This is a genomic window from Pseudomonas sp. H1_G08 (genome assembly GCF_054681355.1).
Map to the genome: position 1 here is coordinate 1,367,406 of NZ_CP162822.1, position 230,686 is coordinate 1,598,091.

At 60.0% G+C, this 230,686-nt stretch carries 199 protein-coding genes, 3 tRNA genes, 2 pseudogenes and 2 riboswitches (2 of these 206 only partly in view); of the genes and pseudogenes, 100 read left to right on the forward strand and 104 right to left on the reverse strand.

Annotation, left to right across the window (positions count from 1 at the left end; translation table 11 throughout):
* Positions 1–101, forward strand: partial view of a carboxymuconolactone decarboxylase family protein gene (locus AB4N85_RS06250; RefSeq protein WP_016774346.1) — the 3' end only. Its footprint begins 292 nt before the window's first position; the window shows 101 of its 393 coding nt (coding positions 293–393); its start codon lies off the left edge, out of view; it ends in the stop codon at positions 99–101.
* Between the two features lie 37 nt (positions 102–138).
* Here AB4N85_RS06250 and AB4N85_RS06255 read toward each other — a convergent pair whose 3' ends face one another.
* Positions 139–1,053: a LysR family transcriptional regulator gene (locus AB4N85_RS06255; protein WP_056784938.1), complete on the reverse strand. Its 915-nt coding sequence runs from the start codon at positions 1,051–1,053 to the stop codon at positions 139–141.
* A gap of 157 nt (positions 1,054–1,210) precedes the next feature.
* Between AB4N85_RS06255 and AB4N85_RS06260 the strand changes: the two genes are divergently transcribed.
* Positions 1,211–2,221, forward strand: a complete 1,011-nt coding sequence (locus tag AB4N85_RS06260) for a zinc-dependent alcohol dehydrogenase family protein (protein ID WP_236169206.1) — start codon at positions 1,211–1,213, stop codon at positions 2,219–2,221.
* 66 nt (positions 2,222–2,287) lie between these two features.
* Here AB4N85_RS06260 and AB4N85_RS06265 read toward each other — a convergent pair whose 3' ends face one another.
* Genes AB4N85_RS06265 through AB4N85_RS06275 form a run of 3 tightly spaced genes read right to left on the reverse strand, consistent with a single transcriptional unit; the run spans position 2,288 to position 5,070 of the window.
* Positions 2,288–3,289 (reverse strand): NAD(P)H-quinone oxidoreductase, encoded by a 1,002-nt coding sequence (locus AB4N85_RS06265; RefSeq protein WP_236169207.1) that lies wholly within the window; start codon positions 3,287–3,289, stop codon positions 2,288–2,290.
* 1 nt (position 3,290) lies between these two features.
* Positions 3,291–3,623, reverse strand: coding sequence for a carboxymuconolactone decarboxylase family protein (locus tag AB4N85_RS06270; RefSeq protein ID WP_095179658.1), 333 nt, complete (start codon positions 3,621–3,623; stop codon positions 3,291–3,293).
* A 10-nt stretch (positions 3,624–3,633) separates the two neighbouring features.
* Positions 3,634–5,070, reverse strand: a complete 1,437-nt coding sequence (locus tag AB4N85_RS06275) for an NAD-dependent succinate-semialdehyde dehydrogenase (protein WP_252869270.1) — start codon at positions 5,068–5,070, stop codon at positions 3,634–3,636.
* Positions 5,071–5,281: 211 nt separating this feature from the next.
* On the opposite strand from AB4N85_RS06275, the gene AB4N85_RS06280 reads away from it, so the two are divergent.
* Positions 5,282–6,208, forward strand: a complete 927-nt coding sequence (locus AB4N85_RS06280) for a LysR family transcriptional regulator (RefSeq protein ID WP_252869271.1) — start codon at positions 5,282–5,284, stop codon at positions 6,206–6,208.
* A gap of 69 nt (positions 6,209–6,277) precedes the next feature.
* Here AB4N85_RS06280 and AB4N85_RS06285 read toward each other — a convergent pair whose 3' ends face one another.
* From AB4N85_RS06285 to tspO, 3 genes are all read right to left on the reverse strand, one after another.
* Positions 6,278–6,529: a DUF2790 domain-containing protein gene (locus AB4N85_RS06285; protein WP_252869272.1), complete on the reverse strand. Its 252-nt coding sequence runs from the start codon at positions 6,527–6,529 to the stop codon at positions 6,278–6,280.
* A 221-nt stretch (positions 6,530–6,750) separates the two neighbouring features.
* Entirely contained in the window at positions 6,751–7,734 is a 984-nt protein-coding gene (locus AB4N85_RS06290; RefSeq protein WP_252869273.1) for an alpha/beta hydrolase, read from the reverse strand.
* Positions 7,731–8,174, reverse strand: coding sequence for a tryptophan-rich sensory protein TspO (gene tspO / locus AB4N85_RS06295; RefSeq protein WP_041480509.1), 444 nt, complete (start codon positions 8,172–8,174; stop codon positions 7,731–7,733). Before tspO ends, AB4N85_RS06290 begins: the two co-directional genes overlap by 4 nt.
* 133 nt (positions 8,175–8,307) lie before the next feature.
* Here tspO and AB4N85_RS06300 point away from each other — a divergent pair, with 133 nt between their 5' ends.
* A complete protein-coding gene (locus AB4N85_RS06300; RefSeq protein ID WP_252869274.1) occupies positions 8,308–8,574 on the forward strand; it encodes a hypothetical protein in 267 nt (88 codons plus the stop codon).
* A 42-nt stretch (positions 8,575–8,616) separates the two neighbouring features.
* On the opposite strand, the gene AB4N85_RS06305 is transcribed toward AB4N85_RS06300, so the two are convergent.
* Both AB4N85_RS06305 and AB4N85_RS06310 read right to left on the reverse strand, forming a co-directional pair.
* Positions 8,617–9,528 (reverse strand): magnesium transporter CorA family protein, encoded by a 912-nt coding sequence (locus AB4N85_RS06305; protein ID WP_252869275.1) that lies wholly within the window; start codon positions 9,526–9,528, stop codon positions 8,617–8,619.
* Between the two features lie 3 nt (positions 9,529–9,531).
* Entirely contained in the window at positions 9,532–11,112 is a 1,581-nt protein-coding gene (locus AB4N85_RS06310; protein ID WP_071171957.1) for a RimK family protein, read from the reverse strand.
* 94 nt (positions 11,113–11,206) lie between these two features.
* On the opposite strand from AB4N85_RS06310, the gene AB4N85_RS06315 reads away from it, so the two are divergent.
* Entirely contained in the window at positions 11,207–12,301 is a 1,095-nt protein-coding gene (locus AB4N85_RS06315; protein WP_460067415.1) for a GNAT family N-acetyltransferase/peptidase C39 family protein, read from the forward strand.
* Between the two features lie 10 nt (positions 12,302–12,311).
* Here AB4N85_RS06315 and AB4N85_RS06320 read toward each other — a convergent pair whose 3' ends face one another.
* Positions 12,312–13,883, reverse strand: a complete 1,572-nt coding sequence (locus tag AB4N85_RS06320) for a sensor domain-containing diguanylate cyclase (RefSeq protein ID WP_252869277.1) — start codon at positions 13,881–13,883, stop codon at positions 12,312–12,314.
* Between the two features lie 160 nt (positions 13,884–14,043).
* Between AB4N85_RS06320 and AB4N85_RS06325 the strand changes: the two genes are divergently transcribed.
* A complete protein-coding gene (locus AB4N85_RS06325; protein ID WP_252869278.1) occupies positions 14,044–14,475 on the forward strand; it encodes an HhH-GDP family DNA glycosylase in 432 nt (143 codons plus the stop codon).
* 73 nt (positions 14,476–14,548) lie between these two features.
* Here AB4N85_RS06325 and AB4N85_RS06330 read toward each other — a convergent pair whose 3' ends face one another.
* The 3 genes from AB4N85_RS06330 to AB4N85_RS06340 form a co-directional block, all read right to left on the reverse strand.
* Positions 14,549–14,761 (reverse strand): hypothetical protein, encoded by a 213-nt coding sequence (locus tag AB4N85_RS06330; protein ID WP_252869279.1) that lies wholly within the window; start codon positions 14,759–14,761, stop codon positions 14,549–14,551.
* 51 nt (positions 14,762–14,812) lie between these two features.
* Entirely contained in the window at positions 14,813–15,694 is an 882-nt protein-coding gene (locus AB4N85_RS06335; RefSeq protein WP_041480494.1) for a manganese catalase family protein, read from the reverse strand.
* Between the two features lie 281 nt (positions 15,695–15,975).
* Positions 15,976–17,514, reverse strand: a complete 1,539-nt coding sequence (locus AB4N85_RS06340; protein ID WP_252869280.1) for a class I SAM-dependent methyltransferase — start codon at positions 17,512–17,514, stop codon at positions 15,976–15,978.
* Between the two features lie 338 nt (positions 17,515–17,852).
* Between AB4N85_RS06340 and AB4N85_RS06345 the strand changes: the two genes are divergently transcribed.
* Positions 17,853–19,772, forward strand: coding sequence for a tyrosine-protein phosphatase (locus AB4N85_RS06345; protein ID WP_252869281.1), 1,920 nt, complete (start codon positions 17,853–17,855; stop codon positions 19,770–19,772).
* A 36-nt stretch (positions 19,773–19,808) separates the two neighbouring features.
* On the opposite strand, the gene AB4N85_RS06350 is transcribed toward AB4N85_RS06345, so the two are convergent.
* Positions 19,809–20,936: a mechanosensitive ion channel family protein gene (locus tag AB4N85_RS06350; RefSeq protein WP_252869282.1), complete on the reverse strand. Its 1,128-nt coding sequence runs from the start codon at positions 20,934–20,936 to the stop codon at positions 19,809–19,811.
* A gap of 165 nt (positions 20,937–21,101) precedes the next feature.
* Positions 21,102–22,085: a helix-turn-helix transcriptional regulator gene (locus AB4N85_RS06355; RefSeq protein ID WP_252869283.1), complete on the reverse strand. Its 984-nt coding sequence runs from the start codon at positions 22,083–22,085 to the stop codon at positions 21,102–21,104.
* Between the two features lie 356 nt (positions 22,086–22,441).
* On the opposite strand from AB4N85_RS06355, the gene AB4N85_RS06360 reads away from it, so the two are divergent.
* Complete coding sequence (locus AB4N85_RS06360; RefSeq protein ID WP_252869284.1) at positions 22,442–22,840, forward strand: hypothetical protein; 399 nt, start codon at positions 22,442–22,444, stop codon at positions 22,838–22,840.
* A 51-nt stretch (positions 22,841–22,891) separates the two neighbouring features.
* Here AB4N85_RS06360 and AB4N85_RS06365 read toward each other — a convergent pair whose 3' ends face one another.
* Positions 22,892–23,905, reverse strand: a complete 1,014-nt coding sequence (locus AB4N85_RS06365; RefSeq protein WP_252869285.1) for an AraC family transcriptional regulator — start codon at positions 23,903–23,905, stop codon at positions 22,892–22,894.
* A 30-nt stretch (positions 23,906–23,935) separates the two neighbouring features.
* On the opposite strand from AB4N85_RS06365, the gene AB4N85_RS06370 reads away from it, so the two are divergent.
* The 3 genes from AB4N85_RS06370 to AB4N85_RS06380 all read left to right on the forward strand — a co-directional run bounded on the left by AB4N85_RS06370 (position 23,936) and on the right by AB4N85_RS06380 (position 25,935).
* Entirely contained in the window at positions 23,936–24,733 is a 798-nt protein-coding gene (locus tag AB4N85_RS06370; protein ID WP_252869286.1) for a glutathione S-transferase family protein, read from the forward strand.
* A 46-nt stretch (positions 24,734–24,779) separates the two neighbouring features.
* Positions 24,780–25,523, forward strand: a complete 744-nt coding sequence (locus tag AB4N85_RS06375; RefSeq protein ID WP_252869287.1) for a methyltransferase domain-containing protein — start codon at positions 24,780–24,782, stop codon at positions 25,521–25,523.
* Positions 25,524–25,635: 112 nt separating this feature from the next.
* On the forward strand, positions 25,636–25,935 hold the full coding sequence (locus tag AB4N85_RS06380) for a hypothetical protein (RefSeq protein WP_236169219.1): 300 nt from the start codon (positions 25,636–25,638) through the stop codon (positions 25,933–25,935).
* 43 nt (positions 25,936–25,978) lie between these two features.
* Here the strand turns inward: AB4N85_RS06380 and AB4N85_RS06385 are convergent, their stop codons facing one another.
* From AB4N85_RS06385 to AB4N85_RS06400, 4 genes are all read right to left on the reverse strand, one after another.
* Positions 25,979–26,881 (reverse strand): bestrophin family protein, encoded by a 903-nt coding sequence (locus tag AB4N85_RS06385; RefSeq protein WP_024012629.1) that lies wholly within the window; start codon positions 26,879–26,881, stop codon positions 25,979–25,981.
* Positions 26,882–26,969: 88 nt separating this feature from the next.
* Positions 26,970–27,512 carry a P-loop NTPase family protein gene (locus tag AB4N85_RS06390; RefSeq protein WP_252869288.1) on the reverse strand — a complete coding sequence of 181 codons (543 nt, stop codon included), beginning with the start codon at positions 27,510–27,512 and terminating at the stop codon, positions 26,970–26,972.
* Positions 27,513–27,596: 84 nt separating this feature from the next.
* On the reverse strand, positions 27,597–28,907 hold the full coding sequence (locus AB4N85_RS06395) for an NTP/NDP exchange transporter (protein WP_150742644.1): 1,311 nt from the start codon (positions 28,905–28,907) through the stop codon (positions 27,597–27,599).
* A 58-nt stretch (positions 28,908–28,965) separates the two neighbouring features.
* Positions 28,966–30,012: an SDR family oxidoreductase gene (locus AB4N85_RS06400; protein WP_435406352.1), complete on the reverse strand. Its 1,047-nt coding sequence runs from the start codon at positions 30,010–30,012 to the stop codon at positions 28,966–28,968.
* A 145-nt stretch (positions 30,013–30,157) separates the two neighbouring features.
* Here AB4N85_RS06400 and AB4N85_RS06405 point away from each other — a divergent pair, with 145 nt between their 5' ends.
* The gene (locus tag AB4N85_RS06405; protein ID WP_252869290.1) at positions 30,158–31,075 is read left to right on the forward strand and encodes a LysR family transcriptional regulator; all 918 of its coding nucleotides are present in this window, start codon (positions 30,158–30,160) and stop codon (positions 31,073–31,075) included.
* 129 nt (positions 31,076–31,204) lie between these two features.
* Positions 31,205–31,801 (forward strand): hypothetical protein, encoded by a 597-nt coding sequence (locus tag AB4N85_RS06410; protein ID WP_252869291.1) that lies wholly within the window; start codon positions 31,205–31,207, stop codon positions 31,799–31,801.
* A gap of 142 nt (positions 31,802–31,943) precedes the next feature.
* On the opposite strand, the gene AB4N85_RS06415 is transcribed toward AB4N85_RS06410, so the two are convergent.
* The 5 genes and pseudogenes from AB4N85_RS06415 to AB4N85_RS06435 form a co-directional block, all read right to left on the reverse strand.
* The gene (locus AB4N85_RS06415) at positions 31,944–32,456 is read right to left on the reverse strand and encodes a hypothetical protein (protein WP_460067426.1); all 513 of its coding nucleotides are present in this window, start codon (positions 32,454–32,456) and stop codon (positions 31,944–31,946) included.
* A gap of 86 nt (positions 32,457–32,542) precedes the next feature.
* Positions 32,543–33,838, reverse strand: a pseudogene (locus tag AB4N85_RS06420) (OmpP1/FadL family transporter).
* Between the two features lie 102 nt (positions 33,839–33,940).
* Entirely contained in the window at positions 33,941–34,609 is a 669-nt protein-coding gene (locus AB4N85_RS06425; RefSeq protein ID WP_252869294.1) for a DUF3313 domain-containing protein, read from the reverse strand.
* Positions 34,610–34,701: 92 nt separating this feature from the next.
* Entirely contained in the window at positions 34,702–36,732 is a 2,031-nt protein-coding gene (locus AB4N85_RS06430; protein ID WP_252869295.1) for an alkyl/aryl-sulfatase, read from the reverse strand.
* Positions 36,733–37,255: 523 nt separating this feature from the next.
* Positions 37,256–37,768 carry a nuclear transport factor 2 family protein gene (locus tag AB4N85_RS06435; RefSeq protein WP_252869296.1) on the reverse strand — a complete coding sequence of 171 codons (513 nt, stop codon included), beginning with the start codon at positions 37,766–37,768 and terminating at the stop codon, positions 37,256–37,258.
* A gap of 272 nt (positions 37,769–38,040) precedes the next feature.
* On the opposite strand from AB4N85_RS06435, the gene AB4N85_RS06440 reads away from it, so the two are divergent.
* From AB4N85_RS06440 to AB4N85_RS06450, 3 genes are all read left to right on the forward strand, one after another.
* Entirely contained in the window at positions 38,041–38,934 is an 894-nt protein-coding gene (locus AB4N85_RS06440; RefSeq protein WP_252869297.1) for an AraC family transcriptional regulator, read from the forward strand.
* Positions 38,935–39,308: 374 nt separating this feature from the next.
* The gene (locus tag AB4N85_RS06445; RefSeq protein ID WP_016774379.1) at positions 39,309–39,608 is read left to right on the forward strand and encodes a metal-sensing transcriptional repressor; all 300 of its coding nucleotides are present in this window, start codon (positions 39,309–39,311) and stop codon (positions 39,606–39,608) included.
* Between the two features lie 7 nt (positions 39,609–39,615).
* Positions 39,616–40,752, forward strand: a complete 1,137-nt coding sequence (locus AB4N85_RS06450) for a nickel/cobalt efflux protein RcnA (RefSeq protein WP_252869298.1) — start codon at positions 39,616–39,618, stop codon at positions 40,750–40,752.
* Between the two features lie 170 nt (positions 40,753–40,922).
* Here the strand turns inward: AB4N85_RS06450 and AB4N85_RS06455 are convergent, their stop codons facing one another.
* Positions 40,923–41,285: a DUF6124 family protein gene (locus tag AB4N85_RS06455; RefSeq protein WP_252869299.1), complete on the reverse strand. Its 363-nt coding sequence runs from the start codon at positions 41,283–41,285 to the stop codon at positions 40,923–40,925.
* Positions 41,286–41,831: 546 nt separating this feature from the next.
* Between AB4N85_RS06455 and AB4N85_RS06460 the strand changes: the two genes are divergently transcribed.
* The 3 genes and pseudogenes from AB4N85_RS06460 (at position 41,832) to AB4N85_RS06470 (ending at position 44,027) form a co-directional block, all read left to right on the forward strand.
* Complete coding sequence (locus AB4N85_RS06460; RefSeq protein WP_252869300.1) at positions 41,832–43,154, forward strand: APC family permease; 1,323 nt, start codon at positions 41,832–41,834, stop codon at positions 43,152–43,154.
* Positions 43,141–43,352 (forward strand): annotated as a pseudogene (locus tag AB4N85_RS06465) (hypothetical protein); the annotation flags it as partial. The gene AB4N85_RS06460 and the pseudogene AB4N85_RS06465, both read left to right, overlap by 14 nt.
* A gap of 102 nt (positions 43,353–43,454) precedes the next feature.
* Positions 43,455–44,027, forward strand: coding sequence for a hypothetical protein (locus tag AB4N85_RS06470; protein ID WP_095179681.1), 573 nt, complete (start codon positions 43,455–43,457; stop codon positions 44,025–44,027).
* A gap of 39 nt (positions 44,028–44,066) precedes the next feature.
* Here the strand turns inward: AB4N85_RS06470 and AB4N85_RS06475 are convergent, their stop codons facing one another.
* From AB4N85_RS06475 to AB4N85_RS06485, 3 genes are all read right to left on the reverse strand, one after another.
* Positions 44,067–44,624, reverse strand: a complete 558-nt coding sequence (locus tag AB4N85_RS06475; RefSeq protein ID WP_150742634.1) for a GNAT family N-acetyltransferase — start codon at positions 44,622–44,624, stop codon at positions 44,067–44,069.
* A gap of 86 nt (positions 44,625–44,710) precedes the next feature.
* Positions 44,711–45,715 (reverse strand): NAD(P)-dependent oxidoreductase, encoded by a 1,005-nt coding sequence (locus AB4N85_RS06480; RefSeq protein WP_252869301.1) that lies wholly within the window; start codon positions 45,713–45,715, stop codon positions 44,711–44,713.
* A 114-nt stretch (positions 45,716–45,829) separates the two neighbouring features.
* Positions 45,830–47,653 carry an NAD(P)/FAD-dependent oxidoreductase gene (locus AB4N85_RS06485; RefSeq protein WP_056786821.1) on the reverse strand — a complete coding sequence of 608 codons (1,824 nt, stop codon included), beginning with the start codon at positions 47,651–47,653 and terminating at the stop codon, positions 45,830–45,832.
* A 246-nt stretch (positions 47,654–47,899) separates the two neighbouring features.
* On the opposite strand from AB4N85_RS06485, the gene AB4N85_RS06490 reads away from it, so the two are divergent.
* Positions 47,900–49,789 carry a sigma-54-dependent Fis family transcriptional regulator gene (locus AB4N85_RS06490; RefSeq protein ID WP_252869302.1) on the forward strand — a complete coding sequence of 630 codons (1,890 nt, stop codon included), beginning with the start codon at positions 47,900–47,902 and terminating at the stop codon, positions 49,787–49,789.
* A 238-nt stretch (positions 49,790–50,027) separates the two neighbouring features.
* The gene (locus AB4N85_RS06495) at positions 50,028–50,624 is read left to right on the forward strand and encodes a trypsin-like peptidase domain-containing protein (RefSeq protein WP_310219574.1); all 597 of its coding nucleotides are present in this window, start codon (positions 50,028–50,030) and stop codon (positions 50,622–50,624) included.
* Here the strand turns inward: AB4N85_RS06495 and AB4N85_RS06500 are convergent, their stop codons facing one another.
* From AB4N85_RS06500 to AB4N85_RS06545, 10 genes are all read right to left on the reverse strand, one after another.
* Positions 50,625–51,812, reverse strand: a complete 1,188-nt coding sequence (locus AB4N85_RS06500) for an HlyD family type I secretion periplasmic adaptor subunit (protein WP_375709717.1) — start codon at positions 51,810–51,812, stop codon at positions 50,625–50,627. It abuts the gene before it with no gap.
* Between the two features lie 5 nt (positions 51,813–51,817).
* Entirely contained in the window at positions 51,818–53,980 is a 2,163-nt protein-coding gene (locus tag AB4N85_RS06505; protein ID WP_056785069.1) for a type I secretion system permease/ATPase, read from the reverse strand.
* Complete coding sequence (locus AB4N85_RS06510; RefSeq protein ID WP_122750731.1) at positions 53,977–55,413, reverse strand: TolC family outer membrane protein; 1,437 nt, start codon at positions 55,411–55,413, stop codon at positions 53,977–53,979. Before AB4N85_RS06510 ends, AB4N85_RS06505 begins: the two co-directional genes overlap by 4 nt.
* A 43-nt stretch (positions 55,414–55,456) precedes the next feature.
* Positions 55,457–56,488 carry a calcium-binding protein gene (locus tag AB4N85_RS06515; RefSeq protein WP_460067433.1) on the reverse strand — a complete coding sequence of 344 codons (1,032 nt, stop codon included), beginning with the start codon at positions 56,486–56,488 and terminating at the stop codon, positions 55,457–55,459.
* Between the two features lie 3 nt (positions 56,489–56,491).
* Positions 56,492–67,177 carry a BapA/Bap/LapF family large adhesin gene (locus tag AB4N85_RS06520; RefSeq protein WP_460067435.1) on the reverse strand — a complete coding sequence of 3,562 codons (10,686 nt, stop codon included), beginning with the start codon at positions 67,175–67,177 and terminating at the stop codon, positions 56,492–56,494.
* 406 nt (positions 67,178–67,583) lie between these two features.
* Complete coding sequence (locus tag AB4N85_RS06525; protein WP_460060843.1) at positions 67,584–68,543, reverse strand: alpha/beta hydrolase; 960 nt, start codon at positions 68,541–68,543, stop codon at positions 67,584–67,586.
* A gap of 61 nt (positions 68,544–68,604) precedes the next feature.
* Positions 68,605–69,633 carry a transketolase family protein gene (locus AB4N85_RS06530; RefSeq protein WP_071171997.1) on the reverse strand — a complete coding sequence of 343 codons (1,029 nt, stop codon included), beginning with the start codon at positions 69,631–69,633 and terminating at the stop codon, positions 68,605–68,607.
* The gene (locus AB4N85_RS06535; protein WP_122610064.1) at positions 69,630–70,478 is read right to left on the reverse strand and encodes a transketolase; all 849 of its coding nucleotides are present in this window, start codon (positions 70,476–70,478) and stop codon (positions 69,630–69,632) included. The genes AB4N85_RS06530 and AB4N85_RS06535 overlap by 4 nt, the downstream gene beginning before the upstream one ends.
* Before the next feature lie 17 nt (positions 70,479–70,495).
* Complete coding sequence (locus AB4N85_RS06540) at positions 70,496–71,794, reverse strand: MFS transporter (protein ID WP_252869307.1); 1,299 nt, start codon at positions 71,792–71,794, stop codon at positions 70,496–70,498.
* A 100-nt stretch (positions 71,795–71,894) separates the two neighbouring features.
* Entirely contained in the window at positions 71,895–72,644 is a 750-nt protein-coding gene (locus AB4N85_RS06545; protein ID WP_024012667.1) for an SDR family NAD(P)-dependent oxidoreductase, read from the reverse strand.
* 194 nt (positions 72,645–72,838) lie between these two features.
* Here AB4N85_RS06545 and AB4N85_RS06550 point away from each other — a divergent pair, with 194 nt between their 5' ends.
* Both AB4N85_RS06550 and AB4N85_RS06555 read left to right on the forward strand, forming a co-directional pair.
* Positions 72,839–73,756 carry a LysR substrate-binding domain-containing protein gene (locus AB4N85_RS06550; RefSeq protein WP_252869308.1) on the forward strand — a complete coding sequence of 306 codons (918 nt, stop codon included), beginning with the start codon at positions 72,839–72,841 and terminating at the stop codon, positions 73,754–73,756.
* 223 nt (positions 73,757–73,979) lie between these two features.
* A complete protein-coding gene (locus tag AB4N85_RS06555; protein WP_110645864.1) occupies positions 73,980–74,222 on the forward strand; it encodes a hypothetical protein in 243 nt (80 codons plus the stop codon).
* 201 nt (positions 74,223–74,423) lie between these two features.
* Here the strand turns inward: AB4N85_RS06555 and AB4N85_RS06560 are convergent, their stop codons facing one another.
* Complete coding sequence (locus AB4N85_RS06560) at positions 74,424–75,332, reverse strand: LysR family transcriptional regulator (protein WP_252869309.1); 909 nt, start codon at positions 75,330–75,332, stop codon at positions 74,424–74,426.
* A 134-nt stretch (positions 75,333–75,466) separates the two neighbouring features.
* Between AB4N85_RS06560 and AB4N85_RS06565 the strand changes: the two genes are divergently transcribed.
* The 3 genes from AB4N85_RS06565 to AB4N85_RS06575 all read left to right on the forward strand — a co-directional run bounded on the left by AB4N85_RS06565 (position 75,467) and on the right by AB4N85_RS06575 (position 77,728).
* Positions 75,467–76,495: an alpha/beta hydrolase gene (locus AB4N85_RS06565; RefSeq protein WP_252869310.1), complete on the forward strand. Its 1,029-nt coding sequence runs from the start codon at positions 75,467–75,469 to the stop codon at positions 76,493–76,495.
* Positions 76,496–76,609: 114 nt separating this feature from the next.
* Complete coding sequence (locus tag AB4N85_RS06570; protein WP_460067440.1) at positions 76,610–76,954, forward strand: cyclophilin-like fold protein; 345 nt, start codon at positions 76,610–76,612, stop codon at positions 76,952–76,954.
* A 141-nt stretch (positions 76,955–77,095) separates the two neighbouring features.
* Positions 77,096–77,728 carry a carboxymuconolactone decarboxylase family protein gene (locus AB4N85_RS06575; RefSeq protein WP_224787239.1) on the forward strand — a complete coding sequence of 211 codons (633 nt, stop codon included), beginning with the start codon at positions 77,096–77,098 and terminating at the stop codon, positions 77,726–77,728.
* A gap of 39 nt (positions 77,729–77,767) precedes the next feature.
* Here the strand turns inward: AB4N85_RS06575 and AB4N85_RS06580 are convergent, their stop codons facing one another.
* Positions 77,768–78,769, reverse strand: a complete 1,002-nt coding sequence (locus AB4N85_RS06580) for an AraC family transcriptional regulator (RefSeq protein WP_371857501.1) — start codon at positions 78,767–78,769, stop codon at positions 77,768–77,770.
* Positions 78,770–78,828: 59 nt separating this feature from the next.
* Here AB4N85_RS06580 and AB4N85_RS06585 point away from each other — a divergent pair, with 59 nt between their 5' ends.
* The gene (locus AB4N85_RS06585; protein WP_435405993.1) at positions 78,829–80,055 is read left to right on the forward strand and encodes an MFS transporter; all 1,227 of its coding nucleotides are present in this window, start codon (positions 78,829–78,831) and stop codon (positions 80,053–80,055) included.
* A 5-nt stretch (positions 80,056–80,060) separates the two neighbouring features.
* On the opposite strand, the gene AB4N85_RS06590 is transcribed toward AB4N85_RS06585, so the two are convergent.
* Positions 80,061–80,684 carry a TetR/AcrR family transcriptional regulator gene (locus AB4N85_RS06590; protein WP_056785092.1) on the reverse strand — a complete coding sequence of 208 codons (624 nt, stop codon included), beginning with the start codon at positions 80,682–80,684 and terminating at the stop codon, positions 80,061–80,063.
* Between the two features lie 130 nt (positions 80,685–80,814).
* Here AB4N85_RS06590 and AB4N85_RS06595 point away from each other — a divergent pair, with 130 nt between their 5' ends.
* Complete coding sequence (locus tag AB4N85_RS06595; protein WP_076563247.1) at positions 80,815–82,032, forward strand: MFS transporter; 1,218 nt, start codon at positions 80,815–80,817, stop codon at positions 82,030–82,032.
* Positions 82,033–82,050: 18 nt separating this feature from the next.
* On the opposite strand, the gene msrA is transcribed toward AB4N85_RS06595, so the two are convergent.
* From msrA to AB4N85_RS06610, 3 genes are all read right to left on the reverse strand, one after another.
* Positions 82,051–82,557, reverse strand: coding sequence for a peptide-methionine (S)-S-oxide reductase MsrA (gene msrA / locus AB4N85_RS06600; RefSeq protein WP_016774420.1), 507 nt, complete (start codon positions 82,555–82,557; stop codon positions 82,051–82,053).
* A 146-nt stretch (positions 82,558–82,703) separates the two neighbouring features.
* Positions 82,704–83,489 (reverse strand): enhanced serine sensitivity protein SseB, encoded by a 786-nt coding sequence (gene sseB / locus AB4N85_RS06605; RefSeq protein ID WP_252869313.1) that lies wholly within the window; start codon positions 83,487–83,489, stop codon positions 82,704–82,706.
* Positions 83,490–83,726: 237 nt separating this feature from the next.
* Entirely contained in the window at positions 83,727–85,853 is a 2,127-nt protein-coding gene (locus tag AB4N85_RS06610; protein WP_460067445.1) for a TonB-dependent receptor family protein, read from the reverse strand.
* A 190-nt stretch (positions 85,854–86,043) separates the two neighbouring features.
* Between AB4N85_RS06610 and ppk2 the strand changes: the two genes are divergently transcribed.
* From ppk2 to cydB, 5 genes are all read left to right on the forward strand, one after another.
* Complete coding sequence (gene ppk2, locus AB4N85_RS06615) at positions 86,044–86,859, forward strand: polyphosphate kinase 2 (protein WP_056785103.1); 816 nt, start codon at positions 86,044–86,046, stop codon at positions 86,857–86,859.
* 821 nt (positions 86,860–87,680) lie between these two features.
* Entirely contained in the window at positions 87,681–87,896 is a 216-nt protein-coding gene (locus AB4N85_RS06620) for a hypothetical protein (RefSeq protein ID WP_041480440.1), read from the forward strand.
* A gap of 23 nt (positions 87,897–87,919) precedes the next feature.
* Positions 87,920–88,309, forward strand: coding sequence for a VOC family protein (locus AB4N85_RS06625; RefSeq protein ID WP_041480439.1), 390 nt, complete (start codon positions 87,920–87,922; stop codon positions 88,307–88,309).
* A gap of 3 nt (positions 88,310–88,312) precedes the next feature.
* Positions 88,313–89,686, forward strand: a complete 1,374-nt coding sequence (locus AB4N85_RS06630) for a cytochrome ubiquinol oxidase subunit I (protein ID WP_460067448.1) — start codon at positions 88,313–88,315, stop codon at positions 89,684–89,686.
* Positions 89,687–89,698: 12 nt separating this feature from the next.
* A complete protein-coding gene (cydB, locus tag AB4N85_RS06635) occupies positions 89,699–90,700 on the forward strand; it encodes a cytochrome d ubiquinol oxidase subunit II (protein WP_252869316.1) in 1,002 nt (333 codons plus the stop codon).
* 3 nt (positions 90,701–90,703) lie between these two features.
* Here the strand turns inward: cydB and AB4N85_RS06640 are convergent, their stop codons facing one another.
* A complete protein-coding gene (locus AB4N85_RS06640) occupies positions 90,704–93,313 on the reverse strand; it encodes a bifunctional diguanylate cyclase/phosphodiesterase (protein ID WP_252869317.1) in 2,610 nt (869 codons plus the stop codon).
* A gap of 220 nt (positions 93,314–93,533) precedes the next feature.
* Between AB4N85_RS06640 and AB4N85_RS06645 the strand changes: the two genes are divergently transcribed.
* Entirely contained in the window at positions 93,534–95,738 is a 2,205-nt protein-coding gene (locus tag AB4N85_RS06645) for an OsmC domain/YcaO domain-containing protein (RefSeq protein ID WP_252869318.1), read from the forward strand.
* A gap of 400 nt (positions 95,739–96,138) precedes the next feature.
* On the opposite strand, the gene AB4N85_RS06650 is transcribed toward AB4N85_RS06645, so the two are convergent.
* From AB4N85_RS06650 to AB4N85_RS06660, 3 genes are all read right to left on the reverse strand, one after another.
* Positions 96,139–96,654 carry a PaaI family thioesterase gene (locus AB4N85_RS06650; RefSeq protein ID WP_095179703.1) on the reverse strand — a complete coding sequence of 172 codons (516 nt, stop codon included), beginning with the start codon at positions 96,652–96,654 and terminating at the stop codon, positions 96,139–96,141.
* An 8-nt stretch (positions 96,655–96,662) separates the two neighbouring features.
* The gene (locus tag AB4N85_RS06655; protein ID WP_252869319.1) at positions 96,663–97,820 is read right to left on the reverse strand and encodes a GGDEF domain-containing protein; all 1,158 of its coding nucleotides are present in this window, start codon (positions 97,818–97,820) and stop codon (positions 96,663–96,665) included.
* Between the two features lie 105 nt (positions 97,821–97,925).
* Positions 97,926–98,174 (reverse strand): hypothetical protein, encoded by a 249-nt coding sequence (locus AB4N85_RS06660; protein WP_056785124.1) that lies wholly within the window; start codon positions 98,172–98,174, stop codon positions 97,926–97,928.
* 167 nt (positions 98,175–98,341) lie between these two features.
* Between AB4N85_RS06660 and AB4N85_RS06665 the strand changes: the two genes are divergently transcribed.
* A complete protein-coding gene (locus AB4N85_RS06665) occupies positions 98,342–98,983 on the forward strand; it encodes a class II glutamine amidotransferase (protein ID WP_252869320.1) in 642 nt (213 codons plus the stop codon).
* A gap of 85 nt (positions 98,984–99,068) precedes the next feature.
* Positions 99,069–99,410, forward strand: a complete 342-nt coding sequence (locus tag AB4N85_RS06670; protein ID WP_076563236.1) for a hypothetical protein — start codon at positions 99,069–99,071, stop codon at positions 99,408–99,410.
* Positions 99,411–100,640: 1,230 nt separating this feature from the next.
* On the opposite strand, the gene AB4N85_RS06675 is transcribed toward AB4N85_RS06670, so the two are convergent.
* The 4 genes from AB4N85_RS06675 to AB4N85_RS06690 all read right to left on the reverse strand — a co-directional run bounded on the left by AB4N85_RS06675 (position 100,641) and on the right by AB4N85_RS06690 (position 104,562).
* Positions 100,641–101,597 carry a 2-hydroxyacid dehydrogenase gene (locus AB4N85_RS06675; protein ID WP_460067452.1) on the reverse strand — a complete coding sequence of 319 codons (957 nt, stop codon included), beginning with the start codon at positions 101,595–101,597 and terminating at the stop codon, positions 100,641–100,643.
* 31 nt (positions 101,598–101,628) lie between these two features.
* Complete coding sequence (locus AB4N85_RS06680; protein WP_095179705.1) at positions 101,629–102,387, reverse strand: SDR family oxidoreductase; 759 nt, start codon at positions 102,385–102,387, stop codon at positions 101,629–101,631.
* 33 nt (positions 102,388–102,420) lie between these two features.
* Complete coding sequence (locus AB4N85_RS06685) at positions 102,421–103,113, reverse strand: fumarylacetoacetate hydrolase family protein (RefSeq protein ID WP_095179706.1); 693 nt, start codon at positions 103,111–103,113, stop codon at positions 102,421–102,423.
* Between the two features lie 99 nt (positions 103,114–103,212).
* Complete coding sequence (locus AB4N85_RS06690; protein WP_460067455.1) at positions 103,213–104,562, reverse strand: MFS transporter; 1,350 nt, start codon at positions 104,560–104,562, stop codon at positions 103,213–103,215.
* A 541-nt stretch (positions 104,563–105,103) separates the two neighbouring features.
* On the opposite strand from AB4N85_RS06690, the gene AB4N85_RS06695 reads away from it, so the two are divergent.
* On the forward strand, positions 105,104–106,036 hold the full coding sequence (locus tag AB4N85_RS06695) for a helix-turn-helix transcriptional regulator (protein ID WP_041478660.1): 933 nt from the start codon (positions 105,104–105,106) through the stop codon (positions 106,034–106,036).
* An 8-nt stretch (positions 106,037–106,044) separates the two neighbouring features.
* Here AB4N85_RS06695 and AB4N85_RS06700 read toward each other — a convergent pair whose 3' ends face one another.
* From AB4N85_RS06700 to AB4N85_RS06715, 4 genes are all read right to left on the reverse strand, one after another.
* The gene (locus AB4N85_RS06700; RefSeq protein WP_252869323.1) at positions 106,045–107,238 is read right to left on the reverse strand and encodes a GAF domain-containing sensor histidine kinase; all 1,194 of its coding nucleotides are present in this window, start codon (positions 107,236–107,238) and stop codon (positions 106,045–106,047) included.
* A 127-nt stretch (positions 107,239–107,365) separates the two neighbouring features.
* Positions 107,366–109,534 carry a TonB-dependent siderophore receptor gene (locus AB4N85_RS06705; protein ID WP_252869324.1) on the reverse strand — a complete coding sequence of 723 codons (2,169 nt, stop codon included), beginning with the start codon at positions 109,532–109,534 and terminating at the stop codon, positions 107,366–107,368.
* A 269-nt stretch (positions 109,535–109,803) separates the two neighbouring features.
* A complete protein-coding gene (gene yghU / locus AB4N85_RS06710; protein ID WP_236169021.1) occupies positions 109,804–110,643 on the reverse strand; it encodes a glutathione-dependent disulfide-bond oxidoreductase in 840 nt (279 codons plus the stop codon).
* Positions 110,644–110,872: 229 nt separating this feature from the next.
* Positions 110,873–111,376: a cupin gene (locus AB4N85_RS06715; RefSeq protein WP_252869325.1), complete on the reverse strand. Its 504-nt coding sequence runs from the start codon at positions 111,374–111,376 to the stop codon at positions 110,873–110,875.
* Between the two features lie 180 nt (positions 111,377–111,556).
* On the opposite strand from AB4N85_RS06715, the gene AB4N85_RS06720 reads away from it, so the two are divergent.
* The 19 genes from AB4N85_RS06720 to AB4N85_RS06810 all read left to right on the forward strand — a co-directional run bounded on the left by AB4N85_RS06720 (position 111,557) and on the right by AB4N85_RS06810 (position 135,883).
* Entirely contained in the window at positions 111,557–113,344 is a 1,788-nt protein-coding gene (locus AB4N85_RS06720) for a thiamine pyrophosphate-requiring protein (protein WP_041478664.1), read from the forward strand.
* A gap of 10 nt (positions 113,345–113,354) precedes the next feature.
* Positions 113,355–114,092 (forward strand): DUF72 domain-containing protein, encoded by a 738-nt coding sequence (locus tag AB4N85_RS06725; RefSeq protein ID WP_164488342.1) that lies wholly within the window; start codon positions 113,355–113,357, stop codon positions 114,090–114,092.
* Between the two features lie 74 nt (positions 114,093–114,166).
* Complete coding sequence (locus tag AB4N85_RS06730) at positions 114,167–115,054, forward strand: Dyp-type peroxidase (RefSeq protein WP_071172020.1); 888 nt, start codon at positions 114,167–114,169, stop codon at positions 115,052–115,054.
* Between the two features lie 9 nt (positions 115,055–115,063).
* The gene (locus AB4N85_RS06735; protein ID WP_252869326.1) at positions 115,064–116,029 is read left to right on the forward strand and encodes a Gfo/Idh/MocA family protein; all 966 of its coding nucleotides are present in this window, start codon (positions 115,064–115,066) and stop codon (positions 116,027–116,029) included.
* Positions 116,030–116,254: 225 nt separating this feature from the next.
* On the forward strand, positions 116,255–117,007 hold the full coding sequence (locus AB4N85_RS06740) for a GntR family transcriptional regulator (protein ID WP_236169017.1): 753 nt from the start codon (positions 116,255–116,257) through the stop codon (positions 117,005–117,007).
* A complete protein-coding gene (locus AB4N85_RS06745; RefSeq protein ID WP_252869327.1) occupies positions 117,004–118,734 on the forward strand; it encodes a fumarate reductase/succinate dehydrogenase flavoprotein subunit in 1,731 nt (576 codons plus the stop codon). Before AB4N85_RS06740 ends, AB4N85_RS06745 begins: the two co-directional genes overlap by 4 nt.
* A 27-nt stretch (positions 118,735–118,761) precedes the next feature.
* A complete protein-coding gene (locus tag AB4N85_RS06750) occupies positions 118,762–119,007 on the forward strand; it encodes a 4Fe-4S dicluster domain-containing protein (RefSeq protein ID WP_003225615.1) in 246 nt (81 codons plus the stop codon).
* A gap of 211 nt (positions 119,008–119,218) precedes the next feature.
* Positions 119,219–120,643: an ABC transporter substrate-binding protein gene (locus AB4N85_RS06755; protein WP_252869328.1), complete on the forward strand. Its 1,425-nt coding sequence runs from the start codon at positions 119,219–119,221 to the stop codon at positions 120,641–120,643.
* A 329-nt stretch (positions 120,644–120,972) separates the two neighbouring features.
* The gene (locus AB4N85_RS06760; RefSeq protein WP_024012709.1) at positions 120,973–121,752 is read left to right on the forward strand and encodes an ABC transporter permease; all 780 of its coding nucleotides are present in this window, start codon (positions 120,973–120,975) and stop codon (positions 121,750–121,752) included.
* Positions 121,752–122,600 carry an ABC transporter ATP-binding protein gene (locus tag AB4N85_RS06765; protein ID WP_252869329.1) on the forward strand — a complete coding sequence of 283 codons (849 nt, stop codon included), beginning with the start codon at positions 121,752–121,754 and terminating at the stop codon, positions 122,598–122,600. Before AB4N85_RS06760 ends, AB4N85_RS06765 begins: the two co-directional genes overlap by 1 nt.
* The gene (locus tag AB4N85_RS06770) at positions 122,597–123,559 is read left to right on the forward strand and encodes a HEAT repeat domain-containing protein (protein ID WP_252869330.1); all 963 of its coding nucleotides are present in this window, start codon (positions 122,597–122,599) and stop codon (positions 123,557–123,559) included. The genes AB4N85_RS06765 and AB4N85_RS06770 overlap by 4 nt, the downstream gene beginning before the upstream one ends.
* Positions 123,556–123,834 (forward strand): DUF971 domain-containing protein, encoded by a 279-nt coding sequence (locus tag AB4N85_RS06775; protein ID WP_095179719.1) that lies wholly within the window; start codon positions 123,556–123,558, stop codon positions 123,832–123,834. Before AB4N85_RS06770 ends, AB4N85_RS06775 begins: the two co-directional genes overlap by 4 nt.
* A gap of 193 nt (positions 123,835–124,027) precedes the next feature.
* Entirely contained in the window at positions 124,028–124,645 is a 618-nt protein-coding gene (gene lexA / locus AB4N85_RS06780) for a transcriptional repressor LexA (protein WP_041478675.1), read from the forward strand.
* A complete protein-coding gene (gene imuA / locus AB4N85_RS06785; RefSeq protein ID WP_041478676.1) occupies positions 124,645–125,262 on the forward strand; it encodes a translesion DNA synthesis-associated protein ImuA in 618 nt (205 codons plus the stop codon). Before lexA ends, imuA begins: the two co-directional genes overlap by 1 nt.
* Positions 125,263–125,267: 5 nt before the next feature.
* Positions 125,268–126,683 carry a Y-family DNA polymerase gene (locus tag AB4N85_RS06790; RefSeq protein ID WP_460067472.1) on the forward strand — a complete coding sequence of 472 codons (1,416 nt, stop codon included), beginning with the start codon at positions 125,268–125,270 and terminating at the stop codon, positions 126,681–126,683.
* The gene (locus AB4N85_RS06795) at positions 126,680–129,757 is read left to right on the forward strand and encodes an error-prone DNA polymerase (RefSeq protein ID WP_252869332.1); all 3,078 of its coding nucleotides are present in this window, start codon (positions 126,680–126,682) and stop codon (positions 129,755–129,757) included. Before AB4N85_RS06790 ends, AB4N85_RS06795 begins: the two co-directional genes overlap by 4 nt.
* Before the next feature lie 517 nt (positions 129,758–130,274).
* Positions 130,275–130,964, forward strand: coding sequence for a GntR family transcriptional regulator (locus AB4N85_RS06800; protein WP_076563214.1), 690 nt, complete (start codon positions 130,275–130,277; stop codon positions 130,962–130,964).
* A gap of 135 nt (positions 130,965–131,099) precedes the next feature.
* Positions 131,100–133,211, forward strand: a complete 2,112-nt coding sequence (locus AB4N85_RS06805) for an ATP-binding protein (protein ID WP_252869333.1) — start codon at positions 131,100–131,102, stop codon at positions 133,209–133,211.
* A gap of 38 nt (positions 133,212–133,249) precedes the next feature.
* Positions 133,250–135,883 carry an excinuclease ABC subunit UvrA gene (locus AB4N85_RS06810; protein WP_252869334.1) on the forward strand — a complete coding sequence of 878 codons (2,634 nt, stop codon included), beginning with the start codon at positions 133,250–133,252 and terminating at the stop codon, positions 135,881–135,883.
* A gap of 123 nt (positions 135,884–136,006) precedes the next feature.
* On the opposite strand, the gene AB4N85_RS06815 is transcribed toward AB4N85_RS06810, so the two are convergent.
* From AB4N85_RS06815 to AB4N85_RS06840, 6 genes are read right to left on the reverse strand one after another with little or no spacing between them, the layout of a single operon-like run.
* Positions 136,007–137,950, reverse strand: coding sequence for a response regulator (locus tag AB4N85_RS06815; protein ID WP_252869335.1), 1,944 nt, complete (start codon positions 137,948–137,950; stop codon positions 136,007–136,009).
* Positions 137,940–138,815, reverse strand: a complete 876-nt coding sequence (locus tag AB4N85_RS06820; protein WP_252869336.1) for a sensor histidine kinase — start codon at positions 138,813–138,815, stop codon at positions 137,940–137,942. The genes AB4N85_RS06815 and AB4N85_RS06820 overlap by 11 nt, the downstream gene beginning before the upstream one ends.
* Complete coding sequence (locus tag AB4N85_RS06825) at positions 138,808–139,821, reverse strand: ATP-binding protein (RefSeq protein WP_252869337.1); 1,014 nt, start codon at positions 139,819–139,821, stop codon at positions 138,808–138,810. The genes AB4N85_RS06820 and AB4N85_RS06825 overlap by 8 nt, the downstream gene beginning before the upstream one ends.
* The gene (locus AB4N85_RS06830) at positions 139,818–140,222 is read right to left on the reverse strand and encodes an anti-sigma regulatory factor (protein WP_016774465.1); all 405 of its coding nucleotides are present in this window, start codon (positions 140,220–140,222) and stop codon (positions 139,818–139,820) included. Before AB4N85_RS06830 ends, AB4N85_RS06825 begins: the two co-directional genes overlap by 4 nt.
* Complete coding sequence (locus AB4N85_RS06835) at positions 140,219–140,581, reverse strand: STAS domain-containing protein (RefSeq protein ID WP_056785183.1); 363 nt, start codon at positions 140,579–140,581, stop codon at positions 140,219–140,221. The genes AB4N85_RS06830 and AB4N85_RS06835 overlap by 4 nt, the downstream gene beginning before the upstream one ends.
* A gap of 2 nt (positions 140,582–140,583) precedes the next feature.
* Entirely contained in the window at positions 140,584–141,435 is an 852-nt protein-coding gene (locus tag AB4N85_RS06840) for an STAS domain-containing protein (protein ID WP_252869338.1), read from the reverse strand.
* Between the two features lie 260 nt (positions 141,436–141,695).
* On the opposite strand from AB4N85_RS06840, the gene AB4N85_RS06845 reads away from it, so the two are divergent.
* Positions 141,696–141,959 carry a hypothetical protein gene (locus AB4N85_RS06845; RefSeq protein ID WP_110647015.1) on the forward strand — a complete coding sequence of 88 codons (264 nt, stop codon included), beginning with the start codon at positions 141,696–141,698 and terminating at the stop codon, positions 141,957–141,959.
* A gap of 56 nt (positions 141,960–142,015) precedes the next feature.
* Here AB4N85_RS06845 and AB4N85_RS06850 read toward each other — a convergent pair whose 3' ends face one another.
* Positions 142,016–142,537 carry a DUF4142 domain-containing protein gene (locus tag AB4N85_RS06850; protein ID WP_056785185.1) on the reverse strand — a complete coding sequence of 174 codons (522 nt, stop codon included), beginning with the start codon at positions 142,535–142,537 and terminating at the stop codon, positions 142,016–142,018.
* A 204-nt stretch (positions 142,538–142,741) separates the two neighbouring features.
* Here AB4N85_RS06850 and AB4N85_RS06855 point away from each other — a divergent pair, with 204 nt between their 5' ends.
* Positions 142,742–142,996 carry a DUF465 domain-containing protein gene (locus AB4N85_RS06855; RefSeq protein ID WP_041478686.1) on the forward strand — a complete coding sequence of 85 codons (255 nt, stop codon included), beginning with the start codon at positions 142,742–142,744 and terminating at the stop codon, positions 142,994–142,996.
* Positions 142,997–143,095: 99 nt separating this feature from the next.
* Entirely contained in the window at positions 143,096–143,260 is a 165-nt protein-coding gene (locus AB4N85_RS06860) for a hypothetical protein (RefSeq protein ID WP_016774471.1), read from the forward strand.
* Positions 143,261–143,391: 131 nt separating this feature from the next.
* On the opposite strand, the gene AB4N85_RS06865 is transcribed toward AB4N85_RS06860, so the two are convergent.
* From AB4N85_RS06865 to AB4N85_RS06875, 3 genes are all read right to left on the reverse strand, one after another.
* Positions 143,392–144,468: an SMP-30/gluconolactonase/LRE family protein gene (locus AB4N85_RS06865; protein WP_150635537.1), complete on the reverse strand. Its 1,077-nt coding sequence runs from the start codon at positions 144,466–144,468 to the stop codon at positions 143,392–143,394.
* A complete protein-coding gene (locus tag AB4N85_RS06870) occupies positions 144,465–145,610 on the reverse strand; it encodes a sterol desaturase/SRPBCC family protein (protein ID WP_252869339.1) in 1,146 nt (381 codons plus the stop codon). Before AB4N85_RS06870 ends, AB4N85_RS06865 begins: the two co-directional genes overlap by 4 nt.
* 111 nt (positions 145,611–145,721) lie before the next feature.
* On the reverse strand, positions 145,722–146,585 hold the full coding sequence (locus tag AB4N85_RS06875; RefSeq protein ID WP_056785192.1) for a LysR family transcriptional regulator: 864 nt from the start codon (positions 146,583–146,585) through the stop codon (positions 145,722–145,724).
* A gap of 350 nt (positions 146,586–146,935) precedes the next feature.
* Between AB4N85_RS06875 and AB4N85_RS06880 the strand changes: the two genes are divergently transcribed.
* The 5 genes from AB4N85_RS06880 to AB4N85_RS06900 all read left to right on the forward strand — a co-directional run bounded on the left by AB4N85_RS06880 (position 146,936) and on the right by AB4N85_RS06900 (position 150,266).
* Positions 146,936–147,412, forward strand: coding sequence for an MbcA/ParS/Xre antitoxin family protein (locus AB4N85_RS06880; RefSeq protein ID WP_252869548.1), 477 nt, complete (start codon positions 146,936–146,938; stop codon positions 147,410–147,412).
* Positions 147,409–147,903, forward strand: coding sequence for an RES family NAD+ phosphorylase (locus tag AB4N85_RS06885; RefSeq protein WP_252869340.1), 495 nt, complete (start codon positions 147,409–147,411; stop codon positions 147,901–147,903). Before AB4N85_RS06880 ends, AB4N85_RS06885 begins: the two co-directional genes overlap by 4 nt.
* A gap of 183 nt (positions 147,904–148,086) precedes the next feature.
* Positions 148,087–148,614, forward strand: a complete 528-nt coding sequence (locus AB4N85_RS06890; protein WP_041478692.1) for a PAAR domain-containing protein — start codon at positions 148,087–148,089, stop codon at positions 148,612–148,614.
* Between the two features lie 12 nt (positions 148,615–148,626).
* On the forward strand, positions 148,627–149,664 hold the full coding sequence (locus AB4N85_RS06895) for a hypothetical protein (protein ID WP_156388169.1): 1,038 nt from the start codon (positions 148,627–148,629) through the stop codon (positions 149,662–149,664).
* Positions 149,665–149,759: 95 nt separating this feature from the next.
* A complete protein-coding gene (locus AB4N85_RS06900; protein WP_150635533.1) occupies positions 149,760–150,266 on the forward strand; it encodes a hypothetical protein in 507 nt (168 codons plus the stop codon).
* 78 nt (positions 150,267–150,344) lie between these two features.
* Here the strand turns inward: AB4N85_RS06900 and AB4N85_RS06905 are convergent, their stop codons facing one another.
* Positions 150,345–150,662: an SCP2 sterol-binding domain-containing protein gene (locus AB4N85_RS06905; protein ID WP_056785204.1), complete on the reverse strand. Its 318-nt coding sequence runs from the start codon at positions 150,660–150,662 to the stop codon at positions 150,345–150,347.
* Positions 150,663–150,725: 63 nt separating this feature from the next.
* On the reverse strand, positions 150,726–151,436 hold the full coding sequence (locus AB4N85_RS06910; protein WP_252869341.1) for a histidine phosphatase family protein: 711 nt from the start codon (positions 151,434–151,436) through the stop codon (positions 150,726–150,728).
* 204 nt (positions 151,437–151,640) lie between these two features.
* Here AB4N85_RS06910 and sohB point away from each other — a divergent pair, with 204 nt between their 5' ends.
* Positions 151,641–152,672: a protease SohB gene (gene sohB / locus AB4N85_RS06915; RefSeq protein ID WP_016774479.1), complete on the forward strand. Its 1,032-nt coding sequence runs from the start codon at positions 151,641–151,643 to the stop codon at positions 152,670–152,672.
* A 65-nt stretch (positions 152,673–152,737) separates the two neighbouring features.
* Here sohB and AB4N85_RS06920 read toward each other — a convergent pair whose 3' ends face one another.
* The 3 genes from AB4N85_RS06920 to AB4N85_RS06930 all read right to left on the reverse strand — a co-directional run bounded on the left by AB4N85_RS06920 (position 152,738) and on the right by AB4N85_RS06930 (position 155,565).
* A complete protein-coding gene (locus AB4N85_RS06920) occupies positions 152,738–153,232 on the reverse strand; it encodes a DUF934 domain-containing protein (protein ID WP_041478697.1) in 495 nt (164 codons plus the stop codon).
* Entirely contained in the window at positions 153,216–154,874 is a 1,659-nt protein-coding gene (locus tag AB4N85_RS06925) for a nitrite/sulfite reductase (RefSeq protein ID WP_056785207.1), read from the reverse strand. Before AB4N85_RS06925 ends, AB4N85_RS06920 begins: the two co-directional genes overlap by 17 nt.
* A gap of 472 nt (positions 154,875–155,346) precedes the next feature.
* Entirely contained in the window at positions 155,347–155,565 is a 219-nt protein-coding gene (locus AB4N85_RS06930) for a DUF2970 domain-containing protein (RefSeq protein ID WP_016774481.1), read from the reverse strand.
* Between the two features lie 157 nt (positions 155,566–155,722).
* Here AB4N85_RS06930 and AB4N85_RS06935 point away from each other — a divergent pair, with 157 nt between their 5' ends.
* The gene (locus AB4N85_RS06935) at positions 155,723–163,015 is read left to right on the forward strand and encodes a dermonecrotic toxin domain-containing protein (RefSeq protein ID WP_252869342.1); all 7,293 of its coding nucleotides are present in this window, start codon (positions 155,723–155,725) and stop codon (positions 163,013–163,015) included.
* Between the two features lie 54 nt (positions 163,016–163,069).
* Here AB4N85_RS06935 and metH read toward each other — a convergent pair whose 3' ends face one another.
* Complete coding sequence (gene metH, locus AB4N85_RS06940) at positions 163,070–166,780, reverse strand: methionine synthase (RefSeq protein ID WP_252869343.1); 3,711 nt, start codon at positions 166,778–166,780, stop codon at positions 163,070–163,072.
* A gap of 155 nt (positions 166,781–166,935) precedes the next feature.
* On the opposite strand from metH, the gene AB4N85_RS06945 reads away from it, so the two are divergent.
* Together AB4N85_RS06945 and nfuA are read left to right on the forward strand one after the other, a co-directional pair.
* A complete protein-coding gene (locus AB4N85_RS06945) occupies positions 166,936–169,230 on the forward strand; it encodes a fatty acid cis/trans isomerase (protein ID WP_252869344.1) in 2,295 nt (764 codons plus the stop codon).
* A gap of 103 nt (positions 169,231–169,333) precedes the next feature.
* Positions 169,334–169,918 (forward strand): Fe-S biogenesis protein NfuA, encoded by a 585-nt coding sequence (gene nfuA, locus AB4N85_RS06950; RefSeq protein WP_003225494.1) that lies wholly within the window; start codon positions 169,334–169,336, stop codon positions 169,916–169,918.
* A 144-nt stretch (positions 169,919–170,062) separates the two neighbouring features.
* Here nfuA and cobM read toward each other — a convergent pair whose 3' ends face one another.
* From cobM to AB4N85_RS06970, 4 genes are all read right to left on the reverse strand, one after another.
* Positions 170,063–170,809: a precorrin-4 C(11)-methyltransferase gene (gene cobM, locus AB4N85_RS06955; RefSeq protein WP_252869345.1), complete on the reverse strand. Its 747-nt coding sequence runs from the start codon at positions 170,807–170,809 to the stop codon at positions 170,063–170,065.
* Positions 170,810–170,887: 78 nt separating this feature from the next.
* Positions 170,888–171,301 carry a cobalamin biosynthesis protein gene (locus AB4N85_RS06960; RefSeq protein ID WP_122507089.1) on the reverse strand — a complete coding sequence of 138 codons (414 nt, stop codon included), beginning with the start codon at positions 171,299–171,301 and terminating at the stop codon, positions 170,888–170,890.
* Positions 171,298–171,999: a CbtA family protein gene (locus tag AB4N85_RS06965; RefSeq protein ID WP_460067484.1), complete on the reverse strand. Its 702-nt coding sequence runs from the start codon at positions 171,997–171,999 to the stop codon at positions 171,298–171,300. Before AB4N85_RS06965 ends, AB4N85_RS06960 begins: the two co-directional genes overlap by 4 nt.
* 11 nt (positions 172,000–172,010) lie before the next feature.
* Positions 172,011–172,208: a CbtB domain-containing protein gene (locus AB4N85_RS06970; protein WP_016774486.1), complete on the reverse strand. Its 198-nt coding sequence runs from the start codon at positions 172,206–172,208 to the stop codon at positions 172,011–172,013.
* A gap of 123 nt (positions 172,209–172,331) precedes the next feature.
* A riboswitch (cobalamin riboswitch) is annotated at positions 172,332–172,550 on the reverse strand.
* A 907-nt stretch (positions 172,551–173,457) separates the two neighbouring features.
* A riboswitch (cobalamin riboswitch) is annotated at positions 173,458–173,669 on the forward strand.
* Positions 173,670–173,768: 99 nt separating this feature from the next.
* Here AB4N85_RS06970 and cobW point away from each other — a divergent pair.
* The 5 genes from cobW to AB4N85_RS06995 all read left to right on the forward strand — a co-directional run bounded on the left by cobW (position 173,769) and on the right by AB4N85_RS06995 (position 182,493).
* Positions 173,769–174,833, forward strand: a complete 1,065-nt coding sequence (gene cobW / locus AB4N85_RS06975; RefSeq protein WP_095179740.1) for a cobalamin biosynthesis protein CobW — start codon at positions 173,769–173,771, stop codon at positions 174,831–174,833.
* Positions 174,834–174,835: 2 nt separating this feature from the next.
* On the forward strand, positions 174,836–178,684 hold the full coding sequence (gene cobN, locus AB4N85_RS06980) for a cobaltochelatase subunit CobN (RefSeq protein WP_460067486.1): 3,849 nt from the start codon (positions 174,836–174,838) through the stop codon (positions 178,682–178,684).
* Between the two features lie 216 nt (positions 178,685–178,900).
* A complete protein-coding gene (locus AB4N85_RS06985; RefSeq protein WP_252869347.1) occupies positions 178,901–179,911 on the forward strand; it encodes an ATP-binding protein in 1,011 nt (336 codons plus the stop codon).
* Positions 179,884–180,576, forward strand: a complete 693-nt coding sequence (locus AB4N85_RS06990) for a vWA domain-containing protein (RefSeq protein WP_252869549.1) — start codon at positions 179,884–179,886, stop codon at positions 180,574–180,576. Before AB4N85_RS06985 ends, AB4N85_RS06990 begins: the two co-directional genes overlap by 28 nt.
* Positions 180,577–180,933: 357 nt before the next feature.
* On the forward strand, positions 180,934–182,493 hold the full coding sequence (locus AB4N85_RS06995; protein WP_252869348.1) for a TerC family protein: 1,560 nt from the start codon (positions 180,934–180,936) through the stop codon (positions 182,491–182,493).
* Positions 182,494–182,630: 137 nt separating this feature from the next.
* Here AB4N85_RS06995 and AB4N85_RS07000 read toward each other — a convergent pair whose 3' ends face one another.
* A complete protein-coding gene (locus AB4N85_RS07000; RefSeq protein WP_252869349.1) occupies positions 182,631–183,062 on the reverse strand; it encodes a thioredoxin family protein in 432 nt (143 codons plus the stop codon).
* Positions 183,063–183,520: 458 nt separating this feature from the next.
* Between AB4N85_RS07000 and AB4N85_RS07005 the strand changes: the two genes are divergently transcribed.
* The 8 genes from AB4N85_RS07005 (at position 183,521) to kdgK (ending at position 190,216) form a co-directional block, all read left to right on the forward strand.
* On the forward strand, positions 183,521–184,369 hold the full coding sequence (locus AB4N85_RS07005) for a transporter substrate-binding domain-containing protein (RefSeq protein ID WP_252869350.1): 849 nt from the start codon (positions 183,521–183,523) through the stop codon (positions 184,367–184,369).
* A gap of 51 nt (positions 184,370–184,420) precedes the next feature.
* Positions 184,421–185,083, forward strand: coding sequence for an amino acid ABC transporter permease (locus AB4N85_RS07010; RefSeq protein ID WP_024012746.1), 663 nt, complete (start codon positions 184,421–184,423; stop codon positions 185,081–185,083).
* A gap of 9 nt (positions 185,084–185,092) precedes the next feature.
* Positions 185,093–185,755, forward strand: a complete 663-nt coding sequence (locus AB4N85_RS07015; protein WP_252869351.1) for an amino acid ABC transporter permease — start codon at positions 185,093–185,095, stop codon at positions 185,753–185,755.
* Entirely contained in the window at positions 185,752–186,543 is a 792-nt protein-coding gene (locus AB4N85_RS07020) for an amino acid ABC transporter ATP-binding protein (RefSeq protein WP_041478713.1), read from the forward strand. The genes AB4N85_RS07015 and AB4N85_RS07020 overlap by 4 nt, the downstream gene beginning before the upstream one ends.
* A gap of 31 nt (positions 186,544–186,574) precedes the next feature.
* The gene (locus tag AB4N85_RS07025; protein WP_016774497.1) at positions 186,575–186,964 is read left to right on the forward strand and encodes a RidA family protein; all 390 of its coding nucleotides are present in this window, start codon (positions 186,575–186,577) and stop codon (positions 186,962–186,964) included.
* A gap of 147 nt (positions 186,965–187,111) precedes the next feature.
* Complete coding sequence (locus AB4N85_RS07030) at positions 187,112–187,876, forward strand: IclR family transcriptional regulator (protein WP_150635937.1); 765 nt, start codon at positions 187,112–187,114, stop codon at positions 187,874–187,876.
* A 38-nt stretch (positions 187,877–187,914) separates the two neighbouring features.
* Entirely contained in the window at positions 187,915–189,129 is a 1,215-nt protein-coding gene (locus tag AB4N85_RS07035) for an amino acid deaminase (protein WP_252869352.1), read from the forward strand.
* Positions 189,130–189,283: 154 nt separating this feature from the next.
* On the forward strand, positions 189,284–190,216 hold the full coding sequence (kdgK, locus tag AB4N85_RS07040) for a 2-dehydro-3-deoxygluconokinase (protein WP_252869353.1): 933 nt from the start codon (positions 189,284–189,286) through the stop codon (positions 190,214–190,216).
* Positions 190,217–190,332: 116 nt separating this feature from the next.
* On the opposite strand, the gene AB4N85_RS07045 is transcribed toward kdgK, so the two are convergent.
* Positions 190,333–190,608 carry a peptidylprolyl isomerase gene (locus tag AB4N85_RS07045; protein WP_007912322.1) on the reverse strand — a complete coding sequence of 92 codons (276 nt, stop codon included), beginning with the start codon at positions 190,606–190,608 and terminating at the stop codon, positions 190,333–190,335.
* Between the two features lie 52 nt (positions 190,609–190,660).
* Positions 190,661–193,198, reverse strand: coding sequence for a PAS domain-containing hybrid sensor histidine kinase/response regulator (locus tag AB4N85_RS07050; protein WP_252869354.1), 2,538 nt, complete (start codon positions 193,196–193,198; stop codon positions 190,661–190,663).
* Positions 193,199–193,307: 109 nt separating this feature from the next.
* Between AB4N85_RS07050 and AB4N85_RS07055 the strand changes: the two genes are divergently transcribed.
* Together AB4N85_RS07055 and AB4N85_RS07060 are read left to right on the forward strand one after the other, a co-directional pair.
* Positions 193,308–194,417: a PilT/PilU family type 4a pilus ATPase gene (locus AB4N85_RS07055; RefSeq protein WP_056785248.1), complete on the forward strand. Its 1,110-nt coding sequence runs from the start codon at positions 193,308–193,310 to the stop codon at positions 194,415–194,417.
* A 142-nt stretch (positions 194,418–194,559) separates the two neighbouring features.
* A complete protein-coding gene (locus AB4N85_RS07060; RefSeq protein ID WP_460067492.1) occupies positions 194,560–198,249 on the forward strand; it encodes a hypothetical protein in 3,690 nt (1,229 codons plus the stop codon).
* 18 nt (positions 198,250–198,267) lie between these two features.
* On the opposite strand, the gene AB4N85_RS07065 is transcribed toward AB4N85_RS07060, so the two are convergent.
* The 10 genes from AB4N85_RS07065 to AB4N85_RS07110 all read right to left on the reverse strand — a co-directional run bounded on the left by AB4N85_RS07065 (position 198,268) and on the right by AB4N85_RS07110 (position 211,300).
* Positions 198,268–200,241 (reverse strand): acetoacetate--CoA ligase, encoded by a 1,974-nt coding sequence (locus AB4N85_RS07065; RefSeq protein WP_252869356.1) that lies wholly within the window; start codon positions 200,239–200,241, stop codon positions 198,268–198,270.
* A gap of 150 nt (positions 200,242–200,391) precedes the next feature.
* Complete coding sequence (gene hbdH, locus AB4N85_RS07070) at positions 200,392–201,165, reverse strand: 3-hydroxybutyrate dehydrogenase (RefSeq protein ID WP_252869357.1); 774 nt, start codon at positions 201,163–201,165, stop codon at positions 200,392–200,394.
* Between the two features lie 7 nt (positions 201,166–201,172).
* A complete protein-coding gene (locus tag AB4N85_RS07075) occupies positions 201,173–202,564 on the reverse strand; it encodes a GntP family permease (RefSeq protein ID WP_016774505.1) in 1,392 nt (463 codons plus the stop codon).
* A 274-nt stretch (positions 202,565–202,838) separates the two neighbouring features.
* Positions 202,839–204,254: a sigma-54 interaction domain-containing protein gene (locus AB4N85_RS07080; protein ID WP_252869358.1), complete on the reverse strand. Its 1,416-nt coding sequence runs from the start codon at positions 204,252–204,254 to the stop codon at positions 202,839–202,841.
* A gap of 132 nt (positions 204,255–204,386) precedes the next feature.
* Positions 204,387–205,961 carry an ABC transporter ATP-binding protein gene (locus AB4N85_RS07085; protein ID WP_252869359.1) on the reverse strand — a complete coding sequence of 525 codons (1,575 nt, stop codon included), beginning with the start codon at positions 205,959–205,961 and terminating at the stop codon, positions 204,387–204,389.
* Between the two features lie 9 nt (positions 205,962–205,970).
* Entirely contained in the window at positions 205,971–206,993 is a 1,023-nt protein-coding gene (locus tag AB4N85_RS07090) for an ABC transporter permease (protein WP_041478730.1), read from the reverse strand.
* Positions 206,993–208,054, reverse strand: a complete 1,062-nt coding sequence (locus AB4N85_RS07095; RefSeq protein ID WP_252869360.1) for a microcin C ABC transporter permease YejB — start codon at positions 208,052–208,054, stop codon at positions 206,993–206,995. The genes AB4N85_RS07090 and AB4N85_RS07095 overlap by 1 nt, the downstream gene beginning before the upstream one ends.
* Positions 208,054–209,922 (reverse strand): extracellular solute-binding protein, encoded by a 1,869-nt coding sequence (locus AB4N85_RS07100; RefSeq protein ID WP_252869361.1) that lies wholly within the window; start codon positions 209,920–209,922, stop codon positions 208,054–208,056. Before AB4N85_RS07100 ends, AB4N85_RS07095 begins: the two co-directional genes overlap by 1 nt.
* Before the next feature lie 131 nt (positions 209,923–210,053).
* Positions 210,054–210,335 carry a peptidylprolyl isomerase gene (locus AB4N85_RS07105; RefSeq protein ID WP_041478733.1) on the reverse strand — a complete coding sequence of 94 codons (282 nt, stop codon included), beginning with the start codon at positions 210,333–210,335 and terminating at the stop codon, positions 210,054–210,056.
* Between the two features lie 95 nt (positions 210,336–210,430).
* Positions 210,431–211,300, reverse strand: coding sequence for an esterase/lipase family protein (locus tag AB4N85_RS07110; RefSeq protein WP_252869550.1), 870 nt, complete (start codon positions 211,298–211,300; stop codon positions 210,431–210,433).
* A 334-nt stretch (positions 211,301–211,634) separates the two neighbouring features.
* On the opposite strand from AB4N85_RS07110, the gene AB4N85_RS07115 reads away from it, so the two are divergent.
* Together AB4N85_RS07115 and AB4N85_RS07120 are read left to right on the forward strand one after the other, a co-directional pair.
* Entirely contained in the window at positions 211,635–212,477 is an 843-nt protein-coding gene (locus tag AB4N85_RS07115; protein ID WP_460067496.1) for a hypothetical protein, read from the forward strand.
* Positions 212,478–212,487: 10 nt separating this feature from the next.
* Entirely contained in the window at positions 212,488–212,715 is a 228-nt protein-coding gene (locus tag AB4N85_RS07120; protein ID WP_460067498.1) for a hypothetical protein, read from the forward strand.
* 54 nt (positions 212,716–212,769) lie between these two features.
* On the opposite strand, the gene AB4N85_RS07125 is transcribed toward AB4N85_RS07120, so the two are convergent.
* Positions 212,770–213,843, reverse strand: coding sequence for a 3-deoxy-7-phosphoheptulonate synthase (locus tag AB4N85_RS07125; protein WP_252869363.1), 1,074 nt, complete (start codon positions 213,841–213,843; stop codon positions 212,770–212,772).
* Between the two features lie 605 nt (positions 213,844–214,448).
* On the opposite strand from AB4N85_RS07125, the gene AB4N85_RS07130 reads away from it, so the two are divergent.
* The 6 genes from AB4N85_RS07130 (at position 214,449) to AB4N85_RS07155 (ending at position 218,336) form a co-directional block, all read left to right on the forward strand.
* Positions 214,449–214,892, forward strand: coding sequence for a GNAT family N-acetyltransferase (locus AB4N85_RS07130; RefSeq protein ID WP_252869365.1), 444 nt, complete (start codon positions 214,449–214,451; stop codon positions 214,890–214,892).
* Between the two features lie 127 nt (positions 214,893–215,019).
* On the forward strand, positions 215,020–215,661 hold the full coding sequence (gene gacA, locus AB4N85_RS07135) for a response regulator transcription factor GacA (RefSeq protein WP_024012761.1): 642 nt from the start codon (positions 215,020–215,022) through the stop codon (positions 215,659–215,661).
* Between the two features lie 2 nt (positions 215,662–215,663).
* Positions 215,664–217,487 carry an excinuclease ABC subunit UvrC gene (gene uvrC, locus AB4N85_RS07140; protein ID WP_252869366.1) on the forward strand — a complete coding sequence of 608 codons (1,824 nt, stop codon included), beginning with the start codon at positions 215,664–215,666 and terminating at the stop codon, positions 217,485–217,487.
* A gap of 32 nt (positions 217,488–217,519) precedes the next feature.
* Positions 217,520–218,080: a CDP-diacylglycerol--glycerol-3-phosphate 3-phosphatidyltransferase gene (gene pgsA, locus AB4N85_RS07145; protein WP_252869367.1), complete on the forward strand. Its 561-nt coding sequence runs from the start codon at positions 217,520–217,522 to the stop codon at positions 218,078–218,080.
* A 60-nt stretch (positions 218,081–218,140) separates the two neighbouring features.
* Positions 218,141–218,216 (forward strand) — tRNA-Gly (locus AB4N85_RS07150).
* A 46-nt stretch (positions 218,217–218,262) separates the two neighbouring features.
* Positions 218,263–218,336: transfer RNA gene (locus tag AB4N85_RS07155), tRNA-Cys, on the forward strand.
* Positions 218,337–218,422: 86 nt separating this feature from the next.
* Here the strand turns inward: AB4N85_RS07155 and AB4N85_RS07160 are convergent.
* Positions 218,423–218,956 (reverse strand): GAF domain-containing protein, encoded by a 534-nt coding sequence (locus tag AB4N85_RS07160; RefSeq protein ID WP_164488345.1) that lies wholly within the window; start codon positions 218,954–218,956, stop codon positions 218,423–218,425.
* A gap of 490 nt (positions 218,957–219,446) precedes the next feature.
* Between AB4N85_RS07160 and AB4N85_RS07165 the strand changes: the two genes are divergently transcribed.
* A tRNA-Leu gene (locus tag AB4N85_RS07165) sits at positions 219,447–219,533 on the forward strand.
* Positions 219,534–219,615: 82 nt separating this feature from the next.
* On the opposite strand, the gene AB4N85_RS07170 is transcribed toward AB4N85_RS07165, so the two are convergent.
* Genes AB4N85_RS07170 through AB4N85_RS07180 form a run of 3 tightly spaced genes read right to left on the reverse strand, consistent with a single transcriptional unit; the run spans position 219,616 to position 221,275 of the window.
* On the reverse strand, positions 219,616–220,647 hold the full coding sequence (locus tag AB4N85_RS07170) for a site-specific integrase (protein WP_460067502.1): 1,032 nt from the start codon (positions 220,645–220,647) through the stop codon (positions 219,616–219,618).
* A gap of 1 nt (position 220,648) precedes the next feature.
* Entirely contained in the window at positions 220,649–220,855 is a 207-nt protein-coding gene (locus AB4N85_RS07175) for a DUF4224 domain-containing protein (protein WP_056785291.1), read from the reverse strand.
* 36 nt (positions 220,856–220,891) lie between these two features.
* Positions 220,892–221,275: a hypothetical protein gene (locus AB4N85_RS07180; protein ID WP_460067504.1), complete on the reverse strand. Its 384-nt coding sequence runs from the start codon at positions 221,273–221,275 to the stop codon at positions 220,892–220,894.
* Between the two features lie 112 nt (positions 221,276–221,387).
* Between AB4N85_RS07180 and AB4N85_RS07185 the strand changes: the two genes are divergently transcribed.
* Positions 221,388–221,966 carry a hypothetical protein gene (locus tag AB4N85_RS07185; RefSeq protein WP_460067506.1) on the forward strand — a complete coding sequence of 193 codons (579 nt, stop codon included), beginning with the start codon at positions 221,388–221,390 and terminating at the stop codon, positions 221,964–221,966.
* A gap of 66 nt (positions 221,967–222,032) precedes the next feature.
* On the opposite strand, the gene AB4N85_RS07190 is transcribed toward AB4N85_RS07185, so the two are convergent.
* Entirely contained in the window at positions 222,033–222,764 is a 732-nt protein-coding gene (locus AB4N85_RS07190) for a hypothetical protein (protein WP_460067508.1), read from the reverse strand.
* 168 nt (positions 222,765–222,932) lie between these two features.
* Between AB4N85_RS07190 and AB4N85_RS07195 the strand changes: the two genes are divergently transcribed.
* Positions 222,933–223,229: a hypothetical protein gene (locus AB4N85_RS07195; RefSeq protein WP_083386928.1), complete on the forward strand. Its 297-nt coding sequence runs from the start codon at positions 222,933–222,935 to the stop codon at positions 223,227–223,229.
* 25 nt (positions 223,230–223,254) lie between these two features.
* On the opposite strand, the gene AB4N85_RS07200 is transcribed toward AB4N85_RS07195, so the two are convergent.
* Both AB4N85_RS07200 and AB4N85_RS07205 read right to left on the reverse strand, forming a co-directional pair.
* Positions 223,255–223,434, reverse strand: coding sequence for a hypothetical protein (locus AB4N85_RS07200; protein WP_150635505.1), 180 nt, complete (start codon positions 223,432–223,434; stop codon positions 223,255–223,257).
* The gene (locus tag AB4N85_RS07205) at positions 223,431–223,931 is read right to left on the reverse strand and encodes a hypothetical protein (protein ID WP_460067511.1); all 501 of its coding nucleotides are present in this window, start codon (positions 223,929–223,931) and stop codon (positions 223,431–223,433) included. Before AB4N85_RS07205 ends, AB4N85_RS07200 begins: the two co-directional genes overlap by 4 nt.
* Before the next feature lie 46 nt (positions 223,932–223,977).
* Between AB4N85_RS07205 and AB4N85_RS07210 the strand changes: the two genes are divergently transcribed.
* Positions 223,978–224,256 (forward strand): hypothetical protein, encoded by a 279-nt coding sequence (locus tag AB4N85_RS07210; RefSeq protein WP_460067512.1) that lies wholly within the window; start codon positions 223,978–223,980, stop codon positions 224,254–224,256.
* Between the two features lie 73 nt (positions 224,257–224,329).
* Here the strand turns inward: AB4N85_RS07210 and AB4N85_RS07215 are convergent, their stop codons facing one another.
* Positions 224,330–226,399, reverse strand: coding sequence for a DNA cytosine methyltransferase (locus AB4N85_RS07215; RefSeq protein ID WP_460067514.1), 2,070 nt, complete (start codon positions 226,397–226,399; stop codon positions 224,330–224,332).
* Positions 226,400–226,447: 48 nt separating this feature from the next.
* On the opposite strand from AB4N85_RS07215, the gene AB4N85_RS07220 reads away from it, so the two are divergent.
* The 5 genes from AB4N85_RS07220 to AB4N85_RS07240 all read left to right on the forward strand — a co-directional run bounded on the left by AB4N85_RS07220 (position 226,448) and on the right by AB4N85_RS07240 (position 228,361).
* Entirely contained in the window at positions 226,448–226,867 is a 420-nt protein-coding gene (locus tag AB4N85_RS07220; protein ID WP_460067516.1) for a hypothetical protein, read from the forward strand.
* 68 nt (positions 226,868–226,935) lie between these two features.
* The gene (locus AB4N85_RS07225; protein ID WP_016773961.1) at positions 226,936–227,124 is read left to right on the forward strand and encodes a hypothetical protein; all 189 of its coding nucleotides are present in this window, start codon (positions 226,936–226,938) and stop codon (positions 227,122–227,124) included.
* A 98-nt stretch (positions 227,125–227,222) separates the two neighbouring features.
* Positions 227,223–227,528: a hypothetical protein gene (locus AB4N85_RS07230; RefSeq protein ID WP_460067518.1), complete on the forward strand. Its 306-nt coding sequence runs from the start codon at positions 227,223–227,225 to the stop codon at positions 227,526–227,528.
* A 183-nt stretch (positions 227,529–227,711) separates the two neighbouring features.
* Complete coding sequence (locus AB4N85_RS07235) at positions 227,712–228,056, forward strand: DUF6864 domain-containing function (protein ID WP_375123564.1); 345 nt, start codon at positions 227,712–227,714, stop codon at positions 228,054–228,056.
* Positions 228,053–228,361, forward strand: a complete 309-nt coding sequence (locus AB4N85_RS07240; RefSeq protein ID WP_375123565.1) for a hypothetical protein — start codon at positions 228,053–228,055, stop codon at positions 228,359–228,361. The genes AB4N85_RS07235 and AB4N85_RS07240 overlap by 4 nt, the downstream gene beginning before the upstream one ends.
* Positions 228,362–228,383: 22 nt before the next feature.
* Here AB4N85_RS07240 and AB4N85_RS07245 read toward each other — a convergent pair whose 3' ends face one another.
* From AB4N85_RS07245 to AB4N85_RS07265, 5 genes are all read right to left on the reverse strand, one after another.
* On the reverse strand, positions 228,384–228,698 hold the full coding sequence (locus AB4N85_RS07245; protein ID WP_460067521.1) for a hypothetical protein: 315 nt from the start codon (positions 228,696–228,698) through the stop codon (positions 228,384–228,386).
* Positions 228,699–228,773: 75 nt separating this feature from the next.
* Positions 228,774–229,238 (reverse strand): hypothetical protein, encoded by a 465-nt coding sequence (locus AB4N85_RS07250; RefSeq protein ID WP_460067523.1) that lies wholly within the window; start codon positions 229,236–229,238, stop codon positions 228,774–228,776.
* Positions 229,235–229,477: a hypothetical protein gene (locus AB4N85_RS07255; RefSeq protein ID WP_460067525.1), complete on the reverse strand. Its 243-nt coding sequence runs from the start codon at positions 229,475–229,477 to the stop codon at positions 229,235–229,237. Before AB4N85_RS07255 ends, AB4N85_RS07250 begins: the two co-directional genes overlap by 4 nt.
* A gap of 2 nt (positions 229,478–229,479) precedes the next feature.
* The gene (locus AB4N85_RS07260) at positions 229,480–230,148 is read right to left on the reverse strand and encodes a lambda exonuclease family protein (protein WP_073474131.1); all 669 of its coding nucleotides are present in this window, start codon (positions 230,146–230,148) and stop codon (positions 229,480–229,482) included.
* On the reverse strand, positions 230,145–230,686 hold the 3' portion of the coding sequence (locus tag AB4N85_RS07265) for a RecT family recombinase (protein ID WP_460067527.1). The gene runs 439 nt beyond the window's last position; 542 of the gene's 981 nt are visible here — the last part of the coding sequence; its start codon lies beyond the right edge, outside the window — the gene reads right to left on this strand; the stop codon is at positions 230,145–230,147. Before AB4N85_RS07265 ends, AB4N85_RS07260 begins: the two co-directional genes overlap by 4 nt.

The window sequence follows — 230,686 nt, forward strand, 5'->3', positions numbered from 1 at the left end:
TCTTGCAAATGACCGTATACGCAGGATTTCCCAGCGCCTTGAACGGTATAACGGCTGCGCGTGAAGTCTTTGCTGCTCGCGGGATCAGTGTTAAATCCTAGGTGCGCACGCTGCAGAAACTGCGGGATAAAGCCAGATTCAACCTACCACCCACCCCCCATGCAACTGCACAAACCGCACCTGCAGCCATTCGATAAACACCTGCACCTGCGCCGGCAAATGCGTGCGGCTCGGGTACAAAAGCGTCACTGGCCGAGGCAGCGGGCGCAGCGGTTGCAGAATTTCCACCAGAGCACCGTTAGCCAGATGCTCTGCCACCGCGATACCCGGTGCCTGAATAATGCCGAAGCCCGACACGCCACACTGCACGTAGGCGTTCGACTCGGTGACGGTAATACCTTGGCGGCTGACGTAGGATTTCTGTTTGCCCTCAACTGAAAACTGCCAGGGCAAGGTGCGGTTGTTCTGGCCCGAGAGAAAGTTCACGCCTTGATGGTTCGCCAGATCTCCAAGCGTTTCCGGTGTGCCGTGCTCGCGCAGGTATTCGGGCGCGGCGCAGGTGACCATGGTCGCCAAGGCGATAGGGCGGGCGATCAGGGTTGAGTCGGGCAGCTCGCCGATGCGCAGCGCGCAGTCGATGCCTTCGCCGACCAGATCAACCGCACGATCGGTGACGCCCAGCACCATATCGATGCCGGGGTAGGTGTCGGTGAATTCGCGCAGGCTTTTGATGAATTCCAGCTGCGCGAACGCCGTGGGAATGTCGATGCGCAGGCGGCCGGACAGCGTGGCTCCGGTGCGATCGAACATTGTGGTGGCGGCGGTGATCTCGGCCAGAATTTCCTGGACCCGCTGATAGAAAAGTTCACCCTCGGCGGTGAGTGCGACTTTCCTCGTAGTGCGCTGGAAGAGGCGCACGCCCAGCGATGTTTCCAGTTCCTGAATATAGCGAGTGACCTGCGGCCGGCCGATGTCCAGCGACTCAGCGGCTTTGGTGAAACTGCCCAGCTCCGCCAGTCGGGCGAACAGGCGCATTGATTGCAGTAATTCCATGACTTTTCCGGTGAGCTTCAGTATCTGGATTTGTTGCCTGAGAATAGAACAATCATGTCTGTTTCCAGGCATTTATTGCGCTGATGTAAAAGCCAATCATGGCCCCAAGGCAAGCCCGCTGAGGGATTGCGGCCAATAATGCATTTGGAGACACATCATGAAAGCGTGGTTACTGAAAGATTTCGGGCTCGACAATCTGCAACTGGGCGAGACGCAAACCCCGCAGCCCAAGGCTGGCGAGCTGCTGGTCAAGGTCGGCGCGGTCTCGCTGAATTTTCGCGACAAGGCCATCGTTGACGGTATCTACGAGCCGCACCTGGTGCCGAAACCGCTGATTCCGGTGAGCGATGCCGCCGGTACCGTAGTTGCAATCGGCGCCGGTGTTACTCGTTTCAAGGTTGGCGACCGCGTCAATTCACATCTGTACTCGCGCTGGTTGGATGGCGAGCCGGGGCCGAGCGAGCCGGATTATTGCTTCGGTTCGCCGCTGCCCGGTGGCCTCGCCGAGTACATGATCATTCATCAGGACAGCGCCGTCGGCGCGCCGGCCAACATGAGCGATGAAGAGGCGGCGACACTGCCGATCGCCGCACTGACTGCGTGGTATGCGCTGGTGGATTTCGGCGCTATTCAACCGGGCCAGACTGTGTTGGTGCAGGGTACCGGCGGCGTATCGATTTTCGCCGTGCAGATCGCCACCGCGCTGGGCGCCAAAGTCATCGCTACCTCAAGCAGCGATGAAAACCTGCACGCGGTAAAACGTCTGGGCGCGGTCGCCGGTATCAACTACCGCAGCACGCCGAACTGGGCGGACGAGGTGCTGAAACTCACCGAGGGCAAGGGTGTGGACCTGCTGCTCGATGTGGCGGGAGGCAATGGCATCAATCAGTCGGTAGCAGCGACCAAGGCCTCGGGGCGGATAGCGCAGATTGGCTTTCTGACAGGGCAGACCGTCGAGCTGAACCTGATGCCGCTGATCTTCCGCCAGACCACCATTCGCGGCATTGCGGTGGCACCGCGTTCATCGTTCGACCGGATGAACGTGTTCCTCGCCGAGCACGACATTCGCCCGGTGATCGACCATGTCTATCCGTTCGAACAGGCGCGCGAGGCCTATGAGCATCTGGCGAAAGGGGCGTTTGGCAAGGTTGTGATCAAGGTGAGCTGATCAGCGAAAACGTCAGACAAACCAAGGCCAGTCAGCTCAACGGACTGGCCTTTTTTTATGTCTGTCCTAGCGCAAATCCTCCGGCTGCATCGTCAGAATAATCTTCCCGACATTCTGCGAAGACTCCATCCTCCGATGGGCATCGGCTGCGCGGGATAGCGGGAAGGTGCTGTCCACCACCGGTTCCAGACTCGCAGCGCCGGCGAAGCGTTCCAGCCAGTGGTCGCGAAAGCGCTGGATCATCGCGTGCTTCTCCGGCTGGGTGCGCGACTTCATCACCGTGCCGATGATTTGCAGATGTCGGTAGAGGATGTGCTCCAGCTCCACGTCGACCTTGCCGCCGCCGCCAAGAATGCCGACCTGCACCAGGCGCCCGCCGTGGACCAGCGAGGCGATGTTGCGGGCGAAGTAGGGTGCGCCAATGAAGTCGATGATCACGTCGACCCCGCGACCTTGGGTTTTGTCGGCGATGACTGCGGCGAAATCCTCGTTTTTGTAGTCGATGGCCACGTCGGCGCCCAGGTGTTCGACGCGCGACAGCTTGCTGCCTTCGGTGGTCGCGTACACCGTGGCGCCCGTGGCAAAGGCCAGTTGCACGGCAGCGGAACCGACGCCGCCGGCGGCGGCATGGATCAGCACCGAGTCACCTGACTGGAGTCGGGCCAGGTGCAGCATCGCTTCGTGGGCGGTGACGAACACTTCGGGAATCGCCGCGGCGTGCACATAGTCGAGCTGCGCCGGAATCGGCATGGCCATGCGGTAGTCGATGCGCGCCAGTTCGGCGTAGGCGCCGCCGCCGACGACGCCCATCACCCGGTCGCCGACGGCGAATCCACTCACCTCGCTGCCGGTCTCGATCACTTCCCCGGCAATCTCCAGACCGATGATCAGCGAGTCGCCGAAGTTCGCATGGCCGTAGCCGCCGGTTCGGTGGGTCAGGTCGGCACGGTTCACGCCGGCCGCATAGACACGCACCAGCAGGTCGGTCGCGCGCACTTCAGGGTTGGGCGCTTCACCGAGTTGCAGCACTTCTGCCGAACCGAATGCTTTCAGGTTGATGGCTTTCATCTCAGCGTTGCTCCGTGTCGGCAAGCGTGGCATTGGCGATGGCCGAGGCGGTGATGGCGCCCGGAAAACCGACGTAAAACGCCAGGTGCGTGATCGCCGCCGCCAACTCTTCATGGCTCACGCCATTGCCGACGGCACGGCGCAGATGCGCGGGTAATTCTTCGCAGTGGCCGCCGGCAATCAGCGCAGCGACAGTGATTAGGCTGCGCTCGCGGGGTGCCAATGCGGGGTCACTCCAGATTTGCGGGTACAGCGTTGAGTCCACGAATTGCGCCAGTTTCGGGGTGAAGGCGCGGGCGGCTTCGCGTGGGCTGCTGAAATCGATAGTCGACATGGAAATCCCCTTAAACCTGGCTGATGAATTTGTTAGTGAGGTAGTGCTCGATGCCTTCGATGCCGCCTTCGGAACCGTGGCCGCTTTCCTTCATGCCGCCGAAGGGCAGCTCGGTGGCGACGATGCGGTACTGGTTGATGCCGATCATTCCGGCTTCCAGGCCATCGGCGACGTCGATCGCGGTGCGCGCATTGGAAGTGAACGCGTAGGCCGAAAGGCCGTAGGGCAGGCGGTTGGCTTCTTGCAGGCCATTGCTCAACTCATCGAAAGGCATCAGTATCGCGATGGGGCCAAAGGGTTCTTCGTGCATGATTCGCGCACTCATCGGCACATCGGCCAATACGGTGGGCTGAAAGAAGAAGCCTGCGCCCGGCAACGCTTCACCGCCGGCCAGCACCCGTGCACCTTTCTCCACGGCGTCGGCGATCAGTTGCTCCATCTTCGCCAGTTGCCGTGGGTTCGCCAGAGGGCCGACCTGGGTTTGCGGATCCATGCCGTCGCCGATTTTCAACGCTTGGGTGGCCGCGACGAAGTGCTCGACAAACTCGGCGTAGGCCTCACGCTGGATAAGAAAACGAGTCGATGAAATGCACACCTGGCCGGTGCCGCGAAAGCGATTGGCGACGCCTTCCACAGCAGCCTCTTCGATGTCGGCGTCGGCAAACACCAGCACCGGGCCGTGGCCGCCCAGTTCCAGAGTGATCGGCTTGACGCCTTCGGCAGCGCGGGCCGAGAGCAGCCGACCGATCGGCACCGAACCGGTGAAGGTCACTTTGCGAACGATCGGTGAGGCAATCAAATGGCTGGACACTTGATCCGGCACACCGAACACCACTTGCAGCACGCCTTTGGGCAAGCCGGCATCGTCCAGCGCCCGGGCCAGGGCCAGCGCGGTGGAGGGGCTTTCCTCGCCAGGCTTGAGCACCACACTGCAACCGGCAGCCAGCGCTGCCGAGAGCTTGCGCGCCGGGGTGATGGCCGGGAAATTCCACGGTGTGAACGCTGCGACGGGGCCGATGGCTTGGCGTTTGACCAGTTGCAGTACACCCGGACGATTGGCCGGGACGACACGGCCGTCGATGCGTCGTGCGCTTTCGGCGAACCACTCGAAATATTCCGCCGCACGGGTCACTTCATCGAGGCTTTCGCGCAGTGGCTTGCCTTCTTCCAGTGTCATCTGCGCAGCGATGTGCGGGGCGCGTTCGAGGATCAGGTCGGCGGCGCGCTTGAGGATTTTTGCGCGCTGGTCCGGCACGGTCTGGCGCCATTGGTCGAAGCTCAGTCGGGCCACTTCGAGGGCGTGATCCAGGTCTTGGGCGGTGGCGAGTGGCACCTGGCCGATTTCCTCGCCGGTTGCCGGGTTGACCACGGCGGCGGTCGCGCGGTCCTGGGCGGTGAGCCATTGACCACCGATGAAGAGATAGAGCGGATCGTAAGGAGTGTTCATGGATGTCGCCTTCATGGTTGAGGATTCATTCGGCGCCTTGTACGCAGTGGTTCAGGCGTCCCGTGGAATCCAGTCTATGGAAGGCGTGCCGTTTGATTTAGCCGGCCACGAGGGAATCATTGTTGTCCCAGAAGGTAATATCGAGCGCAGGAGCGAGCGTGTAGCATCCGACGTTATCCGCAGTGAGTGGCAGGTCTACAGGACGATCAGGATGGACAAACTTTCAAACATGTCGGTGTACATCAAGGTAGTCGAGATGGGCAGTTTCACTGCCGTGGCCAACCATCTCGACTCCACCGTTGGTAACGTATCGCGTGCGGTTTCGGCGTTGGAAAACGTGCTCGACACCCGCCTGTTGCAACGCTCGACCCGGCGTCTCTCGGTGACCGACGCGGGCCGGCGGTTTTATGAACGCTGCGTGAAGATTCTCGCTGACCTGGAAAGCGCCGAAGCCGAGGCGAGCAATGCCGCCTTGCAACCACGAGGGACGTTACGCGTGCACTGCGTGCCCGGACTGGCGCGGCAACTGGTGACCGGCGCGGTGCTGGAATATCGCCAGGCGTTTCCCGAAGTGACCGTCGATTTGATGCTCTCCCAACGCATGCCCAATCTGCTTGAGGATCAGTTGGACGTGTCCATTCTGATCGCGCGAACGCTGCCGGATTCGGCGTATGTCAGCCAGAAGATCGGCGTCAGTCACTGCGTACTGGTGGCCTCTCCGCAATACCTGGCGCGGCATGGCGCCCCCGAAACGCCGGAGCAGCTTTGCGATCATCAATGCCTGCTGCTCGGTACCGTGGATTACGTGCGCGATGAATGGCAGCTCAAAAGCAAGGCGGGCGATGCGACGTTCATTCCGAGTGGGCCGAGTTTCAGCGTGAACGATATGGACGCAATGGCCGTTGCCATTCGCGAAGGGGCGGGGATTGGTCTGTTGGCAGGCTTCACGGCGATCGACGATTTGCGTGCCGGCAGGCTGGTGCGGGTGCTGCCCGATTACCACACCTACGAGCGCAATGTTTACGCGGTCTACACGTCTCGCCAGTTTGTCGATGCGAAGATCACGCGATTCATCGATACCTTGAAAACCCGGGTCGGCGCGCAGTTGGCGAGCACTGCTCAGGCGCTTATCGATTGAAGCGGTAAAGCATTTGCGTCTCAGCGAGCCAACTCTGAGACGCAATGGGTGTGCGAGATATTGGCCGGATCAGCCGTTGCTGCAACCGCTGCCCATGACCTCGTATTGCAGGATGTGCTGTTTGCCTTGGGAGTCCTGATAAGTCATGTGCACCGGCACTACGGCGCAGACATCCGGCACGGGATCTTCCGAGATGATTTTGGCGACGTCGAGGTGACTGGCGTAGGTGTATTGCTCGACGGGAGGCGTGGTAGTCGAGTCCTGAGCCATGACCACCGAGCTGAAGCCGAAGAGTGTGAGGACGAGCATTGAGACTTTCATGGGTATTTTCCTTTGCTGAAGTTGAGTGTGCTGCTGGAACAAACTCTATGCGGCGGCTGGCGGGGGAAACAGGCGCGGATTGGGTAAAGACTGTTTACGGTTTGAGCCACAATCGGCATGGGGTGAACGATCGCGCAGGGTTCAGCGCAAACAAAAAAAGGCGCCGGTGAAGGCGCCTTTTGTTTGTCTCGTTTCTTTATGGCTCGCCATGCAATCGGCAGCTACGAAAACGCCGGGCTGATTTCGGCGGTTTTCGCTGAGTAGCTTGCCACTCGCGCCGAAATCCACTTGCGGCTGTAAGCCAGCACATGGTCAGCAGTGGCGGTCGGGAAGTGAATGAAGCCATGCGGACACTCTGGCAGCACGTACATCTCCACCGGCGCCGCTTGCTGCCAGCGCTCAGCGATGAGTCGCGTGTCATCCAGCAGCGGATCGAGGTCGCCGACAAACAGCAGCGCTGGTGGCAGTCCGCTGAAATCGCCATACAGCGGCGACAGTGGTGGCTGGCGTCGTTGTTCGTCGCTGATATCAGGTGTGAGCAGGCGCAACGCTTCGACCATGCCGGGGCCGTCGAGCACCAAGGTATCGGCTGGCGCGGCGCGCACGCTGGGCGTGCCGGTCAGGTCGTAGACGCCGTAATACAGCAGCGCGCCGCAGATCCGTTGCAGCAGTTGCGGCGAAGATTTGAGCGCGAGCAGGGTGGCCGCCGCCAGATGTCCGCCGGCCGATTCACCGACGACGACCACGGGCAGTCCGGCAAATTCGCCATCGTTCAAGATGCCGCGAGTGGCGCGCAGACAGTCTTCCAGCAAGCCCTCGATTGGCGTCGACACGGCCAGCCGATAATCAACCGACAGCACCGCCACGTCGCAGGCGTTGACGATGGCGATGTTGAAGTTGTCGTTCATCTGCGCATTGCCGATCACCCAGCCGCCACCATGGAAATCCAGCACCACGCCTCTGGCTTTGCCCTTGGGACGGATGATGCGTACCGCCACCGTGTCGATGATCTTCCGTTCGGCGCTCAGCCCATGCTGGCGCAGCTTGCCAGCGCCGCCGAGCTGACCCGCCCGCAGCAACGCCTGAATCAGCCGTGGGGTGAGGCGATTGCGGATCTTGAAGCGTGGCAGCCAGGCGAGCTTTTTGTTGAATGCGCGAACCTGTGCCAGCTCAGGCTCGCCTTGCGGCCATGGAAATTCGCTCACAGGCGATTCTTCATCAGGATCGAGCAGTTCAGCGCCGCCGCAACGCACAGCCACGCCAGGTACGGGAACAGAATCAGCCCGGTGACCACGTCCAGTTGCAGTGCGAGCACGACCATCACCGCGACGACCACCCACAGCACCGCCAGAATCACCAGCGCCGCCAGCACCTGATGCGCGCCGAAGAACACCGGCGTCCACAGCGTGTTCAGGGCGATTTGCGCGGCCCACAAGGCCAGCACCGTTTGGCTGCCGGGGATCAGGCTCAGGCGATAGCCGGCCCAGGCCAGCAGCAGGTAGATGATCGTCCACGCTACCGGAAAGGCCCAGTTGGGCGGGGTGAAGGAGGGTTTGGTCAGCGATTCATACCACGGGCCGGGTTTGAACATTACGCCAGTGGTTGCCGCCGCCGCGCAGGCCAAGAGGAAGATGAAAAAGGTCATTGCCAGTCCTTAGCTGTGATCAGCTGTTGTGGAGAGTTAAGAAGAGGACGCTTCGCTGCGCAAAAAGTTTGTTCGCAAATGCAATTTGGCAGTCAGGTTGAACTAAAAGCTGACCGCTACGTCAGGATAAACAGTGCCTTTTCCCACCGACGCGGACGACAACATGTACACCTATCACATCGAATACCGTTTCAACGGCGAGCCTCGTACTTATCTGCTCGAACTCAAGGAAGCGCAACTGGCCGAGCACGACGCGGCGATGCATCTGCTCGAACTGCATCTGGGCGATGCCGAAAACAGCCTGGTCATGCCCACGGCGGATTCGACGCCAGAGCAGATTATCGAGCAGGCTGAGCGGGTAGGGATTACGCATATCCGGGTGGTCAGCCGGACCAATTGACGCCCGCATGCGGCGCAGGCATTAGCAGAATGTGCTCTGAATTCAGGCCATGCGCCGCAATACCAGCACCATCCCCGCGCCCACGAGGCCCATGCAGGCGATCAGCACGGGAAAGGACATCCACCATGGGACGCTGGACGTCATCATGCTGAACTCCGACATGCCACCGATGCCGGCGATCAGGTTCAAAGGAAGGAATACGACGTTGATCAGTGTCAGCTTGCGCAGGGCCCGGTTCATGCTGTTGTTGGCAAGGTTGCCATGGGATTCGATGAGGTTGGCGAACACCTTGGCGTGAATTCTGGCCTGCTGGAAGCTTTGTTCGTTTTCCACGATCAGATCGTTCAGCGCAGCCAGTTGACTGTCGCTGAAGCCCTGACGCTGGCCGTGGTTGCGCAGCAGCGTCAGCACTGCTCCGTTACTTTGAATCGCATTGACGTAGTACACGAGGCTTTCGCTCAGGTTGTACATCTGCGCCAATTGTTGATTGTCCATCGCCCGGGTGAATTGCTGTTGGATCTCCCGAGCGATCTGTTTGACCACGCGCAAATGCCCGAGATAGTGGTGAACGCTTTCTGCGAGTAACGCCATCAGCACGTCCAGCGGCCCGGTCATTTGCGCATCGTGCTCAAGACCCGAAAGCAGCGAGTTGCTCGCGCAAATGACCACCAGGCGTTTTTCGCTCAGCACCACTCCGAAGGACGAAACGTTGAATGCGCGCCCGTCGAAGCTTTCCGGACGCTTCCAGATCAGGAACAGGTGATCTGGCTTGACCTCGATGCGGGCGACTTCATCAGGGTCCAGCGACGACTCTATCGCTTGCGCGCCGATGCCCAGGCGTCTGTGCAAATCCAGTTGCTCGGCTGCGTCCGGGGCGACACACAGCCAGACAGTCGCCTGGTCCTGCGATGTCCTGTGCAGGGCGCCGCAATCAATGCAATAGCCTTCAATCATTGCTCACCACGCTTGGCCACGGTGTTTGAGCTCAAGCCTTTGGGTAAAAGCCTGTAATACGCGCCGGTACAATTCGTCGCCCAGCACCGCGTCTTCGATGCCCGCATCGAGGTTGGGATTGTCGTTCACTTCGATCACCAGCACCCGATCACCCGCTTGCTTGAGGTCGACGCCGTAGAGGCCGTCGCCGATCAGCCGCGCCGTCTGTACGGCGAGCTGCACGACTGCGGGCGGCGCTTGCTCGACCGGCACCGCCTCGCACATTCCGTTGATCTCGCCGGGCAGCGCCTTGTGGTTGTAAATCTGCCAATGCCCCTTGGACATGAAGTATCGGCAGGCATACAGCGCTTCGCCATTGAGCACCCCGACGCGCCAATCGTATTCGGTGTAGCAATACTCTTGCGCCAGCAGCAACACCGAGTGTTCGAATAACTCCTGCGCGGCCGTGGCCAGCGCTTGTGCATCGGCGACCTTGATCACACCCCGTGAAAAGCAGCCATCGGGGATTTTCAATACCAAGGGAAAACCGAGGCGACGCCCTGCGTTTTCGAGTTCCTGCGGACGATCCTTGTAGAGTATTTCCGTTGCCGGCATGCCCAGCCCGCGACGCTTCAGCAAATCGGCCAGATAAACCTTGTTGGTACAGCGCAGGATGGACGACGGATCGTCAATCACCACAAGGCCTTCGCTTTCAGCCTTTTTCGCGAATCGATAGGTGTGATCGTCCACTCGCGTGGTTTCGCGGATGAACAATGCGTCGAATTCAGCGAGACGCGCGTAGTCCTTTTTCTCGATCAGCTCGACATCGATACCCAGCTGTTCGCCCGCAGCGATGAAACGCTGCAATGCCTCGGGATTAGACGGCGGCAGGGCTTCGTCAGGATCATGGAGGATGGCCAGGTCGTAGCGGGCCACACGTTTGGAGGCGGGCTGACGCCACGTTCTGCGATTGAAGGCATCCAGCGCATCAGCGAAAACATGCTGCTGTTCATCGCGAAGTTTGTGCAGTGCACCGGCCTTGATGCCTGCGATCTGCCAGCTCTCACCACGGCGGAATTCCACCAGCAGGATAGGGCAGGGGAACGCCTCGAACAGCTGACGGCCGATCTCTTGCAGCGGCTCGATCGAGGCCTTGCCGAAGTACAACGACAGCGTGAAAGCCTCGGTTTCGCCGTACGGGTGGTTCGCCAGCGCCCGCTCCAGGGTGCGTTGCAGATCATTCAGCCCGACCCCGTAAAGCGCTTTGCGCGCCAGCTCGCTGACGGTGCGTACCGAGGGGAAAACCTTGTGTCCGCGCGCTTCGGCCAGCAATGAGCAGTAATAGCCCTGACCGAGGTATTTGTAATTGCGGCAGAGGTTTATGACCTGGGTGCGATGAGGAAAATCATCGCTGTGTTCAAGGTAATCCTGAGCCAGCATCAGGCTCTCGCTGGGCAGGTAATCAGCCCAGTCATCCTTGCGTTCGACCAGTATGAGCAATCGACTTCCCGAGGGCTTGATACTGGGAGGTTCCTCGCTGAGGGAGATTGTCGAATGCTCGGTTTTGTCTAATACTTCGTTCACGTTGGCTTGCACCGCTGACATGAGTAATGAATCCCTGTTGAAGAAGACGCCGCTTCAATAAATCACGGGCCTTTCGGTCTGTCCCGGTTCGTTACTCAAACTTTACGGTGCGGTCATGTCTTTTGATTTTCGCTTTGCATCCATGGACGATATCGACGATCTGGTCGAATTGGAGCGGGTGTGTTTTACCCTCGACCGGTTGAATCAGCGCAACTTCAGCTGGATGCTCAGTCGAGCCAATGCCGCGCTGATTGTCGTCACCTCGGGCGCAACACTTTGCGGTTACGCGTTGGTGCTTTTTCACCGAGGCACCTCACTTGGACGCCTGTATTCGATTGCGGTCAGCCCTGCGTGGCGCGGACATGAGCTTGGCCAGCGTCTGCTGGAACAGGCCCAGGCCTGCGCATTGGCGCGCAACTGCGCATGGCTGCGCCTGGAGGTGCGCGCTGACAATACCGCTGCCATCCGCCTCTACGAAGCCAATGGCTATCAGCGCTTTGCCAGCGTCGAGGACTACTACGAAGACCTCTGCGAGGCGTTGCGCTACGAGAAACGCATCCTGCGCGAAACACCAGCGCCCGCCCGGCAAGTGCCGTATTACCAGCAGACCACCGAGTTCACCTGCGGCGCCGCGTGCCTGCTGATGGCGATGTCTGCCATCGATCCGACCCGTGCCATGACCCGAGCGGAGGAAATCCAGTTGTGGCGCGAGGCAACCACCATTTTCATGACGGCGGGGCACGGTGGCTGCAGTCCTCAGGGCCTCGCACTGGCGGCCTGGCGGCGCGGTTTCGATGTGCGCCTGGAAGTCAGTCACGCGGGCTCGCTTTTTCTTCACGGCGTACGCAGCACGGAGAAGAAGTCGATCATGAAACTGGTCGAGGATGGGTTTGCCCAGGAACTGGCTGCCACGCAAGTCGAGCAGGTTCTGGGTGATTATCTGCAGATCGGCGCTGCGTTGGCGGCCGGATACAAACCGCTGGTGCTGATCAGCAGCTACCGATTCACCCGCTTGAAAGCGCCGCATTGGGTCATCATCACCGGGTGTGACGAGGACTTCGTCTACTTGCATGATCCTGATGTCGACCACAGCAAACTCAAGCGCGGCCTGGACTGCCAGCACTTGCCGGTCAGTCACCAGGAATTCCTGCGCATGACGGTGTTTGGCGTACAGCGGGTTCGCGCAGCCGTGATGCTGCGCTCCCGTTGAAGAGGGGTGGCTAGGCGCCGAGCACTTCCTCGCCGATACAGTAGCGATCCCTGCCTTTCTGCTTCGCGGCATAAAGCAGTTTGTCAGCCGACTCGATAAGAGTGGCGGGGCTCACTTCATGTTCGGCGGGTTTGCCAACCGCAATACCTGCACTGGCGGTGACGTGACCCAGCGGATGGGCTCTGTGCTCCATCCGCAAGGATCGAATGGCCTCAAGAATTTCCTCAGCCACAAGCGCCGCCCCGCGAATATCGGTGTTGGGCAGCAACACGGAAAACTCCTCGCCGCCATAGCGCACGGCGAGATCACCCGGCCGTTTTACCGCCTGCGCAATGGCCTGGCCGACGGCGCTCAGGCAATCATCACCTGCCGCGTGCCCATAGCTGTCGTTGTAGAGTTTGAAGTGATCGACGTCGATCATGATCAGTGAGATCGACGAACCCTGGCGTCTGGCCAGACGAATTTCGTCAATCAAGGCAGTGTCCAGTCGCCGACGGTTGGCCAGCCCGGTCAGGCTGTCGGTCAAGGCCATGTCCTTCATGGCCTGGTGTGCCTTGCGCAAATCCTTTTCCATCACCATCCGTTGGCGCAGTTGCCTCAAGACGATCAGTCCGAAGACCGTGAACGCGGTGATCACCGACATCAACACAAAGCCGGTTTTGATCAGGTCCCAGCGCCACGGCGCAATGATCGATTCGCGGGACAGGCCGGTTTCGACCACCAGCGGATAGGTGCTCAAAGCTCTGTAACCGTACAGACGCTGGGTGCCGTCGACGACGGCTCGGACCTCGGCGATCCCTTGATTGGAAAACGGCAGGTAGTTCTTGAACACCTCACTGTCGGCGAGGCTCTGACCGATTACCGATGCAATGAAAGGACGACGCACGAGAATGGTGCCGTTGCGCAGCGCCAGCACCAAGGCACCCTTGTCGTCGATCTTGAAATCGCCGTAATAATCGACGAAGTAACTGACTTTGATGGTGCCAAGCAGCACGCCGGCGAAGGAGCCGTCCGGGTTATTCAAGCGGCGGGAAATCGGAATGATCAGGTCGTCCGTGGATTTGCTTTTGACGACATCACCGATACGCACGTTTCGATCGGTGTTGGCGCGGTGATACTGGAAGTAGTCGCGATCGGCATTGTTCGCAGGGTCCGGAATCATTTCCTTGTCGGTGACGATCCATTTGCCGTCCGGGCCGTAGATAAACAGTCCATGCAACTGCGGCATCAATTTGGCCTGCTGCACCAGCAAGTTGTGGATGCGCGGTACGTCGATGTTCTGCAGACCGTCGCCTTCGACGCGCTCGCCCAGGGCGGCGGTCAACACATCGACCTGGCGGATGGCGTCTTCGGCATGTTGCGCGGTTGCCCGCGCGAGGTTGGTGACCGAATCACGCGCCGACGAGAAGGCTGCATGATAGTCACGCCAGGTTCGCCATCCCTCCACGCCGAGAAACGCCAGAATGACCGTCAGCATGAAGATGACTGTCAGGCGGAAAGCGGCTATCTCGCTGGCAGCTTTGATGGGAGCGGTTTCTGCGGCGTCATGCCCCTTGGTTTTGGGCATCTTACGACCGAGCATCTGAGGGTCCTTATGCTTGTCATCTCTCATCTCTTGAAAGATGACCATCCTTTTCCACCTGGAATTCAATTTACTGCCTTGGCCAGGCGGTCGCGAGTGGATCGTTCAAAGCCGTGCCGGGTCAACATCTGTAATTGAAGCGCGCCTTGAGGTGAGACTTGTGAGCGATATCATCACGGCCGATGACTTGAACATCGACCTGCGCAATGCCAACGAAACCGGCCTGTTCAAATGGTTGCTGGCGAGTTTTCTGATGGGCAAAAGGATTCAGGGCGCCATTGCCGCCAAGGCGTATCAAGTCATAGTAGAGCAGCATCACCAAGACACCCCGCAAAAGCTCGCGCAGTGTACGCACCGTCAACTGGTGTCGATGCTGGGGCAGGCGCGTTACGTGCGCTACGACGAAAGCACGGCGTCGCGACTACTCGCGCTGGCCAACAAGCTCAACAGCGAGTACGCCGGTAAGGTCAGTAACATCGTGGCCGCGAGCGCGGACCGTAAGGCGCTGGAGAAGCGCCTGTGCGAGTTCGAGGGGATAGGGCCGAAGACCGTCGAGATCTTCATGAGGGAAGCTGCGTCGGTACTTTTCTGAACGCCCGGTTCTGCATTGAAGACGGTGGCAACACTCGGCTCACAGAGCAGCAAGTCTTCCCGCCAGTTCGCGGTCAATGGATGGCTGCCACCTCCGATTGCTGGACTGTGGCTTGATCGGCAAAATTATTCGGGAGAAGGGTGCCCAAGCCGAATACATTCACCGCCATGCTGACTTTCAATCCTCGACAGGCCTGTTTGCAGTCCAGCTCAAAACCGGCGTATGCCTTCTCCATCAAACGTTGAAAATGTTCAGAGGTCAGTGCCAGGACTTTGCTGCTTTTCATGTGGTTTTCCTTGAGCAAGTGGCGACCCCGGTCCGGGGCCGCCGGACGGGTTCAGACATCTTTACCTTGTACATAACCGGAGCCCAGGTCAGCACCGGTCACCGGCTCGCTGAGTGGGTCAGAGGCTGTACGGGTCTTCATCGCTTCCAGCACCTGTTCGTCTTCGGCCGGAAGGCTGACGGTCGCCAGACCGTCGCCGCCGTCGACCGCAGGCTCTGGGTTTTCCACGTACTCCCACGCACCGCCCTCGTTCCAGGGGCCGCGCACATTAGGCTCGCCAGACATGTTGAAGTACTTGTTGGTGAACTCCGGCATGCCAGGCAATTTGCCCTGCGGGAAGTTCGGCTGGATCGAATGCAGGGCTTTTTCGAAGGACTGCTGATGGGCGATTTCCCGCGTCATCAAGAAGCCAAGCGCCTCTTTCACGCCCGGATCATCGGTGATGTTGATCAAGCGTTCGTAGAGGATTTTCGCCCGCGCTTCGGCTGCGATGTTCGAACGGAAGTCGGCAGTAGGTTCGGTGATCGAATCTACATACGCCGCTGTCCACGGTACGCCAGCGGAATTGACCAGAGGCGCGCCTGCGCCGTACAGCAGGCTGGTGATGTGCGAGTCATTACCGGCGCCATTCAGCGCACGGTACAGCTCACCTTCCTCTTGCACGCCCTCGGCGAGTTGACCCTTGGCACCTCTGTTGAGCATGACGATGATCGAGCCGACCACCTCCAGATGGCTCAATTCTTCGGTGGCAATGTCCAGCAGAAGGTCTTTGCGTCCCGGGTCTTCCTCGGCCAAGGCTTGGGTGAAATAGCGCGCTGCTGCGGCCAGTTCGCCATTGGCGCCCCCGAATTGTTCCAACAGCAGATTGGCCAGACCAGGGTTGGGCTCGGCCACTCGAACGGTGTACTGAAGTCGCTTGTTATGTATGAACATTCAAATTTTCCTCAGACCAGGCTATCGCGCTTTTGCCCTGATGGGCGTTAGCGCATGCATAGTTTGTGAGGAGTGGGTGGAGCGGAAATTTCGTTTATTGCAGGCCGGCTGGACGGACGGCAGAGGGCGGAAAGTTCCGGAAACAGGACGGTTGGCTTGACCCGGATCTACGACCAGTGTGGGAGCGAGCCTGCTCGCGAATGCGGTACGTCAGTCACCGATTAGGCAGCTGATCCAGCGCTTTCGCGAGCAGGCTCGCTCCCACCTTGGTTCGTTTGCAATCAAGCGATTTTAAGCGCCCTCAGCACAGGCAGCGTCTGCTCGGCGAATACCTGCGCCTGTGCGGTCAGCGCGGCGATATTGGCTTCGGCAGTGAGCAGCGGCTGGCCGTTCTCTACCAGCACTTCACCTTGTTCGCTGATCACACTCCACGCCAGTTGCGCCCACTCGGCTGGCTGCTGTTTGCCTTGCTTGATCGAAATCAGGAACAGCTGCTGGAAGCGGCTGACTGTCACGCCACCGCCAGTGACCGGGCTGGCCAGGGTCTGGATGTTGGCGCCGTACAGCGAGCGTTTGCACAGTTGCAGATTGAGCGCGGCGCAGCGACCGCTGACCTGCGACTCGGCGGCCTCGCTCTGGCACGGAGCGACCGCGCCCATACCGATCAGCACGGCCAGGGCTTGTTCGAGGTCGTCGTAAGCCAGCGCAGTCTCGGACAGCAATTGGCGCATCGATTTGGCCGCATAGTTTTGCGCCGCCAAGGCATCGAGCACCGGGCCGTAGATTTCCGCTTGCAGGGTCGCTTCGCCGGCAGGACCGGTGACCGAGCCCGCCACGGTTTCCCAGGGTTGCAGCAGCACGAAACGGCTGTGCAGCATCCTCGCGCGGCGTTCGGCAGCGGACAGGCGGGTCGCGCCACGTACGTACAGGTCGCGGCGGAAGTGCTGGTTGACGAAGTAGTCCCGCGCTTGCTCGCGCATGATCGGATGTTCGATGGTTTCCAGAAAGTCCATGCCTTCAGCGCTCAGGTTGAGCGGGGCGACCGAATCCAGCGGCACTGCCGTGGTGGCGTAGTCGAGCTTGGCCGGGGCCAGCGCGTCGACCATGTCGGCGAAGTACATGCAATTCCAGTCACGGTTGAAATACTCGTGGGCGACGTAGTGACGATCCTGACCCTTGATGCTCTGCAGCCGCGCGCCGAGACTCGGCGCCGCCGCGGCGTATTTCGGGTTGGCCGCGAGCAGTGCTTCGGAAAATTGCAGTGCGGCGTCGATGCGCTGATCGGAGCGCGACGAGGCATTGGCGAAACGATCGTGCAGGCTGAACAGATTGCGCAGCGGCGCTGACGGCGACCAGCCGGGGAAGCAGTTGTAGCTGACGTAGAGCATGCCGCCCGGTTTCAGGTGACGGCGGGCGAATTCGACGATCAATTTCTGATTGTCGCGACTGACCCAGGTCCAGATGCCATGCAGGCTGATGCTGTCGAACTGCGGCAGATCATTGCGCGCCAGCAGCTGCTCGAAGCTGTCGTCATACAGGCGGGCGCCATTGTTGGCGGCAGTCGCGAGTTCGATGGCATGGGCCGCCATACCCGGGTGAAAGTCCGTGCCGACAAACGAACCCGGGTTGGCGGTGGCGTGGATGTTGATCGACACGCCCTGACCGAAGCCCAGTTCGCAGTGCACGCCTTCGTTGCTTTCCAGCGTGGCGAACCCGCGCAACAACAGGCAGTAACGCAGGAACACCGGATTGATCTCCCGGCTATAGCTGTAGGTGTAGCCTTCGTCGGTGAAATAACCTTCGTTCCAGGCGTTGCTCATGGGTACAGCCTCTTGTTCTTGAAAGTGATGGCAGTCTTATAAGGGGTTGTGATTGCGCGCGACAAATTGAAAAAACGGATACGTCACCAAACCCTGTGGGAGCGAGCCTGCTCGCGAAAGCTTTTTTTCAGTTTGAATATAATCGGCTGACACGCCGCTTTCATGAGCAGGCTCGCTGCCACAGGGATCTTCAACACATCCAAGCAGGATTGATGGACCGATCACGCACTCCACGGCCCATTCGCGCAGGCATTTTGTAGCCAGCCGAAACTGTCATATTCCCTCCCACTCGTCTGCCCATAGTGACCAGCCCAACGCTGATTTCATGAGGCTGCACTGTGTTCCAACGTCTTCTGTGTTCGCTGTCCCTTCTGAGCCTGTCCATCGCCGCTGCCCACGCGGCCGAGCCTGTCAGCCTCGACACGCCGCGCTTGAGCGGCATCGACAACTTTCGCGACATCGCCGGCATCACCACCGCGTACTCCACCGCCCACGACGGCGTTATGCGCAGCGGCGTGTTCTACCGCTCCAACGCTTTGACGCCGTCGGCGGCGGATCTGGCGACGCTTAATGGTCTCGGCATCAAAGCCATTTACGACTTGCGCACGCCCAGCGAAATTGCCGCTACGCCCGACACGATGATCAGCGGCGCGGCCTATCGCAATATCGACATCATCGGTAGCACCACCTCTGGTGCGAACATCACCAATATCTCGTTCCACAGCGCCGCCGAGGCCGTGGCGATGATGGAGGAAACCAACCGCGCCTTCGTCAGCGATGCCGGCATGCGCGGGCAGTTCGGCCAGTTGTTCAATGAGCTGGCCAGTGTCGACGCCGCGCAGTTGTTTCACTGCACCGCCGGCAAGGACCGCACCGGCTGGACCGCCGCCGTGTTGCAGAGCATCGCTGGCGTTGATGAGGCGACGATCATGGCCAATTATCTGGCGACCAACGACTACACCGCCGCCCGTGTCGCCGCGACCTTGAAAGCGCTGCCGCCGAGCATGGCCGCTGTCTACGAGCCGCTGCTCGGGGTGCAGGCCAGTTACTTGCAGGCCGGTCTCGACCAGGTCGCCGCTGAGTACGGCAGCATGGACAACTACCTCAAGCAGGGCCTCGGTCTGTCCCAGGAAACCATTTACGTACTGCGCGGCAAACTGGTCGAGTACAACAGCTTGCCGGGGCAGACCGGGCTGATCGGCAATGCCGCCGCTGGTGCCGAGTTGCTGCGCCAGCTGCAGAACTCCGAGCTGTCCGGCACCTACAGCGCCTACAACTACTACCTGCAATCGGCGATCGACGCCGGCAGTCTGGGCGGTGTCGAATCTCAAGTCGGCGGTCAGGTCCACGCTGATGCGGCCAGCTACCTGCTGCGGCAGAACGCGATGATCGAACAAGCCGCCGCACCGTTCGCCAGCGGCAGCGATCTGAAGATCGGCCAATACCGCCTCTGGACCACCGCGCTTGCCGGCTACCTCGGCACGGACGGCTCGGCCCACGCCGACAGCAGCAACGAACACAGCCAGGGCCTGATGCTCGGCATTACCCAGCGCTTCAACGAACAACTCAGCGCGCGCGCCGGCTTTGGCTACAGCAAGGGCAGCGTGGGCGGCGCGGGTGGCGAGGCCAATACAGACTTCACCTTCCTCAACCTCGGTGCGCGTTACGGCCTCATCAGCCTTGAGCGCGGCTTGTTTGTCGATGCCAACGCCAGCGCCGGTTACGTCGACTACGACAGCAAACGCGAGCTCGGCGGTGGTCTCGGCACTGCCAAGGGCGACACTCACGGCAATCTCACTGGCGCGACCGTGGCGTTGGGTTATCGCCTGCCGCTGAGCAGCGTGATTGTCGAACCGAACCTGGGCTTTCGCGTCAGTCATCTCGACTTGCAAGGTTTCAAAGAGAAGGGCAGTGAACTGGCGCTCGACGTCGACGGCATCAAGCAAACCCGCCGCAGCGCGGTGGCTAATCTCGACGTGTCATTCGCGCCGGTGGCAATGGGTGCGTGGCAGTTGGTCCCGGGCGTTCGCGTGGGCTATGAACGTGCGCTCGGCGATCAGCAAGTCGACAGCGCAGGTCATCTGCTGGGGCTGGATATCGAGCAGCGCGCGGCGTTCGACAATCGCGACCAGTTCAGCGGCGGCATCAACTTGATGGCCAACCTCGGCGCCCTGAGTGTAGGCGCTGAGGTCGGCGCCAACGGTGGCGGTGACAGCCATGGTTTCAATGGCGGTCTAAAGGCCAGTTACGCCTTTTGAACACAGCGAGCCCGGCAAATTGCCGGGCTCTTGCGCTCAAGCATGCTGCGCACGCGAAGGTTGCTGTGTGCGTGCCGGTGGCGCGGTGGGTTCGGGCAGGGAGGCGACATGCACGGTGCGCGCCGGGAAGGCGAACGTCGCGTCCAGCTCGGCCACCGCTTCCATGATTGCCAGATTGATGCGTTGCTGCACGTCCATGTAGACGTTGTAGCTGGCGTCCAGAACGATATACACCGTCTCGAATTCCAGCGCGCTCTCACCAAAACTGCGGAAATGGCAGCGGTCGAAGCGCGCCTGTTTTTCGTTCTTGATGATGCTTTCAACGCGTTGGGTGATCTGGCGGATCTGTTCGCTGGTGCACTCGTAAGTCAGACGAAATTCGAACACCACTCGACGCTCCTGCAAGCGTTTGTAGTTCTGAATGGTGCTGCCGATCATGTCGGCGTTGGCCATGACAATCTGCTCACCGCCGAGACTGCGGATGCGCGTGGTCTTCAGGCCGACGTGCTCGACCGTACCGGCCAGCGTGCCGACGACGATGAAATCGCCCACCTCAAACGGCTTGTCGACGGCAATCGACAGCGAGGCGAACACGTCGCCGAGAATGTTCTGCACCGCCAGCGCCACCGCGATACCGCCGACACCCAGGCTGGCGACGAATGCAGTGATGTTGACGCCCAGGTTCGACAGCATCGCCAGCAGAATCACCGCCCACAGCAATACCTTGACGCCCCACAGGCTCAGGGTCGCCAAGGCGCTCGCCTGAAAAGTGCCGGTCGCGTTATGCCGCGAAAAATAGCGATGCAGCCCCAGCGCCAGCGCACGGTTGGCCCACAGGCCGACCTGCAACGCCGCCACCACGAACCACAAACTGCTGACCCGCCCGAGCCAGCGCTCCGGCAAATCCAGCAACCCGATGCCGACCAGAATCGATGCCAACAGCAGCAACGTGGTGCTGGTCGCCGCCAGCACTTCGCTGGCCATGTACGTCAGATGCCCATTGCCGGCAGTGGCCCGCGCCTGCACCTTGCGGAAAACGAAGCGGATCGCCGTGGTGGTCAGCAGATAACTGAGCGTTGCGGCGAGGAACGCCAGCACCCAGTTCGCCAGTGAAATTCCTAAAATCGTGTGCGTCGTGAAAAAGCCGATGAAATCCTCGGTCATGGAAACCCCCTTGCGAAGCCTGCACCGACGCGCGCAGAAACGCACCGTCGGTCGCAGCCAGGTAAACGCCGCTTGAATCGGCGGTGCCGTCAAACGACCTGTCTGGGTTAGTCGCCCTGAGATTCCTGCTGTTCAATCAAATGCAGGTTTCGCCGGACCGAATGGTCAACGCCTGGCCTTCAACTCCGCTGGGCTAACGCCATAAGCACTCTGAAAATACTGACAAAAGCGCCCGGCATTACTGAAGCCAAAGCTCAACGCCACCTCCGTCACAGAGCCTGCATGCCCGCGCACCAACGCCTCATAGGCGCGCTGCAAACGCACCTGCCGCTGATACGCCACGATCGACATCCCGACAAAACGTCGAAAACCTTCCTGCAAGGCGCGCTGGCTGACATGGCTCAACCGCGCCAGATCCACGCCACTGACCAACTGCTGCGGATGCGCCTGAATAAACTCCATCGCCACCTTCACATGTCGTGGCGCCACACACGGCGCCGGCCCCCGTAATGCCTCGGTGAAATTGTGCGGCCACGCCTCCAGCACCGCATCGATCAACATCTCGCGCAACCGTGACGGCATCAACGTGCCGCTGTTGATCAAGGCATCGAACTCAGTGCCCGTGGCCAGATCGATCAACGCCTTGAGGCCCTGAAATGCCGGGGCATTCAGATCCACGCTTGGCTCAAACACGATCTTCTGCACGACCGGTTTCTCCAGCAGCGCCGACAACCGCTCGGTGAGCTGCAGACGATTGATCGAAATGCCGTGATGCGCGTGATCGTCAACAAAACGCATCGAACGGATATCCGCCTTGTCGATCGCCAGACCGACATGCGCCATGCCGATGGACTCGGTGGCGTGGTTGAAAACGATCTTGCCGGCGGTGGGGATGACGAAAGTGATTTCGTTCTGCGGGTCGGGGAGGGTGACGCTGAAGTCGCCGTGGTAATGCATACGCCGAAAACTCACCCCGTCGTGCCGCCCGTAGACCCCGCCGATGATGATGTTGGAAGGTGGCGGCGGAGTATCGGCGTAGCGGTTGCCGAAGAGCCTGGAGAACAGGGCGCCGAAGTCGGAAGAGGTGAGGTTGTCGGAGCGCAGGATGATCTTTTGGCGGGGTGGGGAGGTGGCGGTGATGGGCGGCATTTTGGAATGCGGGCTCTTGGGGCGACGGGAGGGATGGGAAGATTAGTGAATTGGCGTGACTGTCTGGTGACAAGGCTTTGGAGCATCGTTTGCTTTCGACTTCAGCGGTCACTTCTGATGAATCGCCAATTCGGCGCCAGCACTACATGGTTAAGTTGAATGGTGTGAGTTCGCAAATTGAATGGCGGCGACGCTACCGAACTAAATCGAATTGTGTACGATTGCTTTACAGTTTGGGGATGGATAGGTGGGAGTGCTATTGGCTTTATAGTAATCGAATATATTGTCGATCCGTTCCGTGTCTAATATAAGTCCGGTACTTCTATAGCGCTTCAATAAGCGAAAAGGTGATAGTTATGAAAAAGCTCCTTTTTTGTGCGGTTGCCATGCTATTTATGATTGGCTGCGCTTCGTCCGGTAATCAAGCTGCGCTCGACGCCCATGCGGACGCGCCGGCGACCGCTAAGCAGCTAACGGGCAGCGAAATAAAAACTACGGTCATAGGCCGAAAATATTCCAGCGTAACGTCCACTGGTTATCCTTTCTCTCAAGTATTAAGCGCTGACGGAACTGCACAAATTCAGATCTCCAGTGAGTCCATGCAGTCAGGAAGTTGGGTGATTACGGGGGATGTGATCTGCGTTGCCTATGAAAAATACGGTAAGGAATGCAGCAAAGTGTTAACAGATGGGGGCTCGATTTGGTTCGTTGACAGTACGACGAATAAAACCAACAACAAATTTATCGCCAACTAGAGCGGACATCATTTTGAGAGCGGGTAGCGGCTGCTTCACGCCTGGTTCATATCAGGTATTGAAAGAACGACGCCACTGACTGGGCGTAACCTTTTCCACCTGCCGAAAGGCCCGATAGTAAGAGTTGACGTCGTCATAACCCAGAAGATACGCCACCTCTTTGAGCTCCAGGCTCGTATCAGCCAGCAGCTGCAACCCAACTTGACGCCTCGCCTCGTTGAGCAGTGCGTTGAAGGTCGTGCCCTCGGACGCCAAACGGCGCTGCAAGGTTCGCTCGCTCTGCAACAGTTCTCTGGCGAGGTGTTGCAAACTTGGCCGTCCGTTCGCCAGCGTGCGCTTGAATATTTCAATGACCTGCTCACAGAAGCCAACCGGCGCCTCGATTGCGCGTAATGCGGCATCGAGGCCGGGGCTCATCATGTGCAGCACCTGCGCATTGTGTTGCAGAAACGGCCGGTCAAGATCAGAGGCGCTCAAGATCATCTCGTCATGGCTGGCGCCGCAGTTGATGGGACAGGCGAAATAATCCGAGTGAGTTTCCAGCGGTGGCTTCGGCCGCCGCAAGCTCAATGACATTGGCGTGATGTGTTTTCCGGTGCCTCGTCGACCGAGCTCCAGTACCAAGGCAAAACACGCCTCCACTGAAAGATAGGGCGCAGGCCCCGTGCCGGATGGCCACTGAATCGTGAATGACACAGTGTTCTGGCGCTCGACCATGGATAATTTGTCGGGACTGCACAGGCGCTGCAAGCGCGCCAACCGCGCAAGTCCGTCGCGATAATCAGCAGCATATAACGCCGTGATGAACGCCATTTTGTGCTTCGCACTGGGCGTGTCGCGAACCATTTTTATCGCAAAAGCCGGATCCGCCGAAAGCGCCTCAATGGCGTTCCAGACAGCGAACAACTGCTGTGTGCTGACAAAGGTCGATTCGTTCAAATGAAGGTCAGGGGGCAGTTGAGCATGTTGCTCAATCAACGAGGGATCCAGTCCCAGCTGCGCTATTGATTCCCAGAACACCCTGGGCAATTTACACCGCTCGGTGCTGGTGTGAAGGTGCGGCATTTCCAGACTCCGAACTGCAGGATAGCGGTGATGCGTGATGCAATGCGCCGCCAATGGCGCGTTCTGCAAGTATTCTGGCGGAAGGCGCCCACAGGCTCATACCGCTTCGCTTTTACCATTGTCGTCAACACACTGAGCCAAAAGGAGCTCACGATGACAATGACTTTCTATACCAACCCTAATTCTCGCGGGCGCATGGTGCGCTGGATGCTCGAAGAAATCGGCTGCGCGTATGAGACGGTGATCATGGATTACCAGTTGAGCAGTCAGGCTGACCGTTGGGGCGGTGCTGCGCTGGCAGTGCCAACGATGGCCGATGCTGATGATCGGCGTGTCGGCTTTTTTCGCGACGTGAACCCGATGGGAAAGATCCCGGCCCTGGTGCATAACGGGCAAACCATAACAGAAACTGCCGCCATCTGTGCGTACCTGGCGGAGGCATTTCCCGAAGCCGGGCTGGTCCCGGTGGCAGCGGAGCGCGCCGCTTATTACCGGTGGATGTTTTTCGCTGCGGGGCCGCTGGAGCAGGCGGTCACCAACTACCGCGCCAGTTTCAACCCGACGCCGGATCAGGAGTTTTTCTTTGGCTACGGAAGCTATGAGCGCACGGTCGATCAGCTTGAGCGCGCGGTATTGGCGCATCCGTTTATCGCCGGGGAACGCTTCACCGCTGCAGACGTTTATGTTGGCTCCCACATTGGCTGGGGGTTAGGCTTGCAAACCTTGCCGCCCAGGCCTGCGTTTCTCGCCTATGCCCAGAAGTTGACCAGCCGCGACGCCTACAAACGTGCGGTGGCGAAGGATGAAGCGCTGTTGGGGGCCAGATGACTGATGTGCCTGCCATGATTTTTCGCAAAACTCAGGGAATTTGATAATGCCGCTCAACCGACTCGACTTCACCACACGCTTGCTGATCGATGCGGGCATTGGTGAAGGGATGCGAATCCTGGACGTAGGTTGCGGTTCGGGTGATGTTTCGTTTTTGCTGTGTGATCTCGTGGGAAGAGACGGGGAGATCATCGGCGTTGATCACGATGCCGCTGCCATTGCCGTTGCACGCCAGCGCACCGCAGGACATGCGCCGACCTTTCTTGAGGGAGACCTCTTGGAATTGCCAGACTCTATCGGCAGTTTTGACGCCATCGTCGGCAGGCGCGTTCTGATGTATCAACCGGATGCGGTGGCGACGATCCGAGCGCTGTCGAGATGTCTGCGTCCCGGCGGGATCATGATCTTCCAGGAACACGATACGACGATGGCGCCCGCCAGCGTCGAGCCTTTCCCTTTGCATGAAAAAGCGCAACGCTGGTTACAGCAAATGCTTGCTTGCGAAGGAGCGGATTTGCACATCGGGTTCAACCTGCACGGCATTTTCACCCGGGCAGGCTTGACCGTTGAAAGCGTGCGCGCTGAGTGCCTGGTGCAAACGCCTGATGCGCCCTACAGCCTTGGCGCCATCGTTCGAGCGTGCTTGCCGCGAATCATTGCGTTAGGGGTGGCCAGTGCAGAAGAGGTAGAGATTGAAACATTGCAGGCGCGTCTGGATCAGGAGCGTTCAGCTTCTTCGGGCATCTACGTCGGTGATGTGATGTTTGGGAGTTGGGCTCGGAAAAGTTGACGTTTTGAGAGGACGATATACCGCGGATGCGGTGGGAAAGTGTGACGCTTGGAACGACCCACTGTGCCCGCTAGTCGTACCTGTCTACGAACATTTTTACAGGTACGGCGCAATGGATAAGACAATCACCGTGGATCAACTGGCAACCACTGATCTTGGCTCAATCAACGAGATATGGCTCGGCGGGACCCATACCCAGTTATGCCTATGGCGTGCTGAACAAGTCTTCACCCACGAAATGCTCAGCGAGGGAACCCATGATCAGAATGTCCGACGCCTGTGCTTGCAGTTGGTTGACCCTGACGATCGAGATGCAGTGGCCCGTGTTGAGGCGGTAGCGCGCGAACGACTGGAAGAAATGGGCAAGCAGGGCGAGTTTTACCCGGCCGAGGAGGCGGACACTCGTCAATAGCCGCTCCGCAGCTGATGAAAAGCGCTGCTGCTAAAGCAGCGCCTCAAGCGGGCTCCTCAACCCTGCGCACATCCCCCAAGGAATCACGCTGCATCGACTGCAAGTTCTTTTCAATGGTTTCGCACAGCGCTTCCATCTGAATCTGGTGTTCGCTGTGGCGAAACGGGCTTTGCAGATCGGTGCCGATTCGTTCGATGGCCAGCAGCATGAACCCGACCACAGTCGACGCCAGCGGCGTGAACCAGCCGAGGGATTCGACCAGTCCTATTGGTACGATCAGGCAGAACAGCGAAATGAACAGCCGCGGAAAATACACATAAGGGTAGGGCAGCGGCGTATTGGCGATCCGCTCCATGCCGCCTTGGCTGTTGGACAGATCCACCAGGGTCGACTCGAGCCGCGCCAGGCGAATACTGTCCAGATGCCCGGCCTTGTATTCGCGAGCGAGCAGAGTCGCCGAGCCGGTGAGGATATCGTTGGCAAAGTTATTGGTTGTGCCACTGCGGGCGAATTCTTCGGCGGGAATAAACGCCCGTACCTCGTCGGGACATGGCTGGCCTTGCAGGTGCGCGGCGAGGCAATTTACGTAAGCGACGTGGCGGCGCAACAGCGTGGATTTGACCGGATTCACCTCGCCACCAGCGTCGTCCAGCAGCGTCAGCACCTGCCTGGCAAAGCTGCGGGAATTGTTGATCATCGACCCCCACAGCGTCCGCGCCTCCCACCAGCGGTTGTAAGCGCTGCTGTTGCGAAAACTGATCAACACGATCAACGCCGAACCGAGCAAGGTCAGCGGCATCAACGGCAGGTTCAGCTTGGCGTTGAGAAACAGCATGAAGTCGACGGTGACGGCGATGTCCCAGAGCAGCAACCAGAACAAAGACCAGCCCACGTAACCCAGGGTCTTGATGATCAGACGGTATTTTTTGACGATGGCAGCTTTCAAACGGAAACCTCGTGGCGAGCAGTTTGCTTAAACGCTTAAGCTCGGACGATGCCTGGCACCGGCAGTTCCCTGGTGGAGCGGTCAGCCGTCAGTCAGTCTGCAAAGCCTGGCCGTTGGAACGGCCAATGCTTTCAAGAAAAGTCCTCGTCTCTCGATTCGACCGCAGGTGAACCACCCGGCAAGCCGATGGCGCCGTTGACACGAATTGGCGCATTTTGGCTCGCGAGGTTTTTCTCGTCCGCCACATGAACTTTAGAAACTCCGGCAGATTCGCCAGCTGTTCGGGGCAGTTTTCCGGCAAGTCAGGCCGAGACTGACCGTGGTTGAGCAGCGTTCTACGCAGGACGCGCAAGAATCGAAGCGGTGGCGAACGATCGATCCAGATCAGCAGATCTGCACGGGCGATGCGATTTTCCCAAGTGGTCGAATGGCCACCTTCGAATATCCAGCGATCACGCGCCTCGACCTCCAGGCAGAGTCGGGTCTTCTCATCCGGGCTTCGCTCGATCCAGCCTGGCTGCCAGTGGATCGTGTCGATATGCACGACCGGCAAGCCCGTGCGCTTACCCAGCTTGCGCGCCAACGTACTTTTGCCAGACCCAGGCTGACCAACAATCATCACCCGTTGCATCGAAGCTCCTTCTCGCTCTGCAAGCTGTTTTTTGGGGCGGGCGATTCTACGGCAATGCCTGTCTCCGTCAATGACTCTTGAGCGCTACGCTGGGTTTTGCCGCGCTCCCGCCACACTGGCTCGGCGGTCCGCCCGTTCGCCGAGTCGCCATCCCAGCAGACCCCAGAGCAGTGCACACAGCGCGCCGACCAACGCTGCCATGCCTGCACCTTGGCTGAGGGCGTCCAGCGCGCTTTTCGCCCAGGCACTGATGGCGTCGCCGGCGCGGTAGACCACGGTGTCGATGAAGTTCTTTGCCTTGTACTTGCTTTCGGCATCGAGCGGGGCGAACAGCATCTCCCGGCCTGGGCGCACGAAGGCGTATTCACCGATGCGGCGCACGATCATCAGCGCGGCGATCAGGCCAAAACTGGGCGCGAAGATCAGCCCGATAAAACCCGCGCACATGACCAGCGGCACCATGGCCAACAGCACGCCGACGCCGAGCTTTTGGGCGAGGCGCCCTGTGATGAACAGCTGACAGAGCAGGGCGCCCGCCTGCACGACAAAGTCGATGATGCCGAACACGCGCACCTGCGCCTCGCGGTCCGGGAAGTGTTCGGCGACGACGCGTGCCTGCTCGAAGTAAAGGAAGGTGGAGACTGTTGCCAGCAGCACCACAAAACCGCAGATGCCGAGCAGATAAGGTGATTTCACAACGGCCGTCATACCGCTGAACGGATTGCCCGGCAACGGCCTGCGAGGGCTTTCGCTCGGCGCGGCATCGGGGCGTCCTGCGCCACCCCGTTCACGCCAGCGCATCAGCTGGCGCTTGAACCACATCGCAGCGGCCAGCAGAACAGCGGCCAGCAGCATCAGGCCGGACTCGCCCAGCGGACCGATCAGCAAGGCGCTCAGCGCAGGGCCACTCAGGCCGCCGACGCTGGCGCCCGCCGCGATGAACGCGAACAGACGTTTGGCCTGGGCACTGTCGAAGACATCGGCCATCAGGCTCCAGGCGACCGATACGACAAACAGGTTGTAGACCGATATCCACACGTAAAACACGCGCGCCAGCCACGGGCTTTCCTCGCCCAGGAACAAGGCGGCGAACAACAGCAGATTGGTGCAGAAGAATCCGTATACCCAGTCCACGAAATGCAGGCGCGGCACGCGTGCGCTGAGCCAGGCGAACAGCGGAACGGCCGCCAGCATGACCAGGAAGGTCGCGGTGAACAGCCACTGCAAGTTCTCGACGCCGGCAGTGATGCCCATCGATTCGCGGATCGGACGGAGCATGAAATAGCCGGCGAACAGGCAAACGAACAGCAGAAAGCCATTGAGCGCAGGGCGCAGCTCGTGAGCCTCGGCATTGATGATGGCGCCGGCGCGGTGGGCGAGAAGAGACGTATCCATGTTGCGCTCCTGTGGGAGTGGCGGGGCAATGGCACGGAGCCTGCCCGTGCCAGCGGGCTCAGCGGTAGGTGACGCCGGTCAGTCGCTCGGAGAGTTGCCACAGTGTGGCCGAATTCGAGCGATCGGCAGCGGCCGGCGGCATCTTGGCGAAGCCCAGCGGCCCGCGCTTCTCGTTATCACCGGTAGGCCCGTAGTAGGCACCGCCCACCGCCTCCAGCGCCGTCGCCGCATACAGCGTGGGCAGCGCGCCCTGCGCTGCGGAATGATACAGGTCCCGCTCTACTGCCCATTGTTTGCCGAATTCACTGTCCAGGCCAGGCCCACGGGCGATCAGTTCGGTCACGGCAACGCCGGGGTGAGCGGCGATGCTGCGTATTCCCCAACCGGCGGCATCGCTGCGCTGCTGCAGCTCAATGCTCCACTTCAGAACCGCCAGTTTCGATTGGCTGTAGCTGGCAAAAGGGTCGTAACTGCGCTCAGCCTGCAGGTCATCAAAATTAACGGTTGCGCGCCCGGCGGCAATGCTCGACAGGCTGACCACCCGACCATCGTCGCTTTTGCGTAGCAGCGGCATCAGCAGGCCGGTCAGGGCGAAATGCCCCAGATAATTGGTCGCCAATTGCATCTCGTAGCCATCGGCCGAAACGCCTCGAACAGGCGGCGACATGATCGCGGCATTGTTAATCAGCACGTCGAGCCTCGGCAGGCGCCCTTGCAGACGGTTGGCGAGGTCGCGCACCGATTGCAGATTGGCAAGGTCCAGCGTTTCGAATTGCACGCGCGCCTCGGGCACGGCTTGTTTGATTTTTGCGATCGCCTCGCGGCCGCGCTCGGCGTTGCGTGCGGCGATGATCACCTCGGCACCGGCGCGCGTCAGGGCCAGCGCGTCTTCATAGCCCATGCCGCTGGTTCCTCCGGTCACCAGCACGATGCGGCCTTTCTGGCTGGGCATATCGTGGGTTGACCAGTCCGGCTTCGGCTCCGTTCGGGGAGTCGCCTGTGCAGCCAGTGTGCCGGCCATCGCGGAAATGGCGAACAGCATTCGGGCGGCCTTGAGAAGGCGTTGGGTCGCGGTATTGCTCGGCGTAGCGGGTGAATGGCTCATCGGGGGATTCTCATTCGCGTGACAGGTTCCCGGTTGGCGGGGCGAGCGAGCAGTATCGGTGTACGAATGCGCGAGGATAAGTCGGTCATTTGTGGATGGCCCGTACGGTATGGCGTACAGTCAGCCGCTTGCGGAGGAAGAGTCCATGCGTAAACCAAACCTTACCGATGTGTCGATATTTGCTGCGGTGGTCGAGGCGGGGGGATTTCGTGCTGCCGCGCAAAAGCGCGGGCTGTCCGCCTCGTCGTTGAGCGACTGCATGCGCCGGCTGGAAAGCGACCTGGGCGTGCGCCTGCTCAATCGAACCACGCGCAGCGTCACGCCGACCGCCGCCGGCGAGCGATTACTCGAGCGCCTGCGCCCGGCCTTGCAGGAAATCGACGCCGCTTTCAACGATCTGGACGACGACGCTCAGCGCCCGGTCGGCACGCTCAAGCTCAATGTGCCAGTGCCGGTGGCACGTTTTCTGTTGCCCGACCTGCTGGCGCGTTTTCTGCGCCTTTATCCAGGGGTCAGTGTCGAAGTCGTCATGGACAACACCTTCGTCGACGTCAACGCTGGCGGGTATGACGCCGGCGTGCGCTATGAAGAGAGCCTGGCCAAGGACATGATCGCCGTGCCCATCGGCCCGCGTCGCCAGCGCTTCGTCGCGGCGGCCGCCCCGGGCTATCTGGCTGAACGTGGGACACCCACTCACCCCGAAGAACTGCCGGGCCATGACCTGCTTGGCCATCGCTTCGAGAGTGGCAAAGTCGGCGTGTTCGAGTTCCATCGAGACGGCCGTATCGTGCGTCTCCCGCCTCAGGGGCAACTGCTGACGTCGTCGCACGATCTGAAAATTCGCTCGGCCATCAACGGACTGGGCATCGTCTATACCTTCGAGGACTTCCTGCGCGAGCCACTCTCCGATGGTCGACTGGTGCCGATTCTCGAGGACTGGTGGCAGGCCTTCGACGGCCCGTTTCTCTACTACCACGGCCGCCGTCACATGCCTTCGCCGCTGAGGGCGTTTGTGGATTTTTTGCGGGGGGAAGGGCGGATTGCAGAGGGCTCAGGTGTCTGAAGCTCTGTTTCGTGAGGCTAATGCATGGGCTGCCAGCAGGGCGCGCATGGCGACGGGCAGCAATCGGCCAGATGCAGCCGTCGAAGCAAAGTGAGAAATTGTATGAGCTGGTTAGGCCGGATGAAGAACGTGTTCAAGACTAACCCTGAGGAGCAAATCATTGGTTATTCGTTCGTAGAGTTGAAATCTATATTTGGAATCAGGATCACTGAGACTGTAGGAGGACCTCGAAATTATCCTGTTTTCTCAGCGTTGACTCCTACGGGAATACAAGCCTATTACTCAAGCTTTGTCGTCGACAAAGCTGAGACAGCAGATCTTGAAAACCTCATCAACGAAAGGTTCTCACCTATCAATGAAAGACTGTTCAATGGATTGGTTGTAACGTGCTTTCAACATCGACTGAGTGATGAACGACTTATATTTTCTATTTCATACAAAGAATTCAATAGCGCTACGATTCGGCTGATCACCAACAGCTCCGAGCTATTAAGCATGTTGAGCGAAACAAATATTGCGGCTCCTCCTCCGTGGGTGGTCTTCGATGGATACGACGCGTCTTGGTGGGGAGGTGACATGCAGGGGGCACAAGGTTTTTACATCGACAATCATTTCTTTCCGTTTTTTTCATCGTTAAGTCCAGCAGAGAGAACCGCTTATTACGCAAGATATTCCGCATCTGAGGAGTGGATCAGGAGCCTAGAGTTGACTCTGGACCTTGAATAGCGATAGCCCAGCTTCGGCCGAAAGTGAGGCATAGTTGGATGGCTGCTTTCGGCCAAAAGCAGACTTTCGATCTCGATTTATAACTACCCAAGCGTTCGCTCCGAGTGGTCGCGGATCCGTGATGCGTAAACAGTTCGGCACTCTAGCGTTGTATAGGCGGAAGCGGCCCGACGAACATAACCTTTAGCCGATCCTTTCCAATTACACGCGCTAACTCTGCGATAACGCAATACATGAATATCAGCGTGATGAGCAATATCTGCACCGCCCAAAAACGAGGCCAGTTCATCGACGCCCATAGCAGGGAGTTCGCTTCCATGAGGTTCGGGACTTCTTTCCAGTAGTCGTAGAGCCGCTCCAGATAGTGGACGATCAGCGCCACCAGTGCATACATGAGTGTCTTCCAGATAATATTCCAGAGCAGCGGCTTATCGGGAAAACGGTTGATGAAGGGCAGCATATCCGCGACCAAGACAGACTTTCCGAGTATGAGGGCCGCAATCAGCACCGAGGCTGAAACCGGAAGATCCACTCCAGACCCTTTGATCATAAGTGAACGAATCAATGCGACTATATGCAAGATAACGAAAAAGAAGATGGTGGGTGGAAGCACTTTCAGGAATTCATGTTTGACCTTATTCATCACAGCGCTCATTTCGGCGTCCTTTGGAAGTCAATAAATCCGCTTTGCATCAACACTAATGGTGTTCAAACACTCAAGGCATGGTGATTTAATCGTCCTCAGAACCGCCACGTCGCACCACCACCGATGATGTGCAACGCGGCGTTCTTATAGGTGCCCGATAAGGTTGTGTCCGAACGTGACTTGGTCTGATCCACATCCATGTCGCCTAGCCACACAAGTGTGTAAGCCGCATGCAAGTCCAGTCCGTCGTCGATCTGGTAATTGATCCCGGTCGCCACGCGCCAAGCGTCGCCCATCGGGTTATCGACGGTTCGGTCTTTATCCTCCACGGCCGAACTGTCATAGCCCAGGCCCACGCTCCAACGCAGGCGCGGCGTGGCCTGATACTGGGTACCGATCGAGGCGTGCCAAGTGTCTTTGTACTGTCGGTTGGCAGTTCGACTGACGTCGGCGGCATTGGCGTCGACCTCCACGCCGATTTCGCCGAACTCACTCCAGTCCTGCCAACCGAGGCTGCCCAGAAGTTTCCATTGTGGATCAAGGTCGTGGGCAACACTGAGCAGCACGGTTTGCGGCACCGACATGTCCAGTTCCAGTGAATCGACATTCAAGCGCCGTAAAGCGGCATTGATGATCGGATTATCGACTTTGCGCACGCTGGGACTGTCCTGGAATTCCAAATCGATCTTGCTGGTGTAGGCCAGGCCAATCTGCGTGCGTTCGCTCAAGCGATAGAACAGGCCAAGATTGATGCCGGCACCAACGTCGGTATCCTTTTATTCGAGTTGACCGTCTGGACTGTCGCGCAGTCCGAGCAGATTATTGTTAATCGCCGTTTCATTGCGGTAATAGGCGTACATGATGCGTGGGCCGATGCCAATGGACAGATCATCTGTGAACTTGTGCGCTAATGTCGGCTGGAACGACACACCAATGATCGCCGCTTCCTGGTTGAAGTAGCGGCCAGCCCAATCGTCATCGTAATCCAGAGCTAGGCCGAAGTTGCCGTACATGCCAAAGCCGATGGCCGAACGATCATCGATCTGGTGGCTGACGAAGAAACTGGCGCCCGGCAAATACTTCAGGGCGTTGCCGCCTTCGTTGCCATTGAATTGGTTGTTGCTGTCACGGGAGAACCGCATGTCACCGAGGATCAACTGCCCATTGGCGCTGATCTGGGTGCCCTTTAGCTCTGTGAGGCCGGCGGGGTTGCTCATGAGCACGCTTGGTTCGGTGGCCAATGCGGCCGCCCCCGCATTGGCAAGACCATTACCTTCCTGGCCAGCCTCGTAAATCAGAATGCCCCCGGCCCAAGTATGACCGGTGAGCAAGCCCAGACTGAGAGCCAAGAAAGAACCCTGGAATCGGCGAGCGTAGCCGCTTGTGTGCATAGCGCATCCTCTGCGAAACCTTGACCCAAACGCTTTTCGTTAGAACGGCCACCCGCGTGACGCCAGTCTCGGCAGGTTCAGGTCAGGTGGCCGTGGTTAGCGCTATTTCTTCAACTGCTGATAAGACTTGACCATGTCCCGTGCCCAGACATCGAGCACCGCTTTGAAGTCATTGGCCTGCAGAACCTGCGCGGAGTTGTCGAGGTCAGCGCCGGCGCCCTTGCGCACCACTTCGGCGACCAGTTTGTTGTCACTTCCATCGAGAAACGCGGCTTCGGTCGCCAGACTGGTGTCCTGATCACGAATACCGGTGGCGGCACTGACACCAGCAGCCACCAAGGCAATCGGGATCACTTCATACGGACGCAACCCCTTGGTCTTGGCACTGGCTGCGGTGATAGCCGGGCGTACCACCAGCACGCCCGGACCTGGGCCGCTGGCGAGCGGTAATGCGCTGGAAAAGGCATTTTTCAACGTCTGATCGTAGTACTGAGTGATGCCATTGAGGGTCTTTTGCGGGATTTTCGCGGTAGGCTGCGGCTTGGGAAAGAGCTGACTGGGTTCGACGTAAACGCTGGTGAATTTGCTGACATCGACTTTCGGATCAATCCAGCGCATGACGGCTGCACCCGAAGGAGATTTCTCCTCCTTCAGGACGCTGTAATCGCCGAGAAATCCGGAGTACTGCTCGGGGTCGACGTACTTGCTGGCACAGCCGGAAAGGGCCAGAGACAGCACACACAACGGTACAGCGAGTGTCTTGAATTGCATGAGAACGCTCCATTGTCGAAATACTGGTGTGACGCTGGTCTGCGGCGGCGTTTTGAACCGCTACCGCAGACCGACATCAACTGACTCGGTCGTTACGGCGTGACGATGTTGAACCAGAAATCGAAGTTATCCATATAGGACACCAGCTCCTCCAGCTTGCCCTTGGTTCCTTCTTCCTTGATATCACCGGAAGCCAGAGCATCTTTTAGCGTTGTTTCCTTTAGCACGATCTTGTTCAGCGTATCGCGGGTCAAACTAATCGTCGCATCGGCGTCTTTCGCTGCCACGCCCTCCGTATGGTTGAGCACGCCATTGACCATCTCCACAGAATATTTTTGCTTGAGATCGGTGAAATCAAAATTGAGCGATAGATGTTTATCTTCCGCTTTCGGGCCATTCAGACGCATGGCTAAGAAGTCGAAGAACAGATCCAGATCCATCGCCCGTACCGTATCTGGGCTGGCGGTATCGGGAGTCGGTAGCTTCATCACACCGTCGCGCAACTCCTTGGCACCGGTGAGGTAGAAGTTACGCCACGGCCCGCTCTCGGCCTGGTAACCCAGCTGCTCCAGGGCATCCGCTTGCAGGTTCTTCGCCGCCTGGCTGCTCGGGTTGGCGAATACCGCATGGTTGACCACCTCGGCAACCCAGCGGAACTCGCCTTTGTCGTAATACTCCTTGGCTTTCTTCAGGAGCGCCTCCTCGCCGCCCATCATCTCCACGTAATGCTTGGCACCTTCTTCCGGGGGCAGTTCGTTCAGCGTGGCCGGGTTGCCGGTGAACCAACCCAGGTACAAGACATAGGTGGCTTTGACGTTGTGGTTCACCGATCCGTAATAACCACGGTTTGAAAATTTGTTCGCGATCCCTTTCGGCAGTTTGAACTGCTCTGCGATCTCGACCATGGTGTAACCCTTGTTGGCCAGGCGCAGGGTTTCGTCATTGATATAACGATACATGTCGCGCTGGGAAGACAGTTGCTCGCGCACCTCTTTATTGCCCCAGACCGGCCAATGGTGCATGGCATACATCACCTGCACGTCATCGCCCCAGAGCTTGAGTGTTTCGTTCAGGTACTTCGACCAGGCCAACGGGTCACGAATCTTGGCGCCCCGCAGGGAGTAGGTGTTGTGCAACGTATGGGTGGAGTCTTCGGCGGTATTGAGGGCTTTCTTTTCCTTGATGTAATAGAGCATCTCGGCCGGCGCTTCACTGCCAGGCGCATACAGGAATTGATAGGTCAGGCCGTCAATAACATGGGATTCACCCGTGGTCTTGATGATGTCGGTGGGCGGGATCAGCGTCACCGTACCGGCCGAAGTGGTGGTACCCAAACCTGCGCCCAACTGACCGGTCGGTGAAGGCGGCAGCAGGTTGCCATACTGGTAGCTGGCACGGCGGCTCATGGCGGTGCCAGCCATGACGTTTTCGGCCACGGCATGCTCAATGAAGCCTAGGGGCGCGTAGATCTTCACTTTGCCGGCTTTCACATCTTCTTCTTTGATCACGCCGCGTACACCACCGTAGTGGTCGATATGGCTGTGGGTATAGATCACAGCCACCACCGGTTTTTTCGGCCGATGCTGGTAGTAAAGATCGAGTGCGGCCTTGGCGGTTTCGGTGGAAATCAGCGGGTCGAAGACAGTGATGCCGTCCTTGCCTTCGACGATGGTCATGTTCGACAGGTCATAGTTGCGAACCTGGTAAATACCTTCAGTCACCTCGAATAAGCCAGAGATGTTGATCAGCTGCGACTGCCGCCAGAGACTGGGGTTGGTCGTGTCCGGTGCTACCTCGCCTTCCTTGATAAATCCGTATTTCGTTGGATCCCAGATTACATTCCCGGAAGCGCCTTTAATGACCGTCGACGGCAAGGGAGCAATGAATCCTTTATGCGCCAACTCAAAGGATGTCTTGTCGTTGAACGGCAACTCTTTGAGCAACGCATTGTTCGCCGCTTTGGTGGCTTCCGAGGCAGGCTTTGGCTTTTCCGCGTCAGCCGCGAGAGCTTGCGAAGCCAATGCTATGGCCGCTACCAACGATAAAGCGGCGCCAGCCAATTTCAAGGAACGCCATTCCCCTGCGGATTGACGTTGCACTCTCGAGTGAATTTCCAAGACCATCTTCTACGCTCCTTCATAGTAGGAATGCGCTAAGCCTAAAGCGCAAAGAACAAGCCCATTTGAAGGTAGTAAGAATTCGCAGTTGGCCAGGGAAAACTCGACCATTTTCAGAAATCAAGTGAAACAAATTTTATCGTAAGTAATGACAAACTTAAGGTTTCGGGAGATGAAAAGGTTTCGGATAAATCCCTGAAAAATCATGTAATCCTAGGAATATCAGTAGGTTGTAAATTTGTTGTACGGCCAGATGGAATTTGTCACACATTCAAATCATTCGATAACTGCATTCCCGAACATTACCATTTACACGCTGTTATAAGGCGACGAGCGGTCATTCCGATGCCAAAGGTAACCACCATCAAGACGGTTGCAAATGGCCATGCAAACGAGATTTTCCACATCAAAGCGCTCGGTGATGAATGTCCGCTTTTGGCGGAAAGCAGACATTCGCTGACATGCCCACCTGCGTAATATCTCGCAGCTTCCTACAAGCAGATCCTTCAGCCGATTGTGGCGGGCTTATCTATTCAACATCGTCCGCTTTAAGCGAAATTCGCCTGATAACGTCGTCGTAAGGCACCAGGTCGAGAAAGGCAATGACCTCAACTGCCTGCATATTTCGCATGCGCATGATCCATACGTAGCTGTTGCGATAAGGCGCGCCGTCGGCTGCGGTGGCGGTGCCGTTCCAGTGCACAACGACGTCATCGCCTTCAGCCCAGATATCCGTCACCGTCGGGCGAACGGGCGAGGCGAGCCGTTTTGCGAAGGGTTGTACTGCGCGTTTCAGGAAGTCATCTCGGCCCCGATAAGTGCCTGCTGAGGGGCTCGTCCCCTTGATTGTCCAGATCACATCGGGAGCCAGGACATCTGTGAAGAACGTCCGGCCGCCTTGAGCCCACTGGTTGAACGCTTGCGCAATGAATTGGCGATTGCGTTCCGTAGTCGGTTCGCTGGCCACGGCGGGCGCCGGCCCTGCGATGAGTGTGGTGAGGACCAGTGCTAGCGCTGTAGAGAGGCGTTGAACAAGCGTCATTTCCTGTGCTCCTTAATCTGTCCGATGAGCCCCGTCGAGTTGGATGGGCCGTTGTTGTTATCTGTAAGCCGCTAGTTGCGTTTTCCCGCGCCGTTGCTCTATGTGGGGCTTTGGCAAAGAATCGGCGCGGGTTTGGCCGGCAGTACCTCTGGGCTTCATCTGAAGTGTGACTTATGAGCGGAGGAGGGCTGTTGCAGGATCGTCCTGATTTCTTGCTTGATCATCCGATACCAGATGTCTAACCGCCGCATCCCCACGTTATGGAGTTGTGTTTGAATTCCCTTTCAAAGCTTGTCGATATCGTTGGTCGTCACGTCCGGGATGACGGCATTCACAGCACCGCGATCCCGGGTGTCAGTCTGATTCGCTCGGCTACGCCCACGATGCCTATGCCGGTGGTGTACGAGCCGACACTCTGCCTTGTCGCTCAGGGACGTAAACAAGCGATGCTGGGTACTACCGTCTATGTTTACGATCCGGCCAAGTACCTGATTGCATCGGTAGACCTTCCGGTGATGGGCTCGGTCATCGAGGCGAGTGAGGGTGTCCCTTATCTGTGCCTGGCGCTGGATCTCGATACCGCTGTATTGAGTGAACTTGCGCTGCGCCATCCGCTAAGAGAAGAGAGCGTCAGTGCACCGCCGGCAGGCATTACGCTCAACGATACGACTCCAGAACTGCTGGATGCTGCGGTTCGGCTGGCCGGGCTGCTCGACAGGCCACGGGATATCGAAGCGCTCGCTCCGCTGGTGATCCGCGAAATGCTTTATCGCCTTCTAACCGAAAACGGCAACAGCATCATCAGGCAGATGGCACAAGCAGACAGCCGCTTGAACCAGATCGCCAAGGCTATTGCCTGGCTGCGCAGCCACTACAACGAAGCGTGTCGGATAGATGAGCTCGTCGAAATCGCCGGCATGAGCCGTTCTTCTTTTCATACGCATTTCAAGGCGATCACCTCGATGAGCCCGCTGGAGTTTCGCAACCAGTTGCGGCTACAGGAAGCACGCCGGCTGATGGTCATCGAAGCGGTCGATGCCGCAGAGGCGGGATATGCAGTCGGTTATGAAAGTCCCTCGCAGTTCAGCCGAGACTACGCCCGTCTGTTCGGCATGCCACCAGCGAAAGACGCCTGGCGGCTGCGCACGGACATTTGTGGAATTTGAATCCAGCACTTTTCTTCGCGCAGAAAAAACGAGGCCGCATTTGCGGCCTCGTTTTCCATGTGTTCCGGACTACTGTTTGACGCTCAGGTAATCGCCGGTCGTGGCTGGATGACGACTCTTCGCCGTGAGAATGATGGACGTCCTGAGCGATCTCCCAGGCTGGCTGCCCCGAGGTGACTGACAACGAATAGGTATGCCCGGCCCAGGCCATGAACATGGCGAGAGCAAGCGCGATTAATACCGTCGTTGTCAGTGTTTTGCTGAACATGGCGTTAAAGGTTTCAACTCGTTGACAGGGCGTTCAAGCGATTTGCCTAATCCCCCCTGGGGGGATACGATGCCAGCGTAATTCATCGAGCCCTGAGACTCAACTCATGAGTGAACACGAACACGACCACAGCCATCCCCACACCCACCAAAGTCATGAGGCGATCATCAAACGCCTCAAGCGGGCGGACGGGCATTTGCGCGGCATCATCACCATGATCGAAGAAGGGCGTCAGTGTGTGGATATCGCCCAGCAGCTTCATGCGGTAGAGAAAGCGATCTGCCAGGCCAAACGCACGCTCATCCAGGATCACATCGACCACTGCCTCGAAGATACCGTTTCGGCGCTAGGCAATGGCGAGCGCGCACCGCTGGAAGCCTTCAAACAAATCACCAAGTACCTTTAGGTCTGACATGCCCGATTTCGCTGAACTGTTGCAGCAAGGCGGGGCTCACGCCTGGCTGTATTTCCCGAGTGCGATTCTGCTCGGCGCCTTGCATGGCCTGGAGCCAGGTCATTCGAAAACCATGATGGCGGCCTTCATCGTGGCCATCCGTGGCTCGGTCAAACAGGCTGTTTTGTTGGGGTTGGCCGCAACGCTTTCGCACACCGCCGTGGTGTGGCTGGTCGCCATCGGCGGCATGTACCTGGGCAAAGGCCTGGATGCTCAAACCACTGAGCCGTATTTCCAGCTTGCTTCCTCTGCACTGATCATCGCGATTGCCCTGTGGATGCTGTGGCGTACCTGGCGCGGTGAGCAGATGTTCAAGTTCGAGCAAAGCGATGATCACCATCACGGCGAACACGACCATGGTCATCATGATGAAACGCACCGAATAGATACCGGCCATGGCCGTGTTGAACTGTCGATCTTCGAGGAAGGCATGCCACCGCACTGGCGCCTGAAGACCTTGAGCGGACACGCCTGGGCAGCCTCGGATGTTCGCCTGACCGCGACGCGTCCGGACGGCAGCAGCCAATCGTTCGCGTTCGTCGAGCGTGAAGGCTTTCTGCAGTCGACGGTGGATATTCCGGAACCGCACGAGTTCAGCGCCCGCTTGAGCCTTGGACACGCCGGGCATTCGCATGATTACGACCTGACGTTCCAGGAGCATGATCACGGGCATGCGCATTCCGAACTCGAAGGCCTGGAGCTGTCGATTGATGGCTATCAGGATGCGCACGAACGTGCTCATGCCAACGACATCCGTAAGCGCTTCACCAACCGCGAAGTGACCACGGGTCAGATCGTCATGTTCGGGCTGACTGGCGGCCTGATTCCCTGTCCGGCTGCCATCACTGTCCTGTTGCTGTGCCTGCAAGTCAAAGAGGTCGCGCTCGGCGGCATGCTCGTCCTGTGTTTCAGCATCGGCCTGGCGCTGACTTTGGTCACTGTCGGTGCCGCTGCGGCCATTGGTGCCAGACAGGCTTCCAATCGCTGGCCGTGGCTGGGAACCGTAGCGCGCCGCGCTCCTTACCTGTCCAGCGTGCTGATCATTGGCGTTGGCCTGTATGTCGGCTTTCATGGCTGGATTGGCCTGAGCGCATAAGGCCGTTTGCGCACAGCGGTGGCACTGATGCAAAGGGTTGCCATCGCAACCATAAAACCAACGACAACGACTACCACTGCCACTGACGAGCAAAAAGCCCAGCGCAAGGCTGGGCTATCGAGGAGCGCGCGATGGGGGCGAGGCATTAGCGAACGCCTGCATCCGCAGAATTACTCGACCGGCACGACGTTATCCAACGCCTGATTAACCGCGAGCTCGCCGAGCATCACTACCTGCGCGATACCTTGCAGTGTCTTGCGAGCAGATCCTTCAACCATCCCGATCACATCACTCAGCATTACCGAGGCGGAGCCTAGCGATTCGCTGGCGTTGACCAGCAATTCTTCAGTCGCGGTTTTCGGGTTGGCGAGGAACATGCTGCTGGTCTGGTAGGGCGTGGTTTTGATGGTGTCGGTGGGTTTGAGGTAGTGGTCGAGGGCGCGGTCGGCAGCTTCGTGGAGTTTTTTTGAGTCGAGGGATTCGTAGGGGGAGGTTGCGTCCGACTGTGGCGGGTTTGGCGTGACTTTGAACATGGTGAAGCTCCATATGTGACCAAGGGAGCCATCACTCTCGCTACCAAACGAAGGGTGGTGGCCATACGAAGGTTGGTAGACCGGCCCACATGGAAAAACCGGCGCGCTCGAAAACGCCCTGCGCATGGCCACCATAAAACCGATGCGAAAGCATCTGCATAGAATGACGTTATGCGCCATGTGGAAAGCGGGCTACCAAACCCGATCACTGTTTTCAGTGACCGGCCAACGATAGAACCACGGCCCGAGGCGCACAAGCCGGCGGATTCTGGCGTAGTCGTAGGCAATGGCGCAAGGCGTTGTAGCTTGCTGGAACAGTCTGGATGTCGGTTTTAAACGCGGCGTTTAGGGAATTGGTTTTGGCTGAGGTTTCGTGTTGATCGGGCTGGGGTCTTCGCGAGCAGGCTCGCTCCCACAGGTGTCGAGTTGGCAATGTTTATAGCGTCGCGCCCACAAGCCCCACCACACATTTTGAACTTTGCTTTCGGCGCCATTTCCATTGTTTGAGGTGACAACCCTCCAGCTCCTACCCACCTGAATCAAGGAATGACCGTGACGGCTCCCACTGATAAAACTTCTCTGCGCCGGGCTATCACTTTCCCGATGCTGTTTCTGTTTATTCTCGGCGATGTTCTGGGGGCGGGCGTTTACGCACTCGCCGGAACGATCGCGGGGGAGGTGGGCGGCGCGATTTGGGTGCCGCTGCTGATCGCATTGTTCTTCGCCATGTTGACGGCGGGTTCCTACGCAGAACTGGTGACCAAATATCCCCACGCCGGCGCGGCTTCGGTATTCGCGGAAAAGGCCTTCAAGTCACCGCTCATTTCCTTCCTGGTCGGTTTTTGCATGCTGGCGGCTGCGGTCACCAGCGCTGCGGGTTTGTCGCTGGCGTTTGCCGGTGATTACTTGAACGCCTTCGTCGAGGTATCGCCGCAGATTGCAGCGCTGGTGTTTCTTCTGGCTATCGGCCTGCTCAATGCGCGGGGGATCAAGGAGTCGCTTGGGGCAAACCTGGTGATGACCGTGATTGAACTGTCCGGACTGATTTTGGTGATCGTCGCCGCTGTCTGGTATTTCCGCACAGGCGATGCGGATCTGGGGCGGACGCTCACGTTCAAGCCGGGCGTCAGTCCCATGCTGGCGGTGTTGGGGGCGGCGTTGTTGGCTTTCTATTCCTTCGTAGGCTTCGAAACCTCGGCCAATCTCGCCGAGGAAATCAAGGACGTGCGCAAGGTCTACCCGCGCGCCTTGTTCGCGGCTTTGCTCACCGCTGGCGTGGTTTACATGGCGGTGGGCGTGGCGGCTTCTTCGGTGTTGCCTACCGAGAAGTTGGTGGCCACGTCGGCGCCTTTGCTCGAAGTTGTCCGCGCATCGACCCTCGCAATCCCGCCGGCGCTGTTCTCTTTTATTGCGCTGATCGCTGTGGCCAACGGTGCGCTGTTAACCATGATCATGGCCAGTCGATTGACTTATGGCATGGCCAACCTGGGGCTGTTGCCGGGTGTTATAGGTGCGGTTCTGCCTGAACGAAAAACTCCATGGGCTGCCATTGTTGCAACTACCGTGGTCGCTATTGCCCTGACACTCACAGGCACGCTGGCAACGTTGGCAGAGACGGTGGTTTTGCTGTTGCTGTTCGTTTTTCTGAGTACCAATGTGGCGGTGCTGGTTCTTCGTCGCGACAGGGTGGAGGAGGACCACTTTCGCGTGCCGACCTTCGTTCCGGTGCTTGCGATCGTTTCGTGTCTGGTGCTGCTCAGTCAGCAGGGGTGGGAAACGTGGTTGCGGGCGGGGGCGCTGATCATTGTCGGGATGTTGCTGCATGGCTGTTCTCGCATCAGATTTTCCGCGATCAGTAAGGCTGGTTAGGTTGTCAGGCTCGATCGGTGTGGTGCCGACGCTGCTGATCCATCACAACGAGCAGGAAGGGCTGGTGCCATTCCATGCCGTGGTCGAGTCGACAGTGCAACGGGCGCGGCCAGTGTTATTGACCGCGCTCGCAGCGATTCTGACGTTCATTGCGCTGACCCACCCGATGTTCTGGGCACGCTGACCTACACGCTGATAGATGCTCTGAGATAATGAGAGTGATAGCATAGTAGTATCACTTTTCGCCGGAGACGGCCGCTGTTGACGAAGCGGCCGTAGGTATCTCAACAAGGAAGAACAATGCGTTCGTCGTTTTTCAATTCACAACTCAAGCTATCCGCTGTTCTGCTGGCAGCCATTTTCACCACCGCCTGCTCCAACTATCACTACAAGGATTACCAGGGCGAATGGGCGCCGGAATCGATGACGCCTTATGATCTTTCCAATAACGCTCCCGACGCTGCGCTTGTGTACTTCGCGACCACTCAATTTCGCGCTATCGGTGTGCCTTTTCACCGACTGCTGCTGGCCACGCAAGTGGATGGCCAACCGTTGCCGGGCGCCGGTCGTGCGTCAATTCTCGATGTTTCCGGTAAGCAGGCGCTACGCCTTACGCCCGGGAAGCACTCATTGGGTTGGTGCTGGGTTTCGATGAACGGGCTGGGTACGGGCGGTGCCAAATGCGGCTTCGGTGCGCGCGATGTCGAGTTCCGCGCCGGTCAGCGTTACGTAGTGGATTTCTCAACCAGCAACTCCATCAGCGGACCTCCAGGACGTGAGATATCAACCATCACCATCGAATCCGAGATTCGCAATCTGGATTCCCGGCAAGTTATCTATCCGATGCCACAGGCGCAACAGGTGAAGGAATGACTGAAAACCCCGCGAGCAGGGTCTGTCGCGGCGTCAAACTCAGCAGTCCTGAGTCTGCGCAGCAAGCCATTCGCTGCGCGTGATCTCCCACACCTCCACCGGCATCGGCCCCGACACAAACTGGCCGTCCCGTGTTTCAGCCATCCGCATGCCTTCATCTTCGGAAATCTTGCGCGAAGCGCGGTTGGCGGCGGCCTTGGGCACCTGCATCAATGGGCGCATCAACGTATCGAACCAGTAGGCATTGATCACCTTGCAGGCCTCGCGCATGTAGCCGTTGCCCTGAAACTGTGGGGCGAGCCAGAAGCCTCGATGGTTACCCGGTTGATCAAACAGGCTAATACTGCCGATGCAGCTCTCGGGCTGAACGCGGGTGCGGATCATCCAGTGCCATTCCTTTGCGGCAGCCATCGCGGGCAGCGCGACATCGCGGACGTAAACAAGCGCGCCGTCGTCCGGATACGGCCACGGAACGCGGCTGTCGAGATAGCGCACGACCTCCCATTGCGGAAACAATTGTTGCACCGCCGCTGCATCACTCAGTTGCAGCGGCGTGAGGATCAAGCGGCGGGTGTAAAGCGTGGGGATGCAATCCATGGCAATCAATCCTTGCGAGCAGTGGCGGGCAGCACCGGTACTCTCTCAAACGAGCAGTTCAAGTGTCGAGTGACCTGTGCGCCGTCTCACTCAAGTAGTTCGATCAACTCCCCACCGTCCTCTCTCAACCGCTGCAAAAACACCTGTGCCTCCAGCAACTGATACGGGAAATACAGCCCCGGCCTTACCGGCGCTTGCCCATCCAGCCCAACCAGTCGCTCCAGCAGCATGGCCACGCTGAGCCCGGTCAACGCCGCTGCACCTGCGCGGTGAACCACGGCGTGGCGGGTGCGCAATGGCTGTCCATCGTGATCCGTGCCTTCAAGTTCGATGAGTATCTCCGTCGACATCGGCTGACCCTGACGCCGGGTCGAGCTGACGCCGCTGGCGAGGTTGAACTCGACGTTCGGGGCGTCGGTGGCGGCGGCGAGGCCTGTCACGTCGATGGAGGAGAAGCCGGCGCCCTGCAGGGTGGTGCCGTCGACGGCGCGGAAGCTGACCTTGGCATCGTCGCCTTCACGCCAGATGAATTCGCCGTCACGGCGGGTCAGCGCGGCGGGCAGCATTTTGTTCAGGTGCTCGAAATCGACGGCCACGGTCGGGCCGCCGCCGTCCTGTTCGTCGACCAGTGCATGGATGTGGATGTCGTGCACGCGGGCGAATGCATTGGCGAGGTGCAGCGTTGCCACGGTGGTGGCACCGACCATCCATTCGTAGCCGAGGACAATGGGCGCCGCGTCGGGCGAGTGGATGAAACTGGCGATCTGCGGGGCGATTTCGAACACGCCGGAAGAGATGCTCAGGTGCGGCACCTTGCGCTTTTGCGCAAAGCGCAACCCGGCGAGGGCATGGTCCATGTAGAACAAGGCGATGGCTCTGACCGGGCGATCACCCAGCCCCAGATCATCTGCGCGAGCATCGATGACCACACCCTGGGCATTGCCGATTTGCTCGGCGGTTTGCTCAGCCTTGGCGAGGTCGCGTCCGCCGATCAGCAAGGGGACGTCGGGATGCGCCGCGCGCAATGCGCGGGCCGTCTGATGGCCGATGGCGCCGGAGCCGCCCATGAACAGAATGGGATGAAGTGGCATGAATCCTCCTCATTTTTCCTGGATTGAAACGTGCTTGGGCTAGACACCCTAGCACGCACTTTCCAGTTCGCCGGTGCGCTTGGTCTGCGCACCGACGAACGACCACTTGAGGAATCAGCCCAGATGATGGCGCTCTGCAAGGCGATAAACATCGGTGTCGAGGCCTTCGAAACGGGCTTTCAACTGCAACGCCAGATACAGTGAATAGTGCCGTGACTGATGCAGGTTGCCGCCGTGGAACCAGAGGTTTTGCTGCTGGGTCGGCTTCCACATGTTGCGCAGTTCACCTTCATACGGGCCGGGGTCGTTGGTGGTGCCGGAACCCAGGCCCCAGCAGCGCCCGACCTTGTCGGCGACTTGCTGGGAAATCAGCTTCGCGGCCCAGCCGTTCATCGAGCCATAACCTGTCGCATAAACGATGAGATCGGCCGGCAAGCGGCTGCCATCGGTGAGCACCACCGCATCCGCTTCGATGCGTTCGACACCGAGGCCCGGCGCGCTCTTGAGCTTGATCGTGCCGTTGGCGATCAGTTCCGAGGCGCCGACGTCGATGTAGTAACCCGAGCCACGGCGTACGTATTTCATGAACAAACCCGATTCGTCATCGCCGAAATCGAGCATGAAACCCGCCCGGCTCAGGCGTTCATAGAAGTCCTTGTCGCGCTCCTTGATCGCGTCGAAGATCGGCCGATGAAACTGTGGCATGACCTTGTACGGAATCGAGGCGAACAGCAGGTCGGCCTTGTCCGTGGTCAGCCCCGACTCGAGCGCCTCTTCGGAATAAAGCCCGCCGAAAACCAGTTCCATCAGGCTGTCCGAACGCACGATGTGCGTGCTCGAACGTTGCACCATGGTCACCTCGGTGCCGTTTTCCACCAGATCGGCGCAGATGTCGTGGGCTGAATTGTTCGCGCCGATGACCACTGCGCGCTTGCCTTTCCACGCATCGCCGCCGGGGTGACGGCTGGAGTGATGTTGCTGGCCCTGGAAGTTTTCGGCGCCTGGATACACCGGCACATTCGGTACGCCAGACATGCCGGTGGCGAGGATCAGTTGCGTCGGTTGCAGGGTGACGGGCTCGCCGTTGCGCAGGACCTCCACGGTCCAGCGGCCAGTCTCTTCGTCAAACGTAGCCCCGAGGCACTCAGTGCGGGGCCAGTAGTTGAGTTCCATGACCTTGGTGTACATCTCCAGCCAGTCGCCGATCTGGTCTTTCGGGGTGAACACCGGCCAGTGGTCGGGGAAGGGCAGGTAGGGCATGTGGTCGTACCAGACCGGGTCGTGCAGGCACAGCGACTTGTAGCGGCCGCGCCATTGATCGCCGGGGCGTTCGGCTTTGTCGATGATCAGCGTCGGTACGCCCATGCGTTTGAGCCTTGCGCCGAGGCCGAGCCCGCCCTGACCGCCGCCGACGATCAGGCAGTACGGTTGCGTGGTGATGCCCAGCGCCGCTTCTTCATCGCGGCGGCGCTCCAGCCAGTTGCGCTTGTCAGCGTGGGCATGGCCGTGGCTCGCGCCCATCGGCCGGCGGCGGCCGCTGGGTTCTTCGAAGCCTTTGAGTTCGCGCATGGTGGTCAGCAGCGTCCAGCACAAACCTTCTTTCAGGCGCACATAGCCTTTGCCGCGCGCCGAGTCGGTTTCCAGGCTCATCCAGCCTTCAAGCACGCCATCGCTAAGCGTGGCTTCACCTTCGAGTTGCCAGCGTTCGGGCCGGGTCTGCTCAAGGCGTGTTTCGAGCATGTCGCGAATCGCCGGTTTGCCTTCCAGGGTGACGAGGTTCCAACTGAACAGCAGCAAGTCACGCCAGTGGCATTCTTCGGCAAACAGCTCCAGCGTGCCGTCCACATCTCGTTGCGCCAGACGTCCGCCGAGGCGTTCGACCCAAGCGGCGAGTTGCGCTGTTGGCGATTGCAAAGGGGTTTCAATAGCGATGTTCATGGGGCCACTCCCGATCTTGTTGTTTTGGTAAGCCATGGCATCAGAGCAAGGCTTGGGCCATCTCCTTGAAAGGCGCGGGCCAGAGCGTTTGATGCAAAGGCCGACAAGGCTTGGCACAGGCGACATGTCACAAATTCGAGAATCGCGGATGACACTGTGTCACTCGGCGCGAAATTCCCCCGCAACGAGCTTTTCATCTAAGCTGCGGACACACCCGTGTCTTCACCGAAGCGGAGAACAACAACAATGAAACCGGCCTCGATCAACGCCCACGCGCGCCAGGTACTGCAAGCCGTGCAGGGCTCTGTTGCCAGCCACAGCGCGGCGGCAGACCTGGCGATCACCCGTTCGTGGCGGCGTTGCCTGGATCAATACCAGCTCGATCCGGCCAGCCGCCGCGCGCCGGATGTGCTCGAACAGGCGCGTTTGCGCGAACACCGTGCGCCGCTGGAACACATCATTTCCGTTGCGCACTGGCAGATGAACAGCCTGCACCAGCAACTGGGACGTGACGGCCATGTCGTGCTGCTCACCGATGCGCGCGGCGTGGCGATCGACAGCGTGTTCAACGAAGCCGAACGCGGCGAGTTCCAGCGCTCCGGGCTGTGGCTCGGCTCGATCTGGAGCGAGGAGCACGAGGGCACCAACGGCGTCGGCACCTGCCTGGTCGAGCGCCAGCACGTGACCATTCGCCGCGACGAGCATTTCCGTGGCCAGCACGTCGGCCTGACCTGTTCGGCCAGCCCGATATTCGACGCCAGCGGTGAGTTGCTTGCCGTGCTCAACCTTTCCTCCGTGCGCGAGGAAAGCAGCCTTGAGCAACGCTTCAAGGCCATGGCCCTGACCAATCTGTCGGCCAGGTTGATCGAGAGCTGTTTTTTCCTTGGCCACGATCCGCAGCGCTATTTGCTGCGGTTTCATCCCGACGCCGGGTTTGTCGGGCTGCTGGGTGAAGGCCTGCTCAGCTTCGACGAGAGTGCGCGGATCTGTTCGGTGAATGCGGCGGCGCTGGATCTGTTGGGCCTGAGCCGCGAGCAGATGGTCGGGCAGTCGTTGACGATGCTGCTGGAAACGCCGATGGAGCAGTTGCTCGATCAGGCCAGTGCTCAGGCGCACGTCTGCTGGCCGATGCGCCTGGCCGACGGGCGCTTGTTCTACGGCCAGTTGCGCGAACCGATCCGCTCCGCGCCGTTGACCCTTGCGCCTGTCCCGCCAATCAAGGATGAGCGCGTGTGCCTGGAAGACCCGCGCCTGCAACGCGGATTCGCTCGCGCGTTGCGTGTACTGGAGCGTGACGTGCCGGTGTTTCTGCAGGGTGAAACCGGCACCGGCAAGGAGGCCTTTGCGGCAGCGCTGCATCGCGCCAGCTCGCGCGCCGGCCAGCCGTTTGTTGCGATCAACTGCGCGGCGATCCCCGAGACGCTGATTGAAAGCGAGCTGTTCGGCTATCGCGGCGGCAGCTTCACCGGCGCGCGCAAGGACGGCATGGTCGGCAAGCTTGAGCAGGCCCATGGCGGCATTCTGTTTCTCGACGAAATCGGCGACATGCCCCTCGCGCTACAGACCCGTCTGCTGCGCGTGCTCGAAGAGCGCCAGGTTGTGCCGCTGGGCAGCGCAACGCCGCGACCGCTTGATGTACGCCTGATCAGCGCCAGTCACCAGAATCTGCCAGCCTGCGTGGCCGACGGACGCCTGCGCGAGGACCTGTTCTATCGCATTGGCGGTTTCGCCGTGGAACTGCCGCCGCTGCGCGAGCGTTCCGACAAGGGCCGTCTGCTCGACCTCCTGCTGCGCGAAGAAGCGGCGGGCGCCACTGTGCGGCTGCAATCGGGAGTTCGAGAGCGCTTGCTGGCGCAGCCCTGGCCGGGCAACGTCCGGCAACTGCGCACCTGTTTGCGTACGTTGGTGGCGTTGGCAGTGGAAGGCCGGGTCACGCTGGAGGACGTGCATGAGTTACTGCCCGCAAGTGACGACCAACCTGTTGACGATCCACTGGGCGTATCCGAACGGCAAACTCTGCTGAGCTTGATTGAAGCTGAACACTGGCATATCGCGCGAGTTGCCCGTCGTCTGGGGATTAGCCGCAATACCCTGTACCGCAAGCTTCGTCAGCATGGGATCACTCGACCTGGTTGAAGACAATCGCGATCATTTGCGTTCATTCGCTGTTGATTGCGTGCATTGCCGGGAAATTGCTTGGATCCAATCATTAACTCACTATATCGCACGCCGACAAGCGGTAGGCTGAGCCTATTGCTAAAAGTGATGGCGCAATGACATATTGCAGCACCTTTCCTCACTTCAAGATGTACCGAAAATGCGCCCCCTCAAGTCACTTGTTGCAGCGTCGTTGCTGCTCAGCGGGTGCAATGGAATGCCAGTCGCTTATGTTCAGGATCCTGTTTTAGACCAAGCCTTTGTCGTCCACTCCGGCGCACCTTTGCCTTACGTGCTGATGGGGTCGGCTGTGCAATGGAACGAAGACTTCGCCGTGACGGTGAAGCACATTCCTTACTTGTCGGGCACGGTTTTCCAAGGGCAGGCAGACGTGCAGTTCTTCCGCCACAAGGCCAATAGCGTGCCGGCGTGGCGCGGCTACAAGCCGGGCGAGGAGCTGACTTCGGTGGGGTTCAATTCGCTGTACATGTCGGTCAAGGGCACCGGCCAGGCGCTGCCGGCCATGGTTCGCCTCGACGTCAAAGAGGGCAACGTGCTCTACGGCACCCATAATGGCGCGCTGGCCAAAGGCATGTCCGGAGGGCCGGTGTTTTCCGCCGATGGCAAAGTGGTTGGCATCAACGTGGCGTTTCTCACCCGCGATGATGTCAGCCGCCTCAAGCGCAAGGACTTGCTCGATCAACCGCGCGTAAGCATCTTTTTGCCGTACGCGGAGATCAATCGCGAGTGGTCGCGCTATCAGGCCAGCATCACCCCCATAGCGCCACCAGCGACCAAACTGGCCAGCCGCTGATCAGCGTTCGCGCAACGCTTCGCGGGCGCGGTTGAGTGGTTTGATCAGGTAGTCGAGCACGGTTTTCTCGCCGGTACGAATGTCCACCGTGGCGATCATCCCGGGGACGATGGCGAAGCGTTTGCCGGCCTTGTTGCGCAGTTCATCCGACGCGGTACGGATGAACACGCGGTAGTAGAAGATCTCCGGCTTGGCTTCGTCCTGGATGGTGTCCGGCGAGATCGTCACCACTTCGCCGTCGAGGCTGCCGTAGATCGAATAGTCATAGGCGGTGATTTTCACTTTCGCCGCCTGGCCCGGGTGAATGAAGGCGATGTCGCGCGGCGAGATGCGCGTCTCGATCAGCAGTTGTTCATCGAGCGGTACGATCTGCATGACCTGGCCGTTGGGCGCAATGACGCCGCCAATCGTGCTGACCTCGATGTCCTTGACGATGCCGCGCACCGGCGAGCGCAGGGTCAGGCGCGACAGTGAGTCGGTGCGCCCACGGATCACCGCTTCGAGCATCTGCGCCTCGGCGTTGGCTTTGGCCAGGTCTTCGCGGGCGCGGACCATGTAATCGGAGCGGGCTTCGGTGGCTTTCAATTCCAGCTCCGAACGCTGACGGGTCAGGCGCAGCACTTCAACTCGGCTCGAGGCACCGATTTTCGCCAGATTCTCGGTGATCGCCAGTTCGCTACGTACCAGTTTCAGCGAGCTCTGAATGCCGTCGAGGGTTTCCGCCAGACCTTTGCGCCGGGTCTGGTAAAGCTCGGATTCGGCGCGGATCAGATCGGGAAATTCCTGCAGCGATGCGTCGAAGGTCAGCGGCTTTTCGCTGACTTCGGCCTGCAAGCGGTTGACGCTGGCCAGCGCCGCGCGGTACTTGGCCGCGCTTTCGCCGACGTTGGACTGGTTCTTCACCGGGTCCAGTTGCGCGAGGATCTGCCCGCGCTCGACCAAAGCGCCTTCGCTGACATTGAGCTGCTCGAGAATGCCGCCCTCCATCGACTGAATGACTTGCTCGCGCGAGCTCGGCACCACTTTGCCGGTGCCGGTCGAGACTTCGACGATCTCGAACCAAGCCGCCCAGGCAATGAAGCAGGCGAGCATCAGCGCGCAACCCCAGATCACCTTTGCGCCACCGGCAAGTGCGCGCTCATCGCGGCCATCGAGGTAGGACATCGGATCCGGCACGTCGGTCATCATCGGCTTCATACCGCCACTCCTTTACCCGGTGCGCGCAGCCGCGCCAATGCCGCGTCGCGGTGGTCGTCGATGACGATGCGGCCGTTGTCGAGAACGATGATCCGCTCGACCAGTTGCAACACACTGACCCGATGCGTGGCAACCACCAGCGTTCGGCCCTGGGTCCAGGTCGCGAGTTTTTCCAGCAGCAGCCGCTCGGTGACGTCATCGAGCGCGGCGGTCGGTTCGTCGAGCAGCAGCACTTGTGGCTGGCGGATCAATAAGCGCGACAGCAACAGGCTTTGACGCTGACCGCCCGACAGGCCCAAGCCACCTTCAAGCACCAGATGATCCATGCCTTTGGGCAGCTGCCGAACGAAGTCCAGCGCACCGGTGACAGTCAACGCGGCGATGATTTCCTGATCGCTGGCCTGACCGGCGCCGAGGGTGATGTTGTCGCGCAAGGTGCCGTGAAACAGTCGCGCCTGTTGCGAGAGCAGGCCGACATCGCGGCGCAGGTCGGCCGGATCCAGATGTGCCAGGGCGATGCCGTCCAGAGTGGTTTCACCGCTGCTCAGATCCATCGCGCCGCCCAGTGCTTGCAGCAACGTCGACTTGCCAGCGCCGTTGCGGCCGAGCAGGGCGATGCGCTCGCCGGGGCGAATGCTCAGGTCGATGTTGTTGAGCGCCGGGGACGATTCTTCGCTGTAGCGGAAGCTGGCCTGACGCAGGCGGTAGTCGCCGCGAATCGCCGGCAAGTGCACGCGCTGGCTGCCTTCGGGATGATCCACCGGCATCTGCATGATCCGGTTCAAGCCTTCGAGCGCGACCTTGGCCTGCTGCCATCGGGTGAGCACGTGGGTCAGTTGCGCCATCGGCCCCATCATCCGCGACGACAGAATCGACGCCGCGACCAGACTGCCGGTGGTCAGGTCGCCGGCAATCACCATTGGCGCGCCGAACACGATCACCACCGCGAACACTCCGCCTTGTACGTTCTGCGTCCACGCCACCAGGCTGTTGGTCAAGGTGCGCAGGCGCAGGCTGCTGTCCGCCGAGGCGGCGTTGTACTGATTCCACTGTTGCTGGAAACGCTGCTCGGCCTGCAGCGCCTTGATGTCGTCGAGGCCCTGAATGCTTTCCACCAGCATGGCGTTGCGCAGCGCCGCTTCACGCATCGACGCATTGGCGAGTCGCGCCAGACGCGGTTGCGCGATGATCCCGGGGAGCAACATGAACACCAACGCCACCAGTGGAATCAACACAAGTGGCCCGCCGATCAAATAGAACACCAGCAGGAACAGCAGAAAAAACGGCATGTCCGCCAGCGCCGTGGCGGTGCTGGAGGTGATCAGGTCGCGGATCTGCTCCAGCTCGCGCAACTGTGAAATGAACGAGCCGGTGGATTTCGGCCGCGCGGAATTGCGCAGGCGCAGGGCGTGGCCGAAGACCAGATCGGAGACGCGCAAATCGGCGCGCTTGCCCAGCACATCGGTGATGCGCAGACGCAGAATGCGCATGACGAAATCGAACAGCAGCGCCAGCATCACCCCGCCGAACAACACGTACAGGGTCGGCAGCGACTCGGCCGGAATCACCCGGTCGTACACCTGCATGGAAAACAGCACCCCGGCCATGCCCAGCAGGTTGGCCACCAGTGAGGCGATCATCACTTGGCTGTAGGGCCGCAGATCGGTGAGGACGATGCGCCGGAACCAGTGCTCGTCGTAGGGCTTGATGTAATCGTTGGTGCGCACGTCCGCCACCGGTTGCGTCGGACGCAGAATCACCGTGCGCAGGGCTTGCTCGGCGAGCGCGGTGGCGTCCATGCGGCTCTGCAAACCCTGGTCGCCACTGAAGCAGATGCCCAGCTCGCCGGTCTCGCCGATGCTTTCGAGCACGCCGACCTGACCATCGCGCAGTTGCACCACCAGCGGCGTGCGCCAGCGGCTCAGGCTCTTGTTGTCGAATGCCGCGAATTTCACGCTTAAACCGGCCTGCCGCGCCATGTGCCGAACCACTTCTTCGACGCGGCCTTCGCTGTGCACCGAGGCCAGGCGCACGCTTTCCGGCGAGACGTCGAGGCGATAGTGGCGGGCGACCTTGAGCACCGCTTCCAGCCATGGCGAATAATCTTCGCGAGCTTCGGCAGCAGCGGGTTCGGGAACAGTAATGCTGGCATCGGTCATGGCAGGATCTCGACATTCTGGATGGCGCTGTGGTCGATGCCGAAGACCCGGCGAATCGCACCGCTGTTGTAGAAGCAGTCGATCTGCAGACGTTGCAGCTCGGCCTGGGTGTTGACCAGATCGAAGCGCGACTGATGGATTTCCTGCTCGGCGTTGAGCAAGTCCAGCAGCGGCCGCGTGCCCAGCTCCAGGTACTGGCGGCCATACAACATGCGTGCCTCGGTGATGCTGGTCTGGCGAAATTCCAGCGAGCGCAGCCGCCGGTTCAGACCCGAGGTTTGCGCCTGGGCTTCGGCCAGACCCTGGCGCGCTTGCAGACGGGCGAAGTCTTCGGCCGAGTCCGCTGCGGTCAGCGCATGCCCGGCGGCGCGGCTGCGCGCACTGATCGCACCGCCCTGATAGATCGGCACTTCGAGGTTGAGGAAGATCCCGACCTGGGTGCGATCGGCGCGCGAGTTCTGATCGTCGTAGTGGTCATCCAGATATTGGTTGACCGAGGGTTGCAGCGACAGGGTCGGGTAGGCCTCGGCTTTGGCCTGGGCCAGCTCGGCCTGGGCCTGGGTGCGTTGCGCAGCCGCCTGGAGAACGGCGGGCAGGGTGTCGGAAATCTGCGACGCGTCGCAGGCCTGGGTCAGCGTCGGCGCGGCGGCATCGCTGACTGCTGGCGGCGTGCGTCGTCCGAGCAGACTGGTCAGAGTCGCTTGCCACCGTGCGTATTGCGCCTTGAATTCCTGCAACGTCGCCGTCGCGCCTTCTGCGCGGGACTGCGCCTGGACCATATCGGAGCGGGTGCTGGCGCCCATGTCGCTGCGCTGTTTGGCCAGATCAACGATGCCGCCGATGCCCTGAATCTGTTCACGGGCAACCTCGAGCAGACGCTGATAACGCTGCACTTCGATGTAGGCTCTGGCGGTGTCGCGGGCGATATCGTCGATCGCCAGCAGAATCCCGGCCTGACTGCGCGCCACGCGGGCGCGGGCGGCGTCGACCGAACTGGAAACCTTGCCGAAGTCGTACAGCATCTGTTTCAGGGAAATGTTCACCGACTGGCTGCCGGCATCGCTGCCGTAACCGCTGGTGTAACCACCCTTGATGCCGCCGGTGACCTGCGGGTAATAACCGGATTCGGCGACGTTGACCCCTTCGCCTTGCTGGAACAGGGTGCCGATGGCCTCGCCGATGCGTGGGTGCCAGTCCACGGCCAGCCTGACCGCTTGTTCCAGCCCCAAAGTATCCGCGTTGGCGGCCGTTTTTGAAGCAGGGGCAGGGCGCTGACGATTGTCATTGCCTGCAGGTTGTTGCAGTTGCGACGGGCTGATGCTGCGCAAGCTGCTGTCGAGGTTGTCGTCGGCGCGAACGCCGACGGTGAAAGCGGGGTAGAGGCCGATGGTCAACAGGACCACCGGCCATTTCTGGCGAAAAACTGACTCCACAGACTTCCCTTACTGTTGAGAGACCGACGTTTGATGTCTTGTTTCAAACCACTTGAATGCCGTTCTGCACCCACAAGTGGTGGCTCGGATCCTCCTGTGCCGTGTATTGAACATAGTCGATGCCGTCGGCCTGTTGCGTGCCATCGGCGACCCAGCCATCGGTCATGTGCACGCTGTCCCTGTCGTCACCCTTGATCAGCAAAGTGTTGTTGTCCGAAGAGGTAATCGCCAGCAGATCGCCGAGATTCAATGTCAGCGCAACCGCACTGGAATGGTTGAGGTCGAGGATTTCGACGTTGTGGATCTTGCTCTGCAGATCGCCGAGGTTGATCGACACGTCGCCACCGGCCCAGAGCAGGGTGTCGGTGCCGCTGCCACCGTCCACCGAGGTGAACTGCTGATCGGCGATGATCAGCGTGTCGTCGCCACCGCCACCTTGCAGCGTGACGGCGCCACCGTGCGAGCCGTCGAGGGTGTCGTTGCCTTCGGTGCCCTGGATCAGTTCGCTACCAGCGACATGGGCCAGACCGAGGTCATCGCTGGCCAGTGCCGAGAACGCGGTGCTGGCGAATGCGCCGGCATTGTTCAGGTCGATGGTCAGCGTCGCGGTATCCACGGTGCCGTTGGGGTGGGTGAGTTGGTAGGTGAAGGTGTCTTCCTGGCCGATCACCGCATCGGTCAGCCCGGCCTTGAGCGTGTAGGTGTAGTTGCCGTTGGCCTGGACCACCAGGGTGCCGTAGTTGCCGACCAGCGAGACGCCGTTGTAACCCGGCGCGACGTAACTGCCAGCGACCAGCACGCTGAGCAAGGTATAGACCGAGCCCAGCACATCGGCGCCGCCGCCAGCGGTGTCGGTGAGCAGGTTGCCCGATACCGGTGTGTAGCTGCCGACCACGAACTGATTGTTGTAGGTCGCGACGTTGATCAGGCTGGTGTTGACGCTGGTCAGCAGGCCGAGGCCGCCTACTGCCACCCGCACCTGATAACTGCCGGCGGTCTGGTCGTCGAACTTGATCCCGTAGTTGCCGCCGCCGAGATTGACCAGCGCGTTGCCGCCGTAACTCTTGACCAGCACGTACTAGTTGGTCGCCGTGTTGAGTTTGTACAGGCCGACCGTCATCGAACCGAGCAGCGCCAGCAGGTTGCTCGAGTTGACCACCACGGTCAGGTCGCTGACGGTATCGGCCGCGACTACAGTGTTGTAGTTACCGCTGCCGCCGCCCAGCAGGACATTGAACGTGCCGAGGGCAGAGTTGGTGGTGACTTCGCGGTTGACCAGGGTGACGTCAGTAGAGGCGACGTCTGGCGTGGCATCCACCACCAGCGCCGGGCTGCCAAGGTTGGCGTCATTCCACACTTCGGTGGCTTGCGGGCTGTCGATGCGCACATACAGATTGGCGGTGTCGCTCAAACCGTTCGGGTGCACCAGTTGGTAGTTGAACACGTCGACTTTGCCGACGCTGCCAACACTGCCGTTCGGTTTGTAGCTGTAGTTGCCATTGGCGTCGATGGTCAGCGTGCCGTACAACCCTTGCACCGTGGTGCCGGCCCCAGCGCTGACCCAGGCGCCGTTCTTGAAGATCTGCAATTGCGCGCCGTTGTCCGGGCCGGTCTGATCGGCCGTGCCATCGACGCCGACGTTGGTGATGACGTTGCCGGTCACCGCTGGCCCGGCAATGCCGTTGAACTGGGTCAGGCTGCTGACATCCAGTTGCAGCTGGGTATTGACCGTGGTCAGCACGCCGATACCGGTGCTCGAAACCGTCAGTCGATAATCGCCTGACAGCAAATTACCGATGTCGACCCGTACGCCCTGGCCGGCGAGCGCGATCAGGTCAAGCAGGCCGCCGCTGCCGTTGACATCCAGAGTGACCCAGTTGCCGCTGGCATCTTTCACTTGCAGGGTGTAGACCACGCCATCGATCAGCGAAATCAGACTGTTGGTGGTCAGCGTCAGGGTCGGATCAAGACGCGTGCCGCCGGCGACGGTGAAGGTGAAGGTTTTCGAGAACCCGGCCAGCAGTGTGGTGAACGAGTCGTTAAAGGTCTGCGACGCGGTGACCGGAGCCAGGGTGACGGTGCCGACGGCGAGGTTATCGCTGGCGATCACTGGCGCGTTGACGTCGACGTCCGGCGCAATGACGTTGGCGGCCACCGAAACGTTGCCGCGAGCGTCGCTGAGATTGACGGTGAGGTTTTCGCCGTTGATCTGCGCACTGCTCAGGGTGACGGTAAACACGCCGAGGTTGTTGACCGTGGCGGTGCCCAGAACGGCGCCGCTGGCCGACTTGATGGTGGCGGTTGCACCGGCTTCACCGGTACCGGTGACGGTCAGGCCATCGGCACCGACCAGCAGCGCCGTTGCCGCAGCGGGCGGTGTCAGGTCTGGCGCCGTCGCGGTCGCCGCTGCCGATACGTTGCCACTCGGATCGGCCTGGGTGACGCTGAGTACCTGGCTGTTGATCTGCGCTGAGGCTAGTGCCACGGAGAAACTGCCGTTAGCGGCGACGGTCGCGGTGCCGAGCACCGCACCACCGACGCCGAGCACGCTGATGGTCGAACCGGGCACGCCGACGCCAGTGAGCACGGTGCCGCTGCCATTGACGCTGACGCCAGTCGGCGCGCCAGGGGCGGTAATGTCCGGCGCCGTCAGGCTGGCATTGGGCGACAGATTGCCGGCCGGGTCGACCAGACGCACGGTCAACAGCTGCCCGTCGAGTTGCGCGGTGTTCAGGTTGAAGCTGAACGTACCGCCACTGCCCACGGTGGTGGTGCCGATCAGCGCGCCGCCGGGGCCGTAGACGTTGACCGTCGCACCGGCTTCGCCCGTACCGCTCAGGGTCAGACCGTTGGCAGCGAGCGTCAGACCGCTGGCCGCGATCGGCGCCTGTACGTCAGGGGCCGTCAGGTTGAAGACCTGCGACAGATTGCCCGTCGGGTCGGCCTGTTGGACGTTGAGCTGTTGGCCATTCAGTTGCGCGCTGGACAGTTGCACGGTGAAGGTGCCGCCAGCATTGACCACAGCGGTGCCGAGCACGGTGCCCGCCGCGTTGGTCACGCTGACGGTCGCGCCGGCCTCACCCGTGCCGCTGACCGCCAGGCCGGTACCGTTCAGGCTGACATTGCTCAGCGGCGCTGGCGCGGTGGTATCGGCGACGCTGAGGTTGGTAACCGGCGAAACGTTGCCCGCCGCATCACTCTGCGTGACGCTGAGTTGCTGGCCGTTGAGTTGCGCGGAGGACAAGGTCACCGAGAACGAGCCATTGCCCGCCACCGTCGCAGTGCCCAGCACCGCGCCACCCGCACCGCGAACAGTGACGGTGGCGCCGGCTTCACCGAGCCCGCCGAGCACCAGACCGGCACCGCTGAGGACCAGCGCCGTCGGAGCGGCCGGGGGAGTGATGTCGGGCGCGGTTACGTTAAGGCCGGATGAGGTGTTGTTGGACGCATCGGTCTGAGTCGCATTGAGCACCTGGCCATTGACCTGCGGCGTATTGAGCTGTGCGCTGAAAGTGCCATTGGCGCCAACCGTCGCATTGCCCAGCACGACGCCGCCAGCGCCGGTGATGGTCACCGACGCGCCGACTTCGCCGCGACCGGTAACCAAAGTGCCGTTGGCGTTGACCGCCAGATCGCTGAGTGGCGCCGGCGCCGAGGTGTCACCTGCGGTGATTTCAGTCGGCAGCGAGGCACCCCCCAACGCAGTGTTGGCGGTGACTTCGAGGCTTTCGCCGTTGGTTTGCGCGGGCGTCAGCACGACGCTGAACGTGCCATCCCCGCCGGTGACGCCGGTGCCGATCAGGCTGTTGTCCGGCGCGTAGACATTGATGATGGTGCCGATCGCCGCCGTGCCGGTCAGCGTCACGCCGTCGGCTGTCAGCACAAGATTGTCCGGCGCAGCCGGGGCTGGCACTGCCGGAACAGTCAGGTCGGCGTCTGCGGACACGTTAGTCGCGACGTCTGTTTGATTCACTGTCAGCACCTGGCCGGCAGTGATGCCCGGATCCAGATCGATCAGGAATGTGCCGTTGGCCGCGACCGTGCCGGTGCCGACAACATTGCCCAGCGCATCGGTCACCTCGACACTGGCACCGGCTTCGCCACGACCGGCGAGCTGGCTCAGATCGCCGCTGATGGTCAGACCGGTGACGGCATCCGGAGCCGTGGTATCTGCCGCCGGGTAGAGCAGCACTGGCGATGCGTTTTGCGCTTCGTCCGTCGCGATCACCGACAACAACTGACCATTGGCCTGAGCCGGATTCAGCGTGACTGTATAGGTGCCGTCGCCCAATGCCACCGCTGTGCCGAGCACGGTGCCGGTGGCGGACAGCACAGTCACGGTGCTGCCGGCTTCGGCGGTCCCGGCGAGCAAGGTGCCGGCGCCGGTCAGCGATGTCACCGTTGGTGCGATCGGTGCAGTGCTGTCCGGCGCGTCGACCAGTACGGGCTCGGACTGGTTGTTTTGCGCGTCGGCTTGCACGACCGACAGTGCGCGGCCATCGATTTGCGCAGCCGACAACGTGACGCTGAAATTGCCATCTGCGGCCACGGTCGCCGTGCCGAGCACCACCGTGCCGTCGCGCACGGTGACGGTCGCTCCGGGCTCGCCGGTGCCGGTCACGGTCAAGCCGTCCTGGCTGACATTGAGGTCGGCCACCTCCAGGGGATCGGTGATATCGCCCGCTTGCACGGGCGCTGTCGGCGATGTGTTGGATGCCAGATCGGTCTGATTGACGCTCAACAGCTCGCCGTTCACTTGCGGCGGATTGAGGGTCACGCTGAACGAGCCATTGCCGGCCACGGTTGCCGAGCCCAGTACCGTGCCAGTCGCGCTGAGCACGCGCACCGTGGCGCCGGCTTCACCGCTGCCGGTCAATGTCACGCCGTCGGGCGTGAGAATGAGGCCGGTGGGCGCAGCGGGAAGGGTGATGTCCGGCGCAGTGATAGGCACGATCGGCGAAGGGTTGCCCGCCGCATCGCGCTGGATCACCGACAAGGCTTCACCATTGAGCAGCGGCTGGTCGAGCGTCACGCTGAAACTGCCGTCGGCCTGCACCGTGCCAGTGCCGACGATAGTGCCCAGCGCATTGGTGACGACCACCTGCGAGCCAGCCGCACCGGAGCCGGTGATCAGGCTGCCGCTGGCGTCGATATCGACATCGGTCAGCGCGGCAGGAGGCGTGCTGTCCGGCGCGGTCAGGGTGCCGGCAGGCGAGGCATTGCCGGCCGCATCCGCCAATACCACAAACAGCGCTTGGCCATTGGTCTGCACCGGGGTCACGGTGATCTGGAAACGACCATCGCTGCCCACCGTGCCTGTGCCCAGTTCGGTGCCATCGGCCGACGTCACACGGACAGTGGCGCCGACTTCGCCGGTACCGGTGAGCAGGCCGCCATCGGCATTCAGTTGCAGATCGGCCGGCGTCGCTGGCGGGGTCAGATCCGGGGCGGTGACCGTGACCGGCGCGCTGACGTTGCCGGGTGGATCGGCCTGCTGCACGCTGAGGATCTGTTCGTTGATCTGCGGCGGATTGAGGGTGACGCTGAAGGTGCCGTCGCCTAGTACCACGCTGGTGCCGAGCAAGGTGCCATTGGCATCGCGCACGGTCACGGTCGCGCCGGGTTCGCCAGTACCGATGACCAACGCGCCGGACGAGTTGATATCGACGTTGTCCAGTGGATCAGGCGGGGTGAAGTCCGGCGTGGTCAGGTTCACTGCCGGCGAGTCGTTGCCCGCTGCGTCGGCCTGAACCACGGTGATCACTTCGGCATTGGTCAACGCCGGGTTCAGTGGCAGGGTGAAGGTACCGGTCGCGCTGACCACGGCGGTGCCAAGCACGTTGCCGTCGCTGTCGATGACCCGGACTTGCGCGCCCGGTTCGCCGCGCCCGGTCAGGCTTGCGCCGTCGCCGCCGATGCTCAGTTGCGAAACGGCCGCTGGCGGTGTGCTGTCGACCGAAGTGAACGGCGTGGCTGCCGAGGTGTTGCCCGCTGCATCCGTCAGCGACACAGTCAGCGCCTGGCCGTTGGCTTGCGGTGTGGTCAGGGTGATCGCAAAGGTGCCGTCGATGCTCACGGTGCCGGTCCCGACCAGCGATCCGGCAGCGTTGTACACGTTGACCGTGGTGCCGGCCTCACCGGTGCCCGACAGCAAGGTGCCGTCAGCGCTCGCCACCAGCGCCGCCGGCGCATTGGGCGCGATCAGATCCGGGGCGATCAGGTTGACGCTGTTCGATTCGTTGCCGGCGGTGTCGGCCTGGCTCAGGCTCAAAGTCTGACCAGAGGTCTGTGCCGGGCTGAGAGTGACGCTGAAGGTGCCATTGGCCGCCACCACGGCGCTGCCGAGAACCACTCCACCCGTGCCGAGCACGGTCACCGTGGCGCCGGCTTCACCGCGCCCGGTCAGGGCCGTGCCGTTCGGTGCCACGCTCAGTTCGCTGAGCGGCGTTGGCGCGGCGATATCGGCAGCGGTGTAGTCGGTCGGGGATGAATTGATACCGGTGCTCGACGTCGCCACGGCAGACAGCTGTTCGCCGTTGAGTTGCGCGGCGTTGAGGGTGACGCTGAAAGTGCCATTGGCCGCCACCAGCGCGCTGCCGAGCAACACGCCCGAGGCATTGCGAATGCTCACGGTGCTGCCGGCGGTGGCCGAGCCGGTCAGGGTCAGGCCGTCAGCGCTGAGGGCCAGATTGGTCGGTGCACTTTCCGCCAGATTGCCCGGTGCAGTCACCGGCGCTGCCGGTCCGGTGTTGCCGGCAGCATCGATCTGCACCACGGAAAGATTCGATCCAGCCACCGCTGCCGGGGACAACGTGACGCTGAAATTGCCATTGCTGGCAACGGTCGCAGTACCCAGCAAAATACCGCCGGCATCGCGAACTTCCACGCTGGCGCCGACCTCGCCGATGCCGGTCAGGGTGGCACCATTGGCGCTGACCGCCAGATCGCTCGCCAACAACGGCGCCGTGCTATCGACCGCATTGAGGATTGCCGGGGCTGACGGATTGCCTGCCGCATCGGTGGCCGTCACGTTCAGCGACTGGCCGTTGGTCTGCGGGCTGTTGAGGGTAATCTGGAAAGTGCCGTTCGCGGCCGCCGTGGAGGTGCCGAGGAGGTTGCCCTGGCTGTCACGCACGGTCACCGTGCTGCCGGCCTCGGCGTTACCCGACAGTTGCACGCCGGCAGCGTTGAGGGTCAATGCGCTCGGAATCGCCGGCGCAGTCAAATCCACGGCGGTGACTTCAACCGCAGTCGACACATTGCCCGGCGGATCCTCCTGAGTGACGGTCAGCACCTCAGCATTCAGTTGTGCTGCGTTGAGGGTGACAGTGAACGCGCCGCCGCTGCCGACCTGTGCGGTGCCGAGCAAGGTGCCGTCGGCGCTGCGCACAGACACGGTGGCGCCGGGCTCGCCGTGGCCGGTGACGGTGACACCGTCAGCATTCACCGCAACCTGGGTCAGTGCCGCCGGCGGGCTGATGTCGGGGGCGTTGACACTGGTCGATGGCGAGACGTTGCCGGCAGGGTCGGTCTGGCTGATCGCGAGCGCTTCACCATTGGTCGGCGCTGGCGCCAGGGTCACGCTGAACGAGCCGTCCGCGCCAACTACGGCGCTGCCTAGCACGGTGCCGTTGGCGGTGGTGACATTGACGGTTGCGCCAGCCTCACCCGTGCCGCTGAGGGTGCTGCCATCGGCGCTGATCAGTGGATTCTGCACGGCGGCCGGCGGGGTGCCGTCGACGGTGACCACGCCAGTGGAAATCGAGGCGTTGCCGTTGGCGTCGGTCAGAGTGACCTGCAGGGTTTCGCCGGTGTTCTGCGCATTGGGCAAGGTGACCTGGAAATTGCCGCTCTGATCGACTACGCCGGTGGCCAGACCATTGCCGGCGGCATCGCGCACGGTCACGGTGCTGCCGGCTTCTCCCTGGCCTTTGACCACGGTGCCGACGTCATTGATCGTAACGCCAGTCGCTGCGGCTGGCGGTTGCAGATCGGTGGCGATGATGCCGGCGGGTTGCGACAGGTTGCCGGCGGCATCGCTCTGGATCGCGGTAAGCGCCTGGCCATTAAGTTGTGCCGGCGTCAGCGTCAGGCTGAACGTGCCGTTGCTGGCGACCAGTGCAGTGCCGATCACGGTGCCGGTAGCGTCGGTGACAGTGACCGTCGCTCCGGCCTCTCCGCGTCCAGTGAGTGTCGTGCCGTTGGCATTCAGCGCCAGATTGGTCACCGCGTCTGGCGCCGTGCCATCGATCGCCGTCACCGTGCCCGGAATCGACACGTCACCGTCGGGACTGGTGGCCGTCACTTGGAGAACTTGCGCGTTGATCTGTTTGCTGCTGAGCAACAGGGTGAACCGGCCGAAGCTGTTGATCAGCCCGGAGCCGAGCACAGCGCCGCTGCTGCTGGTCACCGTCACGGTGCAACCGGGCGTTCCGGCGCCGGTCAGGGTGAAACCGTCGGCACTCAAGGCCAGATCGGTCGGGGTCGCGACCTGGGTACCGTCCAGTCCTGCCAGCGGCACGACGGGCGAATCATTGCCGCCGCCATCCGTGCTGATGACTTCCAGATTGCCGCCAGGCTCGGCCGGTGGGCTGAGGGTCACGACGAAGCGGCCGTCCGCATCGGCCGTCGTGGTGCCCAGCACAGCGCCACCGCCGGCAATGCTGACGGTGACCGTGGTGCCCGGTTCGGCAAGGCCAGAGACCTGCGTGCCGGCCGGGTTGAGCGCGAGATCGCTGACTGGCGCCGGCGGGGTGCTGTCCGGCGCAGTGACGCTGCCGGGAAGCGAACTGTTGGCGCCGTCCGACGCCACGACTTGCAAGGCTTCGCCATTGGTCTGCGCAGTATCGAGGTTGACCGTGAAGGCGCCCGTTCCGTCAGCGGTCGCGGTGCCGATGACGTTGCCGTCTGCATCCAGCACCTGCACCGTGTTATTGGGCTGAGTGGTGCCGGTGACCGTGGCACCCGCCGGATCGATGAGCAGACCGCTCGGTGCAGGTGGGGCGGTGATGTCCGGTGCCGTAACCGGCGTGGCCGGCGAGGGCAGGGCACTCGCATCGGTCTGGATCACACTCAACACCTGACCGTCGAGCTGAGCCGGGCTCAGATTGACGCTGAAACTGCCGTCGCTGGCGACCACCGTAGTGCCAAGCACCGTGCCGTCCGCCGCGCTGACAGTTACGGTGCTGCCGGCTTGCCCGGTGCCGGTCAACGTCACGCCGTTGCTGGCCAGCACGAGATTGTCAGGCGCCAGCGGCGCGGTGGTGTCCGCTGCCGTCAGCGGCGTGCTGGGCGAAACGTTCACGCCATCCGATTGGCTCACTTGCAGTTGTTGGCCATCGATCTGCGGGCTGTTCAGCGGCACTGTGAAGGTGCCGGTGCCGTCGACGATCGCGGTGCCCAAGGTATTGCCGGCCGAATCCTTGACCGACACCGTGGCACCGGGTTCGCCTGTGCCGCTCAGTTCAGTGCCGCCTGCATTCAGCGCCAGATTGGAAGGGGCAGTGGGGGCCTGGATATCCGGCGCTTCAACTGGAACTGCCGGCGAGCCAGTGGGCGAGCCATCGGTCTGCACAACGCTGAGGTTCTGGCCGTTGGTTTGTGGCGAGGACAGGGTGACTTCGAACCGGCCGTTGCTGCCGACCAAAGCTGTTCCCAGCACGGTCCCGTTGGTGTCAGTGACAGTAACGGTGGCGCCGATCTGACCCGCGCCGGAGACTACGGCGCCATTGGCGGAAATGCTCACATCGGTCACGGCGACCGGCGTGGTCAGATCGGGTGCGGTGACGTTGACCGGCGCCGAAGGATTGCCTTCCGCGTCGGTCTGGATCACTTGCAGTTGTTGCGCATCGGTCTGTGGTGTGGAAAGTGGAACGGTAAAATTGCCATCGGCATCCACCGTGCCCGAGCCGATGATGTTGCCGGCCGGATCGCGCACAGTGACCGACGCACCCAACTCACCCTTACCGGTGAGCGTCTGCCCCTGAGCGTCGAGCGCAAGATCGGAGACGGCCGTCGGCCCTTGGGTGTCAGGCGTCACGTAGTTCAGTGGTGCGGAAGTGTTGCCAGCGGCGTCGCTGGCACTGATCTGCAGTGTTTCGCCATTGTTCTGCGGACTGCTCAGTTGCAGGCTGAACGTGCCGTCCGCCGCCACCACGGCCGTGCCGAGCACATTGCCGTTGGCGTCGCGCACCGTCACGGTCGAACCGACCTGGCCGCGTCCACTCAACTGCGTGCCATCGATGCTCACTGCGATGTCACTTGGTTGGGTCAGCCCGTCGAGGTCAACCGCGATGATAGTCACTGCTGGCGAAGGGTTGCCGGCGGCGTCGGTGACCAGCACGCTCAGCGCCTCACCATCGATTTGCGCGGCATTAAGTTGCACGGTGAACGAGCCATCGGCTGCCACCTGCGCTGTGCCGAGCAGCGTACCTTGCGCATTGGTGACGCTGACCGTGCTGCCGGGTTCGCTACGGCCGGTCACCGAAAGGCCATCGCTGCTCACGGCCAGATCCGTTGCAGCGGTGGGGCCGGTGATGTCTGGTGCATTGAAGGTGATGGCCGGCGATTGCGCTCCGGCGCTGTTGACCGCCACGATACTGAAGGTTTCACCGTTGGCCTGCGCACGAACCAGCGTCAGCAGGAAAGTGCCGTCAGCGGCCACCGCCGCACGCCCGAGCAATTCGCCGTTGGCGGCACGGACTTCGATCGTGGTGCCGGCCCGGGCGGTGCCGGTCAGTTGGCTGCCGTCGCTGCTCAAACCAAGATTGCCTGGCGTCGTCGGTTCGACGATCTCCGGCGCGCTGACCGTTGCGCCGGTCGAGATATTGCCAGCCGCATCGGTGGCATTCACGGTCAGCGGCTGACCGCCGGTTTGCGCGGGGCTGAGGGCGACGCTGAAAGTGCCATCCGCCGCCACCACAGCGCTACCGAGTAGCGTGCCATCGGCGGCGCGCACCTGGATGGTCGAGCCGGCTTCACCAGTGCCGCCGAGTTGCGTGCCATCAGGGCTCACGCTGAGATTGCCTGGTGCGGTCGGCGCGGTGGTATCCGGCGCAGTGACCGTACCCGGTGTCGAAACGTTGCCCGCAGGGTCGGTGAGCGTGACGTCGAGCGGCTGGCCATTGTTCTGTGGCGTACCCAGGTCGACCTGGAAACTGCCATCGGCGCCAACGGTTCCGGAACCCAAAAGGTTGCCGGCTGCATCGCGTACCTGAACGACACTGCCAGCTTCGCCAAAACCACTCAGCACCCGGCCATCGGCCGACAAGGTTAATCCGGTCGCAGGCGCAGGAGGCGTCGCGTCTCCACCGCCACCACCTCCGCCGCCGCCACCACTTCCCCCCGCAGCGGCCGCCGCACCACCCGCGCCCAACAGGCCAAGCCCGGCAATCGCCCAGGCCGGCGTCGCGCCATCCACCACACCGACGCCAGCGATCAGCTCATCCAGCGAATTGATTTCGTCAAAAGTAAAGCCGTTGAACGGCTCGGCGCTGTAGCGCGCCTGCCACAGCGTCGCGTCGTCGCCCTGAAAGACAATGTCATTGGGCACGCCGTCAGGGCTGGTGACAAAGAAATTGGAGATTTTGATTTGCTCGCCAGACTTCAGATTGACGATCAAATCCTGACCGCTGCGACTGGTCGACGCCAATTGATCGGGCCGAACCGGCATTTGTACAACTGAAGGCTGATTGAGCTGAACATTGCCCCAGTTCTGGGCAGTGAGCTGAGAATTGGCTTTGTCGGCAATGATGATGTTGTCCATTACTACTCCCTGTAAATGGGTGGGGCGGACGTCCACGGATGGTTTTAAAACCATAGATAGGGAGTGTCAGATCGGGCTGCCTGATTTTTGACGAGCGTATGAATGGGCCATTTGCCCACGTTTATCTCTTTGAAAATCTGTTCTATTCAGGTCGTTACCGTTTGTCGGGACGTTGGATCCAAGCGGTTTTTGGGTGCAACAAAATGTGTCGGTTTCGACATTATTCAAAGAGACGCTGGAAAATATCCGGGCGGAATAGAGGAGAGCGACGGCTAAGCGATATTGAATTTCTCAAAGCGCAGGCCAACCTCCGCAGCTGCCGGTCTGCGAAGGTATTAATCAATAAGCGTGGGAGGGGGGAAGGCTTTGTATAAGAAATCCAGTCGTACCGTTTCAGCTGTTCTTTCTATCCCTCAGCAGTTAATGCGCTAGCTATCGATCGCCGAAGTGATCGGACGATATCCAGCGCAGACTGATCGCTAACACTGCCGGGGCACTGATCAAACATATGTGGCGCCCCAGGGTAGACATGCAGTTCGACGGCAGCCCCGGCGCGCGACAGACGCATGGCAAATGCAACGTCCTCTTCCAGGAACAGATCCAGCGCCCCGACGGCCAGAAACGTCGGTGGCAAGTCACGCAGATCGTCTTGCAGGGCCGGCGAAAACCAGCCGATTGGCAGATCATCCAGCGCTTGGTCAGCGCGCAGGCAATCCCAACAGAACTGGTTGGCTTGCGCCGGCCAGCCAATCACTCCGGTCGTGCTGTTCTGGTGAGGCGAGGCCGGGCTGCCCGAACGGTAATCGAGCATCGGATACACCAGCACCTGGCTGGCGATGGAATATACGCCGCGATCCCGCGCCACAATTGCCAGCGCTGCTGCCAGACCTGCACCGGCACTGTGACCCATGACGATCACGTTGTCGGCGTCCATGTTGAGCGTTTGCCGGTGGGCGACAACCCAGCCGAGGGCGGTGTAGCAATCTTCCAGGGGAATAGGGAAGGGGTGCTCTGGCGCGAGACGGTAATCGACAGCGACGATGATCGCCTGAAGTGCTTCGGCGAGGTTAGCCAGATAGTCATCGGCCATTTCGGGGCAACCAAGGACGAAACCTCCACCGTGGATGTACAGGATCACCGCAAAATTACCGCCCGGTGCCCCGGCGGCAGGCCGGTAAAGACACAGGCGCAAATCCTCACCGTCGTGGGCCTTGGTCCATAGGCTTTCACCGCGCGCTTGTTCTCGGGATTTGAATGTCGCATGGACACGCTCCCTGATCGCGGGCAGCGTCTCCAACGTCCAGGCTTGTGCGCCGGGGGTTAAAAAGCTTTTGAAGTCGGGATCCAGCAGTTCATGTGCTTTCACGTTCTGCCTCCTGTTCTCGAATGAGCGAGCGCCTCTGATCGAAGCGCCGCCCACGGTGGAGTTACAGCCAGGCTTTGATCTGCGCGCAGACAGCCGGCGTCGAAATGCCGTAGCGATCATGCAGCGTCGGTAGGGCACCGGCGTCGAGGAAGGCGTCGGGCAACGCGATCTGTCTGAAGGTGGGCGTCACGCCATTGCGCAACAACAACCCGGCAACCGCCTCACCCAAACCGCCGATGATCGAGCTGTTCTCGGCTGTGACCACCAGACGCCCGGATTTACGCGCTTCGGCGAGAATGGTTTGTTCATCCAGCGGCTTGATGGTCGGCACGTGCAGCACGGCCACATCAATGCCGTCGGCCTGCAATTGCTTGGCAGCTTCCAGTGAGCGCATGGTCATCAGCCCGGTGGAGATGATCAGCACGTCGTTGCCCGTGCGCAGAGTCTTGGCCTTGCCGATTTCGAATTTATAACCGTACTCGTCCAGCACCAACGGCACATTGCCGCGCAGCAAACGCATGTAGACCGGGCCTTGGTGAGCGGCGATGGCCGGCACGGCCTGTTCGATTTCCAGTGCATCGCACGGGTCGACAATCATCAGATTGGGCATGGCGCGAAAAATAGCCAGATCATCGGTGGCCTGGTGGCTCGGCCCGTAACCCGTGGTGAGGCCGGGCAAACCGCAGACGATTTTGACGTTAAGGTTTTCCTCGGCGATGGCCATGCAGATGAAATCGTAAGCACGGCGCGAAGCGAACACCGCGTAGGTGGTGGCGAAGGGTACGAAACCCTCACGCGCCATGCCCGCCGCAGCGCTCATCAGCAACTGTTCGGCCATGCCCATTTGATAGAAACGCTCCGGATGCGCCTTGGCGAAAATGTGCAGGTCGGTGTACTTGGACAGGTCAGCCGAGAGACCGACGATGTCCGCGCGCTGGTCTGCCAGCGCTGCGAGCGCATGGCCGAACGGTGCCGAACGGGTCGCCTGGCCCTCGGAAGCAATCGAGGCAATCATCGCCGAGGTGGTCAGGCGCTTTTTCACCGGCGCGCCAGTAGCAGTCGAAGGCGCAGTGTTGGCGGCGTTGCTCATTGGTCTTTTCCTTCTTCAAGGTTGCTCAGTGCCAGGTCCCATTCGTGCTCTTCGACGCGAATGAAGTGGGTCTTTTCCCGGTTCTCCAGAAACGGCACGCCTTTGCCCATTTTCGTGTCGCAGATGATCACGCGCGGTTGCCCGCCGGGGTGATTGCGGGCGGCATCGAATGCAGCGACCAGGGCGTCGAGGTCATTGCCGTCGACGCGCTGGGTGAACCAGCCGAAGGCTTGCCAGCGATCGACAATGGGTTCGAACGAAAGAATCTCGCTGGAGTAACCGTCGGCCTGCTGGTTGTTGACGTCGACGATGGCGATCAGGTTGTCGAGCTGCCAGTGCGACGCCGACATCACCGCTTCCCAGGTCGAGCCTTCATTGAGTTCGCCATCGGACAGCAGGTTGTAGACGAACGAGGCCGAGCCTTTGCGCTTGAGGCCCAGGCAGGCGCCGACTGCGATGCCCAGGCCCTGACCCAGCGAACCGCCGGTGATTTCCATCCCCGGGGTGTAGGCGGCCATGCCCGACATCGGCAGGCGGCTGTCATCCGAACCGTAGGTTTCCAGCTCGTCGAGGGGAATGATCTCGGCTTCGATCAGCGCTGCGTACAGCGCGATGGCGTAGTGGCCGATGGAGAGATAGAAGCGATCGCGCTGCTCCCATTCGGGATCTGCGGGGCGATGATTCATCGCATGAAAGTAAGACACCGCCAGCAGGTCAGCCGCGCCGAGGGCCTGGCCCACATAGCCCTGGCCCTGAACCTGGCCCATGCGCAGTGCATGGCGGCGAATGTTGTGCGCGCGCTGGGTGAGGCTCAGCGATGCAGCGTGTGCAAGATTAGTCGTCATGATGAAACTCCGTTGACTCAACGATTGACCAAAGCGGCGGGAATACGCAGGACCAGGCTGGCGCCGAGGAACAGCACCCCGGTGATGAGGTACATGCCGATGGCGCTGGAACCGGTCAGGGTAGTGATCCAGCCGATCAGATAGGGCGAGCAAAACCCGGCGAGGTTGGCGAAGCTGTTGACCGCCGCGATGCCGGCCGCCGCAGACACCCCGCCAAGCAGCGTTGTGGGCAGCATCCAGAACAACGAGGTGGCGGAGAGAATGCCGGAGGCGGCCAGGCACAGGCTGAGGATCGACAAGGTCGGATTGCCGCCCATCATCGCTGCCAGGCTCAAGCCGATCGCACCGGCGATCATCGGCACGATCAGGTGCCAGCGGCGCTCGCGATGTTTGTCGCCACTGCGGCCGACCAGGAGCATGGCGGCGATGGCGCACAGGTAAGGCAGGCTGGTCAGGAAACCGATGTGCAGCGGGTCGGAAACCCCTGCGTTACGCACCAGTGTCGGCAGCCAGAAGGTGATCGCATATTGGCCCATGACCACACAGAAGTAGATCGCCGCCAGCAGCCACAAGCGCCGGTCGCGGATGAACTCGCCGACCGAGGCATGGGTGACCTTTTGCTGGTCGTCTTCGGCCAGTTCGCGAGTGATGAGCGCTTTTTCCTCGTCATTGAGCCAGGTCGCCTGATGCACGCCGTCTTTCAGATAGCTCAGCACCAGCAGGCCGACGATGACGGTCGGCACCGCCTCGAGGACGAACATCCATTGCCAACCGGCCCAGCCATGCACGCCGGCAAAGTGGTTCATGATCCAGCCGGAGAGCGGGCCACCGACCATGCCTGACAGCGGAATGGCGATGAACCACAACACGGTCATGCGCGCCCGCCGATAGGACGGAAACCAGTAGGTGAGGTAGAGCAGCAGGCCCGGCGCCAGACCGGCTTCGGCAATCCCGAGGAGAAAGCGCAGGGCATAGAACTGCCAGGCGGTTTCGACGAAGGCGAACAGCGCCGAGACGATGCCCCAGGTGATCATGATCCGCGCAATCCACACTCGCGCGCCGACCTTGTGCAGGATGATGTTGCTGGGCACTTCGCAGAGGAAATAGCCGATGAAGAACACGCCAGCGCCGAGTCCGTAGACTGTTTCGCTGAGGGCCAGATCGTTCATCATTTGCAGCTTGGCGAAACCGACGTTGACCCGGTCCAGATAGGCGCACAGGTAGCACAGCATCAGGAACGGCATCAGCCGCCAGGCCGTTTTGCGATAGGCAGAAGAACGCACGGTCGAAACCGCTTCGAGCGACAGGGTAGTCATGATGGTCTGATCTCTTGTTTTTATTGACCGCCAGGCCATCAGGCCCGGCTGCGTCATCGATCCAGAACCGCACGGGCCACGCAGGCCCGCCCAGAGTTACTCAGTGAATCAGCATGCCGCCGTTCACATCGAGGGTGATGCCGGTCAGATAAGCGGACAGGTCGCTGGCCAGAAACAGCGCGGCGTTGGCGACGTCCTGCGCTTGACCCAGGCGCCCCAGCGGAATGCCTTCGATGATGGCGTGGCGGCGTTCATCCTGCATCAGGCCGCCGGTGATGTCGGTGTGAATCAGGCCCGGGGCGATGGAGTTGACGCGGATGTTGTCCGGCCCCAATTCCCGCGCCATGGCCTTGCCCAGCCCCAGCACACCGGCCTTGGCCGCGCTGTAATGCGGGCCACCGAAGATGCCGCCGCCGCGCTGGGCAGACACCGACGACATGCAGACGATGCTGCCGGAAGACTGTTGGCGCATCAGCGGAATCACCGCCTGGGACATGAGCAAAGTACCGCGCAGGCTGACGTCCAGCACTTTGTCGTAGTCCGAAGGACGAATATCCAGAGTCTTCAGTGGCTGGGTGATACCGGCGTTGTTGACGAGGATATCGATGCGCCCGAAGTGCTCGATGATGGCGGCGACAGCTTGCTGAACCTGCGCTTCGTCGGCCACGTTGGCCGCCAGGCCCAGGTGACCTTCGCCCAGTGCTGCGGCGGCGTCACGTGCTGCGGATGCATCCAGATCGAGGATGACCACGCGAGCGCCGTGTTGCGCAAATGTACTGGCGGTAGCGCGGCCAATGCCACGGGCAGATGCGGCACCGGTAATGATTGCGACTTTGCCTTGAAGAAGCATGGAGGATTCCCTCGAATTGTTTTTATTGGGTCGGTGTGTAAGTAACCGATGACTCAGCTTGTCCTCCGGGGCGAGTGTGAGCAATAACGCGGAAGTCACTCAATGCTGAAAAAAATTCAGCACTCGTCAGGCCGTTTCGCAAATGCTTGAATGAAACCGGTCCGTACATCACAAGAAATCACCACGGAGTCCCCATGCGCTCAGACACTGAGGCATCGATCATCCTGCCACCGCTGAAAGCAATTCAGGCCTTCGAACAAACCGCGCGCTTCGGCAACGTCGCCAGAGCGGCGGAAGTGCTGGACCTGACACCCTCGGCAGTCAGCCATCAACTGGCGAAACTGGAAGGGATGATCGGCCGGCAATTATTCGTCCGTGCTGCCCGTGGCGTCTCGCTGACGCCGGTCGGCGAGCAATACCTCAAGGAAGTTTCCGGGATTTTGCACAGTCTCGCCGTTGCCACCGAACGTGCTGCCAGCGATGTCAGCCTCGATTGCCTGCGCTTGCACTCGTCGCCAAGCTTCGGCCTGCTCTGGCTGATGCCGCGCCTGGAAGCGTTTCGCGCCAGTCACCCGGACATACAGATCAATCTGTCGTGCTCCTATGAATCGCTGCACTTCAGTCGCGACAAGATCGACGTCGATATCCGCCATGGTCTGCCGAACTGGCCAAGCTATGAGGTGCGCACGGTCAGGAACGAGACGTTCGCGGTGCTGACCTCACCGAAACTGCTCGCGCAACGCCCGATACGCGGCGCGGCGGATCTGCTGGAGTGCGATCTGATTCTGTCGGAAGCCACCCTGCTCAAATGGCCGCAATGGTTTGCCCAGCACGGCTTGGCGCGTCCGGAACGGCCTTATGCATTGAGCTTCGATCGTTCCTACATGTCGCTGGAAGCGGCGAGTCATGGCTTGGGTTTCGCGCTGGAAAGCACATTGCTGGCGCAGAAGTATCTGGCCGCGGGCACGCTGGTTGAAGTCGCGCCTGAATCACTGAGTGCTGCGGTGGCGGCGCACCATTTGGTATTCCCCAAGGCGCATTCGAGCTTTCCACGGGTCAGGCGTTTTCTGGCGTGGATGGAGAGCGAGTTGGGGCACGAGTTCGCGTATTGAGTGGGGATCAATTCTTTCAAACTCTCTGAACCGCTCAAGGTCAATCCATTATCGGTCTTGATCATTCACGCAAGAACGCACTTTACCGCGCGCTGCCGATCCGCGAAAAACCAAAGGCTGAGCAGGCTGTTGTTTTCTGTGTTCATCGTTTCTTTAGAAGGGGCTGATTTATGGTCATCACATGTCTGGGATGGGGATCACTGATCTGTAAGCCGGGGAAGCGATGAGCACCCGCAGCCAGGCGCAGATTGCCGCGATCTTTGATCAGCTGTTGGCACTGCGAGAAAGCGTGGACATTCTTCAGCACGTGGAGAGCGCTAGCGTCGAGTCGCTGCGTGGCCATCAGACCGTGGACGCTCCCGAGTCGCTGGATCTGGTGTTTCAAAAGCTGCATGAAGACATCGCCAGCATGGAGGAAACCTTGGCGACGATTGCCGAGGCTACCGGGGATGTGTCGAAGTTGTGAGGCGCGCGCGGGGTGGCATGCAGAGATGATTTGCCTGGTCTGGCGTCTTCGCGAGCAGGCTCGCTCCCACAATGGATTTGTGAATCGACTGATTTCCGGGATCTGACGCAAAACCCTGTGGGAGCGAGCCTGCTCGCGAAAGCGCTGGGTCAGGCACTTACTCTGTTGGATGTGCCGACGCTATCGCGAGCAGGCTCGCTCCTACAACGGGGCTGGATCTCTCACCACGCGCAACGCATCCACCACCAGTGAAAACGCCGGCGACGGTTGGCGACGGCTGGGGTAGTAGAGGTGGAAGCCACCGAACGGTTCGCACCAGTCTTCCAGCACTCTGACCAAACGCCCTTCAGCCAGATGCGTACCGAACTCGTCTTCAGGCAGGTAGGCAATCCCTAACCCGTTCACAGCCGCGTCGGCGATGTGCACGGTGGAGTTGAACACCAGTTGGCCGTCGACCCGTACTTTCAGCTTTTTGCCCTCGCGCTCGAATTCCCACGCATCGACACCGTCGTAGGTCGGAAAGCGGATGTCAATGCAACGGTGCGCCGCCAGATCGCGCGGATGTTGCGGGGCGGGGTGCTGGGCGAAGTAGCTGGGCGAAGCGACCACGGCCATGCGCAGTGGCGGGCCGATCGGTACGGCGATCATGTCTTGGGCGACGGTATCGCTGAAACGCACGCCGGCATCGAAGCGGTCGGCCACGATGTCGCGGAAACCGTAGTTGATATCGAACTCGAGCTTGATGTCCGGATATTGCAGCAATAGTGGCGTCAGCTTGGGCAGCAGGGTGGTCTTGATGATGTTGTCGCCGCAGGTGATGCGCACCGTGCCAGCGGGCTTGTCGCGCAACTCGGTCAGGGCGTCCAGCTCGGCTTCAATTTCATCGAAACGGTGCCCGACGGTGTGCAACAGGCGTTCGCCGGCCGCGGTCAGTGACACGCTGCGCGTAGTGCGGGTCAGCAAGCGAATTTTAAGACGTGCCTCCAGCGCCGAGACTACCTGGCTCACCGCTGATTGCGTCACGCCCAGTTGCACCGCCGCGCGGGTGAAGCTGCCGCTGCGGGCAACCGTGACGAAGGCGAGCAGGTCGTTGAAATTGGGTTTGGCCATGGGCGCGCGCTCGGGTTTGTTGATTAGCAGAGCTTATAACCGCATTAAGCACTCATTAGCTAATCAAAGTCTCGAGCGTGCGCAACAATACCTTCATCCCGGCCACGCCTGGCTTCTCGATCAAGGACGCCCCCATGAAACGACTGTTCATACTGCTCGGGTTTCTCCTGAGTTCATTCACTGCATTCGGAGCTGACATGTCCCACGGTGCCGACAATTTCTTCAAAAGCGACAAGGTGACCGCGCAGAAGGTCAGCTTCAAAAATCAATATCAACTCACCGTGGTCGGCAACCTGTTTGTCCCTAAAGGACTCGAGCCGGCAGCGCGTAGCGCGGCGATTATCGTTGGTCATCCGATGGGCGCGGTAAAGGAGCAGAGCGCCAATCTGTACGCACAGAAACTGGCGGAGCAGGGCTTTGTCACCTTGTCGCTGGATCTGTCGTTCTGGGGCGAAAGCGAGGGCGCGCCGCGCAATGCCGTGCTGCCGGACATGTATGCCGAAGACTTCAGCGCGGCCGTCGATTACCTCGGCACACGGCCATTCATCGACCGCGAGCGCATCGGCGTGTTGGGCATTTGCGGTAGTGGCAGCTTCGTGATCAGCGCGGCGAAAATCGACCCGCGCATGAAAGCCATCGCCACGGTCAGCATGTACGACATGGGCGCCGCCAACCGTGACGGCCTAAAGCATTCGCAAAGCCTTGAGCAGCGCAAGCAGATCATTGCGCAAGCGGCCGAGCAGCGTTACGCCGAGTTTACTGGCGGCAAGGTCGAATACACCGGCGGCACGGTGCTGGAACTGAAGGCCGACACCCATCCGATCCAGCGTGAATTCTTCGATTTCTACCGCACCCCGCGCGGCGAATTCACCCCGGCCAGCTCGACGCCGCAACAGACCACGCGCCCGACGCTGAGCAGCAACACCAAGTTCATGAACTTCTATCCATTCGTCGATATCGAGAGCATCTCGCCGCGCCCGATGTTGTTTATTGCCGGTGCCGATGCGCACTCCCGTGAGTTCAGCGAAGAGGCGTTCCGGTTGGCGGGGCAGCCGAAAGAACTGGTGATTGTGCCGAATGCCGGTCATGTCGATCTGTACGACCGGGCCGAGCTGATTCCTTTTGCCAAGCTGACGCAGTTCTTCAAGAGCAACCTGAAGTAACTTTCAACGCGACGGAGCAAAGCGATGCGGATTTTTGCCAACGGCTGGAAGGGATTCGTACTGATGGCATGGCTGCCCTTTGCTCAGTCTGCTGCTAACCCGGAGGAGACCACGATGTGGATGACCGTCGGAGAACACCGTTTTGCCATTGCTCTTGAGGACAACCCGAGCACTCGGCAATTGCTCACGCGATTGCCGCTGAGCCTGAACATGGTCGACCTGCACAGCAACGAAAAATACGCCACCGTGCAGCCGCCCTTGCCCACGCAGCCCTATCGGCCGGGCACGATCCACACCGGCGATTTCCTTTTGTATGGCGACGATACGTTGGTGGTCTTCTACAAAACCTTCGATTCGTCCTACCGCTATTCGCGTCTTGGTCGCATCGACCGGCCGCAGGACTTGGCCGAGACCTTGGGGCGTGGCGATGTGCGGGTGACGTTCACGCTGGATGAGTGAGGAGATTCATTGATGAAGCTGAAAAACCTGCATCAGCCGCGCCTTCTGCGCATTGTGGCTCTCGGCTGCGCGGTCCTCGCCAGCGCAGCCTGCGTGAATCCTCTGTGCGCCAATCCTTCCCGATCACCGGAGAAACCGATCATGCAAGAACAACCTCTGACGCTTAAGCAACTGGCGATCGCCCCGATTGCCGCCAACGCTGCAATCGGCGACATGCCGCGTTTGCACGACGCACTCAATCGCGGCCTCGATGCCGGGTTGAGCATCAGCGAAACCAAGGAAGTTCTGGTGCAGCTGTACGCCTACGCCGGGTTCCCACGCAGCCTCAACGCCTTGTCCTTGCTAATGAAGGTTGTGCAGGAACGCGCCGCGCGGGGCATTGAAGACGCGCCCGGACGAGAGCCCGGTCCGGTTCCGTCGGGGTATGCACTTACCGAACTCGGCACCGACAATCAGACCCGTCTGGTCGGCGCGCCAGTGTCCGGCCCACTGTTCGAATTCGCCCCGGCGATCGATCAGTTCCTGAAAGTGCACTTGTTCGGCGACATCTTCGCCCGCGACAACCTGGCATGGACGGATCGGGAACTGGCGACGGTTGGCGCGCTGGCGGCAATGGCTGGGGTGGAATCGCAGCTGGAGTCACATTTGAAGATCAGTCTGAATGTGGGATTGACGGTTGAGCAGTTGCGGCAAGTGGCGCAGGAGTTGGAGGCGCGCGGGGATTTGCAGGCTGCTGAGCGGGTGGGCGCGGGGCTGGGGAAAATCCAGCGGTGAGGGCGGCTCGGATTCATTGCCGCCCTGTTAACGCAATTTCTACAGTGCGCGCTGGCGCCGACTCGCTCCCGGTGAGCTTCCCGTTATCCGCTTGAACGCACGACTGAACGCCGCTTGGGAGGTGTAGCCCAAGCGCTGCGCCACTTCTTCGATCGGCAGTCTTTCCAGTGTCAGCCACTGACTGGCCAAGCGCATGCGCAGTTCGGTGGCGTAGCGCAGCGGCGGGGTGCCGAGGGTGGTCTGGAAGCGTTCGGCGAAGACCGAGCGTGAGGTGTTGCACAGCGTTGCCAGCTCGGCGACGCTCCAGTCGCGCCCCGGTTGTTGGTGCAGGGCCAGCAAAGCTTTCGACAGACGAGGGTCGCGCAGGGCGGCGACGAGACCGGAGGCATTGCCGCAAGCGCATTCGACCCAGCCACGAACAATCATTGCCGCCACTACGTCGGCAAGGCGAGCGAGAATGCCGGCGAAGCCGATGCGCGCTGCGCTGACTTCGCGTTCCATGGTCGCAAGAATTGGCATAAGCCCCGGATAACGCTGGCCGCCGGCGTCGATCAGCATCAGTCCCGGCATCAGCCGACCGAGGCCCTGCAGGCTGCCGAGCTCGAACTCCATACAGCCACTGAAGAGCAGGGCGCTATCGGGCGAAACGGCGCTGTGACCGACCTGCACCGCGCAGACCGTATCGCCGAGTGGCGCGGCGACGGCGCTGTCAATGTCCTGCACTTCGGCGTTTGGGTGTGACAGCAACTGGTGCGCTGCACCATGGGCAATGAATACCGCATTGCCCGCCGCCAACTCGTAAAGGCTGCCGTCCTCCAGTCGCAACACCGTCGATCCAGCGGCAACGAAGTGGAAATACGCATGGCCCGATTTGTCGCTGAAACCCAGACCATACGGCGGACCGGCGTGGATCCGCCGATACTGCACGCCACGCAGACGCATGCTGCGCAGCAATTCAGTGATCAGGTCTGATGACAGTGAAAAGGAATCAGTGCTGCTCATGTTCGGGGTTTCGATCAAAAGTTCAAGACTGCGCATCATAGATCATCCGGTTTGCCGCTAATAGACTGCTCTCTTGAAATGTCCGAGGGAGTCTTGAAATGAATGAATGTGTAGGTGATGGGCGAACTGAAGAGGAGCCGATGGCTCCTGCGTGGATGGCGGTTTTCTCACTGGCGATGGGGGTGTTCGGTTTACTCACTGCGGAATATCTGCCGGCCAGCCTGCTGACACCAATGGCGCTGGATCTCGGCGTCAGCGAAGCGCTGGCCGGGCAAGCAGTGACGGTGACCGCAGTGGTGGCGCTCTTTGCCGGATTGCTCGTACCTGGATTGACGCGCAGTCTTGATCGGCGGCTGGTCTTGCTCGGTTTCTCGGTACTGATGATCGCGTCGAATCTGCTGGTGGCGCTGTCGTCGAGCCTCGCAGTTTTGCTGATCATGCGCATCCTTTTGGGCATAGCTCTGGGCGGATTCTGGAGCATGGCGGCGGCCGTGGCGATGCGCCTGGTGCCGGCGGCGCTGCTGCCACGGGCGCTGTCGATTATCTTCAGCGGGATCGCCGTCGGGACCGTGGTCGCGGTGCCATTGGGCAGTTATCTCGGCGGCCAGTTTGGCTGGCGCAGTGCGTTTTTCGCAGCTGCGGCGGTTGGCGTGGTGACGCTGGTCTTTCAAATGTTCACGTTACCGAGTCTGGCGCCACATCGACCGTCACGCCTGCGTACGGTGCTTGAGGTGTTGCTGCGACCGGGCATTGCCATTGGCATGTTCGGCTGTGTATTGGTGCACACCGGCCACTTCGCGTTGTTCACCTATATCAGGCCATTTCTGGAAAGCACCACCGGAGTCGGCGCGCAGACGCTGGCGCTGATGCTGCTCGGTTTCGGCGTGGCGAACTTTGCCGGCACGCTGTTCGCCGGCTGGCTGTTGCAGCGCAATCCACGCGCAACACTGGTGCTGATGCCGGTGTTGGTGGGCGTTGCTGCTCTGGCGTTGGTCGGGTTACCGGCGTCGCTCACCGGGCAGGCGTTGCTTCTGGCTCTGTGGGGGATGGCCTTCGGTGGCGTGCCGGTGGCATGGTCGAACTGGGTGGCGCGATCGATACCCGATCAGGCCGAAAGCGCAGGCGGCATGGTCGTCGCATCGGTGCAGTCGGCGATTGCCGCAGGCGCCGCCGCCGGCGGTTCGGTGTTCAGTTTCAGCGGCATCAATGGCGTGTTTGTAGCAGCTGGAATTCTGATGTTGCTGGCCGCGCTGCTGATTGCCCTGAAGGTCAATGTCGATGTGCCGGAGCCGGGTTCGGCGCCGGTGGCACCGGTGCATTTGTGATTTGATCAATCCGCCTTACGCGTGGCGGCAATTTCCCAGATTTGCATGATCTGAGTGATAGCAGCATCAATGTTATCCAGCGCGGTGTTGTCTCTGGCGAGGATGGATATGCCCTGCAGGAAACTGTCGAATACCGTCGCCATCGCCGCCGCACTTGTGCCGCTGGCCAGCTCGTCGGCATTCACAGCGCGTTCGACGCAGGCTTGAATGCCGGCACGGGTGCGCTGCCTTGAGTGGGTCAGGGCTTGCGCCACATGGGCGGTTTCCGGGCTCGGTGCGCTCATGACGCCGAGGGTAACCATGCAGCCCTTGGGGTGTGTGTCGTCGCACTGCATGCGTGCCGACTGGCGCAAAGCGGTCTCGATCGCCTGGCGTGGTGGCAGGCTGTCGTCCCACAGGCACTCGGTGACTTGCGCATAGGTGGTTAAATAACGCTGCACGCATTCATCGAACAACGCTTCCTTGGAACCGAACGCGGCGTAGAAGCTAGGTGCAGAGATACCGCCACCCAGGCCTGCCTTCAATTGGGCCAGCGATGTCGCGTCGTAGCCGTGTTGCCAGAACAGTTGCAAAGCCTGATCGACGGCGTCGTCGCGATCAAACTGACGGGGGCGACCGGTTCTCGCCATGACCTGACTCCTCATTGATTTAATATAAAGACTAGTCGATACAGAAATTGTTGACAACGCTGCGCATGCACCCTCAGGATCTAGATCGATCGGTATTTAAATCTGAGTCGGTTTTTTCGAGGAGCTTCCAGTGACACCTTCAATCACGTTAACGGCTACGCCAAAAGGTCTGCCCATCGGCGCTTTGCTGGCGCTGGCCATGACTGGCTTCATCTGCATCGTCACCGAAACCCTGCCGGCGGGCCTGTTGCCGTTGATCAGTGAAGGCCTGGCGATTTCGCCGTCCATGGCCGGGCAAATGGTTACCGCGTACGCATTGGGTTCCGTACTGGCGGTGATCCCGATGACCATCGCCACCCGGGGCTGGCGGCGCCGCAACGTGCTGCTGCTGACGATTGTCGGTTTCCTGCTGTTCAATTCGATTACCGCGCTGTCGTCGCATTACGGCGTGACGCTGGTCGCGCGGTTCTTCGCCGGGGTTGCGGCGGGTCTGGCATGGAGTCTGCTGGCCGGCTATGCGCGACGCATGGTTGAGCCCGAACAGCAGGGCAAGGCGTTGGCGCTGGCGATGGTCGGCACACCGATTGCGCTGTCGCTGGGCGTGCCTCTGGGTACGTGGCTCGGTGGGCTGGTCGGTTGGCGCACTACATTCGGTCTGATGTCGGCGCTGACCTTGGTACTGATCGTCTGGGTACTGGTGAAAGTGCCCGACTACCCGCCGCAGCCGGCCCATCAACGCCTATCGCTGAGCAAAGTCCTGACTACCCCGGGCGTGCGTCCTGTGCTAGCAGTGGTGATCAGTTGGATGCTGGCGCACAACATTCTCTACACCTATATCGCTCCGTTCGTGGCGCCGGCGGGCATGGCCGAGCGGGTGGATGTGGTGTTGTTGAGCTTCGGCATCGCCGCTCTGGTCGGGATATGGCTGACGGCGAAGCTGGTCGAGCCGCTGCTGCGTTCGACGGTTCTGCTGAGTTTGGCGACCTTTGCCGCCGTCTGCGTGGCGCTGGGATTTGGCGGAGGCAGCCCAGAGGTGATTTATCTCGGCGTGGCGGCATGGGGTTTAACCTTTGGCGGCGCGGCGACGCTGTTGCAAACGGCGCTGGCTGATGCGGCGGGCGACGGAGCGGATGTCGCCTTGTCGTTGAACGTAGTGGCGTGGAACAGCGCGATCGCTGGCAGCGGTGTCGTCGGCGGCGTGCTGCTCGATCAGTGGGGCGTTACCTCATTTCCGTGGGCCATGCTGGCACTGGTCGCTATCGCCTTCGCCATTGCCTGGGGTGCCCGGGCCCACGGTTTCAAGTCGGGCCCGCGCTCTGTAGAAGCTTCGGTGGTGGCGGGGCATTGAACCCCGCCAGCAGTTTCTTCAACCGCGCTTCGGCAGTTTCCAGTTAGGCCGGATGAAATGGCAGGTGTAGCCGTTCGGAATCCGCTCCAGGTAATCCTGATGCTCGGGTTCCGCTTCCCAGAACGGGCCGGCCGGTTCTATTTCCGTAACCACTCGGCCCGGCCACAACTTCGATGCGTCTACATCGGCGGCGGTGTCTTCAGCGACGGCACGCTGCTCGTCGTTGAGGTAGTAGATCGCCGAGCGGTAGCTCGGGCCAAGATCGTTGCCCTGACGGTTAGGCGTGCTCGGGTCGTGGATCTGGAAGAAGAACTCAAGGATCTGCCGGTAGCTGATCACGGCCGGATCAAACTCGATTTCGATGGCTTCGGCGTGGTTGCCGTGGTTGCGATAGGTCGCATTCGGCACATCGCCGCCGGTATAGCCGACGCGGGTTTTCAGCACACCCGGATAGCGGCGCAACAGATCCTGCATGCCCCAGAAGCAGCCGCCGGCGAGAATGGCAGTTTCGGTTTGAGTGGTCATGGTGTGTGCTTCCTCTCGAGACGATGGGGGGATACCCACTGTTATGAGGGCGGGTTGAGAGAATCCAAGGTCACGCTCATGAGAATCGACCACTGGCCTGCTGATCAAGCGACATGCAGGCGACTGCGATGTTAGTCAGTACGTATTCAACCAAAGCCAAAGAACGAACGCAGCTTGCTCGGTGACTTGCGCTCGTAGAACGGTTTGGTCTCCCTGAGGAAGTAATCACTCAGCCCGGCTTGTCCCGTCAGCACGCGGCAAAAATCAACCGGCCCGCCATCAGGGGCTGTGTCCGCAGCGACATTGCCGGCTTCGCGCATGACCTGTTCGATATCGCCATCCGCTTCGATGCCGACGATCAAGTGCGGTTTTTCATCAACCGAGGGGTCGTGCATCAGCGCCAGGAACGCGCGTTTCACATTGGCGTGTTTGGCCAGCAGTTGCGAGAGCGAATGCACCATCGTCGTTGGATACTCGGAAGGCTGTCCGAGCAAAACATTGGTTTCTTTTTCAACGATGCGCTGCATGGCAGGCCGGCCTATTTCGCCCGAAAGCAGGCGTTGCACTTCCTCCGGAAAGAATTCCTTGCCGTACGGCGACTTCGGATTGAGAAAGAGCAGCGCGCCCAGCGTGATTTCGAACAATGATCGGGCAGGGATTTCTACATAGCTCTGCTCGCTGTCGATGGATTGTTGCAGCGTTGGCAGTGAGGAGAAGAACGGAATGACTGGCGTGCCATCGGGCTTCTGCCAATGAGCGATGCTGATATTGCTGCCGGCTTCGAGATTGACATGGCCTTGCGCCGCACCGGCGGTGCCGAGGATGTAGACGGTCGAGTCCAGCAGGGTGCGATAGAACTCAGGGCGATGCGCGGGTTCGTCCGCGGCCAGCCGGAGTGATGTTTCCAATGGGTTTTCTTGGGAAGTATCCATGAGGTCAGTCCGTTATTTTCAATGGAGAGCGATGGTTGTCTGATCAGTTCGAGGAGACCTGCTGTCACGATGATTCTCGAACAGAGATTTGAATCCTGCGCCCTTCTAACCAGCACCACAAAGCAAAATGTGGGAGCGAGCCTGCTCGCGAAGGCGTCGTGTCAGTCGAATAATTCACGACTGGTACACCGTTTTCGCGAGCAGGCTCGCTCCCACATTTGAATTTCGCGTTGGGTCTTATAGCAAACTCCACGAAACCCCAACATAAGCCCCCATCCCTTCACCCGGAGTCGACCGCGCAGCATCCAGACCTTTGTCGTCATACCCCGGCGTGACCGTTGCCGCGTAGCGTTTGCCGGTCAGGTTGCGCATGTCGACCCAACCTTGCCAGTCGCCCTTCGGGGCGTTGTAGCCCAGGGTGGCGCCGAACAGGGCGTAGGGATCGGCGTAGTAGCTGTTGGCGTAGTCCACGGCAACTTTGGAGACCAGTTGCGTGTTCACGGCGGCAAAGAAGCCCTGCGGCCAGTCGTAACGCAGTTCGCCCTGGTAATAATGCATCGGCAGGCCCGGCAAGCGGTTGTCGCCGAAGCGCTCATCGTCGCGGTAGTGGAAGTCGCTGAAGGTGTAGGCCTGGCGCAAGCTCAACTGGCGGCCGTCGGCGGCGGTCCAGAGTTTGTTGTTGAGGCTGGCCTCGATGCCCTGGTGCACGGTCGGGCTGGCGTTGAGTTCGTAGGGCGTGACGGCGTTGGCGTCCGGCAGTACCGAGAGCAGTTCGTGACGAACTTGCGCGTAGTACCAGGCCAGGCTCCATTCGCCCAAATGGCTGTCGCCACGGCCGCCGAGTTCCAGAGTGGTAGCGGTTTGGTTTTGCAGTTCGACCGGGTCGCGCTGGGTGCCGGTGGCGGCGCCGTTGCCGCCAGGGAAGCGCACGTTGGAGCTGTAGATCAGCGACCACGGGTGCGGTGCTTCGACGGAGCGGCTTAGGTTGCCGAACACTTGCACGTCCGGGGTGATCTGGTAGCGCAGGCCGATGCGCGGTGCATAGTCCCAGTCGCTGAGACTGGTCTTGCCGCCGCCCTGCGGATAGGTCACGGCGCTTTCGCGGCGGGTGTAGATCGCGGCGAGGCCGGTGGTCAGCCACAGGTCGTCGGCAATTTCCAGGTCATTGCCGAAATGCAGCACGGTATCTGAACCCTGATAAGTGAAATTACGCATCCGCGTGCCCGGGGCATAGCTGGCGGTGTTGCCACTCGGGATGCGCACGAACTCGCTGGCGCCATCGTTGGGCAGGTGCTTGGTCACGCGCAGGCCGACGTTGCTGCGGCTTTCCATCCCGAACAAAGTGTCGCGGCGTTTGTAGTCGAAGGTGCCGCTAACGTCGGTATAAGCCACCTTCAGCCGGTTCGGGCCTTCGCGCAAATCCATTGGGTAGTCGTGGTAGGCGAGGCCGGTCTGGATGCTCGAATCGTCATCGAGGTAGAACGTGGTCTTGTTGCCGATGAAGGTACTGCCGGGCTGCTTGCGGCTGTCATCGCGCGCCACATACGCCGGGTTGGCTGCCCGTGGGCTGTGTTCGATGGAATGCTTGGTCACGCGACCGGCGAGGTCGTTATCGGTTTCGCGATAGCGGAAGTAGAAGCGGGTTTCCAGATTCGGGTTGAAGCGATAGCCGAAGTTGGCGACCAGGCCTTTGCTCTCGCTGGCGGTGTGGTCCTGATAGCCGTCGGCGTTGGCATCGGTCAGGGACACGTAGTAATCGAAATCTCCCAGCACTTGCCCGGAGCTGACCTGGCGCTGCTGATAGCCATGGCTGCCGGTGGCGTAGCGCACGTGCAGCTTTGGCGCGGTGTAACCGGTGTGGCTGACGTAATCGATAGCGCCGCCCAGTGCCAGCGCGCCGCGATCGAAGCCGTTGGCGCCGCGCAGCACTTCGACATGGTCGACCCACAACGGCTCGAGCAATTCATAAGGTGTGCCGCCGGGGCCGGTCAGCGGCAAGCCATCCAGCATCGTGTAGAGCCCCGAGGCGTGGGCGCCGGGTGCGCGGTTGATGCCTGAACCACGGATGGAAATCTTCACGCCTTCGTTGCCCGCCGACTGTGCATACACTCCCGGCTGATAGGCCAGCACATCCTGATTGCTGGCAACGCGGCCCTGCAACGGCTGGCGCATGTCGACCACGTTGGTGCCGCCGGGAATCTGCTCAAGGCGTTCCCGCGCTTCTTCGACCGCTGCATCGCTGCCACTGCGCTCATCTGCCGAAATCAGCACTTGCCCCAGCTCCAGACCTTGGGTCTCGGCCATCGCCGGGCAGGCCAGGGCCAGACCGAGCAGGGCAGTGGGCAATGATTTGGACGACGGCATCGAAAAAACTCCAGCAAACAGGGGATCGGGCAATGAACAGTGCGACGTCGGAACAATCTCAGGAAACACATGGCGACAGGGCTTTTTTGCCCGGCAATGGCAAACAACCGGGCGTGAACTAACCTCACGGATCAGGCCCTTCGGGTCAATAAACAATTTCAGCGGGCTGTTGAAGCGCGAGGACAGGTTCATGGCGAAAGACAAGAAGAAACCTGCAAAGGCAATCGAACGTCCGCGCTTGAAAAACAAGGACTATCTCGAACAGCTGCGCAAGCTCCACGTTGAGCTGGTCAAGCTGCAGGAGTGGGTCATCGCTAAAGGTGTCAAGGTTTGTATTGTTTTCGAAGGGCGCGACGGTGCGGGCAAGGGCGGGGTGATCAAGGCGATCACGGAGCGCGTCAGCCCACGGGTGTTCCGCGTGATGGCATTACCGGCGCCAACCGATCGAGAAAAAAGTCAGATGCATGTACAGCGCTATCTGCCGCATCTGCCGGCGGGCGGCGAGGTGGTGATTTTCGACCGCAGTTGGTACAACCGCGCCGGTGTCGAACGGGTCATGGGTTTTTGTACGGAGGAGCAGGCCGACAAGTTTCTCAAGTCGATTCCTTGGGTGGAGAACGCCATCGTTGATTCGGGGGTGATCCTGCTCAAGTACTGGCTTGAGGTCAGTCCGGAGGAACAGACCCGCCGGCTCGAAGCGCGAATCAATGACGGGCGCAAGATCTGGAAACTGACACCCATGGATCTGAAGTCCTACAGCCGCTGGTATGACTACTCACGGGCGCGGGACGAGATGTTCAAGCACACCGACACCGATTGGGCGCCGTGGAGGGTTGCCGACTCGAATGACAAACGTCGTGCGCGGCTGAACATCATCACTGATCTGCTCAGTCGCATCCCCTATGAAGAGGTGAAGCGCGACAAGGTCGAGTTGCCGAAACGGCAGAAGCCGGGCAAGTATCGGGAGCCGGATTATGCGTACAAGCGGGTGGCGGAGCGGTTTTGACATTTGCGGTTTTTTTTGGGCGTGGCGGCCTTTGGGCCGACCAGGCTCTTGGGGTTTTGGGTGTATATCCGTTTTTTCGGGTGTTGCGGCTGGCGGTTCCGCTCTTACAGCGGGTCACTTTTGCAGACGCCCAAAAGTAACCAAAACGCTTTGCTCCTGCGTTCGGCCCTCGCAGGCTCGGGTTCCTTCGCTGCGGGATCGATCCTGGCGCAGCGGCTCCGGTTTGCTTCGCTGCACCTACACTCGCTGTGTACGACTGCGTCGTACGGTCGCTGCGCTCCCACGCCCGGATCAATCCCTCCACTCAGCCTTCCGACGTCGCTGGTGGATCAAGATCAAAAGCGGTACTCGAGCTTGCGCTCATTGTTGAGTGGTGCGGCTTCGCCGCGGGCAGCTGCGCTGCTTTGCGTTTGCTTTGTAGGCGAGCCTGCTCGCGAAGGCGGCCTGACAGCCGACCTGTTCTTGAGGTGGTACGCGATCCAACTGTAGGAGCTGCCGAAGGCTGCGATCTTTTGATTTTGCTTTTCTGTGGGAGTGAGCCTGCTCGCGAAGGCGGCCTGACAGCCGACCTGTTCTTGAGGTGGTACGCGATCCAACTGTAGGAGCTGCCGAAGGCTGCGATCTTTTGATTTTGCTTTTCTGTGGGCGTGAGCCTGCTCGCGATGACGGAGGAACATTCAAATTTAATTTGACAGATATACCGCTATCGCGAGCAGGCTCACTCCGAGAAGGTTTTGCGCATCAACCGTCCATCCGTCGTCTGCCCTGAACCTCTCTCGCGCTGTTTTTTCTACCGGGTAAGTCCCTCAGGAGATACCCGTATGTTCGATCAGCAAAAGAAGGCATCACTGGCGGCATGGCGCAAGATGGCGGAGCAGGCCGAGGGCGATCTGGATCCGGAACAGCAATATGACGAGCTGCTCAAGGCTGCGGATCAGATGGAGGAGCAAGGCCTGATCACCAGTGCCGAATGGCGCCAGTTGGTGCGTGACGCCGGCAACGTTTTCACCTTGAACCAAGAACAGCCACAGCGCTGACAGCTGTCATCGGAGGACGTCCCATGCTCAGTTATCTGTTTATCGGCGCCAACGACGTCGAGCGTTCGGCAGCTTTTTACAAGGCGATCCTGACGCCGCTCGGCTACCGGCATGATCGCGAAGAACACTACTGTTTTTACCTGCCCGATTGCATCGACAAGTCCAACGGCCCCGGCAGTGTGCACATCTCGCAACCGTTCAATGGTGAGCCGGCGACACCCGGCAACGGCATGATGCCGGCGTTTCGCGCCGACTCGCGGCATAAGGTCGATCAGGTGCACAAGGCCGGGCTCGACCATGGCGGCAGCGACGAAGGCGCGCCCGGCACTCGCGAGGCCTATACGCCGGACTTTTACGTGGCCTATCTGCGCGACCCCGAAGGCAACAAGCTGGCTGTGTTCTACAGCGGCTGATGGATGGAGCCTGTTGATTCGGCCCTGATGGCCGCCCGCGCCCAGTTCGCGATCACGATCAGCTTTCACATCGTGCTGGCGGCGTTCAGCATCGGTCTGGCGAATTTCCTCATGGTGCTGGAAGCGTTGTGGTTGAAAACCGGGCGCCAGGTTTATCTGGATGTTTATCGTTACTGGCTCAAGGTATTCGCCCTCAACGTTGCGGTGGGCACGGCGTCGGGATTGATTCTGGAGTATCAGTTCGGCCTCAACTGGTCGCGGCTGTCGGTGCAGGCCGGTGATGTCCTCGGTCCGCTGATGTTCTATGAAGTGATGGCGGCGTTTTTCATCGAAGCGGGTTTCCTTGGCATCATGCTGTTCGGCTTGAAGAAAGTCGGCCCGCGTCTGCACTTTTTTGCCACGTGCGCGGTGACGGTGGGCTCGCTGATCAGCGCGTTCTGGATTCTGTCTGCCAACTCCTGGATGCAAACCCCGGCCGGCTATTCGATTGGCGCGGACGGGCGTTTCCTTGCCGAGGACTGGTGGGCAATCATCTTCAATCCTTCGTTTCCCTATCGCCTGGCGCATATGCTGCTTGCCGTGCTCATCGGCAGCGCGACGCTGATTGCCGGGATCAGTGCCTGGCAATTGCGCAAGGCCCCGGAAAACCCGCGTGCTCGCCTGCAATTCTCCATGGGGCTATGGGTGATTGCGCTGCTGATGCCGGTGCAGATTGTCGTCGGGGACCTGCATGGCCGGCACAGTTTGCACGCCCAGCCGCAGAAAGTGGCGGCCATCGAAGGCTCATGGACGCGCCCGGCCCAAGGGGCAGGGGAGCCACTGCGGCTGTTCGCATGGCCGGATATGCAAGAGCGCCGCAACCACTGGGAGGTGGCGATTCCGCGCATTGGTTCCCTCTACCTGCAGCATGACCTGACCAGCACAATCGCTGCGCTTGATGAGTTCCCGGCTGAGGACATCCCGCCCGTGGCGCCGGTGTTTTTCGCATTTCGGCTGATGGTCGGGTTGGGGCTGTTGATGCTTGGGCAGGGTGTGGTCAGCCTGATCCTGCGCCGACGTAATCGCCTGTACACGGCGCGGCTCTGGCTGGGCGCGTGCGTGCTGCTGGCACCGGCCGGGTTTCTGGCGATGCTCAGCGGCTGGGTCGTCACCGAAGTGGGGCGACAGCCGTTCACCGTTTACGGATTGATGCGCACGGCGGACAGTCTGTCGTCGGTGTCCAGGGCTCAAGTCGTCGGGTCGACGTGGCTGATTCTGCTGTTTTATCTGCTGATCTTCGGCATCGGCCTGTGGGTGTTGCTGCGCCTGTTGCGCGAGCCGCCGCAGCAGGATCAACCCGGGCCGCAGCCCACCCTTGCCGACGAAACCGGGCACTGAGGAATCGCAGACATGGACACGGACTGGCTGACCCTGTTGTGCGCCGCCGCACTGGCGTTCTCGGTGATGAACTACGTGATGCTCGACGGCACCGATCTGGGCGTTGGCATGCTCATGGGGCTTGCGCGTTGCAGTCGGCAGCGGCGGACGATGGCGGTGACGATTCTGCCGGTATGGGACGCCAACGAAACCTGGCTGGTGCTCGGCGGCGGCGGGCTGCTGGCGTTGTTTCCGCTGGCGTACGCGATCTTGCTGCCGGCCTTGTACGTGCCTTTTATCGTGATGTTCCTCGCCTTGATCGCGCGGGCCATGGCGTTGGAGTTTCGCGATTACGCACCGAACGAGCGACGCAAGCGCATCGTCGACGGCGTGTTGGCCCTGGCTTCGCTGCTGACCGGATTGGTCCAGGGCATGGTGCTCGGTACCCTCGTGCAAGGCATCGCCCATCAGGGCGGTCAATACATTGGCGATGGCCGCGACTGGCTGAATCCGTTCCCGGTGTTTTGCGGTTTGGTGCTGGTGCTCGGTTACGTCTGGCTGGGGACGTGCTGGTTGTACTGGCGGACTCTGGATGAATTGCAGCAGCACTCGGCCCGCCAGGCCCGCGTCTTGGCGCTGGTCGTCGTGGCGTTATTGCTGGTGCTGATCGCATGGACGGCGACATTGCAGCCGCAATATGCCCGGCGGCTCGCTGATATTCGCCTGTGGTTGCCGGCAGGACTGATCGTCAGCGCTCTAGGATGGATATTCAGCAAAGGCTTTCACAGCCGCTTCGACTTCATCCCGCTGTTCGCCGCGCTGGGCGTTTTTGTGCTGGCTTTCGCGGTGATGCTGGTCGCGCTATTTCCCTTCATCATTCCGCCGGATCTGACCTTGAGCGACGCCGCATCCAGCCCGAACAGCCAGATCTTCATGCTGGTCGGATTCGCCGTGCTGATCCCCATCACGCTGGCCTACAACACGTTTGGTTTCCGCGTGTTCAGCGGCAAAGTGCGCGTTGCCAGCGATGGCTGATATTCACGTCACCCGACCTTTTTTGCTCACCAGCGACAGTCGCGAAGCCCGTAGCAGATCAGCAAAAGCCGCCTTGTCGATCGGTCGACTCATGAAATAACCCTGCACCTCGTTGCATTGATCCTTGCCGAGAATCGCCAGTTGCTCCTCGGTCTCGACGCCTTCGGCCGTCACCGTCAGCCCCATGGCTTTGCCCAGACCGATGATCGCTTGCACCACGGCACGGTCGTTGGTGCCGCTGCTGATTGAGGCGATGAAGCGTTTGTCGATCTTGATTCCGTCGAACGGATAGGCGCGCAGATAACCGAGCGACGAATAGCCGGTGCCGAAGTCGTCCATGTTCAGACGCACGCCCAGCTCCTTGAGCTGATTCATGGTGGTCAGCGCGCCGTCGGTGTCATTGAGCATCACGTTCTCGGTGATCTCCAGCTCCAGACGGCTGGCCGGGAAACGCGTTTCCACCAGCACTTCACGAACATCCTCGACGACATCGCTGAGGGCGAACTGCGCAGGCGAGAGGTTGACCGACAGCAGAATGTCATGGGGCCATTCCAGCGCGGTTTCACAGGCTTCGCGCAGCACCCAGCGGCCCAGCGGTACGATCAGGTCGGTCTGTTCGGCCAGCGGAATGAACACGTCCGGCCCGAGCAGGCCCTGGGTCGGATGCTGCCAGCGCACCAGCGCCTCCACCGAAACGATGTGCTTGCCATCAACCTTGTAGCGCGGCTGATAGTGCAGGACGAATTCGTTGTGCTTGAGCGCATGGCGCAAGTCATCTTCCATTTGCCGGCGCGTCTGGATCTGATCGCTCATGTGCGCTTCGAAATAGCACCAGGTGTTCTTGCCATCGGACTTGGCCTGATACAGCGCGATGTCGGCGTAGCGGATCAGATCGCTGGCGACGAAACCGTGCCGACGACTCAGGGCGATGCCGACACTGGCACCGATATGCAGCGGATGCTGTTCGTAGAGGATCGGCTGATGCAGGCTGCCGATCAGCCGTGTGCAGAATTTGTCGATCTCGTTATGGCTGTCCATGCCATTGAGCACCACGACGAATTCATCACCACCGAGGCGGGCGACGAGGTCGTGCTCGCGGGTGCATTCGCGCAGACGCGTGGCGACTTCCTGGAGTACCGCGTCACCGGCAGGATGGCCGAGGGAATCGTTGATCGGTTTGAAGTTGTCCAGATCGATCATCAGCAGCGACAGCGGTGGCGAGTGTTCTTTCAATATCAGCACTTCATCCAGATAACGCGCCAGTTTGTTGCGGTTGGGCAGACCGGTCAGGGCGTCATGCATCGACAGGTGCTGGATCTGCGCATGGGCGGCGACTTCGTCGGTGATATCGCTGGCAGTGCCGCGATAGCCGACGACGCTGTCCTTGTCGAAAATCGGCCGCGCCGAGAGCCGGCAGTGGCGTGGCTGCCCGGAGTGATCGCGATAAGTGCAGCGCAAATCGCCGGCGCTGTTTTCTTCGCTGAGTTTGCGCAGCCACAGCTCCAGTGGCGTGGTGTCGCAAGTCAGTAATTCGCCGATGTCCTGGCCCAGCCACAGGGCTTGCGGGTAGCCGGTGACTTCGCTGAAGCGCGCCGACAGATAGGTCAGCGCCAACTGATCATCAACTTCCCAGATCCAGTCCGACGCCGCTTCGGCCACGGCGCGAAAGCGTTCTTCACTGGCTTCGAGCGCATGATTGGCTTTCTCGAGTGCCTGATTCGAGGCCTGCATGGCATGAATGCTGTTGTCGACGTATTGCGATGAGCGCAATGCATGGCGGAAAAAATAGGCGGTGAGCAGCATCAGCACCAGAAACGTCGCGCCGAGCGGCGGCACCAGCGTCCACAGCAATTGCTGACCGGGTCGCTGCAGGTCGGCGACCAGACTGTAGCCGGTGCTGTCGAGGGGCACGCTTGGATGACCTTTCTCAATGGTTTCATCCGGGACCAGGGTCAGGTTCGTCAGGCCATAGCCGCTGCCGATTTTGCGCAGTTTGGTCGGGGTCAGCTTGTCGACGAACACCAGCACCGAGGTGTTTCTCAATTCATCCAGCGGGCGCTCGTCATTGGGAATGATCGCGGCAGCGGTGATCAGCGCCGGCCAGCCTTCGAACAATGAATAACTGCTGATCGGCTTGGTCAGATCAGGCTGACTCAGCACCTGCTCGACCAGCGCCGAGGCGGGCGCTTGCAGTACGCTGGATACGTCGGTTTCAACCATCTGCCCGCGAATCACCGCGTACTTGGTGCGATTGCGATCAAGGACGAACACGCCGTCGTAGCCGTCGCTGGTGAACAGGGTCTTGCCCATGTTCTGTTCGGTGTAGGCCCAGTTGACGTCGATCGGCCCGCTCAAGGCCTCATAGGCGCGGGTCCAGTAGGCATAACTGGTGATGTAGTTTTTCGACGCGGTGATGCGGTTTTCCACGGCGCGCACGGAATAGAACTGGTTCTGTTCCAGATCTTTCGCGTCAAGGGTATTGGCAATGCCAAGCAGGGTGCTGATCGCGGCAATAACGCCAGCGACGAACAGTGCGCCAACGGCGATGGCCAGGCGCCGGGTGACGGCGCGTTGCGGGGTGGGGATTGGCTGCGCAGGGAGAATAACGGCCATGTGCTCGTCCTTGATCCGGTGTCTTCTGAATCTAGAACAATGGCGAGCGCACAATGTTCAGATTGTTGTTATTGGTATCGCCTGGATTTTTTCAAAGTGTAGCGAATCCGTTGGAATTTCCAGCAGCGCCGGCCAGCGGCGAATCCCGAAAGGGCGAGACTTCCCGCACAAAAACCGGATAATGGCCGCCATTCGTTTAGCCGTATTCTGGTAATCCCGCATGGAAATCAAGGTCAACTTTCTCGACAACCTTCGACTTGAAGCCAAGTTCGACGACTTCACGGTGATCGCCGATCAGCCCATCCGCTACAAGGGCGACGGCTCGGCACCGGGGCCGTTCGACTACTTCCTGGCGTCGTCGGCCTTGTGCGCGGCTTACTTCGTGAAGCTGTACTGCGACACCCGCAATATTCCGACAGAGAACATTCGCCTGTCGCAGAACAACATCGTCGACCCGGAAAACCGCTACAACCAGATCTTCAAGATTCAGGTCGAATTGCCCGCCGACATCTCGGACAAGGATCGCCAGGGCATCCTCCGTTCCATCGACCGTTGCACCGTGAAGAAAGTGGTGCAGACCGGCCCCGAGTTCATCATCGAAGAAGTCGACAACCTCGACGCCGATGCCCAGGCCTTGTTGATGCCGCAGTCCGATTCCCAGGCGGGCACCTACATCGCCGGCAAGGACCTGCCGCTGGAACAGACCATTGCCAACATGTCGAAGATCCTCGCCGACCTCGGCATGAAGATCGAAATCGCCTCGTGGCGCAACATCGTGCCCAACGTCTGGTCGCTGCATATCCGCGATGCGCATTCGCCGATGTGCTTCACCAACGGTAAGGGCGCGACCAAGGAAGGCGCACTGGCGTCGGCGCTGGGCGAGTTCATCGAGCGCCTCAATTGCAACTTCTTCTATAACGACCAGTTCTGGGGCGAAGACATCGCCAACGCCGAATTCGTCCATTATCCGGACGAGAAGTGGTTCAAGCCGGGTCCGAAGGACGAATTGCCGAGCGAGATTCTCGACGACTACACCCTTGGCATTTATAACCGCGACGGCGAACTGCGTGGCTCGCACCTGTACGACACCAACTCCGGCAACACCCAGCGCGGCATCTGCTCGCTGCCGTTCGTACGCCAGTCGGACGGTGAGGTGGTGTACTTCCCGTCGAACCTGATCGAAAACCTCTACCTGAGCAACGGCATGAGCGCCGGCAACACCTTGGCCGAAGCGCAGGTGCAGTGCCTGTCGGAAATTTTCGAGCGCGCAGTCAAACGCGAAATTCTCGAAGGCGAAATGGCCCTGCCGGATGTACCGCAAGAGGTACTGGAAAAATACCCGAGCATCCTCGCCGGCATCAAAGGCCTTGAAGAGCAGGGCTTCCCTGTGCTGGTCAAGGACGCCTCGCTGGGCGGTGAATTCCCGGTGATGTGCGTGACCCTGATGAATCCGCGCACCGGCGGCGTCTTCGCCTCGTTCGGCGCGCACCCGAGCCTGGAAGTCGCGCTGGAACGCAGCCTGACTGAACTGCTTCAGGGCCGCAGCTTTGAAGGACTCAACGACTTGCCGCAGCCGACGTTCTCGGGGCAGGCAGTGACCGAACCGAACAACTTTGTCGAGCACTTCATCGATTCCAGCGGTGTGGTGTCGTGGCGCTTCTTCAGCGCCAAACCAGATTTCGAATTCGTCGAATGGGACTTCTCAGGCCAAGGCGAAAACTCCAACGCCGAAGAAGCCGCGGCCCTGTTCGGCATCCTCGAAGACATGGGCAAGGAAGTCTACATGGCGGTCTACGAGCACATCGGCGCCAAGGCCTGCCGAATCCTCGTGCCGGATTACTCGGAGATCTACCCGATCGAAGACCTGATCTGGGACAACACCAACAAAGCCCTGCAATTCCGTGCCGACATCCTCAATCTGCACAACCTCAGCAAGGTTGGCCTGCGCAATCTGGTCCAAGGCCTGGAACGCAGCGAGCAGGATGACTACACCGATATCACCACGCTGATCGGCATTGAGTTCGATGACAACACGCCGTGGGGCAAGCTGACGATTCTGGAACTGCGCCTGCTGATCTACCTCGCGCTGCAGAAGTTTGACGAGGCGAAGGATCTGGTTGAGGCGTTCCTGCAATACAACGACAACACCGTAGAGCGCGGCTTGTTCTATCAGGCTGTGAATGTGGTGCTGGAGATGGAGCTGGACGAGGATCTCGAGCTGGAAGACTACGAGGCCAACTTCCGTCGGATGTTTGGTGACGAGCGTATGGATGCGGCGATTGGGTCGGTGAATGGCAGTGTGCGTTTTTACGGTTTGACGCCGACAAGCATGAAGCTGGAAGGGCTGGATCGGCATTTGCGCTTGATCGAAAGCTATAAAAAGCTGCATACGGCGCGGGCTGGTGTGGCGGCTTTGTCGCGTTGAAGAGCTGGCTCAGAACGTTTCGCTTTCGGCTTGAGTGTGGCTGCGTGGCTTGAACCGCAGCCCCTCACCCCAGCCCTCTCCCGAGGGAGAGGGAGCCGATTTTCAAGCTTTTCAGAATTTGAGTTCGGCTCGGTTTCCCAGGTCGGCGTATTTCCACCAAGCACCTCGGTCAGTTCCCTCTCCCTCTGGGAGAGGGCTAGGGTGAGGGTTTTTTCAAGATTTGAGTTCGGCTCGGTTTCCCAGGTCGGCGTATCTGCACCAAGCACCTCGGTCAGTTCTCTCTCCCTCTGGGAGAGGGCTAGGGTGAGGGTTTTTTCAAGATTTGAGTTCGGCTCGGTTTCCCAGGTCGGCGTATCTGCACCAAGCACCTCGGTCAGTTCCCTCTCCCTTTGGGAGAGGGCTAGGGTGAGGGACTTTGGCTTTTGCGGCCATGCGCTGCATCCGCCAACTGCCCCGTATCCACCCGCACAAACACCGAATCACCCACCGCCGTGAGCACTTCCCCGGCATACACCTCGCAAATCACCCGGGTCTTGCGCCCGACTTCACCTTCGACTCGCGCGCGCAAGAGCAGCGGCACGCCCATCGGTGTGGGTTTGATGAATTTGATCCCGAGGTTGCCAGTCACGCAGTCGATGCGCGGCAGGCTGCCGGCTTCGCGGTTTTCCGCGCGGTAGTGCCAGGCCATGGCGGTCCAGTTCGAATGACAGTCGACAAGCATGGCAATCAGCCCGCCGTAAACCAGATCCGGCCAGCCGCAATATTGAGCTTCGGGCAGATGCTCGGCGATGACGTGTTTGCCGTCCTCATCCCAACGACTTTTCACGTGCAGGCCTTGCGGATTGCGGCCGCCGCAGCCGTAACAAACGCCGTCGGGGGCGGCGAGGTCTTGCAGCGGGGTGTCGTGGCTGGACATGGCGGGTTTCATCCTGGAGTGGCGAGGCCGGACAGGCGCAAGCGGTTGCGTCCGCCGCGTTTGGACTCGTAGAGCGCGGCGTCGCCAAGTTCGATCAGCGCCGCCAGACTGGCCGGCGGTTTGTCGAACAGGGTGGCGCCGATGCTCAAGGTCACCGCAGCGGACGTGGGATAGGTGTGCGACGCCAGGGCCAGAAACTGTTCGCGCAAGGCGTTGCCCAGTTCAAGGATAGCTTCGGCTGACGCGTTGTTGAGCAGCATCAAAAACTCATCGCCACCCAGCCGCGCCGTCAACGCATTGGCCGGAAGCTGGGCACGGATCATTTCGCTCAAGGCAATCAGCAAGCGGTCGCCGGCGATATGCCCGTACTGGTCGTTGACCAGTTTGAAGTTGTCGATATCGATCAACAGCAACGCACCCGGTCTTTGCGCGGATACGCCGGCCAGCAGGCGTGGCGTACGCTTTTCCAAGGCGCGGCGGTTGTAGAGGGCCGTGAGCGGATCGCGCTCGGCGAGGCGGGCGATCTGCTTTTCCCGGCGATAACGCTCGGTGCCGGTCATCGACAGGGCGATCAACATGATCGCCATCGCACCTTCGACCAGCGAGATCTGAATGATCTCGCCGCGAAACGCCGCCAGATCGATCAGCGTGCCGGGGATCACCACGGTCAGGGCCTTGGCCACATAAAAGATGCCATGGCCGAGCAGCACATAACGCAATTGCACCGCGCCCACGCTCAACGACTTGCCGTGCGGGCGCAGCAGCGAACTGGCCTTGAGGGTCGGGATCGCCACCAGCATTGAGTTGGCCACCAGCATGGCCTTGGACCACAGCGGGCCGTCCGGCAACGTCAACATGATCAGCCAGGTTGCGAAAATCAGGTACCACGCCGGCGACAGTCGGGTCTGGGTGAAGCGCGCCACGCCGAGCAGGAAAAAGAAATGCGCGGTCACCAGCAGGCCGTTGGCGAACCAGATGCCCAGCAGCAGAAAACCGCTGCTGCGCAGCAGCGCGAGGGTGGAACCGATGGTGATGGTGGCGAAACCGGCGCTCCAGAACAGTAGCGAAGGCTCACGGATGCTGCGCCACTCGACCGCCAGGTACAGCGCGGCAGCGGCTGCGAGGGCGATCGTGATGGTCAGCATCGTTGGCGGGTCGAGCGGCATTTCCGGGCAGGCCTGTCTGTATGGCAATAGGCCTGCGATTGTAAGCGTTTGGTCAGGTTTTTCGCAGGGGGCGTGTTGCCGGGCAGACCACTGGCGCTTCAGCGGTCACTCTTGCGGGCTTAGCCAGGTGTCTACCACGCGGCGATCGAGCTCTTCCCAATAAGCCATGCCCAGCACCCGCGTGGTATTGAGGCCGCGCAGATAACCGCGCAGTTGCTGGGCGGTATCGCGGATCAATTGCGCATCGCGGGTGTTTTTGTCCAGCAGGACGCTTTCGTACTGCACCAGGTATTCGGCTACGCGGTCGCGATATTCGGGCAGCACGGCGTCACGGATCAGATCAAACGTTCTCAAGGCGAGACCCTCATCATTTTTCTTGAATGTGCTCAGTGTGCATCAGTCTGCGCGACGCGCAACTATTGCTGGAAGTAATAGTGACCATCAAGAAACGCAAGTTCTGCTTTGGCGGCGATCGGCGGAAAATCGCCTCCATCGAAGACGCAGCTCAAGGAAATTGCGCGATGAACATTCTGACTCGACTGGCATTGATCGCCCTGCTGATGAGCGGGGTAGTTACCGCACCGGCTTACGCAGACGACGCCCGGTCGTGTCACCTGCAACCGATCGCCGCCAGCGCCTCGGCGCTGCAGCACACGCAGACCGTGGGTGTGTTGTTGAGCGAAAACACCTTGCAGAACCTGCAATACCTGGAGCGTTACCACGACATGGCGCTCAACGGCGCCAAAGACGCACTGGATTCGCGAATCCGCGACGCCTTTGTCGGCAGCTCCGACCCGGAACTGGCCCTCGACTGGCTGATGAGTTCGCTGCAACAGCAGTTCGTCTCGGTGACCGTCTACGACAACCTCGATGCGCTGGTTCAGGCCCATCCGGACGTGGTGGTCAAGCTCGATACCTTCAACCGCTTGCTGACTCAGCGCAACAGCCTGGTCGAGGCGCGCTTCTCTGCGCGGTTCTACGACGCCGATCTGCAGTACATCGGCAAGGCCGAGGGGGCGATTGAGCAAGAGTTGCCTTCGGTCTGGGTGCACAACCAAGCGGCGCCGCAAATCGCCGCGCAGATCAATCAGCAACGTGATCTGCAACTCAATGCGCTGAAGCAATTCGATGTGTCGCTCAAGGCCCTGGTGGCGTCGAGCTGATTCTCAAAACGTAAATGGCAACGGCGGCGCCGTGAAGTCGAACCGTTGCCGGTTGAACCGAACCTTTATTTTCAGGATTTACCCCATGCGTCCTTTATTCGTGCCAGCCATGGCTTTTGTTTCCCTGTTGCTCGCCGGTTGCGCTTCGGCGCCGAACGATCCGACCCTGACCTTGCAGACCAGCAAGACGCCGGCGCAGTACGCCGATTGCGTGGTGCCGAAGTTGCAGGACAGTGCGTTGAATCCGACGGTTTCGCAGAGTCAGCGCAGTTATCGGATTGTGGTGCCGAGCAAGGTATCCGCCGACAACGTGCTGGAGGCGTACAAGGCGGGGAAGGGCGGCAAGGTGTTCATTTATGAGCGGCATTTGCTGGCGTCGAATTTGTTGCCTTCAAGTTTTGAGCGGGCGGCTCAGGAGTGTATTTGATCTGAGTGCTTGACGGGTTTTGACAGAGCTCCTTTGGTTGGCCGCAACCAACCAATTTTTTCGCCCCACACTGGTTTTCGGTTGTGGGGCTTTTTTTTGGACTTGGCGGCCTTTGGGCCGACCATGCTTTGGGGGTTCTGGGTGAATATCCGTTTTTTTTGGTGTTGCGGCTGGCGGTTTCGCCCTTACGGCGAGTCCCTTTGGCAAACGCCCCAAAGGAACCAAAGGTCTGCGCCCTGACGTTCGGCCCGCTCGCTGGGGCTCGGGGTTCCTTCGCTGCGGAATCGATCCGGGCGCAGCGGCTCCGGTTTGCTTCGCTGCACCTCCTTCCGCTGTGTACGACTGCGTCGTACGGTCGCTGCGCTCCCACCCCCGGATCAATCCCTCCACTCAGCCTGCCGACGGGCTCCAGATCAAGAGCCACTCGAGCTTGCGCTCATTGTATTGAGTGGTGAAAAGCAGGAGGCGGATTGCTTTTGCTTTTTGCTTTTCTGTGGGAGCGAGCTTGCTCGCGAAGGCGGCCTGACAGCCGACCGTTTTCTCAGTGAATGCACGCAATCAAACTGTAAGAGCGAGCCTGCTCGCGATGGCTGTGTATCAGGCAACACGATGATGATTGGGGAGTGTTGTTTTGTCTTGCGATCCGGTTTCTCCAGGGACGGCCCTCACCCTAACCCTCTCCCAGAGGGAGAGGGGACTTGGTCGAGGTGTTTGTTGAAGATGCGCCGACCTGAGACTCTGCGTCGAGCTCGTTCTTGAATTCAACGAAGATCGGCTCCCTTCCCCCTCGCCCCCCGGGGTTGTATGTACCGGGGACTTGGTCGAGGTGTTTGTTGAAGATGCGCCGACCTGAGACTCTGCGTCGAGCTCGTTCTTGAATTCAACGAAGATCGGCTCCCTTTCCCCCTCGCCCCCCGGGGTTGTATGTACCGAGGACTTGGTCGAGGTGTTTGTCGAAGATGCGCCGACCTGAGACTCTGCGTCGAGCTCGTTCTTGAATTCAACGAAGATCGGCTCCCTTCCCCCTCGCCCCCCGGGGTTGTATGTACCGGGGACTTGGTCGAGGTGTTTGTCGAAGATGCGCCGACCTGAGACTCTGCGTCGAGCTCGTTCTTGAATTCAACGAAGATCGGCTCCCTTTCCCCCTCGCCCCCTGGGGGGAGAGGGCTGGGGTGAGGGGGCTGGGTTTCACTGACTCAACGCAATCTGCAGCCTATCCCAAACAACCATTCACCCCGTCACACACCCAACCGGCACTTTCCCCGCAAACGTATCTACCAGACTCGCCACAACCATTTCCCCCATCCGCGTGCGTGTCTGAAGCGTGGCGCTGGCCCGATGCGGTTGCAGCACCACCTGTTCATTACCAAACAACGCTTCCGGCACATTCGGTTCATCAACGAATACATCCAGCCCAGCCCCGGCAATCTCTCCCGCTGAAAGCGCGGCAACCAGAGCCGTCTCATTCACCAGTTTGCCCCGGGCGACGTTGATCAGATAACCGTCCTTGCCCAGCGCTTGCAGCACTTGCGCGTCGATGATCGCTTCGCCCTTGTCCGCCGCGGCGGCGAGGATCAGGGCGTCGCTGTCGCGGGCCAGTTGTTTGAGGTCGGCGACGAAGGTGTGGGGGACGTCGCTCATTGGTTGCAGGTCGGTGTAGCTGATCGGGCAGCCGAAGGCGGCGGCGCGGGTGGCGATGGCGCGGCCGACGCGGCCCATGCCGACGATGCCGATGCGCATGCCGGAGACTTGTCGGGCCAAGGGCAGCGGGGCGAGTGGGGTCGGGCTTTGTGGCCATTGGCCGGAGCGCACGTAGCGGTCGCTGGTGCACAGGCCACGACAGACCGAGATGAGCAGGCCGATGGCGAGGTCGGCGACGTCTTCGGTGAGGGCGCCGATGGTGGCGGTGACGCGGATGCCGCGGTCACGGGCGTAGGCCAGATCGACGGCGTCGGTGCCGACGCCGTTGACCGCGACGACTTCCAGGTTCGGCAGTTGCGCCATCAGCGCCTGGCTGATGCCGGTGTGGCCGCCGGTGATGACTCCACGGATGTTGGCGCCGTGTTCCTTTATGTAGGCGGGTTTGTCCGCTTGCTGGTAGTAGCGGCGTACGGTGAACAGTTCGTCCAGACGCGCGTTGATTGCCGGGATCAGGATCGGGCTCAGTTGCAGGATTTCTGGCTTCATGGCTACCTCGTTACGCAATAAAAAGGCCGGCTCAACCGCGGCCGGCAAACGGCATGGCGCTGGCCATGACGGTCATGTTCAGGACGTTGGCCGACAGCGGCAGGCCGGCGATGTAGCGCACTGCATCGGCGACGTGTTTGACGTCGACCATCGGCTCGACGGCGATGCTGCCATTGGCCTGGCGTACGCCTTTGGTCATGCGCACCGACATTTCGGTCAGGGCATTGCCGATGTCGATCTGGCTGCAGGCGATGTTGAATTCACGGCCATCCAGCGCCAGGGATTTGGTCAGGCCGAGCACGGCGTGTTTGCTCGCGGTGTAGGCGCTGCTGAACGGGCGCGGCGTGTGTGCGGAAATCGAGCCGTTGTTGATGATCCGCCCGCCCTGCGGCTGTTGTTTGCGCATCAGCCCAAACGCGCCGCGAGCGCACAGAAAGACTCCGTTGAGGTTGGTGTCGATCACGTTGCGCCACTGCTCGAAGGTCAGCTCGTCCAGCGGCACGGCGGGGGCGTTGACGCCGGCGTTGTTGAAGACCACATCGAGGCGCCCGTAGACCTCGGCAATGGTCGCGAACAGCACGTCGACACTGGCCGGATCACGCACGTCGGTGGGTACCGCCAGCGCTGGGTGACCCTGGCTCTGCGCCAGTTCGACCAGCGCTTGCAAGGGCTCGGGCCGGCGTCCGGCGAGCACAAGGGTAAAGCCGTCGGCCATCAGGCCGAGTGCCACGGCGCGGCCGATGCCACTGCCGGCGCCGGTGACCAGCGCAACTTTCAAAGAGGTCGTCATATTGTTGTTCTCCTTTTTCTCAATCCGCTGGAATCAGGGCCGTGGGCCGACGCGCATTTCCAGGTGGCCGATGCCGTCTATGCCAGCGCTGATCACGTCGCCCGGTTGCAGGCTGTCAACGCCGGCGGGGCTGCCAGTCATGATCAGGTCGCCGGCGCGCAGGGCCACGGATTGCGAGATGCGCGCGATTACTTCACTGACCGACCAGATCTGGCTGTCGAGGTTGTCGCGCTGGCGTTCTTCGCCGTTGACGTTAAGCCACAACTCGCCCTCGGGATGGCCGCAGCGGCTCACCGGGACAACGGCAGTCATCGGCGCGGCGCCGTCGAACACCTTGGCGCCTTCCCACGGCAAACCGTTGCTCTTGGCTGCGCGTTGTACATCGCGGCGGGTCAGGTCGAGGCCGGCGGCGTAGCCCCACACGTAGGCGAGCGCTTGATCCTCGGGGATATGGGCGCCGCCTTCACCGATGGCAACGACCAGTTCGATTTCGTGAACGAAGTCCTCGCACACTGAGGGGAAGGCGACGTCGCCGACGGCATCGACCACGCAGCTTGCCGGTTTCATGAAAAACACCGGCGGCTGGCGCGACTGGCCTTGAGAGTCCGGCCATGGGTAGTTGCGGCCGACACAGAACACCCGGCCGACGGGGAAGCGCTGCTCGGTGCCGAGGACCGGCAAGGTCACGGGCAGATCCGGGGTAAAGACGTATTCGGTCATGTTCATCCTGCGGGTCATCCTGTTTGAAAGGGCAGCGTACGGCGGCTGGCGTGGGCGAAGTTGGACGAAAGCCGCCTGCGTTTGGACAAATCCGGGCTTTTCGCCTCAGCGCACCTTCAGCTCGATGCGGTACAGACGTCCGAGCAACAACGAATAGGAGAGCGTGCCGATCAGCGCGACGCCGCCAATAAACCAGAAGGCATAGGCGAAGGTGCCGGTGGCGTGGACGATGGCGCCGATCACGATCGGCGTGACGATGCCGCCGATGTTCGCCGCCAGGCTGGTAATGCCGCCGGTGAGGCCGATCAGCTCTTTTGGCGCCACTTCCGATACCGCCGCCCACGATGAGGACGCGATGCCCTGGGCGAAGAAGGCGATGGTCAGCACGGCGATGCAGATCAGGTTGGAATCGGTGAAATTCACCAGCACGATCGACATGCCCAGCATCGAGCCAACCACCAGCGGCAACTTGCGCGCAAAGGACATCGAGTAGCCGCGACGGATCAGCAGGTCGGAAACGATGCCGGCCAGCAGAATCCCCACCGTGGCACCGACGAAGGGCAGCACGGCGAAGATCCCGGCCTTGATCATGGTCAGTTTGCGTTCTTCGATCAGGTAGGTCGGGAACCAGGTGAGGAAGAAGTACAGCGCCGAGGTGCTGGCGAATTTGCCGATGCAGATCGCCCAGATCTGCCGATAGCTGAACAGCTCGGCGATCTGCCGCCAGTTGAAACGCGTGCGCTCCTGGCTGCTCTTGACCAGGCCGCCGCCGGTTTCGATGTACTTCAATTCTTCCTGGCTGACTTTCTTGCAGTTCAGCGGATCGCGATACAGGTACAGCCACAGCACACCGAAGACGATGCCGAGTGCGCCGGTGCTGTAGAACACGTGGCGCCAGTCGAAGGTGGTCGCCAGCCATAACAGCGCGCCGGTGAACAGCGCGGTGCCGAGGTACTGGCCGCACACGTAAATGCTACTGGCCATCCCGCGTTCCCGCGCCGGGAACCACACCGTCACCGCGCGGCTGTTGGCCGGAAAGGCCGGGGCTTCCATGGCGCCGACCGCCAGGCGCAGGCCGAACAGCGAGGCAAATCCCGTGGCGAAACCTTGGCAAACGGTGACGGTCGACCAACTGATCAGCGATACGCCGTAGGTGAAGCGCGAGCCAAACCGGTCGGCAATGAAGCCGGCCGGCACCAGCGCCAAGGCATAGGTCCAGGCGAACGCGGAAAAGATCAGGCCCATCTCGATCTTGTCCAGGCCCAGGTCCTTGGCCATGAACGGCGCGGCGATCGAGATGTTCACCCGGTCGATGTAATTGATGATCGTCGCGATCAGCAGCAACGACAGCATGAACCAGCGCCGCCGCGTAGGCAGACGCTGCGCCGAACCGGCATCGCGTGCACCGGCGATCACCGGCGGCACCGTGGCACTGGAAGAATGGGAGTTGGACATGCGGAGACCTCGTTATTGTTAGAAGAGTCGAGATTTTTCGAGCAGCCGATGCCGTTGCCCGCAACGTGTGGGGCAAGGCAATCGAACGGGTTGCAGCGCGGTTTTCAGACGTTCAGGAACGTCTTTGTGCGATTGATTTCAAGGGGAGGTCGGGCGGGGCGGCGAGGGGAAATAGCAGGATCATGACGTGCGCACCTTTGATTGTTTTTGAAAGAGGTTGGGCTGCGTTGGTCATTACAGTGGTCGTACAACGGTTCTAAATCAACCGATGGGTTAGAACGTTTTTTCTTGAAAAAAGTGGGTTTGGCGAACGTGTCCAAAAAGATAAATACGATTTGTCTTGAAAATAAAGATCAGGTTCATATCCCAAGATACTGAAAAATAACGATTATCTTGATTTTTGTAGTAATGCGGTTTTTGGACAGGCTCATCGCGAGGCTTCTTTCAAAAAAGCCAATGTCATCGTATGACTCATTGCCGCCCACCGCCCAACCCTGCAAGATGACAGGCGCTACCTCACTGCCCGGAGGACCTTCTGCCCATGTCTTCACCCAGCCGTATCCCGACTTACGTCATGCAGCAACGCAGCGAATTGACCGATTTCTACATTCGCGACAAAAAGGGTCGTCGCGCCGAAACCGCGCCTCACCGGCACGAGTACTTCCAGATCCAGATCAACCTCGGTGGCGACACCGTGCAGCACATCGGCAGCGTCCAGCGGCCATTCCCGCGCAACACCCTGGCGTTCATCCTGCCGCACCGCGTGCATGTGATTCCGCATCCCGCAGACAGCAATTTCATCGTCATCAATTTTTCCCAGACGTTCCTCTTGCCGCATCTACAGTGCGACCCGATGGATCTGGAAGAGGTGTCAATCCTGCTCGCGCCTGAACTGTCGCCGTTCCGCTTTCAGGAGCATCTGGATTTCATTTTGGGCGATGAGGATTTCGCTCAGGTCTGCGGCCTGATCGAGCAGATGCGCAGCCTTGATGAGAACCGTCAGTTCGGCACACGGGAAATGCTCAAGGGCTTGTTGCTGCAGATGATCGGCAGCGTGTGTTTTCTTTACGCCGAGCCGCTCAAGCGCCTGGCGGAAGAGAATGCCGCCGAGAACAGCCGTCGCGACGCCTTGAGCCGAATGTTCGAGTACTTGCGGAAGAACATCGCCGATCCTGATCTCAACCTGATCAAAGTCGCCGCTGCGACCTATCTGTCACCGACTTACCTGACGCACTGGCTGCGCAAGGAGATCGGCAAGACGTTCACCGAGCTGGTGCTGGAGCGGCGCATGCACGCGGCGCGCAATTTCCTGCTCAACAGCACGCGCTCGGTGGGCGAGGTCGCGCGGCTGTGTGGATTTGCTGATGAGGCCTATTTCTCTCGACGTTTTCGCCAGATTCATGGCCAGCCACCGGGGCAGTTTCGTCGCCGCCAGCTCAATCCGGATACGCCGCAGACACCACTGAATACTTAGAACGGCGCTCAGACCCATTTGAAGCGGGCAGGGAAGCGCGCCACGAAACAGGTGCCTGCCTCGCTGTCGGACGTCACGGTCAAGGTGCCGTTGTGCGCATTGGCAATTTGCCCGGCAATGTACAAGCCCAGCCCCAGCCCTTCATTGCGCTGACCGGCTTCGGAACGTGAGAACGGTTCAAACAGCAGCGGCATCAGCGCGGGTGGAATCGGCGCGCCCTGGTTGGTCAGCGAAATCACCATCTCATCGCCCTCGGCAAACGCCTTGAGCACGATCGGTTCGGCCGTAGAACCGTGGGTCACCGCGTTGCCCAGCAGATTCGACAACAACTGGCTGATGCGCAACGGGTCGCAATAGACCCCGGTCGGTACCTCAAGCGAATCAATGAACTTCGCCTGCGGGTACGCCACCTGGATTTCTTCAAGGGTCTGGCGCAGCGTTTGCTGCAAGTCATCGACCAGTTTGCGTTGCACCGGAATCCCGCTGCCGAGCCGACCCCGGGCAAAGTCGAGGATGTTTTCGATCAGCACGCCCATGCGCACCGAACTGGTACGGATCGCCGATAGCAGCGTGCGCGAGCGCTTGTCTTCGGCTTTGCTTTGCAGCAGGTCGGCACTCATGCGAATGGCACTGAGTGGCGTGCGCAAGTCATGGCCCAGTACGGCGATGAACTGCTCGCGCAGACGGCCCAATTCGTTGGCATCGGCCAGTGCGGTTTTGGTCGCGTGCAAATGGCCCTGGGTATCCAGGCTCATTGCAATCAGCTGGGCGAAGAGGGTGAGGGTCTTTTCGATGGCCGGGTCGTCGAGGTTCGCCGGAACCGAATCAATGGCGCAGAGTGTGCCGAAAAACTCGCCATTGGCCTTGATGATCGGAATCGAAATGTAGCTTTCCAGACCATAGGTTTTCGGCGTGTGGTGCGTGGAGAAAACCGGGTGCTGGCTGGCATGGCCGAAGATCACCGGCTGATGGTGCTGACGGATCTCATGACAAATCGTCGATTCCAGTACCAGTTCGCCGCCGGGCAACAGGCCGAAGTCTATCGAGTCATCCACGGCGCAAGCGATCCACTTGCTCTCGGTGACCCGCGCTACAGCGGCGAAGCGCATGCCGGTCGTATGCTTGACCATGCTCAGGATCACCGGCACAGCGTCGATGCTGCCGATGGCCTGGAGGTCGGAGGAGAAATCTGTCTGGGGCATGGCCGGCGCTTCGCGAAAGTGTCGCCAGAGACTATCGGTAAACGCCGGACATGCCTAATGAACCTGCAAAAAAGGGCACCGGGAAAAGTCCCGGCGCCCTGTGCGGTGCTTGCTGAGCGCTATCGCCTCAGAACTTGTACTTCGCGGTCATCATGTAGCTGCGCGGGGTGCCGTAGTTATCGGTCGAGCCCCAGGTCACGTCAGTACCGATGGAGGAATAGTACTTGCGGTCGAAAATGTTGTTGGCATTGACCTGCAGGTCGAGGTGCTTGTTGACCTCATAACCGGCCATCAGGTCGGTGACCGCGTAGCCGCCCTGTTCGAGGCGATAGCTGCCGCCGTTGGCCAGAGCGATGTCGTTGTACATGCGGCTCTGCCAGTAGACGTTGCCGCCCACGCGCAGTTTTTCCAGCGGGCCTTTGAAGCGGTACACGGTGGAGACCTTGAACAGGTGCTCCGGCATGTCGGTGTCGAATTTCTGATTGTTGTTGGCCGGGTTTTCGTCCTTGATGTAGTGGGCGCGGGTGTAGGTGTAGCCGGCGCCGACTTGCCATTGCTCGGTCAGCGCACCTTGCAGTTCCATGTCCACGCCTTGGGCGCGAACCTTGCCGGAGGTTTCGTAGCAGGTCAGTTCCGGGCAGCCGAGCTGGGTCGCCGCCTGGGTGGCGCGGTTGGTCTGGTCCATCTGGAACACCGCCACGCTGCCGTTCAGCGCACCGTCGAAATATTCGCCTTTGATACCGACTTCGTAGTTTTCACCGACGATCGGCTCGAGCACTTTGCCGCCGAGATCTTTCTGGGTTTGCGGGGTAAAGATGTCGGTGTAGCTGGCGTAGACCGAATGATGGTCATCGAGTTTGTAGATCAGGCCGGCGTAACGGGTCAGGTTGCGCGTGACCTTGAAGTCGCCATCGGCACTGCGATCGTCGTAGTCATACCAGTCCAGGCGGCTGCCGAGAATCAACGTCAGCGGGTCGGCCAGGCTCAAGCGCGTGGTCAGGTAAACCGCGTCCTGGGTGGTGACGTTGCGCGACTTGCCACTGCGGACGAAGTCAGGCTTGGGCGCGGCGATCGGCAGGCCGGTGTCGTAGGGCGAGTATTCCTTGGTGGTGGCGTCGTACACGCGGTTGCTGGCGCCGACTACCAATTCGTGGGTACGGCCGAACGCTTCGAACGGGCCGCTGGCGAAACCATCGAAGGCGCGTTGCTTGTCGGTGTGGTGCGATTGGTAGGCGGTGGTTTCCAGCGGGCCGTCGTAGCGCGACAGGTACGTGCCGGAGAATTCGCCCTCGGTTGTCGAAGTCGAGCCGCCGAGGTGCAGTTTCCAGTCGTTGTCGAAACGGTGTTCGACTTCACCGAATACGGTGTCGACCTGCAACTTGCGGTTTTCCCAGTCGGTGCCCGGGTAAGTGGAGCGGGGCAGATCGAGGTGGTGGCCGTTTTCGCCGATCGGCAGGCCGCCCCAGAAATAGTTGGTCTGATCGTTCTGCCGGGAAAAACCGAGGGTCGCCGTGGTGCTGTCGCTAAGGTCGGCTTCACCGATGGCGTAGAACAGGCCGTGATCGTTTTCTTCCTTGTCGCGGAAACTGTCCGCGCCCTGATACGACGTCACTACCCGGCCACGCAGGGTGCCGCTTTCGTTCAGCGGGCTGGAGGCATCGACTTCGCCACGGTAGTCATCCCAGCTGCCGGCGGCGCCGGTGAGGGTTACGCGCTGATCAGCGGTTGGACGCTTGCGCACCATGTTGATCGCCGCCGACGGGTTGCCGGCACCGGTGACCAGGCCGGTCGCGCCACGAACGATTTCCACCCGGTCGAACATCGCCAGGTTCGGTTGCACCGCCAGGGTGTACGGCGAATACGAGCTGGGCAGGCCGTCGTACATGATGTTGTCGATGTCGAAACCGCGCGCCTTGTAAGTCTGCCGGCCCGGGCCGCTGGCCTCGCTGAGGAACAGCCCCGGCGTACCGCGCACCACGTCGTTGACGCTGGTCATGTTCTGGTCGTCCATGCGCTGGCGAGTGATCACCGTCACCGCCTGCGGCGTTTCGCGCATGGTCAGCGACAGCTTGGTCGCGGTCTGCATCGGGCCGGTGGTGTAGGACTGCGTGTCTTCGGTGGTGCTGCTCATCTGCGTAGCGCCGATTTCGGTCGCTTGCAGTTCCAGCGGGCCATTGGCTGGCGCAGTGGCTGCGGTTTCTTCAGCCAACGCAGGAGCGATGCTGGCCATGCCGATGGCGAGTGCGAGGAGGTTAGGTGAAAGGTTCGAGCGGCGGTGAATGGTGTGAAACGACATCTATCTGCTTCCCCAAGATTTACCCAAACGAAACTAATGCGAGTGAATGTAAGAATTATTCGCATTAGTATGTCGGAAGTTTCCGGGGGAATAAACCCGTACGAGTCAGTTAGTTAATGATTTTTTCACAATTGGGTTTGATCGCTTCCGCAAGCAAATGTGGGAGCGGCCTGCTCGCGAAGGCGGTGTGTCATTCAACAGATGCGTTGTCTGATACGACGCTTTCGCGAGCAGGCTCGCTCCCACAGGGTTATGCGGTTTTTTTGAAATCAGTCCAGATCCTTCGCCTCATGCCGCTCCGGTACCTGACTGTCTTCATCACCCCAGGTGCGATTCACTCGCTGCCCACGGATGACCGCTGGCCGCTTGGCGATTTCTTCCGCCCAGCGCTGCACATGGGTGTACTCGTGCGCGGCGAGAAATTCCGCCGCCGAGTAAACGTTGTTGCGTACCAGTTGCCCGTACCAGGGCCACACGGCAATGTCGGCGATGGTGTAATCGTCGCCGGCCAGATAGGCGTTGTCGGCGAGACGGCGGTTGAGCACATCCAGCTGCCGTTTGGCTTCCATGGTGAAGCGGTTGATCGGATATTCGAGCTTCTCCGGCGCATACGCGTAGAAGTGCCCGAAACCGCCGCCCAGGTACGGCGCCGAGCCCATTTGCCAGAACAGCCAGTTGAGGGTTTCGGTGCGACCGGCCGGATCCTTGGGCAGCAAGGCGCCGAACTTTTCCGCGAGATACAGCAGGATCGAACCGGACTCGAACACCCGGATCGGCGGCTCGACGCTGCGATCCAGCAGCGCCGGGATTTTCGAGTTCGGGTTGACCTCGACAAAACCGCTGGAGAACTGATCGCCCTCGCCAATGCGGATCAGCCACGCATCGTATTCGGCCTCGCTGTGGCCAAGTGCGAGCAACTCTTCGAGCATGATGGTGACCTTGACGCCGTTGGGCGTGGCCAGCGAATACAGCTGCAACGGATGCTTGCCGACCGGCAGTTCCTTGTCGTGGGTCGGCCCGGCGATCGGCCGGTTGATGCTGGCGAAGTGGCCGCCGGAAGGGGCTTCGTGTTTCCAGACCTTGGGCGGAACGTAAGACGCATTGCTCATGAAACGGACCTCGTCGATGCTGGGAGAGAACAGGTAGACACCGTAGGGAAAATTTCCGGCGGGTGCCAGCGGTGAGTGCGGTTATTCATATTGAATGATGTAAACCGATCTGCCGCCTTCGCGAGCAGGCTCGCTCCCACAGGGTATGTATTGGACAGAGAAACAGGGTTCACCCGTATTCATTGTGGGAGCGAGCCTGCTCGCGAAAGCGTCGGCAGGGTCGCCGCGCCTAATGGCTCCAATACCGCCCAACCGCACCCCCGAGTCCCTGCACCGGATCTGTCTCAGGAAACGCCAGCCCCGCAATCCGCGCCAACTGCGCATCACTCGGCGCGGCCCGGCAAATATCCGCCTGCTGCCCCGGCGGATAAGCACCCACCACCAGAAAATCCTCACTCGATCCCAGATTGCAGTGCCCGGTTCCGGCAGGCAGCAACAGCACATCCCCGGCGCTGACGTCGACGGCTTGCCCGTCAGGCCCGCCCAACATCAACCGCGCCTGACCGGCCGCCACGCCAAGCACTTCGTGGCCTTCAGTGTGGTAGTGGTGATAGTCATAAATGCCGTAGCGCCACTGCGCCGGCCAGCCATTGGCGCCGAAGGTCTGCTCGAAGCGCGCCGCGGGATCGTCGCCTTCAACGGCAACCGCGCTGCGGTAGATCAGCACTGGCAGACGCGGATTGTTCGGCACCCAGTCATTGCGTTGAAGCAGCAGGGTTTGTACTTCAGTCATGACCCATCCTCCTTCGATCATTTCTCAATCGACCACAGAGCAGGGCGCACGCCTCAAAAAATCATTGCCGCGCAAACACGGCGCCGAAGTTGATGCCCGGAAAATCCAGCGAAACTTCATCGCGCAGCGGGCTGTCCAGACCCTTACATGTCCATGCAGCGGTAAATGGCGAGGGTCAAGATGACGATGACAGTTGGTGATTTTCTGGTTGAGCGGCTCAGCGAATGGGGCGTCACACGAATTTTTGGTTATCCGGGGGATGGCATCAATGGCGTGTTCGGCGCCATGAGCCGGGCCAAAGGCAAGATCGAATTCGTTCAGGCACGGCACGAGGAAATGGCCGCGTTCATGGCCTCGGCCCACGCCAAGTTCACCGGCGAGCTGGGCGTCTGCATCGCCACTTCCGGTCCCGGCGCTTCGCACCTGATCACCGGGCTCTACGATGCACGGATGGACCACATGCCGGTGCTGGCCATCGTCGGTCAGCAGGCGCGTACGGCGCTGGGCAGTCACTACCAGCAGGAGCTGGATCTGGTGTCGATGTTCAAAGACGTCGCCGGGGCTTTTGTGCAGCAGGCTTCGGCGCCTTCGCAAGTGCGCCATTTGCTTGATCGTGCGGTGCGCACTGCGGTCGGCGAGCGCCGCGTCACCGCGCTGATTCTGCCCAATGACTTGCAGGACCTGCCTTACGAACAACCGGCGCGCGCCCATGGCACCGCGCATTCCGGCGTCGGCTACAGCAAGCCGAAAGTCGTTCCTTATGCCGCCGATCTGCAACGCGCCGCCGAGGTACTGAACAGCGGCGAGAAAGTCGCGATTCTGGTCGGTGCCGGCGCGCTGGAGGCGACCGATCTGGTCATCGCCGTGGCGGAAAAACTTGGCGCCGGTGTCGCCAAGGCTCTGCTCGGCAAAGCGGCACTCCCCGATGACTTGCAGTGGGTGACCGGCAGCATCGGCCTGCTTGGCACCGAGCCCAGCTACAAGCTGATGAGCGAATGCGACACCTTGCTGATGATCGGTTCGGGCTTCCCGTATTCCGAGTTTCTGCCCAAGGAAGGCCAGGCGCGCGGCGTGCAGATCGACTTGCAGCCGGACATGCTCAGCCTGCGTTATCCGATGGAGGTCAATCTGGTCGGTGATTCAGCGGAAACCCTTGCCGCGTTGCTGCCCTTGCTGGAACAGAAAACCTCGAACAAATGGCGCAAGAAGATCGAAGGCTGGCGCAGCAGCTGGGAGAAAACCCTGGAAAAGCGCGCCATGGCCAAAGCCGATCCGGTCAACCCGCAACGAGTGGTCTACGAGTTGTCACCGCGTTTGCCCGAGCAGGCAATCATCACTAGCGACTCCGGCTCCTGCGCCAACTGGTTCGCCCGTGACCTGAAAATCCGTCGCGGCATGAAATGCTCGTTGTCCGGTGGTCTGGCCTCGATGGGCGCGGCGGTGCCGTATGCGATCGCGGCGAAGTTTGCCTACCCGGAACGCCCGGTCATTGCCCTGGTCGGCGATGGCGCGATGCAGATGAACAACATGGCCGAGCTGATCACCGTCGCCAAATACTGGCGACAATGGCAGAGCCCGAAATGGATCTGCGCGGTGTTCAACAATGAAGACCTCAATCAAGTCACCTGGGAGCAGCGGGTGATGGAGGGCGATCCGAAGTTCGAAGCGTCGCAGAGCATTCCCGATGTGCCGTATCACCTGTTCGCGATCTCCATTGGCCTCAAGGGCATTTTTGTTGATCGTGAAGAAGAGGTCGCCGCTGCGTGGGAGCAAGCGCTCGCCTCGGAAGTGCCCGTGCTGATCGAGTTCAAGACCGACCCGAACGTGCCGCCACTGCCGCCGCACATCAAGCTTGAGCAAGCGAAGAAATTCGCCACGACCCTGCTCAAGGGCGATCCGGATGAAGCCGGGGTGATTGTGCAGACCGCCAAGCAGGTGCTCGGCGCCGTGTTGCCCGGGAAAAAATGACGGTGGGCGCTTGAACGAGCCAGCGATCTTTATCGGTTGCGCCGGCTGGAGTCTCGGTCGCGAGCACTGGCCGGCATTCCCCGCCGAAGGCACGCACCTGCAACGCTACGCCGCGCGCTTCAACTGTGTGGAAATCAACAGCTCGTTCTACCGCCCGCATCGGCGTCAGACCTACGAGCGCTGGGCTGATTCGGTGGCGCCGGACTTTCGCTTCGCCGTGAAAGTGCCGAAGCTCATCACCCATGAACAGCGGCTGGCGGACAGCGCGGCCGCGCTCGATGAGTTTCTCGGACAGTGCCAGGGCTTGGGTGATCGACTCGGCTGCCTGCTGGTGCAACTGCCACCGAAACTTGCTTTCGATGCTCCGGTGGCCGAGGCGTTTTTTCGTGCCCTGCGCGAGCGGTACAAAGGCAGTGTGGTGCTTGAGCCACGACACGAATCGTGGACTGAGGCAGAGGCAATGCTGGTGGATTTGCAGATTGCCCAGGCAGTGGTCGATCCCTCGCGGATCAGCAGCGACACCGCGCCGGGTGGATGGCAAGGCCTGCAGTATTGGCGCCTGCACGGCTCGCCACGGATTTATCACAGCGCTTATGAAGCGGCTTATCTGCAACAGCTCGCTCAGAACCTGCGGCGCGCGAAGGCCGACGGCAGAGACATCTGGTGCATCTTCGACAACACCGCCAGCGGTGCCGCCACCGCCGATGCGCTGGCATTGAGGGCGTTGATCGAAGGCGGTGAACGCTGAACGACGACGCTCTCGTTACCCACACAAACGATCCGGCTACAGGTAAACTCCGCGCACTTTTTCAAGGAGTTCACATGAGTTACTACCAGCCGGGCATTCTCGCTACCCCTGTTCCTGCGCAAGCACGTCATCTGTTTTTCGCCCTGGCGTCGGTTGAAGCCTTGCCGCAGGCGATCGACAGCCTGCTGATGCTGGTGGATGGCAAGTCGGCGGTGGTTGGCTTTGGTGAGTCGTTGACCAAGGCGCTGAATGTCGAAATCGCTGGCCTGCGCAGCTTCCCGGCGCTGACCGGCGTTGGCGTGAATAACCCGTCGACCCAGCATGCCCTGTGGATCTGGCTGCACGGTGTTGACCGTGGTGAGCTGCTCAACCGCTGCAACGCTATCGAAGCCGCGCTGGCCCCGGCCTTGCGTCTGGTCGAGATGCAGGAAGCCTTCCGCCACATGGACGGCCACGACCTCACCGGTTACGAAGACGGCACGGAAAACCCCCACGATGACGCCGCTGTCGCCGCCGCACTGCTAAGCAGTGGTGCTGATGGACTGGTCGGTGGCAGCTTCGCCGCGATCCAGCAATGGCAGCACGACCTCAAGGGCTTTCATCGCCTGTCTGCCGGTGCCAAGGACGACATCATGGGGCGTCGCTTGAGCGATAACGAAGAAATCGACGACGCGCCGATCTCCGCCCACGTGAAACGCACCGCGCAGGAAAGCTTTGCGCCGGAAGCGTTCGTCGTGCGCCGTTCGATGCCGTGGATCGAAGGCGATCGTGCCGGTTTGATGTTCCTCGCCTTCGGCTTTTCGCTGGATGCCTTCGAAGCACAGCTGCGCCGTATGAGCGGTCTGGAGGACGGTATTGCCGATGGCTTGTATCAGATCAGCCGACCAATCACCGGCGGCTACTACTGGTGCCCGCCGCTCAAGGACGGACGCCTTGATCTGCGCGCGTTGCGCATCGGCTGAGGACTGAAGATGAACGTGGTGCGCTGGGGCATGATCGGTTGCGGTAGCGTCGCTGAACGCAAGAGCGGGCCGGCCTTCTACAAGGCGCCCGGTTCGGCGCTGATTGCGGTAATGGGCCGTCGCCTCGAAGCGGTGACCGACTACGCTGCGCGCCACGGCATTAGTCGCGTCTACACCGATGTCGATGCGCTGATCAACGATCCCGAGGTGGACGCGGTGTACATCGCCACGCCGCCCGACAGCCACCATGCCTACAGCCTGAAAGTCGCCGCCGCCGGCAAGCATTGCTGCGTGGAAAAGCCCATGGCACTCAACGCCGGGCAAAGCCGCGAGATGCAGCAAGCGTTTGCCGCTGCCGGTCTGCACTTGTTCGTCTCCTATTACCGCCGCTCGCTGCCGCGCTTTGCCCAGGTGCGGCATTGGCTGGAGGAGGGGCGCATCGGCGATGTCCGGCATATGAGCTGGACGCTGACCAAAGCGCCGTCGCCGGCTGATCTTGAGGGTCGCGATAATTGGCGCACCGACCCGGCGGTGGCTGGCGGCGGCTACTTTGCCGACCTGGCCAGCCATGGCCTGGACCTGTTCCAGTATCTGCTTGGCGACATCGTTGAAGTCGCCGGTTTCACTGCGCGTCAGGCAGGTTTGTACGCGGCTGAAGATGCGGTCAGCGCCACTTGGCGATTCGCCTCCGGGGCGTTGGGCATGGGCTGCTGGAACTTTGTTGCGGACCGCCGTGAAGATCGCGTCGAGATTATCGGCAGCAAAGGGCGGATCGGGTTTTCGGTGTTTGATGAACATCCGGTGCAGCTGTTTGCCGACGAGCAGATCAGCCTGGAAATTGCCCACCATGAGCATATCCAGTGGCATCACGTGCTGGGGATGAATGCGCATATTCGTGGTGATTCACAGCATCCCGCCGTGGCCGAGCAAGCCGTCAAGACCGACTGGGTCATGGACCGGATCCTCAAACGCTGAATAGCTCACGATCCCCTGTGGGAGCGAGCCTGCTCGCGAAAGCATCCTGTCAGTCAGTATTTTGGTGACTGACACACCGCCTTCGCGAGCAGGCTCGCTCCCACAGATGTCCCACAGGTCTTCCGGCGCAACACGCATCTAAGGTTATGCCCAAACAATATTTCTCAACCTCTTCATAACGTCTCTAAGATCACGTCATAACTCGTTATAACAAGTGATCCCGTGATGACCGATAACGTTCTCTCCCTCAGTAGCGTTCCGCTGCACACCCAACTGCGCGACGTCCTGCGCGCGCGGATTCTCGACGGTGAATACCCGCAAGACAGTCAGATGCCTTCCGAAAGCGAGCTGGGTGCGCTGTTCAAAGTCAGCCGCATCACCGTGCGCCAGGCCTTGGGCGATCTGCAGAAAGAAGGGCTGATCTTCAAAATCCATGGCAAGGGCACCTTCGTCGCCAAGCCGAAAACCTTTCAGAACGTCAGCAGCCTGCAAGGCCTCGCCGAGTCGATGACCGGGCGCGGTTATGAAGTGATCAACCGCCTGCGCAGTTTCAAATTCATTCCGGCCGACAAGCGTGTGGCCGAGCGGCTGCAGGTGGCCGAGGGTGAAATCGTCGCGCAGATCAAACGCGTGCGCCTGATCAACCGCGAGCCGATCTCGTTGGAAATCACCTACCTGCCCAAAGCCGTCGGCGAGCGGCTGGAGAAGGCGGATCTGGTCACCCGCGACATCTTTCTGATTCTGGAAAACGACTGCGGCATCGCCCTCGGCCACGCCGATCTGGCCATCGATGCGGTGCTGGCCGACAGCGACCTGACCCAGGCACTCAGCGTCGAAGCGGGCTCGCCGATCATGCGCATCGAGCGCCTGACCCACGATGCCCACGGCCAGCCGCTGGACTTCGAACACCTTTATTACCGTGGCGATGCGTTCCAGTACCGCCTGCGGATCGACCGGCAAAAAGGGGAGCAGGCATGACCCGCAACGTTCTAGAACAGGAATACGACATCGTCGTGATTGGCGGCGGCACGGCCGGGCCGATGGCGGCGATCAAGGCCAAAGAGAAGAACCGCGATTTGCGCGTTTTGCTGGTCGACAAGGCCAACGTCAAGCGCAGCGGCGCGATCAGCATGGGCATGGACGGCCTGAACAACGCGATCATTCCCGGCCACTCGACACCGGAGCAGTACACCAAGGAAATCACCATCGCCAATGACGGCATCGTCAATCAGGCGGCGGTCTACGCCTATGCGACGCACAGTTTTGAAACCATCGAACAACTCGACCGCTGGGGCGTGAAGTTCGAGAAGGACGAGACCGGCGACTACGCGGTGAAAAAGGTCCACCACATGGGCGCCTATGTGCTGCCGATGCCGGAAGGGCACGACATCAAGAAAGTCCTGTATCGGCAGTTGAAACGTGCGCGGGTGAGCATCACCAATCGCCTGGTCTGCACGCGTTTGTTGACCGACAAGGAGGGCGCGGTCAACGGTGTTATGGGCTTCGATTGCCGCACCGCCGACTTCCATGTGATCAAGGCCAAAGCAGTGATTCTCGCCTGCGGCGCGGCCGGACGCCTCGGCCTGCCATCGTCTGGCTACTTGATGGGCACCTACGAGAACCCGACCAATGCGGGCGACGGCTACGCGATGGCCTATCACGCCGGCGCCGAACTGGCCAATCTCGAGTGCTTTCAGATCAACCCGTTGATCAAGGACTACAACGGCCCGGCCTGCGCCTACGTCACCGGCCCGCTGGGGGGCTACACCGCCAACAACAAGGGCGAACGCTTCATCGAGTGCGACTACTGGAGCGGGCAGATGATGTGGGAGTTCCATCAGGAACTGGAGAGCGGCAACGGTCCGGTGTTCCTCAAACTCGATCACCTGGCCGAGGAAACCATCCAGAACATCGAGGAAATCCTGCACAGCAATGAGCGCCCGAGCCGTGGCCAGTTCCACGCCAACCGTGGCACCGACTACCGCACGCAGATGGTTGAAATGCACATTTCGGAAATCGGCTTTTGTAGCGGCCACTCGGCGTCCGGTGTGTGGGTCAATGAGCGTGCCGAGACTTCAGTGAAAGGCTTGTATTCGGCCGGCGACATGGCTGCGGTGCCGCACAATTACATGCTTGGCGCGTTCACTTACGGCTGGTTCGCCGGGCACAACGCCGCAGACTTTGTCGCCGGCCGCGAGTTTTCCGCACTGGACAGCGAGCAGATCGCCAAGGAAAAAGCCCGGGTCTACGCGCCGCTCGACCGCGAACACGGCCTGCCACCGGCGCAGGTGGAATACAAGCTGCGCCGCTTCGTCAACGACTACCTGCAACCGCCGAAAGTGACCAAGAAGATGCAGATCGGCCTGCAGCGTTTCAGCGACATCGAGCACGATCTCGAGCAGATGAAAGCCAACAACGCTCACGAACTGATGCGAGCGATGGAAACCAGCGTGATCCGCGATTGCGCCGAAATGGCCGCCCGCGCTTCGTTGTTCCGCGCCGAAAGCCGCTGGGGCCTTTACCACTCTCGCGTCGATCATCCGCAACGCAACGACGCCGATTGGTTCTGCCACTGCCATCTGAAAAAGGGCGAGGACGGCCAGATGACCAGTTTCAAGAAGGCCGTCGAGCCCTACATCATCCCGCTCGATGCCGAAGAAATGCAGGCCTATCACCGCCTGCGGGTCGGCGCCTTCGCCGCTTGATGCATCACTAGAAAGAGAGTCCGAACCATGGCTTATCAAGCTCAGGAAATCTTCTTCCGCTCCAACGCCCCGGTCACCGTGGACGAGGACAAATGCATCGCCGAAAAGGGCTGCACCGTGTGCGTCGACGTCTGCCCGATGGACCTGCTGGCGATCAACCCGGCCACGCAAAAGGCCTACATGGCGTTCGATGAATGCTGGTACTGCATGCCGTGCGAGAAGGATTGCCCGACTGGGGCGGTGAAGGTCGACATCCCCTATTTGTTGCGTTGACCCCAAATCCATTGTGGGAGCGAGCCTGCTCGCGAAAGCAATCGTTCGTTCAACAATGATGGTGACTGACCCGCCGCCTTCGCGAGCAGGCTCGCTCCCACATTGCAATTGTGATTATCCAATAGCCATCCGGTGAACCCCGGACGCTGAATGCAAAACACCCCTCGTTTCCCACCGCGCCCTGATCGCGGCGGAGACGAACTTCAAACAAATGATTCGAGGGGAAACACTCATGTTGCGTGCAGCACTTGCCGGTCTGGTACTGGCTTCATTCACCTTGTCGGCCTCGGCCGAAACCATTCGCATCGCCATCGGCACTCAGGACACCACCATCAACTGCGCCGCTGGCGGGTTGTTGATCAGGGAACTGGGTCTGCTGGAAAAATACCTGCCCCACGATGGCGCCTACAAAGACGCGAAGTATGACGTGCAGTGGAAGAATTTCACCAGTGGCGCGCCGCTGACCAATGAGATGGTCGCCGGCAAACTCGATTTCGGTGCCATGGCCGATTTCCCCGGTGCGTTCAACGGCGTGGCATTCGAAACGGCGGGCAAGCACAGCCTGTTCATCAGCGTGCTGTCAGGCAGCATCAAGGGCAGCGGCAACGGCATCGTCGTGCCGAGCGCTTCGTCGGTGCAAAGCCTGAGCGAACTCAAGGGCAAGACCATTTCGGTGCCGTTCGCCTCGACGGCTCACGGCATGTTGCTGCGCGCCGTGGCAGAGCAGGGCTGGGACCCGCTCAAGGATGTCAACATCATCGCCCAGCCACCGGAAGTCGCCGGCTCGGCATTGCAGGCCGGCAAGATCGACGCCCACGCCGATTTCGTGCCGTTCGCCGAGCTGTTCCCGAGCCGTGGTTTCGCCCGCAAGATCTACGACGGCGCCCAGGCCAACGCGCCGACTTTCCATGGCGCACTGGTGGATCAGGCCTACGCCAGGAAGTACCCGGAAATCGTCGTCGCCTATTTGCGCGCGAGCATCGAAGCCAACCAACTGCTTGCCGCCGAACCCGAGAAGTACAGCGAACTGATCGCCAAAGTCACCGGCGTCGATGCCGAGGTCAACTACCTGTTTCACGGCCCGCTCGGCGTACAGACCCGCGACCTGAGCTGGAAACCTGAATACCGTCAGGCTGTCGGTACCGCCATCGATACCTTGAAGCTGCTGAAGAAAGCCGATCGCGGGCTCGACCTGAACAACTTCATCGACGACCAGTACATCCGCGCCGCCTTCAAGGCTTCGAAGCTCGATTACACCGCGCAACTGGCCAACTACGCGCAGACGCCGTTGCCGGGTGTGGATGCGGCGACGGGCAAAGCCATCACCGACGTCAGCCATGTCGCGGAAATCTGGGTGCGCGGTGAGGAAAAAGTCCGCCGTTACGGCTCGGCTGAAGCGGCGTTCACCGCGCTGGCGGGGTTGAAGCAGGAGGGCAAGAACATTCGTGCGGTGTATGCGCAGGCCAGTGACAGCGGGATCAAGTTGCTCGCTGAACAGGCGTGGTTTGCCAGCGATGCCAAGGGTCGCCTCAGCGCATTTCTGCTCAAGGGCCAGGCCCAGCAATACGCTGCGGCGCAGGGTGGCAAGGTGTTCGACTTCAGCGATGCGACTGCGCAGGTTGTTGCTGCGCGCTGAGGATCAAAAGCCCCTCACCCTAACCCTCTCCCAAAGGGAGAGGGGACTGACCGAGTTGTTGGTGAGAGATACGCCGACGTGAAGTACCGAGTCGAACTGAGGTCTGCAAGCGCTGAAGATCAAAAGCCCCTCACCCTAACCCTCTCCCAAAGGGAGAGGGGGCTGACCGAGTTGTTGGTGAGATACGCCGACGTTTAGTACCGAGTCGAACTCAGGTCGTGAAAAGCACGCAAATCGGCTCCCTTTCCCCCTCGCCCCCCTGGGGGAGAGGGCTGGGGTGAGGGGGTAAATCTCAGCCATCACACAGAACCCGAACTGGAAACCGGACTATGAAAACACCGTTGCGCTGGACATCAAGAGCCGCCTCACTGCTGCTCTGCCTGCTCTTCTGGCAACTAGCCGCCAGCCATCACTGGAACCTCGGCCTGGTCACCTTTGCCAACGTGCCGACGCCACTGGCGGTGATCGAAGCCGCACTGGGCCTGGGCGACTCCGGCAAACTCTGGCAGCACTTGAGCAGCAGCCTCGGCCGGGTCTTCGCCGGTTACGTGGCGGCGCTGATCATCGGCATCGCCCTGGGCCTGGCCATCGGCCGGTCGAAATGGGCTGAAGACATTTTGCTGCCACCGCTGGAAGTCCTGCGCCCGATCCCCGCCGTGGCGTGGATTCCGCTGGCGATCCTGATGTTTCCGTCCTCGGAGTTGTCGATGGTTTTCATCACCTTCACTGGCGCGCTGTTCCCGATCCTGCTCAACACCGTGCACGGCGTCGAAGGCGTTGATCCACGCCTGATCGCCTCGGCAAAAAGCCTCGGGGCAGGGCGTCGGGCGATTCTGCTGGAAGTAATCCTGCCGGGCGCTGCGCCGAGCATCATCACTGGCCTGGCGATCGGCATGGGCACGTCGTGGTTCTGTCTGGTGACGGCAGAAATGATCTCCGGGCAGTTCGGCATCGGTTACTACACCTGGGAGTCCTACACCATTCAGAACTACGCCGACATTGTAGTCGGCATGCTCCTGATCGGCGTGTTGGGCATGGGCAGCAGTTGGCTGATCAAACGCCTGGGCGGCTTGTTCACGCCTTGGCATCGACCGCGAGGCAAAGCCTGATGAGCGTGATGCAAACCCCGGAAGGGCGGATCGACATCCGCCAGTTGTCCATCGTCCTCGGCCAGGGCCGCGAAGCCTTCGAAGCGGTGCAGGGCCTCGATTGCCAGATCGAACCCGGCCAGTTCGTGTGCATTCTCGGCCCGTCCGGTTGCGGCAAGTCGACCTTGCTCGGCGCCCTGGCCGGCCACTTGAATGCCAGTACCGGCAGCTTGAAAGTCGACGGCAGCGCGGTGACCGGCCCGTCGCCGCAGCGCGGCATGGTGTTTCAGCACCACACGCTGTTCCCGTGGCGCACGGTGCGCGACAACGTCGCCTTCGGCCTGAAGATGCGCGGCGTCGGCAAGGCTGAGCGCCATCGAGCCGCTGACGACATTCTCAAACTGGTCGGCCTCGAAGGCTTTGCCGAGCGCTGGCCCGATCAGCTCTCCGGGGGCATGCAGCAACGGGTCGAAATCGCCCGGGTGCTGGTCAATCGCCCGCGACTGTTGCTGATGGACGAACCGTTCGGCGCGCTGGATGCGCTGACCCGTCTGAGCATGCAGGAACTGCTGCTGGACATCTGGACGCGCATCCGCACCACGGTGGTTTTCGTCACTCACGACATCGACGAGGCGTTGTTTCTCGCCGACCGCTTGCTGGTAATGAGCGCGCGACCGGGGCGAATCATCGAAGACTTGCCTCTGGACTTTCCGCGTCCGCGCACCAGCGAACTGGTCACCAGCCCGGAATTCGCTCGCCTCAAGCGCCACTGCCTCGACCTGCTGCGCCACGACAACGACCGACCGCTGCCGCGCCTCAATCCGCTCGGCCTGCCTCCTGAAAACCCTTTGCCGCGATTTGCCTTATGACCTCTATTTTTGCTGTGACCGACAACGAAGACATCCTCGCCCTGCATCCGCGCCTGACGGCTGAAGACGCCGGCGTGCGGCGCATTGCCCTGATCGATCTGGCCGATCTCGAAGAACCGGATGGCTTGCTCTGGCTGGTTGATCGACTTCGTCAGGATCCTGCCAAGGATGTTCGCGCTGAAGCTGCGCGATTGCTTGAAGCGTGGGAGGACGATGCGGTCGTGCAAGCCTTGTGCGAAGCGCTGACGGATCCGTCGCCCGCTGTGCAATCGGCAGCGGCGCAAAGCCTGAGCCTGCTCAAGACTGCAGCGGCGGGGCGCGTGATTCTGCCGTGGACCGAACATGCCGATGTCAGTGTGCGCATCGCTGCATTTCGGGCGTTGCGAGAATTGCGCTTTGCCGAGGCCGCGCCGGCTGCCGTCGCGGCATTGGAGGATGCCGATGCTCATGTTCGGCGCGAAGCGGTTGGCGTGCTCGGCTGGCTCAAACAGCTCGACGCGCTGCCAGCCTTGGCGCGCCTGGCCAGCGACGACCCGGACACCGAAGTGCGCCGCGCCGCGACGGGTGCGCTGGGTCTGGCCAGTGGCGCCGAAGTGTTGCCGGCGCTGAGCCAGGCCTTGCACGACCCCGCCTGGCAAGTGCGCGAAGAAGCCGCGACGACACTGGGCAAGGTTGGCCACAGCGACGCCGGCCCGACCTTGGTCGAAGCGCTGAGCGATGACTATTGGCAAGTGCGGCTGCGCGCCGCTCGCAGCCTTGGCCGCTTGCGTTTCGTCCCGGCGCTGGACGCGCTGATCGACACTCTCGGCCACCGCATCAGCAACCTGCGCAAGGAGGCCGCGCTGGCGCTTGGAGAGTTGAACGATCGCGGCGCCGTGGCCGCGTTGCAGGCAGCGCAGGACGACGGCGACCCGGAAGTGCGCAAAGCCGTGCGCATCGCGTTGAGTCAGCTGCAATGAATCCGCTGTCGGTGGGCAACTCGCAGAGTGAGCGCACGTTACACCTGAGCTGGCCGGACGGGCGCGAATCGCTGCTCAAGCATGCCGATCTGCGCCGGCAATGCCCTTGCTCGCAATGCCGCGCATTTCGCCTGCGCGGTGTCACGCCGCTGGTTGATGATCGCGTGCGCCTGATCGAACTCAACCCGCAGGGTTATGGTGTGCAACTGGTGTTCAGCGACGGGCATCAACGCGGGATTTATCCGTGGGAGTACCTGGCGCAACTGGCTTCCTGACCTTATCCGATGATCGTTCCCATGCTCCGCGTGGGAATGCAGCCCGTGACGCTCCGCGTCACTGGACGCGGAGCGTCCCTTGAGGCATTCCCACGCAGAGCGTGGGAACGATCAGATCGCAGCCTTCGGCAGCTCCCTGCGTCGGCATGCGCCGACTGGCGGTTCTTGTCAGGCATTTCCCACAGGAGTACAAATGTACTCCATGACCAATCTGACTCCCCGCCGTACCGCCATTCTGACCTTTATCCGCGATCGCATCGCCGAGCACGGTCAGCCCCCAAGCCTCGCTGAAATCAGCGAGGCTTTTGGTTTTGCCTCGCGCAGCGTGGCGCGCAAGCATGTGCTGGCGCTCACGGAAGCCGGTTTCATCGAGGTCAACCCGCATCAGGCCAGGGGCATTCGTTTGCTCGGCCAGCCATCGCGTCCGGAGCTGCTGGAGATCCCCGTACTCGGTCGTGTGGCCGCCGGCGCGCCGATTGGCGCCGATGCCGATATCCATAACCGTTTGCTGCTCGACCCGGCGCTGTTCTCCCGCACCCCGGATTACATGCTGCGGGTGCAGGGCGACTCGATGATCGAAGACGGCATTCTCGATGGCGATCTGGTCGGTGTGCGGCGCAATCCCGAGGCGCTGAACGGCCAGATCGTCGTTGCGCGTCTGGACGGTGAAGTCACCATCAAACGCTTCGAACGGGTCGGGGATGAAGTGCGCCTGCTGCCGCGCAACCCGGCGTACAAGCCGATTGTCGTGCGTGATGATCAGGATCTGGCCATTGAAGGCGTGTTCTGTGGTCTGGTGAGGCAAGGCTGATGGGCGCCGTCGTTGCGTTGGATACGCTGTTCAATGGCGGCCAGGTCTGGCGCGGCAGGCCTGCGCCACCGGCGGCGAGTCCGCAGCCGACCGGGCATGCGGGACTGGACGCAGCTCTGCCCAGCGGCGGCTGGCCGGAAGCGGCGCTGAGCGAAATCCTTCTCGCCGGCCCTGGTGTCGGCGAGCTGCAACTGGTCTGGCCAACCCTGGCGCGATTGTCCGCGGCCGGTGAGCGCATCGTGCTGGTGGCGCCGCCGTTCGTGCCGTACCCGCAGGCCTGGGCCAATGCCGGGGTCGATTTGCGTCAGTTGTCGGTGATTCAGGCCAGCGAACGCGATGCCTTGTGGGCGGCGGAGCAGTGTCTGCGCTCGGGCAGTTGCGGCGCGGTGCTGTGCTGGCCGAACAAGGCCGACGACCGGGCTTTGCGGCGTTTGCAGGTAGCGGCGGAAACCGGCCAGACCCTGGCCTTTGCCTGGCGCCCGTTGAGCGAGGCGGTCAACCCGTCACCGGCAGCGTTGCGCATAGCCATCGATGCCAAACCGGCGCAACTCCGCGTACTCAAATGCCGTGGCGGGCTGGCGCGTGCGGCGCCGATTGCCTTTGCCGTGGGGCACTGATCGTCATGCGCTGGGTATGTATTCTCTTTCCGCAACTGGCCCTCGACGCTGTGCTGCGTCAGCGCCCCGACCCTGAAGAGCCGCTGGTGCTGCTCAGCGGTCCGGCCCAACGCCGAGTGCTGCAAGCGGTAAATCCGGCGGCGCGCAAACTCGGCCTGCGCCCCGGCATGTCGATGACCGCCGCGCAAGCAATGAGCAAAGGCTTTGCCACCGCCGATTACGAGGTGGCCGAGGTCGAGCGCTGGCAGCAGTTTCTCGCCGCGTGGGCCTATCGCTTCAGCGCGCAGGTCAGCGTGCATTACCCGCGTACCGTGGTGTTCGAGATCGAATCCAGCCTCGGCCTGTTCGGTACCTGGCCGCAATTTGAAGCTCGCCTGCGCCAGGAATTGAAAGATCTGGGCTTTCGCCATCGCATCGTCGCCGCGCCGAACCCGGTGGCGGCGCGAGTGCTGGCCAATGCCTACGATGGCCTGGTGGTGCCGGACAGCGAAGCCTTGCAGCATCATCTCGGGCAATTGCCTGTTGATCGTGTGGGGCTGGAGCCGAATGTCGCCACGGCGTTGTCGCGCATGGGCCTGCGCAATCTCAGTCAGGTGCAAAGCCTGCCACGCCAGGCACTGGCCCGGCGCTTCGAAGCGCAGATGCTCAAGCACCTCGACACGCTGTTCGGCGCACGCCCGCTGGCGCTGGCGTTCTATCTGCCGCCAGACCGTTTCGATATCCGCATCGAACTGAATTTCGACGTGCAATCCCATCAGGCATTGCTGTTCCCGTTACGGCGCTTGACCGGCGACCTGTCGGCGTTCCTCTGTGGGCGCGACAGTGGCGTGCAGCGTTTTGACCTGCATCTGGAACACGCAGGGCTGCCGGACACAGTGATCAAGGTCGGCCTGCTCAGCGCGGAGCGTGACGCGGCGATGCTGTTTGAACTGGCCCGTGGCCGGCTGGAGCAAGTCCAGGTCGAGGCGCCGGTGCGTGGTTTTCGCTTGCGCGCCGAAGACCTGCCGAGTTTCGTTCCGCAGTATCAGGAACTGTTCGACGACCGCCCGCAGCAGACCTTGCCCTGGGAGCAATTGCACGAACGTCTGCGCGCACGGCTGGGTGATGACGCGGTGCAGGGCTTGCGCTTTCAGGCCGATTATCGCCCCGAGTGCGCGTGGCAGAATGGCGTCGACAAACAGCCTTGCACAGGTTTGCCCAGCGTCCAGCGCCCGGGCTGGCTGCTCAACGAACCGCAGAGCGTGCCGGAAGGTTCGGCGCGGATTCTCATGGGGCCGGAGCGCATCGAATCCGGTTGGTGGGACGGTGGCGACGTGCGGCGTGATTACTACCTGATCCAGAACCGCGCCGGTCAGCAGGGCTGGGCCTGGCGCGCTGTGGGTGAGGGCGGCCCGCTGTGGCTGCAAGGCTGGTTCGCATGAGTGCCGATTACGCCGAACTGCATTGCCTGTCGAATTTCAGTTTCCAGCGCGGTGCCTCCAGCGCGCTGGAGCTGTTTCAGCGGGCGAAAAAGCACGGCTATCAGGCACTGGCGATCACCGACGAGTGCACCCTCGCCGGGATCGTTCGTGCATGGCAAGCGGCGAAGTCCGTGGAGTTGCCGCTGATCATCGGCAGCGAGGTGCGCATCGACAACGGCCCGAAACTGGTACTGCTGGTGGAAAACCTTGCTGGTTATCAGGCCCTGTGCGGCTTGATCACCCAGGCCCGGCGGCGTACGCAGAAAGGCCAGTATCAGCTGCTGCGCGAAGACTTCGACGAAGCACTGCCGGGTTTGCTGGTGTTGTGGGTGCCGGATTCAGTGGATGACCGGGAAGAAGGGCGCTGGCTGAAACAAACCTTCGGCGACCGCCTGTGGCTCACGGTGCAACTGCATCGCGGGCAGAACGATCAGCAGCGGCTCGCGGCATTGTTGGCTCTGGCGGCTGAGCTGCAGACTCCAGCCGTGGCCAGCGGCGATGTGCACATGCATGCCCGGGGGCGCCGTGCCTTGCAGGACACCATGACCGCGATCCGTCATCACGTCCCCGTGGCCGAAGCGGGTCTGCGCCTGCATCCCAATGGCGAGCGGCATTTGCGTTGCCTTGATGTGCTGCGCGAATTGTATCCGCCGGCCTTGCTCGAGGAATCGGTCAACCTGGCCCAGCGCTGCACCTTCGATCTGAGCGAGCTGCGCTATCAATATCCGAAAGAGCTGGTGCCCAAGGGCCACAATGCCAGTTCCTGGTTGCGTCATCTGACCGAGGAGGGCATTGCCTGGCGCTGGCCGAAAGGGCCTCAGGCCAAGGTGCTCAAGCAGATCGATGACGAGCTGCAATTGATCGCTGAACTCGGCTACGAAAGCTACTTCCTCACCGTGCACGACGTGGTGCGCTTTGCCCGCACGCAGAACATCCTCTGTCAGGGCCGTGGTTCGGCCGCCAACTCGGCGGTGTGTTTTGCCCTGGGCATCACCGAGATCGATCCGGATCGTACTACGCTGCTGTTCGAACGCTTCATGTCCAAAGAGCGCAACGAGCCGCCGGACATCGATGTCGATTTCGAGCACGAGCGCCGCGAGGAAGTCCTGCAATACGTGTTCAACCGTTATGGCCGGCGGCGTGCGGCGCTGACTGCGGTGGTCAGCACCTATCACGCCACCGGTGCCGTGCGTGATGTGGCCAAGGCCCTCGGCCTGCCACCGGATCAGATCAACGCGCTGGCCGATTGCTGCGGGCGCTGGAGCGATGAAACGCCGCCGCTGGAACGTTTGCGTGAAGGCGGCTTCGACCCGGACAGTCCGGTGCTGCGCCGGGTGCTGAGCCTGACCGGGCAACTGATCGGCTTCCCCCGGCACCTGTCGCAGCATCCCGGCGGTTTCGTGATTTCCGAGCAACCGCTGGACACCTTGGTGCCGGTAGAAAACGCGGCAATGGCCGACCGCACCATCATCCAATGGGACAAGGACGACCTCGATGCGGTCGGCCTGCTCAAGGTGGATATTCTCGCCTTGGGTATGCTCAGTGCGATTCGCCGCTGCTTCGATCTGCTGCGCCGGCATCGTGATCTGAACCTGACGCTCGCGACGATCCCCGCCGAAGACAAACCGACCTACGCAATGATCAGCCGCGCCGATACCGTCGGTGTGTTTCAGATCGAGTCGCGGGCGCAGATGTCGATGCTGCCGCGCCTGAAACCGCAGACGTTCTACGATCTGGTGATTGAAGTGGCGATCGTCCGCCCGGGGCCGATTCAGGGCGGCATGGTTCATCCCTATCTGCGCCGACGTAACAAGGAAGAGGCGGAAACCTATCCGTCGCCAGCGCTCGAGGTCGTACTCAAAAGAACCCTGGGCGTGCCGCTGTTTCAGGAGCAGGTCATGCAGATCGCCATCGTCGCTGCCGACTACAGCCCCGGCGAGGCCGATCAACTGCGTCGTTCCATGGCCGCGTGGAAGCGCCATGGCGGACTGGAGCCGCACAAGGAACGTCTCGCCGCCGGTATGAAAAAGAACGGCTACACCCCGGAATTCGCCGCGCAGATCTTCGAGCAGATCAAAGGCTTCGGCAGTTATGGCTTCCCCGAATCCCACGCCGCCAGTTTCGCCTTGCTGACCTACGCCAGTTGCTGGCTGAAATGCCACGAGCCGGCGGCGTTCGCCTGTGCATTGATCAACAGTTGGCCGATGGGCTTTTACAGTCCGGACCAGATTCTGCAGGACGCGCGGCGGCACCAATTGCAGATCCGTCCGGTTGACGTGCGCGCCAGCGACTGGGATTGCAGCCTCGAGCCGCTGAGTGCCGGGCAACCGGCGATTCGCATGGGCCTGCGCATGATCAAGGGTTTTCGCGAAGAGGACGCACGGCGCATCGAAGCCGCGCGCCGACACGGGGCGTTTGCCGATGTCGCTGACCTGGGTGAGCGCGCCGCCCTCGACAGTCGTGCGCAGGCCTTGCTGGCAGACTCCGGCGCTTTGCGCGGTCTGGCCGGGCACCGTCATCGTGCGCGTTGGGAAGTGGCCGGGGTGCAGAAACAGCTCGGCCTGTTCGCCGGCCTGCCCAACGAAGAAGAAGTCAAAATCGTCCTGCCCAAACCCAGCGTTGGCGAAGACCTGCATGCTGATTACGCCACGGTGGGGACGACGCTGGGGCCGCACCCGTTGGCATTGCTGCGTGGCGAGTTGCAGGCCCGGCGCTGCCGCAGCTCGCGGGAATTGATGGATATTGAACATGGCCGGCCGGTCAGCGTGGCCGGTCTGGTCACCGGCCGACAGCGCCCAGGTACGGCCAGTGGGGTAACGTTCGTGACCCTGGAAGACGAGTTCGGCAACGTCAACGTAGTGGTCTGGCGTGACCTGGCCGAGCGTCAGCGCCAAGTGCTGGTGGGTTCGCAATTGCTCAAGGTCGACGGCCGCTGGGAGCGCGAAGGCGATGTGCGCCACCTGATCGCCGGGCGCATGAGCGACCTTAGCCCGCTGCTCAACGGCATTCACGTGCAGAGCCGGGATTTCCACTGACCTTTGTGGGAACGAGCCTGCTCGCGAAAGCGCAGTCTGAGGCAATGACGATGTTGACTGTGCCGCCGCCTTCGCGAGCAGGCTCGCTCCCACAGGGAATTTGGTTGCGATGAAGATGGTGGATTTACCCCGTATGAGTGTGGGAACGAGCCTGCTCGCGAAAGCGCAGTCTGAGGCAATGACGATGTTGACTGTGCCGCCGCCTTCGCGAGCAAGCTCACTCCCACAGGGAATTTGGTTGCGATGAAGATGGTGGATTTACCCCGTATCAGTGTGGGAGCGAGCCTGCTCGCGAAAGCGGACTGTCAGGCAATGACGATGTCAAACGTGCCGCCGCCTTCGCGAGCAGGCTCGCTCCCACAGGTTTTGGCTGTTTATCCAAAATCGAGATAAATCAAAAGGCTGCACCTTTGGGCCGAAGGCAGATATTCTGCGCTTCACACCGGTACGGGAACCCGATCAACTCCATGGCCAGCCACTGCCAGGATGAATTGCCCGACGCCAAAGGAGTGTTCGAATGAGCGAAAAGAAACTGGAAACCACGGTCGACCGCGTCTACCAAGGGGTTTACGCGGCGATCAGCAAGCGTTCGTTGCGCCCAGGCATGAAGCTGGGTGAGGCCTCGCTGGCCGAGTTGTTCAATGTCAGCCGCACGTCGGTGCGTGCTGCGCTCAAGCAATTGGAAGCCGATGGTCTGGTCACCACTGAGCCCAACAAAGGTGCATCGGTGTCGCTGCCCAGTGACGCAGAGCTGCGTTCGCTGTTCGAAACCCGGCGGTTGATCGAAATCGGCATCGTCACCGAACTGTGCCGGCGCAAAGACACCGTTGCGATGCAGGATCTGCGTGAGCACTTGTTGCTGGAGGATGCCGCCCATGCGGCCGGCGACCATGAACGGCTGATCCATCTGCTCGGCGAATTCCACCTCAAACTGGCGCGCAGCCTGAACAATCCGGTGCTGCTCGACTGGTTCCAGAAGCTGATCTCGCGCGCTTCGCTGTATGCCGCCGCGCTCGATGACGACAGTCATCAAGCCTGCCGCGACGATGAACACCTGCGTTTGCTTGAGTACATCGAGGCCGGTAATCAGAGCGCCGCGATCGAGCTGACCTGCACGCACCTCAACGGAATCGAGAAGGCGATTCTCGACGTTGCTGCAAAAATGAAAACCGGCTATCACCCACTCAAACACTTGATTGGCGTCTGAATGGCCCTGTGTCGCATATCGGCTATACCTCCAATGAAACCAATGCGTTTTCAGGGCCTCGAAACACACGGGCGTCGCGTCGTTGTAGCGTTGCGATAGATCGGAAAACCGCAAAAAAGGACACTGAGTCAGGCGATGCAGTTTTTATCCGAAAGCCACGGCTGTGAGGGCTGGAAAGGCGAAATGGCCGGACGCATCCGTGCATTCGACTGGAGCCTCACCGAACTGGGTCCGCTCGCCGACTGGCCGGCCAGCCTGTGTAACACCGTGCAGCTGATGCTGGCTTCGCCGCTGCCGATGGTGATGCTCTGGGGCCATGCCGGCTACATGATCTACAACGACGCCTACTCCGAATTCGCCGGTGGCCGCCATCCCTATCTGCTTGGCGTGCCGGTAGAGCTGGGCTGGCCGGAAGTCGCCGAATTCAACCGCCACGTCGTTGACACTTGCCTGGCCGGCGGCACCTTGTCCTATCGCAACAAAGAGCTGGTATTGCTGCGCGACGGCGTGCCCGAAGACGTCTGGATGGACTTGTATTACAGCCCGGTGGCCAACGACGAAGGCGTGCCCGGCGGCGTCATGGCGATGGTGGTCGAAACCACCGAACTGGTGCATTCCGAGCGCCTGCGTCAGGCGGCCGAAGATGCCTATCGCGCCGACAACGAGCGCGTGCGTCTGGCGCTGAATGCCGGCGCACTGCTGGGCTCGTTTGTCTGGGACATCAAGAACAATCGCTTCTCTGCTGACGAACGTTTCGCCCGCACCTTTTCCTACCCGCCGGATCAGGACCTGAGCGATCTGCAACAAGACATCGCCGAATCGCGCATCCATCCCGAAGATCATCGGTGGGTGCAGGAGCGAGTTGCCCATAGCGTGCGCACTGGCGAGCCGTACAACGCTGAATACCGCGTGCAGCGGGCCGACGGCCAGTACCTGTGGGTGTTGGCCAGTGGTGCCTGCGAGTTCGATGAGCAAGGCAAGCCGTTTCGCTTTCCCGGTGTGCTGATCGACATCCATGAGCGCAAAAACGCCGAAGAATCACTGCTCAAATTCACCCGTAATCTCGAACAGCGCGTGGCCGCCGAAGTGAATGCGCGGCTGGCAGCCGAGGAACAACTTCGCCAATCGCAGAAGCTCGAAGCCATCGGCGGCCTGACCGGTGGCGTTGCCCACGACTTCAACAATCTGCTGCAAGTCATCGCTGGCAACCTGCATCTGCTCGCCCGGCATGAGCCCAACAATGCCAACGTACAACGCCGGGTCGTGGCTTCGCTGGCGGCGGTCGAACGCGGTGCCAAACTGTCTTCGCAACTGCTGGCCTTTGCCCGGCGGCAACCGCTGTCACCGGCCGTGTGCAATCCAGAGCAAATTTTCGAAGGCGTGGGCGAATTACTCCAACGTGCATTGGGCGAAACCATTCAGATCGACGTGCAACTGCCGCCGCAGCCCTGGCACATCAACGTCGATCGCAACCAACTGGAAAACGCGATTCTCAATCTGGCCATCAACGCCCGCGACGCGATGAAAGGCGAGGGCGTTATCGGCCTCAGCGCCGCCAATGTCTGTCTGGACAGCGAATACTGCGTCGGCAAGGGCATCGCGTCCGGTGAGTATGTGCGCGTGGCGGTCACCGACACCGGCGTGGGCATTGCCCCACAAATGCTGGAACAGGTTTTCGAACCGTTTTTCACCACCAAGGCCGACGGCCAGGGCACCGGGCTCGGTTTGAGCATGGTCTTTGGCTTCGTCAAACAGAGTGGCGGCCACGTCGAGATCGACAGCAAGCTCGGCGAAGGCACGCGGGTGCAGTTGTATTTCCCGCGCAGTCTGCGTCCGGTTCGTGAAGAGACCGCCAGTGTCGGCGAGCGCAAGAGCGGCGGCCACGAAACCATTCTGGTGGTGGAAGACAATGACGCGGTGCGCGCTTCGGCGGTGGAGTTGCTGCGCGAAGAAGGCTATCGGGTGATGACCGCGTGCAATGGCGACGTGGCCATGCAGATGTTGCTGGAAGGCATCGAGATCGATCTGATCTTCACCGACGTGGTCATGCCCGGCCTGATCAAGAGTTCCGATCTGGCCGCGTGGGCCAAGGTGCAGACACCGCCGGTGCCGGTGCTGTTCACCTCCGGTCACACCCGCGACATCATTTCCCGCGACCACCAGCTCAGCCCCGATACGCATCTGCTCGGCAAACCCTACAGCCCGCAAGCTTTACTGCAGATGATTTGCGAGGTGCTCGGCACCTGATGCCGAGCGCTGCCCAGTTTTTCAATCAAGGCAGGCCGATGATTTCCAAGCGCAATTCCAAAGCACCCGCCGGTATGGTTCGTGTGCGCGGCGCCCGCGAACATAACCTGAAGAATGTTGACGTCGATATTCCGCGTGATGCGCTGGTGGTGTTCACCGGCGTCTCGGGTTCGGGCAAGTCGTCGCTGGCGTTTTCCACGCTTTACGCCGAGGCCCAGCGGCGTTATTTCGAATCGGTGGCGCCCTACGCGCGGCGGCTGATCGATCAGGTCGGCGTGCCGGATGTCGATTCCATCGAAGGACTGCCGCCTGCCGTCGCTCTGCAACAACAGCGCGGCACGCCAAGCGCGCGTTCTTCGGTGGGCAGTGTGACGACGCTGTCGAGCCTGATACGTATGCTCTATTCCCGGGCCGGGAGTTACCCGCCGGGGCAGCCAATGCTGTATGCCGAGGATTTTTCACCGAACACGCCGCAGGGCGCCTGTCCGGAGTGTCATGGACTTGGTCGCGTCTATGAAGTCACCGAAGCGCTGATGGTGCCGGACCCGAACCTGACCATCCGCCAGCGTGCAGTGGCGTCCTGGCCGTTGGCCTGGCAAGGGCAGAACCTGCGCGACATCCTCGTGACCATGGGCATTGATGTCGATATTCCCTGGAAGAAACTGCCGAAAAAGCAGCGCGACTGGATTCTCTTCACTGAAGAAACGCCGACGGTGCCGGTGTACGCCGGGCTGACCCCGGAAGAAACCCGCGTCGCGCTCAAGCGCAAGATGGAACCGAGTTATCAGGGCACCTTCACCGGCGCCCGGCGCTACATCCTGCACACCTTCACTCACTCGCAAAGTGCGCTGATGAAGAAGCGTGTTTCACAGTTCATGCGCGGTAGCCCGTGCCCATTGTGCGAGGGCAAACGGCTCAAGCGCGAGGCGTTGTCGGTGACCTTTGCCGGCTACGACATTGGCGAGTTGTCGCAGATGCCGTTGCTGCAAGTGGCCGAAGTGCTGCGGCCTGTAGCAGCGGCAAATTATCTGGAACAGGCCGAGGAGAGCGGCGACACCCTCAGCCATGCGCAAACCCGCGAGGCGCGTCAGCAGCGGGTCGCCCATGGCGCCAGCGGTCATGCCAGCGCACCGGACGTGCGCCACACGCCGAATCTGTCGCTGGAGAAACGCTTGGCGGCGCAGCGCATCGCTGAGGATTTGCTGGAGCGGGTCAGCACCCTGACCGATCTCGGCCTGGGTTATCTGGCGCTGGAACGCAGTACGCCGACCTTGTCGTCGGGCGAGTTGCAGCGTTTGCGCCTGGCCACGCAATTGGGTTCGCAGCTGTTCGGGGTGATTTATGTCCTGGACGAGCCGTCTGCCGGTCTGCATCCGGCGGATGGCGAGGCGTTGTTCGAGGCATTGCAGCGCTTGAAGGCCGACGGCAACACGCTGTTTGTGGTCGAACACGATGTCGAAACCATGCGCCGTGCCGACTGGCTGATTGACGTCGGCCCGGCGGCGGGCGAAAAGGGCGGGCGCGTGCTGTACAGCGGTCCGCCTGCGGGACTCGCTGATGTTGCAGATTCGCAGACCCGCGCTTATCTGTTTGCCGAAAACCAACGCCCTGAGCGCGCCGCGCGCAAGCCGAGCGGCTGGCTGAAGCTCGACGGCGTGACGCGCAATAACCTGAATAATCTTAGCGCCGAATTCCCTTTGGGCTGTTTCACCTCGGTGACCGGTGTGTCTGGCTCCGGCAAATCGAGTCTGGTCAGTCAGGCCTTGCTGGAACTGGTCGGCGCGCAGTTGGGCCGGCCGATGGCCGAGGCCGAGTCGGAAGAACCGAGTCTGGAAGATGACACTCCGCCGCCCAGCACCGGGCAGATCAGCGCCGGCCTGGAGTCGATCAAACGGCTGGTGCAGGTTGATCAGAAACCCATCGGACGCACACCGCGCTCCAATCTGGCGACTTACACCGGGTTGTTCGACAACGTGCGCAAGCTGTTCGCCGCGACTCCCGAAGCGCAAGCGGCGGGCTATGACGCCGGGCAGTTTTCTTTCAACGTCGCCAAGGGCCGTTGCGCCACTTGTGAGGGTGAGGGGTTCGTCAGTGTGGAATTGCTGTTCATGCCCAGCGTGTATGCGCCGTGCCCGACCTGCCACGGAGCGCGGTATAACCCGCAGACATTGGCGATTCTCTGGCAGGGCTTGAGCATCGCCCAGGTGCTGCAACTGACCGTCGATGAGGCGGTGGCGGTGTTTGCCGAGCAGGCGGGGATTCGTCGTTCGCTGGAAGTGCTGCGCGATATCGGCCTGGGTTATCTGCGCCTGGGGCAACCGGCCACGGAACTGTCCGGTGGTGAAGCGCAGCGGATCAAACTGGCGACCGAGTTGCAGCGCAGCCAGCGTGGCGCGACCTTGTATGTACTGGATGAACCGACCACGGGATTGCACCCGAGAGATGTCGATCGCTTGCTGGAACAACTCGATACGCTGGTAACGGCGGGGCACACGGTGATTGTGGTCGAACACGAAATGCGTGTCGTCGCGCAGAGCGACTGGGTGATCGACATCGGCCCCGGGGCCGGCGATCAGGGCGGCAGGATCGTCACCGCCGGCACACCGCAGAAAGTCGCCACCAGCAAGAAGAGCAAGACTGCGCCGTTTCTGGCTCGGGCTTTGAGCCGATAACTGCAGCGCCTTGCTGGCCGCCATCGCTGGCAAGCCAGCTCCCACAGAAATTCAAGTTGTTGCCGAAAATCTGCGCACACTGATGCCCCCTGTGGGAGCTGGCTTGCCAGCGATGGCGCCAGTTCAGGCGCCATCCAGCGTACGGCGGACCTTGTCGAGCAGTTCGCTGATCTGGAACGGTTTGACCAGCATGTCCATGCCGGTGCCGAGGAAGACCTGGCGGTTGAGGGCGGTTTCGGCGTAGCCGGTCATGAACAGGATCGGCAGCCCCTCGTGCCAGCCACGGGCAACATCCGCCAGTTCACGGCCGCTCATGCGCGGCAAGCCGACGTCGGTCAGCAGCAGGTCGATGGACGGGTCGTTCTGCAAGCGCTCCAGCGCCGATTCGATATCCGCCGCTTGCGTGCAGCGATAGCCGGCGTCTTCCAGCACTTCGGTGACGAACAAGCGCACCGTGGCCATGTCCTCGACGATCAGCACATGCTCGCCACTGCCTTTGGCGTCAGGCACCGGCACAGGCGCGTCGGCCCCGGTCGGGTCGTTGGTGCCGGGCAGCATGATGGTCACTTCGGTGCCACGCCGGGCGACGCTACGAATGTGCGCGTCACCGCCGGACTGACGGGCAAAGCCGTAAATCGTCGACAGACCAAGCCCGGTGCCCTGGCCCAAAGGCTTGGTGGTGAAAAACGGTTCGAACACCTTGTCGATCACGTTGTGTTCGATGCCGGTGCCGTCGTCGCGTACCGACAGCGCCACGTACGCGCCATCGGCCAGATTCGGATCGCCATGGGAATAAGCGGCGTAAGTATTGACCCAGATATTGCCGCCCGAGGGCAGGGCATCACGGGCGTTGATCACCAGGTTGAGCACCGCGCTTTCCAGCTGCACCGGGTCGACCAGCGCAATCGCCGGTTTGTTGGTCAGTTCCAGCTTGAGGGTGATGCGCTCGCCGATGGTGCGCACCAGCAATTCTTCCAGCGAGCGGACATGCTCGTTGATGTCCACCGGCCGTGTATCGAGCGGCTGCTGGCGGGCAAATGCCAGCAGACGATGGGTCAATGAGGCCGCGCTCATGGCTGAGTTCAGCGCTGCTTCGGTATAGAACTGCACCTTGTCCAGACGCTCATCGGCCACGCGTTTCTGGATTAGTTCCAGGCTGGTGATGATCCCGGTCAGCAGGTTGTTGAAGTCGTGGGCGATACCGCCGGTGAGCTTGCCCAGCGCATCCATTTTCTGCACTTGCAGCAATTGCGCTTCGGCGTGCACGCGCTCGGCGACTTCCTTGGCCAGTTGCGTGGTGGTGTCATCCAGCCGCGCCAGATGCGAGCGCTCGCGGTGGCGGTGTTCGGTGACGTCCTCGACGAACACCAGACTCAGTTCCGGGGTGCGATAAGGCGAAATCTGCCATTGCGTCTCGCGAATCTCGCCCTGCACACGCATGTTCAGCGTGCCTTTCCAGCGCTCGCCGTCGACCAGACGCAGACGCAGTTCATCGAGGATCGAGCATTGATCTTCGGCAAAGCATTCACGCAGCGCCTGCGCGTCGCGGTTGTCGACGATCAACTGGGCAAAGGCGTGGTTGCATTCATGCACTTTCAGATTGGCATCGAGCACGGCGATCGGTGCCGAGACGTTGGCAAAAATCTCGCGGAAACGCGCCTCGCTTTCGCGCAGGGCATTTTCCGTGTCGCGCACCCGCAGCAGGGTACGCAGGGTCGCCAAGAGCACATCGGGGTCGACCGGGTGAATCAGATAGGCATCGGCACCCGCGTTGAGACCAGTGATGATATCGCCGGTCTGGATCGACGCCGCTGACACATGAATCACTGGCAGCAGCGCGGTGCCCGGGTCGGCGCGCAGCAGGCGGACGATGTCGAAACCGCTCATGTCCGGCAGGTTGACGTCGAGGATCAACGCATCGAGGGCTTCGCCCTCGATCAGGGCCAGGCCGTCGCTGCCGGTGCCGGCTTCGAGCACCGTGTAGCCATGGCGCTCCAAGCGCCGGCGCAGGGCGTAACGGGTGGCGACGTTGTCATCGACGATCAACAGGCGGATGTCACGATTCATCGACGTTCTCCAGAGCGATCGCCAGCGGGATGATGACAAAGAACGTCGAGCCGACGCCCGGCGTACTGTCTACCCCGACTTCACCGCCGAGCAGGGCGGCGAAACGCTTGCACAGTGACAGACCCAGACCGGTGCCGCGCAGACGTTTCTGCAATGGCGAATCGACTTGGGAGAAGTCTTCGAACAGCGTGTCATGCAGTTCGGCCGCGATGCCGATGCCGGTGTCGCTGACGGCAAAGCGCACTTTGTCTTCACCTTCCATTCGCGCCGATACCCGCACTTCGCCACGGGTGGTGAATTTCAGTGAGTTGGAAATGAAGTTGCGCAGGATCTGCCCGAGCTTCTTGTCATCGGTATACAGGCGCGGCAGGCCCAGTGGCTCTTCGAAGATCAGATCCACCGCCGAGGCGTCGACGATTGGCCGGAACATCCCGCGCAGGGCGGAGAACAGGTCGAACATGTCGAACCAGGCCGGGGAAATGCTGATGCGCCCGGCTTCGATCTTCGCCAGATCGAGCAGGTCATCAACCATGTCGCTGAGCTCGCGGGCAGCGGTGCTGACGAAGGCTACCTGCTTGTGCTGTTCAGGGCTGAGCGGACCGTCGAGTTCGTCAGCGAGCAGACTGTTGATGCTCAGTATCGAGCCCAGCGGCGTGCGGAATTCATGGCTCATGTACGACAGGAAACGGCTCTTGAGATCCGATGCCTGACGCAGTTCTTCGGCCTGATTGTCGAGCTCGGCGTACAGCGCCAGAACACCCTGGTTGGTTTCATCGAGTTCTTCGCGCAGGGCAGTGGTTTCGCGCTGCAACTGAGCGATGAGCGCCGCCTGTTCAGCAGGGCTCAGGGTTGTCGATTCAGCCATGGGCGGCCTCCAGAGCCACGACCAGCACCGTCACGTCATCGCGGCCACGACAAAAGTCGCGGTGCAGGACGCTGGCTATCACGGCAGGATGGCGATGCACCAGGCCGGGGTAGTCTGCAAGATTCCAACGGGACTGTAGGCCGTCGCTGTACATGATCAATAAATGTCCGTTCACGTGAGCATAGTCAAAGGGTTTGGCTTTACGGTACTGGCCGCCAACGATACCGGGATGTGAGGCCAGACCGCGGGATTTGCCAGGCTCCAGCAGACTGGCGCCGATGTTACCGACACCGGCGAACGTCAGGCCGTCGCGCTGGCTGTCAAACTGCGCGAAAGCGACGGCGCCGCCACGGGTGCCGAGCATTTCCTGATGCAGGTCTTCCATCAATACCACTGGATCGGCAAACGGTGCCCGGGCGAATGCCTGCGCCCCGGCCAGGCCTGCGCGCTCGGCGTCTTCGCCATGACCGAGGCCATCGACCACCAGCGCGCTGATCCGCGAGCCTTCATACGCCAGATGCCAGACATCGCCGCAGGCTGGATCGGCATGCAGCGAATGCTGGCTGACGCCGAAGCGGATATCGGCCTGACGATCGCTGCGCGGAAAAATTCGCGCCAGCAACACCGCGCCACGGTGGTCGGCGTAGACATCGAAGACACTGGTCTGCCGCGATACGGCGCCGAGGCCGATGCCTTGTGTGCCGCCAGTGGAAAAGCCATCCGCCAGACAGGCATCCAGATCAAAGCCCTGCGCCCGATCCACGGTCTGCATTTCGATGCCGAAGCCGCTATCCGGCCGAGCCAGTACACGCAGGTGAAATTCACCACGCTGGGCATGCTTGAGCACGTTGCTGGCCAGTTCGGTCGCGACCAGCGCCACGCGGCCGGCATCGTTTTCGTCGAAGCCATGCTGCTCGGCGAGTTTCTGCGCGGTGCGCCGCGCGTGGCCGATCTGGCTGCTGTCCTCGATCGGCAGAACCTGGGTCAACGACCCGGTGATATTCATGTCCATCGTGTGATCGTAATGCGCGTGCCTTTGCCGGGCTCAGTGTCGAGTTCGAATTCATTGACCAGGCGCTTGGCGCCAGTCAGGCCAAGGCCCAACCCGCTGCCGGAGGTCCAGCCGTCGGTCATCGCCAGTTTGATGTCGGGGATGCCAGGGCCTTCGTCGCGGAAGGTGATGCGCAAACCGACCCGGCCGTTTTCCTCGAGAATCTGCCAGTCCATGTCGCCGCCGCCGCCATAGACCATGGTGTTACGCGCCAGCTCACTGACAGCGGTCACCAGTTTGGTCAGGTCGATCAGGCGCATGCCACATTCGGTGGCGAGTTTGCGCGTGGTCTGGCGGGCCAGCACTACGTCCTGTTCAATGAGAATGGGTTGCGTACCGCTACTGCGCACGGTCATTGTGCAAGTACTCGTTCCCGCAGCAGTTTCATCCCGCGTTCGACGTTCAGGGCGGTGCTCACGTCTGGCAAAGTCATGCCCAGCTCAACGAGCGTGATCGCCACTGCCGGCTGCATGCCGACCAGCACGGTTTTGGCGTCCATGATTTTCGACAGCCCGGAAATGTCGCCGATCATGCGCCCGATGAACGAATCGACCATGTCCAGCGCCGTGATGTCGATCAGCACGCCCCGGGCGGATGTCCGGCTGATGCGCTCGGACAGATCGTCCTGCAGGGTCAGGGCGAGTTGGTCATGCATGTCGACCTGAATGGTCACCAGCAAGATATCGCCCATTTGAAGAATCGGAATACGTTCCATGGTCAAGCCGTCTTGACGAGGCTGACACCCAAGCGGGTCAGGGCCAGTTTCAATGCGTCGGCCAGATTGGCCTTGGTCACTACGCCTTGCAGATCCAGACCCAGGTGAACGATGGTTTGCGCAATCTGTGGACGCACGCCGCTGATGATGCAGTCAGCGCCCATCAGGCGGATCGCGGTCACGGTTTTCAGCAAGTGCTGGGCGACCAGAGTGTCGACGGTTGGCACGCCGGTGATGTCGATGATGGCGATTTCCGAACCGGTGTCGACGATGCGTTGCAGCAGCGATTCCATGACTACTTGGGTGCGCTGCGAATCGAGGGTGCCGATCATTGGCAGGGCGAGGACGCCATCCCACAGCTTGACCACCGGAGTCGACAGTTCCAGCAGCTCTTCCTGTTGACGCTTGATCACCGCTTCACGGGATTTCTGGAAGGTGCCGATGGTGTGCATACCGACGGTGTCGAGCAATTCGGAGACTTCCAGCAATTGCTCGGCAAGCAGTGCTGGCTGGTCCTGATAATGGTTTTGCAGCAGGGCGAACAACGGGCCTTTCAGGGCAAAGATGAAATTGGCGGTTTGCTGGGAATCCTGGCCGAGCAGGGCGCGGCTCTGCGACAGCTTTTCAAGGAACTGACGGGTATCCTCCCAACCCGCAGCGGCAATCTTGCTGCCGTTGCCGTTTTCCAGACCCACCAGGAGCAGGCCCAGCAAGTCGCGGGTTTGCTGAGCGAGGTCGTGTTCCTTGAGGTTGCGTGTGGCGCCGCTGGCTTCGAGGCGTTTGGTCCACTCGCTCAACAGCTGAGTCTGGTTGTTCTTGATTGCTTCAACTGTGCTGTTCTGCAGTGCTGCCATGTGCGTGTCGCTCCGTTACGTATATGGGCCGGCTCGGCGAAATGACCGGCGCGATTTGACTGACATTTACCGCTTGAAATAGTTGTTCAGCTAGCGATGAATTTTTCTGCCTGCCGCGTCGAACGCCCCGGTAACTCTAGTCGGCGTGGCGGCAGGCAACGATCTTTTGAACGAATCTACGGCGTCAGGCTTCGAATCTGCATGCCCGACGTTTTCCAGTCGTGCTGGAAGAAGGATGCAGGACTATGAATGAGGTGGATATGAACGAGCAAGCGCCGCAACAGCAAAATCAGTCCTCAGAGTCAATTAACCGCAACGACCCGGCCATCGACCCGCAAACGCCGGGGCAAAATACTCCCGCGCCGGTTGAAGAAGGGCAGGCGGACAGCGCGGCTGCCGAGGTCGATCAGAAGCAGCATCACAACGACAACAGCAACGACTTCAGCCCCGGCTTCAAGCCTGACCCGGACCGTCCTGAACCGGGCGAAAGCACTGACGCCGATATCGACACCGATGGTGGTTGATCGCTGAGACGCAAAAAGGCCGCATCGAAGGATGCGGCCTTTTTATTGCCGGCCGGTTACTTGCTCGGATGTTTGGCTTGCAGCTCTTTGGCGTGGGCCAGGTGTTTTTCCAGCGCTGGCAGCATCTTCTGCGCGAACGCTTTCAGCTCAGTAGCGCCCTTGGCCTTGTCATCGGTCACGGTGTTCGCCTGCTTCTTGAACAGCTCGATGGTCTCTTCGTGAGCCTTGACCTGGTTGTTGGCGTAGGCCGCATCGAAGGATTCATCGCGCATGTCGAGAATCTTTTCCTTGGCCTGCTTGACCAGGGTGGTGTCGTCAGGGACTTCGATGTCATTGGTGGTCGCGATCTTCTTCAGCTCTTCATTGGCCTTGGTGTGATCAGCGATCATTTGGTTAGCGAAGGCTTTGATGTCGGCTGACTGGCTTTTTTCCAGTGCCAGCTTGCTGGTTTCGATTTCGGCGATGCCACCAGCGGCGGCATTGTCGACAAAGTCGTTGTCGGTCGCGGCAAAGGCGCTGCCCATGCCGGCAGACAGTGCAACAGCCAGAGCGAGATGACGCAGGTTGAATCCGTCCATTGGGTATCTCCACGCAGGTTTTTGTGAGCGTTATCCAATGGAGCGAGCGCAGACGCCAAAGGTTTTATCGCATTTACGACAGGGCGACGAACGGCAACCGCTGGTCTGACAGGGAGTCGACAGAAGTCATCGGGCAAGGCCATGCTGATAATGAGTCAGCGCATCGGTCGCGCTGGTTGTCGATCAAATTGATGGAGGTGTTTCATGCCGGTTTCACATGATCTGTATCAGGACCTGGGCTGCAAGAAGGAAGAGATCGAGCAAAAACGCTCCGAGGATCCGAAGCTGGATTCGCTGCTCAACAAGTACTTCGACGTGGATAAAGCCGTGGTCGAAGCCGAGAACGCCCAGTCAGACGCCCCCACTGACGACGAATTGAAAAAGCTCAAAGAGAAGCGCGTGATCGTCAAGGAACAGATCGTTGCTCAACTCGCCGGGCAGCCGCTGACGGGACAGTAGTCGCCCGACCCGTGGTCATTTTCTGAAGGGAACGGCTACGGCCAATGGCACCTCCAATGTGCAGAGTCTGCAAACCATCGACTCGTTGCGAGGTGCCATATGAACGACCCCAAATTCCCCAGTGAAGAGCAGGGTGGTTTCGACCCGATTCCTACCCGTCCTGAACCGAACAGCCCGGCGCATACCACAGCGCATCCGGAAAAAACCGTGAAAGAACTGCCGGAGGATGAAGATCCGGAGAAGTTCGACCGGTCCGGCAACTGACAGACCGCTATCGCTGGCAAGCCAGCTCCCACAGGTTCATCTGGTGAACACATATTTGGAGTTCACACGGACACTGTGGGAGCTGGCTTGCCAGCGATATCGTCGGTCCATACGGTGAAAATTTTTCTGTTTTACTTAAGCGCCGCATCCAACCCCATTCGCCCCATATGCATGGCCTTCAACGAGCCGAAATACAACCACTGCCCATACTCGCGCACCGTGGTAATCGGCGAATAATTGCCTTCGCTCGCGTCCTGCAGATTGGCAATCACCTTGCCGTCCAGGTCCAGTCCCAGCACAAACCCGCGCTTTTCGACAGGCTTGGGCAAAACCGTCAACGCCCGCACGATCATCTTGCGCACGAACGGGTGTTCAGCGGTGCCATCGAGCAAGGCATTGCGCGGCGCATACAGCGCTACCCAAAAGCGATTGCTGCCATTGAACGAGAGGTTGTCCGGAAGCCCCGGCAAGTTGTCGATGAACACATCATGGGTACCGGCCTTCGGCCCGCTCAGCCAGTAGCGGCTGATGCGATAAGCGCCGGTTTCATTGACCAGCACATAGGCCTCGTCCGGACCAAGAGTGACGCCATTGGCAAACTGCAACTTGTCGAGCAAGACGCTGGTCTTGCCGGTTTGAAAGTCGTAGCGCAGCAGACGTCCGTCGGCGCCGTGTTCAATGATCGCCTCGCCGTCATGACCATAGCCCCAACGGCTCGAGGCATCGCTGAAGTAGGCGTAGTGGCCTGACTTGTCGACCGCTACATCATCGGTAAATCCAAATGGCACGCCGTTGGCCTCGGTGGTCAACGGAATCACGCGGCCCTGCGCATCCAGCGACAGCAAGCCTTTGACCGCATCGGCAACTACCAGCATGCCATTCGGATGACGGGCCAGGCCCAGTGGACGGCCACCGGTGTCGGCCAGGACCTTGCGCTGCGTACCGTCGAGGCTGCTACGGATGAGCCTGCCGTCATGCAATCCGGTGATGAGGAATTCGTCTTCCAGTAGCAACGCCTCAGGCCCTTCGATGTCGCTCGGCCCGACCTTCGCCACAGCTTTGAGGCGCTGGTTGTCCGCGTAGATGCCGTCTTTCAATGACGGCGCCAGTGGCGGCGTCCAGGCGACCGGTTCGACCTTGGTCGGCAGCAACAACAAGAAGGCGATGACGAGAACGATCAGCAGGCACAGCACATAACGTAATTTCACGCGCTGGCCCTCGCCGCGCCGATAAATTGCGCAGCCATGTCGCGCAGGGCGAGCATGGACGCGGCAGATTCCCGCTCGATGCGCCGCTTGAGCAACAGGCGATTGGCAAGACGCATGAGCAAACCGTCAAAGCGATATTCCAGCGTGCGCGAGAAACGCGTGCCGCCAGCCTCCACTGAGCACTCGTAAGTCAACCGCAGGGACAAGCCCTGATCACTTTGCGCGCGTGCGCACCAGCGCCGGCCCGGCAGATATTCAGTAACCTCCCAGCGCAAGTGACCGGCACGTCCGCCGGCATGGATGTCCTCTTCGAAACGTGCACCGGCATGCAGTGGACCTTGCGGACCGTCAATCTTCAATGAGGAGGGATGCCAGTCCGGCCAGTGACTGACGCTGGCGGCATAAGCCAGCACGGCGACCGGTTCGCCGGCGATATCGATCTGGTGCTGCATGCGCGTCATGGGCATTTTTGAATAACTCAAAGGGGCGGGTTCCGGCTCGCGGTACAGCGTGCCGAACAGGTAGTCCATCAAGGGCAGAACGATGTTGAAATTGCGCTCCTGCATGCGCTCGCGGCGGTGATGCAGTTCGTGCAGACCGCGCATCTGGCGAATCCACGGCAAACGAGTCAACGGATTTTGCGGTGGCAGATGTTCACAGGCATGGAATACCTCATAGAGCAGATAACCGAACACCATGCACCCGGCAAACAGCCCGGCGACATTGGCGTTGACCTGCGCGAGCAGCCACCAGAGGGGCAGGGTGATCAATAGCGTATGAATGACGATCAGCCAGGCTGGAAACAGAATCACTCGCCAGTCCCGCGCGCTGTCGTAGGTCATATGGCCGGGGGTGAAAAAGCTGTGATGGTCCCCGGCATGTCGTGCGTAGAACATCTTTGCGAAAGCTTTTTTGTGATGGCCTAAATGACGATGGACCATGTACACGCCGAAGTTGAACAACAACAGGCTCAGCGGCACTGTCAGCCATTCCAGCCAGCTCACTGAATGCACCGTGCGCCAGAACGCAGCGACGGTGAAAATGCCGAACAGCAACACGAACGCGCCATGCAACCACGGATTGTATAAAGGATGAATGGCCGCACGGTAGCGGCTGCGGAATGCCTCGGTGGTCTGCCTCAACGCTTTCACCTGCGGGTATTGTTGTTATACCCGGCAGATTAGCCGATCCGCTGACTTGTGCAGGGCGAACCTTGCGGCCTTAAGCGCCATGCTCTGGACTGAAGCCGCCCGTCAGCTCAACGGGTTCCAGCGCTGCGACCAGTCATCATCGGTGCGGATCACCTCGCGCAACAGATCGAAGGCCTGTTGCAGCACTGCCGAGTCGCGATCGCGGGAATACACCAGATAGGTCGGATAACCGAATTCCGGGGCTTTGGTGACGGCTTCCAGCGCGCCGGTCTCCAGATAAGTGCGCACGACCCGGGTACGGAAATAACCGCTGCCACCATGTTCGAGGATGTATTGCAGGGCCAGTGGGCCAAGGTTGAAGCTCAGCGCGGCTTTGGCTTTTTCCGGCAGGGCGGCGTCGTGCTGACGACGAAAGTCCGGTCCCCAATCGATGTAGACGTAAGGCTCCGGACGCTCGGGCGCGCGCACCAGAATCAGTTTTTCCTCCAGCACTTGCTCGACCTGCAATCCCGGCCAGTATTCCGGTTGATAAACCAGCGCCGCATCGAGCACACCGAGTTCGAGCTGACGCAAAAGATTTTCGCCGTCGCGAATTTCCATGCGCAGTGCGTGGCCGGGGATTTTCTCCCGCAGTTCCGCCGCCCAACTGAGCATCAGCGGGTTGCACAGGCTGACCTCACCGCCAATGTGCAGAACGTTGTGATAACCCTCGGGCAGCGGCAAGTCGCGGCGCGCGGCTTCCCAGGTCTGCACCAGTTGATTGGCGTAGACCACGAACGCTTCGCCATTGGCCGTCAACTTCGCCCCGGCGCGATTGCGCACGAACAGCGTACTGCCCAGCTGGCCTTCGAGTTTCTGCACCCGTGCGGTGATCGCCGTTTGTGTGACGAACAGCTTCTGCGCGGCGGCGGCAAGACTGCCGTGGCGGACGATTTCGAGGAAAGTGCGGGCGAGGTCGATGTCCATGGGGCAGGGCCGGTGTCTGGAGGTGGAGCGCATTGTAAGTCAAAAGTCCCTCTCCCCAACTTGAAAGCCACAACGGATTAAACCGCTGAAAATTCCGTTTAAGTCCTACGGAAACAGGAGCGTTTTGATCAGATGAGGGGATATTTCTGACGACTTTTTCAGGTTGGTCGTCGGACGCCGGATCTATAGGATCAGTCCTGACATTGAAGTCATCGAGCGCACAGATCGCTCTGGACCTGGACAAAGGATGGACTATGCGAATCCCACTGATTGAAAGCCATACGCCTGCTTACTCGCCTCGCCATTACTGGCGCGACGACCGCGCGAGATGCCCCTCGGAGGACGTTGCCATGCCGAGCGCCAAAGTGCCCCGGCTCACGGGCTTGAAGAAGCTTGAGGGCAAACCTCTGGAATTGCTGTTGCGAGGGCAGGACACCGGCGACGATCCGATGCTCATTCTGCGCTGCACAGCCGAAGGATTTGCGCTGCTCGATGTGGTCAACATGATCGCAACCTCCGAACTGTACCAACAGGGAGAGATGGTCAAACGTATCACCGGCAAATCTGTGAGAACCGTGCGACGTCTGCTCAAGGAAGGCGCGTCGGTGCGCCTGGACACGCCGCAGAGCATCATCGCCTACCAATATGCGGCAGCGCTGGAACTGGCCATCGAGGTGTTCGGGCGACAGGCCAAGGCCGAATCATGGCTGGAGCAACGCGCCACTTACTTCTACGGTTATGTGCCGCTCGATCTGGTTGGAAATGCGTTGGGCTTCAGGATGGTGGAGGAGTATCTGAACCAGATCAAATACGGGGTTTATCAATGAATCCCTTGCCCTGGGATGATCGCTGGTACGCGTGGCGGCTGGATCGCGAGGTGTACAGCGAGACCTGGGACAGCGGCCTGGGGTCGAAACGGGACGGCGGTCGCTGGAATACGCCCGGCCGCAGAGTCGTTTATGCGTCGGTCGACCCCTCCACGGCGATACTGGAGGTGGCCGCCCATGGCAGCTTCGATGCACTTGATCAGGAGCCCTACGTATTGACCTGTTTTGAAATCACCCACGACGCCAGCATCAGAATCGTGCAACCGGAAGACGTGCCCAATCCGCATTGGCTCACCCCGATAAAAACCTCGCCCAACCAGCGAAAGTTTGCCGACGCACTGCTGGCTGAACATCCATTTATTCTGGTGCCTTCGGTGGCCACCCGACACTCGTGGAATTTGCTGGTGAGTTGCGATCTGGCGGAAGGTCAGTTCAGGATGGTTTCGCAAGAGCGGTTTGGGCTGGATACGCGGTTGTTGCAGGAGGGTTGATCGGATTTGTGTGGGCCTGCGAATCCGACACGACAATTTCCAGGTTCCGGGAGCGATCAAGGGCCGATGAGTCGCTGCCAGCTACATTCGCGGCGGCTCGCATTCTACGTCTGGATTGAAGCTTTCAACCAATATAAAGATCCGGTACATTTCGCGCCCACGCTTACTACAAGGAAGTTAAAGATGGCAAAGCCTGCCGCTCGACTCAGCGATCTTAATGCATGCCCGATCACAGGCCATGGCACCAATCCCAGTAACAGCGGTTCCGGTGATGTAAACATCAATGGAATGCCAGTTTTGCGTGTCGGAGACACCACAGCGTGCGGAGACACTGTCACCGAAGGCATCAGCAATATTTTGATCAATGGCAAGCCTATTGCTTTCTTGGGCAGTGCGACGGCCCACGGAGGCATGATAATCACGGGCTCTGGCGACGTTTTTGTCGGCACCCAGGTCGGTTCCGCACCTTTCTCCCCGATTATCACTGTTCCTAAACACAGCGAGCGCTTCCAACTGGTTGATGAGGCCACTGGCGAAGCTATTCCCGACATGCTCTATTGCATCGAAACGGGTGACGGGCAGCGTCTCGTAGGCCATACCGACAGTCATGGTAACGCCGCGCGAGTGTTTACGGCCAACCCGACTTCGATAGTTGTGCAGTGGGGTAAGGAAGCCGCCGCCCATCTCGATGCGCTCGGCCTAGATTACTAAGGGAGGTGGCAGGTGGCAGCCCCCAAAAAGAATCAAGCTCGAACAAGCGATCGACATACAACGACCCAAGTGAAAGGTACGCTGGCACAGGATTACGTAACGGTTGTGGGTGCGTCTTACATGTCCCTTTATGAAAAGGTTCGTGGCCAGAAGGGCAACAAGATGCGCTTTATCAATCAGGGTATCCGCCAACTCACAAAGTATCCAACCGGCACTCCAAACTTCACGATCCAGCGTGTATTTCTGATTTTCAAAAATGACTATCCGGAGAACTTGCTGACGGCTTTGAAGGACGTTGTCGAAAATCAGCACGGGGCCCAGTACCGAGAGATGGACTCGATATCCGGTCTTGTGGATTTCATCGCAGCTCGGCAACGCCGCGGGCGCGAGATCAAACAGCTCGACTTTTTTTCCCATGGTGTGGTGGGCAGTATCGAGTTGGGCTACGAGCTGGATAAAAACGATAGCTACCGTCTGCGTGATGCACAGGCGTATATGTTCAAACCCGAAGCGTTTGCCTATGGTGCGAAAATTCACTCCTACGCTTGTCGCACAGGTTTGGGTATCGATGCCGACTTCAAGGTCAATGAAACAGAAGATCCTCATTACGAGCGCAGCCTGGCGCAGATTCTTGCTAATGCTACCCGGACCACCGTGTGGGCATTTCCAAGACGCAGCAACTACGACACAACTTATGGTACTGCCGCGGAACGGGGATCTGTGCCGGGCATTCGTGAAAGAGAAGCAGCTGATGGGCAAGCGATGCGGAATTATTTGAGTCGAAAAACCGCTTATGAACGAAAGCTGATCGAACATCGCAAGACCCTCAAAGACCCAACGGCGCAATTACCTGATGAACAGGCGCCGCAGGCGCCGACGCCAACAGTCTCTGAAGAAGAGCGCAATTTGCTGGCGCACGATGACAGCCGAGCATTGTATGAACGAAAGATTGGATTTCCGCTGGATGCCTTAGGCGCACATCGTGACGTTCGATCAGGTGATACACCGGACGGCGTACCCAAACACCTGCTTGCCTATAAACCGCTATGACGCTCCTGAAGTTTATAGGCAAACGTCACGTCTTATGTGTCTTGTTGATTGCTGCCAGCTTTGCAGGACTATTTATTTACGCCAAGGAAGCCCAGATGCCAGCCAAAGCAATGATGTATTACGGCCCGTGGAGTCCGGAAGAAAACCGTTTCGATGCCAGCCGGTGGTTCAGTTCAGGTATGTATCGCCCGCGTCTCATGGGTACTCCGCCTGAAGAGAGCCCAGTGACCATGCTGCGCAATAAGCCTGAAAGTTTGCGACATATTGAGAATGATGTTCTCTTGACCGAAGCGTTATTCGCTGTGGGGCGACAGTTTCCGAAGTTGGACACCGAAGACCTCATTCTGAATACGCCGGACCTGCACCGCCAGATACGGTATGCCTATAGTTCATTTGCCGAGCCTGACAGGCCGGTGGATTCCTATTGGCTTTTCATCACGTTTGCAAACAAGACCGTGGTCGTTACGATCGATTGGGACGTGACAGAAAAGAAACTCCTGCCCCGCTCGATGGCTTCGAATCTGATCGAAAAAAGTGATGAAGAGGCGGCATACCTCCAGGTAAAAAAAGAGCTTGATGGGACGGCTTCAGCCAAGCGTTAACTCACGTTGCCATGTCTTCAATGGTTGAAACGACAAATCCCGCCAATAAGCGGGATTTGTGTTTTACCAAGAAGCTTCTTACGAAGGGAACAGCTCGGACAGCTTCATCGACAGCATCATGTCGCCTTCAACGCGCAGCTTGCCGCTCATGAAGGCCTGCATGCCGTCTGTCTCGCCACTGACGATACCTTTCAGGGTTTCGCTATCCAGCACCAGCGTGCAGTTGGCGTTCGGGTTTTCGCCTTCCTGAATGTTGCAGGTGCCGTCTTTGACGATCAGTGCGTATTGCTTGTCTTCGTCGGTGATGTTGAAACCGAAGACCAGGTCCAGACCGGCAGCGGCGGCTGGGTTGAACTTGGCTTGCATTGCTTTTACGGCATCAGCTACGGAGGTCATGGTTCGATCCTTTCTTGGTCATGGGAGCTGGGTGGTTACAGCCAGGGTCACAGTAAGCCGGACTCAGCGAAAAGTGATGAGTTCCGGGGCCTTCAGCAGTTGCAGGTGTGCGTGACTGTTGAAGGAAGCCAGGGCCACCTCGCGACCACGAAACTTCAATTGGTTGAGCGAGGTGTTGACGATTTGCCAGTTCAATTCAAAGGCCTGTCTGGCAGGCATTTGCGTAATCAGGTGGAGCAGGGCAGTGATGGTGCCGCCGGAGGTGAACACGGCAATTTTCTGGTTCTTTTCCGCCAGGTCGAGGATGCGGTGCAAACCGGCCTGAACCCTCTCGACGAAGCCCAGCCAGCTTTCCAGTCCGGGTGTGTCGTAGGTGCCAGCAAGCCAGCGCTCGACGATCAGGGCGAAGATGCGCTGGAATTCACCGCGGTTCTGCGCGGCGTTGCGCAGGATGTCGAGGGCTTCCGGCTCTTCCGGCAGCATGGCCGGGAGCAGGGCGCGGATCACCGCGTCGGCATCGAATTCGTTGAAAGCGGAATCGGTTTCAAGGACTGGAACCGGCAGGCCTCTGGCGCTGAATTGCTCCAGTGCACTGGTGGCCGTGTGCTGTTGGCGACGCAGGTCACCGGCAAGGCAACGATCGAAGCTTATATCAAGGTCGGCGAGGTGCTGGCCGAGAATTTCTGCCTGACGCACACCGGTCGGCGACAGGACATCGTAATCGTCTGCACCAAAGGAGGCCTGGCCATGTCGTATCAAGTAGATGCTGCCCACGTCCGCGTCGTCCCGGTACGTTGAAGGTCAGGCGAGGTTATGAGGATGGCGTAAGGCTGTCAATGAAAAAACATACGCTTGTTTGAAATGCCCGTTACAGGCGTGTTGCCAGAGGTTTCACGGCTGGCCGACGAGCCGACGGATGGGTATGCTGGAGCCATTCCGCGTGTAATACACCGTCACGCATTGCTTTGAGGAGTCTCTGTGGATTTTTTCACCGAATACGCCAGCTTCCTGGCCAAGACCGTCACACTGGTGATCGCCATTCTGGTGGTGCTCGCCAGTTTCGCCGCGTTGCGCAGCAAAGGCCGGCGCAAATCGGCAGGGCAGTTGCAGGTCAGCAAGCTCAACGATTTCTACAAGGGGCTGCGTGAACGCCTGGAGCAGACCTTGCTCGACAAGGATCAGCTCAAGGCATTGCGCAAGGGCGAGGCAAAAACGGAAAAAAGCGCGAAAAAACAGAAGAACAAGCCTGAGACCAAATCCCGGGTGTTCGTGCTCGACTTCGACGGCGATATCAAGGCTTCCGCCACCGAGAGCCTGCGCCACGAGATCACCGCACTGCTGACCCTGGCCACGCCGAAGGACGAAGTAGTCCTGCGTCTGGAAAGTGGCGGCGGCATGGTGCACAGCTACGGTCTGGCGTCGTCTCAACTTGCGCGAATCCGTGATGCGGGCGTGCCACTGACTGTGTGTATCGACAAGGTCGCAGCCAGTGGCGGTTACATGATGGCCTGCATCGGCGACAAGATCATCAGTGCACCGTTCGCCATCCTCGGTTCGATCGGCGTGGTCGCGCAATTGCCTAACGTCAATCGCCTGCTGAAAAAGCACGACATCGACTTTGAAGTGCTGACCGCAGGTGAATACAAACGCACACTGACCGTGTTTGGCGAAAACACCGAAAAGGGCCGCGAGAAGTTCCAGGAAGACCTCGACATCACCCATCGCTTGTTCAAAAACTTCGTAGCCCGTTATCGCCCGCAACTGGCGATCGATGAGGTGGCGACCGGTGAGGTGTGGCTTGGTATCGCTGCGCTGGAAAACCAACTGGTGGATGAGCTCAAGACCAGCGATGAATACCTGGCGCAGAAAGCCAAACAGGCTGAGGTTTATCACCTGCACTACGCCGAGCGTAAAAGCCTGCAGGAACGCATCGGCATGGCCGCCAGCGGTTCGGTAGACCGCGTGCTGTTGAGCTGGTGGAGTCGCCTCACTCAGCAACGTTTCTGGTAAACACCAGGCATAAAAAAACGCCGGTCAATGACCGGCGTTTTTGTGTCCGCAATAAACCCGCTGGCTTAGCGTCGACGGAACAGCGGCAGCGGTTCGTCACTGGCGGCCTGGTAGGTCACCGAGAAGTCCTTGAGACCTTCCAGTGCTTCGTACGGGTCTTTATCCGCGCGAATGGCAAAGGCGTCGAAGCCACAGCGGTGCATGTAGAACAGCTGGTCCCGCAGCACGTCGCCAATCGCGCGCAGCTCGCCTTTGAAACCATAACGGTCACGCAGCAGACGGGCATTGGAATAACTGCGGCCATCGGTGAACGCCGGGAAATTCAGCGCGATTACCTGGAACTCACCGACGTCTTCACCGATTTCTTCGGCTTCCTCGTCAGCATCCAGCCACACGCCCAGACCGCCGTCGCGGGCTTTGAGCATGCGGCTGTGCTCGCGCCACAACTGCAGAGGAACGATCAGATCGTCGCAGTTGCTGATCTCATCGATGTTGAAATCCTTCGGCAACAGGTGCCAGGTTTCGTCGACGACTTCGTTGTTCTTAATGATTCGCTGCATAGACGCGTTCCTTGAAGAGGTCGATGCCAATACGCTGATAAGTGTCGATGAAGCGCTCGTCTTCGGTACGTTGTTCAACGTAAACGTCGATCAGCTTCGAGATCACGTCAGGCATGGCTTCCTGTGCGAAGGACGGGCCGAGGATCTTGCCCAGGCTCGCATCACGGCTGGCGCTGCCGCCGAGGGAAACCTGGTAGAACTCTTCGCCTTTCTTGTCCACGCCGAGGATGCCGATGTGGCCAACGTGGTGGTGACCACAGGCGTTCATGCAGCCGGAGATGTTCAGGTCCAGTTCGCCGATATCGAACAGGTAATCCAGGTCATCGAAACGGCGCTGGATCGATTCGGCAATCGGGATCGATTTGGCGTTGGCCAGCGAGCAGAAGTCACCACCGGGGCAGCAGATGATGTCAGTCAGCAGGCCGATGTTCGGCGTGGCGAAACCGCTTTCACGCAACTCACCCCACAGGGTGAACAACTGGCTCTGCTCGACATCGGCGAGAATGATGTTCTGCTCGTGGGAGGTGCGCAGTTGACCGAAGCTGTAGCGCTCGGCCAGATCGGCGACGGCGTCGAGCTGCTTGTCGGTAATGTCGCCCGGGGCAACGCCGGTCGGCTTCAACGACAGCGTCACAGCGACATAGCCCGGTTTTTTGTGCGCCAGGGTGTTGCGGCTGCGCCAGCGGGCGAAACCCGGATGCTCTTTGTCCAGATCGGCCAGTTGCGCGGTCTGGTTGTCGAGGGTCTTGTAGTCCGGATCGACGAAGTGCTTGGCGACGCGATGCAGTTCGGCCTCGGTCAGCGTGGTCTGGCCACCGCGCAGGTGCTCCATTTCCGCGTCGACTTTCTGCGCGAACACCTCAGGCGTGAGCGCCTTGACGAGGATCTTGATCCGCGCCTTGTATTTGTTGTCGCGACGGCCGTAGCGGTTGTACACCCGCAGGATGGCGTCGAGATAGCTCAGCAGGTCTTGCCACGGCAGGAATTCATTGATGAATGCGCCAACCACCGGCGTACGACCGAGGCCACCGCCGACCAACACTCGGAAGCCCAGCTCGCCAGCAGCGTTATAGACAGGTTCCAGACCGATATCGTGGACTTCAATGGCAGCGCGGTCACTGGTCGAACCGTTGACGGCGATCTTGAATTTGCGCGGCAGGTAGGCGAACTCCGGGTGGAACGTGGTCCACTGACGGACGATTTCGCACCATGGACGCGGGTCGATCACTTCATCGGCGGCGACGCCGGCAAACTGGTCGGTGGTGACGTTGCGCAGGCAGTTGCCGCTGGTCTGAATGGCGTGCATCTGCACGGTCGCGAGTTCAGCGAGGATGTCCGGGATGTCTTCAACCGCCGGCCAGTTGAACTGCACGTTCTGCCGCGTACTGATGTGGGCATAGCCCTTGTCGTAGTCGCGGGCGATCTTCGCCATCATGCGCACCTGACGCGAAGTCAGCTGGCCGTAAGGCACGGCCACGCGCAACATCGGCGCGAAACGCTGGATATACAGGCCATTTTGCAGGCGCAGGGGGCGGAATTCTTCTTCGCTCAGCTCACCTGCCAGATAGCGTCGGGTCTGATCACGGAACTGCTTGACGCGGTCCTCGATGATCCGCTGATCGTACTCGTCGTATACGTACATATAAGTCCTGTTCTCAGGCTTGGGCTTCTCGGAAAACGCTGCGTTTTCGCTTGCTGGAGTCCGATGTTGCCTCTGCAATTCTGCGCGCACGGCCGCGCACTCCGTCACGGAGCCGGGGCAATATACCCGTTTGCAGTTATGCGCAAAAGTGATGTTTGAGTATATGTAAAGAACCAAATCGCCTAACGCGAATGCCGGTCATCTAATCCACATTTGTCGTGCGGACAATCATCGTCTTAAATGTGATCGAGTCTTTGTGCAATCACCGATAAAACCGACAAGAGGCGATGCAATGAGCAACCCGACCAAAGCCAGAAAAAGCGACAGCAGTGTCGACGCGTGGGCCATTTTGTTTCTGATCATTCTCGTAGTAGGAACAGCGGTCTTCTGGGTCAGTCACCAGTAACATCCGCGCTTCCGGGCCGTTCTCCCAAGGCCCGGATAACCTGTGGCAGATGCCTGTTCAGTGCCATCACACCCCGGCCAGATACAGCACCAGCTTGACGATGGCAAACAGCGTCAGGCCGAACACCGCCGTGAACAAAACTCCCAGAATCACAAAGTGACTGGGTTTGCCGTGGGTAAAATCCCTTTCCCGGTTCTTGCCGCTCTGCACCCCGAACGCCGCCGCCATGACGCTGTGCAGCATCTGCCAGAAACTCGGCGGTTTATTGTCGACTGGATCGTCCATAAATCCCTCTGCGAAAAGTCATCCTCCTGAAGCATAGCCAATCCGCTGGGTCCGGGATGCCATCGAAGCAGCCCGGACAAGTTTGAGCGATACCCGGATAACGCAGAAGCACTAACGCGACATGGTTTGCTGACCGCTCCATCAAAAAGGAGTGACCATGAACGTTATCCCGCCCAAACCAGTGTCGGCGCAGCCTGCGTCCACCGCTCAGCAGGCAGCCCCCAAACGGTCTGCAAAACTCATCGCAACACAAAGCCTGCACGGCGAGTTTCTCGAGACATCGATCCCGCAATGGTTGACCAGCGCTTTGCCGCATCGGCGCGAAGCGCTCAAGGCCGTCCCGACCGCGTTACCGGCCTGGTATCAGCATGCGACGCCGGCCCAACGTAAAACCCTCGACGAGACTTTCAAGGCCAGCGTTATCGCCCAGAACAGTCTCGACAAGAGCATGGCGAAATTCGTGGATGTCGAAACATTCGCCAGGCCGTTATTGATCAAAGCCTTGAAGGACCAATACGCGCTGGAAATCGATGTAGACAAAACCCTGTTATGTTTACGGCGCCCGGTCGAAATGGGTATTCAGAGAACCGTATTGGCCTCGTTCGAGGTTCTCAAGATCACGCTGCTGGAAGCCTCGCTGCACAACTTCGAAGCTGACGAATGCGAGGGGACCTATCATTCGAGCTCCGGTTTTGTTGTGGCGACGCCTGCTGCGGACACATTCAAGCACGTCGACACAGGCCTCACGGTCAGCCAGTTTTTGCGCCTTTGCCGCACTCTGGATATAGGTCAGCAATACCAGACGTACCTGCAGGAATTTTTCCATCCGCGGGACGCGGTGGCAGAGGCGGTGCTCAGCGAACGCTTCATCGCCAGCCAGAAGGCAGCGATGCGCGCTGCAGCCGAACAGGCGCTATTGCGCAATGACATCGAGGCGGCAGATCACGCGATGATCCTCTCGGTCATCGACGGCGAAATGCACCCGTGGATGGGGCGCAAGCAAGTCTGGTTCCAGGACCTCGGCCTGATGAAAAAAAGGCTGACCGGGTGCGTGGCTTTCGTCATCTGCGAAAAATACCGTTACACCGATGAACTGATCCTTTACATCCCCAACGACCCGGAACATCCGCTCAAGCGCTACACGTTCGAGCAAATGCGCGAAGAGCTCGAGCGCTTGCTCACCGCACGTGATGCGTCGCAACAGACCAGCGCAGAGCCCACCGCCTACCAGCGTTTTTTCAGTCAGTTCCTGCCCTATGATCAGCGCCCGTACTATTTCAGCCAGTTCAGGCAAAAGGCAGCCGACTCACCTGGCGATGCCTGGGACGTTCTGCGTTCCCCTTGGCTGGCCTTCGTACAGGGTTTTACCGGTGGTTCTACATTCACCACCATCGAACAGGTTCCGCCCGAACGCACAGTCAAGTGGGAGCCGGCGGTTGATCCGTACATCGCGCCTTCGACAGTCGAACGCAAGGGCAGGGGGCTTTGGGCGCCCAACGAGGACTTGTGGCAATACCTTTATGCGCAGAATCGCGCCAAGGTGTTGGCCGACGCGCGAAGCCACGCGGTACCCACTGCCGATGTCGATGCGAACGCACGAGATGCCAAACTGGCCCATCTGATGCAGATCGGCATGCTGGGCTTGAATCTGGTGTCGATGTTCGTGCCTGTGCTGGGCGAAACAATGATGATCGTGATGGCGGGACAACTGCTGTATGAAACCCTTGAAGGCGCTATCGAGTGGAGTGAAGGTGATCGCAGGGCCGCCAGGGATCACCTGGTCGACGTGGCCGAAAATCTCGCTCAGGTTGCCGTGATGGCGGGTGTTGGAGCAGGTGTAAGGAAGTTCTCGGCCGCCAGGGCTGTACCGGTCATCGAACAGTTGAGTCCGGTCACGTTACCCAATGGCGAAACCCGCCTGTGGAAACCTGATCTCAGCGGCTACGAGGCCGCTGTTGTCCTTGACGCACACCTGACCCCGAATCCTTCCGGGCAGTATGCGGTGGATGGCAAAACCTGGATCCGTCAGGACAACAAGGTGTATGAGCAGGTCTTCGACGACTCGATCAACCAGTGGCGCATCAAGCACCCGACCGATCCTGCAGCCTATCAACCTGTTCTGCAAAGTAATGGCCATGGAGCGTGGCGCCATACCCTGGAACGTCCTCTGGAATGGGATCGTCTGACGCTGTTGCGGCGCATGGGCCACATCTGCGAGCCGCTATCCGATACGGAGCTGCTCAAAGCGATGGATATCAGCGGCGTCAGCGACGATATGTTGCGCAAGATGCACCTCGACCATGGGGTGCCGCCACCGGAGCTGATTCAGGCCATGCGCTTGTTGAAAACCGATGCACAAGCCGCGCAAGTCATTGAGCAACTGGAGGGTGGGGCGCCGGTCGATGACAAGTATCTGTATGCCCTGCCACTGGTCACTGACATGCCGCGCTGGCCGGCCAATCGCGTACTGGAAGTCTTTGAGGGGACGCAACTGACCGGCAGATCCGTCAAGTATGGCGGCGGATATCGGGTGCGGGGTGTCGGGGGCAAGGCACCGATCCGGATTTCCCGGGCGGACGTCCTCAGCGGCGACCTGCCGCAGCTTGTTCTGGGCGGACTGGATGAATCGGAAATCGTCCACCTGCTCGGAGGTGAAGGTGCGCGGGTTCGAGAAGCGAGACCTGCAGAACTCGCCAAGCAAATTGCGGCCTATGCCCAAACCCGCCAATCGGCCATTTACGACAGTATTTATCAGGGCACCGAGCCTGTCGCCGATCAGGTCAGGCAATTGCAGAACGCCTGTCCGGGACTCAGTGAGTCAGCTGCACAGCAAGTGCTGGCGCAGGCGCGGCCGGATGAACTGCAACGGCTCGGCTCAACTCGTCCCATACCGCTGCGCATGCTGGAGGAAGCTCGCTGGTATGCGCGCCGCAGCCGGCAGGTGCGGGCATATGCGGGGCTGCGCAGCGAGAATATTGCCTCGGCGGACAGTCGACGCCTGGCGTTGCACACGCTTGAGCGGTTGCCCGGCTGGCCGGACAACTTGCGCCTTGAAATACGCGAGGGCAGCGACAGCGGTCCGTTGCTTGAGAGCATTGGCAGCCAGACGGCCTTCGAGAGAAAGTACCTGATCAAAAGCGGCCAGCAATTTCTGGCATTCAACGACCGAGGCGAAACGCTCAACAGCCTGCCACGCCACGGCGACAACTTTTATGCCTCTCTCATGCACGCTCTGCCGGATCACGCGCGGCACGCCCTGGGGGTGCCCGAGGTCAGTCAGTCGGCCGAACTGCAAAAGAAAATCATCGCCCACGCTGACCAGCACCACGGCATGGCGGCCGCATTGCTGGAACAGCTAGCGCAGTGGATGAGACCGCCTGTACGGGTAAACGAAGCGTTGATCGGCTATCTCGCCAGCGGAAGAGCGGGTTGGCTGGAGCGCAATCTGGTTGCCGACCTGCGCGACCTCTACCCGGGCCTCACCGATCAGCAGGCCAGTGGATTGATCCTTGAGCAGGTGCGTGCGGGCAGAAACAACCGGGAGATTTTTCGGTGGTTGCAGTCGCGACGCGAAGAGTGGCAACAACTTGAGGCAACACTGGACGAGTGGGCGGGGACCAACGCGATGGCTCCCTGGGAACCTTCCGGTACTGTTCAGAATCTGCTGGTCGCGCAAGCGCTTAAAACCAGTTGGCGCAATGCCCTTTTGGTCGATGAAGTGCCCAATGCGGATCAACTGCGCCTGGTGACTTACGATGCTTTGCCCGCGCTGACAGCAGACTTTTCCCACGTGCGTAAATTGTCCCTTCGCGGAGATGGCATTACTGATGGCAATGCCGACGCTTTTCTTGCCCTGTTTCCCGGCCTGGAAAAACTCTCGCTGGGTGAGCGCGAGAGTTATTTTGATTTGGGTATGCACCAGCAGTCGCTGTCCTCTCTGCCCGCAAGCTTAGCCAGGATGCCTGCATTGAAAACGCTCAAGCTGAGGACCTCGGCCCCGGCAATGGCCACAGATTTCCCTCAGCGGGTGAAAATGTTGACCTCGCTCGAAGCCCTTGAACTCGATTTTCAAGGATTCATTGACGAGAACCCGCCGGCACTGGAACTGGCCGCGCTCAAACACCTGAAACGACTCAAGATCGAAGCACCCGGCATGACGCAATGGCCAGCATCGGTACAAGCGCTTCCCGAGCTGCAGAGGCTGGATCTGTTTCGGACGTCAATCGCTTCCATTCCTCCAGCGCTCTATACCGGCCATGAAAAACTGTGGGCGGGCCTGTCACTGAATTGGTCGAACTTCTCCCATGAGGCATTCAAACCAGCATTCGAGTACGTCAAAAATTATTCGGGGTCCATGGGGCATCTGATGGACCTGAACTTGATGGTCCGCCAGTACTGCCTCGGTGAACTGAAATTCCTCACGGGTGAAGGCCGCTTTCTCGATCCGTTGCCTGAGCACATCATGACTGTCTGGAATACCCCGGAAACCCGGTTGAAAGCGATCGAACTGCTGCGCCTGGAACACGCCGGGATCTTCCGCCGGTTTTATCAACCGACGACGTCCGATGGCCTGCGTGGCGCTGCACGCGAGCCGCGCTGGCAGTCGCCGCCGAACAGCGCGGTGGTGCGTGAGCTTGAGGAAAACTGGCGCGCGAGCGTACGCAAACGCTATCGCCTGCTCGACCTGGGGGACGATTCTCTGGTATTCGAGCTGTCTGACACAGACGGTTTGAACCATGGCGCGGCCATCAGCGAGCTTGTGCCATTGCCGGCCGGTACATTTTCCCATGTGCAGACCTTACGTCTGGATCGGTTGAACGTGCCGGCTGGACAGATTCAGGCTTTTCTGCAAGCGTTCAGCGGCGTGCGGACACTGCAAATCACTGGCTGCGGATTGACCGAGTTGCCGGTGAAACCGGCGGATTTTGCGCAGCTGACGCGGCTGGACCTGTCCAGCAACCAGATCACCTCTACGGGGGAAATTCAAAGCCAGTTCGCCGAGCTCAAGGCGCTTGAGTTTCTGAACTTGCGGCGCAACCGTTTGACGGCGCTGGACGTGACGGCCATGCCGAAGCTCGAAGTGCTGGATTTGAGTGGCAATAGCCTTCAAACGTGGCCAGCGGGGGCGGAAAATCTGTCCGGGTTGAAGTGGCTGGATCTGCGAGACAACAGCCTCGATTCGCTGCCCGAGCGCGTTCTTGCCATCGACAGCGTATTGCTCAAGAGCCATCTGACCGGGAACCCGTTCAGCGCTGAGGCAGAGGCAGCTCTGACGACGGCGCGCGGGCGTATCGAGGCGAGCAACGGTTTGCCTCGAGGTGCATTGAAAAGCTATGAAAGTCAGCCGGCCGGCTACCTGGTCGCTGCGAACACCTCGGTGCCAGGCACCGCGTTTTCCCGGATCCACGAGTTTCTGTTACCGCTGCGTACTGCGTCATCTGCGGCTGAAGGTAGCGCAGGTCTGGTCAGGCGGTTGCGGGAATTGAATCCGGATCTTTCCCAGGAACAGGCCCAGCACTGTATGGCGCGGTTGGGCGGCGCAGGGTTGGATGAAGCGCAGATTGATGCCCGGATCAAGGACTGGCGAGAGAGTGACGAGGCGCTGACGCGTCAGTTGAACGGTTGGATCTTCAAGCCGGCGGCCGCGAGGGTTTCGACGCAAGACAGAGTCTTCACGGCGATGAGAATCCGTGATTGCTGGGTCGATGGACTGACCCGTCATACCGAAGAAGCGGGTCGCAAGCTCGACCTCAGCGGCTTGCACATTGTTGAGTTGCCGCCTCTGTCGAACGCGTTTACGCAAGTACGAACGCTCGACCTGACTTCGGTAGGGTTTTCCTTGCAGAGCCTGAATGATTTTTGCAGCGCTTTCCCTGAACTGACCACGCTGGTGCTTAACTCCAACAATCTGGAGGGGCTACCGGAGGCTGTCGGTACATTGCACAGGCTGGAGCATCTGGAGCTACGCATTAACTATTTTGCTGAAGCGCCTGGCGTTTTGCAGCAAATGGGCAATCGCCTGCGTTCGCTGGATCTGAGTCATAACCAACTGAGCCAATTCAACGCCAGCGCACTCACCCGGATCGAGCGCCTGAATCTGTCTCTCAATTCGATAAGCCACTGGCCTGATGGGGTACAGGCACTGGAGCATTTGCAAACTCTCAATCTTCTTGGCAACCGTATTTCCCTATTTCCCGACACGCTGCTGGATGGCAACCATGAGCGACTTGTGGCAGGCACCGACCTGCGCGAAAACCGACTGCCTCTCGAGAGTCTGGAACAGCTCAGGGACTACAGTGCGGCTAACGCGAACCGTGGCGTCATGGGGTATTCGTTTGCCTCTCTCGAGCGCGCAATTACCGAGTATGAAACGACGTCCGAAAGCGAGCCCGATACGCCTTTTGATTCCGACAGTAGCGATAGGGATGACAGTAATGCCGGCGGTGCCGGACGCGTGGACAGGCATGAAGCCGTGGAAGCAGACGAAATCATCGCCAATCCGCAGCAAGACGTAGATGAGCAGGCAATGAACACCTGGCTCAATTACACCCGGACCCAGACGCGCGAAACGCGGCAAGCGCTATGGCTGCAATTGGCGCGCGAACCCAACCATGAGGCGTTCTTTCACCTGCTGTCGATGTTGCACGACACTGCCGATTTCAGTGTGTCGGGCGCTGATCTGACGCAACGGGTATGGCGGGTGATAGAAGCGGCAAGCGAAAACACGGAGTTGCGCGAGTTGCTCTTCTTCAACTCCGCGACTCACGGCACCTGCCCCGATGGCCGAATACTGTCGTTCAGTGAGCTGGAAACGCGGGTCTATGAATACACCGCATTGCGCGACATCCCACGCCATTTGCCTGATCAGCGCGGCATAGCGTTGGTCGAGCTGACGCGGCGCCTGTTCCGACTGGAAAGGGTCGACAGGCTGGCGGAAGCAGCTGGCAGGTTCCAGGACCGGGCCGAAATCCGTCTGCAGTATCGAATCGGCATGACGCGCGGCTGGCCCGACGGGTTAGAGCTGCCTGCGCAACCGGATCACATGTTGTACAGGACACCGATCGAGGGACAACTGCTGAGCGAGGCACGCGCTTCTGTGCTGGCCGACGAAGCGTCAGGCCTGTTCCTTGAGGACCTGATTGCCCGCGATTACTGGATTCGCTACATGCGCGACCGACACGCCGCCATCTTCGATGAGCTTGAACGCAGCGCCACACATCGTCAGGAAGAAGTCGAGGATGCGCATCCAGACAAGTGGAACGACGAGGACTCGCGAAGACTGTACGTGGAAGCGATGAGCCAGTTGGAAATCGAGCTGGCGCAGGCACGCACCGACAAACTCAAGGAGCTGTCTCGCCAGGAACTGGAAAACCTTGCGCGGGTCGCTGCAGGGGATTCGCAGACACGCCCGGCGTCACCGCAACCGGGGCCGTCCTCGCGTCGGGACTGAGGAGCTGACCCGATCCGGGAATCGCAAACTCCCGGATCGGCTTTGCAACAATCCTCAGCTGTCGTAACCCAGATTCGGCGCCAGCCAACGCTCGGTCACGCTCAGATCCTGTCCCTTGCGTGCGGTGTAGCTTTGCACCTGATCCTTGTCGATCTTGCCCACCGCAAAGTATTGCGCTTGCGGATGGGCGAAGTACCAGCCGCTGACCGCTGCGGCGGGGAACATTGCGTAGTGTTCGGTGAGGAACACGCCACTGCGCCCGGCGCGCATTTCCGCAGCCTCTGGATCGAGCAGGGTGAACAGTGCCGCTTTCTCGGTGTGATCCGGGCAGGCCGGGTAGCCGGGAGCGGGGCGGATGCCACGGTATTGCTCTTTGATCAGTGCATCGTTGTCGAGGGTTTCATCCTTGGCGTAACCCCAGTGTTCTTTACGCACTTGCTGGTGCAGCCATTCGGCGCAGGCCTCGGCCAAGCGGTCGGCGAGGGCCTTGACCATGATCGAGTTGTAGTCGTCGCCAGCGTCCTGATAAGCCTTGGCCACTTCTTCGGCGCCGATGCCGGCGGTGGTAATGAAGCCGCCGACGTAGTCGGTGACTTCGCTGTCTTTGGGCGCAACGAAGTCGGCGAGGCAGAAGTTCGGCTTGCCGTCGGTCTTGATGATCTGCTGACGCAAGTGATGCAGCTTGGCCAATGGCTTGCCGTTATCGTCGTACAGCTCGATGTCGTCTTCGTTGACCTGATTGGCCGGCCAGAAACCGAACACCGCACGGGCGCTGATCAGCTTTTCGTCGATCAGCTTGGCGAGCATTTCCCGGGCGTCCTTGTACAGCGCAGTGGCGGCCTCACCGACCACTTCATCTTCAAGGATGCGCGGGAACTTGCCGGCCAGGTCCCAGGAAATGAAGAAAGGCGTCCAGTCGATGTACTCGGCAAGCACGTTCAAATCGATATTGTCGAGCACCTTGCTGCCGGTGAAGGTCGGTTTCACTGGCTGATAATTGGCCCAGTCGAATTGCGGCTTCTTGGCGATGGCGGCGGCATAGCTCAGGCGTTCGGTGCGGGCGCTGCGATTGGAAGTGCGCTCGCGCACGTCGATGTATTCCAGGCGTGTCTTCTCGACGAAACCGGCCTTGAGCTCCTTGGACAACAACTGTGTCGCCACGCCGACGGCGCGCGAGGCGTCGGTCACGTAGACCACGGCATCGTTGCTGTACTTCGGCTCGATCTTCACCGCAGTGTGCGCCTTGGAGGTGGTCGCGCCACCGATCATCAGTGGCAGATGGAAGTCCTGACGCTGCATTTCGCGGGCAACGTGGACCATCTCGTCCAGCGACGGCGTGATCAGGCCGGAAAGGCCGATGATGTCGCATTTTTCTTCTTTGGCGACCTGCAGGATCTTCTCGGCCGGGACCATCACGCCGAGGTCGACGATGTCATAGCCGTTGCAACCAAGCACCACGCCAACGATGTTCTTGCCGATGTCGTGCACGTCGCCCTTGACCGTGGCCATGAGGATCTTGCCCTTGGCTTCCGGCTTGTCGCCTTTCTCCAGTTCGATGAACGGGATCAAGTGCGCCACGGCCTGCTTCATCACGCGCGCGGATTTCACCACTTGCGGGAGGAACATTTTGCCGGCGCCGAACAGGTCGCCGACGATGTTCATGCCGGACATCAACGGGCCTTCGATCACTTCGATCGGCCGCGCAAACGACTGCCGGGATTCTTCGGTGTCTTCGACGATATGCGTGGTGATGCCCTTGACCAGCGCGTGTTCCAGACGTTTGTTGACGTCCCAGTTACGCCACTCTTCGGTCTCGGCTTCCTTGACGCTGCCGTCGCCCTTGTACTTGTCGGCGATGGCGAGGAGGGCGTCGGTGCCGTCCGGGGTGCGATTGAGGATCACGTCTTCGACCGCGTCGCGCAGCTCCACCGGGATCTGATCGTAGATCTCCAGTTGACCGGCGTTGACGATGCCCATGGTCAGCCCGGCGCGGATCGCGTAGAGCAGGAACACCGAGTGAATCGCCTCACGCACCGGGTTGTTGCCACGGAACGAGAACGACACGTTGGACACGCCGCCGGAGCTCAACGCATACGGCAGTTCGTCGCGGATGTAGGCGCAGGCGTTGATGAAATCGACTGCGTAGTTGTTGTGTTCTTCGATGCCGGTGGCGACGGCGAAGATGTTCGGGTCGAAGATGATGTCTTCCGGCGGGAAGCCGACTTCGTTGACCAGAATGTCGTAGGAGCGTTTGCAGATCTCTTTCTTGCGCGCTTCGGTGTCGGCCTGGCCGGCTTCGTCGAAGGCCATCACCACCACTGCAGCACCGTAGCGCTTGCACAGTCGGGCGTGATGGATGAACTGCTCGACGCCTTCTTTCATGCTGATCGAGTTGACGATGCCCTTGCCCTGAATGCACTTGAGGCCGGCTTCGATGACTTCCCATTTCGACGAGTCGATCATGATCGGCACGCGTGAGATATCCGGTTCGCCGGCGATCAGATTGAGGAAGGTCACCATGGCCTTCTTCGAATCGAGCATGCCCTCGTCCATGTTGATGTCGATGATCTGCGCGCCGGCCTCGACCTGCTGCAGAGCGACTTCGAGGGCTTCGGTGTAGTTGTCTTCACGGATCAGGCGGGCGAATTTCGCCGAGCCGGTGATGTTGGTGCGCTCGCCGACGTTGACGAACAGCGAGCTGCGATCAATGGTGAACGGCTCCAGACCCGAAAGGCGGCAGGCCTTGGGAATGTCCGGAATCTGCCGCGGCGCATAACCGGCCACAGCTTTGGCAATCGCTTCGATGTGCCCCGGTGTGGTGCCGCAGCAGCCGCCGACGATGTTGAGGAAACCGCTCTGGGCGAACTCTTCGATGACTTTCGCGGTTTGCGAGGGCAGTTCGTCGTACTCGCCGAATTCGTTCGGCAGGCCGGCGTTCGGGTGCGCGGACACGTGGGTGCTGGCCTTGTTCGACAGCTCTTCCAGGTACGGGCGCAGTTCGCTGGCGCCGAGGGCGCAGTTCAGGCCTACGGAAATCGGCTTGGCGTGCGCTACCGAGTTCCAGAACGCTTCGGTGGTCTGGCCGGACAGGGTTCGACCGGAGGCGTCGGTGATGGTCCCGGAAATCATGATCGGCAATTCGAGGTGCAGCTCTTCGAACACACCTTGAACGGCGAAGATCGCCGCTTTGGCGTTGAGGGTGTCGAAAATGGTTTCGATCAGGATCAGATCGGCGCCGCCCTCGATCAGGCCTTTGGTGGCTTCGGTGTAGTTTTCCACCAGCTCATCGAAGGTGACGTTGCGGTAGCCGGGGTTGTTGACGTCGGGCGACAGTGAGCAGGTGCGGCTGGTCGGGCCGAGCACGCCGGCCACGAAGCGCGGCTTGGCCGGGTTTTCGGCGGTCTTGGCGTCGGCAATCTTGCGCGCCAGACGTGCGCCTTCTACGTTTAACTCGTACGCCAGCTCTTCCATACCGTAATCGGCCATGGAAATGCGCGTGGCGTTGAAGGTGTTGGTTTCGAGAATGTCGGCGCCGGCGTCCAGATAGGCTTTTTCGATACCGCCGATCACGTCCGGACGGGTGATCACCAGCAGGTCGTTGTTGCCCTTGACGTCACTCGGCCAGTCCGCGAAGCGCTTGCCGCGATAATCCTGTTCTTCGAGCTTGTAGCTCTGGATCATCGTGCCCATCCCGCCGTCGAGAATCAGGATGCGCTCTTTGAGGGCTTGCTTGAGAGCTTGAAGGCGGACGCTGCGATCGGACATGTGGACTACTCGGAAAGACCATTACGAAGGAGCGCGATCATAGCAAACCTGTGCGCTTTTGGAGCATGTGCAGCTTTTGCATGAATATCGCTCATGTTGGTACGAGCGTCATAACGGTAGAATCGCAGCCTTTTTTTATCATCGAGATCAGCAGCATGCCGCACCGCTTCATCAGTTTATGGTTGCTGGTCCTGAGCGGGAGCGTTGCGGCGCAAGATCCCGCCATTTCTTCTTCCATCTCCTACAGCCGAGACATCCAACCGATCTTCACCGAGAAGTGCGTAGCCTGCCATGCGTGCTATGACTCGGCCTGTCAGCTCAATCTCGGCAGCGGCGAAGGCGCCGCCCGTGGCGCGAGCAAGATGCCGGTATATGACGGCGAACGTACCCAGGCTGCACCGACCACGCGATTGTTTTACGACGCCTTCGGCAAGCGCGCCTGGCAGCAGAAAGACTTCTATTCGGTACTCGACGCCCAGGGCAGTCAGGCCGCGCTGATGGCGCGGATGCTTGAACTCGGCCACAAGACGCCGCTGACGCCGAACGCCAAGCTGCCAGAAGAGATTGTTCTTGGGCTCAATCGCAACAATCTATGCGCAATGCCTGCGGAGTTCGACGGATATGCCGGCGCGCACCCGAAAGAGGGTATGCCGCTGGCCGTCACCGGTCTGACCGACCAGCAATACCAGACCTTGCAGCGCTGGCTGGCGTCTGGCGCGCCGATTGATGAGCAGAGCCTGGCGCCGACTGCCAAAGAGGCCATGCAGATCCAGCAGTGGGAGAACCTGCTCAATGCTCCCGGTGCTCGGCAAAGTCTGGTCGGGCGCTGGCTGTTCGAGCACTGGTATCTGGCGCACATCTATTTCAAGGACGGCGAGCCGGGGCATTATTTCCAGTGGGTGCGTTCGCGCACGCCGAGCGGCCAGCCGATTGATCTGATCGCCACTCGCCGCCCCAACGACGACCCGGGCACGCAGGTGTATTACCGCTTGTGGCCGGTGCAAGGGGTGATCGTGCACAAGACGCACATCACTTATCCGCTGAGCGCGGCGAAAATGGCCCGGATCAAGAGCCTGTTCTACAGCGGCAACTGGCAGGTCAACGCGTTACCGGGTTACGGGCCGCAAAGCCGCGCCAATCCGTTTGCCACCTTCGAGGCGATTCCGGCGCAGGCGCGCTATCAATTCATGCTCGATAACGCTGAATACTTCGTCCGCACCTTCATTCGCGGCCCGGTGTGCCGTGGGCAGATCGCGACCGACGTGATCCGCGACAATTTCTGGGCGCTGTTCCAGGCGCCGGAACATGATCTCTATATCACCGACCCGAACTACCGCGGCCAGGCCACGCCGCTGCTGGCGATGCCGGGGCAGAACGACGATGTCGGCAGCGTGCTGAGTCTGTGGCGCAACTATCGCGACAAGCGCAACGAATACGAGGCACTGCGCCGTGACAGCTATGCCGATCTGCCGGCGCCGAGCTGGTCGACGCTGTGGGCCGGCAACGACAACGCCTTGCTGAGCATTTTCCGCCATTTCGACAGCGCCTCGGTAACCAAGGGGCTGATCGGGGAGGTGCCGCAAACCATGTGGCTGTTCGACTATCCGCTGCTGGAACGCACCTATTACCAGCTCGCGGTCAATTTCGACGTGTTCGGCAACGTTTCCCATCAGGCGCAGACCCGTCTGTATTTCGACCTGATCCGTAACGGCGCGGAGCAGAACTTCCTGCGCCTTATGCCCGCCGACTCGCGCGAGGACTACCTCAACGATTGGTACCAGGATGGCGGCCAGTTCAAGATGTGGCTCGATTACGAGGCCATCGATGACGACAAACCGACCGCATTGAAGCTCGACGAAAAAGACCCGAAACATGATTTCGCCATGCAGTTGCTGGCGCGCTACGGTGATCTGAACGCGCGGCCAGACCCGATCAATCGCTGCGACGGCGCTTATTGCTCGCGACCGAATATCGATCCGGCGTTGCAGAATGCCGAGCAGGCCCTGAGCCGTCTGGCCTCGCGCCCGGCCGCAGGGCTGAAAGTCATTGACCAGTTGCCCGAAGCGACCTTGCTGCGCGTTGAAACCGCCAGCGGCAAGCGCGAGGTCTACAGCCTGCTGCGCAACCGCGCCCACAGCAACGTGGCGTTTTTGCTCGGTGAGTCGCGGCGCTATCAGCCAGGGCTCGACACCCTGACGATCTATCCGGGCGTGCTCAGCAGTTACCCGAACTTCATGTTCAACGTACCGGCCGAGCAGGTGCCGGCGTTTGTCGATGCGATGGAAAACGCCAGGGATGCCAGTCGGTTCGAAAAGATCGTCGAACGCTGGGGCATTCGGCGCAGTCATCCGCAGTTCTGGCTGTATTTCCACGATCTGAGCCAATACATCCACGAAACCGACCCGGTGGAAGAGGGCGTGCTGGATATGAATCGGTACGAGAACCTTTGATGATTCGCAGGCGTGTTACGAGATTCTTTCCCGACAAAAATACTAGGACTTTGTCAGCCGCGCCGATTGGCGTAAACTGCGCCCACGCCTGCGAGGAGTTTTTATGACCGCTATTACCATTACTGACGCCGCCCATGATTACCTGGCCGATCTGCTCTCCAAGCAGAACACCCCGGGCATCGGCATCCGCGTTTTCATTACCCAGCCTGGTACCCAGTACGCCGAAACCTGCATTGCCTACTGCAAGCCGGGCGAAGAGAAGCCTGAAGACACCGCGCTGGGGCTGAAAAGCTTCACCGCCTACATCGATTCCTTCAGCGAAGCGTTTCTTGATGACGCGGTCGTTGATTACGCCACCGACCGCATGGGCGGCCAGCTGACCATCAAGGCGCCAAACGCCAAGGTGCCGATGGTCAACGCCGACAGCCCGGTCAACGAGCGCATCAACTATTACCTGCAAACCGAGATCAACCCGGGGCTGGCCAGTCACGGCGGTCAGGTCAGCCTGATCGATGTTGTCGAGGACGGCATTGCCGTGTTGCAGTTCGGCGGCGGTTGCCAGGGCTGCGGCCAGGCTGACGTAACCTTGAAAGAAGGCATTGAGCGCACCTTGCTCGAGCGCATTCCGGAGCTCAAGGGCGTTCGCGACGTGACCGACCACACGCAGAAAGAAAACGCCTACTACTAAGGTGTTCGCTGCGATCATGAAAAACGGCGCCCCGTGAGCGCCGTTTTTTTATGGGTAACTTTTGCCGCCCCCATTCGCGAGCAGGCTCGCTCTCACAATTAAATGCAATCACCTGTGGGAGCGAGCCTGCTCGCGAAGGCGTCTTCAAGGGCGATAAAGATGCGCATGCCCGGCCCGATACAACGAAGACTCGCTGAACACCTCGCTGCCCAGCACCCTGCCAACCAAGATCAGCGCCGTACGCCGAAAGCCTTTGGCCTCGACCTTTGCGGCAATGTCCGCCAATGTACCTACCACCCAGTCCTGATCCGGCCATGTCGCGCGGTGAATAACGGCAATCGGGCAGTCCGCGCCGTAATGCGGCAGCAGTTCAACCAGTATCTTTTCCAGATGATTGACCCCCAGATGAATGGCCATGGTCGCGCCGTGCTGCGCCAGGCTCGCCAGTTCTTCGCCGGCGGGCATCGCGGTCTTGTCGGCGTAACGGGTCAGGATCACGCTTTGCGAAATGTCCGGCAGGGTCAACTCGGCGCCCAGCAGCGCTGCGCATGCCGCCGTCGCGGTTACGCCCGGAATGATCTCGAAAGGAATGTTCAGCTCACGCAAGTAGCGGATCTGCTCACCAATCGCGCCGTACAGACTTGGGTCTCCGGAATGCACACGGGCCACATCCTGGCCTTGGGCATGGGCAGTCCTGATCAGATCGATGATCTGTTCCAGATGCAGTTCAGCGCTATTGGCCACGATTTCGGCCTGATGACCTTCCAGCACCGCTGCGGGTACCAGCGAACCGGCGTAGATAATCACCGGGCAGCTGCGAATCAGCCGTTGGCCTTTGACGGTGATGAGTTCCGGGTCGCCGGGGCCGGCGCCGATGAAGTAGACGGTCATCGTTGAATCCTTGTGAAGAGGCGCAGGCACACTGCAGATGAAGCGTGCTCATGATCGATGGCGGGGATTATCGGGATTTTATGCAGCGCCGGCCAATGCCAGCGTGGCCTGCGCATATTTCTGCCGGTGGATCAGCAGTTTCGCCGGCGCCTGAATCAGTTGCTCGGCGAGCGCCAGCGCGGCGCTTTCCGCCACGCCGTAGCAGCCGGTGCGCTCAAAGGCGATCTGCGATTGATGGCTGAGGCGCTGCTGATAGGGCGCCAGTTCGGCACTGTTGAAATACTGCAGCGGCAGGTTCAATTGTGTGGCCAGTTCCAGCAACCCCGGTTCGTCGCGCTTGAGGTCGATACTCGCCAAAGCCTTGACCGCTCGCAGCTCGATGCGGTGCGCCTGCAACGCTTGATCGAGTAACGCACGCAACGTACTGGCCGGGCAGCCCCGCTGGCAGCCGAGGCCGACCACGAGGGTCGGCGCTGCGCGGTCATCGGTCATGCCTGATATGGGCCTGCGCTTTTGCGGCGGAACAACCATGCACTGATCAGGCCCAAGGCCAGCCAGAACGCGACGTTGGTCAGCTGCGAAGCGATTTTGAACTGGGTTTCCAGTGCCTTTGGAGCGAGCATCGAATGCACCTGCGGTTGCGGCGCGCCGATCACATGCGGCACGGCGAGAATCGCTACACCAAGAAGCTTCATCAGCCAGTGACGGCTGAAAGCGATCAGTGCCAGGCCGACAGCGGTCGAAGCGGCAGTGCCGATCCACCAGATCTGCCGCGAAGCCAGATCGGCGGCGGCTGTGCCCGGCAACTCAGGTGGCAGGCCCAAGGTCGGCGCGAGAACGAACGTGGCGTAACCGGCCAGACCCCAGAGCAGCCCTTGCGAGGTCTTGGTCGGCGCGCGCAAGGTGTACAGGCCGGCGAGCATCAAGGCGAAACCCACTGCCACCACCAGATTACCGCCAGTGGTCGAGACCACACGCTGCCAGCCGTCTTCCGGCTCCCAGGCTTCGCCATCATGGCTGTGGGCGGCGGTGCCGGCGGCGTGTTCGTGGACTTGCGCGACCGGTTCGGATTTCTCGAAGGTTTCGGCCTGCAGAATCAGTGGCGATACCCAGAAACTCTGCAGCAGGGTCAGCAGCAGGGCGGCCAGCAAGCCGGTGAAGCCTGCGGTTTGCGCGATACGTTTGATCATTTCGGCAGGCCTCAGTGGCACGGGAACGCGGCGCTGTGGCGGGTATCGTGGGCGGCGTTGTGCACCGCTTCGATGTGCGAGAAACCGGCGAACCAGACCAGGCTGGCACCGAGGATCGAGGCGAAGAGGGCGGCGGCGACGCGTTGGCCGAGTGTGGTGCTGCTGGAGATGTGGTCAGTGTGGCTGACGGTGTTACTGATGATCGACATAGCGCTTCCCTCTGAAATGTCAGCGGGTAAACAGAGCGCATGAAAATCCCTGCGGGCCGGGCACGCAGGGATTTCGAACAGCGCCCGCCCACCGCGGGTTTGTTTGTGTTCAGCGGCGCTTGCGCGCGCTGGGTGTTGCGGGCCGGTCTCCGGGCTCGCGAGGGGTTGGCTGGTCGCCGACCTGCAAGCATCACCTTCCCATGCCGGGGCACAGTGGATCTGACGCTTCGCTCGCTTACCGTTGCGGGGGCAGCACCGGACTGACATGGCTTTGAGTAAAGCACATGATTCACCGGTTTCCCGTTTCACCCTGTGAAGGGCACCCGTAACAAGGTGTGCAGGAGAACATGGGTTTGGGTTTTTAGTCAATTTCCGGGGGCGGATCCGTTGCTGCGGGGGGGGCTTTTTTTCGGGTGTTTTTGTGTGTATATCCGTTGCTGCGGGTGTTGCTGATTACGGTTTCGCCTTTACGGCGAGGCACTTTTTCCAAACGCCGAAAAAGTACCCAAAAAGGCTTGCTCCTACGTTCGGCCCTCGCAGGCTCGGGTTCCTTCGCTCCGGGACTGATCCGGGCGCAGCGGCTCCGGTTTGCTTCGCTGCACCTCCTTCCGCTGTGTTCGACTTCGTCGAACGGTCGCTGCGCTCCCACGCCCGGATCAATCCCTCCACTCAGCCTTCCGACGTCGCCGGTGGATCAAGATCAAGAGCACTCGAGCTTGCGCTCATTGTTGAGTGGGGCGGCTGCGCCGCGGGCAGCTGCGCTGCTTTGCTTTTGCTTTTGCTTTTGTGGGAGCGAGCCTGCTCGCGAAGGCGGCCTGACATCCGACCTGTTCTTGAGCTGGTGCGCGATCCAACTGTAGGAGCTGCCGAAGGCTGCGATCTTTTGCTTTTGCCTTTGCTTTTGCTCTGGCTTTTGATCTTTCGCCCCTTCGGCAGGCTTCGTTACGGGATCGATCCGGGGGTGGGAGCGCAGCGACCGTACGACGCAGTCGTACACAGCGGAAGGAGGTGCAGCGAAGCAAACCGTAGCCGCTGCGCCCGGATCGGTCCCGTAACGAAGGTACCCCAGCTCCAGCGAGCGGGCCGTACGCCGGGGCAAAGCCTTTTGGTTCCTTTTTGCTGGGCCGGCACTCCGGCGTTTGAAAAAGGGACTCGCTGTAAGAGCGAAACCATAAGAAGCCGTTACCGCAGCAACGGATATACCCCCAGTTTCAGACTCACCGACCATTGACCCACGACGGACCCATGCGTAGCCTTGCGCTTTCGAGGTTCTTCGGCACTCGCCGAAGCTAAGAAGGGAACGCGGTCAAAGCCGCGGCTGCCCCCGCAACTGTGAACGGTGATGTTCGTTGCCACGCCACTGCCAGCTCAACCGATGAGCCAGCGGGAAGGCGCAATGGACGCCAGGCCCAACGCCTGAACGCCGTCAGCCAGGAGACCTGCCTCGTCACAGATTCTCACTACAACCGGGCGGGGTGATCCGGTGGCGAATGCTTCCGGCGTGCATGCGCGCTGCCGGTTCTCGTCCCGTATGCCCGCCGCTTGCCAAAGGGCATACCGATGAAAACACTGGCCAAACTCCCCGTCACCATCGTCACCGGTTTCCTCGGTTCGGGCAAAACCACGCTGCTGCGGCACATGCTCGACAACGCTCAGGGCCGGCGCATCGCGGTGATCGTCAACGAGTTTGGCGAGCTGGGCATCGACGGTGAAATCCTCAAGCAATGCACCATCGGCTGCACCGAAGAAGAGGCCAGCGGCCGCGTTTATGAGCTGGCCAACGGCTGCCTGTGCTGCACGGTGCAGGAAGAATTCTTCCCGGTGATGCGCGAGCTGGTTGCCCGTCGCGGCGATCTCGACCACATCCTTATTGAAACCTCGGGCCTAGCCCTGCCAAAACCGCTGGTGCAAGCCTTCCAGTGGCCGGAAATTCGCAGTGCCTGCACCGTCGACGCAGTCATCACCGTGGTCGATAGCCCGGCGGTCGCCGCAGGCACATTCGCTGCGTTCCCGGATCAGGTCGATGCCCAGCGCAAACTCGATCCGAACCTTGATCACGAGTCGCCGCTGCACGAATTGTTCGCCGATCAACTGGCCAGCGCTGACCTGGTCATCCTCAACAAAGCCGACCAGACCAGCCCGGAAGATCTGGCTCGCGTACGCGCTGAAGTCGCCGAAGAGCTGCCGCCAGCAGTGAAAATCATCGAAGCCAGCAACGGCCGCCTGCCGCTGGACGTGCTGATCGGTCTCGGTGCCGGCTCTGAAGAACATATCGACAGCCGCCACAGCCACCACGATCATCACCATGACGGTGATGACGACGACCACGATCACGACGCCTTCGATTCGATCTCCATCGAATTGCCGCAAGCCGACGAAAGCTTGCTGCTCGACGCGCTGACGCAACTGGTGGTGCAGCACGGCATCCTGCGCGTCAAAGGTTTCGCGGCCATCCCGAACAAACCAATGCGTCTGCTGATCCAGGGCGTGGGCACGCGTTTCGACAAGCATTTCGACCGCCAGTGGGGCGCCGACGAAGCGCGCGTCACGCGTCTGGTGCTCATCGGTCAGGAGCTTGATGCGGCACAACTCGAAGCGCAATTGCGCGCTGCGCTCAGCGTTTAGCCATGCACCTGCTCAGGACCCAGCCCGGCGGATTCGTCTCGGACGACAACATTGCCGATCTCGGACAAACCCCCGCCGAGCTGGTGATCCTGTGCAGCGGCGATTCCAGCCTGGCGCTGCTCGCGGAGGCTGCGCAGCAACTGCCCGATGACTATCCGAGCCTGCGTCTGGCCAACCCGATGCAGGTGCAGAATCATGCCTCGGTCGATCTGTATGTCGACGAAGTGCTGCGCCACGCCAAGGTCATTCTGATCTCACTGCACGGCGGCATCGCCTATTGGCGCTACGGTGTCGAGCGGCTGGTCGAGTTGTCCGAACGCGGCGTGCAACTGATCCTGGTGCCCGGCGATGACCGCCCGGACCCCGAACTCAGCGACTTGAGCACGGCCAGCGCCGAAGTGCGCGATCGATTCTGGCAATTCCTGCGTCAGGGCGGCATGGGTAACGCGCTGGATTTCTTCCGTTGCCTGGGCAACCAATGGTTCGCCCGCGATTACCCGTGGAACGAGCCGCAAACCCTGCCACGCACGGCGATTTATCACCCACAGAAAAACAGCGCTGCCCTGAGTGACTGGCAAGCCGAATGGCTGCCCGATCAACCGGTGGCGGCGTTGTTGTTTTATCGCTCGCATTTGCAGGCGGCGAACACGGCGTTCATCGATGTGTTCTGTCAGCGTTTGCAGGCAGCCGGGCTCAATCCGCTGCCGATCGCGGTGGCCAGTCTGAAAGAACCCGGTTGCTTGTCGGTGGTCGAGGACTGGCTGGATGAAGTCGAGGCGGGGGTGATTCTCAACACCACCGGTTTTGCCCAATCGAGTCCCGAGGCGCCGCATCTGCGCCCGTTTCGCCGCAACATCCCGGTGATTCAAGCGATCTGCGCCCAGGACAACGAGCCTGGCTGGCGCGACAGCGAGCAGGGCCTCGGGCCGCGCGATCTGGCGATGCACATTGCTTTGCCCGAACTTGACGGACGCATCATCAGCCGCCCGATCAGCTTCAAGGATCTGGCCTGGCGCAGCGAGCGCAGCCAGTCCGATGTGGTCTGTTATCGCGCCCAACCTGAACGCATGGATTTCGTCGCCGAACTGGCGCGGCGCTGGATTGCTCTGGGGCGGGTGCCCAATGGCGAAAAACGCATCGCGCTGATCCTCGCCAACTACCCGACCCGCGACGGCCGCATCGGCAACGGTGTCGGCCTCGATACGCCAGCGGCGGCGCTGAACATCCTCCGCGCTTTGCGCGAAGAGGGTTATCCGGTCACGGCCGAGTTGCCCGATAGCGGCACCGAGCTGATCCAGCAATTGCTCGGCGGTGTCAGCAACGACCTCGACAGTCTCGACCTGCGCCCGTGCCAGCAGAGCCTGACGATGGACGATTACCTGGCAATGTTCAATGCACTGCCGCAGGCGAATCGCGCCGAGGTACTCGAGCGTTGGGGATCGCCACACAACGATCCGATGTGTCGCGACGGCCGGCTGATGATCGCCGGTCTGCGTTTCGGTCTGACCTTTGTCGGCATTCAGCCGGCGCGGGGTTATCAGGTCGATCCGAGCGCGGTGTATCACGACCCGGATCTGGTCCCGCCGCACGGCTATCTGGCGTTCTATTTCTGGTTGCGCAACACCTACGGCGCCCACGGCGTGATTAACGTCGGCAAGCACGGTAATCTCGAATGGCTGCCGGGCAAAGGGGTGGGGCTGTCGGAAGGCTGCTGGCCCGACGCGCTGCTCGGGCCGTTGCCGAATATCTATCCGTTTATCGTCAACGATCCGGGCGAGGGCGCCCAGGCCAAACGGCGCACGCAAGCAGTGATCATCGACCACCTGATGCCACCGCTGACCCGCGCCGAAACCTACGGGCCGCTGCGCAATCTGGAGCTGCTGGCCGACGAATATTACGAGGCGCAACTGCTTGATCCGCGCCGTGCCCGCGAGTTGCAGCGCGACATTCTGCAATTGGTACGAGACACGCAAATCGACCGCGAATTGCAACTGGATGCCGCGCTGGACAGCGATGCCGATGCGGCGATCTGGTTGCCGCGTCTGGACACTTATCTGTGCGATCTGAAGGAATCGCAGATTCGCGATGGGTTGCACATTTTTGGTGAATCGCCGAGCGGGCGCTTGCGTATCGACACCTTGCTGGCGTTGCTGCGCATCCCGCGCGGTGACGGAAAGGGTGCGCAGTCGAGTGTGTTGCGAGCACTGGCCAAAGCGTTTGAACTGGGTTTTGATCCGCTGGATTGCGCATTGGCCGAGCCGTGGAGCGGCCCGCGCCCGACCGAGTTGCAGGCCATCAGCGAAGAAGTATGGCGCACCGCCGGCGACACCCGCGAACGCCTCGAATTGTTTGCCGCAGACCTGATCTTCCAAGCACTGAATGTCCCCTGTGGGAGCGAGCCTGCTCGCGAAAGCGGTGAGTCAGGTAAATCATTGTTGAATCACACACCGAGTTCGCGAGCAGGCTCGCTCCCACAAGGGGCGGGTTGGGCTGAGGTTGATTCGATACTCGACCATCTGCGCGAAGTCGTCGCCCCGCGCCTCGACGCTTGCGGCCCCGCCGAAATGCGCGGTCTGCTCGACGCCCTCAGCGGTCGTTTCGTTCCGGCCGGCCCCAGCGGTGCGCCCAGCCGTGGCCGCCTCGACGTGTTGCCCACCGGGCGTAATTTTTATTCAGTCGACGTGCGCAATCTGCCAACAACTACCGCGTGGCGCATCGGATTCCAGTCGGCAACGCTGATTCTCGAACGGCATCTGCAGGACCACGGCGATCACTTGCGCCACCTCGGCTTGTCCGTGTGGGGCACTGCAACCATGCGCACTGGCGGCGATGACATTGCTCAGGCCATGGCTTTGATGGGCGTGCGTCCGGTCTGGGCCACGGGCAGTCAGCGCGTGGATGATTTCGAGATTCTGCCGCTGAGCCTGCTCGATCGTCCGCGGGTCGACGTGACGCTGCGGGTTTCGGGGTTTTTCCGTGATGCGTTTGCCAATCTCATCCGCCTGTTCGACGCCGCCGTGCAAGCGGTGGCCGCACTGGACGAGCCGGATGACTTGAACCCACTCGCCGCCAAGGTGCGCGCCGAACGCGAGGCGCTGTTGCAGTCGGGCGTCGATGAAGATACCGCGCGGCGTCAAGCCGGGTGGCGCATCTTCGGCGCGAAACCGGGGGCGTATGGCGCCGGGGTGCAAGGCGCTATCGATGGACGTCTGTGGCAGTCGCGCGAAGACCTCGCCGAGGTCTACCTGAACTGGGGCGCCTATGCTTACGGCGGTGCCGACGAGGGCACGGCCGCCCGTGCGCAATTCAGCCAGCGCCTGAGCCAGGTGCAAGCGGTGCTGCAAAACCAGGACAACCGCGAGCATGACCTGCTCGATTCCAACGATTACTACCAGTTCCAGGGCGGCATGCTCGCTGCGGTGGAAACGCTGCGTGGCGAAGCGGCGGCCAGTTATCACGGCGATCACAGCCAGCCGGATCTGCCGAAGATTCGTACCTTAAAGGAAGAATTGAACCGCGTGGTGCGCTCGCGCGCGGCGAATCCGAAGTGGATCGACGGGGTCAAGCGTCACGGCTACAAAGGCGCGTTCGAACTGGCGGCGACGGTTGATAATCTGTTCGCCTTCGATGCGACTACGCAATTGATCGACGACCATCAATATGCGTTGCTGGCGGAGGCATATTTGCTCGATCCGGCGACCCGGGATTTTGTTCGTGAGCATAATCCCCATGCGCTGCGCGACATGACCGAACGCATGCTCGAAGCGCAGCAGCGCGGGATGTGGCAGGAGCCGGGGGCTTATAAAGAAGCGCTGGAGAATTTGCTGTTGGATATCGAGGAAGATATGTAGCCGCTAAAAAGCTACCCTCACCCCAGCCCTCTCCCGGAGGGAGAGGGGGCCGATCTTTAGCGCTGTCGAAGTTTGCGTCGACCCGATGCATCACGTCGACAGAACTCGAGAGGCCATCACGGTCTGTTCCCTCTCCCTCTGGGAGAGGGCTAGGGTGAGGGCAACAACTGACACACCACAACGTCACGACCATCCACGACCACGAAAGAGAAACCCATGACCGACACCCCGCATTTCCCGCTCTCCGCCGTGGTCGGCGCCGATGACTTGAAGCTCGCCCTGTGCCTGACCGCCATCGACCCGAAAATCGGCGGCGTACTCATCGAAGGCCCGCGCGGCATGGCCAAGTCGACGCTGGCGAGGGGCCTGGCGGATCTGCTCGCCAGCGGCCAGTTCGTCACCTTGCCGCTGGGCGCCACGGAAGAGCGCCTGGTCGGCACCCTCGATCTCGACGCTGCCCTGAGCGACGGTCGCGCGCAGTTTTCGCCCGGTGTCCTGGCCAAGGCTGACGGTGGCGTGCTGTACGTCGATGAAGTCAATCTGCTGCCCGATCATCTGGTCGACCTGCTGCTCGATGTCGCCGCCAGCGGTACCAACCTGATCGAGCGTGACGGCATTTCCCATCGGCATTCGGCGAAATTCGTCCTGATCGGCACCATGAACCCGGAAGAGGGCGAACTGCGGCCACAACTGCTTGACCGCTTCGGCTTGAACGTTGCCCTCAGCGGCCACACCGCGCCCGCCGAACGTGGACAGATCATTCGCCGGCGGCTGGATTTCGACAGCGATCCACAAGGGTTCTGCGCGCAGTGGGCGAGCGAGCAACACATCCTGCGTTCGCGCTGTGAAAGCGCCCGCGAGCGCCTGGCAGCCATTCCACTGGATGACGCGGCATTGGCGTTGATTACCGAGCGCTGTTTCGCTGCTGGCGTCGATGGCTTGCGCGCCGATCTGGTCTGGTTGCGCGCGGCCCGCGCCCATGCCGCGTGGCGTGGGGCGGATGCGATTGCTGAAGAGGACATCGACGCGGTGGCCGAATTTGCCCTGCGCCATCGCCGTCGCGAACAACCTTCATCCAGCGCCCAATCACAAGCGCAATCTCCGTCAGGCACAGACAGCAAATCCGGCGAAGGCCAGGGCCAGTGGGGCGAGATGCCGGCAACGGCGCAAGCCACCGGTGCCCGCCGCGAAGTTCCGAGCTGGCCGCCACAGGCAAAAAAGCCCTAGGCATTCGCCCCCGATCCGACGCGGGGGCGAATGCCAGACCCCGTGCCGGACAACTCGATAACGGTCGTCAGGGCCAACGCCAGAGCGCCAGCAGCGGTTCGGTGAACTGGCCGGGCACGCTGCTCAATGGCCTCCCTCAGCGTCGCGCTGATTTGCTGTTTCAACAGCGTACCCGTTCGCCCCATGAAGTCTGGCTGGTGATCGTCGACGCGTCGGCTTCGACCCGTCGCCATCAGGCCTTGAGCGATGCCAAGGGCCTGCTCGCGCAGTTGTTCGACGATGCTTACCGCCAGCGGGCGCGGCTGGCGTTGCTGACCGCCAGTGGTTCTGCGCCGAAATGGCAGGTGCAAGGCTTGAAGGCCTCAAGCGGCCTGAGCACCTGGCTCGCCGGCCTGGGCGCTGGTGGCGGCACGCCGTTGCTCGCGGCGCTGGAACAGGCGCAGCAATGGCTGACGGTTAGACGCAAGCGCTTTCCCGCCGAACAGCAACGCTGCCTGATCGTGACCGATGGTCGCTTGAAAGAGCTGTCGGGGTTGCCGGTGCTGGCGTGCCCGGGATTGCTGATCGACATCGAACGCGGGCCGATTCGACTGGGCCGGGCGAAGGATCTGGCGACCGCGCTGCAAGCGCAGTATCAGCATATCGATGAGCTGGGTCCACGCTGAAATCCGCCGCACCGCTCGCACCCTTTGGGAGCGAGCCTGCTCGCGAAGGCTTTTTCGGCAACGCTGAAAATCTTCGGTTACATTGATTTATACAGATCTTGAAATGATTTACCGCTGTGGAGCGGACCAGTCGACCCTGTACGCTCGAAGGCCATTTTTCATTCAGGATCTACATGAACACCCTCTCGGAGCCTCCCAGTCAGCACTCTCCAGCACGCCTTCGCGCGGTCTTGATCCATTCGCAGCATCCCGTCTTCCGACTCCCGACTATGGTTGATAACGCGGCCCTTGAGCCTTCGCGTTGCACTTCGCCGTGTCCGGCCGCCTGAATTCACTGAAGAGAGATCGAGACGTTTTATGGAATGGTTAGCGGATCCCACGGCCTGGTTAGGCCTGTTGACTCTGATCGTGCTGGAACTGGTGCTGGGTATCGACAACCTGGTGTTCATCGCAATTCTTGCCGACAAACTGCCGCCGCATCAGCGTGATCGTGCGCGGATCATCGGCTTGTCGCTGGCGTTGATCATGCGCCTGGGCCTGTTGGCGAGCATTTCCTGGCTGGTTACGCTCACGCAACCGTTGTTCGAGGTGTTCGACAAGAGCTTCTCCGGCCGCGACCTGATCATGCTGTTCGGTGGCGTGTTCCTGTTGTTCAAGGCGACGATGGAGTTGCATGAACGCCTCGAAGGCCATGTCGGCGAGCGCTCGGCCAACACGACCTACGCGCTGTTCTGGCCGATCGTGGCGCAGATCGTGGTGCTCGACGCCGTGTTCTCGCTCGACGCGGTGATTACCGCCGTGGGCATGGTCGATGAACTGGCGGTGATGATGATCGCCGTGATCATTTCCATCGGCCTGATGATCGTCGCCAGCAAGCCGCTGACCCGCTTTGTCAACGCGCACCCGACCGTGATCATGCTGTGCCTGGGCTTCCTGATGATGATCGGTTTTGCCCTGACCGCCGAAGGTCTGGGCTTCCATATCCCGAAAGGTTACCTGTACGCGGCCATCGGTTTCTCGATCCTGATTGAGGTGTTCAATCAGATCGCCCGGGCGCGGCGCAAACGTTCGATGCAGGGCGTGCGGCCAATGCGTGAGCGCACGGCCCATGCGGTGATGCGTCTGCTCGGCGGGCGCAAGCTGGCGGCGGAGGAGGTTGGCGAGGAAATCTCCGACTTGCTGGACAACGGTGAAGCGCCGGTGGCCGAGCTGTTCGACCGTCGTGAGCGGGTGATGATCAGCGGCGTGCTGCAATTGGCGGAGCGGCCGATTCGCAACCTGATGACGGTGCGCGCCGACGTTGACCTGATTGATCTTGCGGATGACGCCGAAACCATTCGCACGAATTTGATGCATTCGTCCTACTCGCGCTTGCCGTTGATTCGCGATGGCGCGGTGGACGAGCCGCTCGGCTTCGTACACAAGAAGGAATTGCTCAAGGAGTATCTGACCGGCAACGAGCCGAACCTTGAGCATCTGGCGCGCAAGACGATCAATCTGCTCGACAGTTATTCCATCCTCAATGCCCTGGAGCAGATGCGCGCGGCCTCGACCCACATCGCTTTCGTGGTCAACGAGTTTGGCGATTTCGTCGGCGTATTGACCATGACCGACATCCTCGAATCGATCGCTGGCGAACTACCCGATGCCAGCGAAATCGAAGGCCCGGACGTGGTCGAAGAGCGCGGCGGGTTTCTGGTCAGCGGCGCGCTGCCCTTGGCTCGCGTTCGCCAGCGTACCGGCTTCGATGCCGAGCCGACCGAGGATTATCAGACGATGGCCGGGTTGGTGATGAGTCTGCTGGATCGCTTGCCGATGACCGGCGATCAACTGGAATACGAGGGCTGGCAATTGACTGTCAAAGCGGTGGAAGAGCGGAGGGTGACGCGGGTGTTGCTGGAGCGCGCTGCCGCGTAATACTTGCGTTTTCTAAAAGCTGTGCCGGCCTTTTGTGCGAGCGGGCTCGCTGCCACATTGCAATGCGGTTCAATGTGGCAGCTAGCCTGCTCGCGAAGGCAATTTGGCAGGCACTCCATACCTCTGAGGAGGCTCGTTCAGTACATCCTCCGTAGGCGCCCATGTGGGACGGTACGCAAAGTACGAAGTGTCTGACGCAGCCAAGGCAGATCATGCTTCCGTTTACGCGCGGCAAAGGGGGCTTTGGTCTTGCCGATGTGCACGGCGAAATCCCGTGCGAGGGTTTCTTCAGTGCCGATACCTTTGAGCTTTTTCAGCAGCCTGCCGTTTTTATAGAACAGCACGGTTGGCGTGCCCGTGACATTCGGGTGCTTGGGCGATTGGCTGGTGTTGAGCATATAGATGGCGGCGCGCAGTCGGTAAGGCTCGGCAATCTGCCGAAAGATCGGCCCGGACCATTCGCAGGCGGGGCAATGTTCATTGGCGAAATAAAGAATGACCGGACGCCAGGTTTTCAGGGCTTTGCGGTAAACCGGGGCCAGCGCGGAAGTTGTGTTGGTGACGTTCATCGAAGGGTCCTTTTCAACGAGCGGATAGGTTGCTTGACGTTAAAGGAGTAGGCATGTCGGGGTCTACTGTCAGAAATTACAGGTGGACTGCGTAACCACGAGAAGTGCTGTCGTCACGGTGATAGCCGTCGCGAAACGGCAGGGTGGTGATGTCTACAGGCAGGCGCTAAAGCGCTGATACCGGGTTTTGCTCAACTGTCACCCTGATTCGCACCACAACGGCGCGATCTGACCCAAGTTGGGAACGCATTACCCCTTTCCTGGCTTTGTCAGGTGTTTCCTTCGCTCCTGGTCGGGCCAAACCCTTTGGTCCACGAAACATATCTTGTTGATTCCAAAAGCTTTCAACGCAGTTACAGATTTCGCGAGATTCCTGTGGCACACTTTCTGCTGTCTATTCCGTAGTAACAAACCGTGTTCCGGTATAGCGGAATAAACACAATTCTGGAGTGCTTGCCATGCGTCGCCATCCTTCGTTGTTCAAAGCGTGTGTTTTTGTCCTTGCGGCTTCTTCCTCGGTCATGGGTCTGGCCCAGGCGGCCGACAGCAAGCTCGACAGTGTTCTCGCCCGTGGCAAGTTGATCGTGGGCACCGGCAGCACCAATGCGCCGTGGCACTTTCAGGGCGCGGACGGCAAGTTGCAGGGTTTCGATATCGACATCGCCAGGATGGTGGCCGAGGGACTGTTCAACGACCCGAGTAAAGTCGAGTTCGTGGTGCAGTCGTCCGATGCGCGGATTCCCAATCTGCTGACCGACAAGGTCGACATGAGCTGCCAGTTCATCACCGTCACCGCCAGCCGTGCCCAGCAAGTGGCATTCACTCTGCCGTACTACCGCGAAGGCGTCGGCCTGCTGTTGCCGAACAACAGCAAGTACAAGGAAATCGAAGACCTGCAGGCAGCGGGCGATGACGTTACCGTTGCGGTGCTGCAAAACGTCTACGCCGAAGAATTGGTGCATCAGGCATTGCCCAAGGCCAAGGTCGATCAGTACGACAGCGTCGACCTGATGTATCAGGCAGTGAACTCTGGCCGTGCCGATGCCGCCGCAACCGATCAGTCGTCGGTCAAATACCTGATGGTGCAGAACCCGGGCCGCTACCGCAGCCCAAGCTACGCCTGGAGCCCGCAAACCTACGCGTGTGCGGTGAAACGCGGCGATCAGGACTGGCTGAACTTCGTCAACACCGCGCTGCATGAGGCCATGACCGGGGTTGAGTTCCCGACCTACGCCGCCTCCTTCAAGCAATGGTTCGGTGTCGATCTGCCGTCGCCCGCGATCGGTTTCCCAGTCGAATTCAAATGATCCCGTGAGAGTGGGGCGATTTCAGTCGCCCCGCTCAAGGTACTGCTGACCATGAATTATCAGTTGAACTTTGCCGCCGTGTGGCGCGATTTCGACACCTTGCTGGCAGGGCTCGGGCTGGGCTTGCAGCTGGCGCTGGTGTCGATCGCCATCGGCTGCGTGATCGGCCTGCTGATGGCGTTTGCATTGCTCTCCAAACATCGCGCCTTGCGGGTGCTGGCCTCGGTGTACGTCACGGTGGTGCGCAACACGCCAATCCTGGTGTTGATTCTGTTGATCTACTTCGCACTGCCCAGCCTTGGCATTCGTCTGGACAAGATTCCTTCGTTCATCATCACGCTGTCGCTGTATGCCGGCGCGTACCTGACCGAAGTCTTCCGTGGCGGCTTGTTGAGCATTCCCAAAGGTCAGCGCGAAGCCGGGCTGGCAATCGGTCTCGGTGAATGGCAGGTCAAGGCTTACGTCACCGTGCCGGTGATGCTGCGCAATGTGCTGCCGGCGCTGTCGAACAACTTCATTTCGCTGTTCAAGGACACCTCGCTGGCGGCTGCGATTGCGGTGCCGGAGCTGACCTATTACGCGCGCAAGATCAACGTCGAGAGCTACCGGGTGATCGAAACCTGGCTGGTGACCACGGCGTTGTATGTCGCGGCCTGTTACCTCATTGCCATGCTGCTGCGTTACCTCGAGCAGCGTCTGGCGATCCGCCGATAGGAGGCTGCGATGTACCAATCCCCCAGTTGGTTGCATGAATTGTGGCTCGCGCGCGAGCCGTTGTGGCAGGGCTTTCTGACCAGTGTGCAGGTCTCGGCGCTGGCCATTGTGCTGGGCACGCTGCTTGGTGTGGTCGCCGGCCTGGTCCTGACTTACGGCAGATTCTGGATGCGCGCGCCGTTTCGGCTGTACGTCGATCTGATTCGCGGCACGCCGGTGTTTGTATTGGTGCTGGCCTGCTTTTATATGGCGCCGGCGCTCGGTTGGCAGATCAGCGCGTTTCAGGCCGGAGCCTTGGGCCTGACGCTGTTCTGCGGCTCGCACGTCGCCGAAATCGTGCGCGGCGCCTTGCAAGCCCTGCCGCGCGGGCAGATGGAGGCGGGCAAAGCCATCGGCCTGACGTTCTACCAATCCCTCGGCTACGTGCTGTTGCCTCAGGCGCTGCGGCAGATCCTGCCGACCTGGGTCAATTCGTCGACCGAAATCGTCAAGGCTTCGACCTTGCTCTCGGTGATCGGCGTCGCCGAATTGCTGCTCAGCACGCAACAGATCATCGCCCGGAACTTCATGACCCTGGAGTTCTACCTGTTCGCCGGTTTTCTGTTCTTCGTCATCAACTACGGCATCGAATTACTCGGCCGGCACATTGAAAAGCGGGTGGCCTTGCCATGACTCAAGCTCAAGTTGCTTCACAGAATCAGGCGCTGCTGGATATTCGCGGCCTGCACAAACAGTACGGCGCGGTGGAAGTGCTCAAGGGTGTCGACCTGAGCATGCAGCGCGGCAACGTCGTTACGCTGATCGGCTCCAGTGGCTCGGGCAAAACCACGCTGCTGCGTTGCGTGAACATGCTCGAAGAGTTTCAGGGCGGGCAGATTCTGCTCGACGGCGAATCCATCGGCTATGACGAGGTCAACGGTAAACGCGTACGTCACCCGGAAAAGGTCATTGCCCGCCATCGCGCGATGACCGGCATGGCGTTCCAGCAATTCAACCTGTTTCCGCACCTGACCGCGTTGCAGAACGTCACCTTGGGCCTGCTCAAGGTGAAGAAGATGCACAAGGACGAAGCCGTGGTGCTTGCCGAAAAATGGTTGGAGCGTGTCGGCCTGCTGGAGCGGCGCAATCACTTTCCCGGTCAGTTGTCCGGCGGTCAGCAACAGCGCGTAGCGATTGCCCGGGCGATTGCGATGAACCCGAGCCTGATGCTCTTTGACGAAGTCACCTCGGCCCTCGACCCGGAACTGGTTGGCGAGGTGCTCAACGTGATCAAGGGGCTGGCCGAGGACGGCATGACCATGTTGCTGGTGACCCACGAAATGCGTTTCGCTTTCGAGGTCTCGGACAAAATCGTATTCATGAATCAGGGGCGAATCGAAGAGCAGGGGCCTCCCAAGGAGCTGTTCGAACGCCCGCAATCGCCGCGTCTGGCGGAATTTCTCAAAAGCACGCGGTTTTGAATCTGTACTTTTGCAATCAGGAGAAACACCCATGAGCATTACGCGTTACGGCACCGGCAGCACCGCCGCCGGCGGCCAGCCTCGTCCATTCGCCCGCGCAGTCGAAGCGGATGGCTGGCTGCATGTGTCCGGCCAGGTACCGGCGGTGGATGGCGAGATCATCGTCGGCGGCATCGTCGAACAGACCCACCAGACCATGAAGAACCTGATCGCCATTCTCGAGGAGGCTGGTTATGGCCTTGAAGATGTGGTCCGCGCTGGCGTCTGGCTGGACGATCCACGGGATTTCAGCAGTTTCAACAAGGTCTTCGCCGAGTATTTCAAACCCGAACACGCCCCGGCGCGGGCCTGTGTGCAGGCGAGCATGATGGTTGATTGCAAGGTTGAGATCGACTGCATTGCCTACAAGAAGAAGGCCTGAAACAAGTGCAGCCCTCTTCGCGAGCAGGCTCGCTCCCACATTTGGAATGCGTTTTCCTGTGGGAGCGAGCCTGCTCGCGAAAGCGATGTAACAGGCGACACTGGACTCTCGGTAAACTCCCGGCGACTTTGAATGGAAACCACTGACATGACCGAAGACACCATCAAGCGCCGGGCACGTGGTCTGGACCGGGCGTTCGATATCCTCGATTTTCTCAAGGAAATCGGCCAGCCCCTGCGCCCCAATGACATCGCCAACGGCATCGGCGGCCCGAAATCCACGGTCTACGAGCTGGTCGCATCCTTGCTGGAGCGGCGGATTCTCGAGCCGGTGGGCAAGGACGGCCACGTCTATCTCGGCCGCCAGTTGTACTTCCTCGGCCAAGCGCATCTGCGCCATTTCGACCTCAGCCGCGAGGCCGATCACGCCTTGCAGGAGATCGTCAGCCAGACCCGCGAAACTGCGCAGATGTGCCTGCTCAACGGGCGCAAATACACGGTGGCGTTGATGAAGGAGGGCGAGCGGCATTTCCGCATCTCATCGGATATCGGCGAAAACGCGCCGATCCCTTGGACCGCCTCCGGGCGCCTGCTGCTCGCGCATTTAAGCGATCAGCAGATCATCGACCTGATCGACGAGGACGACTACATCCTGCCCGACGGCGAACGCCTGCCGCTGGAACGCTTTCTGGCGGAGATTCGTCAGGCTGGCCTCGATGGCTTCTTCTCCTTCGACAGCGTCGCCGACACGTTCACCCATTGCTTCGCCGCGCCGGTGAAAGACCCGCAAGGCGTGGCCATTTGCACGTTGTGCATCGTCGCCCCACGCGCCGATGCAAAAAACAATTACAACGACTATCGCCGGGTGCTGATCGAGAGCGCCAACAGCCTCGCCCGGCGGATCAACGAATAACCGCGGCTGCCTGCGGCCGCGACTGTGAGGACTGGACCATGACCACTGCCATCAACTCTGCCGTAGAAAAAGGCGACGCCGCCATCGGCGCGCAACTGACCCGCGACGTCAGCCTGCCGGCGTTGGTGCTGCACCGCGAGGCGCTGGAGCACAACATTCGCTGGATGCAGAAATTTGTCAGCGACAGCGGCGCCGAACTCGCGCCCCACGGCAAAACCAGCATGACCCCGGCACTGTTCAAGCGACAGCTCGACGCCGGCGCCTGGGGCATCACCCTCGCCAGCGCCACCCAGACCCGCGCCGCTTATGCTCACGGCGTACGTCGGGTGTTGATGGCCAATCAATTGGTCGGCACGCCTAACATGGCGTTGATTGCCGATCTGCTCGCCGATCCGACGTTCGATTTCTATTGCATGGTCGATCACCCGGACAACGTCGCCGACCTCGGGGCTTACTTCGCTTCCCGTGGGGTCAAGCTCAACGTGATGATCGAATATGGCGTGGTCGGCGGGCGCTGCGGGTGCCGCAGCGAGCAGGAAGTCATCGAGCTGGCCAAGGCCATCGATGCGCAACCGGCGCTGGCACTGACCGGCATTGAAGGTTACGAAGGCGTGATTCATGGCGATCATGCGGTCAGTGGCATTCGCCAGTTCGCTGCGTCGCTGGTGCGCCTGGCGGTGCAGCTGCAGGACAGCGGCGCTTTCGCCATTGCCAAACCGATCATCACCGCATCGGGTTCAGCCTGGTATGACCTGATCGCCGAATCCTTCGAAACCCAGAACGCCGCTGGCCGCTTCCTCAGTGTGTTGCGCCCGGGCAGTTATGTCGCGCACGACCACGGCATCTACAAAGAGGCGCAGTGCTGCGTGCTCGACCGTCGCAGCGATCTGCACGAAGGCCTGCGCCCGGCGCTGGAAGTCTGGGCTCATGTGCAGTCGCTGCCGGAACCGGGTTTCGCGGTGATCGCTCTGGGCAAGCGCGACGTCGCATTCGACGCCGGTTTGCCGGTGCCGTTGTTGCGCTACAAGGCCGGTGTGGTGCCGGCGACAGGTGATGATATCGGTGCGTGCAAGGTCACGGCGGTGATGGATCAGCATGCGTTCATGACCGTGGCGCCGGGTGTAGAACTGCGGGTCGGCGACATCATTTCCTTTGGTACTTCGCATCCGTGCCTGACGTTTGACAAATGGCGTGTTGGGTTGCTGGTGGATGAGCAGTTGGCGGTTATCGAGACCATGGAGACTTGTTTCTAAGGCTTGAGACCGAGGCGCGGCCAATCGCTGGCAAGCCAGCTCCCACAGGGCCGGAGGTGATTACCCAATTTATGTTCACCTTGACTTTGTGGGAGCTGGCTTGCCAGCGATGACGCCCCAACAGCCACCACCGAACGACCAGAGACCTTACCAGATGACCACGCTCAGCCCTCTGGGGCCCTACACCCCACGCATCGCCCTGATCGGCGAATGCATGATCGAACTGCAACAACGTGCCGACGGCAGTCTGCAGCAAAGCTTCGGTGGCGATACCCTCAATACGGCCGTGTACCTGTCCCGCGCCCTGGGCGACAAGGCGCAAGTCGACTACGTCACCGCGCTGGGCGATGACAGTTTCAGTGATGCAATGTGCCAGATCTGGCGCAGCGAAGGCATCGGCCTCGATCTGGTGCAGCGCTTGCCTGGTCGGCTTCCCGGTTTGTACTGCATCCAGACCGATGCGAACGGCGAGCGACGTTTCCTGTACTGGCGCAACGAAGCGGCGGTACGCGATTGCTTCACTACCCCTGCGGCCGAGCCGATTCTCGCGGCCTTGCCGGACTACGACGTGCTGTATTTCAGCGGGATCACCCTCGCCGTACTTGGCATGCAAGGCCGTGCCCGCCTGATCAAGACGTTGAGCGAAGCCCGGCAGCGCGATGCGCGCATCGTGTTTGACAACAACTACCGCCCACGCTTGTGGGCTTCTGTGGAAGAGGCGCGGGCGGCGTATCGCAGCGTCTTGCCTTATGTCGATCTGGCGTTGCTCACCGTGGATGACGAACAGGCGTTGTTCGGGTTTGCCGATTGCGCTGAGGTGTTTGCGACGTATGCGCAGATTGGCACGCCAGAAGTGGTGCTCAAGCGTGGCGCGGAGGCGTGCCTGATTCGTTGTCAGGGGGAGGCGTTTGAGGTGCCGGCGCAAAAGGTCGACAAGGTTGTCGACACCACGGCGGCGGGGGATTCGTTCAGTGCGGCATATCTGGCCCGGCGCTTGCTCGGCGGCAGCCCGGCAGAGGCGGCCCAAGCGGGACATGAATTGGCCAGTCAGGTGATACAGGTGCCAGGGGCGCTGATCCCCAGGTAGTCAGAGAATGGCCGCTTGCTGCGCAATCGGTTCGCGAGCAGGCTCGCTCCCACAATGAAAATCCGGTCGAAATGTGGGAGCGAGCCTGCTCGCGAAGAAGCTCGACAGCCAGCCGATCAATCCCGATAAAACACCTGCACCAGGTGATAACCAAACTTGCTCTTGATCGGTCCATGCACGGTGCGCAGTGGTTTCTTGAAAATCACCGCATCAATCGCGCCGACCATCTGTCCTGGACGTACTTCGCCCAGATCACCGCCGCGTTTGCCGGACGGGCAGGTGGAAAACTTCTTCGCCAGCACATCGAATGCTTCGCCCTTGGCGATGCGCTGTTTGAGTTGTTCGGCCTCTTCGGCGGTTTTCACCAGAATGTGGCGGGCTTGGGCTTTCATCGTGCAATACCTGATAACGGGGTGACAGCGGGGCGCGCGATTATGCCTCAAGTCACGGGGTCGGGTTGCTCAACTTGCGAATCTTGCTCGCCAACACTTCCAGGACAAAAGGCTTGGCGACCATGTCCATGCCCTCTTCAAGAAAGCCCTGGCGCTCGGCAGCAATCTGCGCGTAACCGGTCATGAACAGCACTTTAAGGCCGGGACGATGCTGGCGCGCAATTTCCGCCAACTGGCGACCGTTCATGCCGGGCAGCCCGACATCGGTGACCAGTAGATCGACACGTTGCGCGGACTCGAACAAGGGCAGGGCGATTTTGGCGTTTGCCGCTTCGAAGGTTTTATAGCCCAGCTCCCTCAGCAGATCGAGCACCAGCATGCGCACCGCCGCGTCATCCTCGACCACGATTGCGGTTTCGCCAGAAGATGAAGCAGCAATCGGTTCGGCTTTCTTCACAGATGAGGTTTCCGGCGCCGGCTCAAGCAAGCGCGGCAAGTACAGGCGCACGCAAGTACCTTGCCCCGGTACGCTGTCGAGGCTGACGTGACCACCGGACTGCTGGGCGAAACCGTAGATCATCGACAGCCCGAGCCCGGTGCCCTGGCCGATCGGCTTGGTGGTGAAGAACGGATCGAACGCTTTGGAGCGAATTGACGGAGTCATGCCGGTGCCGTTATCGCTGACCGCGAGCATGACGTATTCCCCGGCCTTGACCGGTTCGAGAATGGTGATGTCGCTGCTGTCGAGGTAGACGTTGGCAGTCTGGATCAGCAACGTGCCGCCTTCGGGCATCGCGTCGCGGGCGTTGATCACCAGATTGAGCAAGGCATTTTCCAGCTGGCTGACGTCGGTGCTCACCGGCCAAACGTCTTCGGGCAGGCGCAGTTGCAGATCGATCGGATCTCCTTTGGTGCGACGGATCAGATCTTCCAGCGAGTGCACCAGCTCATTGACGTTCAGTTGCTTGCGGTCCAGCGACTGGCGCCGCGAGAACGCCAGCAAGCGATGCGTGAGCGCCGCCGCGCGATTGGCCGATGACACGGCCGCTTCGGTAAAACGGCCGATCTCGTCGGCACGACCATTGGCGATGTAGCGCTGCATCAAGTCCAGACTGCCGATAATGCCGGTGAGCATGTTGTTGAAGTCGTGGGCGATGCCACCCGTGAGCTGGCCGACGGCTTCCATCTTCTGCGCATGGCGCAAGGCATCTTCGGCGCGCTCGCGTTCGAACATCTCGTTCTGCAAACGCTCGTTGGCCTGAGCCAGTTGCTCGGTGCGCGCGCTGACCCGCTCTTCGAGGGTTTCGTTGAGATTACGCAGGGCTTCTTCGGTTTTCTTGCGCTCGGTCTCGTCGATGACAAAGATGTAGAAGCCGTTCACTGCACCGTCCGCACCATGTCGCGGCAGATAATTCATGAGGGCATGACGGGTGCTGCCGTCGCGGTGGGGGGTATAGAAACTGAAGGAACAGGCGCGCCCGGCCAGCGCTTCGGCGATGTACGGTGCGCGCAGGAAATACGCCTCTTCGCCGATGACTTCGCGAATCTTGCGCCCGTACAACTCTTGCGGTGTGAGGCCGTACCAGTCGAGATACGCTGCGTTGTTCAAGCGAAAACGTTCTTCGGCGTCGACATAGCTGATCAGGATCGGCATGGCGTTGATGATCAACTGCAATTCGGTCTGGCTCTGACGCAGCGCTTGTTCGGTGTGTTTGCGTTCGGTCAGGTCCAGCGCCGCGCCGAGAAAGCGCATCGGCCGACCATGATGATCCTTGTAGCAACGCCCCCGCGCGAACACCCAGCGCAGCGTGCCATCGGCCTGCAACAAGCGATATTCCTCAGCGTACTCGGTGCCGTGGGTGATGCAGTGCTTGATGCCGCGCGCAACCATTGCGCGGTCTTCGGGGTGCACCCCGTGCATATATTCGCTGATCGGCAATTGCCCGGCCTTGCTCGGATCAACGCCATGCAGTTCGGCAAAATGCGCATCGGCAATGAATCGGTCTTCGCCAATGTCCCAGTCCCACGTTCCGACGGCGTCGGCGGCGGCGAGGGCCAGTTGCAGACGCTCTTCGGACTGGCGCTGAGCCTTGAGGCTTTCCTCGGAACGGCGCTGCAATTCCAGGGCAATGCGGCGGCGCTCGTTGGTCTCAATGGCAGTGATCAGAATTCCGGCGACCTGTGCGGTTTCATCGCGAATCGGACTGTAGGTCAGATCCAGCCAGAAATCGGTTTTTTTGCCGTCGCGCTGCACGCTGAAACGTTGCTCGCTGAAGCTGCGCACCTGGCCCTGCAGCACCGCTTGGTATATCGGCTCGGCAAAATCCCGTACTTCCGGCCAGATCTCATGCGTTGGCTGGCCGAAGGCTTCGGGATGCTTGCTGCCGGCGAGCAGGGCAAAGCCATTGTTGTAGATCTGCGTGAGTTGCGGCCCCCACAACAGCAGCATCGGCATCGGCGAATGAATCACGATGTCCACCGCTGTGCGCAGACTCTGCGGCCAGGTACCGGCGGCGCCCAGCGGACTGCGGCTCCAGTCGGTGCGGGCGATCAGGGCCTGGGCGTCATCGGTGGTGGGTACAGCATTCATGTTTCAATCCTGAGCGTGGTTCGGTGAGACGGGGTCTATCATTGTTGCAGGAGCCGCGCCAAGCGTAGGCCAAATCTGCTCATTCAATGCTTCGCGGGTGCTTTCAGCCATGGAAATCGATGCACTGTTGTCAACATTGTCGCAAAAAAACGGTTCGGATCTCTTCCTTTCCACCGGCGCACCACCGAGCGCTCGCATTGATGGTGTGCTGACGGCGCTGAGCGATCAGCCATTCAAACCTGGCGAAACCGCGGCCATCGCCACCTCCCTGATGGACGCCGAGCAGCGCCGGGAGTTCGACCGGGATCTTGAAATGAACCTGGCAATCTCCCGAACGGGCGTCGGCCGGTTCCGGGTGAACATTTTCAAGCAGCGCAATGACGTTTCGATCGTTATCCGCAACGTCAAGCTCGACATCCCACGGTTCGAAGACTTGAAACTGCCGCCGGTGTTGCTGGAAACGGTGATGCTCAAACGTGGCCTGATTCTTTTTGTCGGCGCTACCAGTTCGGGCAAGTCGACCTCCCTGGCGGCGCTCATCGATCATCGCAACCGTCACAGTGCCGGACACATTGTTACCATCGAAGACCCGATCGAATATATCCATCGGCACAAGCGCTCGATCATCAATCAGCGTGAGGTTGGCGTCGATACGCGCAGCTTTCATGCTGCACTGAAGAACACTTTACGCCAGGCACCGGACGTCGTCCTGATTGGTGAGATCCGTGACCGCGAAACCATGGAGCACGCGCTCTCGTTTGCCGATACAGGGCATCTGGTGTTGTCGACATTACATGCGACCAACGCCAATCAGGCGCTGGATCGCATCATCAATATGTTTCCCGAGGAGAAGCGCGAGCAGCTGTTGCAGACATTGGGCAACAACCTGAAAGCCTTTGTCTCGCAGCGCTTGGTACGCACTGTCGACGGCCAGCGCAGGGCGGCCGTGGAAGTGTTATTAGGTACGCCGACTGTCGCTGATGCGCTCCGTCGCAATGAGTTGGCTGAGTTGAAAAGTATCATGGAGAAATCCGAAGACTCAGGCATGCAGACATTCGATGCTGCACTGTTACAGTTAGTCCTTGCGCGTGTTATTACAGTAGAAGAAGCTTTGAAAAACGCGGATTCGACAAACAACTTACGGTTAGGCATCAAGCTTAAACTTGATTCTCCAATCAACGAAAAAGCATCGACAGGGGATTGGGGGTTGGTGGAGTAAGTTGTCGTGTCTGTAGGCGGCTGAGCGGTCAGGTGATAGATGTTTGAAATCTAGACTAATACTTGGTTAGTTGTGGTTTCGCCTGTTTTTATTAGATTTGCGATCTCGATAGCAAGTCCATGTAAATAAACAGGTCAATAAAATGAAAAATCGATGTGGTGCAGGTGCTCTTTCCAAATTGAGCGCTGCCGATAATGTGCGTTGTTCTGCCGCAGATGAATTAGAGCGAATGGCACTTCTAGGTCAGTTGAAAAGATTTCTTGTCGAAGCTCCGGAAGACGTTGCACGGGATATTTCAAACGATGACCAAAAGATCATCTGGCTCTCGCCTGAATCCTCTTTTGGACGTTTACAGAAACCGGCCAGCGAGATGCTTCAGGATCTGATGAGCTTACTCGGTTCCGGCACCTACAGTAGAGTTACGTCTTCGGGTGAAATTCACATATACGTTACTCATGAAGGGTGGATGGATGTATCGGATAACGTCAAGAGTAATCCCGGCGCGAATGAGAAGTTCGAGAAGTTAGTTGCTATTGCAGCAGGTCTTGGTGGATTCGTTCACCTTGATAACGCAGTGCTGTTGTCGCAGTGGTTGCGTTTTCACGGGTTCAACGTGCCGGATGACAGAGAAAAACTAGAAAGCTTGATTGGCTTTTTGGAGTGGAAGTGGCCTGAAGGAGATGATTTTGGTAATTACTGGGGGCAGATAACTGGGCTAAATGATACGTCGATCACCTTGACACCACAGCAGTGTGCAGAGATTCGCGCAGTGACGAGTAAACTTTTCCCTGCGAATGAGAATCTACTTAACACAATCTTCAGAAGCGTCAGACCGTATAACGTTACTACCGTTAATTGGGACAGCGCTAACGAGGTCGTTGCAATGCTGGTTCGTCATCCAGCGTCGCAGAAAATTGCCAAGGAATACGTCATTGCACTGGACTGGTGGGGGGCGAAGGATTCCGAGGAAATCAGTAGTGACGATCTAGCTCAGGTATTGCTCACCGCAATAATTTTGCAGTTGGATTCATCCATAGGCGTTACTGGCAAGCGCAACTGCATCGGAACCTTTGATATATACGATTCGAGCACCATGGCTGATAGGCCGTTATATGCCATACGTGAAAATTTTGAGGCTTACCTTGTAGCAAAGGGCCATTCGCACTCGATTATTCCTCTCGCTTCCCACCTGCTCCTGGCTCATGTAGCGCCTTGTCTCCTGGTTAAAAATCTGCCCCAAGAGCTTCACGCTGGCTCGATCGGCTGGGTGACGTTTTGCCAGGCGGTGAGCTTTATCGAGATCAATTGTCGAGGCGTCTCTCGCTTCATGACATATGAACAAGTCATGAAGTTTGCAAGCATGGAAACGGTCAGCCCGGTACTGGGGGAGCTGCAAGGTATTACTGCGATCGACCCTATCATTGACTGGGCATTGATGAATGAAGTCATCACTCATGAGCAACTGAGCACGTCTGCTCTTACAGCAGCTCAAGACGCTTTGAATGCGTATAAAACGCACGTGGATGATATTGTTTTGGGAATCAAGGCATTTGGGGCGGCTCCGCCCAATCGGAAACGACTGGCGATGACTGCATTGAAGCAGGCGGTTGCTGATTTTGATGTTATTGAACAACCTCTTTTGCGTCCTGAGACTTATTCTGCAATGAGAGTGTCGATGCTTGATCTTCATATCGAAGGGTTGCTGGCGTCCGGAACATGGGATTGGAATAAAGAGCCCGGCATTTTCGATAAGTATCCGCAGCTTTTGGCCTTGCCTGCCATCAAACCAGCATTCGAAGCTGAGCTCGTTAGCTATCACTGCAATATTCATAAGGCGATGGCTTCAAACATAAAGCTGGCGATAGCAGGAATGCCTCGAGCCGATCGAGATATCTTTGCCTCAAGCAAGATCACGTTTTTTACTGTACGTCCTTCGGTTGCAGAGATTTACTATCCGTCATCGGCTAATTATAACTTGGTCGGCGCGGGTAATCAGCCGCCCAAAAATATCGAAGTTCAGCTCAAGAAAGACCAGGCGGTGGGGCGGTTCGGCGTAATTATGATAGCTTCCTTCGGGAATAATCAGACTTTATGCTATGAAATGTTTACCTTGCTGGGGGAGTGCAGAAGAAACGATGAGCTAGGCAAATTGATTGTTTATACCCAAAAAATGAACATGCCTGGAAGGGTTGAATATACAGGGAAGCCCAATGATGCATTTTTCCCTTTGCCCCCCACGCATAACGTTCCAACTGATTTCGATAGCTACATTGTCGGAAAAAAACCGTCGCCGAATGCCTCTGGGATTATGGTTATAGAGAAACTTGGCACTGTTATGGCTCCGACTTCTGCGTCGCGGGTCGTTCGTAATCATTATCAATTTTTCGTAAATGAGCATATCGAAAATATTGCCCAATTTGTTGTGAAGAACAGACCTTTGGGCAGCCTCCAGGATTTCAGGGAAGTCTTCACCGAATACACTGATAAAGAGCGTGCGGAGAACACTTATAACGAGGTGCTGACGTATATCATTGACCTGTGTGTCCCGTTCAAGAAATGTATCGAAGACTTGGCTTCCGGAAATAGAAATCAGGTGGTTGACGGAATTTACGCGTGCACGATGGATGCTATCGGTATTTTCTTCACTGTACTGGGTGCCCCGGCTAAAATTCTGCATATCGCAGCCAAAACAGTTTCGTTAACGGCAAAAATCGGCAGCCTCGTCAGGTTTGGCATTTCTCTGACAGTCTCGACTTTCAATCCGATTGATGGATTGCCAACTGCTGGATACCAAGCGTCGAAAGCATTGTTCAAAAGCGTCATGCATTTGGGCGCGTCGGGCGCAAAAGTCGTGGAATCTGCCGTTGTCCAGATGAGCAGACTGACCGGTACGGCGCGGGAATTTCACAAGCTGGCGAATGCTACCGATGTTGGTTTCGGGAGGTGGCGCCCGCTTGGAAGCACCGCGTCTTCTTTCAATGTCTGTGCCATCAAGAAAAGCAGTGAGTGGTACGCGGCCAATCGGCTAGGTAAGCCGTGGGGAAAACGACTCGTCAATTTCGACCTGCAAGAGAAGTTTAGTCTGCCATTACTGCAGAAACCGGTTCCGGGTGTTTTTACAGCTCACATTCTCGAGCGCAGTCTGCCACTGGCCCGTTTCAAAATAGACAGCGCAATTGAAGTGCTGGGCGCGCCGGCGCTGAATTTCAAAACCGACCCCGCGATTGGATTGTTTTTTGGCAGTACCGCGGCGGCGCGTGACGAATTGTCCAATCTGCTAAGCGCCATCAGGCTGGATTTCGGCGGAACGTCCGCCAGTAATTTCCTGTTGGATAGCCTGAAACTAGATGATGGCGTCATTGAGGTAAATCCATTCGATTACAGCAAATGGAAGAGCGCAGGAGCTACAGATAAAAAGCGTGTTCAGTACATGACGGTCAATACACGTAACTTCAACCAGCGATTCAGCCTGACAGGTTACGGCGAAATCGCTGATGACCTCATCCACGAAATGATTCGGGTCAACCCCGCCAAGACCAGTCTGATCACTGCCGAGGGGGCGACCCGAGATGGTAAGGTCGGTTTGGATGTGGCGCCTTTACTAAACTTGGCAAAGGGACGCTTGCCCCGGTCTGAGCCTATCACTGGCAGTTTTCACGAAAGTGCTCAAGCGCTCCTCAATGCAGACTCGCTGATGCTCGTTATTGCCTTGCTCAGTTTGTTGAAAACAAACGAAGCGTTGTTTTCGCTGAATCTCAGCATCATGCGCGCAGCGATCGAAGCCAGTGGAGATCAGCCCCTCACCGGTGAAGTTGTAATACAGCTGAATTGAGGCTGCGCCAGACGAAATTCAGTGTTGAATAACTTCGTTCATGGCCAGTTCGCGCCGATCCCGAAACTGCTCCAGCGCTTCGGGATTGGCCAGTGCGTCGGTATTTTTCACTGGCCTCCCATGCACGACATCGCGCACCGCCAGCTCTACGACTTTGCCGCTGATGGTGCGCGGTATATCGGTTACTGCGACGATGCGTGCGGGAACATGCCTGGGTGTGGTATTGGCGCGGATCACTTCGCGGATTCGCTGTTCAAGCCCTTCATCCAGCTCGACGCCGTCGCGCAAACGCACGAACAACACGACGCGCACATCCTCCTGCCATTGCTGACCGATGGCGACGCAGTCCAGCACTTCACTGATTTTCTCGACCTGCCGATAAATCTCCGCCGTGCCGATGCGCACGCCGCCCGGATTCAACACCGCATCCGAACGGCCATGGATCATCATTGCGCCATCGGACAATTGCTCGGCGTAATCACCCTGCGCCCATACACCGGGGAACTGGCTGAAATAAGACTGGTGCAGTTTTGAGCCGTCGGGGTCATTCCACAAGCCGATCGGCATCGCCGGGAAGTGCCGCGTGCAGACCAGTTCACCTTTCTCACCGATCACCGGCTGGCCAGCGTCGTTCCACACCTCGACGGCCATGCCCAGGCTCTTGCCCATGATTTCTCCGCGACGTACCGCTGACAGCGGATTGCCATTGACGAAGCACGAAACGATGTCGGTGCCACCGGACATCGAGGCCAGACACACCTCGGTTTTGAAGTCGCGATAAACGAAATCGTAGCTTTGCGGTGACAAAGCCGAGCCTGTGCACAGCAGGGTTTTCAAACTGCTCAAATCATGGCTTTCCCGTGGCCTGGCGCCGCTGCTTTCCAGCGTCGCGAGGAATTTCGGACTGGTGCCAAACACGCTGATGCGTTCATCGTCGATCAGGTCGAGCAGGCGCTGGTGATTCGGGTGGAACGGCGAGCCGTCGTAGAGCACCACGGCGCTGCCCACTGCGAGTGCCGAGACCAGCCAGTTCCACATCATCCAGCCGCAGGTCGTGTAGTAGAACAAACGGTCACCGGGACTGAGATCGCAGTGCAGGCCGTGCTCTTTGACGTGTTGCAGCAGCACGCCGCCGGTGCTGTGGACGATGCATTTCGGCACGCCAGTGGTGCCGCTGGAGTACAGCACGTAGAGCGGATGATTGAACGGCACCGGGGTGAAATCCGGTTCACCGCCGGGTTGATAGAAGTCTTCCCAGAAGCAGACATCAGCGTGGGTTTGGTAATCCTCGATGCGCGCTTGCGGACGGGCGTACGGGACAATGATCAACTGCTGCAGCGACGGCAGCTGTGTCAGGATTTCGTTGAGCTTGGCGGTTTGATCCAAAGTTTTTCCAGCATATTGATAGCCGGCACAGGTGAGCAGCACTTTCGGTTCGATCTGGCCAAAGCGATCGATCACGCCGTGGGTGCCGAAGTCGGGCGACGAGCAGGACCAGATCGCACCGAGGCTGGTAGTGGCCAGCATCGCCACCAGGGTTTGCCAGGTGTTGGGCATGCACGCCGCCACGCGATCACCCCGGCCAACGCCCGCCGCGCGCAGGCTCGCCTGAAACCCGGCGACCTGTTCGGCCAGCTCGGCCCAGGTCAGTTGTTCGCGCTGACCATTCTCTGCAACTGCGATCACGGCCACGGCATCGTCGCGTCGGCGCAACAGGTGTTCGGCGAAGTTCAGGGTCGCGCCGGGGAACCACTCGGCGCTGGGCATTTCTGCACCTTCACGCAAGACGGCGTCGGGCTGAGTGTGGAAGCGGATGTCGAAGAAATCGACGATCGCCTGCCAGAACGCCGGGCGCTGATCGATGCTCCATTGGTGCAGGGCAGGGTAGCCGTCGAGCTTGAGCGAATGCCGCTGATTGATATCGCGCCGGAAGGCATCCATACGCGAACCGGCGATACGCTGGGTGTCGGGTTGCCAGAGAATGTCGGACATGGGCTTGCCTCTTCTTATCGGATTCGTACAGGCCAGGGAGATCATTCCCTGTGGGAGCGAGCCTGCTCGCGAAAGCGTTGTCTCAGTATCCCGAACTGTGTCTGATAAACCGCATTCGCGAGCAGGCTCGCTCCCACAATGGCCAGGTGTTTATTGCGCCAGCCAGCCACCATCAATGTTCCACGCCGCGCCGCGCACCTGGCTGCCGGCTTCGCTGCACAAGAACAGCACCAACTCACCCAGATGCTGCGGTGTGACGAACTCCAGCGAGGGCTGTTTTTCCGCCAGCAGATCATGCTGCGCCTGCTGCGGATCGACCCCCTTGGCCGCGCGATCGTCGATCTGCTTCTGCACCAGCGGCGTCAACACCCAGCCCGGACAGATCGCATTGCAAGTGACATTGCTGGTCGCGGTTTCCAGCCCGACCACTTTGGTCAGGCCGATCACGCCATGCTTGGCGGCGACGTACGCGGCTTTGCCGATGGAGCCGACCTGGCCGTGCACCGAGGCGATATTGATGATGCGCCCCCAGTTCTTGCGGCGCATGCCCGGCAGACTCAAACGGGTGCTGTGGAACACCGATGACAGGTTGATCGCAATGATCGAATTCCAGCGCTCAACCGGAAACTCTTCTACCGCCGCAACGTGCTGAATGCCAGCGTTGTTGACCAGAATGTCGACGCCGCCAAACTCGCGCTCGGCGTAGGCGACCATGTCGGCAATCTGCGCCGGGTCGCTGACATCGGCGGGATGATGGCCGACCTTGCCGCCGAACTGAGCGACTTCGGCGATCACCTTCGAAGCATCGCCGAAGCCATTGAGAATCAGGTTGGCGCCAGCTTTCGCGAGAGTCAGCGCGATGCCCAGGCCGATACCGCTGGTGGAGCCGGTCACCAAAGCTGTCTTGCCGGAAAGAGTGGTCATGAATACCTCACACAATACCAGTGGCGTAGAAAGTGCCGATCACCACGAAAACCGCCAGCGTCTTGATCAGCGTAATACAGAAAATGTCTTTATAGGCTTCGCGGTGGGTCAATCCGGTCACCGCCAGCAGGGTGATCACCGCGCCGTTGTGCGGCAGGGTGTCCATGCCGCCACTGGCCATCGCGGCCACGCGGTGCAGCACTTCCAGCGGGATATTCGCCGCGTGCGCCGCGCTGATGAACTGCTCGGACATCGCCGCCAGCGCAATGCTCATGCCGCCCGAGGCCGAACCGGTGATGCCGGCGAGCAGCGTCACGGTGATCGCTTCGTTGACCAACGGATTGGGAATCTGCTTGAGCCAGTCGGCCAGCACCAGAAAGCCCGGCAGCGAAGCGATTACCGCACCAAAGCCGTATTCAGACGCGGTGTTCATGGCCGCGAGCAACGCACCGCTGACCGCACTTTTGCTGCCTTCGGCGAGCTTGCTTTTAATCGCCTTAAAGCCGAACGCCAGCACCATGAGGATGCCGACCAGCAACGCCGCCTGCACCGCCCAGATCGCCGTGAGCTTGGCGATTTCGGTAGTGACCGGCGCGGCCATGCCCGGCAGTGCGAGGCTGTGGGTCTTGCCATACCACTGCGGAATCCATTGGGTGAACAGCAGGTTCATGATGCCCACGGCCAGCAATGGCGAAAGGGCAATCCACGGGTTGGGCAGTTTCAGGTCTTCGGCAGTTTCCGGTTCGTTGCGCAGTTCAGTGCCGTAGCCTTCGCCGGCACGTTGCGCCTTGTTGCGTTGGCGCTGCAGAAACAGCATGCCGGCGCAGAACACGAAGATCGTGCCGATCACACCCAGCCACGGCGCCGCCCATGCGGTGGTGTTGAAGAAGGTGCTGGGGATGATGTTCTGGATTTGCGGCGTGCCGGGCAGGGCGTCCATGGTGAACGAGAATGCACCGAGGGCAATGGTCGCCGGAATCAAACGCTTGGGGATATTGCTCTGGCGGAACATCTCCGCTGCAAACGGATAAACGGCGAAGACAACGACGAACAACGACACGCCGCCATAAGTGAGCAGGGCGCACACGAGCACGATCACCAGCATCGCTTGTTTGGTGCCAAGCAGGCGAATCGCAGCGGCGACGATCGAGCGCGAGAAACCGGACAGTTCGATGAGCTTGCCGAACACCGCGCCGAGCAGGAATACCGGGAAGTAGAGCTTGATGAAACCGACCATCTTGTCCATGAACACCCCGGTGAACGCGGGGGCAACGGCGGACGGATCGGTGAGCAGCACCGCGCCGAGGGCGGCGATCGGGGCGAAGAGGATGACGCTGTAGCCACGGTAAGCGGCGAGCATCAGCAGCGTCAGGGCTGCCAAGGCAATGATCACACTCATGGTGTGTCTCTCCAGATTGTTATTTTTGTGGGTGAAACGGGTGTGGAGAGGTGTTAGCGAGATTTGTGCCAATCTTCTAACTGTTTGAAATATAAGGAAATTAGATCTCGGTCGAGTTCTCGAAGCTGTTTTTGTCTCTTAGTTGAGATTTTCTTTGAATGGGCCGGAGCCTTCGCGAGCAGGCTCGCTCCCACATATGACATGCATTCCCCTGTGGGAGCGAGCCTGCTCGCGAAGCTTTTGTTTTGTCTTCATACAGAGATTCGATATCTCTTTATGTAGACTCGACAATCCCCAGCGCAGCCATTTTCTTGTACAGCGTCGACCGCCCCAGACCCAGCCGAACCGCAGCCTCCGGTACCTTCCCCGCGCATTGCGCCAGGGTCGATTCGATCAACTGCCGATCAAAGCGCGCCCGCGCCTGCGCGAATGTCTCCCGAGCCGATGCGTGCGTGCTCGGCTCGGACGTCCGCGCAACGGGAGTAAACGTGCCAATCGCCCCGCGAATATCCTGCTCGGTCAGCATGAGGTCATCACTGAGCAACGCCGCCCGCTCCAACACATTGCGCAACTCACGGATATTGCCCGGCCAGGCATGCTGGCCCAACAGCGCCAGCGCATCGCGGTGCAGTTCATGCTGGCTGCGCAGTTCTTCGAGAATCGCCTCGCTCAGCGCCGGCAGATCATCGAGACGTTCGCGCAGCGGCGGCACCAGGATCGGCAGGACATTGAGGCGGTAGTACAAATCGGCGCGAAATTCGCCGCGCTTGATCGCCGCCTGCAAATCCGTCGACGTCGCGGCGATTACCCGCACATCGCTCTGAATCACTTCATTGGAGCCGACCGGTTCGAACTCCTTTTCCTGCAACACGCGCAGCAGTTTGCTTTGCAGCGGTAGCGGCATATCGCCGATCTCGTCGAGAAACAGCGTGCCACCCTGAGCGATTTGTAATTTACCGGTGCGGCCCTTGCGGTCAGCGCCGGTGAAGGCGCCGGGTGCCGTGCCGAAAAATTCGGCTTCCAGCAGCGCCTCTGGAATTGCCGCGCTATTGATGCTGACGAAGGCTTTGTGTGCACGTGGCGAAGCGCTGTGAATGGCTTGTGCGAGTAACTCTTTGCCAGTGCCGGTTTCTCCCAGCAGCAACACGGGCGAATCAGCGCTGGCGCTTCGTCGCGCACGTCGTTTGACTTCGAGGCTGGCAGCGCTGGTACCGATGAAGTGGGCGAAGTTGTATTTGGTCTGCCGCGCACGCAGCAGCGAGCGGGTCGAGGCCAGTTCCTCCTGCATGCTCAGGTAACGCTTGAGCATCGGCGACAGCGTGCGCAACTCGTCGAACAGAGCGAAACCGATGGCGCCGATCACGCTGCCGGCGTCGTCGTGGATCGGCAGGCGCATCACCACCAGCGGCTCCTTTGGCGTGTCCTGCATGTCCAGCAGAATCGGCCGACCGGTGCGCACCACCTCGCGCAGCAGGCTGCCGGGGATCACGCTTTCGCAAGGCTTGCCGATAGCGCCTGCCGCCGATTCGAGACCAAAGCGCCGGGCATAGCGTTCGTTCATCCAGACGATGTTCGCATCGCGATCGACAATCACCGTGCCCTCACTGGATTGCTCGATGATCTCGAACAGCGAACGGATCGCCAGAGTGCGCACCCGTTGGTAGTCCTTGAGGCTTTCGGTGGTGTTCATTGAGGCTGATCCTGATTGTTTGTTGCTGGTACCGGTCCCTTCGCGAGCAGGCTCGCTCTCACAGGGGACTGCATTCCAATGTGGGAGCGAGCCTGCTCGCGAATGCCGCGCCGCGGATTTACAGAAAAAAACCTACCCCGGATGCGCCGCCGCCAACAGCTCTTTGGTGTAGGGATGTTGCGGGTTGTCAAACACGTCGTGACTGGCACCACGCTCTACCACCTGGCCGTCCTTGATCACGATCATGTCGTGTGCCAACGCGCGCACCACCGCCAGATCATGGCTGATAAACAGGTAGGTCAAACCGTATTTTTCCTGCAAATCACGGAGCAGGGCGACCACTTGTTTCTGTACGGTGCGATCGAGGGCCGAGGTCGGTTCATCGAGCAGGATCAGCGCCGGTTTCAGCACCAAGGCCCGGGCGATGGCAATGCGTTGGCGTTGGCCGCCGGAAAATTCATGCGGGTAGCGATGGCGGCTTTCCGGGTCGAGGCCGACTTCCTTGAGCACGCGAATCACTTGCTCATCGCACTCATTGGCCGTCGACTCGAAATGCACTTCGAGGCCTTCGCTGATGATCTGTGCCACCGACATGCGCGGGCTCAGGCTGCCAAACGGGTCCTGAAACACCACCTGCATCTGCCGCCGCCACGGCCGCAGCTGCTTTTGATTGAGGCCGTCCAGCGCTTCGCCCTGAAAGCGAATGCTGCCCTCGGAATCCAGCAAGCGCAGGATCGCCTGACCCAGCGTCGACTTGCCCGAACCGGATTCGCCAACAATGCCCAAGGTCTTGCCACGCTGAATATTCAGACTGATGCCATCGACTGCGCGCAGATACTGCTTGCGCCTGAACAGCCCGCCGCCGACCTGGAAATCGACGCGCAGGTCAGCGACTTCCAGTACATTTTCACGTTCGTCACGGGGCAGGGCTTCACCTTCCGGCTCAGCGTTCAACAGCACGCAGCTGTAAGAGTGTTTGGGTTCGGTGAACAGGGTTTCGCAGGGTGCCTGCTCGACGATCTCGCCAGCCTTCATCACACACACCCGCTGCGCGATGCTGCGCACCAGATTGAGATCGTGACTGATCAGCAGCAGCGACATGCCGAGCCGCTGTTGCAGGGACTTGAGCAGCAAGAGAATCTTGCGCTGCACGGTGACATCCAGTGCCGTTGTCGGCTCGTCGGCAATCAACAACTCCGGTTCGCAGGCCAGGGCCATGGCGATCATCACCCGTTGCCGTTGCCCGCCAGAGAGTTGATGCGGATAGGCTTTCAACCGTTCCTTGGGCTTTTGAATGCCGACCAGTCCGAGCAATTCGAGAATGCGCTGCTGCGCTTGCTTGCCGCCGAGGCCGCGGTGCAGCAACAGGGTCTCGCCGATCTGCTTTTCGATGGTGTGCAGCGGATTGAGCGAAGTCATCGGCTCCTGAAAGATCATCGCGATGCGATTGCCGCGCAGTTCTCGCAAGACCTTCGGATCAGCACCGAGCAACTCCTGCCCGCGATAGCGGATGCTGCCACGGGTTTGCGCCTCGCTCTCAGGCAGCAGTTGCAGGATCGAATGCGCGGTCACCGATTTCCCCGAGCCCGATTCGCCCACCAGAGCCAGGCACTCACCGGGGCGGATATCCAGGCACAGGTCACGCACCACAGTCTGACCATGGAAGGCGACATTGAGGTTGCGGATTTCAATCAGGTTTTCAGTCATGGTCACGCTTCAGGATCGAGGGTCAAAAGCGTCACGTAACGCTTCGCCGATGAATACCAACAAGGAGAGGATCAGCGCCAGGGTAAAGAACGCGGTCAACCCGAGCCACGGTGCTTGCAGGTTCTGCTTGCCCTGACCGATCAGTTCACCCAGCGAAGCGCTGCCGGCCGGCATGCCGAAGCCGAGGAAATCCAGCGCGGTCAGCGTCGAAATCGCTCCGGTCAGAATGAACGGCAGGTAACTCAGCGTCGCGTTCATTGCGTTGGGCAGAATGTGCCGGAAGATCACCTTGCGGTCAGTCAGGCCCAGGGCACGTGCGGCTTTGACGTATTCCAGATTGCGCCCGCGCAGGAACTCGGCGCGCACCACGTCCACCAGCGCCAACCAGGAAAACAGCGCCATGATCCCCAGCAGCCACCAGAAATTCGGCTCGACGAAACCGGAGAGGATGATCAGCAGATACAGCACCGGCAGCCCCGACCATACCTCCAGCACGCGTTGTCCGAGCAGGTCGACCCAGCCACCGTAATACCCCTGCAATGCGCCGGCGGCGATACCGATCAGCGCACTGACAAAAGTCAGCATCAGGGCAAACAGAATCGACACCCGAGCGCCAAAGATGACCCGCGCCAGCACATCGCGCGCCTGATCGTCGGTGCCCAGCCAGTTCACCGAAGTCGGCGGACTTGGCGCCGGTTTGTTCAGATCATAGTTGGGGGTGTCGTCGCTGAACGGAATCGGCGGGAACAGCAACCAGCCACCGTCCTTGCGTATCAGATTCTGCACGTACTCGCTGCGATAATCGGCCTGAAACGGCAGTTGCCCGCCGAACTCCTGTTCGGTATGGCGCTTGAACACCGGGAAGTACCACTGGCCCTGATAACTGACCATCAACGGTTTGTCGTTGGCGATCAACTCGCCACCCAGCGTCAGGATGAACAGGCCGATGAACAGCCACAGCGACCACCAGCCACGACGGTTTTTCTTGAAACGTTCGAAACGGCGACGACCCAAAGGCGAGAGCTTGAACATCAGGCATTCCTCGCGGCGAAGTCGATACGCGGGTCGACCAGGGTGTAGCACAGGTCGCCGATCAGTTTTATCAGCAGGCCGAACAGGGTGAAGATGAACAGTGAGCCGAACACCACCGGATAATCCCGCGATACCGCTGCTTCGTAACTCATGCGCCCAAGGCCATCGAGGGAGAAGATCACTTCGATCAGCAGTGAGCCGGCGAAGAACACACTGATGAACGCCTGAGGTATCCCCGAGACCACCAACAGCATGGCATTGCGAAACACGTGCCCGTACAGCACGCGGCGTTCGCTCAAGCCTTTGGCGCGGGCCGTTACTACGTACTGTCGGGTGATTTCATTGAGGAACGAGTTTTTTGTAAGGATCGTCAGCGTCGCGAATCCACCGATCACCAGCGCGGTGACCGGCAGCACCAGATGCCAGAAGTAATCGGCGATCTTGCCCAGTGTCGACAGCGATTCGAAGTTGTCCGACACCAGCCCGCGCACCGGAAACCAGTTCAGCGAAGTGCCGCCGGCGAATACGACGATCAGGAACATCGCGAACAGAAACGCCGGCATGGCGTAACCGATGATGATCGCCGTGCTGCTCCAGATATCGAAATGGCTGCCGTGGTGCACAGCCTTGCGGATGCCCAGCGGGATCGACACCAGATAGGTGATCAGCGTCGCCCACAGCCCGAGCGAAATGGTCACCGGCATCTTTTCCAGAATCAGGTCGGTGACTGTTGCACCACGGAAGAAGCTCTTGCCGAAGTCCAGTTGCGCGTAATTCTTCAGCATCAGCCACAGACGCTCGTGGGTCGGTTTGTCGAAACCGTACTGCTTTTCGATGTCCTTGATCAGTTGCGGGTCGAGGCCGCGGCTGGCGCGCGAAGCGTTGCTCGATGTCTCGCTGGCACCGCCGCCGACACTGGCGCCGCCAATGCCTTGCAGGTGGGCGATGGCTTGTTCGACCGGTCCGCCGGGCGCGGCCTGAACGATCACGAAATTGACCAGCAGGATGATCACCAGCGTCGGAATGATCAGCAGCAGGCGCCGCAGTATGTAACCCCACATCAGTGCGGCCCTCCGGGTCTGCTGCGACTGATTTTCTCGGCGGTCATTTGCTGATTGGTCAGCGGCGTGCGGCTGATTTCCCACCAGCTCTCGATGGCTTCGTCATTGCTCGCCTGCACCGTGGGAATGCCGAAGCGGTTCCACCAGACGGTCGAGGTGCCTGGCGGGTAGTAATTGGGAATCCAGTAGTAGTTCCATTGCAGCACCCGGTCCAGCGCATGGGCGTAATGCAGCATGTCTGATTGGGTCGAGGCGCGGATCAGGCCGTTGATCAAAGTGTCGACTGCCGGATTTTTCAGCACCATGTAGTTGTTTGCGCCCGGATCGTTGGCCGCTGCCGAGCCGAAGTAGTTGAGCAATTCCCCACCCGGAGAAGTGGTAACGGGATAGCCGGTGACGATCATGTCGTAGTCGCGGCTCATCAGGCGATTGACGTATTGCGAGGCGTCGATGCGGCGGATATTGAGCTCGATGCCGATCTGTTTCAGCGTGCGCTTGTAAGGCAACAGCAGGCGATCCATGCCATTCTGGCTGACCAGAAAAGTGAAGCTCAGCGGTTCGCCGGCGCTATTGACCAACTGGTCGCCATCCGGTTTCCAGCCGGCCTGCTCGAGCAGTTGCAGGGCTTGCAACTGCTTGTCACGGATGATGCCGCTGCCATCGGTCTTCGGCGCTTCGAAGACTTCAGTGAACACTTCTTCGGGAATCTGATCGCGCAGTGGTTCAAGGATTTTCAGTTCCTGTGCGTCGGGCAACTGTCGGGCGGCGAGGTCGGTGTTGGAGAAGTAACTCTGCTGGCGGATATAGACGTTACGCATCATCTGCCGGTTGCTCCATTCGAAATCCCAGAGCATCGCCAGTGCCTGGCGCACGCGGCGGTCCTGGAACATCGGCTTTTGCAGGTTGAACACGAAACCCTGGGCCGATTGCGGCGCTTCAGTGGCGAGGTGGGCCTTCTGCAAACGGCCATCGCTGAGGGCAGGGCTGTCGTAGCCGATCGAATAGCCGGTCGCGGAAAACTCGCGGTTGTAGTCATAGGCGCCACCACGCAGCACCTGGCGGGCGACATCGGTGTCGCCGAAGTACTCGATGCTGAAATGGTCGAAGTTGTACAGGCCGCGGCTGACCGGCAGGTCCTTGCCCCACCAGTCGCCATTGCGTTCGAACGTGATACTGCGCCCGGAGTCGACCTTGCCAATCCGGTACGGCCCGCTGCCCAGCGGCGGTTCATAACCACCGCCGCTGGCGAAATCGCGGCTCTTCCACCAGTGTTCGGGGAACACAGGCAGGGTCGCGATATCCAGGGGCAGGGTGCGGTTTTCGTTACTTTTGAAGTCGAAGCGCACGGTCAGCGGTGCCTCGATTTCGACGCCTTTGACGTCGGCAAACTGGGTGCGATAACGCAGGCTGCCTTGGGTCATCAGCAGGTTGTAGGTGTAGCGAACGTCTTCGGCAGTGATCGGTTTGCCATCGGCAAAGCGCGCCTTCGGGTTGATGAAGAAACGTAGCGAAAGACCGTCGTCCGAACGTTCCATCTTCTGCGCAACCAGACCATAGACGGTGTAAGGCTCGTCCAGCGAGCGTTGGGCCAGCGGCGAGTACAGCAGGCCGTCGATCTGCGTCACGCCGATGCCTTTGTCTATATAAGGCAGCAAATGGTCGAAGTGGCCGATCTCGATGGCCGAGCGCCGCATCGTCCCGCCCTTCGGCGCTTGCGGATTGGTGTAGTCGAAATGGCTGAAACCGGCGGGGTATTTGGCCGGTTCGCCGTAAACGGTCAGTGCGTGTTGCGGGGCAGCGTTCACGCCAGCGGCGCCAATGAGAAAGGCGAGGGCGGTGAGCATCAGTGTGGGAAAAACCAGTCGCATCGTCAGCCTTGGAACGCAAAATCGATAAGCGCAAGTTGTACGCGAGCCGCGCGCCACTCGCCAGCCGTATGTGTAACTGAAACACAACGGCCCACCAGAAGGCGGGCCGTTGTCAGCAATCGGACGACGAATCAGTCCTGACGGCTGGTGACTTCCAGCAGGTGATAACCGAACTGGGTTTTTACCGGGCCTTGCACGACGTTGATCGGCGCGCTGAATACCACGGTGTCGAATTCCTTGACCATCTGGCCTGGACCGAACGAGCCCAGATCGCCGCCCTGACGGCTGGACGGGCAGGTGGAGTTGGCTTTGGCGACTTCAGCGAAATCGGCGCCGGCTTCGATCTGAGCCTTGAGTTCGTTGCACTTGTCTTCGCTGGAAACCAGGATGTGGCGGGCAGTGGCTTTGGCCATGGGGAATTCTCCGAACTGTTTCAATAAAAGGTGGAGCGTACCGGAATCAGTCGGCGAATTCTCGGCAAAGTTCCATTCTGCGTTCCTTGCCCGATTCATAGATCCGCCGCTTGCAGACGCTGGGCATGTTCGACGTACAGGTCGATCGGATCCGGCGAGGGCGCTTTTGTGCCCGCGCTCCGCCGCAGGCTGGCCAAATGATCCATTGGGTAATCGGAACGGATCACTTGGCCGAGATGGCTACTGAAGCGTCCGACGAAACCATCATTCTGCTGGGGTTCGGTGGTGAAATATTGCGACAGGACCCGGCAGGTTGCTTGAACCGGATCCAGCACTGGCAACGTGGATTGCGCAACAACCCCGCTCCACGAGTAGTAGCGCACGCCGTTGACTTGCTCAGGACCATGCCCGCCCCAGGTTTGCGGCAGTCCCTGGGGAAATTTGTCATTGAATTGACCGACGCCGACCGTGGTCAATGCGTTGAGTGCGGCTAACGCATTCTGCGGCAATGTCGCGCTGCCGCTCAGTAGCGACAGTAAGTCGGCGAAGTGCGTTGCGACATTCTGTGCGACGGCTTCGGGAAGCTTGCCCGGAATCAGTGCCCTGCGCAGGAAGTCGGCGAGCTCCGAGCCATGGTTCGGGCCACTGACGGAGGTGACCGAAGCGACGACGTTTGGCGCAAGCGCCGCGGCATAGCGCGCAGCGAGTGCGCCCTGACTGTGTCCTATGAGGTTGACTTTCTTCGCGCCTGTGCCTCGCAGCACGCAAGCAATCTGTGACAGCAGTTGCTCGCCCCTCATTTCATTGTCGTGGGTGGCCGAAAGGTGTGGAACAAACAATCGACATCCGGCCGTTTTCAGCGCGGACTTGACGTCATGGAACAGCTCGAAATGACCGATATGCTCGAACCCGAACAGACCGTGGACCAACAGGATGGGATAACGAGTTGTAGCATTCCGTTGCATGTTCTTACCTTTTTCGTAGAAGTTCATCGGGAAATCACCGGGCCACTCTAAAACACTCATCCCGTTGAAGAAGTACGAAGAGGCTTCACATTGCGTTTGAAAATGGACTACGAGGCGTACGAAATTTCGGAGAGCTGTGAAATCCGAATCGGAAGTTCAGTGGGTCGTTTGTCGGCATAACCGCGTGACCTCTGCTGTTGCCTACTTTGCGAGTAGCGGTTACGCCGTTGTCGCGGTGGATTCGGCTGACATCCGGAACGTTCAAAGAGGTCCTCAATGTAGATGTCAGTGTCGTCATTCGGGGCGGCACGTTTTCCAGGGAGTGGAAGCGAAAATGAATAGCCATGAAATCGAGTTTTGCTGGCGGATGCGCCAGCCGATGGTTGCCGAAGTGTCTATCGAACCTCTGGTCGCGCCAACGATTGACGGGCTCCAAGGGAGCGTGTTGGATCCTTCGCTGGCCAAGGCCATCGTTCGCATTTCCCCTTATGCCAACATGAGCTGCGGCGATCAGATCGTGCTGTCTTGGGAGGGGCTGGATATCGAAGGCTTTGCCTATCAATACGAGAGTGTTCGATTCATCAGCCAGGTCCAGGTTGGCAAAGACGTCATCTTCGTCATCAAGGCGATGCATGTCGCTGCGCTGGACGGGGGCTCGCTGGAGGTTTACTGGACACTGCAAAGTGCGTCCGCGCCCAAGGCAGTGGAATCTGCTCGCCTGCAACTGTCTGTCGGGGACGTTGGACCGCATCTGTTGGCGCCGCAAATAGAAGGCTCGGTAAACGGAGCGCTGGAGCCGTCGCGAGTGGTCGAAGGCACCCTGGTGACCCTGCAGCCTTACGCTCGGATGTCAGCGGGCGACCGGATCATGCTGTCGTGGCATGGAGATGCTTCGCCTGAAATATTCACCGACTCGTTGAAGGTCGAGGCCTGCGCCGTCGCGCAAAGCCTGTCCTTCTGGGTGCCGGCCAGCTACGTCGAAGCGCATCGTGGTGGCGAGGTGGTAGTCGCCTACCGTGTTGAACAACGCTGTGGAGCCATCCGAACCTCGGAGCCTGCGACGGTTTTCATTGGGCCGGCAGTGCGTGCTGAACTGGCCGCGCCGGATATTGTTGGGACGATCGATGATGTGCTGTCGGTGAAGGACTCGATAGTGGGGGGTTTCCATTCTGATTGAAGACCCGCTGGTGCAGGAAGACGAGTTGGTCTATCTCAAGTGCGATGGTGATTTTTTCAGTCATCGCGATGATCTTGAAATCACTCGGGAGACGGCCGGGCAACCGGTGAGTTTCATTGTTCCCCATCGGTTCTGGCGCGAGCACCACGGCACGACGGTGGAGATTGCCTACACCATCGAACGTCTGGACGATACCAGTCAGCAATCTGCCGTGAGGCGGATCAGCATAGTGGCATAACCTGGGGAAGGTCAGCCCTCCGCGCTTCGTATGGAACGGGAGGGCGATCTGCGATCAGGCCCTGGCGTTAGCGAGGCGCCGTGCGGCGTCGGTCAGCAACTGTTCCGTTGCGTCAAAGCCGAGGCAGCCATCAGTTATCGATACGCCGTAGCGTAGAGCCGCGCTCAGCGGCTGGCAGCCTTCGAACAGATGAGATTCCAGCATCGCGCCGATTAGCGAGTGGTTGCCACGCAGGCGTTGTTCAAGCACCTCGTTGAAGACGGCTGGCTGGCGCAGGGGATCCTTGCCGCTGTTGGCATGGCTGCAATCGACCATGATCCGGCTGGGAATCTTCAGTCGGCTGAGTTCGGCGCTGATGTTGGCTACGCTGGTTGCGTCGTAGTTTGGCCCTTGATGGCCACCGCGCAGCACAATGTGGGTGTCAGCGTTGCCGGCTGTCTGCACGATCGCCGGATGCCCTTGGCTGTCGACGCCGAAGTGTCGATGCGGATGGCCTGCCGAGCGCATGGCGTCGACAGCAATGGCGGCGCCGCCGTCGGTGCCGTTCTTGAAGCCCACCGGCATGTTCAAGCCACTGGCCATTTCGCGGTGGATCTGCGACTCGGTGGTGCGGGCTCCAATGGCCACCCAGCTCAGCAGGTCATCAAAGTAGCTGGCGGCCATGGGTTGCAGGAGTTCGGTAGCGACCGGTAGTCCGAGCTGGATCATTTCCAGCATCAGTTCGCGCGACAGCGTCAGGCCGGTAGCCATGTCGTCAGTGCCGTTCAGATGCGGATCGTAGGCCAGACCTTTCCAGCCAACTGTCGTACGCGGCTTTTCGACGTAGGCGCGCATCACCAGCAGCATTTCACTGCTGACATCCTCGGCCAGGCGAGCGAGTTTGCTGGCGTATTCGATTGCTGATTGCGGATCATGGATAGAGCAGGGGCCAACGATGACCAGCAGGCGTGGGTCTTCACCGTCAAGGATGGCGCGCACCGCCTGGCGATGAGTGTTGACCTGTTGATGCAGGGAATGGCTGAGCGGCAATTGCTGTTTGAGCTGCAACGAGCTGGGCAGACGCAGGGTCAGCGCTTCGTTGGCAGAATCGATTGTGGACAGCGGCAAAGCGGAAACTAAAGAGTTCATGTTCGGTCTTCCTGGGCGGATGGCGGGTCTTTCCCGCGCAATCGGCCCTACTGGGGTGTTCGACAAATGGCCGTACTGGCTAGGCATGTGTGTTTGCCACCTGTGGGTGACCGATCGGAGGCGGCAGGCTGTCCCGAGCGGAGGCTGGTAAATCGCCAGGCGCTAAAGCTGTCGTAACGGTAATAAGTGGCGTAGTTCATGGTGTAATCCTCGAAATGTGGTGTGTCGCTGAAAGTGATGGGCCTGAAAAAACAAAACCCCCGGTCGGGAGGCCGACCGGGGGTTGAGAAATCTCTGGTAGGCGACCCGTTATCATGGGCGCCGTTTGGGTATCAGGCGCGCCAGTGGCTAAACCAATACCCAAAATAAAAATTGTCAGGAGCGCAAGTGTGATTCACCCGGGCAGCCGCAACCGAGCGCAGGGCGCTGGTGGTGCAAGACTGTGGAAGGGTGTTGAACATGTGCTGTCTCCGTTGAATGCGCCGAGCTTACTCGACGCTGATACGCATCAGCAATCAGAAAATGCTATTGCCCGCCGCTCAAAACGCTTATCACTGGCGAACCATGTGGGTGAAGGGCAACTTTGCAGTCATGGAGAAAGCTGAATGAGTTATCGAATCCGGCATGCCACCCGTGATGATCTTGCTTTTGCGCGGGATCTGACCTGTCGCAACATGCTGCGCTATTACATTGACCACGACCTGTTGTGGCAGGACGAGGCGTTCGACGCAGGCTGGCAGTATCGTGACAACTGGATGATCATCCAGGATGAACTGGCGATCGGTTTTTTCAGTCTGAGCGAGGATGCGCGGGCGCTGTACATACGCGAATTGCAGATTGATCATCCCTGGCAAGGGCAGGGCGCCGGTTCCTGGGCCATTGGTCAAGTTACCGAAATGGCTCGTCAGGCAAGACGACCGGCACTGCGACTGACAGTGTTTGACAATAACCGGGCGCAAGAACTGTATGCACGCAAAGGACTGCGCATCGTGGGCAGGGATGAGTGTTTCCTCAGGATGCAGCTCGATTTGAGTACAGCTGTGCTCTGAAACCCACAGCCGGCAAGCCCTGAATGATGAATTGAAACTTTTTAAATGCGGCTTTCCGCTAGGTCTGTCTGGCACTTTTTGCTAAGGTGTCCGGCATCCCAATAAGACCATATCGCGAGGTGTCTGCTTGATTAGGGTGCTAGTGGTCGACGACCATGATCTCGTTCGCACAGGCATTACACGGATGCTGGCCGATATCGATGGCCTGCAGGTGGTGGGTCAGGCCGAGTCAGGTGAAGAGTCCCTGATCAAGGCCCGTGAATTGAAGCCTGACGTAGTGCTCATGGACGTCAAGATGCCCGGCATTGGCGGCCTCGAAGCCACGCGGAAGCTGCTGCGCAGCCACCCGGACATCAAGGTGGTTGCCGTTACGGTGTGCGAGGAAGACCCTTTCCCGACGCGTTTGCTGCAGGCCGGGGCGGCTGGTTACCTGACCAAGGGCGCGGGTCTGCCGGAAATGGTTCAGGCCATTCGTCTGGTCTTCGCCGGGCAGCGTTACATCAGTCCGCAGATCGCTCAGCAGTTGGCAATCAAATCATTCCAGCCCACCAATGATTCGCCGTTCGATGCGTTGTCCGAGCGGGAAATCCAGATTGCGTTGATGATTGTCGGTTGCCAGAAGGTCCAGATCATTTCCGACAAGTTGTGCCTGTCGCCGAAAACCGTGAATACCTACCGCTATCGCATTTTCGAGAAGCTTTCGATCAGCAGCGACGTCGAGTTGACACTGCTCGCGGTGCGTCACGGCATGGTGGATGCCAGCGCCTGACCATGACCGAGAAATTTGATTCCAGTGCTTTCCTGTCGACCGTCAGCGGTCGGCCCGGCGTCTATCGCATGTTCGACAGCGAAGCGCGCCTGCTCTATGTCGGCAAAGCGAAAAACCTGAAGAAACGTCTGGCGAGCTACTTTCGCAAGACCGGGCTGGCGCCGAAGACGGCCGCACTGGTCGGCCGTATCGCTCAGGTCGAGACGACCATCACCGCCAACGAAACCGAAGCGCTGCTGCTGGAACAGACGCTGATCAAGGAGTGGCGCCCGCCGTACAACATCCTGCTGCGCGACGATAAATCCTATCCGTACGTGTTTCTCTCCGACGGGCAGTTTCCGCGCCTGAGTATCCATCGCGGGGCAAAAAAGGCCAAGGGCAAGTATTTCGGCCCATATCCGAGTGCCGGTGCCATACGCGAAAGCCTGAGCATCCTGCAAAAAACCTTTTTCGTCCGTCAGTGCGAAGACAGCTATTACAGGAACCGCACCCGTCCGTGCCTGCAATACCAGATCAAACGCTGCAAGGCGCCGTGCGTGGGGTTGGTCGAGCCTGACGTCTACGCCGAAGACGTACGCCACTCGGTGATGTTCCTCGAAGGTCGCAGCCATGCGCTGACCAACGAGCTGTCCATGGCGATGGAAGAGGCAGCGATCAATCTCGAGTTCGAGCGCGCGGCCGAATTGCGTGACCAGATCGGATTGCTGCGCCGGGTACAGGACCAGCAGAGCATGGAAGGCGGAACCGGCGATATCGACGTTATTGCCGCATTCGTCAACCCCGGCGGCGCCTGTGTCCACCTGATCAGCGTGCGCGGCGGCCGAGTGCTGGGTAGCAAGAATTTCTTCCCGCAGGTCGGCATCGAGGAAGATGTTTCCGAAGTCATGGCGGCGTTTCTCGGCCAGTACTACATCAGCAGCCCCGAGCGGGATTTGCCGAGCGAACTGATCGTCAACGTGGTTCATGAAGATTTCCCAGCGCTGATCGAAGGGATTCATACCTTGCGCGGCCGCGAATTGGCCATCAGTCACCGGGTGCGCGGTACCCGTGCGCGCTGGCAGCAACTGGCAGTGACCAACGCTGAGCAAGCCTTGGGCGCGCGTCTGGCCAACCGTCAGCACACCGCCGCGCGATTCGACGCGCTGGCCGAAGTGCTGAATCTGGATGAGCCGCCGCAACGTTTGGAATGCTACGACATCAGTCATTCCAGCGGCGAAGCGACGGTTGCCTCCTGCGTGGTGTTCGGGCCGGAAGGCGCGATCAAGTCGGATTATCGCCGCTACAACATCGAAGGCGTCACTGCCGGCGACGATTATGCGGCCATGCACCAGGCGCTGACCCGCCGGTTCAGCAAACTCAAGGACGGAGAGGGCAAGTTGCCGGACATCCTGCTGGTCGACGGTGGCAAGGGCCAATTGTCGATGGCCCGCGATGTGCTCAACGAACTGGCCGTACCGGATCTGATCCTGTTGGGTGTCGCCAAAGGCGCCACGCGCAAGGCCGGTTTCGAAACGTTGTATCTGAATGATGCAGCGCACGAGTTCACCTTGCGCGGCGATTCGCCCGCGTTGCACCTGATTCAGCAGATCCGCGATGAGGCACACCGCTTTGCAATTACGGGGCATCGCGCCCGTCGCGGCAAGACCCGCCGAACCTCGACGCTTGAGGGTGTCGCAGGGGTAGGGCCGACGCGCCGCCGTGACCTGTTGAAACATTTTGGTGGATTGCAGGAGCTGTCTCGTGCAAGCATCGAAGAGATCGCCAAAGCCCCGGGGATCAGTAAAAAGCTCGCTGAGTCGATTTATGCGAACCTGCATAGTGAGTAGAATGCCCCTTCACCTCGTAGCCAGTTGTGCCGATGAATATCCCTAATCTGATTACCGTTCTACGCGTCCTGCTCATCCCGATCTTCATATTGCTGTTCTATCTGCCTTACCAATGGAGTTACATGGCCTCCGCTTCGGTTTTTGCCTTTGCGGCTGCAACCGACTGGCTCGATGGTTATCTGGCGCGCCGACTGGAGCAAAGCACACCGTTCGGGGCGTTTCTCGATCCGGTCGCCGACAAGCTGATGGTCGCTGTTGCCCTGGTCTTGCTGGTGCAGGAACACGGCAATCTCTGGCTCACGCTGCCCGCAGCAGTCATCATCGGTCGCGAGATCGTGATTTCGGCGCTGCGCGAATGGATGGCCGAACTCGGCGCCCGAGCGCAGGTAGCGGTTTCCAATCTCGGCAAATGGAAAACCGCTGCGCAGATGCTCGCGCTGGTAATTCTGCTGGCTCATCCAAAGGCATTGAGCTTCTGGGTCGTGCTCGGTTATACGCTGCTGATTGTATCGGCAGGGCTGACCCTGTGGTCGATGGTTCAATACCTTCGCTCCGCCTGGCCGCACCTGAAGACTGATGTAGAAAAGAAATAAAAGTTTTTTGAATCAAGGGGTTGACGGGGCTTCTTAATTCTATAGAATGCGCCACACCAAGCGGGAATAGCTCAGTTGGTAGAGCACGACCTTGCCAAGGTCGGGGTCGCGAGTTCGAGTCTCGTTTCCCGCTCCAATTTGTACAGTGTTTGTTGTTGCGCTACTGACAGCAAATACTTTGAGGCCGAGTAGCAAAATGGTTATGCAGTGGATTGCAAATCCACCTACGCCGGTTCGATTCCGACCTCGGCCTCCACTATCAAAAACCCCGTAGATCAATGATCTACGGGGTTTTTTGTTGCTTGTGGGAAAAGTGTGGTGTTCCGCATCGTTTGAGTAGGGTCACTCAGTCAGACACGCCCCGGTCTTGATATGGCTGGCACCTTCCACCGTCAGATTCGAGAAAAAGATGCAGCCAATAAGGCGTGCGAATAACGTCAGTGTGTCCGCAAGATCCGGGTTATCAAACAGAACGGCCCTTGAATCCAAAGCACATAGGGCACCCCAGAGTCTTCCGTCCGGCAGGAAAACAGGCGCGCCTGCGTAGCTTTCAATTGAATACTGCTTCACCACAGGACGTGACGACAGTCGTCCATCCTTGCTGATTTGTGGAAGGAAGAGGGCTTGAGGATTTCGTCGAAACTCACTGCAGAGCGTAGTTTCCAGATCCAGCGTATCGCCTACGTTTATTCCCAGTTCAATCGGATCGTATGCCGAACAGACGATCCATTCCGTTTCCGTGAATTTTGCGATTCCGGCAAAGCGTGTACCGGTCAGGCGGGTGACAAGCTGCAGGATATTGGTGGTCGCTTCGATCTCGGCGATCGCCGAGCGCTCCTCTTGGCTTAAAGACGCTTTTAGAACGGTGTCACTCATTTGCATGGAATCAAATCTCCTGATTGCTTGTACATCCCTGAGCTCTGCTCTGGTGACGTTCTGTGAGGCGTGATCGTGGTTGAAGGGGGGCGTGCTGATACCCTTTGATTATTGATTTCGGCGCCAACCTTTAGCGTAGACATCCCGTCCAGACTTGGGTTGCCTGCTCATAATCTCAATCGATGAAACATCTGTCACCCGTGCAGCCAAGGTGATGGTGAGCATCTGAATCTTTTGAGTTTATCGCCACAATTTCCAGTCTGGTTGCTGCGATTTGCCAGTTACCTCGGCCTCTACTTCAAGCAAACTCCGTAGCTCCCTGATTTCTGAGGCTTTTTGATTTTCTGCGGTCAGCGATATTTAGTTCTCAAATCGCGCACTCCAAACTTGCTTCACCGGGACGTGATGTATATATTCCCCGCTCGGCTTTTCAAGCGGTCATCCTGTCAGGATCCAACCGCAAGGCTGAGCAGAGCAATACCGCGCTACCGCCCGAATGGCGAAACTGGTAGACGCATGGGACTTAAAATCCCCCGCTCGTAAGGGCGTGCCGGTTCGATTCCGGCTTCGGGCACCATCTTAAATCAAGGGTTTGCGGGCGAAAGCTCATGCAAACCCTTGTTTGTTTCTGGTCCGCTATTTTGGAGTTGGTCCGCAATTCACTTGGTAGGCATGACCTTTTTGCCTTTTCGATTGCGGATGTACTGCTCGGTCATAACCACCGTTGTATGCCCAAGTTGATCTCTGGCCTGCAGAATGTCACCGCTGGATTCTGCCTTGTCGGTACCCGCCTTGGCGCGCAAGTCACGCATCTGGAACTCAGCTTTCTGCACGCCGGCCGCCTCCCTGGCCAAGTCAAACCTCCTTCGCAACATCGCCACCGTCATCGGTGTGCCGTCCTCTGTAACGATCAGCCGCGTCGAGCGGACCTTGTGTTCTGACTTCCGGGACATGATACGATCAATCAAAACCTTCAGCTCTCCCGTTATCTCGATCCGACGCTTCGCCTTTGTCTTGCCCTGCAACACCCAAATCTGCCCGTCGCGCACGTCGCGCTCGTCCATCAGCCGGGTATCGGTCACCCGTTGCCCGGTCAGATAGGCGAGGTCCATTGCGTCTTGCAGGCCCACATCTGCCTTGTCGTGCACGCGTTTGAACAGCGCATCCTCGACATACGTATCCCGCCCGGTTTCCTTGTTTCCCTTGATGCCGGCGCATGGGTTGGCTAGGGAGGTGTAGCCTTTATCCCGGGCGTAGTTCCAGATGGCGCTGAGAAGCGCCTTCTCGCGGTTCGCGCGCACCGGCGCGGCCTTGCGCCATGTCAGATACTGGCGGACGTGCAACGGCTCGATCGTTTCCAGCGGCGCGGGCGGGTCGTCGAAGAAGGCGATCAGGTTTTTCAGCTCGCGCTTGTTGTCAGCCTGGGTGGCTGTGCCTTTGGTGGGGACGACGTCGACCATGTATTTTTCGGCGACGTAGCGGAACGTTATGACCCTGGCGACCAGATCGGTTGCGGTGCGATCGCGCTCAAGCTTCGCGTACTCCATGATCGCCAAGCCGTAGTCGCTGCCAAGAGGGATTTCCTTGCGGTCCTTGCCGCCCGTGTCGTAGTAGTAAAACACCCGGCCGCTGGCTTTCTTGCGTTCCCGCAGCCTGGCGATCGAGCCGGGTTTACTTGGTCGTCTTCCCATGTCAGCTGGCCTTACGTGATTTCCATACGGGCTTTTCAGATTCAAATGCGCCGACTGCGGTGACCGCCATCGCGGTGACGCTCGGCCAGCCGTTCACTTTAATCGTATGGCGAACGCCATTCTTTTTCAGGTTGAGGATCTGACCTGCCTTGGTCCGCGCGCCGGTGAGCTCGCAAACCTCCTCGTGAGATAGAAACTGGATGGTCATGTGATGCTCCCTGCCGCACGTGGCGGCAGAAGGTGGTTATTCGGTTTTGGTCGGGAACCACTCGGTGTCGTACTCGAACTGGGTCACGCGCTCGATCTCGATGCTGGGTAGTTCGCGCCGGAAGGTTTCGGTGCCGTAGGACTTCTTTATGTAGTCCGCCGCCTCTTCCATAAACTTGCTCTTGAAGATACGAAGCAGATGGTCGGCAGCTTTTTCGTATTGGTCTTCGCGATAGTTGGCTTCGCAAACACCGCCGCGGCACACACGCCAAACGATCCGCTTTGGCTGCGCCCCGGCCGCTTTGATCCTCTCGGCCATCTGGTCGCGGGCGTAGCGCATCTGGTCCAGTGTCAGCGTGGCTACCCATGCGTCTGTGCCGATGCTCTGCTTATGGCCATGCTCACAAGTAATTTCGGGCATACGAATTTCCTCGCCCGCCGTACACCGGCAGGTTGTTGAGTTGGGGAGGGTGGCAATTCGCTAGTCCAAGAGTTAGCTTCACCTGGAGCAGCGAGTAATCTCAGGAGGGGAGATGCACAAATTTCTTTATTTGACGCAGGTACAGTGGGCCGACGCATGGGTCAATGGCGGGGCCATTCCTCTATCTTTAGCCAGCACATACAAGCGGATGGATCGGGACGGGATCTTTACGCCCGATGAAAACCTGATCCATGAATCGAGTGTCGACTTAAGGGTTCTTAGCCCGGCGATCTCATTTGGCGAAACACCAAGCATCCGGGGATTCACCGGCACAGGAAATTACTACAATGGCGTCCGTTTGCCTGACGTTCATAACGCTAACTTCTATACTGAAGACGGCTTGATTCAGTCGTTCTGTAACGTCTTGGATCCTGAAATTGGGGAGCGATTCGGCAAGGCCGCATGCGTGCGCATCTACGACATCGACAGGTTGCGAAAGCACTTAGATAGGAAACTTGGCCGTAGATCTCAGTTTGGAGATTGCAAGTACACGCGTGATCACCAGCGCGGTCATTTTTTAAAATCTCAAGATGACGAATGGCAACAGGAGTACAGATTCTTTTGGCAAAGCAAAGAGGCGTGCTCTGTGATATTGCCCTCAGGGGTCGCCGAGGTTGTTTGGATAAAATGATTTCATTGAGCTAATCATTGCCACGGCCCCTTGTAGATGAGGTAGGCCATGTAGAGCGGGCGAAGATCATGGCGTCACCCGCTTGAACTCGACGACCCATACCCAGGGGTTGGCGTCCCAGTCACCGCCGGTGGTATTCCACAGATTGCCGAAAGCGTTCCGGGCGGAACCCAGGCACTGTTCGTGACTGGTCGTCTTGTCCCACATCCAGCCTTCGCGCTGCGGGTGATGTTCTGTAGGTGCTGGGCAGTCGCCGACCTCACTCCATCCATTGCCACCGTGGCCACACTTGCGACCGTAATCGGTGAAGAAACAGCCTTCAGCTTTCGCCTGATCGTCGCTGATATCCTGCAACCGCTCGACGCGGACGTCGGTGATCTCCAGCAGGATGCGGCTGGCCCAGCGCGGCATGTGGATGCTCGGTTTCCAAACTGGCTGATCGGTTTCATACGGGGTCAGCCCGTCGGCGGCGTACACCAGCGTGCCGTCGTCGCGTGCCTCGATCACATCCAAGTCATCCGGTTTGAGGTAGGGGCCGCGCATGACCTCGTTGTGATCGCAGTACCAGGTCTCGCGCACCCACAGCCGGTCGCCGGGGTTTCCGAAGGGGCATTCCGGATTGCGCTTCGTGACGTCTGGGTTACGGATGAAGGGCTGGCCTTTGCCGTAGCTGCCAATGTCGGCACGTGAACGCGGCTGAACTTTGACCGGCCGCCGCGTGACCGTCTTCCGGCCATCCAGAACGGCGCGCACCATCGGCGCCGAGAACAGGATCGGCCGTTCCTTTATTTGACTCATGGGTCGTCCTTGCCGCTATAGCGGCTAAAATATGTACAAGGGAATTGGAGCTGTAGAGGTATTGAAACCAGCCGTCCGTAACCGCTTCGGCGCCGTTGCGCTTCGTTCGATCAGGTCTATCTTTGGAGGAGTTTTAAGCCCCTATCAAGGAACAGGCAGGAGGGCGGTATGAGGCTTCGCGGCGACATTTTCTGGGCTTGGGCAGATCCCGAGATCCACAACCGAACACATGATGAAACTCTCAGTAATGGAACTCACATCGACGTGCAGGTCAGGCTATCTCGTACCGGCGAAACTCAAATGTTCATCGGTGTTTATGCTTCCGGTGGCATGGCGTTGCATGAAGAAACCGTTAACCCAAGTCCGGGTGAATCAATGACCAGAGCTATGGCTTGGGGCGTAAGCCGAGCTCGTCAGTTGGCTGCTGCTGGAAGTGCGAGTCCTAAGTCAGCGTCCTCGAAATAGCGGCTGACTTTGAAGGGGGAGGGAGTTACTGGTATTTCTTTCTGATGCGCGTGACGATGGCTTCGAGCTTTTCCGCCATGGCCCACATGTCGCTGTTGTCGCGGCGGGAGACGACCGGGGAGCGCTGAACGTTGCGGTCCATCAGGATCTTCGCTGCCAGCAGGATCAGCCAGGCTTCGAACTTGCGGCGGATGAAGCGCTTCATTCCTGCGGTGCCGGGTGGCTCGCGTTCCAGCGCTCGAAGGCTTCTTGCGTGGTGGCAGCTTCGACCTTCTCGTCGCACTGGTTGCACGCCGCCACACCGCCGGCCGCGCCGACATCGCGGTGACCTTGCTTGCACGGGTTCATATGCCAGTCGTCATCCTGTTCCTGTTCAGCGACCTTAACCACCAGGTGCTTGCCGCAGGAATGGCAGAAGTGCATGCCGTTTTCCTCCGGCCCATCCTCGTGGAATGACCAAGTCTCACCGCAGCCACTGTTCCAGATGCCGCTGTCGTCTTCGCAACTCCATTCGCATTCGCCGCCGGCGAAGTCATCAATCCGCTGATCCGCTGCGCTCAGGCGCTGCTGCAGGGCGTTACGCTCGGCGGTGACACGGTCGAAGTCAGCCGACTCGACGTACTGACCATCATCGGCAGGAACCATGTCCGCACACGATTCATCGGTTTCCCGGTCAAGGTCATAACGCATTACTTTGCACATGCTTGTGTCCTATGCCGGGGCATGCCCGGGCGGTAGTGTGAAGTGAATGGATCAGGTACAGTTCCGCGATTACCGGGAAAGGATCGCCATGAGCTGCTACATCTGCGGAAATAGCGTTGCACCAGTTGTGCTGCCAGACAGCGAGGAAATTCCGTGCCCAGAGTGCGGGCGGTACCGGATTACTGGAACCGCAACAGAACTGCTTAAACGAAACATCCTGAAGTTTGATATTTATCTGTCACGGCGGTGGCTGGCCGACCAGCAGGGCAGCGGGATCATCCCGCTGATCGATAGCAATATCACTGGACGGCTGATGCTGCATTAAGGTGCTGCCCTAGCTCATAAGATCGGTTGATTTCATGGCGCTGGTTCCCCTTGCCGCGGAGTTGGAGGCTGGGTTACGCGGCTTCGGCTTGTCGTTCGGCGGCGCGCCACGGGTCATTGGCCCGTGCCAGTGCCGCCATCGGCGGAGGGCTGACGCTGTTGCCGCACATGTGCACCTGCTGGGTCTTGGTGAATGGCTTGCCGTCGGCACCGTGGCTGATTATGTAGTCGGCGGGAAAGCCCTGAGCCTTGTACAGCTCTGCCGGTTGCAGCATCCGCAGGCAGATGTCGACGATCACATAGGGCGTGCCCTTGATGGTGACGGTCACCAGTCCAAGCCGATCCTTGGTGGTGATGGTTGGTGCTGGTGCGTCTGCAGCGCTCATGTTCTCGGTGCCGTAGTAGCTGATCAGGAATGCGGCCACCCGTAGCGCGCCGGCTTCAACCTCTGGCGAGAGCTGCAGCTCGACCAGCGAGCTCTTGCCGCCACCGCCTGCTGTGATGGTCGGCGCCGGTTCGTCCACGCCTTGGCCAACGCTGGCGCCGAACTGACGTTCCATGAAGGCAGTGACCAGCCCGTGGTGAGTGCCGCCGGCGCTGATGGTATGCAGCGGATCGGCGGTGTCCCGCGCATCGCAGTTGCCGCGCAGGTGCACCAGGTTCGCCGTCACCAGCTGCTGCTGGCTTCCGGTATTGGTCACCGTGGTCATCGGATCGTCGACGCTCTTGGCGTCGGTGGTGTTGAACCCGCCGTTCATCTGGGCCATGAACACGGTTGAGATACCCATGGCGTGAGCGGCACCGGCCGGGCGCTTGTAGTCGCCGCCGCTGGTGATGGTCGGCAGCGGCTCGTCGAGCGCCTTGCCTTCGTCCGCGAACCGGAACTTGACCAGGTGCGCGGCGGCGACTGAATGCCCGCCGCTCGCAGTAACTGTGCCCAGTGGGGCACCGGCAAACTTGCTGCCGTCGCCCCAGCGCTGAACGCCGCCCGGCTTCCCTTCGCCGTGCGCCGCCGTGACCATTACCGGACTGATCATCGTCAGCTCGCCGCGGTTCGCGCAGGTCACTGTCGGCAGCGGGGCGTGTGGATCGTTCACCCGGTCGCTGCCCTGATGGGTTGCTGGCGCAATTATTGGACTGGCCATGGCGAACGACCCACCGCGCGGCCAGGATGTAACCGTACGCAGTGGCTCATGGGCAGACTGAACACTTTCGCCCGACCAGTTCGCGATCGGCACGATGAATGGGTCGGCCGCATCGATGACGAACTTCTTCATGCCCTTGGCGATCCGGCGCAGGGTGGCGGGTGCCAGCGGCTTTGCCCGGTCGAAAATGCTTTTGCTCGGGATGGTCCAGTCGATGCACTCGGCGGCAGTGCGCCACTTCTTTTGGCCCTTGGCTGGGTTCTTCGCGTGGGTTGGCTCAGGCCACACAATCGGCTGGCCGTCGCAACGGGCGATCATGAACAGTCGCTCGCGGCTGGTCGGCGCGCCGAAGTCGCAGGCTTTGATTACTCGCCACTCAACGGCGTAGCCCAAGCGATTTAGTTCGGCGACGAACACGGCCCATGTTTGCCCGCGACGTTTCGGATCAGGCACCAGGAACTGCTGGTGAACCGGTACGACTTCGCCAGGCTCGGCAATGGCGCCGCCCAACTTCATGACGCGGCCGGTCGACTTGCATCGCTTGGCGATCAGCGGCCCCCACTGGAGGATCTGCTTCACGTTCTCCAAGCTGATGACGCGCGGCTTCTTCTTGCCGGCCCACTTTAGGCCGATCCACGACAGGTTGCGAATCTCGCGCTTGCGCGGCTGGCCGCCGGCAGCTTGGCTGTGGTGTGTGCAGTCGGGCGACATGTGAAACCAACCAACGGCCTTGCCGCCGCACTCGGTATCCGGATCACCGTCGAACACGTCGGTGGTGTAGTGCACTGCGCCCGGGTGATTCACGGTGTGCATGCTGATCGCCTGCGGGCTGTGATTCTTCGCTACATTCACCGCGCGGCCGAGCCCCATCTCCAGCCCGGTACCGGCTCCGCCGCCACCACAGAAGAAGTCGACAACGATCTCATCGTCCTGAGTGCTGAAGCCGAGTCCGTATTGAGTTTTGAAATCGAAGGAGTGTTTCTTCTGTTGTGCGGACATAGGGGTTCCTCGCAGGTATATTTCAACCTTCGTTAAAGGAGCTGGTTAATGACGGTTTGGGAGTGGATCAAGGAATACAACGGCACGATCGCGATCTTCGTGTCACTGATTACGGGTGGGTTCGCGCTCTATCACTACATCTCGATAAAAAAATCAGAAGAGGCAGCGAGGAGATTCACCACGTATCACAAAATGATTCAGGACTTGAACATTGGTGAAGATGGCGAGGCTCAATACATTGATCGGCAGATGGCAATCGTCTACGAAATGCGGAATTTTCCGGAGTATTTTCCTGCAACATTGCGACTGCTAAATCGTTCACTGCCACGATGGCGGCTTTTTGCAGTAGGAAGCAACCCACTTTCTCCGAACCTTTTAGCCGAGGAGGCGGTTCTTACCATAAGGTACATCAAGCGTCGTATGGCTGAACGCAGCTACCTCTGTGTACCAGAGGAAGATAGGCTTTAGCGCTGCGGCTGGCGTGATTCGTATAAGTGGGGTATTTATCTGCAATCTCACAATGGCAGGAGGCCGACATGAGGTTGCAGAGCGATGTGGATGCCCTAGCGGCTATCGAAGAGGACGCTAAAGCGATGCTGAAACGGATAGGGCTGCCGGATGACGCAGTGAAGCTGGAGGTGGTCGTGTTCCTTCGGGAGGTGATCGACCTGGCCAGCTACATGGAGTCGGCGCACCGAATCGTTGAAGCGCCGAGCAGCGCGTAATCCAGCCGACAGGTGACACGCTCGTTCAACACTTCTCAGTGAACCCTCGCCGTTTTGCCCGAATCTATCTGGGCATCAGGAGGCGAGTTATGAGATGTATGTGTTGGATCTGCTGGGGGGAAGCGTACCGCAAGGGCATCTACGGCGATTGGGACGATCTTGTGTGCTTCAACTGCGGACGTTACAAAATCAGCCGGCGCTTCTTGGGTGAGCACGTCGGCAAAAAATTCGATGTCGCCGCGATGCGTGAGCGCTTCCAACCTACGCACGATCGCTACCTGGTCCCGATTGTCGATAGCCACACCGCTGTATTTCAAAGCCGCGCCCAGCAGCCTCCTGTGAAGGGTGAGTTGATTGGGTGGCCTGCTCCGGCGATGAGATCGCAGCGGCTGGTTGATCAGTGACGCAAGCCGAGTGCTCGACCATTTCCGACCATCCTGCCGTTCGCAGTGGCGCAACCCTGATAAGTGGGGTATTTGTGTTTACAGCACTGGCTCAAACTCAGGGGCACGCAGCTATAAGCCCGCGAGCATATGTTAATATTGCTATTCAATAGCTCAATCTTTCCGCCCGGAACCGAGATAAAAATGGACGTAACCGCTTCGATTGATGGTCTAACGCTGATAGATAGTGGTACAGCGCTCCTTGCAAATTCCGAGCTTAAACTGGAGGTGGAGAGCCTTCCGATTTCGATATCTTTTAAGTCTGATTCGGGAACTACAAGATGGGAAACCCAAGGGAGTGAAGCGACGGGCGTGATTTTCACGCTTTTTAATATGGACAGTCCTCAGGGTGGCGGCATATTCACCCCGGTTTCAATTGCAAAGTCTCCAGAAGTGGAGTTTTTCCTTTCGCTGTATGTAACTACGCTCAATAAAGGCGCACAACGGATTGTAGTTTATAACTTGTTCGCGAAAGGGGATGATGTGTGATCGAACCTATTGTAGCGAAAGGCGAGCTTAATCATCATGAAGCTCCCACGCGAATTGCAAAGCCAGTCGAAGGTGCAGGAAGAATCGCTGCTAACATCGGTACTGGGGAAAACGCTCGTAACGCAATCGTCTGGATGACTATAACCTGGAGCTTCATAATCGCCTCCGGATTAAGTGTTCTTTTATTCTCGCTGGTTGTGGCGGACAAGGATTTTAAGTATCTAGAACAGATAAAATCAGTTTGGACGATTTTCATTCCGCTGATCACATTGGCTCTAGGGTACTCGTTTGGTAAGAGTCAATAGTTGTAGGCTGCAATCAAACTGACTACTCATCACTACTGATGCGAAGTGCTTCTCGGTCGAAGGCAAGCTTCAATTTCCGCGACACGTTTTCAGGTATCACGTATTCGTGTCGCGGTGGCGGCTCCAGCAAAGGAAGGGCACCTCCCGGGCCAAGTCCGTGCAGATGGTGAATCATCAGCGTGATTGCCTCGCCCTGTTCCTCAATGCCGCTCCAGGCCATCAGTTCAGCAAGGGCTTGGCGCGTGCCGGGCAGGCAGTGCAGCCTGATTTCCTCTTCGCCGCGCTCCTTCCTCTTCGCCGCGGCTTTCGCTGAGCGATCTGCATTGCTCTTGGCCATGGCCTACCTCTTCAATTCCGCTGGCCGGCAAGTCCAGCCAGGTCTGTCGTTTACGTTGTTGGGTGCGAAAACGTCTCACGCTGCGACCTTCACCTGATGCCAGGCGCCGGCGGCATAGAACAGCTTCGCGGCTTGGGCTTCTTCCATCGATATCTCGTCGGGGATGGCGATCCAGCCTGACGCGACCAGATGATTCGGGTTCGTGCTGTTGCGCAGCTCCAGGTAGTAATGCTCGATGGCATCCGTCAGGCGCTCGACCTTGTAGATGCCCTCCGGCGAGATCTCTAGGGACTTGATGTACTCGGCGCCGCGCTCGTCTCGACACATGGCGGCGATGTAGATCGTCCAGCGATACGAGAAATCGAAGATTGCGTTGGCGATCGCCAGACTGCGGATCTGCTTGCAGCTCTTCCAGTTCGCCATGATCTGGCTGCCGCTGGGATCGATGTTCACGACCGCGACGTGGTTGGTGCGCAGCAGCGCCCGGCAACTGCGCTCAGCCCGGGCCAAACCGTTGTTGGGTTTGCGTTTCGACTTCATAGCGAGTCCGCCATTTTGCGCAGAGCCTTGCGGTCAGCCGCCGATATCGGTTTCGGCCGACGCTTTAGGACCGTTTCAGGGTCTATTTTCTTCGAGCGGGGCGGTGGCAGCGGATTGCGCGGCGGGCTTTTCAGTTGGTCGATCCGTCCGCCGGCGGCCAGGTACTGCGCGATTCGCTCAGCGATCGACTCGGCATCCGGTCGGTGCTGCTCTACGAGGTTGAGGTGGTTGCTGATCATGCTCAGGCTCCTAATCGATGGGCTTGCGCCCGCGCTCTGTCCGCTACTTCGTCAACCATCCGGCCAAGCTCCAAATTGAACTGGACCAGCTCTTGATGAAGCATCGCGATGTACTCGTCATCGCGCTTGATGGTCTCGATGTACAGCCGGCAGTCTTCGTCTTGGCGCGGATCGAACGACAAGAAATCCCACCATTCCCGGCCCGTGACGAACATGCAGCCCTGAACCTGCGGCTTGTGTTCGTCGGGCATTCCTTCGAGCCAGGTACGGACGTGGACGGCTTCATTGAATGGACACTTCGACTCAATGCCGCCGTCCTCGCCAATCAAGCCGTCCGGCGAACAGCCCAACCAGTCGTATTTTGGATGAACCAAGAAGCCCGACTTGATGACGGTATTGCCGGTCAGGATTTCGTAAAAGTCGTGACTCGACTGCTCAACCTCAGTCCCCCAGGCCATCGACTTGCTGCTGACCGAATGTTTCGATCTGTTCGCCAGACGTTCAAAAGCTAGTTCGCGCATGTAAGTGGTGCGAGCCGCGAGCGGCTTGCGCTTCCCGTGCTTGTCGCGATCACCCCAAGCAATCACATCCTTGAACCTGCTTGCCGTTAGGCGCCCGCTGCGGTCCTGATGCCACTGCTCGGTGCGTTGAAGGTCTACTGAGGCGTTCATTGCTCGCCGCCTTGCACATCGTCGTTCGCACTGCCGTTTGAGCTTTCATTGAGGGTTGTGAACTCTGCCTCAATTGTCTGTGCAATCGACTTCAGCTCACCGTGACGTGTCACGCCAATAGCGCCGCGCTGCTGCGGCTTCAACGCCTTCCAGGCCTTTTCGTAGCCATCAATTCCTTGTTCTTGAGCGATCTTTTTCAGCTGCTCGAATAGGTCACTTGTTGCGTCAGTGGTGTCGCCCTGAGGAACCGACGAAGCTCCCACATCTGCTGGTTTTTCGTTGGTAGATCGTGGGGTAACATCCGTTTCCGGAAGCGCGTAGCCGTCGTCCAGCTCGTCACGGGTGTACACGCCCAGAATCACGTCGGGGCAATACAGACGAGCCCATTTTTTGAGCGCCAGATACGCGATCTGCTGCTTCGGATCGTCCGCCCATAGCGTAGAGTTCCGGGTTCGCGCCTGAGTCATCAAGGTGGTCAGTTCGCGGGGAGCGTCTTCGCCAACGAACGTCGCCCAAACGCGGACGCCGAGTCCCTTCT

Coding starts and splice junctions, on each gene's coding strand:
- AB4N85_RS06255 (WP_056784938.1), bottom strand. CDS start 1,053: ATGGAATTACTGCAATCAATGCGCCTGTTCGCCCGACTGGCGGAGCTG.
- AB4N85_RS06260 (WP_236169206.1), top strand. CDS start 1,211: ATGAAAGCGTGGTTACTGAAAGATTTCGGGCTCGACAATCTGCAACTG.
- AB4N85_RS06265 (WP_236169207.1), bottom strand. CDS start 3,289: ATGAAAGCCATCAACCTGAAAGCATTCGGTTCGGCAGAAGTGCTGCAA.
- AB4N85_RS06270 (WP_095179658.1), bottom strand. CDS start 3,623: ATGTCGACTATCGATTTCAGCAGCCCACGCGAAGCCGCCCGCGCCTTC.
- AB4N85_RS06275 (WP_252869270.1), bottom strand. CDS start 5,070: ATGAACACTCCTTACGATCCGCTCTATCTCTTCATCGGTGGTCAATGG.
- AB4N85_RS06280 (WP_252869271.1), top strand. CDS start 5,282: ATGGACAAACTTTCAAACATGTCGGTGTACATCAAGGTAGTCGAGATG.
- AB4N85_RS06285 (WP_252869272.1), bottom strand. CDS start 6,529: ATGAAAGTCTCAATGCTCGTCCTCACACTCTTCGGCTTCAGCTCGGTG.
- tspO (WP_041480509.1), bottom strand. CDS start 8,174: ATGACCTTTTTCATCTTCCTCTTGGCCTGCGCGGCGGCGGCAACCACT.
- AB4N85_RS06305 (WP_252869275.1), bottom strand. CDS start 9,528: ATGATTGAAGGCTATTGCATTGATTGCGGCGCCCTGCACAGGACATCG.
- AB4N85_RS06310 (WP_071171957.1), bottom strand. CDS start 11,112: ATGTCAGCGGTGCAAGCCAACGTGAACGAAGTATTAGACAAAACCGAG.
- AB4N85_RS06315 (WP_460067415.1), top strand. CDS start 11,207: ATGTCTTTTGATTTTCGCTTTGCATCCATGGACGATATCGACGATCTG.
- AB4N85_RS06320 (WP_252869277.1), bottom strand. CDS start 13,883: ATGCTCGGTCGTAAGATGCCCAAAACCAAGGGGCATGACGCCGCAGAA.
- AB4N85_RS06330 (WP_252869279.1), bottom strand. CDS start 14,761: ATGAAAAGCAGCAAAGTCCTGGCACTGACCTCTGAACATTTTCAACGT.
- AB4N85_RS06335 (WP_041480494.1), bottom strand. CDS start 15,694: ATGTTCATACATAACAAGCGACTTCAGTACACCGTTCGAGTGGCCGAG.
- AB4N85_RS06340 (WP_252869280.1), bottom strand. CDS start 17,514: ATGAGCAACGCCTGGAACGAAGGTTATTTCACCGACGAAGGCTACACC.
- AB4N85_RS06350 (WP_252869282.1), bottom strand. CDS start 20,936: ATGACCGAGGATTTCATCGGCTTTTTCACGACGCACACGATTTTAGGA.
- AB4N85_RS06355 (WP_252869283.1), bottom strand. CDS start 22,085: ATGCCGCCCATCACCGCCACCTCCCCACCCCGCCAAAAGATCATCCTG.
- AB4N85_RS06360 (WP_252869284.1), top strand. CDS start 22,442: ATGAAAAAGCTCCTTTTTTGTGCGGTTGCCATGCTATTTATGATTGGC.
- AB4N85_RS06365 (WP_252869285.1), bottom strand. CDS start 23,905: ATGCCGCACCTTCACACCAGCACCGAGCGGTGTAAATTGCCCAGGGTG.
- AB4N85_RS06370 (WP_252869286.1), top strand. CDS start 23,936: ATGCGTGATGCAATGCGCCGCCAATGGCGCGTTCTGCAAGTATTCTGG.
- AB4N85_RS06375 (WP_252869287.1), top strand. CDS start 24,780: ATGCCGCTCAACCGACTCGACTTCACCACACGCTTGCTGATCGATGCG.
- AB4N85_RS06380 (WP_236169219.1), top strand. CDS start 25,636: ATGGATAAGACAATCACCGTGGATCAACTGGCAACCACTGATCTTGGC.
- AB4N85_RS06390 (WP_252869288.1), bottom strand. CDS start 27,512: ATGCAACGGGTGATGATTGTTGGTCAGCCTGGGTCTGGCAAAAGTACG.
- AB4N85_RS06395 (WP_150742644.1), bottom strand. CDS start 28,907: ATGGATACGTCTCTTCTCGCCCACCGCGCCGGCGCCATCATCAATGCC.
- AB4N85_RS06400 (WP_435406352.1), bottom strand. CDS start 30,012: ATGAGCCATTCACCCGCTACGCCGAGCAATACCGCGACCCAACGCCTT.
- AB4N85_RS06405 (WP_252869290.1), top strand. CDS start 30,158: ATGCGTAAACCAAACCTTACCGATGTGTCGATATTTGCTGCGGTGGTC.
- AB4N85_RS06415 (WP_460067426.1), bottom strand. CDS start 32,456: ATGAGCGCTGTGATGAATAAGGTCAAACATGAATTCCTGAAAGTGCTT.
- AB4N85_RS06425 (WP_252869294.1), bottom strand. CDS start 34,609: ATGCAATTCAAGACACTCGCTGTACCGTTGTGTGTGCTGTCTCTGGCC.
- AB4N85_RS06430 (WP_252869295.1), bottom strand. CDS start 36,732: ATGGTCTTGGAAATTCACTCGAGAGTGCAACGTCAATCCGCAGGGGAA.
- AB4N85_RS06435 (WP_252869296.1), bottom strand. CDS start 37,768: ATGACGCTTGTTCAACGCCTCTCTACAGCGCTAGCACTGGTCCTCACC.
- AB4N85_RS06445 (WP_016774379.1), top strand. CDS start 39,309: ATGAGTGAACACGAACACGACCACAGCCATCCCCACACCCACCAAAGT.
- AB4N85_RS06450 (WP_252869298.1), top strand. CDS start 39,616: ATGCCCGATTTCGCTGAACTGTTGCAGCAAGGCGGGGCTCACGCCTGG.
- AB4N85_RS06455 (WP_252869299.1), bottom strand. CDS start 41,285: ATGTTCAAAGTCACGCCAAACCCGCCACAGTCGGACGCAACCTCCCCC.
- AB4N85_RS06460 (WP_252869300.1), top strand. CDS start 41,832: ATGACCGTGACGGCTCCCACTGATAAAACTTCTCTGCGCCGGGCTATC.
- AB4N85_RS06470 (WP_095179681.1), top strand. CDS start 43,455: ATGCGTTCGTCGTTTTTCAATTCACAACTCAAGCTATCCGCTGTTCTG.
- AB4N85_RS06475 (WP_150742634.1), bottom strand. CDS start 44,624: ATGGATTGCATCCCCACGCTTTACACCCGCCGCTTGATCCTCACGCCG.
- AB4N85_RS06480 (WP_252869301.1), bottom strand. CDS start 45,715: ATGCCACTTCATCCCATTCTGTTCATGGGCGGCTCCGGCGCCATCGGC.
- AB4N85_RS06485 (WP_056786821.1), bottom strand. CDS start 47,653: ATGAACATCGCTATTGAAACCCCTTTGCAATCGCCAACAGCGCAACTC.
- AB4N85_RS06490 (WP_252869302.1), top strand. CDS start 47,900: ATGAAACCGGCCTCGATCAACGCCCACGCGCGCCAGGTACTGCAAGCC.
- AB4N85_RS06495 (WP_310219574.1), top strand. CDS start 50,028: ATGCCAGTCGCTTATGTTCAGGATCCTGTTTTAGACCAAGCCTTTGTC.
- AB4N85_RS06500 (WP_375709717.1), bottom strand. CDS start 51,812: ATGATGACCGACGTGCCGGATCCGATGTCCTACCTCGATGGCCGCGAT.
- AB4N85_RS06505 (WP_056785069.1), bottom strand. CDS start 53,980: ATGACCGATGCCAGCATTACTGTTCCCGAACCCGCTGCTGCCGAAGCT.
- AB4N85_RS06520 (WP_460067435.1), bottom strand. CDS start 67,177: ATGGACAACATCATCATTGCCGACAAAGCCAATTCTCAGCTCACTGCC.
- AB4N85_RS06530 (WP_071171997.1), bottom strand. CDS start 69,633: ATGAGCAACGCCGCCAACACTGCGCCTTCGACTGCTACTGGCGCGCCG.
- AB4N85_RS06535 (WP_122610064.1), bottom strand. CDS start 70,478: ATGACGACTAATCTTGCACACGCTGCATCGCTGAGCCTCACCCAGCGC.
- AB4N85_RS06540 (WP_252869307.1), bottom strand. CDS start 71,794: ATGACTACCCTGTCGCTCGAAGCGGTTTCGACCGTGCGTTCTTCTGCC.
- AB4N85_RS06545 (WP_024012667.1), bottom strand. CDS start 72,644: ATGCTTCTTCAAGGCAAAGTCGCAATCATTACCGGTGCCGCATCTGCC.
- AB4N85_RS06550 (WP_252869308.1), top strand. CDS start 72,839: ATGCGCTCAGACACTGAGGCATCGATCATCCTGCCACCGCTGAAAGCA.
- AB4N85_RS06555 (WP_110645864.1), top strand. CDS start 73,980: ATGAGCACCCGCAGCCAGGCGCAGATTGCCGCGATCTTTGATCAGCTG.
- AB4N85_RS06560 (WP_252869309.1), bottom strand. CDS start 75,332: ATGGCCAAACCCAATTTCAACGACCTGCTCGCCTTCGTCACGGTTGCC.
- AB4N85_RS06565 (WP_252869310.1), top strand. CDS start 75,467: ATGAAACGACTGTTCATACTGCTCGGGTTTCTCCTGAGTTCATTCACT.
- AB4N85_RS06570 (WP_460067440.1), top strand. CDS start 76,610: ATGTGGATGACCGTCGGAGAACACCGTTTTGCCATTGCTCTTGAGGAC.
- AB4N85_RS06575 (WP_224787239.1), top strand. CDS start 77,096: ATGCAAGAACAACCTCTGACGCTTAAGCAACTGGCGATCGCCCCGATT.
- AB4N85_RS06580 (WP_371857501.1), bottom strand. CDS start 78,769: ATGATGCGCAGTCTTGAACTTTTGATCGAAACCCCGAACATGAGCAGC.
- AB4N85_RS06585 (WP_435405993.1), top strand. CDS start 78,829: ATGAATGAATGTGTAGGTGATGGGCGAACTGAAGAGGAGCCGATGGCT.
- AB4N85_RS06590 (WP_056785092.1), bottom strand. CDS start 80,684: ATGGCGAGAACCGGTCGCCCCCGTCAGTTTGATCGCGACGACGCCGTC.
- msrA (WP_016774420.1), bottom strand. CDS start 82,557: ATGACCACTCAAACCGAAACTGCCATTCTCGCCGGCGGCTGCTTCTGG.
- sseB (WP_252869313.1), bottom strand. CDS start 83,489: ATGGATACTTCCCAAGAAAACCCATTGGAAACATCACTCCGGCTGGCC.
- AB4N85_RS06610 (WP_460067445.1), bottom strand. CDS start 85,853: ATGCCGTCGTCCAAATCATTGCCCACTGCCCTGCTCGGTCTGGCCCTG.
- ppk2 (WP_056785103.1), top strand. CDS start 86,044: ATGGCGAAAGACAAGAAGAAACCTGCAAAGGCAATCGAACGTCCGCGC.
- AB4N85_RS06620 (WP_041480440.1), top strand. CDS start 87,681: ATGTTCGATCAGCAAAAGAAGGCATCACTGGCGGCATGGCGCAAGATG.
- AB4N85_RS06625 (WP_041480439.1), top strand. CDS start 87,920: ATGCTCAGTTATCTGTTTATCGGCGCCAACGACGTCGAGCGTTCGGCA.
- AB4N85_RS06630 (WP_460067448.1), top strand. CDS start 88,313: ATGGAGCCTGTTGATTCGGCCCTGATGGCCGCCCGCGCCCAGTTCGCG.
- cydB (WP_252869316.1), top strand. CDS start 89,699: ATGGACACGGACTGGCTGACCCTGTTGTGCGCCGCCGCACTGGCGTTC.
- AB4N85_RS06640 (WP_252869317.1), bottom strand. CDS start 93,313: ATGGCCGTTATTCTCCCTGCGCAGCCAATCCCCACCCCGCAACGCGCC.
- AB4N85_RS06645 (WP_252869318.1), top strand. CDS start 93,534: ATGGAAATCAAGGTCAACTTTCTCGACAACCTTCGACTTGAAGCCAAG.
- AB4N85_RS06650 (WP_095179703.1), bottom strand. CDS start 96,654: ATGTCCAGCCACGACACCCCGCTGCAAGACCTCGCCGCCCCCGACGGC.
- AB4N85_RS06655 (WP_252869319.1), bottom strand. CDS start 97,820: ATGCCGCTCGACCCGCCAACGATGCTGACCATCACGATCGCCCTCGCA.
- AB4N85_RS06665 (WP_252869320.1), top strand. CDS start 98,342: ATGAACATTCTGACTCGACTGGCATTGATCGCCCTGCTGATGAGCGGG.
- AB4N85_RS06670 (WP_076563236.1), top strand. CDS start 99,069: ATGCGTCCTTTATTCGTGCCAGCCATGGCTTTTGTTTCCCTGTTGCTC.
- AB4N85_RS06675 (WP_460067452.1), bottom strand. CDS start 101,597: ATGAAGCCAGAAATCCTGCAACTGAGCCCGATCCTGATCCCGGCAATC.
- AB4N85_RS06680 (WP_095179705.1), bottom strand. CDS start 102,387: ATGACGACCTCTTTGAAAGTTGCGCTGGTCACCGGCGCCGGCAGTGGC.
- AB4N85_RS06685 (WP_095179706.1), bottom strand. CDS start 103,113: ATGAACATGACCGAATACGTCTTTACCCCGGATCTGCCCGTGACCTTG.
- AB4N85_RS06690 (WP_460067455.1), bottom strand. CDS start 104,562: ATGTCCAACTCCCATTCTTCCAGTGCCACGGTGCCGCCGGTGATCGCC.
- AB4N85_RS06695 (WP_041478660.1), top strand. CDS start 105,104: ATGTCTTCACCCAGCCGTATCCCGACTTACGTCATGCAGCAACGCAGC.
- AB4N85_RS06700 (WP_252869323.1), bottom strand. CDS start 107,238: ATGCCCCAGACAGATTTCTCCTCCGACCTCCAGGCCATCGGCAGCATC.
- AB4N85_RS06705 (WP_252869324.1), bottom strand. CDS start 109,534: ATGTCGTTTCACACCATTCACCGCCGCTCGAACCTTTCACCTAACCTC.
- yghU (WP_236169021.1), bottom strand. CDS start 110,643: ATGAGCAATGCGTCTTACGTTCCGCCCAAGGTCTGGAAACACGAAGCC.
- AB4N85_RS06715 (WP_252869325.1), bottom strand. CDS start 111,376: ATGACTGAAGTACAAACCCTGCTGCTTCAACGCAATGACTGGGTGCCG.
- AB4N85_RS06720 (WP_041478664.1), top strand. CDS start 111,557: ATGACGATGACAGTTGGTGATTTTCTGGTTGAGCGGCTCAGCGAATGG.
- AB4N85_RS06730 (WP_071172020.1), top strand. CDS start 114,167: ATGAGTTACTACCAGCCGGGCATTCTCGCTACCCCTGTTCCTGCGCAA.
- AB4N85_RS06735 (WP_252869326.1), top strand. CDS start 115,064: ATGAACGTGGTGCGCTGGGGCATGATCGGTTGCGGTAGCGTCGCTGAA.
- AB4N85_RS06740 (WP_236169017.1), top strand. CDS start 116,255: ATGACCGATAACGTTCTCTCCCTCAGTAGCGTTCCGCTGCACACCCAA.
- AB4N85_RS06745 (WP_252869327.1), top strand. CDS start 117,004: ATGACCCGCAACGTTCTAGAACAGGAATACGACATCGTCGTGATTGGC.
- AB4N85_RS06750 (WP_003225615.1), top strand. CDS start 118,762: ATGGCTTATCAAGCTCAGGAAATCTTCTTCCGCTCCAACGCCCCGGTC.
- AB4N85_RS06755 (WP_252869328.1), top strand. CDS start 119,219: ATGATTCGAGGGGAAACACTCATGTTGCGTGCAGCACTTGCCGGTCTG.
- AB4N85_RS06760 (WP_024012709.1), top strand. CDS start 120,973: ATGAAAACACCGTTGCGCTGGACATCAAGAGCCGCCTCACTGCTGCTC.
- AB4N85_RS06765 (WP_252869329.1), top strand. CDS start 121,752: ATGAGCGTGATGCAAACCCCGGAAGGGCGGATCGACATCCGCCAGTTG.
- AB4N85_RS06770 (WP_252869330.1), top strand. CDS start 122,597: ATGACCTCTATTTTTGCTGTGACCGACAACGAAGACATCCTCGCCCTG.
- AB4N85_RS06775 (WP_095179719.1), top strand. CDS start 123,556: ATGAATCCGCTGTCGGTGGGCAACTCGCAGAGTGAGCGCACGTTACAC.
- lexA (WP_041478675.1), top strand. CDS start 124,028: ATGTACTCCATGACCAATCTGACTCCCCGCCGTACCGCCATTCTGACC.
- imuA (WP_041478676.1), top strand. CDS start 124,645: ATGGGCGCCGTCGTTGCGTTGGATACGCTGTTCAATGGCGGCCAGGTC.
- AB4N85_RS06790 (WP_460067472.1), top strand. CDS start 125,268: ATGCGCTGGGTATGTATTCTCTTTCCGCAACTGGCCCTCGACGCTGTG.
- AB4N85_RS06795 (WP_252869332.1), top strand. CDS start 126,680: ATGAGTGCCGATTACGCCGAACTGCATTGCCTGTCGAATTTCAGTTTC.
- AB4N85_RS06800 (WP_076563214.1), top strand. CDS start 130,275: ATGAGCGAAAAGAAACTGGAAACCACGGTCGACCGCGTCTACCAAGGG.
- AB4N85_RS06805 (WP_252869333.1), top strand. CDS start 131,100: ATGCAGTTTTTATCCGAAAGCCACGGCTGTGAGGGCTGGAAAGGCGAA.
- AB4N85_RS06810 (WP_252869334.1), top strand. CDS start 133,250: ATGATTTCCAAGCGCAATTCCAAAGCACCCGCCGGTATGGTTCGTGTG.
- AB4N85_RS06815 (WP_252869335.1), bottom strand. CDS start 137,950: ATGAATCGTGACATCCGCCTGTTGATCGTCGATGACAACGTCGCCACC.
- AB4N85_RS06820 (WP_252869336.1), bottom strand. CDS start 138,815: ATGGCTGAATCGACAACCCTGAGCCCTGCTGAACAGGCGGCGCTCATC.
- AB4N85_RS06825 (WP_252869337.1), bottom strand. CDS start 139,821: ATGAATATCACCGGGTCGTTGACCCAGGTTCTGCCGATCGAGGACAGC.
- AB4N85_RS06830 (WP_016774465.1), bottom strand. CDS start 140,222: ATGACCGTGCGCAGTAGCGGTACGCAACCCATTCTCATTGAACAGGAC.
- AB4N85_RS06835 (WP_056785183.1), bottom strand. CDS start 140,581: ATGGAACGTATTCCGATTCTTCAAATGGGCGATATCTTGCTGGTGACC.
- AB4N85_RS06840 (WP_252869338.1), bottom strand. CDS start 141,435: ATGGCAGCACTGCAGAACAGCACAGTTGAAGCAATCAAGAACAACCAG.
- AB4N85_RS06845 (WP_110647015.1), top strand. CDS start 141,696: ATGAACGAGCAAGCGCCGCAACAGCAAAATCAGTCCTCAGAGTCAATT.
- AB4N85_RS06850 (WP_056785185.1), bottom strand. CDS start 142,537: ATGGACGGATTCAACCTGCGTCATCTCGCTCTGGCTGTTGCACTGTCT.
- AB4N85_RS06855 (WP_041478686.1), top strand. CDS start 142,742: ATGCCGGTTTCACATGATCTGTATCAGGACCTGGGCTGCAAGAAGGAA.
- AB4N85_RS06860 (WP_016774471.1), top strand. CDS start 143,096: ATGAACGACCCCAAATTCCCCAGTGAAGAGCAGGGTGGTTTCGACCCG.
- AB4N85_RS06875 (WP_056785192.1), bottom strand. CDS start 146,585: ATGGACATCGACCTCGCCCGCACTTTCCTCGAAATCGTCCGCCACGGC.
- AB4N85_RS06880 (WP_252869548.1), top strand. CDS start 146,936: ATGCCGAGCGCCAAAGTGCCCCGGCTCACGGGCTTGAAGAAGCTTGAG.
- AB4N85_RS06885 (WP_252869340.1), top strand. CDS start 147,409: ATGAATCCCTTGCCCTGGGATGATCGCTGGTACGCGTGGCGGCTGGAT.
- AB4N85_RS06890 (WP_041478692.1), top strand. CDS start 148,087: ATGGCAAAGCCTGCCGCTCGACTCAGCGATCTTAATGCATGCCCGATC.
- AB4N85_RS06900 (WP_150635533.1), top strand. CDS start 149,760: ATGCCAGCCAAAGCAATGATGTATTACGGCCCGTGGAGTCCGGAAGAA.
- AB4N85_RS06905 (WP_056785204.1), bottom strand. CDS start 150,662: ATGACCTCCGTAGCTGATGCCGTAAAAGCAATGCAAGCCAAGTTCAAC.
- AB4N85_RS06920 (WP_041478697.1), bottom strand. CDS start 153,232: ATGCAGCGAATCATTAAGAACAACGAAGTCGTCGACGAAACCTGGCAC.
- AB4N85_RS06925 (WP_056785207.1), bottom strand. CDS start 154,874: ATGTACGTATACGACGAGTACGATCAGCGGATCATCGAGGACCGCGTC.
- AB4N85_RS06930 (WP_016774481.1), bottom strand. CDS start 155,565: ATGGACGATCCAGTCGACAATAAACCGCCGAGTTTCTGGCAGATGCTG.
- AB4N85_RS06935 (WP_252869342.1), top strand. CDS start 155,723: ATGAACGTTATCCCGCCCAAACCAGTGTCGGCGCAGCCTGCGTCCACC.
- metH (WP_252869343.1), bottom strand. CDS start 166,780: ATGTCCGATCGCAGCGTCCGCCTTCAAGCTCTCAAGCAAGCCCTCAAA.
- AB4N85_RS06945 (WP_252869344.1), top strand. CDS start 166,936: ATGCCGCACCGCTTCATCAGTTTATGGTTGCTGGTCCTGAGCGGGAGC.
- nfuA (WP_003225494.1), top strand. CDS start 169,334: ATGACCGCTATTACCATTACTGACGCCGCCCATGATTACCTGGCCGAT.
- cobM (WP_252869345.1), bottom strand. CDS start 170,809: ATGACCGTCTACTTCATCGGCGCCGGCCCCGGCGACCCGGAACTCATC.
- AB4N85_RS06960 (WP_122507089.1), bottom strand. CDS start 171,301: ATGACCGATGACCGCGCAGCGCCGACCCTCGTGGTCGGCCTCGGCTGC.
- AB4N85_RS06965 (WP_460067484.1), bottom strand. CDS start 171,999: ATGATCAAACGTATCGCGCAAACCGCAGGCTTCACCGGCTTGCTGGCC.
- AB4N85_RS06970 (WP_016774486.1), bottom strand. CDS start 172,208: ATGTCGATCATCAGTAACACCGTCAGCCACACTGACCACATCTCCAGC.
- cobW (WP_095179740.1), top strand. CDS start 173,769: ATGAAAACACTGGCCAAACTCCCCGTCACCATCGTCACCGGTTTCCTC.
- cobN (WP_460067486.1), top strand. CDS start 174,836: ATGCACCTGCTCAGGACCCAGCCCGGCGGATTCGTCTCGGACGACAAC.
- AB4N85_RS06985 (WP_252869347.1), top strand. CDS start 178,901: ATGACCGACACCCCGCATTTCCCGCTCTCCGCCGTGGTCGGCGCCGAT.
- AB4N85_RS06995 (WP_252869348.1), top strand. CDS start 180,934: ATGGAATGGTTAGCGGATCCCACGGCCTGGTTAGGCCTGTTGACTCTG.
- AB4N85_RS07000 (WP_252869349.1), bottom strand. CDS start 183,062: ATGAACGTCACCAACACAACTTCCGCGCTGGCCCCGGTTTACCGCAAA.
- AB4N85_RS07005 (WP_252869350.1), top strand. CDS start 183,521: ATGCGTCGCCATCCTTCGTTGTTCAAAGCGTGTGTTTTTGTCCTTGCG.
- AB4N85_RS07010 (WP_024012746.1), top strand. CDS start 184,421: ATGAATTATCAGTTGAACTTTGCCGCCGTGTGGCGCGATTTCGACACC.
- AB4N85_RS07015 (WP_252869351.1), top strand. CDS start 185,093: ATGTACCAATCCCCCAGTTGGTTGCATGAATTGTGGCTCGCGCGCGAG.
- AB4N85_RS07020 (WP_041478713.1), top strand. CDS start 185,752: ATGACTCAAGCTCAAGTTGCTTCACAGAATCAGGCGCTGCTGGATATT.
- AB4N85_RS07025 (WP_016774497.1), top strand. CDS start 186,575: ATGAGCATTACGCGTTACGGCACCGGCAGCACCGCCGCCGGCGGCCAG.
- AB4N85_RS07030 (WP_150635937.1), top strand. CDS start 187,112: ATGACCGAAGACACCATCAAGCGCCGGGCACGTGGTCTGGACCGGGCG.
- AB4N85_RS07035 (WP_252869352.1), top strand. CDS start 187,915: ATGACCACTGCCATCAACTCTGCCGTAGAAAAAGGCGACGCCGCCATC.
- kdgK (WP_252869353.1), top strand. CDS start 189,284: ATGACCACGCTCAGCCCTCTGGGGCCCTACACCCCACGCATCGCCCTG.
- AB4N85_RS07045 (WP_007912322.1), bottom strand. CDS start 190,608: ATGAAAGCCCAAGCCCGCCACATTCTGGTGAAAACCGCCGAAGAGGCC.
- AB4N85_RS07050 (WP_252869354.1), bottom strand. CDS start 193,198: ATGAATGCTGTACCCACCACCGATGACGCCCAGGCCCTGATCGCCCGC.
- AB4N85_RS07055 (WP_056785248.1), top strand. CDS start 193,308: ATGGAAATCGATGCACTGTTGTCAACATTGTCGCAAAAAAACGGTTCG.
- AB4N85_RS07060 (WP_460067492.1), top strand. CDS start 194,560: ATGAAAAATCGATGTGGTGCAGGTGCTCTTTCCAAATTGAGCGCTGCC.
- AB4N85_RS07065 (WP_252869356.1), bottom strand. CDS start 200,241: ATGTCCGACATTCTCTGGCAACCCGACACCCAGCGTATCGCCGGTTCG.
- hbdH (WP_252869357.1), bottom strand. CDS start 201,165: ATGACCACTCTTTCCGGCAAGACAGCTTTGGTGACCGGCTCCACCAGC.
- AB4N85_RS07075 (WP_016774505.1), bottom strand. CDS start 202,564: ATGAGTGTGATCATTGCCTTGGCAGCCCTGACGCTGCTGATGCTCGCC.
- AB4N85_RS07080 (WP_252869358.1), bottom strand. CDS start 204,254: ATGAACACCACCGAAAGCCTCAAGGACTACCAACGGGTGCGCACTCTG.
- AB4N85_RS07085 (WP_252869359.1), bottom strand. CDS start 205,961: ATGACTGAAAACCTGATTGAAATCCGCAACCTCAATGTCGCCTTCCAT.
- AB4N85_RS07090 (WP_041478730.1), bottom strand. CDS start 206,993: ATGTTCAAGCTCTCGCCTTTGGGTCGTCGCCGTTTCGAACGTTTCAAG.
- AB4N85_RS07095 (WP_252869360.1), bottom strand. CDS start 208,054: ATGTGGGGTTACATACTGCGGCGCCTGCTGCTGATCATTCCGACGCTG.
- AB4N85_RS07100 (WP_252869361.1), bottom strand. CDS start 209,922: ATGCGACTGGTTTTTCCCACACTGATGCTCACCGCCCTCGCCTTTCTC.
- AB4N85_RS07105 (WP_041478733.1), bottom strand. CDS start 210,335: ATGGCCAAAGCCACTGCCCGCCACATCCTGGTTTCCAGCGAAGACAAG.
- AB4N85_RS07110 (WP_252869550.1), bottom strand. CDS start 211,300: ATGCAACGGAATGCTACAACTCGTTATCCCATCCTGTTGGTCCACGGT.
- AB4N85_RS07115 (WP_460067496.1), top strand. CDS start 211,635: ATGAATAGCCATGAAATCGAGTTTTGCTGGCGGATGCGCCAGCCGATG.
- AB4N85_RS07125 (WP_252869363.1), bottom strand. CDS start 213,843: ATGAACTCTTTAGTTTCCGCTTTGCCGCTGTCCACAATCGATTCTGCC.
- AB4N85_RS07130 (WP_252869365.1), top strand. CDS start 214,449: ATGAGTTATCGAATCCGGCATGCCACCCGTGATGATCTTGCTTTTGCG.
- uvrC (WP_252869366.1), top strand. CDS start 215,664: ATGACCGAGAAATTTGATTCCAGTGCTTTCCTGTCGACCGTCAGCGGT.
- pgsA (WP_252869367.1), top strand. CDS start 217,520: ATGAATATCCCTAATCTGATTACCGTTCTACGCGTCCTGCTCATCCCG.
- AB4N85_RS07160 (WP_164488345.1), bottom strand. CDS start 218,956: ATGAGTGACACCGTTCTAAAAGCGTCTTTAAGCCAAGAGGAGCGCTCG.
- AB4N85_RS07170 (WP_460067502.1), bottom strand. CDS start 220,647: ATGGGAAGACGACCAAGTAAACCCGGCTCGATCGCCAGGCTGCGGGAA.
- AB4N85_RS07175 (WP_056785291.1), bottom strand. CDS start 220,855: ATGACCATCCAGTTTCTATCTCACGAGGAGGTTTGCGAGCTCACCGGC.
- AB4N85_RS07180 (WP_460067504.1), bottom strand. CDS start 221,275: ATGCCCGAAATTACTTGTGAGCATGGCCATAAGCAGAGCATCGGCACA.
- AB4N85_RS07185 (WP_460067506.1), top strand. CDS start 221,388: ATGCACAAATTTCTTTATTTGACGCAGGTACAGTGGGCCGACGCATGG.
- AB4N85_RS07190 (WP_460067508.1), bottom strand. CDS start 222,764: ATGAGTCAAATAAAGGAACGGCCGATCCTGTTCTCGGCGCCGATGGTG.
- AB4N85_RS07195 (WP_083386928.1), top strand. CDS start 222,933: ATGAGGCTTCGCGGCGACATTTTCTGGGCTTGGGCAGATCCCGAGATC.
- AB4N85_RS07200 (WP_150635505.1), bottom strand. CDS start 223,434: ATGAAGCGCTTCATCCGCCGCAAGTTCGAAGCCTGGCTGATCCTGCTG.
- AB4N85_RS07205 (WP_460067511.1), bottom strand. CDS start 223,931: ATGTGCAAAGTAATGCGTTATGACCTTGACCGGGAAACCGATGAATCG.
- AB4N85_RS07210 (WP_460067512.1), top strand. CDS start 223,978: ATGGATCAGGTACAGTTCCGCGATTACCGGGAAAGGATCGCCATGAGC.
- AB4N85_RS07215 (WP_460067514.1), bottom strand. CDS start 226,399: ATGTCCGCACAACAGAAGAAACACTCCTTCGATTTCAAAACTCAATAC.
- AB4N85_RS07220 (WP_460067516.1), top strand. CDS start 226,448: ATGACGGTTTGGGAGTGGATCAAGGAATACAACGGCACGATCGCGATC.
- AB4N85_RS07225 (WP_016773961.1), top strand. CDS start 226,936: ATGAGGTTGCAGAGCGATGTGGATGCCCTAGCGGCTATCGAAGAGGAC.
- AB4N85_RS07230 (WP_460067518.1), top strand. CDS start 227,223: ATGTGTTGGATCTGCTGGGGGGAAGCGTACCGCAAGGGCATCTACGGC.
- AB4N85_RS07235 (WP_375123564.1), top strand. CDS start 227,712: ATGGACGTAACCGCTTCGATTGATGGTCTAACGCTGATAGATAGTGGT.
- AB4N85_RS07245 (WP_460067521.1), bottom strand. CDS start 228,698: ATGGCCAAGAGCAATGCAGATCGCTCAGCGAAAGCCGCGGCGAAGAGG.
- AB4N85_RS07250 (WP_460067523.1), bottom strand. CDS start 229,238: ATGAAGTCGAAACGCAAACCCAACAACGGTTTGGCCCGGGCTGAGCGC.
- AB4N85_RS07255 (WP_460067525.1), bottom strand. CDS start 229,477: ATGATCAGCAACCACCTCAACCTCGTAGAGCAGCACCGACCGGATGCC.
- AB4N85_RS07260 (WP_073474131.1), bottom strand. CDS start 230,148: ATGAACGCCTCAGTAGACCTTCAACGCACCGAGCAGTGGCATCAGGAC.